The 230,686-nt window shown below is 57.9% G+C and carries 205 protein-coding genes, 1 tRNA gene, 2 pseudogenes and 1 other annotated feature (2 of these 209 only partly in view); of the genes and pseudogenes, 84 read left to right on the forward strand and 124 right to left on the reverse strand.

Annotation, left to right across the window (positions count from 1 at the left end):
- Positions 1–1,221 carry the 3' portion of a circularly permuted type 2 ATP-grasp protein gene (locus tag CTT34_RS13355; protein ID WP_159342863.1) on the forward strand. 1,188 nt of this gene lie to the left of the window's left edge, so the window shows 1,221 of its 2,409 coding nt (coding positions 1,189–2,409); its start codon lies beyond the left edge, outside the window; the stop codon is at positions 1,219–1,221.
- On the forward strand, positions 1,218–2,096 hold the full coding sequence (locus CTT34_RS13360) for a transglutaminase family protein (RefSeq protein WP_159342864.1): 879 nt from the start codon (positions 1,218–1,220) through the stop codon (positions 2,094–2,096). The genes CTT34_RS13355 and CTT34_RS13360 overlap by 4 nt, the downstream gene beginning before the upstream one ends.
- Before the next feature lie 18 nt (positions 2,097–2,114).
- Here the strand turns inward: CTT34_RS13360 and CTT34_RS13365 are convergent, their stop codons facing one another.
- From CTT34_RS13365 to CTT34_RS13380, 4 genes are all read right to left on the reverse strand, one after another.
- The gene (locus CTT34_RS13365; protein ID WP_159342865.1) at positions 2,115–3,380 is read right to left on the reverse strand and encodes a TRAP transporter large permease; all 1,266 of its coding nucleotides are present in this window, start codon (positions 3,378–3,380) and stop codon (positions 2,115–2,117) included.
- The gene (locus tag CTT34_RS13370; protein WP_159342866.1) at positions 3,377–3,913 is read right to left on the reverse strand and encodes a TRAP transporter small permease; all 537 of its coding nucleotides are present in this window, start codon (positions 3,911–3,913) and stop codon (positions 3,377–3,379) included. The genes CTT34_RS13365 and CTT34_RS13370 overlap by 4 nt, the downstream gene beginning before the upstream one ends.
- 43 nt (positions 3,914–3,956) lie before the next feature.
- A complete protein-coding gene (locus CTT34_RS13375; RefSeq protein ID WP_159342867.1) occupies positions 3,957–4,943 on the reverse strand; it encodes a TRAP transporter substrate-binding protein in 987 nt (328 codons plus the stop codon).
- Between the two features lie 134 nt (positions 4,944–5,077).
- Positions 5,078–5,785, reverse strand: a complete 708-nt coding sequence (locus CTT34_RS13380; protein WP_159342868.1) for a DUF3581 family protein — start codon at positions 5,783–5,785, stop codon at positions 5,078–5,080.
- 107 nt (positions 5,786–5,892) lie between these two features.
- Here CTT34_RS13380 and CTT34_RS13385 point away from each other — a divergent pair, with 107 nt between their 5' ends.
- A complete protein-coding gene (locus tag CTT34_RS13385) occupies positions 5,893–8,841 on the forward strand; it encodes a hypothetical protein (RefSeq protein WP_159342869.1) in 2,949 nt (982 codons plus the stop codon).
- On the opposite strand, the gene CTT34_RS13390 is transcribed toward CTT34_RS13385, so the two are convergent.
- Positions 8,838–9,551 (reverse strand): trimeric intracellular cation channel family protein, encoded by a 714-nt coding sequence (locus CTT34_RS13390; protein WP_159342870.1) that lies wholly within the window; start codon positions 9,549–9,551, stop codon positions 8,838–8,840. The two genes, CTT34_RS13385 and CTT34_RS13390, sit on opposite strands and share 4 nt — an antisense overlap.
- An 85-nt stretch (positions 9,552–9,636) precedes the next feature.
- Positions 9,637–9,972 carry a CopM family metallochaperone gene (gene copM, locus CTT34_RS13395; protein ID WP_254436382.1) on the reverse strand — a complete coding sequence of 112 codons (336 nt, stop codon included), beginning with the start codon at positions 9,970–9,972 and terminating at the stop codon, positions 9,637–9,639.
- Positions 9,973–10,282: 310 nt separating this feature from the next.
- Here copM and CTT34_RS13400 point away from each other — a divergent pair.
- Positions 10,283–10,435, forward strand: a pseudogene (locus CTT34_RS13400) (SPFH domain-containing protein); the annotation flags it as partial.
- A gap of 107 nt (positions 10,436–10,542) precedes the next feature.
- Here the strand turns inward: CTT34_RS13400 and CTT34_RS13405 are convergent.
- The 3 genes from CTT34_RS13405 to CTT34_RS13415 form a co-directional block, all read right to left on the reverse strand.
- Positions 10,543–11,871 (reverse strand): DUF2252 domain-containing protein, encoded by a 1,329-nt coding sequence (locus CTT34_RS13405; RefSeq protein ID WP_159342872.1) that lies wholly within the window; start codon positions 11,869–11,871, stop codon positions 10,543–10,545.
- Positions 11,872–11,933: 62 nt separating this feature from the next.
- Positions 11,934–13,424, reverse strand: coding sequence for a sodium:solute symporter family protein (locus tag CTT34_RS13410; RefSeq protein ID WP_159342873.1), 1,491 nt, complete (start codon positions 13,422–13,424; stop codon positions 11,934–11,936).
- Positions 13,417–13,644 carry a hypothetical protein gene (locus CTT34_RS13415; RefSeq protein WP_159342874.1) on the reverse strand — a complete coding sequence of 76 codons (228 nt, stop codon included), beginning with the start codon at positions 13,642–13,644 and terminating at the stop codon, positions 13,417–13,419. The genes CTT34_RS13410 and CTT34_RS13415 overlap by 8 nt, the downstream gene beginning before the upstream one ends.
- Positions 13,645–13,750: 106 nt before the next feature.
- On the opposite strand from CTT34_RS13415, the gene CTT34_RS13420 reads away from it, so the two are divergent.
- A complete protein-coding gene (locus CTT34_RS13420; protein ID WP_254436383.1) occupies positions 13,751–14,929 on the forward strand; it encodes a glycosyltransferase in 1,179 nt (392 codons plus the stop codon).
- Between the two features lie 67 nt (positions 14,930–14,996).
- Here the strand turns inward: CTT34_RS13420 and CTT34_RS13425 are convergent, their stop codons facing one another.
- Positions 14,997–15,752: an NAD(P)H-dependent oxidoreductase gene (locus CTT34_RS13425; protein WP_159342875.1), complete on the reverse strand. Its 756-nt coding sequence runs from the start codon at positions 15,750–15,752 to the stop codon at positions 14,997–14,999.
- A gap of 88 nt (positions 15,753–15,840) precedes the next feature.
- Here CTT34_RS13425 and CTT34_RS13430 point away from each other — a divergent pair, with 88 nt between their 5' ends.
- A complete protein-coding gene (locus CTT34_RS13430) occupies positions 15,841–16,710 on the forward strand; it encodes a LysR family transcriptional regulator (protein ID WP_159342876.1) in 870 nt (289 codons plus the stop codon).
- Positions 16,711–16,770: 60 nt separating this feature from the next.
- On the opposite strand, the gene CTT34_RS13435 is transcribed toward CTT34_RS13430, so the two are convergent.
- Positions 16,771–17,256, reverse strand: coding sequence for a MarR family winged helix-turn-helix transcriptional regulator (locus CTT34_RS13435; RefSeq protein WP_159343799.1), 486 nt, complete (start codon positions 17,254–17,256; stop codon positions 16,771–16,773).
- A 97-nt stretch (positions 17,257–17,353) separates the two neighbouring features.
- Between CTT34_RS13435 and CTT34_RS13440 the strand changes: the two genes are divergently transcribed.
- The gene (locus CTT34_RS13440) at positions 17,354–18,358 is read left to right on the forward strand and encodes a DMT family transporter (protein WP_159342877.1); all 1,005 of its coding nucleotides are present in this window, start codon (positions 17,354–17,356) and stop codon (positions 18,356–18,358) included.
- Between the two features lie 10 nt (positions 18,359–18,368).
- Here the strand turns inward: CTT34_RS13440 and CTT34_RS13445 are convergent, their stop codons facing one another.
- The 6 genes from CTT34_RS13445 to CTT34_RS13470 form a co-directional block, all read right to left on the reverse strand.
- Positions 18,369–18,794 (reverse strand): GNAT family N-acetyltransferase, encoded by a 426-nt coding sequence (locus CTT34_RS13445; RefSeq protein ID WP_159342878.1) that lies wholly within the window; start codon positions 18,792–18,794, stop codon positions 18,369–18,371.
- A 56-nt stretch (positions 18,795–18,850) separates the two neighbouring features.
- Positions 18,851–20,209, reverse strand: coding sequence for an N-succinylarginine dihydrolase (gene astB / locus CTT34_RS13450; RefSeq protein ID WP_159342879.1), 1,359 nt, complete (start codon positions 20,207–20,209; stop codon positions 18,851–18,853).
- Positions 20,206–21,678 carry a succinylglutamate-semialdehyde dehydrogenase gene (astD, locus tag CTT34_RS13455; protein ID WP_159343800.1) on the reverse strand — a complete coding sequence of 491 codons (1,473 nt, stop codon included), beginning with the start codon at positions 21,676–21,678 and terminating at the stop codon, positions 20,206–20,208. The genes astB and astD overlap by 4 nt, the downstream gene beginning before the upstream one ends.
- Before the next feature lie 81 nt (positions 21,679–21,759).
- On the reverse strand, positions 21,760–22,791 hold the full coding sequence (gene astA, locus CTT34_RS13460) for an arginine N-succinyltransferase (RefSeq protein WP_159342880.1): 1,032 nt from the start codon (positions 22,789–22,791) through the stop codon (positions 21,760–21,762).
- Positions 22,791–23,855 carry an arginine N-succinyltransferase gene (locus tag CTT34_RS13465; protein WP_159342881.1) on the reverse strand — a complete coding sequence of 355 codons (1,065 nt, stop codon included), beginning with the start codon at positions 23,853–23,855 and terminating at the stop codon, positions 22,791–22,793. The genes astA and CTT34_RS13465 overlap by 1 nt, the downstream gene beginning before the upstream one ends.
- 35 nt (positions 23,856–23,890) lie before the next feature.
- Positions 23,891–25,105 (reverse strand): aspartate aminotransferase family protein, encoded by a 1,215-nt coding sequence (locus tag CTT34_RS13470; protein WP_159342882.1) that lies wholly within the window; start codon positions 25,103–25,105, stop codon positions 23,891–23,893.
- Between the two features lie 229 nt (positions 25,106–25,334).
- On the opposite strand from CTT34_RS13470, the gene CTT34_RS13475 reads away from it, so the two are divergent.
- Positions 25,335–26,129: an SDR family NAD(P)-dependent oxidoreductase gene (locus tag CTT34_RS13475; RefSeq protein ID WP_159342883.1), complete on the forward strand. Its 795-nt coding sequence runs from the start codon at positions 25,335–25,337 to the stop codon at positions 26,127–26,129.
- 4 nt (positions 26,130–26,133) lie between these two features.
- On the opposite strand, the gene CTT34_RS13480 is transcribed toward CTT34_RS13475, so the two are convergent.
- From CTT34_RS13480 to fabV, 4 genes are all read right to left on the reverse strand, one after another.
- Positions 26,134–27,108, reverse strand: a complete 975-nt coding sequence (locus tag CTT34_RS13480) for a GlxA family transcriptional regulator (protein ID WP_174788529.1) — start codon at positions 27,106–27,108, stop codon at positions 26,134–26,136.
- 155 nt (positions 27,109–27,263) lie between these two features.
- Complete coding sequence (locus tag CTT34_RS13485; protein ID WP_159342884.1) at positions 27,264–28,109, reverse strand: PRC-barrel domain-containing protein; 846 nt, start codon at positions 28,107–28,109, stop codon at positions 27,264–27,266.
- A 283-nt stretch (positions 28,110–28,392) separates the two neighbouring features.
- A complete protein-coding gene (locus tag CTT34_RS13490) occupies positions 28,393–28,608 on the reverse strand; it encodes a hypothetical protein (RefSeq protein ID WP_159342885.1) in 216 nt (71 codons plus the stop codon).
- A gap of 68 nt (positions 28,609–28,676) precedes the next feature.
- Entirely contained in the window at positions 28,677–29,882 is a 1,206-nt protein-coding gene (gene fabV / locus CTT34_RS13495) for an enoyl-ACP reductase FabV (protein WP_159342886.1), read from the reverse strand.
- Between the two features lie 161 nt (positions 29,883–30,043).
- Here fabV and CTT34_RS13500 point away from each other — a divergent pair, with 161 nt between their 5' ends.
- Positions 30,044–30,427 (forward strand): DUF7079 family protein, encoded by a 384-nt coding sequence (locus CTT34_RS13500; RefSeq protein WP_159342887.1) that lies wholly within the window; start codon positions 30,044–30,046, stop codon positions 30,425–30,427.
- Between the two features lie 18 nt (positions 30,428–30,445).
- Here CTT34_RS13500 and CTT34_RS13505 read toward each other — a convergent pair whose 3' ends face one another.
- Both CTT34_RS13505 and CTT34_RS13510 read right to left on the reverse strand, forming a co-directional pair.
- Entirely contained in the window at positions 30,446–30,931 is a 486-nt protein-coding gene (locus tag CTT34_RS13505) for a glutathione peroxidase (protein ID WP_159342888.1), read from the reverse strand.
- Between the two features lie 76 nt (positions 30,932–31,007).
- On the reverse strand, positions 31,008–31,625 hold the full coding sequence (locus CTT34_RS13510) for a LysE family translocator (RefSeq protein ID WP_159342889.1): 618 nt from the start codon (positions 31,623–31,625) through the stop codon (positions 31,008–31,010).
- A 232-nt stretch (positions 31,626–31,857) separates the two neighbouring features.
- On the opposite strand from CTT34_RS13510, the gene CTT34_RS13515 reads away from it, so the two are divergent.
- Positions 31,858–32,589 carry a YebC/PmpR family DNA-binding transcriptional regulator gene (locus CTT34_RS13515; RefSeq protein WP_159342890.1) on the forward strand — a complete coding sequence of 244 codons (732 nt, stop codon included), beginning with the start codon at positions 31,858–31,860 and terminating at the stop codon, positions 32,587–32,589.
- A 4-nt stretch (positions 32,590–32,593) separates the two neighbouring features.
- Here CTT34_RS13515 and CTT34_RS13520 read toward each other — a convergent pair whose 3' ends face one another.
- The 3 genes from CTT34_RS13520 to CTT34_RS13530 are packed head-to-tail and all read right to left on the reverse strand — an operon-like array spanning position 32,594 to position 35,364.
- Positions 32,594–33,349, reverse strand: a complete 756-nt coding sequence (locus CTT34_RS13520; protein ID WP_159342891.1) for a DUF429 domain-containing protein — start codon at positions 33,347–33,349, stop codon at positions 32,594–32,596.
- Positions 33,349–34,176 carry a mechanosensitive ion channel family protein gene (locus tag CTT34_RS13525; RefSeq protein ID WP_159342892.1) on the reverse strand — a complete coding sequence of 276 codons (828 nt, stop codon included), beginning with the start codon at positions 34,174–34,176 and terminating at the stop codon, positions 33,349–33,351. Before CTT34_RS13525 ends, CTT34_RS13520 begins: the two co-directional genes overlap by 1 nt.
- A 9-nt stretch (positions 34,177–34,185) precedes the next feature.
- Positions 34,186–35,364 (reverse strand): hypothetical protein, encoded by a 1,179-nt coding sequence (locus CTT34_RS13530; protein ID WP_159342893.1) that lies wholly within the window; start codon positions 35,362–35,364, stop codon positions 34,186–34,188.
- Positions 35,365–35,501: 137 nt separating this feature from the next.
- Between CTT34_RS13530 and CTT34_RS13535 the strand changes: the two genes are divergently transcribed.
- Entirely contained in the window at positions 35,502–35,768 is a 267-nt protein-coding gene (locus CTT34_RS13535) for a hypothetical protein (RefSeq protein WP_159342894.1), read from the forward strand.
- A 102-nt stretch (positions 35,769–35,870) separates the two neighbouring features.
- On the opposite strand, the gene CTT34_RS13540 is transcribed toward CTT34_RS13535, so the two are convergent.
- The 6 genes from CTT34_RS13540 to ybaK form a co-directional block, all read right to left on the reverse strand.
- Positions 35,871–36,878: a zinc-dependent alcohol dehydrogenase family protein gene (locus tag CTT34_RS13540; RefSeq protein ID WP_159342895.1), complete on the reverse strand. Its 1,008-nt coding sequence runs from the start codon at positions 36,876–36,878 to the stop codon at positions 35,871–35,873.
- Positions 36,879–36,923: 45 nt separating this feature from the next.
- Positions 36,924–38,816 (reverse strand): ABC transporter ATP-binding protein, encoded by a 1,893-nt coding sequence (locus CTT34_RS13545; protein ID WP_159342896.1) that lies wholly within the window; start codon positions 38,814–38,816, stop codon positions 36,924–36,926.
- 67 nt (positions 38,817–38,883) lie between these two features.
- Positions 38,884–39,927, reverse strand: coding sequence for an AbrB family transcriptional regulator (locus CTT34_RS13550; RefSeq protein ID WP_159342897.1), 1,044 nt, complete (start codon positions 39,925–39,927; stop codon positions 38,884–38,886).
- 98 nt (positions 39,928–40,025) lie between these two features.
- Positions 40,026–40,883, reverse strand: a complete 858-nt coding sequence (locus CTT34_RS13555) for a PA4780 family RIO1-like protein kinase (protein ID WP_159342898.1) — start codon at positions 40,881–40,883, stop codon at positions 40,026–40,028.
- A 48-nt stretch (positions 40,884–40,931) separates the two neighbouring features.
- Positions 40,932–42,329, reverse strand: coding sequence for an ATP-dependent RNA helicase DbpA (gene dbpA / locus CTT34_RS13560; RefSeq protein WP_159342899.1), 1,398 nt, complete (start codon positions 42,327–42,329; stop codon positions 40,932–40,934).
- 108 nt (positions 42,330–42,437) lie between these two features.
- Complete coding sequence (gene ybaK / locus CTT34_RS13565) at positions 42,438–42,905, reverse strand: Cys-tRNA(Pro) deacylase (protein ID WP_159342900.1); 468 nt, start codon at positions 42,903–42,905, stop codon at positions 42,438–42,440.
- 107 nt (positions 42,906–43,012) lie between these two features.
- Between ybaK and CTT34_RS13570 the strand changes: the two genes are divergently transcribed.
- The gene (locus tag CTT34_RS13570) at positions 43,013–43,201 is read left to right on the forward strand and encodes a DUF3008 family protein (RefSeq protein WP_139526597.1); all 189 of its coding nucleotides are present in this window, start codon (positions 43,013–43,015) and stop codon (positions 43,199–43,201) included.
- A 57-nt stretch (positions 43,202–43,258) separates the two neighbouring features.
- Here the strand turns inward: CTT34_RS13570 and CTT34_RS13575 are convergent, their stop codons facing one another.
- Together CTT34_RS13575 and CTT34_RS13580 are read right to left on the reverse strand one after the other, a co-directional pair.
- Positions 43,259–43,528 carry a hypothetical protein gene (locus CTT34_RS13575; protein ID WP_159342901.1) on the reverse strand — a complete coding sequence of 90 codons (270 nt, stop codon included), beginning with the start codon at positions 43,526–43,528 and terminating at the stop codon, positions 43,259–43,261.
- Positions 43,529–43,632: 104 nt separating this feature from the next.
- Positions 43,633–44,496, reverse strand: coding sequence for a cation diffusion facilitator family transporter (locus tag CTT34_RS13580; protein ID WP_159342902.1), 864 nt, complete (start codon positions 44,494–44,496; stop codon positions 43,633–43,635).
- A gap of 42 nt (positions 44,497–44,538) precedes the next feature.
- Here CTT34_RS13580 and CTT34_RS18490 point away from each other — a divergent pair, with 42 nt between their 5' ends.
- From CTT34_RS18490 to CTT34_RS13590, 3 genes are all read left to right on the forward strand, one after another.
- Positions 44,539–45,078 (forward strand): LysR family transcriptional regulator, encoded by a 540-nt coding sequence (locus tag CTT34_RS18490; RefSeq protein ID WP_254436384.1) that lies wholly within the window; start codon positions 44,539–44,541, stop codon positions 45,076–45,078.
- Positions 45,018–45,482 carry a substrate-binding domain-containing protein gene (locus tag CTT34_RS18495; protein ID WP_254436385.1) on the forward strand — a complete coding sequence of 155 codons (465 nt, stop codon included), beginning with the start codon at positions 45,018–45,020 and terminating at the stop codon, positions 45,480–45,482. The genes CTT34_RS18490 and CTT34_RS18495 overlap by 61 nt, the downstream gene beginning before the upstream one ends.
- 214 nt (positions 45,483–45,696) lie before the next feature.
- Positions 45,697–47,106, forward strand: a complete 1,410-nt coding sequence (locus tag CTT34_RS13590; protein WP_159342903.1) for a PhoH family protein — start codon at positions 45,697–45,699, stop codon at positions 47,104–47,106.
- Positions 47,107–47,183: 77 nt separating this feature from the next.
- Here CTT34_RS13590 and CTT34_RS13595 read toward each other — a convergent pair whose 3' ends face one another.
- The 6 genes from CTT34_RS13595 to CTT34_RS13620 all read right to left on the reverse strand — a co-directional run bounded on the left by CTT34_RS13595 (position 47,184) and on the right by CTT34_RS13620 (position 54,574).
- On the reverse strand, positions 47,184–48,179 hold the full coding sequence (locus CTT34_RS13595; RefSeq protein ID WP_159342904.1) for a YihY/virulence factor BrkB family protein: 996 nt from the start codon (positions 48,177–48,179) through the stop codon (positions 47,184–47,186).
- Positions 48,180–48,845 carry an alpha/beta hydrolase gene (locus tag CTT34_RS13600; RefSeq protein WP_159342905.1) on the reverse strand — a complete coding sequence of 222 codons (666 nt, stop codon included), beginning with the start codon at positions 48,843–48,845 and terminating at the stop codon, positions 48,180–48,182.
- A gap of 72 nt (positions 48,846–48,917) precedes the next feature.
- Positions 48,918–50,687: an SLC13 family permease gene (locus CTT34_RS13605; protein WP_159342906.1), complete on the reverse strand. Its 1,770-nt coding sequence runs from the start codon at positions 50,685–50,687 to the stop codon at positions 48,918–48,920.
- Positions 50,688–50,961: 274 nt separating this feature from the next.
- The gene (locus tag CTT34_RS13610) at positions 50,962–51,168 is read right to left on the reverse strand and encodes a cold-shock protein (protein ID WP_054641278.1); all 207 of its coding nucleotides are present in this window, start codon (positions 51,166–51,168) and stop codon (positions 50,962–50,964) included.
- A gap of 190 nt (positions 51,169–51,358) precedes the next feature.
- Positions 51,359–53,035, reverse strand: a complete 1,677-nt coding sequence (locus CTT34_RS13615; RefSeq protein ID WP_159342907.1) for a GMC family oxidoreductase — start codon at positions 53,033–53,035, stop codon at positions 51,359–51,361.
- Positions 53,036–53,062: 27 nt separating this feature from the next.
- Entirely contained in the window at positions 53,063–54,574 is a 1,512-nt protein-coding gene (locus CTT34_RS13620; protein WP_159342908.1) for a CoA-acylating methylmalonate-semialdehyde dehydrogenase, read from the reverse strand.
- 138 nt (positions 54,575–54,712) lie between these two features.
- Here CTT34_RS13620 and CTT34_RS13625 point away from each other — a divergent pair, with 138 nt between their 5' ends.
- The 3 genes from CTT34_RS13625 (at position 54,713) to CTT34_RS13635 (ending at position 57,932) form a co-directional block, all read left to right on the forward strand.
- A complete protein-coding gene (locus CTT34_RS13625; RefSeq protein ID WP_159342909.1) occupies positions 54,713–55,621 on the forward strand; it encodes a LysR family transcriptional regulator in 909 nt (302 codons plus the stop codon).
- 73 nt (positions 55,622–55,694) lie between these two features.
- The gene (gene msrA / locus CTT34_RS13630) at positions 55,695–56,318 is read left to right on the forward strand and encodes a peptide-methionine (S)-S-oxide reductase MsrA (RefSeq protein ID WP_159342910.1); all 624 of its coding nucleotides are present in this window, start codon (positions 55,695–55,697) and stop codon (positions 56,316–56,318) included.
- Between the two features lie 231 nt (positions 56,319–56,549).
- Positions 56,550–57,932, forward strand: a complete 1,383-nt coding sequence (locus tag CTT34_RS13635) for an NAD-dependent succinate-semialdehyde dehydrogenase (protein WP_159342911.1) — start codon at positions 56,550–56,552, stop codon at positions 57,930–57,932.
- A gap of 104 nt (positions 57,933–58,036) precedes the next feature.
- Here CTT34_RS13635 and CTT34_RS13640 read toward each other — a convergent pair whose 3' ends face one another.
- The 6 genes from CTT34_RS13640 to CTT34_RS13665 all read right to left on the reverse strand — a co-directional run bounded on the left by CTT34_RS13640 (position 58,037) and on the right by CTT34_RS13665 (position 66,322).
- Positions 58,037–58,513, reverse strand: a complete 477-nt coding sequence (locus tag CTT34_RS13640) for a phosphatidylglycerophosphatase A family protein (protein WP_159342912.1) — start codon at positions 58,511–58,513, stop codon at positions 58,037–58,039.
- Complete coding sequence (locus CTT34_RS13645; protein WP_159342913.1) at positions 58,513–59,241, reverse strand: tellurite resistance TerB family protein; 729 nt, start codon at positions 59,239–59,241, stop codon at positions 58,513–58,515. Before CTT34_RS13645 ends, CTT34_RS13640 begins: the two co-directional genes overlap by 1 nt.
- A gap of 109 nt (positions 59,242–59,350) precedes the next feature.
- Entirely contained in the window at positions 59,351–61,954 is a 2,604-nt protein-coding gene (locus CTT34_RS13650) for an AAA family ATPase (RefSeq protein WP_159342914.1), read from the reverse strand.
- Positions 61,951–63,099, reverse strand: a complete 1,149-nt coding sequence (locus CTT34_RS13655) for an exonuclease SbcCD subunit D (protein ID WP_159342915.1) — start codon at positions 63,097–63,099, stop codon at positions 61,951–61,953. The genes CTT34_RS13650 and CTT34_RS13655 overlap by 4 nt, the downstream gene beginning before the upstream one ends.
- A 61-nt stretch (positions 63,100–63,160) precedes the next feature.
- Positions 63,161–64,483, reverse strand: a complete 1,323-nt coding sequence (nadE, locus tag CTT34_RS18645) for an ammonia-dependent NAD(+) synthetase (protein ID WP_159342916.1) — start codon at positions 64,481–64,483, stop codon at positions 63,161–63,163.
- A 186-nt stretch (positions 64,484–64,669) separates the two neighbouring features.
- Entirely contained in the window at positions 64,670–66,322 is a 1,653-nt protein-coding gene (locus CTT34_RS13665; protein WP_159343802.1) for a DASS family sodium-coupled anion symporter, read from the reverse strand.
- A gap of 244 nt (positions 66,323–66,566) precedes the next feature.
- Between CTT34_RS13665 and CTT34_RS13670 the strand changes: the two genes are divergently transcribed.
- Positions 66,567–67,178 carry a CDP-alcohol phosphatidyltransferase family protein gene (locus CTT34_RS13670; RefSeq protein WP_159342917.1) on the forward strand — a complete coding sequence of 204 codons (612 nt, stop codon included), beginning with the start codon at positions 66,567–66,569 and terminating at the stop codon, positions 67,176–67,178.
- A 572-nt stretch (positions 67,179–67,750) separates the two neighbouring features.
- Positions 67,751–68,068, forward strand: coding sequence for a hypothetical protein (locus CTT34_RS13675; RefSeq protein ID WP_159342918.1), 318 nt, complete (start codon positions 67,751–67,753; stop codon positions 68,066–68,068).
- Positions 68,069–68,143: 75 nt separating this feature from the next.
- Here the strand turns inward: CTT34_RS13675 and CTT34_RS13680 are convergent, their stop codons facing one another.
- On the reverse strand, positions 68,144–68,473 hold the full coding sequence (locus tag CTT34_RS13680) for a hypothetical protein (protein WP_159342919.1): 330 nt from the start codon (positions 68,471–68,473) through the stop codon (positions 68,144–68,146).
- A gap of 234 nt (positions 68,474–68,707) precedes the next feature.
- Here CTT34_RS13680 and sstT point away from each other — a divergent pair, with 234 nt between their 5' ends.
- The 8 genes from sstT to CTT34_RS13720 all read left to right on the forward strand — a co-directional run bounded on the left by sstT (position 68,708) and on the right by CTT34_RS13720 (position 76,227).
- Positions 68,708–69,925, forward strand: a complete 1,218-nt coding sequence (gene sstT, locus CTT34_RS13685) for a serine/threonine transporter SstT (RefSeq protein ID WP_159342920.1) — start codon at positions 68,708–68,710, stop codon at positions 69,923–69,925.
- 80 nt (positions 69,926–70,005) lie between these two features.
- The gene (locus CTT34_RS13690) at positions 70,006–70,536 is read left to right on the forward strand and encodes a helix-turn-helix domain-containing protein (RefSeq protein ID WP_159342921.1); all 531 of its coding nucleotides are present in this window, start codon (positions 70,006–70,008) and stop codon (positions 70,534–70,536) included.
- A complete protein-coding gene (locus tag CTT34_RS13695) occupies positions 70,533–71,273 on the forward strand; it encodes an AzlC family ABC transporter permease (protein WP_062362169.1) in 741 nt (246 codons plus the stop codon). Before CTT34_RS13690 ends, CTT34_RS13695 begins: the two co-directional genes overlap by 4 nt.
- Positions 71,270–71,605: an AzlD domain-containing protein gene (locus CTT34_RS13700; RefSeq protein WP_159342922.1), complete on the forward strand. Its 336-nt coding sequence runs from the start codon at positions 71,270–71,272 to the stop codon at positions 71,603–71,605. The genes CTT34_RS13695 and CTT34_RS13700 overlap by 4 nt, the downstream gene beginning before the upstream one ends.
- 159 nt (positions 71,606–71,764) lie before the next feature.
- Positions 71,765–73,225, forward strand: coding sequence for a DHA2 family efflux MFS transporter permease subunit (locus CTT34_RS13705; RefSeq protein WP_159342923.1), 1,461 nt, complete (start codon positions 71,765–71,767; stop codon positions 73,223–73,225).
- On the forward strand, positions 73,222–74,202 hold the full coding sequence (locus tag CTT34_RS13710) for an ABC transporter substrate-binding protein (protein WP_254436387.1): 981 nt from the start codon (positions 73,222–73,224) through the stop codon (positions 74,200–74,202). Before CTT34_RS13705 ends, CTT34_RS13710 begins: the two co-directional genes overlap by 4 nt.
- Positions 74,192–75,196 carry a FecCD family ABC transporter permease gene (locus CTT34_RS13715; protein ID WP_159342924.1) on the forward strand — a complete coding sequence of 335 codons (1,005 nt, stop codon included), beginning with the start codon at positions 74,192–74,194 and terminating at the stop codon, positions 75,194–75,196. The genes CTT34_RS13710 and CTT34_RS13715 overlap by 11 nt, the downstream gene beginning before the upstream one ends.
- The gene (locus CTT34_RS13720) at positions 75,193–76,227 is read left to right on the forward strand and encodes a FecCD family ABC transporter permease (protein ID WP_159342925.1); all 1,035 of its coding nucleotides are present in this window, start codon (positions 75,193–75,195) and stop codon (positions 76,225–76,227) included. The genes CTT34_RS13715 and CTT34_RS13720 overlap by 4 nt, the downstream gene beginning before the upstream one ends.
- A gap of 3 nt (positions 76,228–76,230) precedes the next feature.
- Here the strand turns inward: CTT34_RS13720 and CTT34_RS13725 are convergent, their stop codons facing one another.
- Positions 76,231–78,366, reverse strand: coding sequence for a TonB-dependent receptor (locus tag CTT34_RS13725; protein WP_159342926.1), 2,136 nt, complete (start codon positions 78,364–78,366; stop codon positions 76,231–76,233).
- Positions 78,367–78,637: 271 nt separating this feature from the next.
- Here CTT34_RS13725 and CTT34_RS13730 point away from each other — a divergent pair, with 271 nt between their 5' ends.
- Together CTT34_RS13730 and CTT34_RS13735 are read left to right on the forward strand one after the other, a co-directional pair.
- A complete protein-coding gene (locus tag CTT34_RS13730) occupies positions 78,638–79,459 on the forward strand; it encodes an ABC transporter ATP-binding protein (RefSeq protein ID WP_139526559.1) in 822 nt (273 codons plus the stop codon).
- Positions 79,456–80,352: a sucrase ferredoxin gene (locus CTT34_RS13735; RefSeq protein ID WP_159342927.1), complete on the forward strand. Its 897-nt coding sequence runs from the start codon at positions 79,456–79,458 to the stop codon at positions 80,350–80,352. Before CTT34_RS13730 ends, CTT34_RS13735 begins: the two co-directional genes overlap by 4 nt.
- 83 nt (positions 80,353–80,435) lie before the next feature.
- Here CTT34_RS13735 and CTT34_RS13740 read toward each other — a convergent pair whose 3' ends face one another.
- Positions 80,436–82,580 (reverse strand): TonB-dependent siderophore receptor, encoded by a 2,145-nt coding sequence (locus CTT34_RS13740; RefSeq protein ID WP_254436388.1) that lies wholly within the window; start codon positions 82,578–82,580, stop codon positions 80,436–80,438.
- A 913-nt stretch (positions 82,581–83,493) separates the two neighbouring features.
- Here CTT34_RS13740 and nadS point away from each other — a divergent pair.
- On the forward strand, positions 83,494–83,712 hold the full coding sequence (gene nadS, locus CTT34_RS13750) for a NadS family protein (RefSeq protein WP_254436389.1): 219 nt from the start codon (positions 83,494–83,496) through the stop codon (positions 83,710–83,712).
- Between the two features lie 345 nt (positions 83,713–84,057).
- Here the strand turns inward: nadS and CTT34_RS13755 are convergent, their stop codons facing one another.
- On the reverse strand, positions 84,058–84,372 hold the full coding sequence (locus CTT34_RS13755) for an ArsR/SmtB family transcription factor (RefSeq protein ID WP_020742476.1): 315 nt from the start codon (positions 84,370–84,372) through the stop codon (positions 84,058–84,060).
- A gap of 111 nt (positions 84,373–84,483) precedes the next feature.
- Between CTT34_RS13755 and CTT34_RS13760 the strand changes: the two genes are divergently transcribed.
- From CTT34_RS13760 to CTT34_RS13780, 5 genes are all read left to right on the forward strand, one after another.
- Positions 84,484–85,518, forward strand: coding sequence for a permease (locus CTT34_RS13760; RefSeq protein WP_159342928.1), 1,035 nt, complete (start codon positions 84,484–84,486; stop codon positions 85,516–85,518).
- Positions 85,519–85,530: 12 nt separating this feature from the next.
- Positions 85,531–86,808, forward strand: coding sequence for an ISL3 family transposase (locus tag CTT34_RS13765; RefSeq protein ID WP_000610830.1), 1,278 nt, complete (start codon positions 85,531–85,533; stop codon positions 86,806–86,808).
- A 418-nt stretch (positions 86,809–87,226) separates the two neighbouring features.
- On the forward strand, positions 87,227–89,374 hold the full coding sequence (locus tag CTT34_RS13770) for an McrB family protein (protein ID WP_217352965.1): 2,148 nt from the start codon (positions 87,227–87,229) through the stop codon (positions 89,372–89,374).
- Between the two features lie 2 nt (positions 89,375–89,376).
- The gene (locus tag CTT34_RS13775; RefSeq protein ID WP_159342929.1) at positions 89,377–91,908 is read left to right on the forward strand and encodes a nuclease domain-containing protein; all 2,532 of its coding nucleotides are present in this window, start codon (positions 89,377–89,379) and stop codon (positions 91,906–91,908) included.
- A 188-nt stretch (positions 91,909–92,096) separates the two neighbouring features.
- Positions 92,097–92,477: a hypothetical protein gene (locus tag CTT34_RS13780; protein WP_159342930.1), complete on the forward strand. Its 381-nt coding sequence runs from the start codon at positions 92,097–92,099 to the stop codon at positions 92,475–92,477.
- Here CTT34_RS13780 and CTT34_RS13785 read toward each other — a convergent pair.
- Positions 92,447–93,663 (reverse strand): IS3 family transposase gene (locus CTT34_RS13785; RefSeq protein ID WP_159342931.1). Its coding sequence is split into 2 segments (ribosomal slippage): positions 92,447–93,378 and positions 93,378–93,663, totalling 1,218 coding nucleotides; the frame shifts between segments, so codons are not numbered across the junction. The two genes, CTT34_RS13780 and CTT34_RS13785, sit on opposite strands and share 31 nt — an antisense overlap.
- Positions 93,272–93,388, reverse strand: a sequence feature (AL1L pseudoknot). It overlaps the preceding gene by 117 nt.
- Positions 93,664–93,735: 72 nt before the next feature.
- Between CTT34_RS13785 and CTT34_RS13790 the strand changes: the two genes are divergently transcribed.
- Positions 93,736–94,476: a tetratricopeptide repeat protein gene (locus CTT34_RS13790; RefSeq protein ID WP_302476117.1), complete on the forward strand. Its 741-nt coding sequence runs from the start codon at positions 93,736–93,738 to the stop codon at positions 94,474–94,476.
- A gap of 244 nt (positions 94,477–94,720) precedes the next feature.
- Here the strand turns inward: CTT34_RS13790 and CTT34_RS13795 are convergent, their stop codons facing one another.
- The 16 genes from CTT34_RS13795 to CTT34_RS13870 form a co-directional block, all read right to left on the reverse strand.
- Entirely contained in the window at positions 94,721–97,597 is a 2,877-nt protein-coding gene (locus CTT34_RS13795) for an ATP-binding protein (RefSeq protein ID WP_159342933.1), read from the reverse strand.
- A complete protein-coding gene (locus CTT34_RS13800) occupies positions 97,597–99,975 on the reverse strand; it encodes a DUF2357 domain-containing protein (protein ID WP_159342934.1) in 2,379 nt (792 codons plus the stop codon). Before CTT34_RS13800 ends, CTT34_RS13795 begins: the two co-directional genes overlap by 1 nt.
- Before the next feature lie 57 nt (positions 99,976–100,032).
- Positions 100,033–102,549: an McrB family protein gene (locus tag CTT34_RS13805; protein WP_159342935.1), complete on the reverse strand. Its 2,517-nt coding sequence runs from the start codon at positions 102,547–102,549 to the stop codon at positions 100,033–100,035.
- Positions 102,546–103,142: a hypothetical protein gene (locus tag CTT34_RS13810; protein WP_159342936.1), complete on the reverse strand. Its 597-nt coding sequence runs from the start codon at positions 103,140–103,142 to the stop codon at positions 102,546–102,548. The genes CTT34_RS13805 and CTT34_RS13810 overlap by 4 nt, the downstream gene beginning before the upstream one ends.
- On the reverse strand, positions 103,135–104,184 hold the full coding sequence (locus tag CTT34_RS13815) for an AAA family ATPase (RefSeq protein ID WP_159342937.1): 1,050 nt from the start codon (positions 104,182–104,184) through the stop codon (positions 103,135–103,137). Before CTT34_RS13815 ends, CTT34_RS13810 begins: the two co-directional genes overlap by 8 nt.
- Positions 104,185–104,192: 8 nt before the next feature.
- Positions 104,193–107,003, reverse strand: a complete 2,811-nt coding sequence (locus CTT34_RS13820; protein WP_159342938.1) for a DUF1156 domain-containing protein — start codon at positions 107,001–107,003, stop codon at positions 104,193–104,195.
- A gap of 9 nt (positions 107,004–107,012) precedes the next feature.
- Complete coding sequence (gene ptuB / locus CTT34_RS13825; RefSeq protein WP_159342939.1) at positions 107,013–107,657, reverse strand: retron Ec78 anti-phage system effector HNH endonuclease PtuB; 645 nt, start codon at positions 107,655–107,657, stop codon at positions 107,013–107,015.
- Positions 107,658–107,659: 2 nt separating this feature from the next.
- Entirely contained in the window at positions 107,660–109,093 is a 1,434-nt protein-coding gene (locus CTT34_RS13830; protein ID WP_159342941.1) for an AAA family ATPase, read from the reverse strand.
- Entirely contained in the window at positions 109,090–112,641 is a 3,552-nt protein-coding gene (locus CTT34_RS13835; protein ID WP_159342942.1) for a helicase-related protein, read from the reverse strand. The genes CTT34_RS13830 and CTT34_RS13835 overlap by 4 nt, the downstream gene beginning before the upstream one ends.
- Positions 112,642–112,857: 216 nt before the next feature.
- Positions 112,858–113,271 carry a lysozyme inhibitor LprI family protein gene (locus CTT34_RS13840; RefSeq protein ID WP_159342943.1) on the reverse strand — a complete coding sequence of 138 codons (414 nt, stop codon included), beginning with the start codon at positions 113,269–113,271 and terminating at the stop codon, positions 112,858–112,860.
- A 60-nt stretch (positions 113,272–113,331) separates the two neighbouring features.
- Complete coding sequence (gene radC, locus CTT34_RS13845) at positions 113,332–113,829, reverse strand: RadC family protein (RefSeq protein ID WP_159342945.1); 498 nt, start codon at positions 113,827–113,829, stop codon at positions 113,332–113,334.
- Between the two features lie 90 nt (positions 113,830–113,919).
- Entirely contained in the window at positions 113,920–114,531 is a 612-nt protein-coding gene (locus CTT34_RS13850) for a lambda exonuclease family protein (RefSeq protein ID WP_159342946.1), read from the reverse strand.
- 44 nt (positions 114,532–114,575) lie between these two features.
- Positions 114,576–115,367, reverse strand: coding sequence for an ERF family protein (locus tag CTT34_RS13855; RefSeq protein WP_159342947.1), 792 nt, complete (start codon positions 115,365–115,367; stop codon positions 114,576–114,578).
- Positions 115,368–115,429: 62 nt separating this feature from the next.
- A complete protein-coding gene (locus CTT34_RS13860; RefSeq protein ID WP_159342948.1) occupies positions 115,430–115,624 on the reverse strand; it encodes a hypothetical protein in 195 nt (64 codons plus the stop codon).
- A 124-nt stretch (positions 115,625–115,748) separates the two neighbouring features.
- The gene (locus CTT34_RS13865) at positions 115,749–116,717 is read right to left on the reverse strand and encodes a DUF932 domain-containing protein (RefSeq protein ID WP_159342949.1); all 969 of its coding nucleotides are present in this window, start codon (positions 116,715–116,717) and stop codon (positions 115,749–115,751) included.
- 97 nt (positions 116,718–116,814) lie between these two features.
- Positions 116,815–117,153: a hypothetical protein gene (locus CTT34_RS13870; protein ID WP_159342950.1), complete on the reverse strand. Its 339-nt coding sequence runs from the start codon at positions 117,151–117,153 to the stop codon at positions 116,815–116,817.
- 659 nt (positions 117,154–117,812) lie between these two features.
- Between CTT34_RS13870 and CTT34_RS13875 the strand changes: the two genes are divergently transcribed.
- Together CTT34_RS13875 and CTT34_RS13880 are read left to right on the forward strand one after the other, a co-directional pair.
- On the forward strand, positions 117,813–118,499 hold the full coding sequence (locus tag CTT34_RS13875; RefSeq protein ID WP_089676081.1) for a YagK/YfjJ domain-containing protein: 687 nt from the start codon (positions 117,813–117,815) through the stop codon (positions 118,497–118,499).
- Positions 118,500–118,978: 479 nt separating this feature from the next.
- Positions 118,979–120,433 (forward strand): YfjI family protein, encoded by a 1,455-nt coding sequence (locus CTT34_RS13880; RefSeq protein WP_089676082.1) that lies wholly within the window; start codon positions 118,979–118,981, stop codon positions 120,431–120,433.
- Between the two features lie 47 nt (positions 120,434–120,480).
- Here CTT34_RS13880 and CTT34_RS13885 read toward each other — a convergent pair whose 3' ends face one another.
- A complete protein-coding gene (locus tag CTT34_RS13885; RefSeq protein WP_159342951.1) occupies positions 120,481–121,560 on the reverse strand; it encodes a hypothetical protein in 1,080 nt (359 codons plus the stop codon).
- A 442-nt stretch (positions 121,561–122,002) separates the two neighbouring features.
- Here CTT34_RS13885 and CTT34_RS13895 point away from each other — a divergent pair, with 442 nt between their 5' ends.
- Positions 122,003–123,001, forward strand: a complete 999-nt coding sequence (locus tag CTT34_RS13895; protein ID WP_254436390.1) for a tyrosine-type recombinase/integrase — start codon at positions 122,003–122,005, stop codon at positions 122,999–123,001.
- A 39-nt stretch (positions 123,002–123,040) separates the two neighbouring features.
- Here CTT34_RS13895 and CTT34_RS13900 read toward each other — a convergent pair.
- Positions 123,041–123,117: transfer RNA gene (locus tag CTT34_RS13900), tRNA-Ile, on the reverse strand.
- A 139-nt stretch (positions 123,118–123,256) separates the two neighbouring features.
- Here CTT34_RS13900 and CTT34_RS13905 point away from each other — a divergent pair.
- Positions 123,257–123,832: a hypothetical protein gene (locus CTT34_RS13905; protein WP_159342954.1), complete on the forward strand. Its 576-nt coding sequence runs from the start codon at positions 123,257–123,259 to the stop codon at positions 123,830–123,832.
- Positions 123,833–123,858: 26 nt separating this feature from the next.
- On the opposite strand, the gene CTT34_RS13910 is transcribed toward CTT34_RS13905, so the two are convergent.
- From CTT34_RS13910 to CTT34_RS13930, 5 genes are all read right to left on the reverse strand, one after another.
- Positions 123,859–125,634 (reverse strand): ABC transporter ATP-binding protein, encoded by a 1,776-nt coding sequence (locus CTT34_RS13910; protein WP_159343806.1) that lies wholly within the window; start codon positions 125,632–125,634, stop codon positions 123,859–123,861.
- Positions 125,635–125,732: 98 nt separating this feature from the next.
- A complete protein-coding gene (locus CTT34_RS13915; RefSeq protein ID WP_159342955.1) occupies positions 125,733–126,533 on the reverse strand; it encodes an ABC transporter ATP-binding protein in 801 nt (266 codons plus the stop codon).
- Positions 126,530–127,660: a FecCD family ABC transporter permease gene (locus CTT34_RS13920; RefSeq protein WP_159342956.1), complete on the reverse strand. Its 1,131-nt coding sequence runs from the start codon at positions 127,658–127,660 to the stop codon at positions 126,530–126,532. The genes CTT34_RS13915 and CTT34_RS13920 overlap by 4 nt, the downstream gene beginning before the upstream one ends.
- A gap of 26 nt (positions 127,661–127,686) precedes the next feature.
- Entirely contained in the window at positions 127,687–128,655 is a 969-nt protein-coding gene (locus CTT34_RS13925) for a FecCD family ABC transporter permease (RefSeq protein ID WP_159343807.1), read from the reverse strand.
- Between the two features lie 77 nt (positions 128,656–128,732).
- On the reverse strand, positions 128,733–129,668 hold the full coding sequence (locus tag CTT34_RS13930; protein ID WP_159342957.1) for an ABC transporter substrate-binding protein: 936 nt from the start codon (positions 129,666–129,668) through the stop codon (positions 128,733–128,735).
- Between the two features lie 305 nt (positions 129,669–129,973).
- Between CTT34_RS13930 and CTT34_RS13935 the strand changes: the two genes are divergently transcribed.
- The 3 genes from CTT34_RS13935 (at position 129,974) to CTT34_RS13945 (ending at position 136,582) form a co-directional block, all read left to right on the forward strand.
- Positions 129,974–132,103: a TonB-dependent receptor domain-containing protein gene (locus CTT34_RS13935; RefSeq protein ID WP_159342958.1), complete on the forward strand. Its 2,130-nt coding sequence runs from the start codon at positions 129,974–129,976 to the stop codon at positions 132,101–132,103.
- Positions 132,104–132,341: 238 nt separating this feature from the next.
- Positions 132,342–133,424 carry an efflux RND transporter periplasmic adaptor subunit gene (locus CTT34_RS13940; protein ID WP_159342960.1) on the forward strand — a complete coding sequence of 361 codons (1,083 nt, stop codon included), beginning with the start codon at positions 132,342–132,344 and terminating at the stop codon, positions 133,422–133,424.
- Positions 133,424–136,582, forward strand: a complete 3,159-nt coding sequence (locus CTT34_RS13945) for an efflux RND transporter permease subunit (RefSeq protein ID WP_159342961.1) — start codon at positions 133,424–133,426, stop codon at positions 136,580–136,582. The genes CTT34_RS13940 and CTT34_RS13945 overlap by 1 nt, the downstream gene beginning before the upstream one ends.
- A gap of 52 nt (positions 136,583–136,634) precedes the next feature.
- Here the strand turns inward: CTT34_RS13945 and CTT34_RS13950 are convergent, their stop codons facing one another.
- Complete coding sequence (locus CTT34_RS13950; RefSeq protein ID WP_159342962.1) at positions 136,635–138,593, reverse strand: ligand-gated channel protein; 1,959 nt, start codon at positions 138,591–138,593, stop codon at positions 136,635–136,637.
- A gap of 189 nt (positions 138,594–138,782) precedes the next feature.
- Here CTT34_RS13950 and CTT34_RS13955 point away from each other — a divergent pair, with 189 nt between their 5' ends.
- From CTT34_RS13955 to CTT34_RS13975, 5 genes are all read left to right on the forward strand, one after another.
- Entirely contained in the window at positions 138,783–139,706 is a 924-nt protein-coding gene (locus CTT34_RS13955) for a LysR family transcriptional regulator (RefSeq protein WP_159342963.1), read from the forward strand.
- 68 nt (positions 139,707–139,774) lie between these two features.
- Positions 139,775–140,650, forward strand: a complete 876-nt coding sequence (locus tag CTT34_RS13960) for an AEC family transporter (RefSeq protein WP_159342964.1) — start codon at positions 139,775–139,777, stop codon at positions 140,648–140,650.
- Between the two features lie 80 nt (positions 140,651–140,730).
- Complete coding sequence (locus CTT34_RS13965; protein WP_159343808.1) at positions 140,731–141,921, forward strand: PQQ-dependent sugar dehydrogenase; 1,191 nt, start codon at positions 140,731–140,733, stop codon at positions 141,919–141,921.
- A gap of 25 nt (positions 141,922–141,946) precedes the next feature.
- Entirely contained in the window at positions 141,947–143,392 is a 1,446-nt protein-coding gene (locus CTT34_RS13970; RefSeq protein ID WP_159342965.1) for a sensor histidine kinase, read from the forward strand.
- An 11-nt stretch (positions 143,393–143,403) separates the two neighbouring features.
- Positions 143,404–144,807 carry a sigma-54-dependent transcriptional regulator gene (locus tag CTT34_RS13975; protein WP_159342966.1) on the forward strand — a complete coding sequence of 468 codons (1,404 nt, stop codon included), beginning with the start codon at positions 143,404–143,406 and terminating at the stop codon, positions 144,805–144,807.
- A gap of 40 nt (positions 144,808–144,847) precedes the next feature.
- Here CTT34_RS13975 and CTT34_RS13980 read toward each other — a convergent pair whose 3' ends face one another.
- The gene (locus tag CTT34_RS13980; RefSeq protein ID WP_159342967.1) at positions 144,848–145,060 is read right to left on the reverse strand and encodes a hypothetical protein; all 213 of its coding nucleotides are present in this window, start codon (positions 145,058–145,060) and stop codon (positions 144,848–144,850) included.
- 229 nt (positions 145,061–145,289) lie between these two features.
- Positions 145,290–145,727: a hypothetical protein gene (locus tag CTT34_RS13985; RefSeq protein WP_159342968.1), complete on the reverse strand. Its 438-nt coding sequence runs from the start codon at positions 145,725–145,727 to the stop codon at positions 145,290–145,292.
- 396 nt (positions 145,728–146,123) lie between these two features.
- Between CTT34_RS13985 and CTT34_RS13990 the strand changes: the two genes are divergently transcribed.
- From CTT34_RS13990 to CTT34_RS14005, 4 genes are all read left to right on the forward strand, one after another.
- Entirely contained in the window at positions 146,124–147,326 is a 1,203-nt protein-coding gene (locus tag CTT34_RS13990) for a quaternary amine ABC transporter ATP-binding protein (protein WP_159342969.1), read from the forward strand.
- Positions 147,326–148,162, forward strand: coding sequence for an ABC transporter permease (locus CTT34_RS13995; RefSeq protein WP_159342971.1), 837 nt, complete (start codon positions 147,326–147,328; stop codon positions 148,160–148,162). Before CTT34_RS13990 ends, CTT34_RS13995 begins: the two co-directional genes overlap by 1 nt.
- 148 nt (positions 148,163–148,310) lie before the next feature.
- Positions 148,311–149,183 carry a glycine betaine ABC transporter substrate-binding protein gene (locus CTT34_RS14000; RefSeq protein ID WP_159342973.1) on the forward strand — a complete coding sequence of 291 codons (873 nt, stop codon included), beginning with the start codon at positions 148,311–148,313 and terminating at the stop codon, positions 149,181–149,183.
- A 228-nt stretch (positions 149,184–149,411) separates the two neighbouring features.
- Positions 149,412–151,052, forward strand: a complete 1,641-nt coding sequence (locus tag CTT34_RS14005; RefSeq protein WP_159342976.1) for a BCCT family transporter — start codon at positions 149,412–149,414, stop codon at positions 151,050–151,052.
- A gap of 81 nt (positions 151,053–151,133) precedes the next feature.
- Here CTT34_RS14005 and CTT34_RS14010 read toward each other — a convergent pair whose 3' ends face one another.
- From CTT34_RS14010 to CTT34_RS14020, 3 genes are all read right to left on the reverse strand, one after another.
- Positions 151,134–151,859, reverse strand: a complete 726-nt coding sequence (locus tag CTT34_RS14010; RefSeq protein WP_159342977.1) for a 3'-5' exonuclease — start codon at positions 151,857–151,859, stop codon at positions 151,134–151,136.
- A gap of 1 nt (position 151,860) precedes the next feature.
- A complete protein-coding gene (locus CTT34_RS14015) occupies positions 151,861–153,771 on the reverse strand; it encodes a DUF294 nucleotidyltransferase-like domain-containing protein (RefSeq protein ID WP_159342978.1) in 1,911 nt (636 codons plus the stop codon).
- Positions 153,772–154,037: 266 nt separating this feature from the next.
- Complete coding sequence (locus CTT34_RS14020) at positions 154,038–154,427, reverse strand: DUF4168 domain-containing protein (protein ID WP_159342979.1); 390 nt, start codon at positions 154,425–154,427, stop codon at positions 154,038–154,040.
- A gap of 146 nt (positions 154,428–154,573) precedes the next feature.
- On the opposite strand from CTT34_RS14020, the gene CTT34_RS14025 reads away from it, so the two are divergent.
- Both CTT34_RS14025 and CTT34_RS14030 read left to right on the forward strand, forming a co-directional pair.
- Positions 154,574–155,497 carry a DMT family transporter gene (locus CTT34_RS14025; RefSeq protein ID WP_159342980.1) on the forward strand — a complete coding sequence of 308 codons (924 nt, stop codon included), beginning with the start codon at positions 154,574–154,576 and terminating at the stop codon, positions 155,495–155,497.
- A gap of 39 nt (positions 155,498–155,536) precedes the next feature.
- The gene (locus CTT34_RS14030; protein ID WP_463415023.1) at positions 155,537–156,304 is read left to right on the forward strand and encodes an EAL domain-containing protein; all 768 of its coding nucleotides are present in this window, start codon (positions 155,537–155,539) and stop codon (positions 156,302–156,304) included.
- A 7-nt stretch (positions 156,305–156,311) separates the two neighbouring features.
- On the opposite strand, the gene mtgA is transcribed toward CTT34_RS14030, so the two are convergent.
- The 4 genes from mtgA to CTT34_RS14050 all read right to left on the reverse strand — a co-directional run bounded on the left by mtgA (position 156,312) and on the right by CTT34_RS14050 (position 160,137).
- The gene (gene mtgA, locus CTT34_RS14035) at positions 156,312–157,028 is read right to left on the reverse strand and encodes a monofunctional biosynthetic peptidoglycan transglycosylase (protein ID WP_159342981.1); all 717 of its coding nucleotides are present in this window, start codon (positions 157,026–157,028) and stop codon (positions 156,312–156,314) included.
- A gap of 10 nt (positions 157,029–157,038) precedes the next feature.
- Complete coding sequence (gene fghA, locus CTT34_RS14040) at positions 157,039–157,893, reverse strand: S-formylglutathione hydrolase (RefSeq protein ID WP_159342982.1); 855 nt, start codon at positions 157,891–157,893, stop codon at positions 157,039–157,041.
- 82 nt (positions 157,894–157,975) lie between these two features.
- Entirely contained in the window at positions 157,976–159,085 is a 1,110-nt protein-coding gene (locus CTT34_RS14045; RefSeq protein ID WP_159342983.1) for an S-(hydroxymethyl)glutathione dehydrogenase/class III alcohol dehydrogenase, read from the reverse strand.
- A 65-nt stretch (positions 159,086–159,150) separates the two neighbouring features.
- Positions 159,151–160,137, reverse strand: coding sequence for an MBL fold metallo-hydrolase (locus tag CTT34_RS14050; protein WP_159342984.1), 987 nt, complete (start codon positions 160,135–160,137; stop codon positions 159,151–159,153).
- A gap of 128 nt (positions 160,138–160,265) precedes the next feature.
- On the opposite strand from CTT34_RS14050, the gene CTT34_RS14055 reads away from it, so the two are divergent.
- Positions 160,266–161,153 carry a LysR family transcriptional regulator gene (locus tag CTT34_RS14055; protein ID WP_159342985.1) on the forward strand — a complete coding sequence of 296 codons (888 nt, stop codon included), beginning with the start codon at positions 160,266–160,268 and terminating at the stop codon, positions 161,151–161,153.
- On the opposite strand, the gene CTT34_RS14060 is transcribed toward CTT34_RS14055, so the two are convergent.
- Positions 161,150–162,517 carry an L-serine ammonia-lyase gene (locus CTT34_RS14060; protein ID WP_159342986.1) on the reverse strand — a complete coding sequence of 456 codons (1,368 nt, stop codon included), beginning with the start codon at positions 162,515–162,517 and terminating at the stop codon, positions 161,150–161,152. The two genes, CTT34_RS14055 and CTT34_RS14060, sit on opposite strands and share 4 nt — an antisense overlap.
- Before the next feature lie 219 nt (positions 162,518–162,736).
- Here CTT34_RS14060 and CTT34_RS14065 point away from each other — a divergent pair, with 219 nt between their 5' ends.
- Positions 162,737–163,381, forward strand: coding sequence for a hypothetical protein (locus CTT34_RS14065; protein ID WP_159342987.1), 645 nt, complete (start codon positions 162,737–162,739; stop codon positions 163,379–163,381).
- 178 nt (positions 163,382–163,559) lie between these two features.
- Entirely contained in the window at positions 163,560–165,131 is a 1,572-nt protein-coding gene (locus CTT34_RS14070; protein ID WP_159342988.1) for an AbgT family transporter, read from the forward strand.
- Positions 165,132–165,234: 103 nt separating this feature from the next.
- Here CTT34_RS14070 and rpoD read toward each other — a convergent pair whose 3' ends face one another.
- From rpoD to rpsU, 3 genes are all read right to left on the reverse strand, one after another.
- Positions 165,235–167,091 (reverse strand): RNA polymerase sigma factor RpoD, encoded by a 1,857-nt coding sequence (rpoD, locus tag CTT34_RS14075; protein ID WP_159342989.1) that lies wholly within the window; start codon positions 167,089–167,091, stop codon positions 165,235–165,237.
- 235 nt (positions 167,092–167,326) lie between these two features.
- Entirely contained in the window at positions 167,327–169,183 is a 1,857-nt protein-coding gene (gene dnaG, locus CTT34_RS14080) for a DNA primase (RefSeq protein WP_159342990.1), read from the reverse strand.
- A 187-nt stretch (positions 169,184–169,370) separates the two neighbouring features.
- The gene (rpsU, locus tag CTT34_RS14085; protein WP_016416934.1) at positions 169,371–169,586 is read right to left on the reverse strand and encodes a 30S ribosomal protein S21; all 216 of its coding nucleotides are present in this window, start codon (positions 169,584–169,586) and stop codon (positions 169,371–169,373) included.
- A gap of 200 nt (positions 169,587–169,786) precedes the next feature.
- Between rpsU and tsaD the strand changes: the two genes are divergently transcribed.
- A complete protein-coding gene (tsaD, locus tag CTT34_RS14090; RefSeq protein ID WP_159342991.1) occupies positions 169,787–170,830 on the forward strand; it encodes a tRNA (adenosine(37)-N6)-threonylcarbamoyltransferase complex transferase subunit TsaD in 1,044 nt (347 codons plus the stop codon).
- Between the two features lie 9 nt (positions 170,831–170,839).
- Here the strand turns inward: tsaD and CTT34_RS14095 are convergent, their stop codons facing one another.
- A complete protein-coding gene (locus CTT34_RS14095; RefSeq protein WP_159342992.1) occupies positions 170,840–171,409 on the reverse strand; it encodes a glycerol-3-phosphate acyltransferase in 570 nt (189 codons plus the stop codon).
- A gap of 102 nt (positions 171,410–171,511) precedes the next feature.
- On the opposite strand from CTT34_RS14095, the gene folB reads away from it, so the two are divergent.
- On the forward strand, positions 171,512–171,892 hold the full coding sequence (gene folB, locus CTT34_RS14100; protein WP_159342993.1) for a dihydroneopterin aldolase: 381 nt from the start codon (positions 171,512–171,514) through the stop codon (positions 171,890–171,892).
- Positions 171,889–172,434 carry a 2-amino-4-hydroxy-6-hydroxymethyldihydropteridine diphosphokinase gene (folK, locus tag CTT34_RS14105; protein WP_159342994.1) on the forward strand — a complete coding sequence of 182 codons (546 nt, stop codon included), beginning with the start codon at positions 171,889–171,891 and terminating at the stop codon, positions 172,432–172,434. The genes folB and folK overlap by 4 nt, the downstream gene beginning before the upstream one ends.
- Here the strand turns inward: folK and CTT34_RS14110 are convergent.
- The 7 genes from CTT34_RS14110 to CTT34_RS14140 are packed head-to-tail and all read right to left on the reverse strand — an operon-like array spanning position 172,431 to position 180,217.
- On the reverse strand, positions 172,431–173,567 hold the full coding sequence (locus CTT34_RS14110) for a tRNA nucleotidyltransferase/poly(A) polymerase-related protein (RefSeq protein WP_159342995.1): 1,137 nt from the start codon (positions 173,565–173,567) through the stop codon (positions 172,431–172,433). The genes folK and CTT34_RS14110 overlap by 4 nt on opposite strands.
- The gene (locus tag CTT34_RS14115; protein WP_159342996.1) at positions 173,568–174,383 is read right to left on the reverse strand and encodes a symmetrical bis(5'-nucleosyl)-tetraphosphatase; all 816 of its coding nucleotides are present in this window, start codon (positions 174,381–174,383) and stop codon (positions 173,568–173,570) included.
- Between the two features lie 22 nt (positions 174,384–174,405).
- The gene (gene apaG / locus CTT34_RS14120) at positions 174,406–174,783 is read right to left on the reverse strand and encodes a Co2+/Mg2+ efflux protein ApaG (protein ID WP_139526510.1); all 378 of its coding nucleotides are present in this window, start codon (positions 174,781–174,783) and stop codon (positions 174,406–174,408) included.
- Complete coding sequence (gene rsmA / locus CTT34_RS14125; RefSeq protein ID WP_159342997.1) at positions 174,780–175,622, reverse strand: 16S rRNA (adenine(1518)-N(6)/adenine(1519)-N(6))-dimethyltransferase RsmA; 843 nt, start codon at positions 175,620–175,622, stop codon at positions 174,780–174,782. The genes apaG and rsmA overlap by 4 nt, the downstream gene beginning before the upstream one ends.
- 26 nt (positions 175,623–175,648) lie before the next feature.
- Entirely contained in the window at positions 175,649–176,692 is a 1,044-nt protein-coding gene (gene pdxA, locus CTT34_RS14130) for a 4-hydroxythreonine-4-phosphate dehydrogenase PdxA (protein WP_159342998.1), read from the reverse strand.
- Positions 176,692–177,732 carry a peptidylprolyl isomerase gene (locus tag CTT34_RS14135; protein ID WP_159342999.1) on the reverse strand — a complete coding sequence of 347 codons (1,041 nt, stop codon included), beginning with the start codon at positions 177,730–177,732 and terminating at the stop codon, positions 176,692–176,694. The genes pdxA and CTT34_RS14135 overlap by 1 nt, the downstream gene beginning before the upstream one ends.
- Before the next feature lie 37 nt (positions 177,733–177,769).
- Positions 177,770–180,217 (reverse strand): LPS-assembly protein LptD, encoded by a 2,448-nt coding sequence (locus CTT34_RS14140; RefSeq protein ID WP_159343000.1) that lies wholly within the window; start codon positions 180,215–180,217, stop codon positions 177,770–177,772.
- Between the two features lie 70 nt (positions 180,218–180,287).
- On the opposite strand from CTT34_RS14140, the gene CTT34_RS14145 reads away from it, so the two are divergent.
- The 4 genes from CTT34_RS14145 (at position 180,288) to speD (ending at position 183,485) form a co-directional block, all read left to right on the forward strand.
- Positions 180,288–181,298, forward strand: a complete 1,011-nt coding sequence (locus tag CTT34_RS14145; RefSeq protein ID WP_159343001.1) for an aminoglycoside phosphotransferase family protein — start codon at positions 180,288–180,290, stop codon at positions 181,296–181,298.
- Positions 181,295–181,957 carry an N-acetylmuramate alpha-1-phosphate uridylyltransferase MurU gene (gene murU / locus CTT34_RS14150; RefSeq protein WP_159343002.1) on the forward strand — a complete coding sequence of 221 codons (663 nt, stop codon included), beginning with the start codon at positions 181,295–181,297 and terminating at the stop codon, positions 181,955–181,957. The genes CTT34_RS14145 and murU overlap by 4 nt, the downstream gene beginning before the upstream one ends.
- Positions 181,958–182,051: 94 nt before the next feature.
- Positions 182,052–182,471, forward strand: coding sequence for an OsmC family protein (locus CTT34_RS14155; RefSeq protein WP_159343003.1), 420 nt, complete (start codon positions 182,052–182,054; stop codon positions 182,469–182,471).
- Positions 182,472–182,690: 219 nt separating this feature from the next.
- The gene (gene speD, locus CTT34_RS14160; RefSeq protein WP_159343004.1) at positions 182,691–183,485 is read left to right on the forward strand and encodes an adenosylmethionine decarboxylase; all 795 of its coding nucleotides are present in this window, start codon (positions 182,691–182,693) and stop codon (positions 183,483–183,485) included.
- Between the two features lie 77 nt (positions 183,486–183,562).
- Here speD and lpxL read toward each other — a convergent pair whose 3' ends face one another.
- From lpxL to CTT34_RS14220, 12 genes are all read right to left on the reverse strand, one after another.
- Positions 183,563–184,477 carry an LpxL/LpxP family Kdo(2)-lipid IV(A) lauroyl/palmitoleoyl acyltransferase gene (gene lpxL, locus CTT34_RS14165; protein ID WP_159343005.1) on the reverse strand — a complete coding sequence of 305 codons (915 nt, stop codon included), beginning with the start codon at positions 184,475–184,477 and terminating at the stop codon, positions 183,563–183,565.
- Positions 184,478–184,489: 12 nt separating this feature from the next.
- Positions 184,490–185,590 (reverse strand): alanine racemase, encoded by a 1,101-nt coding sequence (alr, locus tag CTT34_RS14170; RefSeq protein WP_159343006.1) that lies wholly within the window; start codon positions 185,588–185,590, stop codon positions 184,490–184,492.
- Between the two features lie 260 nt (positions 185,591–185,850).
- On the reverse strand, positions 185,851–186,825 hold the full coding sequence (rpoS, locus tag CTT34_RS14175; protein WP_159343007.1) for an RNA polymerase sigma factor RpoS: 975 nt from the start codon (positions 186,823–186,825) through the stop codon (positions 185,851–185,853).
- 151 nt (positions 186,826–186,976) lie between these two features.
- Positions 186,977–188,017, reverse strand: a complete 1,041-nt coding sequence (locus tag CTT34_RS14180; protein WP_159343008.1) for a peptidoglycan DD-metalloendopeptidase family protein — start codon at positions 188,015–188,017, stop codon at positions 186,977–186,979.
- 28 nt (positions 188,018–188,045) lie between these two features.
- Positions 188,046–189,011: a DUF368 domain-containing protein gene (locus tag CTT34_RS14185; protein ID WP_159343009.1), complete on the reverse strand. Its 966-nt coding sequence runs from the start codon at positions 189,009–189,011 to the stop codon at positions 188,046–188,048.
- Positions 189,008–189,685: a protein-L-isoaspartate(D-aspartate) O-methyltransferase gene (locus CTT34_RS14190; protein ID WP_159343010.1), complete on the reverse strand. Its 678-nt coding sequence runs from the start codon at positions 189,683–189,685 to the stop codon at positions 189,008–189,010. The genes CTT34_RS14185 and CTT34_RS14190 overlap by 4 nt, the downstream gene beginning before the upstream one ends.
- Positions 189,672–190,418: a 5'/3'-nucleotidase SurE gene (gene surE, locus CTT34_RS14195; RefSeq protein WP_159343011.1), complete on the reverse strand. Its 747-nt coding sequence runs from the start codon at positions 190,416–190,418 to the stop codon at positions 189,672–189,674. The genes CTT34_RS14190 and surE overlap by 14 nt, the downstream gene beginning before the upstream one ends.
- Before the next feature lie 21 nt (positions 190,419–190,439).
- A complete protein-coding gene (gene truD / locus CTT34_RS14200) occupies positions 190,440–191,480 on the reverse strand; it encodes a tRNA pseudouridine(13) synthase TruD (RefSeq protein WP_159343012.1) in 1,041 nt (346 codons plus the stop codon).
- Complete coding sequence (gene ispF, locus CTT34_RS14205; protein WP_159343013.1) at positions 191,473–191,961, reverse strand: 2-C-methyl-D-erythritol 2,4-cyclodiphosphate synthase; 489 nt, start codon at positions 191,959–191,961, stop codon at positions 191,473–191,475. Before ispF ends, truD begins: the two co-directional genes overlap by 8 nt.
- Positions 191,961–192,668, reverse strand: coding sequence for a 2-C-methyl-D-erythritol 4-phosphate cytidylyltransferase (gene ispD / locus CTT34_RS14210; RefSeq protein ID WP_159343014.1), 708 nt, complete (start codon positions 192,666–192,668; stop codon positions 191,961–191,963). The genes ispF and ispD overlap by 1 nt, the downstream gene beginning before the upstream one ends.
- A complete protein-coding gene (ftsB, locus tag CTT34_RS14215) occupies positions 192,665–193,030 on the reverse strand; it encodes a cell division protein FtsB (RefSeq protein ID WP_159343015.1) in 366 nt (121 codons plus the stop codon). The genes ispD and ftsB overlap by 4 nt, the downstream gene beginning before the upstream one ends.
- Before the next feature lie 82 nt (positions 193,031–193,112).
- Entirely contained in the window at positions 193,113–194,261 is a 1,149-nt protein-coding gene (locus CTT34_RS14220) for a GNAT family N-acetyltransferase (protein WP_159343016.1), read from the reverse strand.
- 170 nt (positions 194,262–194,431) lie between these two features.
- On the opposite strand from CTT34_RS14220, the gene CTT34_RS14225 reads away from it, so the two are divergent.
- From CTT34_RS14225 to hexR, 4 genes are all read left to right on the forward strand, one after another.
- The gene (locus CTT34_RS14225; RefSeq protein ID WP_159343017.1) at positions 194,432–195,787 is read left to right on the forward strand and encodes an aldehyde dehydrogenase family protein; all 1,356 of its coding nucleotides are present in this window, start codon (positions 194,432–194,434) and stop codon (positions 195,785–195,787) included.
- A gap of 71 nt (positions 195,788–195,858) precedes the next feature.
- Positions 195,859–198,483 (forward strand): ATP-binding protein, encoded by a 2,625-nt coding sequence (locus CTT34_RS14230; protein WP_159343018.1) that lies wholly within the window; start codon positions 195,859–195,861, stop codon positions 198,481–198,483.
- Positions 198,480–200,249 carry an EAL domain-containing response regulator gene (locus CTT34_RS14235; RefSeq protein WP_159343019.1) on the forward strand — a complete coding sequence of 590 codons (1,770 nt, stop codon included), beginning with the start codon at positions 198,480–198,482 and terminating at the stop codon, positions 200,247–200,249. The genes CTT34_RS14230 and CTT34_RS14235 overlap by 4 nt, the downstream gene beginning before the upstream one ends.
- Complete coding sequence (gene hexR / locus CTT34_RS14240) at positions 200,239–201,102, forward strand: transcriptional regulator HexR (protein ID WP_159343020.1); 864 nt, start codon at positions 200,239–200,241, stop codon at positions 201,100–201,102. The genes CTT34_RS14235 and hexR overlap by 11 nt, the downstream gene beginning before the upstream one ends.
- Before the next feature lie 12 nt (positions 201,103–201,114).
- Here hexR and CTT34_RS14245 read toward each other — a convergent pair whose 3' ends face one another.
- Together CTT34_RS14245 and CTT34_RS14250 are read right to left on the reverse strand one after the other, a co-directional pair.
- Positions 201,115–201,474, reverse strand: coding sequence for a RidA family protein (locus CTT34_RS14245; RefSeq protein WP_159343021.1), 360 nt, complete (start codon positions 201,472–201,474; stop codon positions 201,115–201,117).
- 80 nt (positions 201,475–201,554) lie between these two features.
- Entirely contained in the window at positions 201,555–202,031 is a 477-nt protein-coding gene (locus tag CTT34_RS14250) for an Lrp/AsnC family transcriptional regulator (protein ID WP_159343022.1), read from the reverse strand.
- Positions 202,032–202,279: 248 nt separating this feature from the next.
- On the opposite strand from CTT34_RS14250, the gene CTT34_RS14255 reads away from it, so the two are divergent.
- Positions 202,280–203,962, forward strand: coding sequence for a 2-isopropylmalate synthase (locus CTT34_RS14255; RefSeq protein ID WP_159343023.1), 1,683 nt, complete (start codon positions 202,280–202,282; stop codon positions 203,960–203,962).
- A gap of 59 nt (positions 203,963–204,021) precedes the next feature.
- On the opposite strand, the gene CTT34_RS14260 is transcribed toward CTT34_RS14255, so the two are convergent.
- Positions 204,022–204,876 carry a universal stress protein gene (locus tag CTT34_RS14260; RefSeq protein WP_159343024.1) on the reverse strand — a complete coding sequence of 285 codons (855 nt, stop codon included), beginning with the start codon at positions 204,874–204,876 and terminating at the stop codon, positions 204,022–204,024.
- Positions 204,877–205,062: 186 nt separating this feature from the next.
- On the opposite strand from CTT34_RS14260, the gene crcB (CTT34_RS14265) reads away from it, so the two are divergent.
- Genes crcB (CTT34_RS14265) through CTT34_RS14275 form a run of 3 tightly spaced genes read left to right on the forward strand, consistent with a single transcriptional unit; the run spans position 205,063 to position 206,843 of the window.
- Entirely contained in the window at positions 205,063–205,440 is a 378-nt protein-coding gene (gene crcB, locus CTT34_RS14265) for a fluoride efflux transporter CrcB (protein WP_159343025.1), read from the forward strand.
- Between the two features lie 13 nt (positions 205,441–205,453).
- Positions 205,454–205,849: a fluoride efflux transporter CrcB gene (crcB, locus tag CTT34_RS14270; RefSeq protein WP_159343026.1), complete on the forward strand. Its 396-nt coding sequence runs from the start codon at positions 205,454–205,456 to the stop codon at positions 205,847–205,849.
- A gap of 4 nt (positions 205,850–205,853) precedes the next feature.
- The gene (locus CTT34_RS14275) at positions 205,854–206,843 is read left to right on the forward strand and encodes a bile acid:sodium symporter family protein (protein WP_254436392.1); all 990 of its coding nucleotides are present in this window, start codon (positions 205,854–205,856) and stop codon (positions 206,841–206,843) included.
- A 30-nt stretch (positions 206,844–206,873) separates the two neighbouring features.
- On the opposite strand, the gene CTT34_RS14280 is transcribed toward CTT34_RS14275, so the two are convergent.
- Positions 206,874–208,364, reverse strand: a complete 1,491-nt coding sequence (locus CTT34_RS14280) for a SulP family inorganic anion transporter (protein WP_159343027.1) — start codon at positions 208,362–208,364, stop codon at positions 206,874–206,876.
- A 509-nt stretch (positions 208,365–208,873) separates the two neighbouring features.
- On the opposite strand from CTT34_RS14280, the gene CTT34_RS14285 reads away from it, so the two are divergent.
- Positions 208,874–209,887: an isocitrate dehydrogenase gene (locus CTT34_RS14285; RefSeq protein ID WP_159343028.1), complete on the forward strand. Its 1,014-nt coding sequence runs from the start codon at positions 208,874–208,876 to the stop codon at positions 209,885–209,887.
- A gap of 2 nt (positions 209,888–209,889) precedes the next feature.
- On the opposite strand, the gene CTT34_RS14290 is transcribed toward CTT34_RS14285, so the two are convergent.
- Positions 209,890–210,666 carry a ZIP family metal transporter gene (locus tag CTT34_RS14290; RefSeq protein ID WP_159343029.1) on the reverse strand — a complete coding sequence of 259 codons (777 nt, stop codon included), beginning with the start codon at positions 210,664–210,666 and terminating at the stop codon, positions 209,890–209,892.
- A gap of 56 nt (positions 210,667–210,722) precedes the next feature.
- On the opposite strand from CTT34_RS14290, the gene CTT34_RS14295 reads away from it, so the two are divergent.
- The 4 genes from CTT34_RS14295 (at position 210,723) to CTT34_RS14310 (ending at position 213,603) form a co-directional block, all read left to right on the forward strand.
- Positions 210,723–211,301, forward strand: coding sequence for a sigma-70 family RNA polymerase sigma factor (locus tag CTT34_RS14295; RefSeq protein ID WP_159343030.1), 579 nt, complete (start codon positions 210,723–210,725; stop codon positions 211,299–211,301).
- Between the two features lie 6 nt (positions 211,302–211,307).
- Complete coding sequence (locus tag CTT34_RS14300) at positions 211,308–211,508, forward strand: zf-HC2 domain-containing protein (protein WP_159343031.1); 201 nt, start codon at positions 211,308–211,310, stop codon at positions 211,506–211,508.
- A complete protein-coding gene (locus tag CTT34_RS14305) occupies positions 211,498–212,196 on the forward strand; it encodes a DUF3047 domain-containing protein (protein WP_254436393.1) in 699 nt (232 codons plus the stop codon). The genes CTT34_RS14300 and CTT34_RS14305 overlap by 11 nt, the downstream gene beginning before the upstream one ends.
- A gap of 138 nt (positions 212,197–212,334) precedes the next feature.
- Complete coding sequence (locus tag CTT34_RS14310; protein ID WP_159343032.1) at positions 212,335–213,603, forward strand: methyl-accepting chemotaxis protein; 1,269 nt, start codon at positions 212,335–212,337, stop codon at positions 213,601–213,603.
- Between the two features lie 92 nt (positions 213,604–213,695).
- Here the strand turns inward: CTT34_RS14310 and CTT34_RS14315 are convergent, their stop codons facing one another.
- The 3 genes from CTT34_RS14315 to CTT34_RS14325 form a co-directional block, all read right to left on the reverse strand.
- Entirely contained in the window at positions 213,696–214,346 is a 651-nt protein-coding gene (locus tag CTT34_RS14315) for a peroxiredoxin (RefSeq protein WP_159343033.1), read from the reverse strand.
- Between the two features lie 103 nt (positions 214,347–214,449).
- Positions 214,450–215,487, reverse strand: a complete 1,038-nt coding sequence (locus tag CTT34_RS14320; RefSeq protein ID WP_159343034.1) for a CNNM domain-containing protein — start codon at positions 215,485–215,487, stop codon at positions 214,450–214,452.
- 97 nt (positions 215,488–215,584) lie between these two features.
- Entirely contained in the window at positions 215,585–217,543 is a 1,959-nt protein-coding gene (locus CTT34_RS14325; RefSeq protein ID WP_159343035.1) for a diguanylate cyclase domain-containing protein, read from the reverse strand.
- Between the two features lie 308 nt (positions 217,544–217,851).
- On the opposite strand from CTT34_RS14325, the pseudogene CTT34_RS18715 reads away from it, so the two are divergent.
- Positions 217,852–218,577 (forward strand): annotated as a pseudogene (locus CTT34_RS18715) (PAS domain-containing protein); the annotation flags it as partial.
- Between the two features lie 102 nt (positions 218,578–218,679).
- A complete protein-coding gene (locus tag CTT34_RS18720) occupies positions 218,680–219,123 on the forward strand; it encodes a methyl-accepting chemotaxis protein (protein ID WP_475326303.1) in 444 nt (147 codons plus the stop codon).
- A gap of 92 nt (positions 219,124–219,215) precedes the next feature.
- Here the strand turns inward: CTT34_RS18720 and CTT34_RS14335 are convergent, their stop codons facing one another.
- The 3 genes from CTT34_RS14335 to CTT34_RS14345 form a co-directional block, all read right to left on the reverse strand.
- Positions 219,216–219,683: an S-ribosylhomocysteine lyase gene (locus CTT34_RS14335; protein ID WP_159343037.1), complete on the reverse strand. Its 468-nt coding sequence runs from the start codon at positions 219,681–219,683 to the stop codon at positions 219,216–219,218.
- A 54-nt stretch (positions 219,684–219,737) separates the two neighbouring features.
- On the reverse strand, positions 219,738–220,085 hold the full coding sequence (locus CTT34_RS14340; protein WP_062360950.1) for a putative quinol monooxygenase: 348 nt from the start codon (positions 220,083–220,085) through the stop codon (positions 219,738–219,740).
- Positions 220,086–220,149: 64 nt separating this feature from the next.
- Positions 220,150–220,827 (reverse strand): haloacid dehalogenase type II, encoded by a 678-nt coding sequence (locus CTT34_RS14345; protein ID WP_159343038.1) that lies wholly within the window; start codon positions 220,825–220,827, stop codon positions 220,150–220,152.
- 159 nt (positions 220,828–220,986) lie between these two features.
- On the opposite strand from CTT34_RS14345, the gene CTT34_RS14350 reads away from it, so the two are divergent.
- The 4 genes from CTT34_RS14350 to CTT34_RS14360 all read left to right on the forward strand — a co-directional run bounded on the left by CTT34_RS14350 (position 220,987) and on the right by CTT34_RS14360 (position 225,103).
- Positions 220,987–221,673 carry a response regulator transcription factor gene (locus CTT34_RS14350; protein WP_159343039.1) on the forward strand — a complete coding sequence of 229 codons (687 nt, stop codon included), beginning with the start codon at positions 220,987–220,989 and terminating at the stop codon, positions 221,671–221,673.
- Positions 221,670–223,064, forward strand: coding sequence for a sensor histidine kinase (locus tag CTT34_RS14355; protein WP_159343040.1), 1,395 nt, complete (start codon positions 221,670–221,672; stop codon positions 223,062–223,064). The genes CTT34_RS14350 and CTT34_RS14355 overlap by 4 nt, the downstream gene beginning before the upstream one ends.
- Positions 223,065–223,148: 84 nt before the next feature.
- A complete protein-coding gene (locus CTT34_RS18345) occupies positions 223,149–223,430 on the forward strand; it encodes a hypothetical protein (protein WP_217352966.1) in 282 nt (93 codons plus the stop codon).
- Complete coding sequence (locus CTT34_RS14360) at positions 223,403–225,103, forward strand: TonB-dependent receptor domain-containing protein (protein WP_217352967.1); 1,701 nt, start codon at positions 223,403–223,405, stop codon at positions 225,101–225,103. The genes CTT34_RS18345 and CTT34_RS14360 overlap by 28 nt, the downstream gene beginning before the upstream one ends.
- A gap of 71 nt (positions 225,104–225,174) precedes the next feature.
- Here CTT34_RS14360 and CTT34_RS14365 read toward each other — a convergent pair whose 3' ends face one another.
- The 5 genes from CTT34_RS14365 to doeA form a co-directional block, all read right to left on the reverse strand.
- A complete protein-coding gene (locus tag CTT34_RS14365; protein ID WP_159343041.1) occupies positions 225,175–226,608 on the reverse strand; it encodes an aspartate aminotransferase family protein in 1,434 nt (477 codons plus the stop codon).
- Positions 226,609–226,853: 245 nt separating this feature from the next.
- Positions 226,854–228,350, reverse strand: coding sequence for an NAD-dependent succinate-semialdehyde dehydrogenase (locus CTT34_RS14370; protein ID WP_159343042.1), 1,497 nt, complete (start codon positions 228,348–228,350; stop codon positions 226,854–226,856).
- Between the two features lie 223 nt (positions 228,351–228,573).
- Entirely contained in the window at positions 228,574–229,050 is a 477-nt protein-coding gene (locus CTT34_RS14375) for an Lrp/AsnC family transcriptional regulator (protein ID WP_159343043.1), read from the reverse strand.
- A gap of 8 nt (positions 229,051–229,058) precedes the next feature.
- Complete coding sequence (doeB, locus tag CTT34_RS14380; RefSeq protein ID WP_159343044.1) at positions 229,059–230,090, reverse strand: N(2)-acetyl-L-2,4-diaminobutanoate deacetylase DoeB; 1,032 nt, start codon at positions 230,088–230,090, stop codon at positions 229,059–229,061.
- A 25-nt stretch (positions 230,091–230,115) separates the two neighbouring features.
- On the reverse strand, positions 230,116–230,686 hold the 3' end of the coding sequence (gene doeA, locus CTT34_RS14385; RefSeq protein ID WP_159343045.1) for an ectoine hydrolase DoeA. 629 nt of this gene lie beyond the right edge of the window; 571 of the gene's 1,200 nt are visible here — the last part of the coding sequence; its start codon lies beyond the right edge, outside the window; the stop codon is at positions 230,116–230,118.

Raw genomic sequence — 230,686 nt, forward strand, 5'->3', positions numbered from 1 at the left:
TCGCGGATGCCGGGCAGCGTCGCGACACAGCGCCAGCAGCCCAGCGACTACCACGTCATGCCAGGCGGGCTTGCATGGGTGGGTACGCCGGGGTCTCCGTCACTGAGCAGTCCGATCGTCAAAGATGTGTGGGTGACCGCAAATACGCCTCAACCTCATGTCAGCCAGCTGCGCCAAGCGCGTGGCCCGGTGGTCGCGACCCGCGATGGCACCGACCTGCCCAGCCGAGTGGCGGAAAGCCTGTTTTGGCTGGGTCGCTACGGCGAGCGCTTGGATGCGCGCGCCCGCTTGCTGCGTGAAGCGCTGATGCGGCTGATGGAGTACGATCAGGACGAAATCGCAGACCAACTGCTGGATGAGCTGCTGCTAGCCCTCGACATCACCACGCTCCATCGTGATGGTGAGGATGCCAAACCGCCGCTCGTCGGCTTTGCACAAAAACGCACGGCGCTGTTGGCCCAGTTCGATGAACGCGACCCTCAAGCCCTGCAGCCGCTCTTTGCGAACATGCTGCGCAATGCCCGCAGCGTTCGCGACCACCTGGGAGATGACTCCTGGCGCGTCGTTCACCAACTGCGCCAGCGGGTGGATACGTTCAATCCAAGCCTCGGCGCCAGCGCCGCACGCCGCGCCTGCGAAGGGCTTTCTGCGCAGATCGCTGCGTTCTTTGGCTTGTGTAACGAAACCATGCCCCACCACTACGGCTGGCGCTTCATGGATATCGGCCGCTTCCTGGATCGCGTGCTGGGGCTGCTGTCGCTGCTCAAACTCACCCTCAACGCACCCCACTCGCCGGGGCTGGCGCTATGGGAAGTGGTGCTTGCCACCACCGATAACTTTACCGCCTACCGGCGGCGCTACCGCAGCGAGCTGCACCCAGAAGCGATTTTGGATCTGCTGCTGTTCGATGAGACCAACCCGCGCTCGGTGGGCTATATGCTCAAGCGCTTGGAGCGGCAGATGGACCGACTGCCCGGCAGCTCATCGCCCTACCGGAATGCCGAACGGCGCTTGCTCATTCAAGCCAACGCCGCGCTGCATCTCGCCGATATCGACCGGATCAGCCACTTGGCCGATACCCCGGATGCGCAGGCCGCGCTGGAGCAACTGCTGGACGAGCTGATTGCTCCGCTCAACGCGCTCTCCGATGCCATTAGCCACAGCCACTTTAGCCACGTGGAGCGGCCGCGCCAACTTGTCAGCATGGAGCCCGACGAATGAATTACACGCTGCGGCACACCACACGCTACCACTACAGCGCGCCGGTGACGCTCTGCCATAGCGAGGCACGCGTGCTGCCGCGCAAAACCCAGCACCAGCAGTGCGGTGCATCCACGCTCACCATCAGCCCCGAGCCCCAGGTGCAGGCCGAGCGGCGCGATGTGTTTGGCAACCGCGTGCTCTACTTCGCACTAGAGGACGTGCACCAAACGCTGGACGTGACCGTCGTGACGCCGCTCAACACCCAACCACTCGGGCCACTGCCAGGCAGCTCGCCAGCGTGGGAGCGTGTAGCCGACCAGCTGAGCAAAGACAGCCGCTTCGATCGGCAGCTCTACCGGCTCGACTCGCCGTTCATTCGTCGTAACGACGAGCTGGCGGCGTTTGCCCGCAGCTGTTTCACGCCCGGCCGCCCGCTCGTCGATGCCGCGCTGGCGCTCAACCAATTGATTTACGACACCTTCGACTACGACCCCAGCTTCACCACCCTGGCGACACCACTCAGCGAGGTGCTGGCCAACCGACGGGGGGTTTGCCAAGACTTCGCCCATCTGGCCATAGGTGCACTGCGCTCGGTCGGCTTAGCGGCACGCTACGTGAGCGGCTATTTGGAAACTCAGCCGCCGCCTGGGCAGCCACGGCTGATAGGTGCCGATGCCTCCCACGCGTGGCTGGCCGCATGGATTCCCGACTGGGGCTGGCTGGCGCTGGACCCGACCAACGGCACGGTGGCCGGAGAACAGCATCCGGTACTGGCGTGGGGTCGCGATTACGCGGACGTAGCACCGCTCAAAGGCGTGATGAACGGCGGCGGCGACCACCGTCTAGAGGTGGAGGTGGACGTCATGCCCCTCACCGACAACAGCGCGGCCTGAGCCGCGCCCGTGGAACGTTCACCGTTGAATCAACCCGTTGGTTAACCACGGCAACCACGCCAGCAGCACCAGCGTGACCAGCGTCGCCAATAAAAAAGGCAGCAGCGCTCGGAAAATTTTCAGCGGCGGCGCGCCGGTCATGGAGGACGCAATGAATAGCCCAGCCCCCACCGGGGGCGTCAGCAAGCCCATCACCAGCGTCAAGCAGACCACCACGCCAAACTGATAGGGGCTGATGGCAAACTGGCTCTGGGCGATGGGCATCAAAATGGGCACCACCAAAATCAGCGCGGCAATGCCATCGATCACCATTCCCACCAGCAGTAGCGCCCCAATCACCAACAGCAGAAAGAGAAACGGGCTGCTGGTCAGCGCGGCAATCCATTCAGCGGCCATTTGCGGCAGCTGCTCGTAAATCACCACCCAGCCAAACACGCCCGCTGCGGCAATCAACATGATCACCAGTCCGGCATTGATCGCCGTGCGCGTGAGCACCTGAGGAAGCTGACTCAAACGCAGATCGCCATACACGAAGCGCCCCATCAATAGCGCCGCGAGCGAGGCCAGCGCCGCCGACTCCGTGGGCGTGGCAATGCCCATCAGAATGCCGCCGATGATAATTACTGGAATCAGCAGCGCAGGCATCCCCCATAGCGCATCGTGCAGCGCCTCTTGCCGACTGGGCCACTGCCCTTTCGGGTATTGCTGCACCAGCCCCACCAGAGCGATGACTACAAAAAAGCTCGCGCCCAATAACAGCCCCGGCAGTAGCCCGGCGATAAACATCTCCGCAATGGGTACTTGGGCCATCACACCAAACAGCACGAACAGCATGGAGGGCGGAATGATCGGCGACAGCAGCCCCCCCGCCGCCGTAATCGCCGCGCTGTAGGGCGTGTCGTACCCCTCCTCCTCCATCGCAGGCACCATGGCACGTGACATGATGGCGATTTGTGACGCCGCCGAGCCAATAATCGCCGCCATCATCATATTGGCGACTAGGTTGATATAGGCCAAGCCACCGCGAAACCCGCCCACCAGAATCCGCGCGAGGGCAATCAAGCGCTTGGTGAGTCCGCCCTCGTTCATCAACTCCCCGGCCAGCATGAACAGCGGGATCGCCAGCAGGCCGTAGCTTTCAATGGCACTAAACAGCTGCTGCGGATAGGAGTCGAATAGCACCGTATTGCCGGAAGCTTGGATGTACCACATCGCCGTGAGCGCTAGCACCAAAGCAATGGGGACCGCCCCCAGTAACAGCAACAGAAACACCACGACCGTCATACGCGCCCCCTCTTGGCCGTTAGCGATTGCACCAGATTCGACACGCCGTGTAGGCTCAGCGAGAGCGCAAACCAGGGCACGATCAGCCACGCCCAGAACTTCTTGATGCCGAGGGTGGAGGTGTTTTCCGCATAGATAAAATTGAACGTTTGCCCCTGGAAGGCTCGCGTATCGAAGCCGGTTTGGGCCAGCGTCAGCGGCTGGTACCAGCGCCAGCAGAGCCATACCAGCAGCAGGGCGAACAGCAGCACCATGGCATCCACCGCCACGCCAACCAGCTTTCTACCCGTTGGCGGCAGCAGGTCGCTCAACAGCGTCACCGCGATGCCCTGGCGGCGTTTCAGCACCGCCCCGGCAATCAAAAACGTCATCCAGATCATGGCGTAGATCGCCAGTTCACTGACCCAGTAAAGCGGGCTGCCCAGCGCGCGAAAGGCGATGTTCGTAAGGATCAAACACGTCACCGCCGCTGCCAAGACAGCGGCGGTGATCTCTTCACAGCGGGCCAGCCCGTTGGACAGGCGTTGCAACATGATGATTAAAGGCCTTTATCAACGGCTTGTTTGACGTTAAGGATTACTCGTCGCGCAGGCGGTCCGCCTCGGCGCGCAGAGTTTCCAGCATGGGCGCTTTGGGTGCCCAAATACGTTCCCACTCGGCAATCGCCTCGGAGAAGAACTCGGCATCGGCTTCGACGATATTGATGTCCAACCCGCGAATCTCCTCTTCCTGAGCGGCGTCCATCTCTTCGAACCCCGTCAGCACGTTCTCCAGGTGTTCGGCCATGGCGGTATCGATCAACTCACGATCTTCTTCAGAGAGTTCGCGCCAGACGCGCCCAGACACCACCCCCACCATCGGGAACATCATATGGTTGGAGATCAGCAGGTTGTTCGCCTGCTCGTAGAATTTCAGAATCAGAATGGAATCGAAGTCCATGTCGATGGCGTCGACCTGCCCATTGGCGAGGGCATCGTAGACTTCCAACAGCGGCATGGGCGCAGGGGCAGCGCCAGTCGCGGTGTAGAAGTCGCGGATCGGCTCGAAGGGCGTAATACGCAGCCGCTGACCTTGCAGATCGTCAGCGCTCTCGATGGGGCTGCGGCTCAATACTTGACGCATGCCTACCATGCCGTAACCCACACCGACCAAGCCGACACCTTCCGGCATCAGGTCCAGCAGCTCTCCGGCGGCATCGGAGCGCAGCAGGCGCGCCGCGTGATTCACGTCGTCCACCAGATACGGGGCGTAGAGCGCGCCAAAATCAGGAATGCGGTTGGAGATTTCGGCAATGGTCAGAAAGGCCATGTCTAACGCGCCGGTTTGCAGCTGCTGCACCATCTGCGCTTCGTTACCTAACTGCTGAGCAGGAAACACGCTTACGCTATGCTCACCGCCTGAGCGCTCGCTCAGCGTTTGGGCAAACGCTTCGGCTTCGGTAGACCACAGATGCTGGGCGGGGGTAATCAGCCCCAAACGGAAATCACGCGCCTGGGCGCTAACGGAAGAAACGGCCAGAGCGGCTGCGGCGCAGGCAAGCGTCAGCGTTTTCATTCGGTTCATGCAAAGCCTCGTTGTCCAGCCAAAGCGCCATACGGCGCTTTGGGTGTTTTTTAATTAGCGGCTTTGAGAATACCTTAGCGATGGCGTTTATGGCACCCGCCATTGCGCTAACGCACCGTAGCGCGGTCGGCTACTTAGGCAGCTTCGTAGGCGGCTTTCAAGCGATAAAACTCGTCGACGATGGCCGCCATTTCGGTGGCATCGTAGTCACACAGCCCGCTCACCACGAGCTTCTTCGAGCCCACGCCGACCGATTCACCGGCAGACTCGATGGAAAACTCCAACAAGGCATCGGCACGCTTGCCTTGTACGTCTAACGAGGATTGCGTGAGCGCCAAGTTGGGCGAGAAGCCATCCAAACGCTCCAGGCAGAACCCCATGCTGTCGTAAATCACTAACGGACGTTTGGGATTGAACATCACCCCATGCTGCTCCATGAGCGGCTTGAGATAGTGGGGGAAGTTCTTACCCGAAAACGCTACGTAGCAGCGGGCAAACCCTTCTACCACCGCTTCATCGCGGGTCATCTCGCCACTACGAACAACCTGTAAGTAGCACTTGCCACTGTCGTCACAGACGTGGATATCCCCGTTCTCGGTTTCACTGAACTTGATGGGTGTATCGGCCCCCACCATATTGGTGAAGCGAAATTCCATTTGTCGCGACAGCCCGAACTTCACCAGTACCAGCGTAAACAGCAGGTCGCCGGGGACGCAGAAACGCCGCGCATCCGGGTTGTGAATCGGGTTGTAGTCGCCGGCCACGCCTTTAGCGAAGCGGCTGGCCTGCTCAGCGGAGATCACCACATACTCTCCGCGCTGCGCGTAAAAATCCTTGAACATGGCTTTGCTGCCTGCCTAGCGTTGAAATCGAAAACCCATAACTGCCCCACGTCGCGCATAATGCCATAAAACACGCGCCAACAGGAGTCATCTGCTAGGAAGCCCGTATGACGAGTGACACGCCCGCTACTCCACGCCGTTTTCGCCTTCTCATCGCCCTGCTGTTTGGCGCGCTAGCGCTCGTGCTGATCTGGCTGATCGGCAGCCACTGGCTTCTCAACAGCCAGTGGCTACCGCATCGAATCTCCACCATCGAAGGGGTCGAGGTGCGCTGGTCTAACGCCCAGAGCCTTCACCCAGGGCGTTGGGAGGTCGACAACCTCTACCTAGCCCGGGAAGACGAAGCGCTACCGATTACCGTCGAGGCCAGCCAAGCCACCCTGTCGCTATCGCTGCTTGCCCTGCTGCGCGGAGAGCTACATATCCAAGCACTGGAAGCGAACGGCATTCGCCGCTTTACCGTCGGGGACATTGCCCTGGAGGCAGAGGGCCAGCTGAAGGTCGAGGATACCCAGTTCAGCCAAGAGACCCTTAGCGTGCCTTATGTAGGTTTGGACATCACCCAAGGCCGCCTCGTCCGCTTGAGCGATCAAACCACGCTGGTGCAGGACATTCAGCTACGCAGTACGGCGTCGCTGGACTCACTTTCCACCCGGCAAAGTAGCGATGCGTTGACGGAGGCGCTGCTCGACGCCCTCACCGCCCAGCTTGCCATCACGGCTCAAGCGGATGCTTGGGACGTGTTCATGCCCTACCTAGAAGCGCTACCCTGGTTGAGCCTGGCAGGCAGCGGCGTATTGGAAGGTGAGCTTGCGCTTGCCGAGGGCCAACTACAGCCGGGCAGCGAACTCACATTAGCAGCCCCAAGGCTTGCGCTCTCTATCGATGAGCAGCGCTTGAGGAGTACCGATAACACGCGCCGCTGGCTGGTAGCGGATGACACACCGCCGCAGCATACCGCCACGGGCCAGGGGCGCGTCAGGCTCGCCGTGGAAGATAGGCAACTACGCTTCGCTACTCAATTGGAAGACGTCACGCTAGCCGACACGCACCCCTACGCTACAAACACACGGCTCGCCCTTTCTACACACATCCCCAACCAGCGCCTGGATCAGCTCGACTTGCCCACTGGCGCCTCACTTGAGCTATCGGGCGAGGTAACGCGCCTAGACATGCTTGACCGCTATCTCGCAACGGCCTTCGATGGCCAAGGGATTCGGCTAACCGGCCAGGGAAGTATCACCGCGAGCGCGACGCTGCGGGATGCGCGCCCTTATGAAGCATCGCTGACCGTTCAAGCCCCCACGCTAGGCGCAGAGCTGCTTGAACTCACCGCGCAAGGCAGCGGTACGCTCGACGCGACGCTCTCCCCCGATGAGCAAGTAGCGGCAACGCTGGCCTTCACAGACGCCACGCTGCGCCATCAGGAGCGAACCTTACTGGCGAACGCAGCGCTCACGCTAGCCGCACAAAGCCCCCTCGACCCCGAACAAGCGCAACAAAGCGCCACGGCGCAACTGAGCTGGGAAGAAGCAACGCTGCCCAATATTCAAGCGCTACAACCCTACCTTGCGTCAGTGTTGCCCAGCCCTTCTCCGCTAACGTTAAACAGCGGCTCAGCCACCAGCCACGGTCAGCTTCGCTTCACGACCGAGCAACTGAGTGGAGAGCTTTATTTAGCTGGCAACGCGCTGACCACCGGCTGGCAACTGAGCGAGCAGAGCGGCACATTGGTGAGCGATATGCAGCTGGCGCTGGCCATCCACCAAGCGTCGCTGGATGGCACAGCACTGGACATCAGCGGCTCGCGGTTAAGCTGGCAGGTGGCCGACCCGCAACGTCCCGGCGAAGCGCTGGAGAGCACGCTGGCGCTGCGCGACGGTCGCTTTCAGCGCCAAAACGCCACCCCAAGCGGGCAGTTCACGCTGGAGGGCAGCGTGCAGCGACTAGAGTTTCTCAACACGTTTTTACCGGATGCCCACGGCGTATCGCTTTCCGGCAACGGTCAGCTTTTTTTACAGGGCGCGTTTATAGACGACACGCTGCAAGCCCCTACGCGGCTGCGGGTCAATGCTAACCAGTTGGAAGTGACGTTTCTCGACTACTTAGCCACCGGGCGCGGCGAGCTCACCGCCCAGCTAGATAGCCCCGAGCAAGCACAGCTTTCGCTGGGCATTCCACAGTTCGCCCTACGTCGGCAAGATGATGACCGCCCGCATCTGGAAGGCCGCCATTTTGCGCTCACCACTCAAACCGATCGCTTTAGCAATGTACTCGACGCCCCCGCTCCCGAACACTTCACTACCCGCGTTGCGCTGCCAATTACCGAGGTGCCGGACATTGCCCGCTACAATCGCTACCTGCCAGAAGATGCGGGGGTTGAGCTACTCTCCGGCAACGCCAGCCTAGCCAGCGAATGGCTGCTAGAGGGGCTGCGCGCCCAAGGTGATATCACGCTGCGCGCTTTTGAAACGGAGATGGCGCTACTGGAACAGCGCCTAAAGGGCGATGTGACGCTGCATTTACAGCTCACCGAGGGCGATATCGAGACGCGCCGCTTTGTCGCCAATGACTCCTACCTGCGCCTGGAAAACGTCTTTCGCCGAAGCGACGACGGCACTCAGGACGCAGGCTGGTGGGTGCAGCTCACCATGGAAGAAGCCCAACTCAACTGGGGCGACCCGATACACCTCACCAGCCAGCTACGGTTAGACATGCGCGATACTGGGCTGCTGGCACGGCTATTTCTCGCCCGTGCCCGGGAGAGCGACTGGCTGGGCAGGCTTTTAAACGTGCATGACATCAACGGTCACGCCCTACTCACAGTGAGCGACGAGCAAATACGCCTGCATGACCTCACGCTCACAGGCGGCCCGCTGCTTCTGCTTTCCGATGTTACCTTAGCGGACGGCCAAGCCAACGGCGCGCTCTATGCGCGGCTGGGCGCCGTGGGCCTCGGCGTGGAGCTGAACGACAGCGAACCGGCCCTGCGCGTGCTACAACCCAAGCGCTGGTTTGACCGCTGGCGAGAGGCCCAGCGCTTTCCAAGGCCTTAGCGGCGTGTGCGCTCTCGACGAATCATACGCACGCGCTCTTTGGCCTTTTGAGGTGTAGACAGCGGCGCGCTGGCGTCTTGGTGTTTAGGCGGCACCGTGACCCAGGCAAACACCGGCAGGGCCAAGTGCCAATGAATTGCCGCTAAGCGCAGGCCTAGCGTCACGCTCAATGAGGCGGCAATGGCGAATGTCAGCGGCGCATCGAGCGCCTGCAGCGCGACATACACAATCCCGCCCGCCATGGCGGCGGTGGCATAAATCTCTTCACGCAGCACCATCGGCACCCGCTGGGCCAGCACATCACGAATCATGCCGCCCGCCACGCCGGTCATCATGCCCATCAGTACCGCCACCACACCAGAGGTACCCAGCAGCAGCGCTTTATGCGTGCCGATCACGGTAAAGAGCGCCAGCCCAAAGGCGTCGGCTACGGGCAAAAAGCCCCGAGACAGCCGGTGAATGTAGTGAAACCCCACCAGCGACACGCTCACCGTGGCCAAGATCACCCACAGGTAGGTGGGGTCGGTCACCCAGAACACTGGCCTAACGCCCAGCACCAAATCACGCAGCGTACCGCCCCCAATGCCCGTCACCGCCGCCAGCACCAGCATACCGAACGGGTCCATCCGCGAGCGGCAGGCCAAGATCACGCCCGACAGGGCAAACACAATCACCCCTGCCATATCCAACCAATAAATCACACCCGACACGCGGCTCTCCTTCATCACCTGCTGTTTAAGCGGGCAGAATATCACTCATTCGGGAAGGGTGTATGTGATCAGAGAGCCGGTCGCCTTAATAGCCGTGACGCTGCAACCACTCTTTTAGGAAAGCAATTTCACTCTCTTGAGCAGCAATAATTTCTTCAGCCAGTTGACGAATCTCGTCATCTTCGCCGTGCTCCAGCACGATTTCCGCCATGGCAATGGCACCTTCGTGATGGGGAATCATACCTTGGGCGAAATCCACATCAGGATCGCCTGTCAATGCTGTCGCCATCTCTTCGTGCATACGCGCGCTGGCCGCTTGGTAGGCGGCTACCGCAGGGTTATCACTGCGAGAGTGAGCGGTATTGGTGTGCTCGCCGTGGCTACCAGAGTGGACTTGCTGCTGAGCAATAGCAGGCGGCACGATCAGTAATCCTGCTAAAACCCATAAAGGAACAGTCATACGGTGTGCAAAGAGTGGCCGGGAAATTAACACTTGGCTAACAGAACTAGAGATCGGCATGGCAGCGCTCTTATTAGCAAGATAGATCATCGAAGTCTAAAACCTACAGGCTGCCCACAGGTCAAGATGCGCTAATCGCATCACTCTGTTAATCCCCTTCGCCACTAGTCATGAAGTACACATGGACTAGCACCCTGCTTACGGCTGGCTGGTACTCGTCCTGTTGCTGGGCTTACCCGAACTGACCGCTGGCGCGATGGTGCTGTTGACGTCCGGTATCGCTGCTATGGCCCAGAGCCAACGTGAATCCGCCATCTTGTACACTCAAGGCGATAAAGAATCTGCCATTTTGCGCGCCCAAGAAGAGTGGGAGTCCATCAAGCGGGTGCTTAGCGCTATCGGCGGTAACGAAGAGAACTCTCGCTAAAAAGCCGCTCCGGTCAGGAAAGCGGCTTAAGAAGTGGCATTGTCGGTGGTGCCAGTAGTAGCTAGCGCGTCACGCTGTAAACCACTGGCACGGTACTGCTTAACCTATGATGCCGTGTCAGTGGCTAGAAAGTGCTCCATAAACACTTGGTAGTCTTGATTCACACAATCGGCGTAGGCCTTAGCAAGCGTTGAGACCACGCCGATAAACTGCTCTTCACGCCCTTCTAACCGCTGGCATACCGCGTCGGCAAACGGTGCGGCTTTGCCTCGGTTAAGTGCCTGCGCACCGCGCAGGTGTTCACGGGCCAGAATCTCGCCCCACTGGCGCGCCAGCTTGCGGTAGGCTTTACCGCCAGAGAGCTTATGGGTAGGGTAATCCTTTTTGAACGGTGAGCGTTCGCGAACCGAAAACACCTTGCCGTTCATGGTCAACCAGCCAAGGTAGGCATCCGGGTGCTCCGCAATGGCATGGAACGCCGCGGCATGGCGAATGCCTTCATTGGGAAACAGCTTGCGCCACGCCTGCTGCTGCGCTTTGTCCATCAGGCGGTAGGCCTCTGGCGTGACCTGCTCTTTGATGTCCAGAATCACATCGTCGTGTTCATGATCCGCCCCGCCTTCGATCAGCACGTAGTACCGCTCGACGCCGAGCGACCCAGTGCCTGCATCCAAGCGCCGGGCGGTGTCTTTGACGAAGAAGTGCTGCGGGTCGCTCTCCTTAATAGGGTGCTGCAGCGTTTGCTGGTACTCCTGCTCAATGATGCGCCGTAGCTGGCTTGCCACATCCGCAGGCAGATTGGCGAGCTTGCCGGGGCGCTCGGCAAACTGACGCCCTTTATCTGGGTCTAGCGTCGTCCACTTCTCCAGCATGCGGGCACGGCTCTGTTTATCGGCCACCTTGCCCATAAAGGATTTGAGCGGGTCTTTGGCGCTATCCAGCGTAATCGCATGGATCGCCACGTCATCCTCACGATGAATGCTAAGGGTGTCTATATACCCTTCTAACAGTTTGCTCAGCGCTTTATCAATGGCTTTGGGGCTCAGCTCGGCGTTCTCGCGGGCATCCAGCACTAGGCTAATCGCCAGCCGCCACACGTCGTACTGATAATCCCCAATCAACGCATCGTCGAAGTCATCCATGCCGTAGCGTACTTGGTCATCGTGATGGCCGTAAGCGCCAAAATTGTAAGCATGGGCATCGCCCTGAAGCCAGGTTTGCGTATTCGGCCAACCGCCGAACAGCGCAAAGCGCCAGTCGTGCCATACGTCTTGCCAATAAAGGTGATTTGAGCCTCGAAAGAATCGATAGGGAGAGGCCGCCATTTTGGCGTATTTCGCCTGCCGATGCGCCGTACTCAGCGGTGCATTCGCCTGTTGAATGGCCTCAATGACCTGCTGAGGGCGGTTATGTCCTGTCAATGCGTGGCTCATACAGTCCCTTTATGTGTGCATTAAATCGCTTAGGTTAAGCGTAGACGATGCACGTTAACAGATTAAGACACCTGCTTGCCCAAACGCGTCAGACCACGGGGCGCTGAAATGCGAAAGAAGCGCTCGACCACCTCTTCACGCGTAGCAGGGGTCACTAGCGACACCAGCACAAACAGCGGCAAATTGACCATCAGCCCCCAAAACCCTGCATGAATGCCGAGCGGATGCCGCCATAAGGTGGTGAACGCCACGGTAACTATAAAACCGCCTAAAATGCCCGCCATAACGCCCAGCCTTGAGGCGCGAGGCCAAAAGAACATGCCGATAAAGGCGGGCAAAACCTGCGAGGCAAAGCCAAGCCCCACCAGCAAAATCATCACTAGGCTCCCCGGCTCAGCAATCGCCAGCGGCGCAATCACCAGAAACATAATGGGCAGAATCAAAAGACGCGCCAGCTTGGCGGTGGCGCCCTCCGAGAGCTTGAGCAACGGCTGCAGCACGTCTTTACTCACGGAAAGGGAAACCGAATGAATAAACGGCTCGCTGGAGGACATAGAGGCGGCCAAGGTGCCCGCGCCCAGCAGTCCAACTAACACCACGGGCAAGTGCTGCATGGCGTACTCCAGCACCACGGTATCTGCCCGGGCCAGCTCCGGCAGCGAGAAAATACCGATAAAGCCCACCACCACCATGGGCAGAATCACCACGTAGTAGGTGGGTAGCCACGTCGCGCTACGGCGAATGGTGCGCGCTGAAGAGGCGCTCATCCACTGCGTCCAGACGGGGGGCATAAACGAGAACATCGAGACGATGATCGACGTGGTCCAGAAGCTAAAACTCATATCGCCCCCCGCGCCGGGGAGGGTCAGAAACTCGGGGTTCTCGGCGGCGATGCGTTCAAATACGCCCGCAAAACTCAGCCCGCCGGTGGCACTGTGTATGGCCCACAGGCCTACCGCCCAGGCCACCACCAGCATCAGCACGCCCTGGAACGCGTTGGTACGGCCAATCGCCCGCTGCCCGCTGGCGTAGAGATAAACCGCAATGCAGGCCAGCACCAACAGTACGCCCAGCCAAACGGGAATCAAGCCGCCGCTCATCACGAATAGAATATAAGCAGAGCCAATCGTTTGTAGCACCGCGTAGGCCACGGAGCCTACCGCCATGACCAGCGCGGACAGCGCCCCCAATGCAGGGCTTTGGTAGCGGTCGGCAATGGCGCTTGCCTGCGTCACATGGCCAAACTGCTCGCCGAACTGCCATACCTTTGGCCCGAAATACCACGCCACCAGCGCCAAATACGCCAGATAAATCGCTACATAAAAAACCGCCACGCCTTTGGAATAAGCCCAGCCCGGTGCGCCCATGAAGGTGTAAGCACTCACACTACCCGCCGCGATCAGCAGGTAAAGCGTCACTGGCCCCATGCTGCGCCCCGCCACGCCCCACTCTTCAAGACTGTTCATGGATCGGCCAGCCCGTGCGCGAAGGCCGATCAGCATCGCGGTGGCCACGTATAAAAGCGTAATGACCAGCGGCCAGGCACTACTCATGGTCGTCTCGCTCTACAATGCGGTTGCCCACCAGCATGACCGCCACGCAGGCAAACATGATCACGTAGCTCCACACCACCAGCAGCGGCAGTCCCATCACCAGCGTGGGCCGGTTCACCCAACCAATCACTGGCCAAATACCGGCCAATACCAGCGCCACAAAGGCAATGAAAAGCCCCCAGCCCGCCCGGGACGTGGGCAGCACTAAAAAACGTCGCATGTCATATCCATAAGATGATGAAAAGAAGTGGTAGCCTCAGCGGCTGTCATGGCGGTGTCACGGCACATTGCCACACTAAGCCGCAATGCCAGCCGTTAAGCCGCTTATGATGAAGATTTTAATGCTTTCCGACGTCTACTTCCCCCGGGTGAACGGCGTTTCCACGTCGATTGAAAGCTTCCGTGGGGCGCTGGAGCGCTTGGGCCACGAAGTACATCTGATTTGCCCTCGCTATATGGATCACGCCAACGAAGACCCGCGCCTTTGGCGTATCGATTCACGAGGCGTATTAGGTGACCCGGAAGACCGCATGATGCGCTACCAGGCCATCATGGCGCTGGTTCCGTCGCTGCACGCCATCGAGTTCGACCTAATCCACATTCACACCCCGTTTGTGGCGCACTACGCGGGCGTGGCATTAAGTAAACGGCTCGGCGTACCCGTGGTGGGCACCTACCACACGCTGTTTGAAGAGTATCTACACCACTACGTGCCGTGGCTGCCTCGCCGCAGCCTGCGCTTTGCCGCCCGGCGATTTTCGGTGCACCAGTGCCATCAGCTCTCCGCCGTCGTCGCTCCTTCTTCCGCCATGACCTCTGCTCTCACCGCCTATGGCGTTCGCTCCCCGATCGCGACCATCGCAACGGGCTTGTCGCTCACTCATTTCGTCGCACAAACCGCTGGCAGAGAATTTCGAGAGCATCATGGCCTTCCAACGCAAGGTCGACTGCTACTGTTTGTAGGTCGCGCCGCGTATGAGAAAAATATCGGCTTTCTGATCGATATGCTGCCTAAGGTGCGCCACCAGCACCCGGAGACTCATCTAGTCATCGTCGGCGAAGGCCCGGCCCTCGCCTCGCTGAAACAGCAGGCTCAGCAAGCAGGCCTCTCCGATGCGGTTCACTTTTTAGGCTACCTTCCGCGGGATGGCGCACTTCAAGATGCCTACCGAGCAGCCGATACCTTTGTGTTTGCCTCCCGCACTGAAACCCAAGGCTTGGTGCTGCTGGAAGCCATGGCGCTGGGCACTCCGGTCGTCTCGACCGCTATCATGGGCACCCAAGATGTATTGCAGCAGGATGAGGGCTGCCTGATCGCGGAAGAGCACCCTGCCCGCTTTGCAGAACACGTCTGCCGACTGCTCTCTGATGACGCTCTTCGCACCACCCTCACCCATCGCGGCCAAGCCTACGCCCAGCGTTGGAATGAAGATACCAAAGCCGAAGCACTGGCAGCGCTGTATGAGAGCCAATGCCCTAAAGCGTTTGCTTCATCGCCTGCTTAACCATCCAGCGTGGTTACAACTTGCCCGGCAACTCCCACGATTCGCATATGGGAGTCATGACTCTTACTCACGCGAGACGCCATCTCATCGGGCTCGTTTGACGTAGTACTCCCTCAGAATCCCAATCATTCCAACCCGTAAAAGGAATGGGCTGTTCGCTACCAATAGACATCAGGCGAGATACCCACGTCTCTTTACAAGCCTCTAAGTGTCTCAGCATGGCGGCCTCTTCTTGGTAACGAATTCCTCCTCCTTGGATACCGTAGTTCACCTGCGGCGCTAAAACGTCGAAGCCGACGTAATACAAAGATGAATGAATTGGCCAAAGCCATTGAGCCATGTTACCTGCACGGCCAAAGGGCTGAAATGCTTTCTCAGGTGATCCGGCAGTGACCGAAAGCATTGCCATTTTTCCTCGAAAATAGCCTCGATCATAACGCATCCGGCTGGAGTAACGCCCTCCATACACCAGTACACGATCAAACCAACCTTTCAAAATAGCAGGCTGGGCATGCCACCATAAAGGAAACTGAAAGATAACTAGATCCACTCGTTCCAACCTTTCTAGCTCGCGCTGAACATCTTGCGGTAACGTGCCTTGCTGGTAGTGATCTCTTTGCTGGTTCAGCGGGTAAAAATAATCAGCGTCTACATCATGATGCGAATAGTGCTGAACACATTCTACTGGGTCAAACTGATCACTATAGAGATCATTCACCTCTACAGAGTGACCAGCTTCCATAAGCTGTGTAACAGCCACATCTACAAGCCCCCCGTTAAATGAGTTACGTTCTGGATGAGCCAAAACAATTAACACATGCATACTAAGCCTCACCTTTTGATTAGTTCACCATCAGGCTAACCTGTTTGCGTATGATCAAAAATTGGCAAAAAATGAGAATCAGACTTGCATGAATGAACAACAAATAAGATGGGACGATCTGCAAATTGTGCTAGCAATTGCCGAGGCGGGTTCGCTCTCCGGTGCTAGCCGCACATTGCGTATCAGCCATGCGACCGTCTTTAGACGTTTAAACGAACTGGAGCGGGGGCTGAGAGTGACCCTTTTTAAACGCCGCCGCACAGGTTATACGCCAACCTTGGCAGGAGATGACTTGGCGGCCTCTGCTAAGCGGGTACAAAGCGAAATCAACGGGGTGGAACGCCGGGTTATTGGGCAAAATTCAACGCTAACCGGCAGCCTGAGAATCACCACCACCGACACACTTTTCGCGGGTCTACTCTCGCCATTAATGGCAAGCTTTCGTCGATGCTACCCAGATATTACGTTGGAAGTCGTGATCTCTAATCAACTGCAAAGTTTGTCACGGCGCGAGGCGGATATTGCGGTTCGCCCAACTCGCAAACCACCCGAAACCCTGGTAGGCCGCAAGGTCATCGATATCACTCAAGCGGTTTATGGCAAAAAATCACTTTGGTTAAACACGTCTCTGCCGATGCAAACAAGCTCACTCCCATCAGAAAACTGGATAGGCCCGGATATTCACCTGGGCGATGCTACGCTGGAAAAGTGGATGATGGGTAAAAACGCCGCCTACCGGTTGGACAGCATACTAGGTATGCAAACAGCGGTTCGCCACGGTGCAGGTATTACGGTGCTGCCCTGCTACCTTGGCGATGCAGATGACGCCCTTATACGCCTAAGCGACCCTATTGAGGAGTTAACTACTCAACTCTGGCTGCTCACACATCCGGATTTACGCCATGTGACCCGTGTTCGCACGTTTATGGATGTAATGTCAGAGGGGATTCGAAGATAATAATTTCTCATCCACAACATTTTAAATATTGTGGATGTTGTACCGTTACAGGCTAACTCGCTACTGTTCAAATTCCATTAGGAACTGCTTAAGCAGGTCATCAAGCTGTACCTGCTGTTCTTTAGTCAGCCCACTTACCAGTTGTGCCTGTGTCTCCACGTGGGCAGCCACTGCTTCATCGATCAGATCAAATCCGCGTTGTGAAAGTGAGATCAGAAAACCACGCCCATCGGCAGGATTCTTAACTCGCTCGACCAGCCCTACCTTCTCCAACTGATTGATACGGTGAGTCATAGTGCCCGAGGTCACCATGGTGGATGCCATTAAATCCCCAGGCGATAAGGCATAGGGCGCACCCTCACGTCGCAGCGTTGCCAAAACATCAAAGCTCGCGTCAGTCAGCCCGTATTTCGCCCAAGTCTGCTCCATAGCACGCATTAACGCCTGATTGAGCCGTTTGATACGCCCTATAGTACCCATTGGTGCGACATCAAGATCAGGCCGTTCCTGTTGCCACTGCTTGAGAATGTTATCTACATGATCCATAAAAATAGTTTGCACCTAATTATCTTGACGTCAAGATTGATCACACATACCTTGACATCAAGATATTAACAGAAACGTACTGTCGAGAACTTCACCAATGCCGCCATCGAACACCACCCGCTTGCCTTCAACGCAACGCGCCAAGCTCTCCCCGCTGCTGTACCTATTGTCAGGGGGTGCTTTGCTTGGCCTATCAACGAATTTAGCTAAATTTGCAAACGACACGCAGCTATCAGCGCTTTCGTTTCTATATTGGTCGATTTCGGGCGCAGCGCTCATTCTAATGGCACTCGCAGTCTACCGACGCAATTTGCCACCAGTGACCGTTCATACCGTCGAATATTACCTGATCTCTGCGCTACTAGGCGTTGCAGGTGCCAACTTGCTCTTTTTCTCAGCGATTCCCCACGTTGGCGCTGGGTTTGTCGCATTAATCATCACCCTGCCGCCGCTGCTCACTTACGTAGGTGCTTTAACGCTAAAAATGGAACGCTTTCGGCTCTTACGAGCGGCTGGGGTCCTATCAGCTCTGGCGGGAGCGTTCACCCTCGCGTTTCATAAGCTCTCTGCTCCTGATGCGGACTACCTCTGGATTTTTCTCGCCTTGGTCGGCCCGGTGCTACTTGCCATCGGCAATCTCTACCGGACCCTGCGCTGGCCAGCGGGGGTATCTAGCGATGCACTGGCACCCGGGATGCTGATTGCCGCTTCTCTTATTCTGCTGGCAGTAGGTCAACTGCCCAATTTCTCGCTTCACGTACCCACAGACCGGTATCTGCCGATTGTTTTAATTACCGTGCAAGCGGTGGTGTTCGCTGGCCAATTTTTACTGCTCTTTCTACTGCAAAAAAGCGGTGGTCCAGTATTGCTGAGCCTATTGGGCTCCGTAGGTGCCGTGGTGGGTGTTCCAGTCGCTATCTTGCTGCAGGGTGAAACTGCTCCAGAGGGCTTGTTGCTCGGTATTCTTCTGATCGGCGCAGGTATTACGCTGCTTAATGTTGGCAAAATAAAGCAATCGCCTAGTCAGCAGAGTGCTAACAAAAAGAGTCAACATCAGGGCAAAGCAATGACTTCCCACGTTCGACTCGGTAAGAACTGTTAACCCACTTTTATCACACAATACGCCGCTCCATAGCATGCACTACGTCTTCAGTGTTCAGCACTCGAAACCCCATGCGCTCGTATAAATCCATGGCGGGGTTGATACTAAATACCCGCAGCCGCAATCGGTGAACACCCGCTTGCCGGGCATGCGCTTCGGCGAAGTGGAGCGCCGCCGTTCCCAAGCCTTGGCGCTGCCACGGCGGGGCAATTTGCAGTTCCCGAATATGGTAGGCGTCATCCTCCTGATGGAGGCATAGCACGCCCACAGGAGTCGCATTGATGACTAACTTAAAGCTTTCTAGCTCGCGCCACTGCTGATCGAACAGGGCGGAGTCCCAGTGCCATCCTAGATGCTGGTGGTAAGCCGCCATGTTGTGACGAATCAGCGTTTCGGCAAACGTTTTGTCGTTTGTTGGCCGGATAACTGGCGTCATCGTTTAACACCTGAACCATCCGGCCGTTGGCAAACACGAGCTTGGCCGTTCATTACCTACCCCAACTGGAACGGATACACCGGCCCGATTTGTAGGAGCTGAGTCAGCTCGTCCAGCGCGGTGAGCACTTCTGTAGCGAGCTGGGGGTCGGCGAGGTCTTCACTGGTGAGGCGGTCGCGGTAGTGGCGGTTCACCCAGGCAGTGAGGTCGCTATAAAGTGCATCGTTGAGCAGTACGCGGCCGGTAAGGGCGGCGCGCTCGGCTTCCGTTAGCACCACCCGCAGGCGCAGGCAGGCGGGGCCGCCGCCGTTGCGCATGCTCTGCTTCACGTCTTTGACGATCACTTCGCCAATGGGGTTATTGCCCGCCAGGATGAAGTTCTGAATCGTGTTCCAAACGGCTTCCCGCTCTTGGCACTCGCTGGGCACCACCAGGGTCATGGTGCCGTCTGGGTTGGAGAGCAGTTGGGAGTTGAACAGGTACGACGCCACCGCGTCTTCCATGCTCACCGCTTCCACCGGCACCCGAACGGGAATCAGCGGCGTGCTCATCTTGGCGCGCAGCTCGTCCAGCGTGCGTTCTTCGTCAAGAAACGCCATTTCGTGGTAGAGCAACACCGGGCCGTTACCCACGGCAATCACATCGTTGTGGAACACCCCGGCATCGATGGCCTCCGGGTGCTGCTGGGCGAAGACGGTTTGCGCGTCGCTCAGCCCGTGCTGACGAGCCACCGCTTGGCTGGCTTCCAGAGTTTGGCGGGCGGGATAGCGCTTGGGTTCGCGCCCACTGCTAAGCGCCTCACCAAACGCCTGACGGCCGTAAACGAAGAGATGAACACCTGGCTCGCCGTATTCGCCGCACAGGCGAGTATGGTTGGCCGCCCCTTCATCAGAAAATGCGGGCGTGGCGGGCAGCACCGGGTGATGGGCAAAGCGCTGCTCATCGCGGAAAATCGCTTGTAGCACCCGACCTGTGGTTTTCGGTTCCAGGTAGCGGTGAAAGCTGGATTGCAGGTTGGCGGGGGTAAAGTGCACTCGACCATCCGGTGCATCGACGCTAGGCGTAATGGTGCCTGCGTTAGCCGTCCACATGCTGGAGGCTGAACATACTGCCCGCAGCAGCTGCGGCGCTTGCTTCGCGGCTTGAGCGAGGATCTCGCTGTTGCTGCCGCTAAAGCCTAACGCTCGCAGCGCGCCTAAATCCGGGCGCTGCTGAGGAGGCAGCACGCCCTGGGCATAGCCTGCATCCATCAGCGACTTCATTTTGGCCAGCCCCTGTAGCGCACCCTCTTTGGGGTTGGAGACCAAGCCGCCGTGGCTCATGGAGGCTACGTTGCCGTGGGCAAGCCCCGAATAGTTGTGGGTAAGCCCTACCAAGCCATCGAAGTTGACTTCGCGAATGCTGTTGACACTCATAAATTGACTCCCGGCGGCAGGGTTTCGGGCATTTCTAGGCTCTCGGCTTCCATGGAGGCGACCGGATAAGCGCAGTAATCCGCCGCGTAGTAGGCGCTGGGGCGGTGGTTGCCGCTGTCGCCTACGCCGCCGAAGGGCGCATCGCCAGAGGCACCGGTGGTCTGGCGGTTCCAGTTCACGATACCAGCGCGAATACGCAGCAGGAAGTCGTCCCAATCCGCCTGCTCACCGCCGATCAGCCCTGCAGAAAGGCCGTAGCGGGTGTCGTTAGCAAGGGTCAGCGCCTCATCCCAATCCGCGTAGCGATGGATTTTCAGCAGCGGGCCGAAGTGCTCCTCGTCGGGCACGTCCAGGCCCGTCACGTCGATCAGCGCGGGGCTGAGCAGGCTGGTGTTCTCTTTAAGGCGCTGCATACGGTTAATAACCGTACCGCCCATGGCTTCCAGTTCATCCTGGGCGTTGAGGAGGCCATCGGCTGCAGCAACGCTTACCAAGCCGCCATAGAACGGCGCAGGCTCCTCGTCGAACTGCCCCGCCACGTGCAGCTTGGCGATAGCATCAGAAAGCGCACCGATGAGACGGTCGCCCACCTCGCCTTGAGGCACCATCAAGCGGCGCGCACAGGTGCAGCGCTGGCCGCCGGAGAGAAACGCTGATTGCAGAATCGTCAGCACCGCTGCGCGCTCGTCGTCGATATCCTTCACCACCAGCGGGTTATTGCCGCCTAATTCCAGCGCGAGGATTTTATCCAGCTGCCCGGCGAACTGCTGCTGCAGCATTCCACCCACTTTGGCGCTGCCGGTAAACAGCAGGCCATCGATACCGGGATGGGCGGAGAGCGCCTGCCCGACCGGGACACCGCCCTGCACGAGGTTGATCACGCCGGCAGGCAATCCGGCTTCTAACCAGCACTGCAGGGTGAAATCCGCAGTGAGCGGGGTTTGGTCGCTGGGCTTGAACACCACGGTGTTCCCCGCCAACAGGGCAGGCACCATATGGCCGTTGGGCAGGTGGCCGGGGAAGTTATAGGGGCCAAACACCGCCATCACGCCGTGGGGGCGGTGGCGCAGTACCGCTTTGGCGCTGCCCACTTCTTTCTCGCGCTCCCCGGTGCGCTCGTGGTACGCCTTGATGGAGAGCGCGACCTTGCCAATCATCGCGCCTGCTTCGGTGCGTGCTTCCCACAATGGCTTGCCGGTTTCCGAGGCGATGGCAATGGCCAAGTCCTCGCGACGTGCGGTCAATACGTCGACAAAGCGCTCCACCAGCGCCTGGCGCTCAGCAAAGGGCGTGCGCGCCCAGGCAGGAAACGCCGCACGGGCTGCCTCCACCGCCGTGCTTACCTGACGGCTAGAGGCAGCCGCCCCTTGCCATAGCAGCGTTCCCGCAACGGGGTCGTGCTTGGTAAAGGGCTCGGCGTCGCCGACGACCCAGGCGCCGTTGATCAGTTGCTGCTGCTGGGCGTGCATGTTCTGGGGGTGCATCGTGCTCTCCTTCACTGAGTTTTTGTCGTCTTGGCGCGGGTCGAGGGGGCGCTTAGATTGCCAATATTAGGTTTCCAGCAGGCGAACGGCGTCGCCGGTGGAAACGCCTAGCCGCTCGGCCTCGTCGGGGGTGAGCACAATTGTGCTACTATCTGCCGGGCCGCGGCCGATCCAGCTCGCGGTAAAGTTCAGCATCTGGGTAGATGCCGCCAGCCAGCGGCTAACGCTCTCTTGTGGCGCGTTAGAGGAAACTTCCACCTGATAAAGCTGCGAGTTGCGAATCGCCCGCACGTCATCGATGTAGGCCTCCACCGTGGGGCCACCATCGAAAATGTCGATGTAGCCTTCCCAGCGCAGCCCCTCTTTTTTAAGCATCTCCAGCGCTGGCCGGGTGTGCCGGTGCACCTGCCCGATACACGCCCGCGCCTCTTCCGACATGAAGGTGGTGTAGATCGGGAACTTGGGCATCAGCTCACCGATAAAGCTCTTTTGGCCCAGGCCGGTCAAGCGGTCGGCTTCGTTGAAATCCATGGGGAAGAAGTGTTTCCCCAGGCTCTCCCAGAAGGGGCTAACGTTGTTCTCATCGAACACGCCGCGCATCTCGGCCAGCACTTTCAGGGGAAAGCGGTCGCGGAACTGGGCAATAAACAGCCAGCGCGCTTTGGAGAGCAGCGCCCCATTACGCAGGTGCTTGTTGGCTTCGCCGCGATACTCCGGACGCAGAAATAGCGAACACACTTCGGCGTCGCCGGTGTGGTCGGAGCTTAAGAACAGCGTGTCGATGGTGCGATGCAGATCGAGCTGTACCGACGAGTGCGCCAGCGTGCCGAGCCGGTAGTTGTAGAACGGAACTTCACGCCCTACCTGGCCTTCGATGGCGCAGCAGCCTGCTAGCTCGCCGTTGGTTTCATCTTCCAGCACGAAGAAGTAGAGACGGTCATCCACTGGCGTACGCTCTTCGAACGCGCGGGCGGCGGACTCGATCTTACCGGCCAAAAACTCGCGGTTATCCGGCAGCGAGGTAAAGCCAACACCGGCCTGCTGCGCAAGCGCCTGGAGCCCATCCAGATCATTACGGGCAATGGGTCGAATGCGCATTACATCTCTCCTTCATCAAGCGCATCGATGGCGCTTGGCAGGGTTAACGGCGCCGCCAGCACCGCCCGCCCCTCTTCTACGCCCAAGCGCTCCGCGTGCTGCGGGGAGAGCATCAGCTGTCCCGTGGGCGAGAGCGCATAGCGCGCGACGATACAGCGGAAATCGCTCAGCGTTTGATTGGCGATCATCGCCGGTTCGGCATCCGGCAGCGCGTGCTCGGGGCGTATCCGCACCGGGTGCCAGGCCGCGCGGCGGAACGTTTCCAGGCGCTCGCGTTCGGCTTTGACGATGGGGCCCGCATCGAAAATATCCACATGCCGGGAGCGCACGAAGCCCTCGGCCAGCATTTCGGCCAGCGCCTCTTCGTGGGCCGGGTGCTCGCGGCCAATCGCGGCGCGGGCCTGGGGCGTGAGTAGCGGTAAGTAGAGCGGAAACTGCGGCATCACTTCCGCAATAAAGCTTTTCGAACGCACGCCCGCCATGTGATTCATCTCTTGAAAGCTGCGGGCAAAGAAGTGGCGGCCCACGCTCTCCCAAAAGGGGGACTCGTTCTGGCTATCCAAATAGCCGGGAAAAGCCACCGCCAGAATCCGCGAGAAGCGCTCCGGGTACTGGGCGATAAACATCAGCCGCGCCCGGCGCAGCAGGCTCTCCGCGCTGGTGCCTTTGTAGCGTGGGTTGAGCGACAGCGCGCAAAGCAGCGTGGCATCCGAGGCTTCATGAGACAGCGCCAGCGTTTGCACTTCACGGCGCACGTTAAGCTGCTGAGAGGCGTGAATCAGCGTCTCTTGGCGGTAGGTGTAGTAGGCCTCGGCGGCCCCCGCCTGGGCACGGATGGTGGCCGTGCCCAGCACGTCGTTGCGGCTATCGTCCGCCAGTACGAACATATAGTGCTCGTTACCGGGAAACTCGATCTCGCTGGCGAATGCCTCCTGGGAGCGCACAATGCGCTCCTCAAGGCGTTCACGGTTGGCGGGCAGGTTGGTCAGCCGTGGCACCGCATGCTCTGCCAGCTGCTCCAAGGCGGGAAGGTCAGCCAGGGTGACCGGTCGGATTACCAACATGTTCAGCGCCCCCTCTTGTGTGACTTGCGCTCTACTCATGCGCTGGCGACAAGTCGCTCGATGGCACGTTCTAGGCGCGCCATGCCTTCGGCAATATCCGCTTCCGGAATCACCAATGACGGCGCCATACGCAGCACGTTGGGCCCCGCGATGAGCGCCATCACGCCCTCTTCAATCGCCAGCGGCAGAATATCCTTGGCGCGGCCTTCGAAGGCATCCGACATCTGGGCCCCCATCAGCATGCCCATACCACGGATCTCTTTGAAGACGCCGTGCTTGCGGTTGATGGTTTCCAGGTGCTCGCGGAACAAATCGTGGCGATGTTTGACACCTTGCAGTACCTCCGGCGTATCGATGAACTCGACCGCCGCTAGCGCTACCGCTGAGGCCAACGCGTTGCCACCGTAAGTAGAGCCGTGGGTACCAATGGCCAGCGATTTGGCGATAGCGTCGGTGGTCAGCGTGGCACCAATCGGGAAGCCGCCGCCCAGGGATTTGGCGCTGGTGAGAATGTCTGGCGTGATACCGAAGTTCTTGTAGGCGTAGAGTTCACCGCTACGGCCAACGCCGGTTTGCACTTCATCGAAAATCAGCAGCGCGTTGTGCTCGTCACACAAATCGCGCAGGCCCTGCAGGAATTCCTGAGTAGCGGGAACGATGCCGCCCTCGCCCTGCATCGGCTCGACCATGATGGCGCAGGTGTCGTCGCCCACGAGCTTACGCACGCTCTCCAGGTCGTTGAAGTTGGCGTGCAGAATGCCGCCCGGTACCGGGCCAAAGCCTTGAGAGTACTTGGGCTGGCCGCCTACGCTGACGGTAAAGAACGTGCGGCCATGGAACGACTGGTAAAACGAAATGATTTTGTCTTTATGCTCGCCGTAGTGGTCGACCGCCCAGCGGCGTGCGAGCTTCAGCGCGGCTTCGTTGGCTTCACCGCCGGAGGAGCATAAAAAGACCTTATCGGCGAAGGTTCGCTCGGTCAGGGTTTTGGCCAGTTTGAGCGCCGGTTCGTTGGTGAATACGTTGGAGAGATGCCAAAGCTTTTCGCCCTGCTCTTTCAGCGCATTGACCAGCACCGGATGGCAGTGACCCAGGGAGTTCACCGCAATACCGCCAGCGAAATCGATGTACTCGCGGCCTTCTTGGTCCCACAAGCGGCTCCCTTCACCACGTACCGGAATAATCTGCTGCGGCGCGTAGTTAGGCGCCATGTAGTGGTCGAAGTCTTGACGGTTCGGGGTGTGGCTCATGGGACAGTACCTCCAGTGGAGTAAGCGATTGAATCAGTATACGGGGGGCGTAGGACGCCCTGCTTTCAGTATTGGGACGGTAAATTATGAATAGAGACGTGTGCATTTACATCTAAGTACTGGCTCGCATCTCCTTGAAGAATGACTAAAGCGCCCCATTGTCATTAGTAGGGCATTCACTAGTGCCTTGTGGAGCGGCACGGACATTTTTGACCCAAGGAGCTGAACCATGAAGATCGATCTACGCGGCAAGCATGCCATTATCACCGGATCTACCGCCGGTATCGGCTATGCCATTGCAGAAGGACTGGCCAACGCGGGCGCAGAAATAGTCGTTACCGGGCGCACGCAGCAGCGGGTGGATGATGCCATCGCTGCCCTAAAAAAGCGCCTTCCCGAGGCCCGTGCGACCGGGGTAGCCGCCGATCTAGGTACTGCAGAAGGGTGTCAGGCTCTGATTGACCAGCAGCCCAAGACCGACATCCTTATCAATAACGTAGGCATCTTTGGCCCACAAGACTTCTTCGAGGTAGATGACGCCACTTGGCAACAATTCTTCGATGTTAACATCATGAGCGCGGTTCGTTTGTCGCGTCATTACGCCAAGGGCATGCGTGAGCGCGATTGGGGCCGCATCCAGTTCGTGTCCAGCGAATCCGGGATCAACATTCCCAGCGAAATGGTTCACTACGGCATGACAAAGTCTGCGCTACTGTCCATTTCACGAGGATTGGCAAAAGTATTGAGTGGCACCCAAGTCACGGTCAACGCTATTCTTCCAGGACCCACGCGCTCAGAGGGCGTGTTGAACATGCTCAGCGACATCGCTCAGAAAGAGGGTATCTCGCAGCAGGAAGTAGAAGTGCGTTTCGTCAAAGAGAACCGTCCGTCGTCGATCATTCAGCGCTTGGCGACGCCCGAAGAAGTCGCCCACATGAGCGTCTATGCAGCCTCGCCACAAGCCAGTGCCACTACCGGTGCCGCGCTTCGCGTAGAGGGCGGCATTGTGGATACGCTGACGTAAAGCGTTATCCGAGCCGTTCCTCTCTCGGCGTCATACCGAAATGGTGGCGATAGGCGGTTGAGAAGTGAGCCCCTGAAGAAAACCCAGTGGCAAAGGCAATATCACCGACGGCCCGGTCGCTCTCACGCAGCTGTTTGCGTGCTTCCTGCAAACGCAGGTCGAGGTAGTAGCGGCTGGGCACCGCCTGCAAGTACTTCTTGAATAATCGCTCCAACTGACGCCGGGAGATCCCCAAATGCTCGGCCAGTTCCAACGTCGAGAGCGGCTCTTCAATATTAGCTTCCATGAGAGTCACCGCATCTACCAAGCTCTGGGGCGCGTGGCCCAAACGGTTGCGCAGCGGCACGTGCTGGCGCTCATCGGCCAAGCGAATACGGTCGCAGACGAACTGTTCGGAGACCTGCTCGGCCAGGCGCGGGCCGTGATGCTTGCCTATCAGCGTTAGCATCATGTCCATTGCAGCGGTGCCGCCCGCGCAGGTCAGGCGGTCGCGATCAATTTCAAACAGCTGTTGGGAGAGCGTCACCTGGGGATAGGCTTGGGCAAAGGCGTCAAAACGCTGCCAAGGCAGGGTGGCGCGATAGCCTTCCAGCAGCCCGCAGCGGGCGAGCACCTCGGTGCCTCCAGCCAAACCGCCGATAGCAACGCCGCGCCCCTGGTGGCTACGCAGCCACTCATTGAGTTTAGGTGGCAGCGCGTAAGGCAGCGGCGTGGGCGCACACACAAACAGCAGATCCAGCGGGCCAAGGGGCCCCCCTAGTGCGTGCTGCGCAATGAGCGAAAGCTGCGCGCCGCTGCGCACGGGTTCGTCATCCAGGCTGAGGGTCAGGGTGTGATACAACATCTGGCCGCTCAGCTGGTTGGCCATTTGCAGCGGCTCAATAGCGCTGGCGTGAGCCAACAGCGAAAACCCCGGCAGCAGCACAAACGCCACCCGCCTGCGGTTGCTAGGGGGTGGCGTTAACGTACTGGAGTGCATGTGGGTTCGCTGTACTGCCTATTGCGATGCATGAAAACCGCCGCTGGCTAACTGGGTCATTTGTGTTACCAACATCTTACCCAATTGTGCCACTGAAGGCAGCGCCTGCTGTCGCTATCTCAAAAAAGGCGTCGCAAGGCTATAGCGAGTGCGTGTTACCTGTTCTCTTCCGCGTCTGAGAGCGTCGTTTGGTTATCGATAATCTGGTAATCGCTCTCGCGATACTCATCGGCAGACGCTTCGATCTCATCGCTACCGTAGTCGGTATTGACGACCAATTGCTCCCCCTCGCGCTGCATCTCTTTTACGGGAAGCGCTACGTCGCTCGCGCCAAAACCCCAGATGCCGCCAATCGAAACAATCGCAAACAACTCACCGCTCTCTTGGTGACGGGCGATGTGCTGGATTTCCCCTACTTCATCACCCTGCTGGTTAGCGACGCTCATGCCTTCCAGGTCCCGAGCGCGCTCCGCCATCAGCGAATTGCCCTGATCGCTTTGCTGAACATCTTCCTGCACAACTTGCTGATTCTGCTGCTGCGCTGGCTGCCGTTCTTGATCGCGCCCTTCGTTACCCCGGTTAACCTCTACCTCAGCATTGTCGGCCTGCTCAATGGTGACCTCTGGCTCGCCGCGCTGCTCAACGGTGACGTTCGGCTCCGCCTCCTCCACCGTCACTTCCGGCTCGGGCTGCTCAATGGTCACTTCGGGCTTAGGCTGCTCAATGGTGACGTCAGGTTTTGACTGCTCAACCTTGATGTTGGGTGACTCCTGCTGAACCTGAACATCCGCGGGCGCTTGGTCAACCGTGACATCCATTGTCTCGCTGCCATCTTGGTTTTGGCCATCTTGCCGCTGCTGCTCGGCCACATCGTTCTGCTGCTGTTGCGACATGTTCCGTGTGGTCGAAGGATCGGTGTGATCATCGTTTTGCGCGAGGGCAATACCTGAGAGGCTAGCGCATACCGTGCCCATGGCGACTGCGAGTGCTGTCCGTTTCATGCTCGTTCTCCGTTTACTGACGTGCATCGTTTCTAAAGCACACTTTGTGCTGAAGTACACGTTGCACACTAGTTAAGCACGGCGCATCGAGGCAAGATGAAACGGCACACAACCGCTACGTTGTACCTAAATTAACGGACATTTAGCAGAAGATGGGCACAAAAGCTGACAAACATTAAACACAGGCACCCCTAGTGACCGCCATGGAACGTTCGCTGCCACAGGCCTGAAACGCATATCGCCGGGCCACAGGCCCGGCGATATGCGCTGCAACAACGACGTCTCAGCCGCCGCTGTTGCCCACTCCCAGCATGACAATACCCGCCACGATGATCCCCATCACTATGATGATCAGCGGCAGCATGTTGTGCAGCCCGTTAGCGGATTTCTTCGCTTCTGGCTGCTGCTGAGGTTGCGAGGTTTCGAAATCTTCGGGTAAGCGCTCGCTCAACACGTGCTCTTTCTCTTCTTCCGGGGTTTTGCTTTCTCGGGTATCCATACGGCACCTCATCCAGTCCGGTCGATGATCAACAGCGCGGCGGCCAGCGTTACCCGTCGCGCGTCGCCTTATAGCGTCACGACATCGAATTCCACGTCCGGGTTCACATCGGCGTCGTAATCCACGTCGTTACGCTCGAAGCCAAACAGCTTCAAAAACTCATGCTTGTAACCAGCATAGTCGGTAATGTCGAAGAGGTTGTCCGTCGTGACTTCCGGCCACAGGTCTTGGCAGGCTTTTTGAACGTCGTCGCGCAGTTCCCAGTCGTCCAGGCGCAGGCGGCCTTGGTCGTCGGTAACCATGTCGCCGGGCTCACCGGAGTAAAGCCTTTCGCCGAACAGGCGGTTCAGCTGATCGATGGTGCCTTCGTGCAGGCCCTGCTCTTTCATGATGCGGTAGACCATGGCGATATACAGCGGCATGACCGGAATCGCGGCGCTCGCCTGGGTCACCACGGATTTCAGCACGGCCACGTTGGCACCGCCGCCGCTCTCTTTGAGCTTGGCATCGATGGCGGACGCTGCGCGGTCCAGGTCCTCTTTGGCTTTACCCAGAGCACCGTGCCAGTAGATCGGCCAGGTAATTTCGGTGCCGATGTAGCTAAAGGCCACGCTGCGTGCGCCTTTGGCGAGCACGCCCGCGTCATCCAGAGCGCTCATCCACAGTTCCCAATCTTCGCCGCCCATCACGGTGATGGTGTCGTCGATTTCTTGCTGGGTGGCCGGTTCCACTTCGGCTTCGATGATGGCGTCTTTGTTGGTATCGATCGCCGTGGCGCGATAGGTTTCACCAATCGGCTTCAGGCTGGAGCGCTTCAGCTCACCGCTGTCAGGCAGTTTGCGCACGGGAGACGCCAGGGAGTAGACCACGAGATCAATCTCACCCATGTCCTGCTTGATCAGCTCGATGGCTTTTTCCCGCGCTTCGTGGGAGAACGCATCGCCGTTGATGGACTTGCTGTACAGACCTTCCTGCTTGGCAAATTTATCGAAGGCCGCGCTGTTGTACCAGCCCGCCGTGCCCGGCTTTTTCTCGGTGCCCGGCTTTTCGAAAAACACGCCCAAGGTGTCGGCGCCATAACCAAAGGCGGCGGTAATACGCGCTGCTAGGCCGTAACCGCTAGAGGCACCGATCACCAGCACTTTCTTCGGGCCTTGGCGTTTATCCAAACCACGGGCGCGGGTCGCTTCGATCTGCTCGAGAACGTTCTGCTCGCAGCCTTTCGGGTGGGTGGTGGTGCAGATAAAGCCACGCACTTTCGGTTTAATGATCACATTGGACCCCTTCATCAGATGAGTATTGCGTTCGGCACGGCAGTGCCGAGTTACCAATGAGGGGTATTCTAGCGGTCTCGGCGCGCCCTGTCCGCTCTTGAGCTTCTTCGCCATTCGCGGCAGGATAGCGGCCTGCCCACCACTTGCCGACGAGACCTTTGATGAATGCACAGCAGCTAGTCGATGAGCGAGGCGATCTGTGGCTTGCCCTGGCCCCGCTCTGGCTTGATCGCGAACCCAGCGAGCGCGACTACGCCCGTATGATCGAAGTGATCGAACAGCACCAGATGTCGCTCAAGGAGTTGGAGTGGATGCTGCGTCTAGAGCTGGCACCGGTCATGTCGCGCCACCAGCTCTCGGTCGCCAGCGAGTGGCGCAAGTTCGACGATTATAAACTGATGAAGCAACTCGTGAGCCACAACATGAAGCTGACCGGCTGGCGACGCAAAAGCTGGGCACTCTTTTCAGGGCTGACGACCATGATGGTGCGTCACCGTTGGAACGAGCTGATGCAGCGTCTGGTGGTCGCCCGAGGTGAGGTGTAGCGCGTCACGTCGTGAGGCTTACTCTTTGTCCAGAGCGGCCTCCAGGGCCAAGCGCAGCGTCAGCCCGCGATCTTTGGGGCCAAAACGAGCCACCACCTTGCCATCGCGCCCCACCAAGAACTTGGTGAAATTCCACTTCACGGCCTTGGTTCCCAAGATCCCCGGCGCCTCTTGCTTGAGCTGAACGAACAGCGGATGGGCATCGTTGCCGTTGACCTTCACTTTCTCCATGAGCGGAAAGCTCACGCCAAACTGCTGCTCGCCAAAGGCGCAAAACGCTTCGGCACTTTCAGGAGACTGACGGCCAAACTGGTTACAGGGGAACCCCAGCACGGTAAAGCCGCGATCTCGGTACCGCTGGTAAAGCCCTTCGAGCTCTTTCAACTGGGGGGTAAAACCGCACTGACTGGCCACATTGACCACCAGCAACACCTGTCCGCGCAGCGCGCGAAGGTTGAACGGCTTACCTTGGTGGGTATAACAATCCTGCTCGTAAATCGTCATCGCCAGGCCTCTAGAATGCCTTTACCAGCATGCGCCTTACCTTGCCACGGCAACGGTAACGACACCAGCATGGAGATTAAATGATGGGCCCTGCCACCACCCGCAGCGCCAGCGCGATCAGCAGCACACCGGTGAGGCGGTTAATCCAGTGGGCGCGGCGCTGCAGCCAGGGCAACACCCGCGAGTGAGACAACCCAACGGCCACCAACACGTACCAGCCACCATCAATCATAATAGCCGTGGCGACGATAATCGCCTTGGCCAGCAGACTCATGTCCGGCGTGACGAACTGGCTTAACAGCGCAACGAAAAAGATGATCAGCTTTGGGTTACCCAGTGCCACCAACACGGCCTCTTTGGCTGCCTGGCGCGGCGTGGTGACCACAGCGTTCGGCGACAGTGCGCCGCCTCGGCCCGCCCGTAACGCTTTGACTCCCAACCACGCCAAATAGGCCGCGCCACACCAGGTAATGATGTGAAACAGTTCGGGAAAGCGCACCATGACCGCGCCTAATCCCAAGACCGTCAGCAACGCGTAAACTCCGACACCCAGGGCATGGAAGATGGCTGCCGTTACGCCCGGCACACGGCCACCTCCCAAGGTGTGGCGCAGCACCAGCGCAAGGCTTGGTCCGGGCGACATGGCCCCCATCGCACAAATGGCAGCCAGCGAAAGCCAAAGGGTCAGCGGCATGGTGTCCTCCCTGAAACGTCATGGAACAAGCGTGCCAGTATACGCCAGCGCTGGCCTCTTCGGCGCTCGTCCTAACGTCGGGAGTGGCCGCAACACCTCGCAGCACCGCATTAACGTGTCAGACGCTTAAATAACGCTGTTAGCATGGTACGCTGTTGGGTAAAATTTTCCCCTTTTTGAACACGATGACGCCTGCCATGCAGGCGGTTCATGGCTAATAAAGGACTTCAATATGGGTAGGGCGTTTCAAAACCGTAAGGAATCCATGGCCAAAACGGCCGCTGCGAAAACCAAGGTGTACAGCAAGTATGGGCGTGAAATCTACGTCTGTGCCAAAGCTGGCGGTACGGACCCCAACGGTAACCTCGCGCTGCGTGGATTGATGGAGCGCGCCAAGAAAGATCAGGTGCCGTCCCACGTGATCGACAAGGCCCTGGACAAAGCCAGCGGCGCAGGCGGTGAAGATTTCTCCCCGGCGCGCTACGAAGGCTTTGGCCCCGGCAACGCCATGGTGATCGTCGACTGCCTGACCGATAACCCCAACCGCACCTTTGGCGACGTGCGCGGCTGCTTCACCAAAACCAAAAGCAAAATCGGCACGCCGGGCAGCGTGAGCCACATGTTCGACCACTGCGCGATCTTCTCTTTCGCTGGTAGCGATGAAGAAACCGTACTGGAAGCGCTGATGGAAGCCGACGTGGACGTGACCGATATCGAACAGGAAGAGGGTCGCATCACCGTCTTTGCGCCGCATACCGACTACGCCAAAGCCAAGCAGGCACTGTTGGATGCGCTGGGTGAGATCGACTTCGAGGTCGACGAAATCCAGTTCTTGCCACAAACCACCACGCCCATCGAAGGCGACGACGTGGCGATGTTTGAAAAGTTTCTGGGCATGCTCAACGAGCTGGACGACGTCCAGAACGTCTTCCATAACGCGGAACTGCCGGAAGACGAGGCTTGAGCCGCTAGTCGCTCAACGCATCCCTCGGCACGAAGATCCACCCTTCCGCCGCTGGCATCTCTGCCGGCGGCCACGCAATCTGCGCAGGCGCCTGCTCGAGACTCCAGGCAAGCAGGGCACAAAAGCAGGCGTCCTGGCTATCCTGCTGCTTCGGCGTTGGCTGATGCAGCAGGGTAACGACGGTCTCGGGTGCGCGAACCCTCTCTAGCAACGCGGCAAACGCTACCGAGCGTTTCGCCGGCGACGGATACCCCTCGACAGCCAACAGCTCCCCCTGCTCGCTCGTCCACTGGCCACACTGCACGCGATGGGGCGCAAAGCGCGCCAGCACGTGCATGCCCTTGGTGGCCTGGCTACCAATCATGTCCTTGATCGGAGAGAGCGGCGTCACCCCACGAGCAAAGAGCCAACGCTCCGTTTGGCGATACAGGTAGGGATTGTCCTGCGAGCGGCCCAGGGCATCGACGGGCTGACCCTGAGCGAGGGCCAGCAGTGCTTGGGGAAACGCCAAGGGCGTGTCGATGGCCATGACGACCCGTTCTTGGCCACTGGCCGTGATTTGGCACAGCGCCAACAAGCGATTCAACAGGTCACGAGTCGAGCTCGCGTCGTTGAGCGTTTGGCGTAGATTGCCCCGCCAGGGCGTGCCCAGCAAGGTTAGCGACTCGTCCAGTACGACCAGCGCATCGCGGCTGGCGGGATTGTGGTCGCAGTTCCAGCCGCCCACATCCCATCCAAGATATAGGGTGGTCGTCGTCATTAGCTGGCCGCGCCTTTGGCATCGAGTGCCGCATCGGGCGGTAGCAGCGCGGGAGTGACGCCTGCCGCACTCAGTACCGCCTTGCCACGCACCGTCAAATCGGTAATGAAGAGAAACTGCTGACGCGGGTCTACCGGATACGCGCGAATACGGTAGTGAGTTCCCCAGGGTTTCTCTTCGGCGACCACGACAATCGGCTCGTCGAACTTCAAATAAGCGCTGGTCAGCGCGACATCGCGCAGCGCTTTGCGCACCCAACCCGCCTCGTGCTCGGGGTGTAGATAAAAACTCGCCACGCACTGAAGGCTGGTGCCACCGTTATTGGCGTTATAGATCGCCGAATCCCACAGCTTCAAGTGTGGTACGGCGACCAAGTCATCATCGGGAGTCTGCACTTCCACCGTGCGCATGCCAACGTGTTTCACCTCACCGTACGTGCCTTCGATATTGACCCAGTCGCCGGGGCGATAAGGCAGCTCCACCGCCGAGACGACCCCAGCGATAAGGCTGCTCACATAATCTTTCAGCGCAAAGCCAATGGCCAAGCCAATGGCACCCAGCAGAGTGACCATATTGCGTAGCGACGGCTCAATGATGATCGGGACGGCGATGGCCAGCGCAACGATCAGAATGATCAGCCGCGTCAGCGGTACCAGTGCAAAGACGCGGAAGCGCACTTGACCATGCAGCCGATTGGCCAGCCAGTTGAGACCACGCTGACTGGCAATGATCAACAAGATCGTACTACCTAAAATGATGCCCAGCGTGATCAGCGCTTGACTGTCCATCTCGTTAAACAGTTTGGCGTACTGCCCTTGATCGTCCATCTACGCTCCTTAAAGCGGGTCTACCAGATAATTACGCGACTCTAGCAGTTGCCGTACGCTGGCATAGCTCAACGGTGCGACCTGCCAACGCCCCTGCTGACGGCTGAGAATGCCACGCCGCGCCAGCGCAAAACGTGCGTTCAGCGCTTCGTGATCGGAAAACGGCAGCACGTGCTTCAGGGCTTGGTCTTCAAGCCCGCCGTGAATCAGCAGCGTGTGCAGTAGCAGCGTGGCTAAGTCGCCGGTATCTGCCGGAAGCTCGGCATCGGCTAGGGCATCGAGTAGCCATAGCTCTTGCGCGTTGCTGCGCGTCTCTGGCGCGTCGTCGGAGGTATTCGCCTCCGACGGCTCCCGCAGTCGCTCTCGCCAGTAGTGCCACGCAATTCCCAAATGTCCGCGGCAGTGCGCTGCCAGCCGCTGCAGTTCTTTGAAGACGGCCTTACTATCGCTTTCGCTCGATAGAATCGGTTTCCCGGTCCGCGTGCTATATACCGTCGGACATGCTCCCGCCGTTTGGGTCACGCGGTGGGAGAAGTAGTGGGCTAACTGCTCGCCTTCGAGCCCTTGCAGGGTCAATACCGGTACGCCCTCGAGGCCGACGGCGTGCTGCAAGTAGGCATACGTCCAGCTATCACAGCCGATCACGCTCATGCCCAGACGCCCGCTCAGAGCGCGTTCGACCAGTTCACGCACGCCCTGAAGGCCGTTGGTATGTCGCAGAAAGTGACGCTCCAGCGCTGGGATGGCCCAGCGTTTGAGTGGCGTGGCATGATCGACCCAGGCCAAGCGCCCGTCGACCAGCTCGGACAGCGTAGGAGCCGTGAGGCACTCGATACCTTGCTGCGCGGCCCAGTGGCTCACTACCGCTTCGTGCCCACCGTGGGGCGGTGAGATGAACAGCACGACGGGCGTTTCTTCATAGGCGCGTAGTGCCTGCTCCAAACGGTGGGCAGCAGGCGTCCAATCGATACTGGGTGCCCAGTGGGCCAGCTTGACCTCCGGCAGCGCGCGCAGTTCGCTCTCCTGCTTGGCTTGGCGCTCGGAGGCCTCGCGGCCGATCATCCAAGTCGTGGCTGCTCGCCAGCTACGCCGCCACTGGCTGGCCTGGGTGCGTTCGGGGGTGTGAAAGGTGTCCAGTGCCACCACGTTCCATGGCGATAACGCCGCGTTCGTTGAGCCTTGCGCCATCGTCTGCCTCGGTTCGGTAAAGTAGATTAAGGTTAGCATGCCTGAGGCGCTGCCCTCGGGGCTAGTCGAACTTATCGGCTAGAATAAAGTCGTTATAGCCAAGCAACTCCCCTTTGAGCGATGTGCAGGAGGCAACGATGAGCGTGGTGAATGTCACGATGGCGGAGCTTCACGAGAAGCTTGCAAAGTGCATTGCGGGCGAGCGGGTGCTCATTGAGCAGGAAGGGAATCGATTCAGCGGCCGTATCCAGCATGTCGGTGTGATGGGGGTAAAAGTCATTCCTGAAACCGTCATCAAAAACAGTACCGGTGACCCAGGGGATATGGATGGCGTGACCGTGCCCTACGACGATATTTGGGAGCTGGAAGTCAAAGGCGTGGTCTACAGCCGACTGGGGGAGTAACGTAGCCTCCCCCCTCATGGCAAAAAAAGCGCGCCTGCTTTTGGCAGACGCGCCTTTGACTCGTTGCTTTTTTTACTCATTGTGCAAAGCGTCGCGCTTCGCTCAATAGGTCAGGCAGATCTTACCAAAGTGCTTGCCTGACTCTTGATGACGAAACGCATCGGCGATCTCGCTGAGCGGGAATTCACGGTCGATGATCGGTTTGAGCTTCGCCGCTTCGATCGCTTGGATCATCTCGATCTGATGACGACGGCTGCCTACGATAAGCCCCTGCAATTTAGCCTGTTTTGCCATCAGCTTAGCCGTCGGAATCTCACCTTCACGGCCGGTGAGCACACCAATCAGTGAGATATGCCCGCCAATCTTCACCGCATCGATGGATTGCGGCAGCGTACCGGGGCCACCTACTTCGACCACGTGATCCACGCCTTCGCCATGGGTGAGCGCTTGCACGGCTTTGCCCCACTCCGGGGTCTCACGGTAGTTGATGGTGTGATCCGCGCCTAGCGTGCGCAGGCGTTCCAGCTTTTCATTAGACGAAGACGTGCCGATCACCCGAGCGCCCATCAGTTTGGCAAACTGTAAGGCGAAGATAGACACACCGCCGGTGCCGAGTACCAGCACGGTATCGCCAGCCTTCAAGCCGCCGTCTACTACTAGCGCGCGCCAGGCGGTTAGGCCTGCGGTCGTCAACGTGGCGGACTCGGCATGGCTGTAGCCTTGCGGCTGGCGAGTAAACCACTCAGCCGGGCGAATCACCTGCTCGCGGGCATAGCCATCGACGCCATCGCCTGGGGTGGTGGTGAAGTCGCCTACGCGCGCCGGGCCTTCCAGCCAGTAAGGGAAGAAAGTCGAGACGACCGCATCGCCCACGGCAAACTCTTCCACACCTTCGCCAACGGCTTCCACCACGCCCGCACCGTCGGACATTGGGATGCGCTTATCATCGGTGGGAATCATCCCCGCCACGACCGCGTAGTCGTGAAAGTTCAGTGAGCTGGCGTGCAGGCGCACTTTGATCTCGCCGGGGCCTGGCTCCCCTGGGGCTGCCACGTCGACAACGTTCAATTTATCTAAACCGCCGGGTTGTTGAAGCTCAATCGCTTGCATCACTCTCTCCTGTTAACGCGCCCTTACTAGGCGACCGGTCTAGTCTCAGATGGGGGCGTTGTCATCAGGATCAAGGTCGTTGCCCAAAAAGCCGCCCGACTGACGCTGCCATAGGCCTGCGTAGATGCCGTTTCGGGCCAGCAATTCCTGATGAGTGCCGCTCTCCACCATGCGCCCTTCATCCACCACAATCAAACGGTCTAGCATGGCAATGGTAGAGAGCCGATGGGCGATGGCAATCACGGTTTTGCCCTCCATCAAGGCATCCAACTGCTCTTGAATCGCCGCTTCGACTTCGGAATCCAGCGCCGAGGTGGCTTCATCCAACACCAGGATGGGGGCGTCTTTGAGCAGCACCCGGGCGATGGCAATGCGCTGGCGCTGGCCGCCTGAGAGCTTCACACCCCGCTCACCCACATGAGCATCCAAACCTCGCCGCCCTTTGGGGTCGACTAGGTCGTTGATGAAGGTATCAGCATGGGCGCGGCACACCGCCTGCCAGACATCCGCATCGCTGGCATTCGGGCTGCCGTAGCGGATGTTGTCCCGCAGCGAGCGGTGCAGCAGCGAGGTATCTTGGGTCACCATGCCGATCTGGTGGCGCAGCGAGGTCTGGGTGACCTCGGCTATGTTTTGGCCGTCGATCAAAATGCGCCCGCCCTGCAAGTCGTAAAAGCGCAGCAGCAGGTTCGCCAGGGTCGATTTTCCCGCCCCGGAGCGGCCAATCAGGCCTATTTTCTCGCCGGGCTTGATGGTGAGGCTCAGCCCATCGAACACGTTTTTGCTCTCCCCTTTTGCTTGGGCATACTGGAAGCGCAGTGTGTCGAAGACGATCTCGCCGTTGGGCACGGTCAGCGCTTTGGCGTTGGGCGCGTCTTTCACCGTCGGCTCCTGGGCGATGGTGTTCATGCCATCCTGCACCGTGCCGATGTTTTCAAACAGCCCGGCCACTTCCCATAAAATCCAGTCGGACATGAAGCGGATCCGCATCACCAGGGCAATGGCGATGGCCAGCACACCCAGAGAGATCGCCTCCATGTACCACGCTGCAATCGCCATGCCTGCCGTGCCGACCAGCAGCAGCGTATTAAGCAGCGTCAAGCAGACGCTCATCACCGTGACCAAACGCATCTGGCGATGCACGGTGACCATAAAGCCCTCCATAGCATCTTTGGCGTAGCGCTCTTCGCGCTGAGTGTCGGCAAATAGCTTGATAGTCTGGATATTGCTGTAGCTATCCACCACGCGACCGGTCATTTGCGCGCGCGCATCCGCCTGGGCCATGGAAACATCCCGCAGGCGCGGTACGAAAAAGCGCATGATCCCCAAGTAACCGATCAGCCAAAGCCCTAGCGGCAGCAGCAGCCATGGATCGGCGCGGCCTAGCAAGATGGCCGCCCCTGTAAAATAGACGATGGCGTAGACCAGCAGACCCATCACTTTCGTGACGGTTTCCCGCACGGCCAGCGCAGTTTGCATCACTTTTTGCGATACCCGCCCGGCAAACTCATCCTGATAGAATGCCAGGCTCTGGCTGAGCATATGGCGATGAGAGAGCCAGCGGCCAATCATCGGGTAGTTACCAAAAATGCTCTGGTGAGTGACCAGCGACTGCAGCAGCACCAATAGCGGCAGGCCCACTACCACTAACAAACCAAGGCCCGCCAGCCACAGCCCGTGGTTGGCCCAAAAATCGGCGCGCTCAACGCCGCCCAGCCAATCCACCAAATCGCCCATATAGCTAAAGAACACCACCTCTGCAGCAGACACTACCGCCGTTATCAGCGACATCACTAACAGCCACGGCCATACCGGGCGGGAAAAGTGCCAAATGAAAGGCAACAGCCCTTTGGGCGGTGTGGTGACCTCACCCTCTGGATAAGGGTTGACGCGCTCCTCAAAGAAACGGAACAGCGGCGAGAGCAGACGTGACAGCATGGAAAGTCCTTACAAGACGCGATAAAAGGGAGTACAGCGTAGGAATGTTTACATAATGATCGCGATGTCAGGCGTCAGGATGATGACGCATTAACCAGCGGGCCCAGAAGGGAGCGACAATCATCAGGGTGACCATCCGCAGCAGGTGATGAAACGCCACGAACACGGGATCGATGTTGAGCGCGACGGCAAGTATCGCCATTTCGCCAATACCGCCAGGGGCCAGCGCCAAAAGCGCCACATCGCGCCCCACACCCACGGTTTGGTGGATCAGTTCGGCAAACACGGCCAGCACGATGAGGGCCAACAGCGTCGCCACTCCGGATTGCCAAAGATAGCGCCCCAAGAGCCGCCGCGTCATGCCTTGAAAGCGCGAACCAATGGCGCTGCCCAGCACCCAGAGCATCAGGTTCATACCCCAGCTTGGCAAGGCGAGGCTAGCAATATCCAGCCCGGAGAGTAGCGCGGTGGCTAACAAGGGAGCGAGCAGCGCGGGGCTTGGCAGGCGTAGCCATTTCCCTAGCGGCAGCAACAGTGGAATAGCCAGCAACAACCAGCCATCGGTGAGTGCTGATTCTGCCGGGCCCAGCGTGCCTTCTCCCCCTTCGAATGCCCAAAACAGCGGCGGTAGAAAGAGGATCACCAGCACGATACGCAGCGACTGGGCAATGGCAATGCGCTGCGGGTCGCCACCGCATCGCTCACCCAGTAGGATCATCGCGGTCATGGCGCCCGGCGAGGCACCAAACCAGGCGCTGACAGGGTCGAAACCACAGCGGCGGTACCAGGCAGACGCCACGGCGGTTGACGCCGCGACCCCCGCCAACAGCAGCATGGCCGAAACGGGCCAATCCAGCACCCGGTGGGCCAGCTCAGGCGTGACTTGGCTGCCGAGGACCATGCCCATCACCGCTAAAAACACGCTGCGCAGCGATTCAGGCACTTCAACCTTCACGCCTTTGGCAGACACCAGCAGGTTCGCCACCAAGGGGCCAAGCATCCAGGCCAGCGGCAGCCCCGTAATGTGAAACAGCACACCACCTGCTGCGCCAACACTGAGCGATAAGACAAGCGCCTTGGCTCTCCCTGCACTGAAACGGCTGCCCTTCACACTCCCCTCCGGTGATCTTTCGGCTATGCGATATGGCAGAGTCGTTTCATCCAACTACTTACTCTGCTAAGCGTTGCCTCAGTTTATCACTATTGGGGTCAATCCTCGTCGTCGTCATCACGCATTCTCGCTTGGCGCTCTGCCTCTTCTTCTTTGGCGTCGTCGATGACTTCCATCAGCTCATCCACGTTGGCGATGTGGCTATCAAACTCGAAGTGGCCGGTGAGTTTGCTATCGGGGTGCAGCTCGCCCGCTTCATACAGCGCCCACATCTCCTTGCCGTAGTGAGTAGTGAGCAGCTCGGGAGCAAAGCGACCAAAATAAGCGCGCATGTTATCGACATCGCGCTCCAGCATGGCGGCGGCGCTGTTATTACCGGCCGCGTCGACCGCTTGGGGCAAGTCGATAATGACCGGGCCATCGGCATCGACGAGCACGTTGAACTCAGAAAGGTCACCGTGAATCAGACCAGCGCAAAGCATTTTCACCACGTCTTGAATCACTTTGGCGTGATAGCGCAGCGCCTGCTCTTCGGTCAGGGTGACATCGTCCAAGCGCGGTGCCACGTCGCCTTCGGCATCGGTGATCATCTCCATCAGCAGCACGCCATCCACGAAACCGTACGGCTTAGGTACGCGCACATCGGCGGCAGCTAGGCGGTACAGCGCGTCCACCTCGGCGGTGAGCCACGCCTGCTCCTGCTCTTTCTGGCCGTAGCGAGTTTTCTTGGCCATGGCACGGGCCCGGCGGCTGTTGCGCTCTTTACGCCCCTCTTGGTACTGCACCGCCTGTTTGAAACTGCGTTGCTTGGCCTCTTTGAAGACTTTGGCACAGCGCGTGTCGTCGCCGCAGCGCACCACATACACCTGCGCTTCCTTGCCGCTCATCAACTGCATCAGCACCTCATCGATCAGGCCATCATCGACCAAGGGCTGTAATCGTTTGGGTGTTTTCATAGCTTGCTGCGAAGGCTCCTTCTGGTAACGACCCCGTCGTGGGGGTCGTCAATGGCGAATGCGTCGCACGCGGAAAGCGCGCCCTTTGAGTTTATCCCGCTCCAGCTTGGCCTGAGCTTTCTGGACGACGCTGCGCTCGACCGCGACGTATGCACTTCGGGCCAGCACTTTGATTTTGCCCACCTGATCCCCGCGCAAGCCGCCTTCGCTGGTCAATGCTCCCAGAATATCGCCTGGGCGCAGCTTATCCTTTTTACCACCCGCCAACTGTAGCGTAGCCATGGGAGCCTCGAACGGTGTGCCGTTAGCCGCTGTCGGCAGCGGCTCGGTCGAAAGCGGCTCGCCCAACAGCTCAGCGAGGCGTTCGAGTCGATAATCTTCCTGCGGTGTCACCAGGGTACAGGCGATACCGCTGGCCCCGGCGCGCCCCGTTCGGCCTACCCGATGAACGTGGACGTCCAGCTCGCGGGCGATTTGGTAATTGAAGACGGCGTCCAGCTGGGCAATGTCCAGCCCGCGGGCGGCGACATCGGTGGCGACCAAAATCGATGCGCTCTGGTTGGCAAACAGCACCAGCAGCCGGTCGCGGTCTTTCTGCTCGAGATCGCCGTGCAAAGCGACGGCGCTGAAGCCCGCGTCGACCAAACCATCGGCTACCGCCTGGGTTTCTCGCTTGGTGTTACAGAACACCACGCTGGTGGTAGGCCGCGTGGCGAGCAGCAGCTCGGTCAATGCAGCAAAACGGTCGTCGTCATGAGACACACGGTAAAAGTGCTGCTCGATGGTCGTCGCGTCATGGGTCTCTGCGACTTTAACGCTGACCGGATCGCGCATGACGCCACGCGTCATGGCTGCGAGACCGCCGGAGGCCTGCTCATCAGGGAATGTCGCGCTAAAAAGCAGCGTTTGGCGATCGGCAGGCGTATCGGCAATGATATCGTCGATGGTGACCTGAAAACCCATGTCTAGCATGCGGTCCGCTTCATCCAGCACCAGCGTGGTGAGTGACCCAAGGGTGAGCGAACCCTTGCGCAGATGCTCATCCACCCGGCCCGGCGTGCCCACCACGATGTGGGCGCCGTGCTCCAGCGATGCGAGCTGCGGGCCAAACGGGGCGCCGCCGCAGAGTGTGAGCACTTTCACGTTGGGCATTCCACGGGCTAGACGGCGCAGCTCTTCCGCCACTTGGTCGGCCAGTTCACGGGTGGGACACAGGACCAAACCCTGGACGCTAAACGCCTCGAGGCGCAACTGGGAAAGAATCGCCAAGCCAAAGGCGGCGGTCTTGCCTGACCCCGTTTTGGCTTGCGCCATCACATCGCGTCCCACCAGCATGGGTGGCAGGCTTTGTGCTTGAACGGGCGTCATCGCGTGATAGCCCAGGGAGTCGAGCGTGCTCAGCAGCGCGGGCGAGAGGGCAAGAGAGGCAAACGAGGTATCTGACACGAAAAATTCCTGAAGGGGGCGTGATGCCCAGCAAACCGATAATGTGAAGCACCATACCAGAAAGTGCCACCCCCTGCTTTGCCACGCGCTGATCCTGACGCGTCGTGCCTACGCAGAGAGCGCTGCGAATCGCCCTTGGCTGAGTGCGGCAAGGTCCTCCGGCGAGAGCTCGATTTCCAACCCACGCCGCCCGGCGCTCACGTATAGCGTCGACCACGCCTGCGCCGAGGCATCGATAAAGGTAGGCAGGCGCTTTTTTTGGCCCAGCGGGCTCACACCGCCCAGCACGTAGCCGGTGGTACGCTCGACGACATCCGGTGCGGCCATCACGGCCTTTTTAGCGCCAGCGGCTTTGGCGATCTGCTTCAGCCCCAACTGGCTATTCACGGGGACGATACCAACGGCCAACTGCTTGCCATCCAAGCTAACGACGAGGGTTTTGAACACTTGCTCGGCCGTCACGCCAAGTTTGTCCGCCGCTTCCAGCCCGTAGGACGGGGCGGCGGCATCGTGCTGATACTCATGGAGTTGAAACGCAATACCTGCATGCCTTGCGCTGTTAATCGCCGGTGTCATGGAGTTCTCTTAAGTTAAACGCGTCAGCCTATCTGAAAACATCACTTCCCACTGCTAGGCTTAATAGCGTGAGCACCTCATGGAAGTCAACTGACAGGAGTCGTTAAATGAAAGCCACCTCTAAAGCACAGCAGAAAGCCGCTGGCGCGGCCCTTTCCGCCAAACGCGGTGAGACCAAGCCAAGCGAGCTATATGACGCTTCGAAAGAGATGTATGACTCGATGAGCGAAGAGGAGTTGGAAGAGATGGCGGGTACCCAGCGTAAGGGCAAACCGCAAAAGAAAGAGGACGATTGATCGATGCTGCGCCAGCGGCTTGCGCTGGCGCAGCTTGCGTGAACCTATGTCAGCCAATTATTGGCAAGGCACCACGCGGCGCAGCGTATCTTTCGCCCACAGCGTTTGGCCATCCGGCGTGCGGCCATGTTCGTTCCAACGCTCGGTGGTTTCCAGGCAGAACGAACCGGCGTTTTCGGTACGCGGGTCCGCGCTGACGGGGCGCTCTCCGCCGATCCGCATGACGTCCGGATTTTCAGTGGTGTAACGTGGGGCAATGGTAGAACTTGCGCAGCCAGCCACCAAAGCGGTGACCAGCAGCACGGGCAAACAGCGGCGCAGTGGCATGTTTTTGCAACCCTCAAAAGTGCAGTGTTAGGCCGACACCAGTTGTCGGTAGCGCTAAATATCACCACACCTTCGACAGCGTCAACACTTTTTCAATGCAAGCATTACGTGACCAGCGTAATGCTCGTCACCGGGCGCAAATTACGCAGCTTACAGTGCTGCTCGACGCTCTCGACGATCTCTTCTGCGTCATCGATCTGCTGCTTATCGAGCTGAATGTCGACCATCAAGAAGCTGCCTACCTGGGCAAGGCGCACATCGTCGTCGGCGATATCGAAATCCGCCACTTCTTGCACCACTTCTTGGCGGACGCTGCCTACCGGTTCGCCAAACATCAGCTCACGCAGCGCTCCTTTGACCATCCGAATGGGCATGGGCAGGAAGTAACCGGCAATGATCAGCACCATCACCGGGTCGGCAAAACGCGCCAAGTGCGCCCAGGGCGAGAGCGTAAGCCCCCAAGTAAGGGCAAAGCCCAGCATGACGGCGGCACTTAGCCAGGTATCCATCTGCCACTGGCGAAGCTCTGCGGCCAGTAGCGAGGACTGCGCTACCTTGGCATAGCGGGTCAGCCACCACCAAGTGAGCAAACAACCGGTCACGTTGACCACGCCAAACATCAGCGCCAAGTCCAACGTGACCAGACGCCCTCCTTGCGCCAAACTCCAGATTGCTGAGACCAATGAAAACAAACACACCAGCGCAATCACCACGCCTTTGAGCAGCACGGCCAGCGGTTCGACCGTCAGCCGCCCAAAGGGGTAGTGATCATCCGCCGGTTTGCGGGCCTGCTGCAACGCAAACAGAGAGAGCGATGCCAGCACTAAACTTAATAGCGAATAGCCACTATCGAAGAGTATCGTAATTGAGCCACTGGCAAGACCCAAGGCAAGCCCGGTAAAGGCAAACAGGCTAGCGGAAATGGCGGAAAATCTCAGCGCACGGCGCTCGGCGACAAAGGGGGTCACGCGGGTTGCTCCAGTAGAGAGTGGTAAACGCAGGCCATCATAGTGAGTACACTGACGCTTCACCAGTCGCTCAGCGCCAACTATTTTGGCACTAAGCACGTTGATCAAGGGACCATCATGCGCGCAGAACAAGTCCAGGCGTTTATCGATGTCACGGAGCACGGGTCGTTTGCCGCCGCCGCACGGCACACCGGCATGAAGCGCAGCACGCTAAGCGCCGCCGTCAATGCGCTGGAAGATAGCCTGGGCGTGGCACTCTTCGAGCGTTCGGGGAACAGCCTTCAGCTCACGGCCGTGGGGGAAAGCGTGCTGCCCGACTGCTATCGCCTGCTGACCAGTGCCAACCGCATCAATAAGCACTGCCAGCAACACTTACAAGGCGTGGAGAGTCAGCTTTGCATCGCGCGGGACGACGCGCTGCCCGAGGCATTTTGGCGACAGGTCATGCACGACCTGAAACAGCGCTACCCACTCACGGCCATTTCGGTGTACCTGCTGCCCCCCAAGAGCACGCCCAGTTCGTGCTGCGTCAAACGGTGGATATCGCCTTTGGGCTGTATACCGCCGAAGGGGCGGCGGTGAATGCCAGCAACCTTGCGCCTGTGAGCATGAGCCTGGTCGCGGCGCCAAGCCATCCACTCAGCCGCCTGCCGAACGTCACTAAAGATGATTTGGCCCAGTACACCCAGGTATGTCTGACCTTCGATCAGGGCGACAAACTGGTGAGCGAAGCGCTGTTTTCCACCAACTATCTTGGCCTGACCATGTTCGAGGTGATTCGCGATGCAGTGATCAATGGCACCGGCTGGGCACTGCTTCCCTACCCGCTCGTCAAAGAGGCATTGGCCAGCCACAGTCTGTGTGCGCTCAACCACGACCTGCTGCTGGAAAGTCACTACTACCGTTACGTGGAAGGCGAGAGTCTCGGCGTAGTCGCCACGGCGCTGCTGACCAACGTCATCCGTTTTTTAGGCACCACACGCTGAGAGCCCCTCTCAGTCGAAAAGCGGAGCACCGCGCATGAGCAGCGTTGAAATTTAGCAGTGGCGAAAAAAGCAATTGCCCGCCACGCTGTAAAAAAACAGGCCATTTAAGGAGCCCAAAGGACACGCTAGAGAACCGACACAGGCAAGTGTCATCTAAGCGTAAAGTGCATCTGCCAGTGTCGATGTTGCCGTCAACCAAGGAGTAGTTTCCGCGATGGTACGACTCGATAAGAAAGCGACTAGGCTGTACGTCCTAGACACGAATGTCCTGATCCACGACCCCGCTGCGCTCTACCATTTCGATGAGCATGATGTGGTCATCCCCATGACCGTGCTCGAAGAGCTGGACAAGCACAAGAACGGCATCCGCGAAATCGCCCGTACGGCACGGCAAATCAGCCGCACCCTGTCCGATCTCACCAGCCAAGTGACGTTCGACGAAATACAGCAAGGCATTCCCATCCCCCGCATCAGCGGAGAATCTGGTCGCCTGCACTTTCTGTGCTACAACGACCTCAAGCCCTTCGACTCGTTAGACGATAGTCCCGATAACCGAATCCTGGCAGAAACCTGCCGTTTGCGTGACGAACGCCCGGATGCCTCGGTCATTCTGATTACGAAAGACATTAACCTGCGGGTCAAAGCCGCCGCGCTAAAAGTACCGGTAGAGGATTACCTCAACGACCGCGCCTTCTCCGATAGCGATGCGATGATCGAGGGCGCGCAGGTATACAGCCAGGCAGGGCATGACGGCGCTTCGCTATGGGAAGCGCTGAATGTCGACGTCACCGTCGAGCGCGTGGGCCATCACACTTTCTATCAGCTCAGTGGCCAAATGCCTCGCGACTGGCACGTGGGCATGCTGGTCTCCGATAGCGAGAACGGCGCCGAGTTCGAGGCCATCGTGCGGGAGCTGTCATCCTCTTCTGCGCGGCTGCAGCTACTCACCAACTATCGCCACCACGCAGGGGTGTGGGGCGTGCACGCCCACGACAGCCGTCAGAACTTTACCCTCAACCTGCTGATGGACCCTGAGATCGACCTCGTCACCATTGCCGGTAATGCGGGCACCGGTAAAACCTTCATGACCCTGGCGGCGGCTTTCCAGCAAACCCTGGACGCCAAGCGCTTCGAGCGTATCGTCTTCACCCGCGCGCCGATTCCCATGGGCGAGGACATTGGTTTCTTGCCAGGTACCGAGGAGGAGAAAATGTCACCGTGGATGGGCGCCTTCCACGACAACATGGATAACCTGCTGCGCAACGAAGAGGGAGAGTCGACGTGGGACAACGGTGCCACACGGCAGCTAATTGGTTCACGGGTACAAATCCGCTCACCGAGCTTTATGCGCGGGCGCACCCTGAACGATACCTTCTTGATCATCGACGAGGCGCAAAACTTCACCCCTAAACAGCTAAAGTCGCTGGTCACTCGTGCAGGGCGCAATACCAAGATCGTTTGCTTGGGCAACGTCGGGCAGATCGATACGCCCTACCTCACCGCCAATACCTGCGGCATGGCCGCCGTGGTCGAGCGGTTCAGAGATTGGCCTCACGCCGGGCATATCACTTTGAAAAGCGTCGAGCGCTCCCGCTTGGCCCTGGCGGCCGAAGAGCTGCTGTAGCGCTCTTTGCGCTTCTCTCGTTACCCTTCTCTCGCTACTCTACCCCGCCCAGCTCGCTGGGCGGCTCTCCTTTGTCTTCAATCGCACGGCGGCTGCCGTTTTGCGGCATTGTCGCTGTTCCAGGGGTTCTCGACGCCGATGGTATCGGCAGCAAACGCCTCGCGCTCACCTAGCGGGCGCGCTTTGCCCACGGTGGTGTCATGACAGGTTTGGCGCTCCATTTCGCTATTGAGCTCTGCCCCGAACAGCACGACGAATGCCGAGAGCCAAAACCACAGCATCAGCGCCACGACCGCCCCTATCGAGCCGTACAGCTCGCTAAACGTCGAAAAGTAGCGCACATAGAGTGACAGCGCGCCAGAGCCTAGCAACCACATCAGCGTCGCAAACAGGGTGCCGTAACTCAGCCAGCGCCACTGCGGTGAGCGCCGATAAGGCGCGAAGCGGTAGAGCAGCGCGATCAGTAGGCTCATCAACACCAACAGGGCCGGCCAGCGCAGCCACTGCAGCACGCGATCCAAGGGGGGGTCGATCATGAGCCTATCCACCATGGCAGGCACGATGGCGATGAACCCCAACGAGACCAACGTCATGCCAATCAAGCCCAGGGTCAGCGACACCAGCACCACGCCCCGGTAGAGCAGCGAGCGCTTTTCCTGCTCGCCGTATACCGCATTGAGACCGATCACCAGCACCGAAACGGCTTTCGAGGCAATGAACATGGCAATGAGTAGCCCCGCCAACGCGGTCATAACGTTACCCGCTTCGGTGCTCTCGACCACTTCCTGCGCCTGTTGATCGATCAAATTGGCCGCATCCGGTGGCATGAAACGGCTGATCGTGTAGAGCTGACGCCCCGCCTCCACCGGATCGAACAGCAGCCCCCACACCGAGATCACCGCCGCAATGGTTGGAAACAGCGCCAGCAGCGCGTAAAACGCCACCCCTGCGGCAAACATGGTGATTCGATCCCGGCGAGCCGCACGCACAACGCGCCAGGCAATATCGTGCCAGCCCCGCCGCGGTATATCGCTGGGCACGTCGGCGGCACGACCTCGACGGTGGCTATCCATTTAGCCCAACCGCTCGCTCAGCCACTTGCCGATATCGTTGACCTGCTGCGGGCAGAGCGCATGGGCCATCGGGTACTGGCGATAGTTGACGTTATATCCCATGGCCTTCAAACGCTCGACGCCACTACGACCTAGGGTTTCGGGCACGATGGGGTCGAAGTTACCGTGATGAACGTCGATCGGCACGTGACGGTTCGCCTCAGCAGGCTCGATGCTGTCGGCGGTGGCAAAGTAGGTCGACATCGCCAACAGCCCACCCAGCGGCTGAGGAAACGACAGCGCGGCCTGATACGCCACTGCCCCGCCCTGGGAAAAGCCCGCCACGATGATGCGCCGACTATCCATGCCTTGGTCGATCTGCTCTTGGATCAGCGCCTGAATACGCTCGGCGGATTTTTTCAGCTGCACCTCATCGACCCGACGCCCCAAGTCCATCGCCAGGATGTCGTACCAAGCGGGCATCACCATGCCGCCGTTGATGGTCACCGGTAGGCGCGGGGCATGGGGCATGATGAAGCGCACGTTGACGCTTTCCGGCAGCGCCAAGGCAGGCACTAGCGGCTCGAAATCGTGCCCATCGGCACCTAAGCCGTGAATGATGAACACACACGCATCGGCGGGTTGACCATTTTTCGGTTCAATAATCAGTTCGCCTGGGGCTGTCATGGGCTATGTCCTTGCTGATATGAAAAGCGCCACCCTAGCGTAAAGCAGCGCGGGGAGCGAGTCATTAGCGGCTTAGAACGGCCATACCCAAGGAATCAGGCTCACGGCAATCCCCCCCGTCAGCACGTTCAAGCCGCCGCCGACGCGGAGAAAATCAGTGATGCGATAACCACCGGGGCCATGCACCATTAAGTTGGTTTGATAGCCAATCGGGGTAAGAAAGCTGGCCGACGCAGCAAACATCACCGCGACTACGTAAGGCATGGGGCTGACGCCGAGGCTTTCTGCGGCCGCCATAACCACCGGAAAGATGATTACCGCCGCCGCGTTGTTGGTCACTAACTCCGTAAGCAGCGCCACGACGCAGTAAGTTCCCACCAGCAGCAGCCACGGGCTGCCCGCCACCAGCGATAGCACGCTGCCTGCCATGGCATCCGCAGCACCTGACGACTGTAACGCTGCCCCCACCCCAAACGAAGCGGCGATGGTCAAAAGCACTTGGGTGTCTAGCCCGCGCTTGGCGGCGCCCACCGTACAACAGCCGGTCAACAGTGCCATGGCCGCGCCCAGCATGGCGGCATTGAGCATGCTCAGCACGCCCAACGCCGCCAGCAGCACCGCACCTATTAAAATTCCCCACGCCAGCGGCGCCTTTTCATGAATGGGCCGCGCCGAGCCGTTGAGTTCGCTGATCAATAAGAAATCTTTCGACTGCCGGTGGCGCTCGATGAACGGCGGGCGTGCCTCCAATAGCAATACATCGGCAGGCTGCAAGCGCACTTGGCCGAGGTTCCCTCTCACGCGCTCGCCGCCGCGACAAATCGCCAGCACGGCCGCGCCGTATAGCGTTCTAAATCGACCGTCACGAATCCGTTGACCAATAAACTGGCATTGATTGGAGACTACCGCCTCGACCAAACGGCGCTCTTTGAACTCTTTTTCTAGGCTAGAAGCGCCATCCCGAGAAGGGATCAGCCCACGGATCTGCTGAAGCTCCACAGCGGCATCCGAGGTACCCACGAACACCAAACGATCCCCGCCTTTGAGCTGCTCCCCTGGTCCAACCACACTGACCACGTTACCGGCACGCTCGATCTCTACAAGGAACAGTTCCTGCAAATGGCGCAGCCCCGCCTCTTCGACCGTGCGGTCTACCAGCACCCCTGATGGGTCGACTTCCATTTCGATCGTGAACTCGCGTGGGTTGGCAAAGGCTTTAGCCGTGCCGCCACGGGCGGGCAATAAACGCGGGCCAAGGAAAATCAGATATGCCAAGCCCGCGACCGCGACCGGAATCCCTACCCACGCCAAGTCGAAAAGCCCCATGGCCAACTCCGGGTAGCGCTCGATCAGCAGCCCATGCACTACCAGGTTAGTGCTGGTACCAAATAGCGTGATAGTACCGCCTAAAATAGAGGCAAAGCTCAGCGGCATGAGCAAGCGCTGTGGGGAAAGACGCAAACGGCGGCTCCAACTCAATACGGCGGGAATATAGGTCGCCACCACCGGGGTGTTATTGAGAAAGCCGCTGAGCGACGCTACGGGTAACAATAGACGTGTCAGCGCGCCGCGTTCACTCGATGGACGCCCCAACACGTAGCGAATGATCAGATCGATACCGCCAGTCTCACGAATACTAGCCACCAGCACGTACATGAACGCGACGGTAAACAGGCCGCTATTGGAAAATCCACCCAGCGCCTGTTGAGGATCGATGACCCCCAGTGTCATTAACACCACTACTGCGCCCATTAAAATGATGTCCGGACCGAGGCGAGAGAGCGCCATCAGCGGAAAAATCGTCAGCACGACCCCTATTGCAATCCAAGCATCCAGCGACATAACCCCACATCCTTTCTCAAGCCCACTCAACTGACATAACCGAACAATATGAAGGGCATTGTGCCGCCTAGCAGATATTCTAAAAAGTTATTTTTAGAAACACAGTCAGAACAAAAAAGAATATGCGTGTGAGGTGTGAGGTGTGAGGTGTGAGGTGTGAGGTGTGAGGTGTGAGGTGTGAGTCAGATAATAATCCACAAACAAAAAACCCCGCACAAGGCGGGGTTTTTCTAGCGCGCTAGCATCGAGTGCTAGCGGCAAACATCAAGCTGGATTAACCCAGAACTTTGATGTTGGAAGCCTGAAGGCCTTTTTTACCCTGAGTGACGTCGAAGGAAACCTTCTGGCCGTCTTGCAGAGTTTTGAAGCCGTCAGCTTGAATTTCGGAGAAGTGCGCGAACAGGTCGTCGCCGTTGTCGTCCGGAGAAATGAAGCCGAAGCCTTTAGTGTCGTTAAACCACTTAACGGTACCAGTTGCCATGATCGAAATCCTCGATTTAGCTTAATGTAGAGCCGGGTAATACCCGAGTTGCAGTGGGTAGAACAAGAAACTTTCACCAGACTCAACGCTAGAGCGTTTCGATACTGCTGACAACGTTCGACTTGCTAACCAACTGCATGCAGCATGCGCTTAACGACGCCGCACGTCAACACTATGATGGAAAAAAAAGTCAATGCAATGAATTTTCTTTCAAAATCCATCCCGCCGCCTTTTCGGCGATCATCAACGTCGGAGAATTGGTGTTTCCACTGGTGATGGTCGGCATCACGCCCGCGTCCGCGACCCGTAATCCCACCACCCCACGCACCCGCAATTTTTCATCCACCACCGCCATTGGGTCATCACGTTTGCCCATCCGCGTGGTGCCGACCGGGTGAAAAATCGTCGTGCCAATATCTCCCGCTAGCCGCGTTAGCTCGTCATCGGTTTGATACTCGACGCCCGGTTTTACCTCTTCAGGTGAATATTTAGCGAAGGCAGGCTGTTCAGCGATACGCCGGGTTACCCGCAGCGAATCAGCCGCCACCTTGCGATCCTCCGGCGTGCTGAGATAGTTCGGCGAAATTGCCGGTGCCTGACGCGGGTCGGCGCTTTTCAAACGCACCGTTCCTCGGCTGGTAGGATTCAAGTTACATACGCTCGCCGTAATGGCCGGATACGGATGCAGCGGCTGCCCAAAGGCCTCTAGGCTGAGCGGCTGAACGTGATACTGAATATTGGGGTACGGCTGATCGTCAGAACTGCGGGTAAACGCACCAAGCTGCGAAGGCGCCATGCTCATCGGCCCGGTGCGCTTGGTCACATACTCCCAGCCAATCCCCGCCTTGCCCCACAGCGTACTGGCAATAGCATTGAGCGTTTTGGCATTACTGACACGATACACCGAGCGAATCTGGAGATGATCTTGCAGGTTTTCACCTACCCCAGGCAGGTCGTGCACCACCTCAATGCCGTGTTCACGCAGATGCTCAGCAGGCCCAATGCCCGACAGCTGTAAAAGGTGGGGCGAGCCAATGGCCCCCGCACACAGCACCACCTCTTTTCGCGCCTGTACGCGCTGGATTTTGCCGCTGCGCACCACCTCTACCCCCGTACAACGAGGCGCTTGTGTATGATCGAAGCAGAGCCGATTTACCTGGGTGGAGTGCCAAAGCGTTAGGTTGTCGCGCTTTAACGCGCTGCGCAAAAACGCCTTAGCGGTATTCCAGCGCCAGCCGTCACGTTGGTTTACCTCAAAATAGGCAACCCCTTCATTACTCCCCCGGTTGAAGTCGTCGGTGCGGGGGATGCCCGCCTGCACCGCCGCTTCGGCAAAGTCATCCAGCACCTCCCATTTCAGGCGCTGCTTTTCGACCCGCCACTCGCCGCCATGGCCATGAAAAGCGCGGTGAGTCTCATCACCGTCGCTGCCTTTATCCAGCCGGTAGTGGTTTTCGTGTTTGATAAAGTCGGGCAGGCAGTTCTCCCAGCGCCACTCGTCGCTGCCGGTGACCTCTGCCCAGTGGTCGTAATCCCGGGCCTGACCGCGCATGTAGATCATGCCGTTGATGCTAGAACAGCCTCCCAGGGTTTTCCCCCGAGGGTAGATCAGCGAGCGGCCATTGAGCCCTTTGTCCGGCTCGGTGCGAAACAGCCAGTCGGTGCGCGGGTTATTAATGCAATAAAGGTAGCCCACTGGAATATGAATCCAGTGGTAGTTATCCCGACCGCCTGCCTCAATCAGCAGCACCCGATTATTGGGGTCGGCGCTCAGTCGATTGGCCATCAGGCACCCTGCGGTGCCTGCGCCAATCACGATGTAATCAAATGCTTCTGCGGTGGGATGAGTGGTTGTATTTGTTGGCATGGGTTTGGCTCCCGTAACGGTCAGGCGCTACTTCGCCGTCGGCATCACAAACTCTGCACCCGCGTCGATGGAGTCCGACCAGCGCTGCATGATCGACTTCTGCTTGGTGTAGAAGCGCACACCCTCTTCGCCATACGCGTGGGTATCGCCAAACAGCGAGCGCTTCCAGCCGCCAAAACCGTGCCACGCCATAGGCACCGGAATCGGTACGTTGATACCGACCATGCCCACCTGAATACGGCGGCCAAATTCCCGGGCAACGCTGCCGCTTTCGGTAAAGCAGCTCACGCCGTTGCCAAATTCGTGATCGTTAATCAGTTGAATGGCGGTCGCCACATCCGGCACGCGCACGCATACCAGCACCGGGCCAAAAATCTCCTCTTTATAGATAGTCATCTCTGGCGTGACGTGGTCGAACAGGGTGCCGCCCATCCAGAAACCGTCTGCACAGCCCTCACCCGCTTGAGTGCTATCAAACTCGCGGCCATCGACGATAAGCTGCGCGCCTTCTGCCACGCCCTTTTCGATGTACCCGGTGATCCGCTGATGCGCTTGGCGGGTCACGATGGGCCCCATTTCTGCATCCAGCTGCATGCCATCTTTGACTTTCAGCGTCTTAGCCCGCTCGGTGAGCATCGGCACGACTTTATCGGCCACATCGCCGACCAGCACGGCCACGCTAATCGCCATGCAGCGCTCGCCCGCACTGCCGTAGGCTGCGCCAATTAACGCATCCACTGCTTTATCAAGATGGGCGTCTGGCATCACGACCATATGGTTTTTCGCCCCGCCCAGTGCCTGCACGCGTTTGCCGTGCTTAGCCCCGCGCTCGTAAATCAGGTTGGCAATCGGCGTAGAGCCGACGAACGACAGCGCTTTAACGTGTGGGTGGTCGATCAGCGCTTCGACGGAGTCTTTATCGCCCTGCACCACGTTGAACACGCCATCGGGCAGGCCTGCTTGTGTCAACAGATCCGCGATCATCAGCGAGGCGCTAGGGTCCAGCGGGCTGGGCTTGAGAATAAAGGTATTACCGGCGGCAATGGCGATGGGGAACATCCACATCGGCACCATCGCCGGGAAGTTAAACGGCGTAATACCGGCGACCACGCCCAGCGGCTGGCGCACGGTCCAGTTATCGATGCCGGTGCTAACCTGCTCGGTGTAATCACCCTTTAATAGCTGGGGAATACCGCAGGCAAACTCGACAATATCAATACCCCGTGCCACTTCGCCCTGGGCATCGGTAAATACCTTGCCGTGCTCTTTGGTGATTGCTTCGGCCAGGGCATCTTTATTGGCGTTCAGCAGCTCCAGGAATTTGAACATTACCCGAGCGCGGCGAATAGGCGGCGTATCGGCCCAGGCTGGAAATGCTGCTTGGGCGGCTTGCACGGCGGTATCCACATCGGCGGCCGAAGCCAGGGCAACGCGGCCGGTGACCTGCCCGGTGGCAGGGTTGAAGACATCCAGGGCGCTGCCGGAGGCGCCTTCGCTGCGTTGGCCGTTAATAAAGTGGTGGATGGCGTTGGTTGTCATTGTCGCTACCTTTATAACAAAAGCTTAAGTGATCGGAGGATGATCACTAGACTACCCCGCCTAACAGGCCAAGCAATTGAGTAATTTTTAACCCAGATATAAGCTTTGCTAATAACATAACAATGAAGGTTCACCACCATGCAGGAGTACGCCACGCTGCGGGCCTTTGTGGCCGTTGCCCATACCGGCAGCGTCTCAAAGGCGGCCGAGCAGCTCCACCTGACCCAGCCCGCCGTTAGCCTAAAGTTGAAGCAGCTACAGCAACATCTGGGCTTAACGCTGTTTACCCGCCGCCCACAAGGGTTAACGCTGACCGCCGATGGTTACGCCCTGCTACCGGCCGCTGAAAATGCCCTGGCCAGCGCCCTGGCCTTCGAGCAGAGCGCCAGCGCGTTACACAGCACGCTGCGTGGCAAGCTGCGCATTGGCACCATTGTTGACCCAGAATTTATTCGCTTGGGCGATTTTCTCAGCCGCTTGATGGCTCGCGCACCACAGCTGGAAACCGAGCTTCACCACGGCATGAGCGGCAGCGTATTGGACAACGTCGAGCAGGGGGAGTTAGATGTGGGCTTTTTTCTCGCCCCGCCCGGCGAAGGCACTGGCAATCCTACGCTAGCATGGCGAGAGTTAACCCACTTTCACTACCACGTGGTGGCACCGCCGGGCTGGGAAGCCAAACTTGCCGACACCCGCTGGGAGGCGCTTGCGCAACTGCCCTGGATTGTGACCCCCACCGTGTCAGCGCACTCCCGGCTACTCAAGCGAGCGCTGGCCGCAAGCGGCGCGACCCCGAACCGTGTTGCCCAGGTCGACCAAGAGGCGTGTATGCTGGATTTAGTCAGAGCAGGCGTGGGCCTGAGCCTAGCGCGAGACGCGCTGGCCATGGCCGAACGCCAAGAGAGCGGCTTGGCGGTGGCGGACAACGTTCGCCTGCCCTGCGCATTAAGCCTGATCTGGCGCAGCGACCGCGCCACCGAACCTACGATTAAGGCGGCGCTGGACACCCTCGATACGGTATGGCCGCATCGTCTAAGGTCGCTGTAAGGAAGCGGAACCTCTCGACACTAATGGGCTCAATAACGAGCATTGATTCGTCACCGCCACCGGAGTGTTTACAATGATCCGATTTCCCTCTTTTCGCCCTTTAACCCTGTGCGTGATGGCCGCCGCCGGTCTGGCAAGCGCATCGCTTCACGCGCAGTCCAATAGCGAGGCGACCTTTGCTGGCGGCTGTTTCTGGTGCATGGAACCGCCTTACGACAAACAGCCGGGCGTGAGCGCCACCATATCCGGCTACATGGGCGGCGAGCTTGAGAATCCGACCTACGAGCAGATCTCCCGAGGCGGTACTGGCCATGCGGAAGTCGTGCAAATCGAGTATGACGACAGCCAAATCAGCTATGAACAGCTGCTGGAGATTTTCTGGCGGAACATAGACCCCTTCGCCGTCGACCGCCAGTTCTGCGATAGCGGTGATCAGTACCGGTCGGCGATCTTTTATCATAATGATGAGCAGCGGGCCTTGGCCGAAGCGTCGAAAGCCGAGATGGAAGCCCGTTTCGATCAAGAGATAGCGACTCAAATCGTTCCTGCCAGCGAGTTTTGGGCAGCCGAGGAGTATCACCAGGATTACTACGAAAAAAATCCGCTGCGCTACAAATTCTACCGCCTGAGCTGCGGTCGGGATGACCGTCTAGAAGAAGTGTGGGGCGAAGAAGCGGGCGGCCCTACTGTCGAGTAATCTCACCCCGTTAGCCTCAAAACGGCAAGGCGGTTGATTCGCCTTGGCGTTTTTTATGGAACGATTCCCTATGCGCCCTGCCCTACTAGCAGGTTTATATGATGGCGACTCATTCATTTGGGCAAACCGCCATTTTTCTACTAAGGTAGAAAGTCAGCATTAATAGACCAGTCGGCTAAAGGGCTGCTCTATCTGATTAAACGCCCCGTTGATCTAAAGATAGGAGATCTTATGAGCAACACCATTACGACAGTGAACCCGACCACCGGCGAAACGCTTGAGACCTATACGCTGATGGATGAAAGCCAGGCCAAGCAGGTAGTCGAGGCCAGTCATGAGGCGTTTCTGGATTGGCGGCTCAAGCCGCTCGAGCACCGCGCCAAGGTGGTGAAAGCGATTGGCGAAGCAATGAACGCGCATAAAGAAGAGCTTGCCGACCTGATGGTCAAAGAGATGGGCAAGCTGCCCTCGCAAGCGCGCCAGGAAGTGGATCTTTGCGTCGGCATTTGTGATTACACCGCCGAGCATGGTCCCACCAAGCTGGCTGATGAAGAGCGCAAACCCGGTAACGGCGAGCGCGGCATCGTCACCTACTCCCCCATGGGCGTGATTTACGGCATTCAGCCGTGGAACTTCCCTGCTTACCAAGTAGTGCGCTACTCCATCGCCAATATTATGGCAGGTAACAGCGTGCTGCTAAAACACGCTGAAAACGTGACGGGTAGCGGCCTGCTGCTGGAAAAAATCTACCGTGAAGCGGGCTTGCCGGAAAACGTTTTCCGTACGCTCGTCATTTCACACGATGTGTCCGACACTGTCATCGCCCATAAAGCCGTACGTGGCGTGACTCTAACCGGTAGCGACGGCGCTGGCCGCAAAGTGGCCGCTAAAGCCGCCGAGCATCTGAAAAAGACCGTACTAGAGCTAGGCTCCAACGATGCCTACTTGGTGCTGGACGATGCCGACCTGGACGTGGCGGTGGATACCTGCGTGACTGGCCGCGTCTTTAACGGCGGCCAAACCTGTGTGGCGGCAAAACGCTTTGTGGTCACCGAGAAAAACTACGAAGCGTTCAAAGAGCGCTACGTGGCACGCATGAAGAACTTGAAAGCGGGCGACCCGACCAAAGAAGATAGCGACCTAGGCCCGATGGCCCGTGTCGATCTTCGCGACGGCCTTCACGAGCAGGTGGAAGAGAGCGTGCGTAAAGGCGCGAAAATCCTCTGCGGCGGTGAGAAGCCGGAAGGCAAAGGGGCGTTCTACCCGGTCACCGTGCTGGATAACGTCACCCCCGGCCAACCCGCCTACGACGACGAGTTGTTCGGCCCGGTTGCCGCGTTGATTCGCGCCAAAGATGATGAAGACGCCATGCGCATCGCCAACGACAGCCGCTACGGCTTGGGCGGCGGCATCATCTCCAAAGACGTGAAGCGTGCCACCGAGCTTGCCAGCAAGTATTTCGATACCGGCATGGTGTTTATCAACGGCTTTGGTGTGGCAACGCCTGAAATGCCGTTTGGCGGCGTGAAGGATTCAGGCTATGGCCGTGAGCACGGCGGCTTTGGTATGCACGAGTTCGTCAACGCGAAATCGGTGATTGTGGTGCAAAGCTAACATCACCAAGCCCATCGGCTCACGATGGGCTAACCCATAAAAACGCCGCAGTGTCGTTTCACGACCTGCGGCGTTTTTATGGGTAGCGTATTTTAAAAGCAGCGTTAGGCGATTTGCCGCCGACGCTGCCATAGCGTCACCAACAGTGCCACCACCAGCCAGCTTACCAGCGCGGCGATCACGTCATCCAACACAATGCCCAACCCGCCGTTAACGTATTCCGCTAAATGAATAGGTGGCGGTTTCAAGCCATCGAAGAAGCGGTAGACGCCAAACGCCAAGGCCAGTACCAGCGGATGGCGAGCGGCTGTTAGCCCCAGCACTACCAGCGGGAAGGCGACGTACTCATCGGCGACAATGCTACCGTGATCCAAACCATCGTAGTGCCACGCCGCGATATGACACACCGGCACCGCGGCCACCAGCATCAGCGCGATGATGGCAGCCTGCTGTCCGGTCGGGCGACCCAAGAGCCACCACGCCAGCGGCAAGCCAATCAATGAACCAAAGGTGCCTGGCGCAACGGGCGCTAGCCCTAGCCCAAAGCCGGTCGCTAGCCAAAAATTAATCGTATCGAGCATTAGCCAGCCTGCTGTGCCTGACGTTCAAGCTCTGCCGCCATCTCTGGCGTTAGGTTTAGCGCGCTGGCGAGTTGATCCAACCATGCCCGCTCCATGGGGTTTTGGTCGTCAATTACTGCCACGCTGATGAGATACATCTCGCGAGCTGCCTGGGGGGAATCCGCCTCACGGGCGAGTGACTGGGCATCCAGCGGCGCTTTTAGCTGCTGTTCCACCCAGCGGTGCATCTCCTCATCCGCGCCAAGGGCATCAATCTGATCGGTAATTAGCGCCTGCTCCTGCTCATCGATATGACCATCCGCACGGGCGGCCATGATCATTGCCTGCAGCAGTTCCAGGCTGCGACGCTCTTGATACTCACCGCTCAACACCTCGACACGCTCGCCTTCTGATGAGGATTGGGTCGCCGCTCCTTTCTTTTCCTGAGAGCTTTGCCACGCTTTCCACGCCAGCATGCCTACACCCGCAATCGCGCCATATTTCAACGCTTTACCGCCCATGCTGCGGCCACGTTTGGAACCCACCAGCATGCCCATGGCACCGCCGCCCAGCAGGCTTTTCACATCAAAACCGCTGGAACCGCTGCTTTGACGTGTACCTTGGCTGCTGTTACCGCCTAAATGGCGGGAGAGCCCATCAATCACACCTTTGACATCCATGCCGCCGCTGCTGCCTTTGCTACCACTGGCCTGGCTCATCAGCTGCTGTAGAATTTTGCTTGCGTTCATCCTTGCACTCCTCAATAAACATTCGTTCGACGGGGCGAACGCGGGTCGTTTAACCCTTGTTATAGCGCATGCTACATGAATGCAGCATGAATTAACCCCGCGCTAGCGCTTAGCTCAGCGCCCCTTTCACCGCGACCGAACCGCCGTGACGGCTAGCGCTCACCTCAATACGAACCGGCATCTGCTCTTTGAGTTCGCTGACGTGGGAAATAATCCCAATCATGCGGCCGCTCATTTGCAGCTCGCTCAGCATGGCAATGGCTTGATCCAAGGCGTCTTGGTCCAGGCTGCCAAAGCCTTCATCAATAAATAGCGTATCGAGCTGAATACCACCCGCGTAGGCCTGCACCACATCAGAAAGCCCCAGCGCCAGCGACAGCGCCGCCATAAACGACTCCCCACCAGAGAGCGTCGCCACCGGGCGATTTTTGCCGGTGTAAGTATCAGCCACGTCCAGCTCAAGGCCAGACGCTTTATTGCCTTTAGAGGGGTCTTCCCGGCGCACCAACTGGTAGCGCCCACAGCTCATGCGCACCAAACGTTCAGACGCTTGAATCAACACATCATCCAGCAGCACGCCCAGTACAAAGCGCTGCAGGCTGATGCGGTGGCCGGTGCGGCCGTTGGCGACATCGCTCAGCGTGCCCCACAGCTTGTACTGCTCCTCCAGCGCTGCCTCTGCGCGGCGGGCATCCACCAAGCGCTGCTGGGTAGCAGTGAGCTGGTCGACGCGTGCAGCCAAGCGCTGATACGTTTGGCGGCAGGCCTCTTCGTGGGTCTTGGCCGCGTCAGCGTTGGCATTGAGGGCGGCAACGTCGGGGGGCGTCTTGCCCTGCAGCAGCGGCTCGCTGGCCTCAATTTGACCTTCCAGCTTCGCCAGCTCCCGCTGAAAGCGCGCGACGTTGTCACTTAGGCGCTGCTGCTCCGGCGCTTCTAGCCTGGCAGCGGTAAACGCCTGCTCATCGCTAAAGGGGCTGGCCTGCAGCGCTGCTTGCCATTCAGCTTGGGCGGTTTCCAAAGTGCGCTGCGCCTCTGCTTGGCGCTGGGTGGCCTCTGTCAGCGTGGTTTGCGCTTGGGTGAACGCCGTGTGGGCAGCTTGGGCCTGAGTATGGGCGGCTTTCCACGTTTGTTCGTAGGTGCCTATCTCGCGCTTTATGCTGTCTAGCGAGGCGTTCAGTGCTTCCAGCGAGGTGGCTTCCCCTAATTGCCCACGCAGTTGCTGGCACTGCTCGTTGAGGTGGTTTGCCTGCTGCTCTAGGCGCTGGGCGTCTTGCTGGGCACTCACCCAGGTTTGGCGGGCACGCTCGTAAGCATCCCGCGCCTGCTTCACCTCCTCTTGCGTCACCAGCGCCTGAGCGGGTACGGCAGGCGTTGGATGCTCGCGGCTGCCACACACCGGGCAGGGCTGGCCGCTTTCCAACCGCTGGGCGATCAGCGCCGCTTGGCCCTGGTGCCAGCGCATCTCCTGCTCGATGGTATGCTGCTCTTGCTGTGCGGCAGCGCGCTGCTTCTGCTCTGCCGTTTCAAGCGCTTGTGCCGCCTGCTGGGCGAGCGTTTGGTACTGCCCTTCCAGCGTGGTCAGCTCCTGGCACTTGTCGAGGGATTGCTCCAGAGCATAGGCCTGGCGCTGCAGTTCAGGCAGCCGTTCATGCTGGGCATTGGCCTCCTCCAGCGCCGTCTGGGCCTGCTGGTGGGCTGCCTGCCGAGGAGCGATGGCCTGTTCGGCGGCGTGGCATTCCCGTTGGGCGGCGGTGGCGTTTTTCTGGGCGCTTTGCAGCGCGTAAAACGGCGTTGCCAGGGTTTGGGTTTGTTCGTGCTGGCGAAGCTGTTCCTGGGCGTGCTGCACCGCTGGCTGCTGCTCTAGCAAGGTAGATTTTGCGCTGACCAGCGCGGCGTGCTGCTCGAACTGGCGGGCCAATGTTGTGCCCGCCTGGGCAGCCGCCACAGCCTGCTCGCGCTGTTCGCTGGCCGTGGCGAGATCCTGCTTGGCGGCTTGATAGTCGGGGGCGAGCGCCGCGAGTGCTTCATTAAGGGCAGCCTCGCTCTCAACATCGCTGGCCGAGAGCATCCCTTGCACCCGCTGGCGGTGGTCGTTCACCTCGCGGACAATATGCTTGGCCTGCTCCAGCAAACGCTGTTCGATACGCTGAAAAATCTGGGTTTGGAACAGCTGGGAGAAAATGACTTCGCGCTCTTTGGAGCCTGCCAGCAGCAGTTCGCGGAACTTACCCTGAGGGAGCACCATCACCTGACGAAACTGATTGGCGTCTAGGCCTATTAGCGCTTGCAGCTCCGCCGTGGCGTCGGTGACCTTTCGCGCCACTAGGCACTCGTCCTCCTCACCTTCCGGAGTGAGTCGCCATAGCTGGGCTTCTGCGGTTTGTGTCGTTGTGCCTTCGCCGCTGGCTTTGGGACGCTCCTGCAGAGGCACTCGGCGCACCCGATACATGGCATCACGCAGGCGAAACGTCAGGCTGACTTCGGTGAGCAGAGAGGCTTCCGCTTGGTCGCAGCGCATTTGAACGGCGTCCCGCTCGTTGCCGGTGGTTTGGCCGTACAAGGCAAAACAAATCGCATCGAGGATCGAGCTTTTACCCGCGCCAGTGGGGCCGTTAATCAGAAACAGCGGGCTTCTGCCCAGCGCGGTGAAGTCGATGGTTTCGCTACCGGCAAAGGGGCCAAAGGCCTTCATGGTGAGCGTTAATGGCGTCATGCTTGGCCCTCCTGCTCACGGCTCAGGGTAGTGATCAACTCGCCCATGGCACGGGCCTGGGCGTCGCTCATTGGCTCGCCGCTGGTTTGAGCGAAAAAGTCGCTGAACATATCCAGCGCGCTGAACGCAAGCCGCTCGCGGTCTAGCTGTTGGCGGCCTTTTGCTTCCAGCATGCCGGGCTTTTCCAGGTGCAGCACGTTGGGGTACACCGCCCGCAGTTTGCCCATGGGGTCGAGAATGGCGTGGCGGTCGGTGAGGCGCACCAGCAGATAGTCATCGGCGTGGGGGTCAGCGGCCCCTTGGGCCAGCAGCTGAGCCAGCTCACCTTCCAGCACGCGGACATCCCGGCGGGGCAGCAGCGGATGGTGGGCTATTTGGGTGACGCCTTCGCTGCCCACCTCAACAAGGGTGACGCCTTTGCGCTGGGTGGCTTCGGAAAAGCTGTACTTTAGCAGCGAGCCGCTATAGCGAATATGCTCGCCACCGCGAATCTGGGGGCCGTGAAGGTGGCCCAGCGCCACGTAGTCAAAGCCCTGCATGGGTTCCCACGCCACGCTTTCCGCCCCACCTAGGGTGAGCGGGCGCTCGGAGTCGCTGGCGGTTCCGCCATCCACAAAACAGTGGCTCATCAGTAGCGTCGGGCGGCCCGGCTGGCGCTGTGCCTCAATGCGCTCCAGCAGGTAGCAGTGGGCGCTGTCGAAGTCGCGCACGTCTTCGCCAAACTCGCTGCGTACATATTCTGGGTCGGCGTAGGGGATGCCGAAGATATCCACCGTGTCATTGCCAATCGTGAGCGTGACCGGCTGGTCGCAGGTGGCTAGGTCGGTGAGAATATGCAGCCCGGCCTGGCGCAGGTGGCGGGCGCCAAACCCCAGCCGCTCGGCACCGTCGTGGTTACCGGAAATCATCACGACCGGCAGGCCACGCTTCTCGCACAGCTCGCCTAAGATCTCATCCAGCAGCGTGACCGCCGCTGCCGGAGGCACCGAGCGGTCGTAAATATCGCCCGCCACCAGCACGGCATCCACCTGCTCGCGGTCGATGATCTCCAGCAGCTGCTGCAACACATGACGCTGGTCTTCCAGCAGGGAAAGGTTGTGAAACAGCCGCCCTAAATGCCAATCGGCGGTATGAAGTAATCGCATGACAGGCTCGACACAGAAACGTTAGCTGCATCATAACAACCTGACACCGCGACGCTAGCGCTTAGGGAGTGATAGGCAGCTGACGCTTGTGCGCCGAGCGCTGGTAGGTTTGGATAATGGTGGCACGGGCGCTCTCGCTTATTTGCTCGCCGGTCAGAAAGGCATCGATATCCGCATAGCTAACGCCCAGCGCTTCTTCGTCGGCGAGCTGTGGTTTGAGGGTTTCCAGGTCGGCGGTGGGCTGTTTTTCTACCAGCGCTTCCGGTGCCCCTAGCACGGCGCCGACCTGCCGCACCTGGGCTTTGGTCAACCCGGTGAGCGGCGCAATATCGCAGGCACCGTCGCCATACTTGGTAAAAAAGCCCATCAACGCTTCGGCCGCTTGGTCGGTGCCTACCACCAACCCTGCGTTGGCGCCTGCTACGGCGTACTGGGCCACCATCCGCTGGCGCGCTTTAATGTTACCCAGCACGAAATCCCGCTGATGGGCGTCGGTAAAGCCCAGCCCACCGGCTTCAAGCGAGGCCAACAGCGCATCGCTGGCCGCCTGAATATTGACCGTCAGTACGTTATCCGGCTGGATAAACGCCAGCGCCTGCAGGGCGTCTTCTTCATCCTGCTGGGTGTCGTAGGGCAAACGCATAGCGTAGAAGTGCGCCTCGACTCCCTCTTGGCGGGCTTTTTCTACCGCCCGTTGCGCCAGCCGCCCGGCCACAGTGGAATCGACACCGCCACTAATCCCCAGTACTAGGCTCTTCTGCCCGGTGCTCACTAGCTGGCGATATAAAAATGTCACACGACGCTCCACTTCCTGCTGTGGGTCGATGGTGGGAGACGCTTGCAGCGCTGTCTGGATATGGGCCTGATTGGCTTGATGGTTGATAGCACTCCCCTGCCCCTCTACCACGGCTGAGTGATGCTCCGGTAGGCGCTTCAGCGCGTAGTGGGCGGCAGCTAAACGCACCTCGTTGCGGTCACCGGAAAAGCGCCGCGTCTCGGATATCAGGTAGTACTGCTGTTCGTGGTAAAACGCCCAGGCAAAACATACCGTACCTACCGGAATGCCGTCGTGGGGCTCTGGTCCGGCAATGCCGGTATTAGCCAGGGCCACGTTGGCATCGTTGTTGGTCAACGCCCCCAGCGCCATCTCCTTGGAGGTGGCCTCGCTGGTTAATCCGCACGTCTCAATGGTATGGGCGCTCACGGAGAGATAGCGCTGCTTTGCGTCAGGGGAGTACACGGCCAGGCCACCATCTATTGATTGGCCGCTGCCGGGCACCCGCGCCAGTTCCGACACGATCAGCCCAGCCGTGCAGGACTCGGCGGTGGCGAGTTTCAAGGCGTGTTTTTGCAGATAGTCGCGGACATGTTCGAGCAGTTCCATTGCCATTTCCTTTTTTGGGGGTATGCCTGCGTGTTGAAATCCCTCAAGCCACTATAGGTAATCCCTGCCATTTGTCGAAAGGCGGCCAACCCACCCCGGCACGCCGTTTCGCGCTGAAAGCCGCATAAAAAAAAGCCCCCATCGCAGGATGGGGGCTGAAGGCTTACCGGGTAAATTTAATCTAGATTAGTCCCGAAACGCGTCCGGATAGGTCGTTAGGTCAACGCCCCAAAGCATCGGCAGCAGGAAGTAGACCGCAGCCACAATCAGGAACATCGCAATGATGTTCAGCCAGAAGCCGTTACGCACCATCTCGATGATTTTGATTTTGCCGGTGGCGAAGATGATCGCGTTAGGCGGCGTGCCCACTGGCAGCATAAAGGCGCAGTTAGCCGCCATGGCCGCAGGTACCATCAGCACAAACGGGTGAATATTCAGCGCCAGCGCCAGCGACGCCAGTACCGGCAGAATCATGGTGGCCGTGGCCGTGTTGGAGGTGATTTCGGTTAAGAACAGCACCATGCCGGTCGCCAGCAGAATCACCAGCAGGAAGTTCACGCCTTCCAGCACGCTCATTTGGCCGCCAATCCAGGAAGCTAGGCCCGACGAGCCAAAGCCCGCCGCAATGGCCAAGCCGCCGCCGAACAGCAGCAAGATGCCCCACGGTACGTCTTTGGCCACATCCCACCCCAGCAGGCAGCCGCCTTTGTTGGGGGAAGGAATGAGAAACAGCGCCACAGCAGCGGTGATCGCAATCATGGTGTCGTTAATGCCAGGGATGTTAATGATCTGGCCTTGCCATAAAAACGACCGAGTGATCCAGAAGAACGCGGCGAACAGGAACACACCGAGTACCGCCTTCTCTTCGAAGGTGATCTTACCCAGCGCCTCTTTCTCTTTACGGATCAGCGCTCGACCGCCCGGCAGTTTGGCGAGCTTGATCGGGTAGATGAAGCGCGTCAGCATCACCCAGCCAATCACCAGCAGCGAAACGACCACCGGGAAAGCGAACATCAGCCACCCCGCGAACGAAATCTCGACGCCAAACAGTTCATTGACGATGGCTGCCAGGATAATGTTCGGCGGCGTGCCAATCAGGGTGCCCAAACCACCAATGGTGCCGCCATAGCCCACACCAAAAATCAGCGCTTTGCTGAACTTATCGATCTCTTCACTGTGGTCACCTTCGGTTTTATTCAGCTCTTGGGTGACCTGGTAGACAATCGCGGTGCCAATGGGCAGCATCATCATGACGGCGGCGGTGTTGGATACCCACATGGACAAAAAGCCCGTTGCCGCCATGAAACCGAACACGATGCTGTTTATGCTGGTGCCGAGCACGGAGATGATCGACAGCGCAATACGCTTGTGCAGATCCCACTTCTCCATGGCCAAGGCAATCATGAAGCCGCCCAAGAACAGGAAGATGATCGGGTTACCGTAAGCCGCCGTGACGGCGCTACCCTCCAGCGCACCGGTAATGGGCAGCAGTATAATCGGCAGTAGCGAGGTCACGGGAATGGGAATGGCCTCGGTGATCCACCACACCGCCACCCATAAGGTGGTGGCCAACACCATGCGCCCTTCGAAGCTCAGATCGGCCGGGTGGAAAAACAGCACCACCAGTGCAAACAGCAGCGGGCCCAGCACCAGACCGATCGTCTGAGCCCGGTTGTAGGCAGGGGGTTTTGGTGGTTGGCCGCCGGGGCCGTGACCGTCTTGGGCGTCGTGTGACTCTCCGCGCGATGCAGCGCCACCCGCACTCGAGGTCGGCAACGCACACATCAGGAGGTTTTTGACTTGGTCGTGGGAGTGCCAGAGGTGGTCCCACAGCGTCATCGTGGCAGTTCTGCGCATTATAAATGTACCGCTCGCAGTCAGGGGGAACGAAAGGGCTCAGGAGGTGGCTGGCCCGATGGCATGTCTAACCAACGCCACTGGCGTTTTCGGTGCCCTTTATTCACTGCAATAGGCCATTAGTCCAGTCAATTGGCGACGATTACAACCAAAGTCTAACCACTTTAGTCGCAATGTTTAGTCACTACTAACATTAAACGGAACCACCTTTTACGGAGATATCATCGTGTTAGACCGCTTTACCATGCCGATGACCCAGCGCCCGCTTCGCTATCTGGCGCACGCCTTGCATCATCGACACATCACCCCGGATCAGGTCACGCTGGCAGCTTTTATCATTGGCATCTGCGCCCTGCCGCTGCTGGCGTTCGAACAGTATGGGTTGGCACTGGCCGCCATCGTGCTCAATCGTCTAGGAGATGGGGTAGACGGCGCCTTGGCCCGCCTGAGCGGCCAGCAAAGCGATGCAGGGGGCTTTCTGGACATTGGGCTCGACTTTGTCTTTTACGCGGCGGTGGTGCTCGGTTTTGCACTGGCGGACTCGGCGCAAAATGCCCTCCCCGCCGCGCTACTGCTGTTTGCGTTCATTGGTACCGGCACCTCCTTTTTGGCCTTTGCTATTGCCGCCAAAGCCCGCCAAGTAGAGCGCCCCAATTTTCCTAAGAAAGCCTTTTATTATTTAGAGGGCTTGACCGAAGGCACTGAGACGGTTGCCGCCCTGGTACTGTTCTGCCTGTTTCCGAAGGCGTTTCCGCTGCTGGCCAGCCTGTTCGCCGCTGCCTGTCTAATCACCACGGTCACACGTCTATGGGGCGGCTACTGGACACTGCGCGCATGACCCGACGATGACACCATTGTTAACATTTTGTATAGCTTTTATGAACGCCTTTCCCGAGTCGCTGGTCTATGCTGTGAGTATGAGTCAGCCGTGCCTAAGGGGTCTGGAAGACGACACGGCTGCTCTCTTTGAGGGGGATCACCCACATTACCCGAATTGGGGAGGTCAGATGATCCGTCAACATATTTTCAAAGGCACTCAGCCTGGCAGCCGAGAACATCTTGAGAAATATCTTATGGAACAAAAACATAGTCGTGCAAAAGCAAAACAGTTAGACGTAGTGACCGTCGCGACCGTGTCGTTCTTCGCGGGATGTCTGGTCACTTTACTAGCCACCTTCACGTTCTAGCACCCACCGCTTCGTGCCCACAGACAGCGAAATCCCCACGTGAAACGTGGGGATTTTTTTGTCCTGCTTGATTCATGTGAATTTTTGCAGACAGCCGAAACGGGTGATTGATTCTCACCCACCCCTGTATTACTCTCGAAGAGTACAAGACGCGTATAAATAGCGTTTTGATATTTCTGTTGCTCTTGCCGAGCAGCCGTTGGCATTCACAAGGAGTCGTGGCATGCATACTCATTCTCTAGTCGATATCTCACAAGCGGGCTTGAAACTCGCCATTCAAGAAATCAAGGAAGAGATGTTCGATACCCCGCAGTGTGACTACACCATTGCGAAACTGCTGAGCCACTGTGGCCAGTTCGACGCCGCCGAGCGACACATCGACGACATGCTATTGAAGTGGGGAGCTTCCCCGGACGTCGTAGCCCTGACCGAACGCGCCTATGCCGACATGGCGAGCTTAAACGCGCAGCATGCCGCCCACGCGTCCGTGGCAATGTCTCAGCGCCCATCAGCTTTGACCACTTCTAGCGCCGTTGCTTAAGCGCTCAAGCGACCGTGTAACTCCCTATCGCTATAAACGGCTTGCCTCTTTCCAAGTGGCAAGCCGTTTTTTTGTTCAGTCCAAATGATCCAGCGTCACGACGATGTCCTGGGTGGAGACGTCTACGTTCCAAAAGGTGTAGCTGTCATCATCCTCGTCGACCAAGCGGATATCGAATAAGGGGCTCTTGTAGCCCGTCAGCGTCACGCGCTGGGTATCCCCATCCATCAACACTTCGCTACCCAGCACGTCTTCCTCCCAGCTTTTCGAATCCGCCGGGCTTACGTACATGTAGTAAATGGTGTAGCCAGTGCGATTGGTGATATCGACGTAGTAGTCGGCAGCCATGACGAGCGACGAGCTACACAGCATCAGCAGTGCCGCTAACAACACTTTCATACGCATGGAACGTTCCTTCTTCTTTTTTTGAGATAGGCGGGGGTGGCACCAAGGCCACGCTGCGGTGATGCCCCGCAGCAAGCGAAGTATAGTCGGGCGCTCACGTCCGCGATAGCGAGTGACGATTTTTGACACACCCACCCAAGAGGGGCTCGCAACTGATAGAATGCTGCCCCTTTCAGGCGCGGTTGCGGTTACCGCCGCATCGCTTCCCTCCCTCTACTACCTGAGAGTCGCGCAATGATTGCCACCGCTAATGCCGTTTTTCGGCCCTTGTTACGGCTGGGACTTATCCCTCAAATCGTGATCGGTATTGTCGCTGGGGTTCTGCTGGCCCTATTCGCCCCCGAGATGGCCAGCCATGTTGCGCTACTGGGCCAGCTATTCATTGCCGCGCTGCAGGCCGTGGCCCCTATCCTGGTCTTCGTACTGGTGGCAGCGGCCATTGCGGCCCACCAAACGGGTCAACCGACCCGTATTCGCTCGGTGCTCGTTCTGTACGTCGCGGGAACGCTGATTGCTGCGTTGATTGCCGTGGCCGCAAGCTTTGCGCTCCCCACGGAGCTGGCCTTGGATGCAGGACAAGTCAATGGCAACCCGCCTAGCGATATTCTGACCGTGCTGCGTGATCTGCTGCTCAACGCGGTCGCCAACCCCGTCACGGCCCTGATGGAAGCCAACTTCATCGCCATTCTGGCCTGGGCAATTGGTTTGGGGTTGACGCTGCGCCAGGCCAGCGACACGACTCGCCAAGCGCTGAGCGATTTATCCGCCGCTGTTACGCGCATTGTCACGCTGGTGATTCGCTTAGCGCCGCTGGGTATTTTCGGCTTGGTGGCCGGTACGCTGGCGGAGTCTGGCGTTCAGGCACTGTTGAACTACGCCCAGCTACTGGGGGTAATCGTTGGCTGCATGCTATTTGTGGCGCTGGTGAGTAACCCGCTGCTGGTCTATTTAGCCACCCGCCAAAATCCTTATCCGCTGGTCTTCGCCTGCCTACGGGGCAGCGCCATTACGGCGTTTTTCACTCGAAGCTCGGCGGCCAACATCCCGGTCAACTTGGAACTTTGCCGCCGCTTGGACCTGGATGCCGACACCTATGCGATCTCCATTCCGCTGGGCGCCACCATCAATATGTGCGGCGCGGCGATCACGATTACCGTGATCACTCTGGCCACCACGCATACACTGGGCATTAGCGTCGACTTCCCCACTGCGCTGCTGCTCTGCGTGGTGTCGGCCCTCGCAGCCTGCGGCGTTTCTGGCGTGGCGGGCGGTTCGTTGATGCTGATTCCCATGGCCGCTAGCCTGTTCGGCATTCCCACCGAAGTCGCCATGCAGGCCGTCGCTATTGGCTTCGTGATTAGCGTGATACAAGACTCCACCGAAACAGCGCTCAACTCCTCCACCGACGTGCTGTTTACCGCCGCCGCCTGCCGAGCGCGCAAGCCTACCTAATCACTTCTTACTGCTTCTCGATTGACAGCCCATTGTTCCTTATATAGAACGTTCTATAAAAGGAACAATGGGCAATCACCATGGACGCGCACTCTCTTGTTACGTTAGGCCAACACCTTCAAACGCTTCGCAAAACCCAGGGCTTCTCGCTTTCACAGCTTGCCAGCGCGGCAGGCATCGCGAAATCCAACCTATGTCGCTTAGAACAGGGCAACGGTAACCCGACGCTGGACACCATTTGGCGGCTGGCCGTCCAACTCAACGTTCCGTTTGGCACCCTGGTGGCACCGATCAGCGTACCGCTCGGTGAGGATGGCGTGCAGGTGCAGTTGATCGACCAGGGCAAGGGCGTGCCACAGGTGGATGCCTATTGGATGCGCTGCGCACCCAATACGCTGCGCCACGCCGAGGCCCATACACCGGGCACGCGGGAAACGCTGACGCTCATTAGCGGATGGCTAGAAGTAGGCCCAGAGGGTGCTACTACGACGCTCACCGCTGGCGAAAGCGTCACGTTTCAGGCCGACCAGCCGCACCTGTACCGTACGCACACTGATGAAGCCACCCTGCTACTCACCGTCACCTACGGCCAAGAAGGGACCCCACCATGAGCCAGCCAGCCGATCACACGGTGCACGCCAACCACTCACCGCTGCGCTCTGCCTTACAGGGCGTGCGTGAAGCAATTCCGCTGTTAGGCGGCTATATTCCGGTCGCGCTCTCGTTTGGTTTGGTAGCGACCCAGGCCGGTTTTACCACTTGGGAAGCGGCCGCCATTTCAGCGCTGATTTACGCGGGTGCCTCGCAGTTTCTGTTCGTGGGCATGATTGCCGCTGGTGCGCCGCTCTGGCTGGTGGTGGCCATGACGCTACTCATCAACGTGCGCCACGTGGTGTACGGCCCCAATTTGGCCGCGCTGCTGCCCCGAAGCCGCCACTGGCCTTGGCTGATGCACGGCCTGACCGATCAAGTCTTTGCTCTGGCGCTCACACGGCTCCCCCAGCTACCGGAGGTCAAACGGTTTAGCTGGTTTGTTGGCGCCTCGCTGCTGGCGTGGGGGGTGTGGATTATCGGCACGGCAGTGGGTGCGACCGGCGGCGAAGCGGTCACCGCCCGCTGGCCGCTACTGGGTGAGATTATGCCCTTCGCCCTCCCCGCGCTGTTTCTCACCATGGTGGCACCGCGCTTTACCGACAAGCGCTGGGCCGCCGCCATGCTGTGTACCATTCTTGCCGCACTGGGGTTGAACCTGGCCGGGTGGAGCAATGTGGCCATTCCTCTCGCAGCCGCCTGCGGCGCGCTGTGCTTCTACACGGTCACGTTCCAACCACGGAGGAGCCGCCCATGAGCAGCGCCATGTGGATCGCCGTCATTATCTGCGCACTCGGCACACTGCTGATGCGGGTGGTGCCCTTTTTATGGATGCAGCGGCGGCTGGGCAGCGCAACGGGAATGAACGCCATGCCCCAATGGCTGGTGATTCTGGGCCCCATGATGATTGCCGCCGTGTTGGGCGTCTCGATTGTGCCCGTCAACCCCAGCGCTATCTCTTGGTTGGCCACCGCAATTGGCCTGAGCATTACGCTGATGGTGTGGCGTCGCCTGCGCTCACTGGGCTGGCCGGTGGCCGCCGGGGTGGCGGTGTTTGGGGCGGTGGAGGTAGTGGCTGCCCTCATTTAAAGAGCACGATCATCGCGCGCGTCGATTCAACGGCCCAATCACAATTGATAACTATTTGCATTAATAAGCCTTAACATGGCATCATCACTTTCTGGGTGAGGCGTCATAGCAGCACGTCTGCTTTGCCATATCCCCATGACATCTCAGAAAGTGGGTCTCATGCCGAACGCGACTTCCAACGGCAAAAAAGTGCTGATTAGCGTGCTACTGGGCACCTTTACCGTCAGCCTCAATAACAGCGCTCTTAACCTAGCAGTCGCTGAACTCATGGTGACGTTTAACGCTAGTGCCACCCAAGTCAGTTGGGTGGTGACCATCTTTATGATTGCCATGGCGATGACAATGCCGCTGACGGGCTATTTGGCAGGCAGATGGGGGCGAAAAACGGTTTACCTCTTGGGCCTATGCGGGTTTTTGGCCGGCTCGGGGCTCGGTGCCTTAGCGCAACATCTCAATGGCATTATCGTGGCCCGAGGCGTCCAAGGGATCGCCGCTGGCTTGATGATTCCGCTGTCTCTGTCGTTGATTTTTTCTGCTTACCCCCACGAACAGCGGGGGCGTGCCAGCGGCGTGTGGGGCTTTGCTGTGATGATGGCGCCCGCCATAGGCCCGACGGTGGGAGGCCTACTGTTGGAGATCAGCCACTGGCGAGCCCTATTTTTGATGAATATGCCCTTCGCGATCCTAGGTCTGATATGCGGTTACCGTTATTTATCCGCCGACTCGCGGCCGCCTCAACGTCGGTTTGACCTAGCGGGCTTTTGTCTCATCACGTTGGGTATCGGAGGCGTACTGCTGTCTCTCAATGGCGTGGAAACGCTGTCTGACCTGTTGCGCCCCGCTACCCTCTTGCCGCTTCTCCTGGGCGCCATCGCGTTAACGCTGTTCATACGTGTTGAACGACAGCAGGCCGAGCCGCTGCTTGATCTGTCCCTGTTTAACCATCATCGCTTTCGCTACAGCGTGCTGCTTGCCAGTTTGCAATCGATCATCCTGTTTGGATGCATCTTGTTAATCCCTCTGTGGATGCAAAACACGCTGGGCTTTAGCCCGCTGACGACAGGCCTCGTGTTTCTCGCCACCGCGCTTGCTGCCGCTGCCTGTTCGCCCATCGCAGGCCGTTGGATCGACCGGGCGCCCCCTCAGTGGTGTATCGGTTTAGGCCTGATCGCCACGGTCATCAGCTTGATAGGACTTGGCACGCTGAGCGCGACAACGCCCGTTTGGATCATCGCGGCCTGGATGGGGCTTCGTGGGATGGGACTGGGATTCGCTTACTTACCGGCGACCACGGTGGGCATGAAAGAGCTTCCTGAACAGCAGGTGGCCCAGGCCTCGGCCATGAACAACATGGCGCGTCGACTCGTCTCCTCACTCGGGGTGGTCGCCCTATCGGTCTACTACGACATGAGTGTACGAGCATCCCTAGACCTGGGCACTTCCTACTCCGAGGCCAGTGCCTCTGCCCTGCATGTGGCCTTTTTTGCCTTGGCGGGTATCGCGCTGGCATGTCTCCCTCTGGCGTGGGTACTGGGTCGCGCCGGTGTTCCACCGGACATGGCGATGCCCTCCTCCTCGAACAGCCCGCCGCAAACGTCGCTTCAAGGAAGAGCCAAATGATCCCTTTTCGAACGCACCGAATGACATGGCGACCTTCATGGGGCAAAACGCTGTTGGGCGTTGCCTTCGTCGTGAGCTTGATAGGCGCTACCTGTGCCGCCCAGCCCCATATGCGCCAAACACCCTCCGATGAACGCATCGTAACGCTTTACCAAGGAGCCACAGATAGCGCCGTTGCCTTGGGGATCACCCCCATTGGCGTGGTGGACTCATGGTTGGAAAAACCCATGTATCACTATCTGCGCGACGAATTAAACGACGTGCCGCACGTGGGCCTGGAAACACAGCCAAACTTGGAAAAAATCGCTTGGCTAAGCCCCGATGTCATCGTGGCTACGGATTTTCGTCATCAGAGGATACAACCGTTGTTGACGGCCATCGCCCCCACTGCCACGGCCGATAACGTTTTTGACTTCAAAGAGACGCTGACCCTGGTGGCCAATGCCACAGGTCGAGAGGAAGTAGCCAATGCGTTACTGCGCGATTGGGCAACGCGAGTCGACGACTTTCACCGGCAAATAGCAGACGCACTTGGAGACGCGTGGCCGCAAAAAGTCGCGGTGATCCGCTTCAAAAGTGATCACCTGCGCATCTACTCTGGCGGCTTTGCGGGTTATATTCTCGATGAGCTAGGGTTCGAGCAACCCGATACCTTGAACACGCACGGTTGGGGCATGAAGCTTTCCAGCACGGAGAACATCCCTATGTTGGATGCCGATGTCATTTTCGTTCTGCTGGAGCCAGACCCCGCCATTCTCGATAACTACCAGCACTGGTCGTCCCACCCTTTGTGGCAGCAGCTAGAGGCCGTTAAACATCAGCGGGTATTTGAGGTCGACCCCGTCAACTGGATGATGGGCGGCGGTATACTCGCCGCCAATGCCATGCTCGATGACCTCTATCGCCACTATGGTCTTGAAGGCATCGAGCAACGTGATGCGCTTGCTAGCCGCCAGGAGACGCAGGATGCTAGATAGCCACATCGCTAAAAGCCTCGGTCTGCTGGTTGGGGTGGTGGTGACCTGCAGCGCATTGTTAACCAGCACGCTATCAGGAACGACCGATATTGCGTGGCACGCGCTGTGGTCGGCCTTACATCACTATGATCCCGGCAATGTCGAACACATCATTCTCATCACCGAGCGTCTTCCTCGAGCGATCATCGCAGCGTTAGTGGGTGCTAGCCTCGCCATTGCCGGAGCTCTGATGCAAACCATCACACGCAACCCGCTGGCCTCACCTAGCCTCTTAGGCATCAATGCGGGGGCCATGTTTTTTGTCGTGGTTGCCGTGTCGCTCCTGCCGCTATCAGCGCCTGCCCACTATGTCTGGGCGGCTCTTCTCGGTGCATCGGTGGCCGCGCTCTTGGTCATTCTGCTAAGTAGGGGGCGACACGGAGAGCTATCGCCGCTGCGTGTCGTACTGGCCGGGGTGGCCGTGACGGCCATGTTCGTCGCCTTCAGCCAGGGGCTACTGGTGATCGATCAGCAAAGCTTCGAAAGCGTGCTCTACTGGCTGGCAGGCTCGGTATCCGGGCGAGAACTTGCGCTGGTGGTTCCTTTGTTACCGTTATTTGGCGCGGCGCTACTGCTCTGCACCCTGCTGGTCCGACATGCCAATGCACTCTTGTTAGGCGACGACATGGCGACAGGCCTGGGGTTACAGGCCACCACGATCAAACTGCTGCTCGGACTCGTCGTGATCGTGCTGGCGGGCAGCTCCGTGGCCCTATCGGGGATGATCGGGTTTATAGGGTTAATCGTTCCTCATATGGCGAGGGGGCTGTTTGGTATCGATCACCGTTGGCTTTTGCCCGCCTGTGCGCTACTAGGCGCCAGCCTTCTATTGCTGGCAGATGTGGCATCACGCTTTTTAATTCCTCCCCAGGAGATCCCCGTGGGCGTGATGACCGCTTTACTGGGGACGCCTTTCTTCGTTTATCTGGCGCGACGCAACATGGCTGGCCAATGACATCACATACTTCAAGCTCCTTTATCTCTTCTGAACAGCGCCATGACGATCGGTCGCTGCTCACAGTCGTCGGCTTGGCTATTCTGCTGTTTGCCAGCGCAGGCGTATCGCTGAGCTTGGGTAGCTTTCCTACCTCATTCGCGGACGTTTTAAAGGCGTTAGCAGCGCCGCAGAGTAGCGACATTGCCTTTATCGTTTGGGAGTTGCGTCTACCGAGAATCGTATTGGCTATCTTGGTGGGTGGCGCGTTGGCGATGGCCGGCGCCATTTTGCAGGGTATCGTCCGCAATCCGCTGGCATCTCCTGATGTCATCGGCATGACTAGCGGCGCTGCACTGGCGGCAGTTCTATTTTTGGCGCTATTCAGCAGTACTTTGGGTATTCACTGGCTGCCACTCTTTGCCATGCTGGGTGCCCTGGTATCGGCCTTGCTGGTCTTTGTACTCGCTTGGAAAAGCGGGCTGCACCCGTCGCGTATGGTACTCGTGGGTATTGGTTTGGCCGCGGCCATGGGCGCAGGCACCACGCTATTGATCGTCATTAGCAGCGACGCTGCTGCCATGTCGGCCTACGTCTGGCTCACCGGCAGTCTCTATGCGGCACAGTGGCGGGACGTCAATGGCTTACTGCCGTGGCTGTTGGTGACTACGCCGGTATGCTTGGCCTTCGCTCGCCATGCAGATGCCATGACGCTGGGGGATCAGGTGGCGGAAGGTCTAGGCGTCGCGGTGATGCGTAGCCGAGTCATCCTACTGGCCTGTGCCGTGGTTTTGGCAGGCGCTGCGGTGGCCTATGCAGGGGCCATCAGTTTCGTGGGCTTAATGGCACCTCATATCGCGGCGAAATGTGTGGGACGCCATATGGCACGTCTCATTCCTACATCGGCGCTGGTCGGGGCGCTGATCGTCCTGTATGCCGATTTGCTGGGCCGGGTCGCTTTTCTTCCCAAAGATCTGCCCGCAGGTATTTTCGTCGCTGGCATCGGCGCGCCCTTCTTTGTTTACCTCTTGCATCGGGCGCGCCGACATTAAGCCTTAGAAATCCAGCTGATACCCCACCGTGAATGTGCGTCCACGGCCAGTGAAGTAGTACTCATCGCTGATGCGAGCGGCTTGAGAGTAATAAGTGAGGTAGTCTTCGTCGGTCAGGTTCTCGATACCCAGGGATAGCTGCCCTGCGGGAAGCTGGTAAGCCAGCGAGGCATCCACCAACCCGTAGCCATCGAAGTCGAGCGCCGGGTTATCGACGCTGCGGTCGAAGTAATAGCTACCCTGTAGGCGCGTCGAGAGACGGTCGTTCCATACGGCGCTCCAGCCCAACTTGAGTGTATCGGGCGCGATGTTGATCCCGGTGAGCTTGGTATCCACGCTGCCATCGCCGTCTTGGTCCGACTTGCCTTCGGTATGGGCATAGGAGAGCGACAGATCATGCTGGTCATTGACCTGCATGTTGCCGGTCACTTCCACCCCTTGGATTTCGGTTTTCTCACGGCTGCCCACCCACGTACCGTTCTGTTCGGCCAAGCGCTGGCCAAAGTCAGAGTTCGATTCGTAGTAGCTGACTTCCAGGCCGTAACGCTCCCAGTCGAAACGCGCGCCAATTTCTTGGTTATCGGTGACGATGGGCTGCAATTGAAGCAGCGTATCCACATCCTGGCCCGGTTCGCTGATGCCCCGCAGCACGCGACCAACGTCCGGCATGCCAAAACCTTCCGAGTAGCTGGCATACAGCTGTGCCCACTCCGTGGCCTGGTACGTCAAACCCACGTTATAAAGCGTTTCATCGAAACTGGGATTGCCGCCCCCTACCGCGACGTTGTCTTGAGTGACGTTGCTACGGTCAATCGTCTCGTAGGCATCCACCTCAAGATCGGCGTGCTCATGGCGAACGCCGGCATGCAGCGTGAGCGGGTCGGCGATCTTGAACTGACCCTGCAAGAACGGCGCAATGTTGCTGTAGCGGCTTTCCGGCACGTAGGTACGCCCGGTCTCTACCAGCATTTGGCGGGTTTCATCCTCGAGGATGTCTAACCCCACCGTCACGCCGAGCCGGTCATCCAGCATGCCCTGGCGGTTCAGGGTGAACTTGGCGCCCTGCTTATCCGATTCGTTACGGGTTTGGTCGAACTGGGTATTGCCGTTGCCATCCAGGTAAGGGAAGAACGGCGTGGTGGCAAAGCGCGCTCGGAAGCGCTGGCGATACACCTGGGCATCGACCGCGTTGCCGTACCAATCCGCGTGGGAGTACGCCAAGCGGGCGGTGGTGACTTCATTGAAGCCTGGCGCGCCGTCGGGTGTGCCCCGCTCGGCGCTGGTCGGGATGCCCGCATCGCGGTCGCCCACCACGGGCACGTAATCGTCGCCCTCTTCCAAATCAAAATGATTGAGCGACAGCTCGATATTCTGATTATCGTCGATCCAGTAGCCCAGCTTGCCGAACAGGTCGTAACTTTCCGAGTTTTGCAGCTCGCCGGGGTAGGCAATGCCCACGCGACGGTCGCCGCCATCGTAAAACACGCCCCTCTCTTGGCGGGTGGCCGCGGCCACGAAATCCCAGTCGCCCTGCTGGCCGCTAATGCGATAGTTGAGCTTGTTGCCCAAGCCTTCCGAGTGAAGGTCGTCGTCAATGGTGACGCTAATGCCCGCGCTTTGGCTAATACCGCCCCCTTCGGCCCGACGGGTGACGAAGTTGATCAAACCGCCGGTGGCTCCCAAACCATGCTCGGCGCTGGCCCCGTGAATCACTTCAATCCGCTCGACCATGGAGAGGTCGATGGTGTAACTGTCACGAGAGCTATCGCGCAGCGGATTGGACTGAGGCACGCCATCGATCAGGAACAGCGCATCGCGCCCGCGCAGCGTCTCCCCGGCGTTGGACAGCTTCTGACGGCTAGGTGAAAAGGAGGGAATCAAGTTGCTCAAGACCTGGCCAGGGTCGTCGGTGATGGCGAGCTGCTGTTCGATCTGCTCACGCGTGATCACTGTCACCCGCTGCGGGGTTTGGCCTTCTTCGCTGCGGCTACGCGTCGCCGTCACGACCATGGTGGGTGATGACTCGTTGAGCGCCTGCCCCACGTCAGTTGCCTCTTGCTGGGCATTGGCCTGAGTGGCTGCCACTAATCCTGCCAAGGTGACCGTTGGCCAGAAAGCGGCGTGTTTCATCGTTTGCATGTCTGCTCCCTTGCGTTGTGTGTAACGTCGTACGAATGAACCCTTGGTGAATTATCACTTTAGCGGCCGCTGAAATGCTAACGCGGATCTAAATGATAATGATTATATTATGCACAAAGAAACAGGCAGGTCTACCGTTGCGAACGCACCGTTCGAACGTCCGCAATGACACAGAACAGGCAGCCACAAGAACAACATTGAAAATGAGAATATTTTGCCTTAGGGTGCTGACTGCCCTAATTTCGTGACTGAGCTTGCCTGAGCCTACCTTATGCCCGCCTATTCCCACCCTGCATCACGACTCACCGCTGACGGCCTGCACGCTGGCTACGACACCAAGCGCATTCTGCAAGGGGTAGATATGGCTGTAGCGGAAGGCCAACTCACCGTGCTGCTAGGGCCCAATGGCAGCGGCAAATCGACTCTGCTGAAAACGCTGGCGCGCACGCTGACGCCCAGCGGCGGGCATGTCTATCTCGATGGCAAGGACATTCATCGCAGCAACACCCGGGAGGTCGCCCAGCGGCTAGGCATTTTGCCGCAAGGCCCCATCGCCCCCGAGGGGTTGAGCGTAAAACAGCTGGTGGGGATGGGACGCTTTCCCCACCAAGGGTTTTGGAAAAAAGATCCGCAGCAGGATGCCAACGCCATCGCCGAAGCCATGGCCTATATGCACGTGACCGAGTTTGCCGACCGGGATGTGGAAGCGCTCTCCGGTGGCCAGCGCCAGCGCTGCTGGATCGCGATGGTGCTCGCCCAGCAGACCGATTTAATTTTGCTGGATGAACCCACCACCTTTTTAGATTTGAAGGTGCAGGTAGACCTGCTGGCACTGCTTTCTCGGCTGGCCCACGACCATGGCCGCACACTGCTGCTGGTACTGCACGACTTGAACCTCGCCGCCGCCTACGCCGACCATCTAGTGATGATGCGCGACGGACAAATCGTCACCAGCGGCGCGCCAAACGACGTGTTCACCGCGGCCAACCTAAAGCGCGTCTTCGACCTAGATGCGCATATTCTGCGCGACCCCGCTAGCGGCAGCCCAGTGTGCGTGCCCTTCACCTCGGCGACGTTACAGGCAGCTCTATGAACCATACCTTCTGCGCGGATTTAAGCCGTGAACAGCACGATCCGCTGGCCGGTAGCGCCGCCCATGCCGAGCGTAACTTACTGCTCAGCTGGCCGCGCGCGAAGTGGCAGCGCAAACTGCGCCACGCCAGCGATATGAGCGATTCATTAAAGCAAACGCTGGATACACTGGCCGACGATGGCCTGCGCATCAACCTGATCCAACAGCCGGGCATGGAAAAGTACCAACATCAGATCTTTCTGATGCCGGAGCGGCGTTGTTTTCGGGTAGCACGATGGGAGTTAGAGACGTTTTTCAGTGCGTTTCAAAGCGGTACCAGCCTTAGCCAGTGGGAGCAGCCGCCGCTGCTAGAGGACCTCGTGCTCTGCTGCACCCACGGCACTAAAGACAAATGCTGCGCCAAGTACGGTTATAAAACGTTCAAAGCGCTAGCCAGCACGGTGGCAGAGCACCCGCTGCCGTTCGAAGTGTGGGAGAGCAGCCACCTCGGCGGCTGCCGACTCGCTGCCAGCGTGATCATATTGCCCAATGTGCGCAAATATGGGCGTATCACGCCAGAACAGGCCCTGCCTTTCTTACAGGCGGAAGCCCACCAACAGCGCTTTCTGCCCGGCTATCGCGGCGGCTCGCAATCAACCCCCGCACAACAAAGCGCTGAAATCGCTGCGTTAACACACCTCAGCACAGATACCGCACAGCCAACGTTGGCTCTGATCAGCGATCACGGCAACGACCAAACACGAGAGATACGCTTTCAGTGGCGGCTCGACCAGCGGCAAGGTGAACTGACCGTGCACTGCCAAGCCACCACGCTATGGCGGGTAGACACCTGTGCCGACCTTGAGCAAGGCCCCACCGAAAGCATCGTATGGCACGCGACGGTGAATGGGTAGTACATAGACGAACAACAACGACGAACAACAACGCCCGGCTTAAAGCCGGGCGTTGTGGGTTAAGATTGAGTGCCAATGATCAATTACCAGCGGTACTTCACGCTGCCGATCACACTGCGAGAAGCACCGTAATAGCAGTAGAAATCGCAGCCGCTCACGTACTCTTCATCAGTGATGTTGTTCACGTTCACCTGCGCGGTCCAGCTGTCGTTAATATCGTAGCTGGCCATGGCATCGTAGAGCGTCGTGGAAGGCACATCGCGGTTAATACCGCTGCCAGGGCTCGGAGACGTTTCACCGATATAGCGCACGCCTGCCCCAACGGAAAGCCCAGGCAAGCTGCTGCTCATATCGTAATCCAACCACGCTGACGCCATATGGAAAGGCACCAACGGCACGCGCTCATCCTGCTGGGAATCGCTGATATCGTAGCGCGCATCGGTATAGGTGTACGCGGCGGTGAGCTGTAGATCATCGGTGAGGTAACCCACACCTTCAATCTCCACACCCTGCGAACGACGCTCGCCAGCCTGCTCTTGCACCGGCGCACCGGTGGAAATCAGCGTGTTGTCCTCTTCCACGTCAAACACGGCAACGGTCACATAGCCATCCACATCAAACGGGGCAATTTTCACACCGGCTTCTAGCTGGCTACCTTCCAGCGGCTCATAGCTAGCACCATCCGGCCCGATACCCGCGACAGGTGTAAACGACTCGCTGTAGCTAAGGTAAGGTGAAATGCCGTTATCGCCCAGGTACATGGCCCCGGCTGTAAGTGATAGCTGCTCGTCATCGTAGCCCTGGCTGCTTCTACCGGTGACATCACTGAAGTCGTCGCTGCTATCCACGCTGTCGTAGCGTGCACCCGCGAGGAACACCCACTTATCTGCCACGCGCAGCTGGTCCTGCACGTAAATACCGAACTGGCGGCGGTCCACATCATGCTGGGTGGGGTCGCCGGTATCCGGCGCGGTAAAGGCGGCGTAATCCGGGTTATAGAGGTCTACGGTATCCACGTTGGCGAAGAACGTAGAGCCATCGCCCAAGGTACGGAAGCTATCGCGGTTGGTGTAGTTCAGGTTCAACTCTTGATAGCCCGCGCCCACCAGCAAGGTGTTTTCCGTGTTGTCGGTGTAGGTGCGTGCAATCAAGCGGTTATCGATATTGAACGCATCGTACTCGCCGTCGCGATCAATCACGCCACGGGAAATACTGCGCGGCGGGGTAACAAACGAGTTGGGATAAACATTACGCAGCTCAAGATCTAAATGCGTATAGCGAGCGTTCTGCTGGAACTCCCACGTATCGTTGATCTGGTGCTCAAGCTCGTAACCAATGCCTACTTGGCGCTGATCCAGACGGTCGTAATCCGGCTGGCCCAGGTTGGTCTCGGGGTCGATTTGGCCAAACGGAGAGTCGTTCAGCGTACCCAGTGCCGGGAAGAAACCGGTAGTGGGCACACCCTCATCTTTCTGCACGCTGGCTAGGAAAGTGACTGTGGTATCGTCGCTGACATCCATTTCCAGGCTAGGCGCAAAGTAGTAGCGCTCTTTCTCGCTGCCGTTAAGCTCCCCTTCTCCATCGCGATAAAGCCCGACCATGCGGTAACGCATATCGTCGCGCTCGGCCACCGGGCCAGAGACATCAATACCCACCTGACGATGCTGCTGGTTGCCCGCCTCAATTTCCAACGTGCCCTGTGGCTTGCTGGTCGGGCGCTTGCTGATGGCGTTAATCACACCGCCGGGAGGCGCTTCACCGTACAAAATAGAAGCCGGGCCTTTCAGTAAATCCACCCGCTCAACGCCAAACGTTTCATTCATCCACCAGAAGTAGCCGCCAGTGCGGAATAAACGCAGGCCATCTTGGTAGGTCGCGCTTTCCGCGCTGAAGCCACGTAAAAAGAACCAATCCGTGTTGTTGTCATCGCCGTAGGGCTGGGAAACAACGCCAGAACGATACTGGAACGTTTCGTCGTACTTATTAACGCCACGGGTTTCCAGCTCTTCCGCGCTCACGGTAGAGATCGCGCGAGGCGTTTCTACCTCGGGGGTGTCTACCTTCAACGCGGTCGCGGTGACCACGGTGGTACCGGTGTTAATGGTTTCTTCTTGGGCCAGCGCGGCCAGCGGCGCAACGCTCAGCATTCCACCGAGCGACACCACCAGTGAACGACGAACGGCAGCAGGCAACGGCGCGACGGAAAACGGGAGAGTTTTACGGAGCATGAGGAAGTCTCAACGGATAGGAAGAGGAGTATCGTTATAGTAAGGCGAATGATACGAATTTTTATTCACAACCACAATCACTCGGGCAGGACAAGGGATTAAGGTGGAACGGGGTGTTCGGGGTGTTCGGGGTGTTCGGGGTGTTCGGGGTGTTCGGGGTGTTCGGGGTGTTCGGGGTGTTCGAGGGGAACATCGGTGGAAAAGCCTACAGAGAGACATGAGGCTTTGAAAATAGAGAATATGGCAAAGGAGCCGTTTACTGACGTTGGTCAGCGGCTTGAAGATAAGGCGATCTAGGGGGAGAGGCTAAGAAATGGTGGGCCCAGTAGGACTTGAACCTACGACCAAGGGATTATGAGTGCAACCAAACAAACTTTGGGATCGCGCCTGCAATGCGGAAACAAAGATTTTTCAATGAGTTAAGCTTTCCATGGTTTACATTACTCACATGGTTTTCACCCTGTTAGCCGCCAAATGACAACCGCATGGCAACCACATCACCGCAAGGCACAGCAAAATGCAGAGTCAATAATTGACAACCAATAATGTACTATGTACACCAAAATACGCACTGGCTGAAGGAAGTGCTCTAACGTGAGCCGTACGATTGAATTTATCGAAACCCCGGCGGTTCACCCGCCAGATTGGGCCATGCCACTGACGACGAATTTAATGAACTGCAACGCACCTTATTGCTCAACCCGACAAGGGTGACCTGATTCAAGGCACGGGAGGACTACGCAAAATACGTATGGTGTTGGGCAACCAAGGTAAGAGCGGCGGCGCTCGGGTTATTTACTTTTTAGCAACGGCAGAGAGAATCTACCTGATACTGGCCTAAACCAAGAGTGTGAAGGGCAGCTTAACGCCCGCTGAAAACACTGGCCCACCAACTGAAGGGGGAGGTTTCCAAATGAACATTTTTGACGAGCTGCAAACATCGCTGCAGGAAGCAATTGAGATTAAACAAGGCAAAGCTCAGGCCAGCCGCATCACACGCCATGAGGTAGCCGATGTGAAGACCATCCGCGCCAAGCTAAACGTCTCCCAGGTAGAATTTGCTGAAGCTATGGGAACTAGTGTGGACACCATTAAAAGCTGGGAAACCAAGCGACGTAATCAGCTGGACTAGCGGCTAAGGTGCTGGCGACGATTCAAGACAACCCAGGCTTTTTCAACGAACTTGCTTCGCACCAAATCACAGGCTACAGCAAAAAATAAGTCTTTAGCTTTACAACACACCAATCAGCCCATCAGCCCATCAGCCCATCAGCCCATCAGCCCATCAGCCTAGAAATTATGGGTATCCGGAATTTCTGGTTGATAAAATGCCAAAGATGTAAAGAAGAAAATCTTTCTCAGCGGATTATCTGATTGATCCTCTTCAGCCTACTCTACTGCCAATTTTCTGTTTCCACCTTCGCCTGAGTCTTCATAGCGATGCTGACTAGGGAGGACAGCGAGAGCTGGGCAAGCGTCAAAGCGGTTCTGGTTCATGCGCAATCCGGACACCTGCACAACATTCCTCTTGTAAGAAACCGATCAAATTCTCTAGGTGCCCATACTCGGGTATACAGACAATCGTGCGGCTATGTTTCTCCTGCCGGATCAGCCCTACCTTGGCCATGCGCGCAAGGTGATGTGATAGCGTCGAAGCAGGAATACCCAGCCCCTTCTGGATATCTCCGGCCGAAGCCCCATCATGGCCAGCTTTGACCAGAAAGCGGAACACGGACAGTCGGTGACTATTCCCTAGCTCAGCTAAGCTGGCTGCAACCTTTTCGTGATCCATAGCACGCCCCAATAATTCGATGTTTCTAGAATTATAGTTGACAGGTCGGATAAACGCAAGTAGGCTGCGTACATCATTTCGACAATACTAGAAATATAGGAGTAATATTGAATGTCATCTCAACTCCAAGACGCTCTAGGCATGTTCGCCTTTCTCGCTATCGAGCTATCGGTTATATTCATTGGCATTAGCTTGCTGGTCGGAGTTCTTCAACGTCACATCCCACCATCCAAGGTGGAAGCGTTACTGACTTCCAGTGGGAAGCGAGGCTATTTTCTTGCTGCTGGTTTAGGAGCTATAACGCCCTTCTGTAGTTGCTCGACTATCCCCATGTTGAAAGGGTTGATTCGGGCACGGGCCGGTTTTGGGCCGATGATGGTGTTTCTTTTCTCATCTCCGTTGCTGAATCCTATCGTCGTCGGCCTGCTGGTTGCCACGTTTGGATGGACACTTACTGCTATCTATGTGCTCGCCGCTTTGGTGGTCGCGGTAGGTGCCGGATGGCTGCTTCACACGCTTGGCTTCGAGCGTTATGTGCGCCGGACGGCGACACAAGAGAGCAGTGGATGTAGTTCATCAGCAAGCCCGTGCAGTGCTACATCGACCGCATCGAGTTGCGGCACCAACAGCTGCGACACCACTCCGAAGACGGCTTCTTGCGGGGCTGATAGGAAGACAACAGTCTCTACGTCTAGCGAATGCTGTGACAGTCAACCCACTGTCACGGTTAAGAAAGAAGGGAAGTACAGTGGTGTGTGGCGGGAAGCTTGGTCGGACTTTATCGATGTGTTGCCTTACCTGCTCATCGGTATTGCGATTGGCAGCGTGGTCTATGGTTTCATGCCCACTGACTTATTGGAGCAGTATGCAGGCCCAGATAATCCCTTTGCCATTCCAGTTGCCGCTGTCATCGGCGTGCCGTTGTATATTCGCGCTGAAGCCGTCATACCTCTGGCAGCGGCTCTGATGGCCAACGGCGTGGGTGCCGGGACGGTGCTAGCGTTGATCATCGGCAGTGCCGGAGCCAGCCTGACTGAGCTCATTCTGTTGCGCTCTTTGTTCACGCTGAAGCTTTTAGCGGCGTTTTTAGCAGTCATTTTTGCTATGGCGATGATTGCCGGTTACGCCACCTACCTGTTTTTCTGATCAAGGCGGGAGATGATTAATTCGTTAAGCCTTCCTGGGTACCAGTTGGTGGATTCTGATGAGCAGAATGAAGACATACATTTTCGGCTTGAAGCACCTACACCAGTAGCCTGCGAGGGGTGCGGCGTGCAGGGTGAGTTCGTGCGGTTCGGCAAGCGTGACGTTCCCTATCGTGATCTGCCCATCCACGGCAAGCGGGTCACTCTCTGGGTGGTCCGCCGCCGATACACCTGCCGGGCCTGCAAGACAACATTCAGGCCCCAGCTACCGGAGATGGTGGACGGATTCCGTATGACACTGCGGCTGCATGAGTACGTGGAGAAGGAATCCTTCAACCACCCCTACACCTTTGTGGCGGCACAGACCGGCCTGGACGAGAAGACGGTGCGCGACATCTTCAACGCCCGCGCCGAGTTCCTGGGGCGCTGGCACCGCTTCGAGACGCCCCGCATCCTGGGCATTGACGAGCTATACCTGAACAAGCGCTACCGCTGCATTCTGACCAACATTGAGGAGCGAACCCTGCTCGACCTGCTGGCCACCCGCCGCCAGGACGTGGTGACCAACTACCTGATGAAGCTGAAAGACCGGCAGAAGGTCGAGATCGTCAGCATGGACATGTGGAACCCCTACCGGGCAGCGGTCAAGGCTGTGCTGCCCCAGGCCCGTATCGTGGTCGATAAGTTCCATGTGGTGCGCATGGCCAACGATGCCCTAGAGAGAGTGCGCAAGGGCCTCAGAAAGGAGCTGAAACCGTCCCAGAGCCGGACTCTCAAGGGAGACCGGAAAATCCTGCTGAAACGCGCTCACGAAGTCTCAGACCGGGAGCGCCTCATCATGGAGACCTGGACAGGCGCGTTCCCGCAACTGCTGGCCGCCTACGAGCACAAGGAGCGCTTCTACGGCATCTGGGACGCCACCACACGGCTCCAGGCAGAAGCCGCCCTGGACGAGTGGATAGCCACCATCCCGAAGGGCCAAAAGGAAGTCTGGAGCGATCTGGTCAGGGCAGTGGGAAACTGGCGCGAAGAGACCATGACCTACTTCGAGACGGACATGCCCGTCACCAACGCTTACACGGAGTCCATCAACCGACTGGCCAAGGACAAGAACCGTGAAGGGCGCGGTTACTCCTTCGAGGTGATGCGGGCACGAATGCTCTACACCACGAAGCACAAGAAGAAGGCACCGACTGCGAAGGTCTCTCCTTTCTACAAGAAAACCATCGGTTACGGACTGCCGGACTTCGCAGAGGAACTCAACTACGGAGTCGATCTATCAACCATCTGATAATGGTATCAGGTTGGTGGGGTAAAGGTGCCCCATCAACCATTAAATCCGTATACCCGAAATTATTTGCTTCGATGGCCTAATTTGATGTAGACCCAGAGAAAAATTTCATTTTAAATAGCGCTTGCCTTTGCATTGTCTTTCTGTCAAATAATTGTAAAAAAAGCCTTCCAAAAAACCGGAGCGCTACTTATAACAACCAAATAAAAGACGACACTAATATAAAGCCATTTACTAAAACCTGAACAAATCCATAATTTTTTCTTCAAAAAATAGTCCACAGCCCTACACATTGACTGTCATATGAAAAAATAAAACTTTATGAAAAATTCATAACAATCTCGACTTCAATGCAAAGTACTAATTTTATATTTTTAAATATTACAAATGCGAGACACTAAGAGACTTTGGGGGCTATGTGACATCCGAATCATCTGAGCAAAATGTAAACAACAATCCAAATGAAAATGAAATTGATCGAGAACTCCCTTCTTTCTTATGGCTAGAATCGGAATTGTTGGAATATCTTGCTCAAGCCTGGGATCAGCAAGATCCGTTACATATAAAAGTCATTGGACGTTTGCAGCAAGCCGACAAAGGAAGCTTCGGTTTTCTAGAAGATCTACATCATCCAGAGACAGGCATTAGGCTCTTTTACCCACTTAAAGGCTCTAAAGTAAATCCAAATGTATTTGTTCCACCTGATGAGCTTACTGCCTTTCAGAAACAGTGGGAAAACGAGACGTACGCGCTTGCCGAGTTAGACCTTTCGCCCTTGCAAAAAAGAAAGGATCGTGACGACCCGTTTGCTTGTATTGTTCGTACCAGCACACTGGAGCCACTTAGCCACATTCCAGAAAGCTGGTGGAAAATCCACAATATTCAATCAGACCCCATGCCAATAGTACTGGCAAAAGCTCGCAAAGCCATAGAAGACCTTCTTCGACGTGAGACTTCTGAAGCTGAGGATGAACTACGCGTTCTACGTTCGGCTTTAGAATCGGCTGTTTTGGAAAAGAATTCGCTCAACGACGAATGCAAACAGATCGACATTGAAGTGAGGCAACAAGTTAAACGTATCGCAGCTCTGGAGGCAGAGTTCGTGCAGAGGAGAAATGAATTGGAAAAAAAATTCCGCGAGCTAGAACTTTTCCTTAAGGAGAGTGGAAAACGAATGGTCGCGCTCGACCTCGTTGACAGTTCTGATCTTGAAAAGCTGTTTCCTCCAATAAATACTCAGGATGCACGAGAAGGACACTCCTTCCAAAAGGCTCTTTCCGGCGACTTCCAGAGTTTAGCTTCGTACATTCAAGCACATCTTTGGCGTAAGGGTATTCACTACACTCGTGCGCAATTGCTTGACTACTTTACCCTATTACGCACGAATGATTTGATTGTACTAGCAGGAGATTCGGGGTCAGGTAAGACCAGCCTAGTGAAGTCTGTGGCATCCGCTATAGGTGCACGCTGCACAGTTGTGCCCGTAAAACCAAACTGGACCGGTTCGGAAGATCTTCTAGGCTACTACAACCCAATTGAGCAGCGCTATCAACCGTCACAATTCCTAGTTGCTCTGTTAGATGCTGCCCGTGAGCCGGAAATACCACATTTCATTTGCCTCGATGAGATGAATCTTGCACGTGTTGAATATTACTTTGCCGATTTTCTTAGTTTACTTGAAACTCGCGGCGAGGCGCCATGGATCCACCTATACTCAACCTCTGAGGAACGACAAGCTATCACCGATAATAAAATTTTCCTGGCCCTTGAAGAAGAGGCCAGAAAGCGCGCTGGTCTGACTGAAGATGCCTCTTTCCAGGACATTCTAATGAATGACCAGGCCAACCTCGAGCTGCGCAGGCTAGCAGGGTTTCAAGAAGCGGATACTGTACTTAACCACCATGCGAAAATCAGACGCTCAATTTCGACTCTGATCGATACCCCAGCCGGATTCAGGTTTCCTCAAAACGTCTGGATTGTCGGTGCAATTAACGTGGACGAGACTACGCATTATCTCTCGCCAAAGATTCTCGATCGTGCGCACATCATGCGATTCCGTAATCCAGTATTAATGGATTGGGAAAAGGTTGAGCAAGAGTTAAGAGAGTTTAACTTGGATTTGGATTTACCTGTAAGAATGCTTGCTGCTGAAATCGGCGCGCGCTCAGAATACCCTAAATTAGATCAAACCGACCCGCATGTAAAACTTCTGATCAGACTAGCTCGAGATTACCTCGACCCTTTAGGAATCGAGTTTGGCCTTCGAGCTATCCGTCAATCACTCAACTATATCCAAAAAGGAAAAGAAGCCCAAATTAGTGCATTAGAAGCTCTTAATAACGTCGTATTACACAAAATACTTCCCAAAATTATTCTCGATGTTGAGAAACCTTCAACCAATGGAAGGAAGCGATATGATCTTCTAATTGATTTTAGGGATGAGCTTGAAAAAACATTAGATGGCCTCGATGAAACCAAAGTAAACGAGTCTGCGATTAAGTCACTCGACGATTTGATCGCGCGCTCAGAAGTTAATAATGGCATCGCTAACTTCTGGGCTAGATAACAATGCAAGATGAAATCGAAGTTCGTTATTTGATGATTGAATGGCAGTCAAAGGGCATAGCCCGGACAATCGAGGCTGCATCGGTTCCTTTAGAATTAGAACCGCTCATTGATGGGAAAATTGTTGTCGAAAGCACAATCTTCAATGATTTTCATCCCTGGCTAGGTATTCGCCTTGGAAAAAAGCTCGATAGTCAAGTGCCGACGTTCGTAACAGCTTCAGGGCAGGCAACCCCTATGATGAGGGTTCTAGATCCACTTGGCAGAGGATACTGGTGGCTCCGGAATGATGGTTGGGACTATGTAGGCAAGCGCCACCTAAGTGAGCTTCAACGGAGCCCAGGAACCTACAATATCCAAGTAGGGGATATAACGCTCCAGGTTGAAAATCGCTTATCAGCTTTTGGTCGCGCTGACATCCAAGCGTATGTTGACGACTTCCGGGGCAACTTGCTGTGGATGATTATAAACAATTGTGCCGATGCCACAGCAGCCGGTAGAGGCACTGGGCCTGGAACTGAGCTCGCTGATGCAGTAAAAGAGTTACATAATGCATCATATAAAGTACTGGCATCCCCAGCCGTTACTATTCATGAGGGGCAGGCACAGCAACCAGTCTCAAAGGTACGTCCTAACGCCACAAGCTTTCGTGAGTATGCACGAAACCCTATAGCACGCCAATTAACAAGCAGAGTCTTTGAAAGCTCTGCGGATATAGCTGAGAACCGCTACTTACGGCACATGTTGTCAGTTTCCATTAATATATCCAAAGCCTATGTATCAGCTTCTTCACAGCAGTCTGATTTTCTTGAAAAATTGGCCACACAGGAGAGTGGGCGCGCCCAACACAACCGTGAAATGGAGGGTCGCACAGTTGACCCTGTAGTATTTGATCAACAAACAGAAGAGATTACGCGCAAGCTACATGAAATTGCAAACTTTCGGTATATAACGGATGGCAACGTTAACCCGGTTGGAGAGTTTCCAATTACTTTGAGTGGAAGATATTACGAAAAATATTCGTATTACTATGCTCCGCAGGAGAGCACAAGCCGTAATGTCGATAACAGTGTCGACTATAGAGTGGTAGTGCTACCCGCAGGCTTATTTGAACTAGTCTCGGGTATTCAACATCTCTGTAAGTCTTTCACCATCACAGGCAGCGTAGAATCCTGTGTTCGGTATACAAATTCTGGAAAGCAATTCCGGCGAATCAAATTCAATTCCGTATATCGAGTCATACCGCAAACAGACATCGTAGAGAAAAGGGCAAAAAAGAGGCGAGGTTTAGAAGCAAATAATTGGTATGTTCGACTCACCAATAATGAAAAAACTGAGCTGGCACGTGAGGCAAAGACAGGTGAACGCCGCGCGCAGCAAGCTCTTAAGAAGAAGGAAGAGATTTCCTTGTCAGTGGTAGAAATTGATCAGGGAGTTCGGCAATTAGCTGAAACTGATGCCAAATTTAGCCACCTAGGAATTCAGCAAAGTCCAACTTTTCCATTGGGTATGCGATTCACTTCCAATCCAGAATATGCAGCATGCTTATCGGCATTTAAGAAGATTCGCAAACTCTTTGAGCGTGGCGGCTTGGACATGTCGCAATTGGAAGAAGTAACGAGCGTCGGAATTCTTCATGCTAGTGATATCTATGAGAAGTGGTGTCTGCTTAAGATATTACAGCTGCTGCAGTCCGACTTCCAGTTTAAGGCAGAACGGGGCTGGGTAGAAAAACTGGTTGCAGCTGTGCTTGGGCGCGCAACGAATGTCAAATTCGAGCTGTCACGTGACGACCTGCATATGAAAGCAATTCTAACCTGTCAGGCCGAAATGCCTTCAGGAAAACGGCCAGATTTCATCTTAGAAATCATCAATACCAGTGATGATTTTTATTTATATAAGGGTAGTGAAAGTGGCTGCTCTATTAGCATCGTTATGGATGCTAAATTCAGGAGCAGCTGGAAACATGAGGGCCTGTCCCGCATGCTTAGCGACTTGATCCTAGTAAAAGGCTATGATCAGGCGGTCGAAAGTGGAAAAGTTTTCATCCTGCAGCCTTGCGATGGCACAGTTGCCCCTGTTGCCTCCCCCCTCGAATGGGGAGCTCACTGCGATTACGGTGGTAAGGATTCACATCATCAAGGCTGGATACAAACTGGTGTTAAACCTTCGGGGGTGAGTTCGACAGAGCACCTCAAGCGACTCTTAGGGATGCTATTCCAAAGTGTATTTCCTGAGCCACAAGAAGTTCACAACGAAGATGGCACAAGCAAATGGACATCCCTCAGCTTTTGCATAGGTTGCGGTGAACACCATAACGACATCATGGCAAAGAGCACGCAGAGCGGAGCAAAAAGATGGCGTCTAAACTGCAAGCTATGCGGGGTATGGACCATCAGAAACCATTGTTACCAATGCAAAACACCTTTATTTAAAAGTGGCACAGTGTGGACATATCACCTCACTGTAGCCGATCAGGTGACAAACGTAATCTGCCCCCGATGCGGTTCCCATTTTGAGAAAGATGTTTTTTGAGTAAATCTGCAAAATATTGATACAAAAACCACCACATCAATCAGGTCGAGGTTAGCACATCAACGTTCTTATGGCGTTGGTTATAGGTGAAAGGAGTAACGAATGGCAAATTGAGCAGATACCCACGAAACAGGGCCTTTTTGATACTATATACTTCAATATCCATGCTCCGCTTCATAGGTGATGCAATGCTCCAAGCCCCCGAGATCTTCAAACGCAGCCTCGATGACATCAAGATCGATGGATTGCCACAGCGAGATGCACCGGGCTTCGAAGATGACGTCCTTCAGGCCATCACCCTGCAGTACGCGGCCAAAGGCTATACCGCGGTGATCGTCGTCCAGGACGGTTATGTATTAGGTGTCGCGGTTCCGCAAGAAGGTGTCGAGCCCAAGCAGTACATTTTGGGACTACTAGAGCACGGTTTTCTTGAGGACGCGCTACCAGCTCTTGAAGTCATGGCCGAAATGATCGATGACCCTGAGATTCTCTACAACTATGAACCGCCCCGGTTATTCCGGAGACCGGTTTGTTTGAGTCAAGCAGCTTCACCCGACTCTTCCAGTTGACGATAATACGTCCTTTCTCGTTCTGCTGGTGGAACGTTTCCGATGGGTTCCAGCAGTCGGCGGTTGTTGAACCAGTCAACCCACTCCAGCGTGGCATACTCAACGGCATCCAGTCCCCTCCATGGGCCACGATGATGGATCACCTCCGTTTTGAACAAGCCGATGATGGTTTCAGCCAGCGCATTGTCGTAGGAGTCGCCGGTGGTGCCGACTGAGGCATTGATACCCTCGTCAGCCATACGCTCAGTGTAGCGGATCGAGAGATATTGGCTTCCCCTATCACTATGATGGATCAACCCTTGTCTGTGTTTTCGTGCCCACAGAGCTTGCTCCAGAGCGTCCAGCACCAGTGCCGTTCTCATCGACGTCGCTACACGCCAACCCACGATACAGCGTGCATAAACATCGATAACGAACGCAACGTAAACGAAGCCAGACCAGGTAGCGACATAGGTAAAATCGGCCACCCAAAGCTGATTAGGACGCATGGCCGTAAAGTCACGTTTCACTAAATCAGGTGCCCGTTTCTGGCCGGGATCACTGAGGGTCGTGAAGGGGCGTTGGCCTCGCACCACGCCGCGAATTCCTAAGCGGCGCATGAGCCGTTCTACAGTGCAACGAGCAACATTAACGCCCTCACGGCGGAGTTGCCGCCAGACCTTACGGGCACCGTAGACGCAGAAGTTTTCTTCCCACACGCGCTGAATCTCAGCGGTAAGAAACGCATCCTGTCGATACCGGTCTGCCCGCCGTTCAGGATCAGCTTCAAGTGCCTTGTGGTGGTAATACGTCGATGGGGCGATTGGCAGTTGACTACAAATCGACTCGACCCCGAACTGAGCACGATGCTCGTCGATAAATGACACCATCAATTGGGTTTGCGGTCGAGCTCCGCCTGGGCGAAAAAAGCAGCCGCCTTACGGAGAATTTCATTGGCACGCTTCAATTCGGTGTTTTCACGCTCTAGCTGCTTGAGCCGTTCATGTTCAGACAGGTTAACCGAGCTGTTTTCCTGCGTGAGTTCTGTGCGTTTGCACCAGGCTCTCAAAGTCTCTGGTGTACAGCCGAACTTGCTGGCAATGGAGCAGATCGCCGCCCACTTGGACGGGTATTCGCCTTGCTGTTCAAGGACTAATCGAACAGCTCGCTCCCGGACTTCTGGGGAATATCGTTTTGGTGAGTTCATAACTCCATCCTCTCAAGATATGGAGTCTCCGGTAAAGCCGGGGCGGTTCACTACGGCGTCTGCTTATCCGAGATGGGTCGTGTAGAAGAGTCAGTGGCACCGCTTAAAGCCTGTACCGAAGCAGAACCTAACTATGCACACGCCCATGCGGCTTTAGGCTTCTCCTACATTAAGCTCGGTGAGCTTGATAAAGCCGAAACTACTCTGCGTAATGCAGCAGACAAGCTACCTGATGACCTATGGATCAACCGGAATCTTGCAGGCCTTCTGGCCAAGCGTGGCAAACATGAAGACGCTAAGGCCTACTTCGAACGCGCCCTGGCAACTAATCCGCAGGATGCCACCACGCTTTACGGTTTGGCGTTGAACCTTGAAGAGCTAGGCCCGCAAAGCTACGAGCAAGCCATCGGCAACTATCAGCGCATCATCGAGTTAGAGCCAAACTCTCCTATCGCATCCGAGGCCAAAAAAGCGTTAAGCCGTTTGGCTCAGGTAAATATGAAGCGAAAGAACGACGGTGGCCTACGGATGGATGCCGTGATGTATATGACGGGAGCATTTGAAACCTTCGAGAAGATGGACAAACAGCAACTAGCCACCACGGTATTCGAGATTGCCAAACTGGGCGAGAGCGGCCTGTCCATCAACGACCCGGACAAGCGCTACTCTCTTAAGTCGCTCACAGGTGACTTCTCTGGCCTGCAGCTGCTATCGATGATGCATGTCGGCCTGAAGCTGATTGAACCTTCACTGGATTCACAGTCGGGCCTTGATGCTGAGTATGATGCTGCCAAGAAAATGGCTGGCAAATAATTCACTTCCTGGGCTAGGGGTTATCACTCCTGGCCACTTCCCATAATCACGCAATGATGGCGTGAACCTGCCGGCTCACTCCCGCAACAATTACAGCTAGAAGAAAGTTCGTTATTGAGGCCACTATCTCTTACGACAGGCCCTTTCTCACGCTGGACCTCAGCCGCTGCCTCTCGTATTTATCATTCCCGCGAGCAACAGAGACGAATAGCGGCGATAAGATGCGGTCATGACACCGCACCCATTACTCCCCCTCAAACTCCGAGCTGCTAAATTTCAGCACGTTGCAGTTCTCTTTGATCGTCCGCTGCAGCGCTTCATCAAACCCGTCAGAACTGGTAGCCTCAATCTCCACGGAGATCTTCACCTCTACGCCTGTTCGCAGAGTAAACTGTTCGACAATCTCATCAACGACGGTGGCAAAGTCCATTTTGGCCTTTACGGGATCAAGACTCACCGTACCGTAAAATTGCTTCTTGGCAATATGAGTAGGAGCAGCCTCTGGCCCAGCCGAACTACCAACGCTTTCTCCAGCGCCCATAGGGTGAGCTATTCCACTGCTTCCTACGTCTGAACCACCACCTTCATCGCTTTGGCCAGATGAGTTGTCTGTATTGCGATCAGCAAGCTCTCTGGCGCGCTGGGCAGCATCAGCTGCGAGCTTGTCTCGGTAGGCTTTAGCAGCCTCACGCTCGATAATGAGCGCCTCACCATCTAGCCCACCAATACTCCCTTGCCCAAAGGTAAAGCCAAGATAAGTATCGCCTTCTTTTCCTGAGGCGTAGCCAAAGAAATCCTCCGATGCGACACCTTGGTTCATGGCATTTTTAAATACCTGATCGTTCACCAGGCGAGGTAGGTAAAGGTAGTGGCAGCAGTCTTGCCATACTTTCAGGGCGCTAACCTCAGTAACACCATCCTTGAAGTACCATTGGTTGAGAATATTGCGCAGGAAGATTGGCGACCATTCGTAGATCAGCCACTCTTCTTCACGCAGCTTGTTCTCAATCGTGTCTACTAAGTTCGGCGTCGTGGTCGAGACCTGAACCACTTCCCACTCCAGCGTTGGTTTGCCTTTTACAAACTCCTCTACTGGGGCCATCAGCCACTTATAAGTCTCACGGATTAACTGCGACAGCGATGAATCTGCTGCGTCACGGCTTTGTTTGGCCTGCCGCAAGTGCGTCATATCGTGATTCAACGAACCGTTTTCAATGTCTTCTACAATCGACTTCCATGCCAAATAGGTGCGTCCCTGATCCTTCAAACGACTTACCACATCGAAATCGGCTGCCAGAAAAATCAACCGGTTCTGCTTTTGGCGTGGTTGTTCCCCACGGTTGCGCAAGATGTCTTGCGCCGCTTGAAAGGCCTGGTTGCTCTCTGTGCGGCTATAAGCGAACTCCGTTGGCAACACCACCAAACGTGGCCCGATGCCATATTCGTCCGGCACATCGCCAGATTGAGTAAATACATGGATGCCCGCAAAGTGGTGTTGGCGTCCCATGAGACGCGTCGTGCGGTCTTTGAGCAGCGGAATCAAAGCATCCCGTTCATGGATGTTTTGTTTGCGACTTTCCATCTCCTTTCGGAGGTTGGGCTTCGTATCAAACCAGAAGCGATCCTGTTCAGAATAGAGATAATGAAGACGGTCGCGCAGACGCTTGAGCACGTCTTCAAAAATCCCAATAGACTGACCCGGTTGAACGGCACCCAGCAAGATGCGCTCCTGCTTGATACCTCGGGCCGCCTGGGTGCTGCTGGAAGCAGCACTACCCAAAAAGATAGTACGTGCAGCACGACGGGCTGCATGCACGCCACCAAAGAGTGCAACATCATTATCAAGCGTTTGAGCAGCCGAGCGAGGCCCATCTATCTCTCGCTCAATCACCGGCTGCCAACCTCCGGGTAAATAGTGAATGCTCTTATCGCGCACATGGCTGTCTTCTAACGGCAGCGACCCCGGCATAATTAAAGCGTCACGATTGCCCGACTCCCACAGTTTATGGATCACGAACGCCATGTACTGAAGCACCCCACGGGTGCGCTGGAATTTATCCAGCGTCGACCAATCTTCGTAAAGACGGTCGAATACTTCAGGGTGGATCGGATAAGAGCGGCAAAGTCGCTCAAAATACTCGTTAGACTGCGTCTCGTTGGGAAACTGCGCGGCGTGCTGCCGGTAGAAGTCAGAAAACTGGCGGCTGATACCTTCTATTTCGGCACGCTCACCGGCATGTTCGAACAGGCGGCGGCGAACAATCTCGAATGCCTCTTCGGTAGCCACTGGCTTCCACACTGATTCTACACGTCCAAAGTACTTCTCAAGGGCTGTCAGCGTTTGCTGGCCCATGGTGCCGCCCACCTCAAGCTCAGACTCCGGCAACGAAGCAAGTAGGATGGCATTGGGTACCGCCTTCATTGCCTCAGTCAGCGCTTGAATGAAGCTGATATTGCTATCGTAGGTACCTGCAGAATAGGATTTCCCTAGCTCAAACTGACGAATGTAAGCTAACAGCTCGTCTACCAGCACTACACAAGGGGCAGCTCGCTGCAGCAAGTCTACTAATACCTGTTTACCAGGCGACGTGCCTTGCTCGTGGGATTCCTTTACCAACGCCAGGCCTTCATCACCCAGCAGCTGCCACGCCAACTCACCCCATAGCGTCGTGACTTTTTGCCCTTGCTTTTTCACCGACTGCTGGCTCGGGGCCATGTTGATACCGTCGATAACGGCTACACGAGCGTGGGGCAGCTCATGGATACCAGCCTCATCAAGAATAGGTGAAATGCCATGCAGCTTATCGGTAGACGTCTTGCGAGATGCGAGGTGATAGACCGCCAGCATCGTGTGGGTTTTGCCGCCACCGAACGCTGTCTGCAACTGAATAACGGGGTCGCCACCGTTGCCAGAGAGGCGCTGGGCCACCGAAATCAGCAGCAGTCGCATACCCTCGGTAATGTAAGTCCGCGAGAAAAACTTCTCTGCGTCTTGGTACTCTTCAGGCGCCGTGCCGGTTGCTACCTGGGTGATATCCGCAGCAAACTCCGATTGTTTGAACAGGCCTTTTTGAACATCCTTGTGAGGCGTGGCGATATCTCTCCAGGCTTTCAATGACATTATGACGGCTCCACGTCTTCTTCTACGATGAATTCAAGGTCATCCACTGGTTGGCCAGTAGGTGAATCTAATAGGCGTCGCCGCTGAACACGCACAGTTGAATGGCGCGTTTTCAGGGTCTTCCACTCAATAAACTTTTCCCAGCTGCTAATAAACTGCAACTCAGGCACCTGCTCCTGAAGCGCTACTTCCAAGCCCAGCCGGGTGATGAAATAACGCCCTGTACGATTACCCTTCATCTGGCCACCCGCCTTCAAGTTAGCGTGCTGTATCGAATCCAGATGATAGACATAGTAAGGCTGATCAGGCTTGCTTGGTTTCCACTGGGTGCCCGTCTGATGAAGTTCATTCCCTAGCAGCACTTCAATACTAACGACATTGGCCCAGCCTATAATTTTGCGCTCCAACTGATCATACAGCGCTACAGCTTTCACCTCATGCAGTGGATAGCGCGATGATTCAGGACACAGGGTATAAAATATCTGTTGTTCAAAATGATACTTAATCCTAGCATCTCGCTGCTTCTGGGGCACCAAGCCGACCATCACCATGTCTCGGTTAGACTGGCGGCGCTGCTGATAGGTACGATCATCGTAATGATAGAGCGACTCAGTGATGACCTCGCCCGGCTGCTCAAAAAGGCTATCCAGATACTCCTGAAACAGACTGTTTTTGCGAGACTTGCCTGGCTGCAGCGGTATCGCGCCAATATTGACCTGCTCGATGCTTTGATAAAAAGGGTGCGCTACAAATTCCTGTTCGTCCTCCGGATAGGGAAACAAGATCACACCACCAATGCTCTTGTTGGCCATTTTGACGGTTTTCTGCTGCTCTTTCTTGTCTTCCCACAAAATGGCGTCACGGTAGCGATGCAGCTGAGCGATGGTATCTAGTGGCGGCCCGTAGGGTGTGCTTTCAGAGCCAGTAGGATACCCCTTTGATCCACGGTCAAAGCGATACTTGGCATCCATGATCACTTTGAACGACTTTTTATCACGACTGCTGCCGAACCCACTGCGAGAGAACTCGATAAACTGATCTGGCTTCTGGTCGAACGTATAGGTGTAATCTTTCCTAGGAAACGTGCGGTTAAAATAGATCGCGATGTCATCACCCGTGCCCCGCTGCACGAAATTGACGGCCGATTTCTTGCCCTTCTTGAGGCTCACCTTAAAACGGTGATGTTCCAACTTAACAATATCGTTGCTAGCCAAATCGTATTTTGGGTTCTCCCGCAGCAGCTTCACGGTCTTCAAGAAGCACCAATACTCGTAAATGGTCGCGATGTCCTTATAGTCCATCTTGAACAACGGGTGCTCGGCCATGGTCAGGCCTTTACGCAACAGCAGAAAGCGGTGATAGAACTCCTTGTACCCCGGCGCCATCGTCAGGGTAGTCGAGAAGAACATCTGATGATTAAAAGTACCCACTTCAGCGAACATTGGACTTCTGAGGCGGCGCCGCAGGTGCGATTTGCTACGCTCCAGCGCTTTGACCTCTAGTTGAACCCGCTGGCTATCCAGGCCGCGGCCTCTATTTAAGTGGCGAACGGTACGCTGAATCTGGCGCAGGATATCGGTGATTGCCCAGGCAACGAAGCGGTTTTCTTGGGTGTCGTAACTTATGCGCTTGTGCTGCTCGGTAAGATGCGAAAGCTGCACACCGGGCGCTACCGACAGGCCACCGCCACGACAATAACGGTCTGGGCGCTGTGTCGCCGCCTTGATCGCTTGAGGTGTCGCTCGCTTCACTCGGTGAACAGGCTTCACTCTCGATTCTTTACGCAAATCCGATTTGGGTGAGCGAAGTAGCGTGTCCAAGCTCTGCTCCAAACTGTGGTAGAGCGCTTTGAACAGATTTAGCCACTCTGAAGTGAGCTGGTGGTAGGTCGAACGCGGACGCGTCGAGGCAAACGTCTTAGTAAACGCATCGAAGGCCAGTGAGTAGAGAATTTCACTGATCTCATCCAGCATGGCCGGAAAGTCATCTTTGTAGTCCAGCTTCTGGGGAAACACCTCACTATCTAAGCCAAACAGCACCTTGCTATTTGCATCACGGATCTCAAAGCGCGTCAGCCCGACGCTATTTTCCAAGTTCGTGGTACCCGTCAAGCGTACCTGACCATGCAACAATCTCGACCGAACCCGTTTCTGGTACACCCCATTCACATAAAGCGCTAACGGAGGTTCGCACCGGCAACTTGGCCCAGGCTCAAACAGCCACTCCAGCTGCTGCCACTCGAAAAACAGTGGCGAACTCAGCGGCTGCTCTAGCGCTGACTCCTCCGTATTGAGTGACAAGCCGTGCACGTTAAAACGGGCGCGTGTCTCAATGTGTCGCTGGGCTTCAATGGAACGCGGCAATGTCACTTCGCTCACAGCGAGCTGGCAGATAGTACCGTCAGGGTGGTCAAAACAGAGCACGGTCATATCAAATTAGAGCCAAAACGACGTGAAGCCGTCATCATGGAAGCGTTGTAACATAAACAGCAGCTTCTTGACGCTTCTGGGGTAGCGAGTGTTCTGCGGGTTGACCTCCTTCTCAATAACACTGTACTCAGCGTCTTCCTCGAGCGGCGTGTTGGCCAGTAAGCTTAGTAGGCCTATCATTACCTTGAGCACGCTTAGCGAGCTGCCCTGGATACGAGGCAGCACTTTCTGCATCAGCTGGAAATCCATGGCGGCGTCGGTATCAAAGCCTTCCAGGCTTTCTAACGCCTCTTCCTGATGTAGAGTAAGATAGAAAGCGACCTCGTCACGTACCCGATAGCCAAAATGCAGCCCAGCCGGTTCGAGAATACCGTTGACCTGCATTAGCATCTTCATAGAACTGGCAAGCGCTTTTTTATGGGCATCGCTAAGATCATTCGAATTGAGAAACGGTGCCCTAAGCGCATCAGCATAGACGCCAGAAATCGGCATCACATCACGCTCTGGGTTCACCCACGCCAAATCGATATCGTTCATTTCAATGGCGTTGGCGCGGTCCAACACCTTACGACTGAATGCATGGGTAGATTCGTCCATATTCACCGTGCCCACCACCATCAGATTCTGCGGCAGATAAACCGGGCGACCGCCATTCACATCGGCACGGCTGATCAGCGGCTCAGTGACGATAACGTCATCACTGTCACGCTCTCGCGTCTCGATAAAGCTCAAGAATTCTGAAAAGTAGTGCTCCACACGAGCCAGGTTCATCTCATCCAGAATCACGAAGTAAAGCTCATCAGGGTGCTCAATGGCGCGTGCCATCACATCCAACAACGGCTTAGTCTCGAACTTGCCCTGGATGTTGGCATAGCCGATGAGATCGGAGCTGTCGGCCCAATCCGGGCGCACAGCGATTAGCACACAGTGGTCAGAGTCACCATAGCCAATGGCTTTAGCAAACTGACGCACCAGCTGTGTTTTACCGGTACCCGAGATGCCCGCCAACATTGCCAATGGCTTGGTACGCATACAGAGGTAGAAATTGGCGACCTCTGCCAACGAATAATGAAAGCCCTGGCTAGCCATATAGGCCTTTACGCGGGGCAGCCACTCGTTGGCCGAGGTTTGGGTGATCGCAACCGGTAGGCGGCGCTCCTCGGCTTCTTCAAGAGAGCTGCTTTCTTCAGTGGCCTTATCTACTTTCTCGATTAGATCGTCGGGGGCCGGCAGCCAGCGCTGGAGTTCATCGGGCAACGCGACAGAGTGGCCATTCAGAAGAATCGCTAACGCCTCCCAGGTGAACTCGAAGAGATACCCCTGATTCCCGGTGCCATCACGATTGTAAGGACCACGTACATCAGCCAGGGCTCTTTGCAACAGCGCTTGCTTCTGCCGGATCACTTCTATGGTGACCGGCTGCTCTAACTGAAAGAGAACCTTCAGATCGACGCGATTCCCATCACCACGCCATTCGTTATCGACGTCACCGTGATGCGGCGTAACGAAGGGCATTGACTCCGCTCGCGAGATTGCTTGAACCCCACCTGCCGCGTGGTGAACAACAATATCTCCCGGCTTAACGTTACACACGGCTTTCCAGTGGTTAAACGAGCGGCCACCCTTTCCTTCGAGCGGCGCCCACAGGTAGGCCAGGCCCTGGTCGGGATTATAGGTTTTCCCCTGCATGACATACCAAACGCGGGGTTCATGCTGCTGCTCTGGCTCTTCTTGATCGCCTACATGGGCGCGCAACGCCTGATAGCAAGTCTGCAGCTGCAAAGCGACCTCTTCTTCCCGCGCGAACACCTCGAGCAATAGGTTAACCCGCTCCAGGTTATTCTTGGCAGCATTGGCACCAACCTCCGGCCCAGAAATGTAGGAATGTTCACCACTACCAAACGTTTTCCACTGCCAGCCCGGCGGCGGGTGCTGCAGTGACCGGACTTCGATGCAGACGAACTCAGGATACTCACCGCTGACCTCAAAGGCCTCACCCTGATGGGTGAAGCGGCTAACATGACTTTCCTCATCGTATTCGGCACGGATCAGAGTATCTTGAATAAAGCCAAACAGCACACGAGCATCGCTGTTATTGACCACGAATACCGGGGCGCCGCGCTTCAGTTTGGCAAATTTCTCGCGGTTCCAGTAAAAGCGGTTCTGGTTGGCCGAGAACAGACGCTTGAAGTTTTCCTGTACCAAAGGCGGTTTCTTCACCTCATAAACCATCACCGTCAGGTTGGTATCACCGAGCTGACGCGGGTTACTAACCACCGCAAACTCACGTTCCTTAAGCGCTTCCACAAAGGGTTCATAAAGCGCCTGTTCTAGCTCTTCTTCATCAACCCGATACTGTTTAGTCGTTGCTAATGCCTCTGCAATTAATTGCTTAGGGTCAAAGCGACGACCCTTGTACAGGCAAGAAACGCGCTCACCAGGCGGTATTGGCTGAGTGCTCGCATCGATGGTGCGGATCACATCGGTGCGCGTTAGCTGCTGAATAGCCTGCTCAATGCTCATGCTTCGTTCCTTGTCACCTGGCAATCTAACCCAGCGTCTCCCGGGTTCTGCTCGTTCACGACAAACCCTTGGACTCCATAGGGCGCCAGAGCAGTCTCCATTTTTGACCGCAAACGAGTCGCCAAACGTTTGAAGTCTCGCTGATTCCAGGTCAGCAATAAAACAACCTTAAGCGTTGACGCTTGTGGCCAAACGATGTGAAAACTTGCTAGCTCAGGATCACCTTCCCGCTGGGCGACGGTGAGCGCCGCCAGGGTATCGCGGAGCTTTTCCTCGACTTCATCAACGATAAATGGCTTGCGTCGTGCCACCTGCACCTTTGGCTTAAGCCCTTGTTGCTCAACCCACTGCCTGGCCTGGATAACCTCACCTGGGTCCGCCCCTGAGAGCCGCGGACGGTTTTCTGGCTCGTAGCCTTCGCAATCTTTGACTTCGACCCACCAGTGGGTGGGGCCACCATTGTGGGCCAGTATATCCACTCCCTTAAGGCGACTCTTCATCCGCTGGCGATACCAGGAACTGTCATCGTATTTAGCCAGCTGCCAGCCCTCGGGAAAGCGGAAGGTCAGTTGGCCCTCTGTCACTTCAGGCATTGACCAGCTCCATCTCACGGTCGTATTGGGCCAACTCCTCATCAAGACTCACCAGATGCTCCAAGCCGCTGAGGCGGTCGGCCACCTCGATACGTTCAACCAACCCATCACCACGAACCAGAGCAAAGTAACGCTGCGCCACTGCCTGCTGGCGAGTGAGGAGATCAAGCTCCTTGAGCAAGAAATAGCTGTGGGTGGCAATCACCACCTGAATGCCCTGCTGGCTGAGCGTTACGGCTGCCAAAGCCACCAGCTTGATAAGTTTGGGGTTGAGATTGGCCTCCGGTTCATCCCAGAACAGGTAGCCCTTATCCAGCAACGAGCCGGTGGTGATCAAGCGGGCGAGCATCGCCAGCTTACGCAGCCCTTCTGCCACCAACGGCATTTCCAGGTTGCCTTGCCCAGGAATACGCAGATAGAAGCGCCCATTCTTGTCCAACACCACCTTGCCGCCCATCGCCTCTTCCAAGGGTGCCACCAGCTCGGCGACCGTCTTTTCGCGACTGCCCTTGACGGCAGGGGCACCCAGCAGCTTGCACAGGTCGATATGGTGCTCTTCGATATCCACGTGCCGGTTTTCGTAGAGCGGCAACAGCCAATGGTATTGGCTTAACAGTTCGCGTGTCGGCATAAAGACCGGCGCCTTCTCCTGCCAGGCGCTGGGTAAGCGGTCGATCTTAACCTCAGTCTGTGAACGGGTGCTGAAGCTGAAAGCGGTATCCAGCACAGCCTGCTCAAAGGCGACGGAGACCCTACAGGTCTGCGCCCCCTGGCGGCGGCTAGCCAGCCGCCCCAGAGACTCAGGCCGAAACACCTTGATCAGCTTGTCGGCAATGCCCTTCTGAAGCAGCGACTTGGTGGGGTCGGCTACGCTCGGCTCATTAGCCTGCTCGTAAGCGTTAGCGATGACGCTGTAAGCCACCTTGAGCAGATGCGATTTGCCGGTACCATTTTCGCCCACAATAACGTTTAGCCCCGGCGCGAAATCCAGTCGCGCCTTGGGAAAAAGCGTGAAGTTATCCAGTTCTAACCGCTTCAGCATGCTGCCTCCTAAATATCTAAGCCACCCTGTTCGCCAGCATGCCCCGTTTCATGGGATGCCGCTACGATGGCATGCCAGGAGCCAATTAGCTCGTTGTAGGCGCGTGCTTCCTCGGCCCATTTCTTACGCTCACAGAGGGTATAGAGATGGTACGACAGCTGACGAATTGCCTCGCCCTTCTCCGGCATCTTGGCCAGCAGTTCACCGGCAGCGGATTCACCATGGTTCTGCAGGCGGCGGATCATCTGATGGCAGGCTTCCCACACCGGCGTGCGCTTGTCGGTGGTCGGGTCCCATTCAGATTGGTACTCGCCCCACTTAAGCAGGCGCACCTTGCCGCTACCGGATTCGATCACGCCGGCTTCCCTGACGCCATCTGCTGTGGTGCCCTTAGCCTGTGCAAGCACCTGTGCCTCACCAAACGGCCCTGCGCTCCAGGCGTACTGATCGAACCAGCTGGCACAGAACTGAGTATCAGCATCGAAGTTGCCGGAATCAGGGCTCAAAAACTCGGTAATAGCGCGGTTGATCAGTACCAGGGCATCGTGGACGCTCATCTTTGAGCCATCTTGATTCAGCACCGCCTCGTACTTAGAGTAAATAGCCATACCCGGCCCGATCGCCGCCTGGGCGAGATCCACTGGAGCAATGGGTGTTTGGCCTGTCTGGCCGCCAATCATAGTCTCCAGGGCTTCAGGCATTTCCGTTCGCAATTGACGCTGGAAGTCACGGCGAGAAACGGACTCTGCAGTAGTTTCACGCTTACGACAGACTAAGACAATGGAAGACGCAAGCGCATTAGCACCTTGGTTACGTGATCGATTTTCACGTTCTGTTCTTAGAGGCCATGTCCCTGTTATTATCAAACCAGACTCTACAATTGATTCTATAAATGTTTCCCAACCCTTGGAAGCCGTGCTTCCACTTTTTGTTTCTGACTGTTTAAATGCATAATAAATTGTCATTGGATAAAATTCAGACGATGCACTTGCGAGATTTCTAAACGTATTTTTCATGCCATTCATGAAAAAACTTTCAGACTGCTCCTTACCACCATGCCGGAACTGGTTTGCAACTAGCTCTTCTTGTTTCGGAGTTAGCATTGTAGGTACAAGGTTAGGCGATATCTCTTTCAAAGATCTACGAAGCCATATATAAAAAAAATCGGATAAATTAGAATACGGTATATTATCGTAGTATGGTGGATCTGTAGATATGACAACATTTTTTATCTCGGAGCAGGATGCTGCATCAGCAAAAAACGCCTTTGAAATTGAAACAGATCTGGTATCACAATTTTTTAGACCGTCAGCCGTTGTTGTCAACATAGACAAAAAAGATCCACTAGGACCGTACAATATATTTGTCTCAGAGTAATCCCAGTTCATGGGAATCGCATGCTTAGAAAAAAGATGGCCTGGACACTCAACAGAAGGCATCCATGCAGAAAGGGAGTTTGCTCTATTAGCTGTTTTTGATATAGAGAATGCTATATAAAGGCATATTGCATTTGCATAATTTTGAGCTTCATGCTTCAGTTCTGGATGAGCAGAATTAAAATCATCAATTATTATTGGCTTTATATTTTTCAACTCATCACACATATACGTCAGTGTCTTAAGCTGCCTATTAGTGAAAAGTTTTTCAAAACGATCCATACCATATACAACTGAGTTTGTGCATCCTGCCCAATGGTCTATTTCAGCTTCTGGATAGTCGCTAACTTCGACACATTTTGCAATTTCTTCATGTTCTTTATCAGCAGGATAATAGCCTCTCCCTTTTTTCTTTTTAGTCACAATTGCAATAAGTTTATGGCCAATTCGACCAGACCTGCCCTCCTCTCTTATGTATTTAAGAGGAATATTAACCCCCGACATCAAACATGTCGCGCCTTTTCTTCCAACAATTCCTTGTTGATCTGGCTTCTCAAATTTATTTACAATTTCAAAGTACCAACTTCTTTTTTCGCTATCAACTATCGGCTTTAAGTATGCACCATCCCCTTTTGTTGATAGGGTAAAGGATTTTATGAGAGGAACATCACAATCTGAAAACGCCGGATTCGGGCTTTTTACGGTTCTAGCCCAAATCCAGCATATAACGTCTTCAGAAACTGAATCTTTCTCGTTATAGTACTTTGGGTAAATATCGCATAATGCTTCCCGAGCTTTGTCTAATAATAACCCTCCATAAAATATGATGTCTTGTGCCAACCCTTCATAACCATGAAGATTCTCGATTGCTACTTGGCCTTTTGGTAAAGAAACTGGTGAAAATTTCGAAAATTCCGCAGGTATCTCAAGACTTGCTTTGCCAAGCATCACAGGTATTGGGTTTAAATCTGAAGCATAAACGTCTAAGCCTAAACGACTTGCCTCTAACGGAATAGCTCCACCTCCTGAGAAAGGATCCCAAAGCGTAAGATTCAGGTCTTTTTCGTCAAACTTCAATCCGTTCAACTCGCATGTTTCACGCCAACTTTCCACAATTAGTGAGCGAGCCTTAGCCAACACATCAAAGTTATTATTATTTTTCCATTGACAAAGTTCTTCAAGGACACCAAAAATTTCATTTCTCTTTTCCTCACAGATTTTTTTGGGTTTGCCTTTAGACCATCCTCTTACACCGCCAGGATCGTTGACCATTTGAGAGAAAATAATTGCGCGAGCAGCAACCAGTGGTCGACGTGCCCACCACATATGCAGCGTTGAAGGATGCCCCTTCCTAATAGATTTTTCAGCGGATGCAGCTTGATTAATTAGATCTAGTGGTAGCGCCACTTCGATCAGCTTTTTGGGAGATTTAATAGAGTGCATCGGTATTCCTTATCCGCTCACCCGGCACAACGTGTGCCGAATGGCAGTAACAAACGGGAGGTGTTCAATAGCATCAAGCTCTTCATCGAGCAGCGCTTGCCACTCTTCATCAGAAAATTCGTCAACTAACGACCAAAGTTCTTCAGCAGTGTCTATGTAACCAGCCTTAGCGGCCTTTCGCATTCGGCGCAAAGCACCGTGCTCAGCATCCAGGTTAAACACCCGCAGGGTTTCTTCTGCCCTGCACTGTTGCTCAGCATTGAGCCATTGCCGTGGATAAATCGTTCCGTCAGGAACAAATACAAAAAAATCATCAGGATCATCAATATCAGGTTTTAGTAGGTCAGCCGCATGGTAATCCCCTGCGTCATGATCCTTGTGCTTACCGCAGGTCTCTTTACGGTCACACGAGCCAAAGAGATTGTCCCACTGAAACGTCACGCGCGGGTCTCGACCTTTCTGAACAAAATGTTCTACATGACGCCGACCTTGCTGAATCTCTGCCTCACAGTAGGCACAGCGGTTTCCCTGCATGGCTTCAAGTGCCAACCAGAGCTCAGCGCGGTCGTTGTTGTTCAGGTCGCGCCAGTTATCTCGGCCATGCTGGTAGTTTTTTAGGCAACCAGGCGCGTGGCCACGGGTGAGAAAGTGCATCCCTAGCGGCCCTCTTTGTCACGCCGAGCAGGCTTGCGCCGTTTAAGCGCCTGCAACCTGATTAACCGATCGCACTCCAGAATATGTGGATGATGCTTTCCATAGTGCGCTTCCAACAGCGAGCGTAACTGGATTGCCTTATCGTGGGACTCCAAACCTTGCTGAATCAGCGCCATGTAGTGGCTTAGTTGGCGGACAATCTCGATATTCGGTAATGGGTCGGTACCCATGATCTCTGCCAGCAAATCTGAGCTTGCAACCCCTTGAGTCTGACGAGTCACTGGATGAACCAAGATGCGTTGCTGGTCACGTTCCTCATCCCACTCCGACGCCAGGATTCGAATGCATTCAGCCGGAATGGTACTAAGCACCTGAGGGCTGTGCGTAGTGACGGTGAATTGCACTTGTGGAAAAGCCTCTTGCAGCTGCTGCAGCACCACCTGCTGCCAGCGTGGGTGCAGGTGCATATCCACTTCATCAATCATTACCACGCCTATCGTTTCCCGTGCGGCATTGACGCCCATGTGTGGGTTAAGTTTGATGCAGCGGTAAGCAATGTCCCCCACCATGGCCAATACGCTGCGAATGCCGTCGCTGAGCTGTTCGACATCGAGAGTGCCTTGATCCTCATGATGCAGAATCAGCGATTTCTCGCGGCTGATGCTGTATTCCAGCGTATGCCACCCGGTGATGGGCTTTAAAAAGGTATCGATCGCCTGCTGAACCACACGGATGCGGCCCTGAGCTGCGCTCAGCTCCTCGTCGTTGGAACGCCCCTCCATCTTGTTGATCTGCTGCTCTCGCAGGCTCTCATAGGCCCAGATAAACCACTCTTTGAAGTGCTTGTAAGAAGAAGCTGGGTCAAGGCAGTTCACATAGCCAAAGGTTCGAATATAGAAATCAGGATCCTGCGTATCATCTTTCCCTTTTGGCTTTTCAATCAGACGCTTTTGCGCCCAGAGCCTTCCTGTACCGTAGTAACCAAAAACTGGCAGGTCCAGCGTAGGTTTGTCGGGGCTCCTAATCTGAGCTTGAACGGCAGAGCTCCAGTTTTTCATCTTACTGGTATCGCCATCGTCTTTGGTCTTGGTCGCCTTGGCTTCACTATCACGATAGCGTACCCAGGTATCAGAGCTTCCCATACCGAAATCACCAGTGAGCGCCACTTCGGTGGGTAGCTGCCTAGCCATATCTCCATTTGGTAAACGAACCAAGCGAACATCACTAATAGCGATAGCATTGCCCGGCGGATTAAAAGCTGGCCGAGCAAGATCAAAACTACTAACAAATGGCCAGAGACCAATACGAATGGCATCCAGCAGTGCTGACTTACCCTGGCCGTTCTCTGCAACAAGAACCGTCAATTGTTCGTTGAGTTCCAACTCAAGGTCGGTGAAGCAGCGAAAATTCTTGATACGTAGCTTGGAGAGTTTCATTCGAAGACACCCACTGGCGCTGCTTTAGAAAGCAGCTCCTCCAGGTCATAGTTGATACTGGCCACGCCAAAGTCAGGTTCACTTGTAAAGGGCTTCTGCACGTAATAAGGCCCTTCTACGCTATCGCCCTCCACGATGACGATAGCCAGCCAAAATTTGTCGGCTTGGTTAAGGCCATAGATAATTTCGTTACGAGAGACAGTAATGGTGCTCTGCCCTTTTGCACGCCCCTTCACCTCAATATGGCGATCCGGCAGGATCGAGCCATCCGTATTGGCTGGAGGGCGGGCGGTCACATCCCAGCCGCACTTCTGACCGGAAACATCAAACACTTGGTTGCCCATGGCGCGCTCGGCGTCCATTACCGCTTGCATGGCGAGCTGTTCGATGCGGGCGCGAGCCTGGGCATCGACGCTGAACTGAGTTTCGCCTTGGCGCTGGGCCAGCAAGCCCTGAGGAATCACCAGGGCGCCGCCGATCACCACCGGCGTGCTGGAGACCACCTGCTTCATGGCATCGAGCTCGCTGCGGCGCTGGTTGAGCCGCTCGGTCAGTTCATCCACCCGCCTGCGCGCCATCTCTGGCTGCATGCGCGGCTGCTTTCCGGCCTTCATATCGTCGGTGAGCTTGATGTAACGGTCAGACCAGTAATTGATCTCCTTGACCAACCGCTCGTTGACGGCATTGAGCACCTTGTCGGCGTGGCGTTCGCGGCGCCCCTTCACCTCGCGGAAGTGCTCTGGCACTAGCGCCTGCACAGCGTGATTGAGCGCCAGGGCCTCTAGGTCGCCAGTGACCCATGGCGCTTTGAGCACATCCTGCACCAGGTTGAGTTCATGATCATCGATGGGCTGCATGTCCAAATGCGGCGCCCAGCCCGCATGAGTCGCTCTGCCCTGCTCGTCGATTTCCACGAACTGTAGGCGGCGTGAAACCACCCTGGGCGAGCCGTTGATCTGTTTCTCAACTTCACGCACCGAGTGATCGACCATGAACAGCACTTTAGGCTCAGTGCTGTCGTCGTTGGGGTCTACCAGCACGGCGCCCTGCTTTAGCTTGGCCCTGTGGGCCTGCAGCACCAAATCGGTCGTGGCATGCATTAGCGGGTGCATGGGGTGAATCAAATCAGCCATGGGCTTGCCAGGCAGGCGTACATGCTCTTTCTCAAAGCAGATACGCTCATATTTTCTCAGCACTGGCGTTCTACTTTCTCCAACGATGCGATCCCGCTCACGTATGGCGGCGGGAACGTGGCGTACTTCATAGCGCCCTTGCTCTCTTGGGCGCATTTCGCCTCGCAGCCCTTGAAATGCTTCAGTGAAAAAAGCGCGGATAAAGTAGGGCTGCAGCTTGCGTGCTTCGGCCTTCTCCATCTCCTCCTTCACCGCGTAGAGCTCTTCCAGGCCCATATGCTGTTCGACCAGGGCATTCCGGCGAATGATCTCGCGCAAGTGGTCGGTATCCAACGCACCTTCAATCACCTGCTCTAACCGCGACTTCACTTCGTCGGACTCGCCATAGCGAATGGCTTCTACTAACAGGTCTTTCAGCGAAGTATTCTCAAACGCCTCACCAAGAATATCGAAGACCTTGCCACCAAGCGCGCTCTTCTCCACCTCGAGCTTGTCGAAAAGCTTCTGAAATACGGCACCTTCACGCGTCTCATTAGCCACCAGGTTCCATAGGTGGCAGACCTCAGTCTGGCCGATGCGGTGAATTCGCCCGAAGCGCTGTTCCAAGCGATTAGGGTTCCAAGGCAAATCATAATTCGCCATCAAGTTGGCATTCTGTAGGTTAACGCCCTCACCGGCGGCATCGGTGGCCACTAATACCAGCACATCCGGGTCGTTGCGGAACTGCTCTTGGGCTTTACGGCGCTCATCACGGTTAGTGCCGCCATGGATGGTGATCACCGCCTCAGGGCAGCCCAACAGGCTGCGGATGCGATCAACCAGATAGTTGAGCGTATCTTTATGCTCGGTGAAGATGATCAGCTTTCGGCGACTGCCGCCGGACGTGTACATCTCAGGGCTGTCTTGTAGCAGGTGCGAAAGCTCTTCCCACTTGCGGTCGTTACCAGATGCGACCAGCTGCGAGGCCTGCTCCTCTAAGTCCTGAAGAATCAGTATCTCAGCCTCCAATTCGGGCACAGTCTCCGCGGCGGTGGCCTGATCCACTACCTGTTCGGCGTAGAGCTCGTACTCCTCGGCGCTCAGTTCTTCATCTAGCTCGTCTAAATTATCTGGCAGTTCAATCTGCTTCTGTACCGCATAAGTGCCCAGGGTGGAGGCGACTTTCCCTTCATGAATAGCCTGACCACGAGCCATGAGCTTCATCTCATTAAGGCGGTCTTCCAACTTGCGACGGCGCCGCTTGAGAGACTGGTAAATCGCCTCTGGGCTGGACGCCAACCGCCGCTGCAGCTGAGTTAGTGCGAAACCTACAGTGCCCTTTCGTTTACCAGAGAGCGCATCGGCTCGGTTCATTTCGTTGCGAACGTAGTCGGTCACTTGCTCGTAGAGCGAAGCCTCTGAGTCGGAGAGGTCGTAATTAGCGGTGTAGGCGCGGCGCTCAGGGAAAAGTGGGGTGCCATCGAACTTGAGCAGCTCTTCCTTAACCCTACGCTGCATCATGTCGGAAACATCGACCTTGTGGGCACCTTCGCGGAACTTGCCGTAGAAGCGGTCGCTATCAATCAGCGATAGCCAAATCTGGAAGTCTTCTTCCTTGCCATTATGCGGGGTGGCCGTCATCAACAAAAAGTGGCGGGTAATCGAGCCTAGCAGCTCACCGAGTTGGAAGCGCTTGGTCTTGTTGATCTTATTGCCGAAGTAGTTGGCCGATAGCTTGTGGGCCTCATCGACAATTATCAGATCCCACTCCGTATTGGCGAGCTTCTGTTGATAAAGCTCGTTGCGCGAGAGCTGGTCCAAGCGGCAGATCAGTTGGTTTTGCTCATCGAAATAGTTACCAGAAGCGCACTGCTCCTGTTTCTCGCGGCTAAAGATTTCGAACTGCACGCCAAATTTCTCTAGCAGCTCATCCTGCCATTGGTCGGTCAGCCCGCCGGGCGACACGATGAGGATGCGCTTAGCATCGGCACGCATCAGCAGCTCGCGAATCAACAGGCCCGCCATGATGGTTTTACCAGCACCGGGATCATCAGCCAGTACAAAACGTAGCGGCTGACGAGGTAGCATAGCCTCGTAGACAGCAGATATTTGGTGAGGGAGCGGCTCCACGTTAGAGGTATGAACTGCCATCATGGGATCGAACAGCGCCGCCTGGCTGATGCGGTAGGCCTCTAGGCCCAGCTTGAAGTCAGCGCCGGGGGCGTCAAAGGCCCAAGGACGCCCAGCCTGGGCTAGCGAGAGGTTGGGCTCGTTGTCACGAAACAGCATCTGCTCATGAACCGCGCCCTGGCTATCCTTGAAGTAGATGGTCAGCGCATCGGCGCCCACCGGCACCACGGCTACAACTCGTACCACCTCATCAGGCTTGATGCCGCGAACCTGAGCATCCTGTTTGATCTCTTCCAGCTTCAGCATGCAGCTCCCTCCGCAAGTCGGCTTTTGCCGTTTCTTCATTTATCGTCGATCTGGGCCAGCTGGAGTATTGCCCCTACTGGGCTAATACTAACTGATACGCTGCATTTCTTCAGCGCTCCCACAGAAACTCAGCCGCTGCTCACTTAATTGCCTACAAAAATCAAAAAAAATACTGTGACAAACAAGCCGCCAAATGAGGCGGCTTTATGGGGCACATCAAGGTTGCAGCGACACAATCAGATCAATCTGCTTAGCGGTTTGGCTCATCATACAAAGCTTATAATTTAATTCACCACCTGGGGCGTAATCTGTCACGCCTTCAAGCTGGCACCAGCTCTCTCGAAAATTGAGCCACGCTCGCTGACCAGCAAGCAGTGCTGACTGCTGATCTTGCGAAAAGCTTCCACGTAGCTGTTGGTACTCGCGATTAAGCACCACATCCTGCCTTTCAAGCTCGCCTTCTACGCAGTTATCTAGCTGAGAGTTTCTAAAAGCACTATCATCAATATTGCCTAAGCACGCATAGTACTGGTCTGAATGCGCTGTTTCTGCGGCAACAGGCAACGACACTAATGCAGTAACACATGCCCCAACAATCAACGCCGCCTTGATAGCTGTCTGACTCTTCATTTACTGCTCCGCTTCATGATCAATATAAAGTGAATGGGTAGCACCATAGTCTCATCATTCTTAGATATATCCCATCTCAGCAAGTGATTTGCACCCATCGCTTCCCACTACCACATGATCAATCACCCGTATATCCATCAAGCCAAGCGCTTCTTTGAGGCGTTCAGTAATACGCCGATCCGCATCGCTAGGCTCAGGATCACCGCTGGGGTGGTTATGCACCAGAATGACAGCGGCGGCGTTGTAAGCGATTGCCGCTTTTAGTACCTCTCGTGGGTACACGCTGGCTGAATCAATCGTGCCGCGAAAAAGCTCTTCAAAGCGGATGACACGATGTTGGCTATCGAGGAACAGCACGCTGAACACCTCGTGCTCATAGTCCTGAATCAAAAGCTGTAGGTGCTCAAACGCTTGCGAAGGCTGAGTAATCTTGCGGCCTTTGGCGAGCTTGCGGCGTGCGAAGCGCTTGGCCATGGTAATGATGTCTTTTTCCGTGACCGGTGATGTGACTAAGTAGGTGCCCGCCACTTCACCGGCTTTGAGTTTGCTATGGGGCATGATGACCTCCAAAAAAATAAAGATGCCGGGGTGGTGGCCCCGGCATCTATGTCGTTAATAGTGGATGTGTATTGTGGTTCAGTGGGCAAGTCACGCCGCCATCACTTGGCTGATACGCCGCTCCATCTCTTCATGAAAGGCATCAACACGCTCGGCAATTGTGCGGATCAGAGCCTCGTCTCGGTAAGCACGCTTCACAAACAGCGGCATACCCGGCCAGTAGCTCACAAAGTCGATCCACTCCCGTTCACTGACCCAGAGCCCACCCTGGCATTGGGGCACGTGTTCGTCGGGTATTTCCCCACTGAGCAGCACCTCAATCTGGAACTTGGGCAGCTTGGTCTTGATCTCCAACAGGCCGTTTTTGCCAATCAAGCTATCCGGTGAGTAGCCTACGTTGTGGTTGAGGATCAGGCCCACTTCTTTAGGCTTCGGTGCGCCGGTCATATCGCGATACAGCGAGCGGGCGACGCTCTCTAGCTCCTGCCCCCGCTTGGTGTGGGCATTGCCTTGAAACGGCTCGGCCAGCTCACCGGTCATGCGCTCGCCGATCAACTGATGCATGTAGGTAATGGCTCCAGTCCCTAACCCACCGGGGCCTTTACCATTCACCAGCAGCGCCTTGAGTTCTGACATGGTGACGCGCCCAAGACGCGCCGCCAGCCACTCGGGCGACCCTTGTGGCATGGTGAGTATCTTCATAACGCCTCCTGTAGGCGATGAGAGATCGGGCTGAGACGCGATTGCTATTTCACGGCTCGCTTGGTGAGGGATGCGCGGAGCTTGTCGAAATCTGCCTGAGGCACCTGAACCGCAACGCCGTATTTGCCGCTGAACCACTCTTGGGTAGTGGCTGGGCATTGGCTGATCAAACGCTGAATCTGCCCCGCTTGAAAGGCCGTAACCCTCTTTACAGCTGCTCGTGTGCTGGTCTGACCATTATCGTCTTGCCCGCGTGTGGTGATGTTGAGCAAGGCGCACAGTACGTAGCGCTTGCCGTAGCTGGTGGACGAACCAAAGGCCTGGACCGCGTTTTTGTTACCGCTCATGTCTGCAGGCAGCAGCATGCTGGTCTCTTCCCGGTGGCCGTCCTTGTGCATCAGCACGCCCGTCACTTGAATGCCGCGTTCCTGTGTCTGAATACGGAAGCTCACTGCGAAGCCGTGTTTTTGCAGGATGGGCCTCACGGTATCGACAATGTCTTCCAGCGTGGCATAGCAGCCGTTATTGGTTTGGCCACGCTCTTCAATGCTGGGCAACTCGGTCTGCATCGCTGCCATAGCAGCGCTGTAGGCCATCATGGCCTGGCGGTCCATCACGCGCTCCTGCATTTGCAGCAGGCGCTCCATCTTGTCGATATCGACATCCGGGTTAAGCGCCGCGCGCTCGATCACTTGGATAATGGCTGTACTATCAGCCGTCGGATGCGCTTCTAGCGCCGCTGAGTTTGGGGAGTGCTGAGCGTTGGCGTCTGCTTGAATGGAAGGTACTGGGCCTTTTTGGGAAGACGCATTTACTACATGAGTACGCTGTGCCATGGGGCACCTCCTTTTACGTGAAGAGGGAAATGCGGGCTAGTCAGCCCTGTTCATGGGGTGTGTCATTTAACGGGCGCAGGAACGTCGGGTAAGTGACGCGCAATGTCTGCGGGATCGATACGCTCCAGGCGTATCTCCGCGCGATAGAACTCGCCCTGGGCGCACACCAGCGACGTTGCGTTGTGGGCGTCGTGCTCTAGCAGTTGTTTGGTTAGTCGAGTGAGCGCCATCTCGATGGCGTCAGAAACAAAGCTCATGCGGGTACCTCGCGGTATAAGCCCCACAGCAAAACGCCCAGCCTTTTCAGGGGCTGGGCGTCTATGCCGTGAGGGTGAGGATGATCATTAGGTGAATCGCTTGTGGGGATGGGGGTATGGATGGCTACGACACCAGCTGTAGGGCGGCATCCAAAGCCTCTTGTTTGAGCTGTGCCCCCTGACCAAACCAGGCTGAGTCCATACGGGTATCGTTACTGCGTGCCCGCTTGTCGTGATCGACGTACTCGGTCACGGCGTTCAGCAAGCCCCAGGCCGTGTCTTTGGCGGTCACCAAGTGAGACCCCCGACCTTCGCCGTGGTAGAGCTTCTGCACCTTATTCAGCGCTCGGTAGTTGGGCAGTTTAGAGGGATCGTCAAGCGGCTTCTCAGCTCCGCAAATCACCGACTGAAGATACTGCTGCGCTTCCTGCCGAGTGATTTTACGCTCTGCTAGGGTTTTCATCCGGTACATGAAGTCATTCCATTGCGACACCGAAATGCCAAGCTGACGCTTCACGGCACGCGGATCAAACTCTGAACGATGGGGCACCTTCACCGCTTGTGACGTACCATCGACGGCAATTTGCAGCGTGTTATTGCACACCACCCGCACCGTGGTAGGCGTGGCCATGGTGGCAAGGGTGCCATCGCAGGAAGTGGCCAATAGCAGGTAGTCATTGACCTCATCCTGGCCTTTGAGCGACGTGCTTAAGCCGCTACGGGCTAGCGCCCAAAACTTACGTCCGCCTTTCAGCACGCCAGCGGTTTCTAGCTCATACCCGGCGTATTCGGTCAGGTCGCGATAGAACTCCAGGATCTCTTCAGGCTGTACCACCTTATAGCGCTGAGACACCACCGATAGCGGTGCTTTGGTATCTGAGCGGTAGAGCACTTTTTGCTCAGGGAACGAGTGAATGCTGCCCAGGTGGCTAGCCCCTTCGGCAATAAAACGCACTGGTGCTTCTTCGATATGCCAGTTCATACCGGCCTGTTGCTGCCAGACCTCCAGCGGTTGATGACGAGACAGTTGCTGCCCCAGGCCATGCCAGGGGGTATCGCCTACGTAAGCCATGTGTTCAACGAGATGTGCCATGAGTCATTCTCCAGACATAAAAAAAGCGCTGACAAAAGCCAGCGCGAGAAATTGAGTAAGCAGATCATTCGCCCCTCACAGGGCGAACAACGATGGGTTAAGCGTTAGGTGCTAAAGGCGGATAGGCGTCACGGTAAGGGCAGCCGCAAGACAAGCATAACCACGGTGTCCCGCTGCCAACTGGCAGCCACTGTTCAAACAGTGAGGTGGCCATACGTGAGCCGGTTTGGCCACCGGCCACGGCCCCCATCATGGCGGCATGCAGTTTTGCCAATGGAAAGCGAGTCACAGTTAGCGGCAGTGGGCTGGTGATGGCCGTCGCGCGCCATGCGCCAATAGCACCGCCAATTAATGTGCTGCCTACTACGCTCACGCGTTGGGCAGTCTCCAGGTTCAGCAGGCGTGTTGATGCACAACGCTTACAGGGTGGGGACATATTGAAGCTCCTATGCAGCGGAAAAGGTTCCAGTGGGGTGGATGCATAGGAGTGATATAGGTCTGAATATTTTTTACTGGCGTGACTGATACTGTGAGCCTGACAGATTTCTTATTATCTCATTGATTAAATGGAATTATTTTTTTCATCTTCAGGGATAGTCCCTCATCACATCCATCACTGAACATCGTGCCTCGAATGGTGCCGACGCCACCATAAGAATAGGAATAATGACGGTAATAGTAATATGCAGTAGCAAATTAATAACTAATAGTAATAAAGGTACGGAGGAGATTTAGAAATAGGGCTACTAGGGAGGAGGCCTTTCGAAGCCTCCGACCATCCCATAAAAAGAGACCAGAGAAGTCCTGTTAACGCAGTATCAACAGGAAGGATCACACCGACAGCAACGTGATGGCGAATAACGCTATGACAATAAGGCCACCTCAGAAGATCGCCTTTTTAAGAGGCGATGCACAGACAAATTCGCTACTGACCAGCACTTACAACGCTGCACCTCCTTATTCGCACAAGGCCACCCTATGCAGGGCCCGTGACGACAGATACATCTTCACCCCATGACTATCACTCAAAGCCACTGCTTAAATGCGGAGAGTGCCGTGTATGCGTGTGTCATGAACTACACCTAAGAGACTCTCATGTTCACGAATAAACCAAAACGCCACCCTCACAATACGAAGCTACGCCTCTATTACGATAGCTGGTACCAAGGGCTACCAGTTCAGCAACGTCTACAGGGCCCTCAGATTGAGAACTATCTGGAGACCACTCTGCGGGTACTACAGCACACTACCTACGAGCAGAACCGAACCTTGGCGTTTCGCCTCGACCTGCGCTTCCCCCAAGCAATGCCAGTTGGGCCGATCCACGCTGACAACGCGTGCCTTAACCGGTTTTTCTATGCCTTGCGGAAGGAGCTTGAAGCGGCAGGCACCAAGTATCACACCGAAATCCGCTACCTGTGGGCCCGAGAGCAGGACACTAGCGACAAGCCTCACTACCATATGCAGTTATTGCTTAACTATGATGCCTTTTGTTCACTGGGGTGCTTCTCCCCCTCCTCCAGTGGTAAATACGAGCAGGGCAATCTCTACCACCGTTGCGTTAGGGCTTGGAGCTGGGCCATCAACTGGCCGATTTACGACATGGCTGGACTACTCCATGTCGCCACGGACAAGCTGACAAAGCAGCCCTATGTGTATCGCATGCACCGAAATGACGCGGAAACTTTTGCACAGGTTTTCTACGCAGCCTCCTATCTGAGCAAAGCCTACTCCAAGCCCATCGCCCAAAGAATCCGCTGTCACCAAGGCAGTAGCCGGTAAGTCTTTAATTGGACCCCATATTTGGATTATCTCTAAGTTGTTCCAAGCTCAGAACGTAATTCCATCCCCCCCGTATCGACTGATTAAAGCAACGTCTTTACTCATTGGCATGTAGCGCGGCAAGCTAGAAACCTCCCATAAACCATCCATTATCAACTTAGTATATAAAGAAATAGAATATAAATTTTAACCACCCACACCCTGTAGGTGCTCATCGGTATGAGGCATAGCTCCTACTGCCAGTGTAAAAGCCGGTCATTTTGGCTATCCGTAGCCAAAATGACCGGCTAGATTGACTGTTTACCTTTAAACATTCAAAAACCTCGTCATTATTTTAATTGTTTTGTCAACCCCTCTGCCTATCCAGCCGTCTAGCTTGTAAGCAGCGCTAGTTTCACCCCTTTCAACAAGCCTCACTCTCTTCACTGACACCGAAACAGGCTCGATGGAGCCCAACCACACGAATTAGGAGAGTGACAATGAGCTATCTCTTTTACCCGATACTGCCTGCCCCGGGCAGTTTCAATCCCCAACGCGTCGCATCAACTCTATTGTGGCGATCCAGCAATGAGCTCAGTCAGAATTGCCAGGTGTCACAAGATCTCACCACTCTGACCCTGTTAGCAGGGGTCAGTATAGTGGCTCAGGGTCGCTACGATTTGAGGATGCCCTTTGGTGCGATCAAACCAACCTCTATCAACGTGCTAGGAGTTGCTGGCTCCGGCGAAGGTAAATCTCCGCTCTTCGACAAAGTGCTACACCCCATTCAAGAAGAACAGCGCAGGCAGCGCAAGGAGTGGCGCAAACAGCTGGATACCTATCAAGGGGAGCTAGAGGAGTGGCGAACCGAGGAGAAGGTGCTGACTCAATCAATCTATCGCAAACGGACCAAAGGCGGTACAGCGGAGCGTGAACGACAATTGCTGCAAGAGCTGCATCAACGCCGGCCCCAATTACCACGTGAGTTCCGGTTACTGTACGACGACACCTCACCAGAAGCACTCTTTTCAGGACTAGATAAGAGGGTGCCAAGCGCCGCGTTGGCGACAGACGAAGCGGAGCTATTCTTCAAGGGCCCTATGAATCGGGCACGCAGCCATATTAACTCCCTATGGAGCGGTGGTAGCACAATCATCACCAGGGCTACTAAAGAAGATATTGCCTTAGATGATGTCCGCCTAATGCTGCTACTAATGGTGCAGCCCGGCATCCTGGACAATTACATAGAAGCACAGGGTCGACAGGCAAGAGACTCCGGCATGCTCGCTCGCTTTCTCGTCTGTGCACCGCTACCGACTCGCGGTCAACGGCTCCACTCGCAACAGTCCTCCTCGACATGGGATGCTTGGGAACAAGCTGAAGTACGCCTGACCACTCTGATGCGCGAGAACCTGATCCTGACAAACGAACCAGACACACCAAGAGAGGTACTTGAATTTACGCCAGAAGGTGCAGCCTGCTGGATACAGATGGCCAATGAGATCGAGCAACAGATGCGCCCGGGGGGGTGCTTTGAAGCGTGTCCCGACCATGGCTCGAAGCTGGCGGAAAACGTGGCTCGCGTCGCGGCATTGATCCACTTGCTCGAGGAGTATGACGGGGGTATCACACAAGAGACAGTGTTGATGGCAATGGATATCAGCCTCTATTACTCTGGCCACTTCATGCAGGTTTTCATGCCACCTCCCCAAGAGGAGCAAGATGCTCAGCGGCTAAACGAGTGGTTCAATGAGCTGAGGCAATTCGGCTGGCGTATTATTCGGTACAACGAAGTGCGTCAACGCGGTCCACGCCCGTTGCGTGATAAGAAGCGGCTCAAAGCAGCGCTTGATGTGCTGCTTAACCATCAGCAAGTGGCTGTTTTTACTCTCAACCGAACCCGCCACATCGACATCGCTCCTTGGCTGGGTCCGCAGAACCCGAGCATTTACTGACACTCGTGGTTCATTGCCGCCCAGCTGGGCGGCAAGTACTAATTACGTCATTTGTCTTCTTCAGGCACCTGCAGCACGGTTTGCCAAGACGACGCCTCGGGCAACCGATCAATGCAGGCCAGAAGGTCGTGAATATCAGAAATCGAGTTTACTCGTTTACGTCCTTCATCTGGCAATTCGCTGAAATGTTGCTCTAATAAATATATTAAAGTGGACCGAACCCCTTCTCGATGGCCTCGCTCGTGGATCAAATCCGCATCTTCACAGCTACTATTCTCACTATTGGAGTTTCTACCCTTATCTAAAAGGGCTTGAAGTCTCAAACTTACACGCATGTGCCTCTCGCTGACACCTTCACTCTTACTACGTTTCTTTATTAATACATTTAGAACTTCTCCTCGAAACTTATCAAGCCCACCGCCCCAGCTAAAAATAGGAATTTTCTTATTAATCTCGTAAATCTCTTCTGCCCACTTATCTGCTACTGCTGTAGCATTTCGCTTAATTCGGCTTGACGCCTCTAGATCTGAGCACATCAACCCTGTTATCATAGTTTTTAAAAGTTTTCGCTGATCTTCTCCTGAAGCAGGTTGAGGCAGTGAGTGCCCACCTTTGGCCGCTCGAATGGTATAAATTTTCTTTCTAACATTTTCCAAAACATCTAATGCGGCCAAGTGCCGCTGCGCTTCAACCAACCAGTTTATCATGAGCTGAAAGGACTCAGCTGATTGTTTAAAAAAGGGTGCCTCAGGGTATACTAGCGAGGTTTTTACATTTCTATTGAATTCCTCCAATACTGCAACAGCATATCGAATCGCTTGGTCAGCACAGAGCTTTCGGAACTCAACATCTTCAACTTCATACTGATTAAACTCGACAGATTGATATAACTTACGATCCTTAAAACGAATATCAAAGATACTTCCTTCAAGCTTTGACAAGTATTCTTTTCGCTTATTTTCATCTGAAATGCTTAAACGCTTGAAAGTCTGATTAACAACTTTCTGCGCACAAGCACTTAACTCCTGGAAAACCCAAAACATATCCCCGATCGACTCAGGGCGCAATGTCTCTTCCTCAGGCTTCTCATCACCCACCATATTTGGCCCCATCTCATCCCCACGCATAAAACACCACCTAATCATTACCAAAGTTTAAGCAGACCAAAAATCAATGCGAACTAGAAAACTCTTTATTCAGCCTTAGACGCATCCACCTAATCGATTCAGAGCAGTTTCTCAAGTGACTCAAAACTCATAAATCACTGAAAAAGTCAATGCAGCTGCTTATCTAAAAAAACAGTCGCTTAGCAGACAGTATGAAAAAGCCAAGACTTTTCGCAATCATATTTTCGTCAACTTCTTCAGTGGCGAGGATACTTATGGCCAGATCGCTAATAAAACCAGAGCAGGTAGCAGAGCAGTTGGGTATGAGCCTGAGCTGGGTATACGAGCACAAGCAAGACATCGGATTCGTTCAATTTGGGAGCGCTGTGCGCTTTGATCAGCAAGAGGTTGAGGAGTACGCTAGGAACTGCAGGCGCGGTCCTCAGCGTAAGGAGGATCGAAAATGGGATACACCGTCTCACAAAGGAAAGATCGAGGCACGTGGATCGTCCGCGCCAGGATCAACGGCCAGCGTACTCAGCGAACTTTTCAAACAGAAGGAGAAGCGAGGCAATACGCATTAAAGGCAGAGGCTCAACGCCAAGAAGATGAATTCAATGGGGTCATGGGCCGCAAGCCCAAATACACCTTTTCAGAGGGACTGCAGCGAATGGTCAGCGAATATGACGTTCGTTCTCAGAAGCAGCACATCCTATTGGTCGCTAGGTGGATGGATGAGCATGCTCCAGGCGTCATCATCGGCCAGGAACTGCTAGACGCGGCGCGTAGAATGCAGAAGGCTCTGAAAGAAAAGGGATTGGCACAGTCGACCATCAACAACCGCATACAGGCCGTCAAGCGAGTGCTCTCGCTATCGTATCGCGAATGGGATTGGATCGACTTGCCACTCGACGGAAAGCTACGTAAGCCCTCGCCTAAAAACGAGCGCCACGTTTATCTCTCTGAACTGGAACTTGCTGAGCTGCTGGAAGCCGTACCCGAGCGGTATCAGGTCGAACGGAAAGTAATTTTGTTAGCCATGCTAACAGGCATGCGGCGCGGTGAGCTGATGGCACTGGAACCGAGGAATGTTTACAACGGCCGGATTGTCCTCAAACCACACCAAACGAAAAACGGCAAACCGAGGGTCATCCCGCTTTCCGAAGAAGCGATACCGCTGCTTGAAAGCTTACCGTTTGATACAACGGGGGATAGAGTTAGGGGAGCATTTGAAAGGGCTAGGGAAGCAATCGGTCGTCCAGATATCCGTTTTCACGATATGCGACATTGCTATGCCTCATTACTAGCTAGCAAAGGAGAGTCACTAACGAGTATCAGGGATTTGCTGGGACATTCATCGCTGACTGTAACAAGCCGATATGCCCATGCTGATCCAACAAGATGGGATAGTGTGGTTGCCAGATTGCCGCGCATTAGCAACCAAATGGCAACCAAGCACTGACAGAAACAAGCTCTAATCTCTGTAACCACTTGATTTCATTGGTGGGCCCAGTAGGACTTGAACCTACGACCAAGGGATTATGAGTCCCCTGCTCTAACCAACTGAGCTATAGGCCCGAAAAGCGTGCACATAATAGCGAATGTGTGTGGGCGAGGCTACCCCCTTAGGGCGCTATCTTACGGCGTGATCGGCATTTTTTCGGCACTAATTGCCAGCGCTGGGGTCTGGTGGTGAATGCTTCTATGGAGAATCGCTTTGAAAGCTTTGATGGCTCTTTTCCCGCTGCTGTTGGCGCTGCCGGTGCAGGCGGATTGGCAGCTTGATCCTGGCCAGTCTCAGGTGCAGGCGTCGATTACCCAACTGGATGGCGAAGCCCCGCAAACCCATCACCATCAGGTGAATAATTTGCAGGGCGATATTGCTGCCGATGGCACGCTGCGCCTGCCGCTGCGCTTGAGCCAAACCGACCTGCTCAAACGCTTTGGGGAGCTGCCGCCATGGGTGGGCTTGCTGGCGAACACCACGCTGGTGACGCTGGTGGCGCAAATGCCGCCGGAGCGGTTAGACGGCTTGGATATTGGCGAATCGATGGTGGAAACCCTCACCTTCCGGGTGCAAACCGATCTGATTAACCAAGAAGAGGCGGTGCCGCTGCGCTTTACCCGCGAAGGGTTGAACGAGGTGCGCGTGACCCACGCCGAACCCATGGCGCTGGATGGCAATGCGCTGATGGCCAACAGCACGGTACGCACCGTGCTGTCGATGTTGGGCTACCAGCAGATTGATGAGCATGTGCCCGTCACGCTAAATGCGCTGCTGGTAAACCGCTAACGTTTGGCTTAGCCACTGATGAGCGCCTAGTGGCTGAGCGCTTCTACATCGCCTGCCTGGGCGGCCCCGGTTTGTACCCGCCACTGGGCGGCATAATGGCCGTCCGCCGCTAACAGGCTGGCGTGGGTGCCGCGCTCGGCCACTTGGCCTTTCTCGATCACCACAATCTCGTCGGCGTGCACAATGGTGGAAAGCCGGTGGGCAATCATAATCACCGTACGGCCGTGGGCGATGCGTTTTAGCGAGCGCTGAATGGCCGCTTCGGTTTCGTTATCCACCGCACTGGTGGCTTCATCCAGCACCAGAATCGGCGGGTCTTTTAACAGCGCCCGCGCCAGTGAAAGCCGCTGGCGTTGGCCGCCGGAAAGGCGCACGCCCCGCTCGCCCACTGGCGTATCCAGCCCTTGGGGCAGCGTTTCGATAAAGCTCCAGGCTTCGGCGGTTTTGGCGGCGTCGATAATCGCAGCATCGTCGGCATCCGGCTGGCCGTAGGCGATGTTGTCGCGAATGCTGCCTTCAAACAGGTACACATCCTGGCTCACTAGGCCAATCGCTTGACGAAGTGAGTGCATACTTACGTCTGTGATGGGTTGGCCATCTACCAGCACACGGCCACTGGCGGGGTCGTAAAAGCGCAGCAGCAGTTTGATCAGCGTCGATTTACCGGAGCCAGTGGCCCCCACCAGCGCCAGCGTATTGCCAGCGGGCACGTGTAAGTCCACGCCGTTCACGCCTACTTGACTGGCTTCATATTGAAAACTCACCGCCTCAAAACGCACGTCGCCTTTTACCGGGGCAGTTAAAGGCGTGGTGCTGTCGTCCTTCACGGCAATCGGTACTTCGAGCAAATCCAGAATCCGTTTGGTGCTGGCCATGGCGCGCTCGAACAGGTCAATCACTTGGGCAAGGCCGGTGAGCGGCCACAGCAGGCGCTGGGTCAGAAACACCAGCACGCCATACGCGCCCACGTTGAGGCTGCCGTTCAGTGCCATCATGCCGCCGACGGTAAAGGTGGCGAGAAAGCCCGCCAAAATCGCCATGCGGATGACCGGAATAAACGCAGAACTGACTTTAATCGCGCGGCGGTTGGCGTCTACATAAGCTTCGCTGGCCTCCCGCAGCCGCTCTGCTTCCCGCGCTTCGCTGGTGAAGCTTTTAATCGTGGCGATGCCGCTGAGGTTGTTGGAGAGACGGCTAGCAAGGTCGCCTACTTTTTCGCGCACGTCGCTGTACAGCGGCCCGGCTTTGCGCTGGAAGAAAAACGCGCCCCAAATGATCAGCGGAATGGGCGTAAACGCTAGCAGCGCGATCAGCGGAGAAAGCACGAAGAACACCGCGCCTACGGCCACCACCGTAACCACTACTTGAATCAGCGCGTTAGCACCGCCATCCAGAAAGCGCTCTAGCTGGTTGACGTCATCGTTCATGGTGGCCACCAGCTGGCCGGAGCTTTTCGATTCGAAAAACGCCATGTCGAGGCGCTGGGCGTGCTCATAGGTGTCTTGGCGCATATCCGCTTGCAGCCGCTGGGCCAGGTTGCGCCAGAGAATCTGGAACAGGTACTCAAACAGCGACTCCCCCGCCCAAATAAAGAAGGTGAGCACCGCCAAAATGGTGATCTGCTCTTGAGGCGATTCAAACCCCAGCCGCGCCACGAAGCTGCTTTCCTGGTTCACCACCACGTCGATCGCCACGCCAATCAGGATTTCCGGGGCGATATCGAATAGCTTGTTGATAATCGAGCAAATCGTGGCGGTGATAATCTGCCGCCGATAGCCTTTGGCGTAGCGCAGCAGGCGCATTAAGGCGTGAAAGCTTTGATTGACGGACGCTTTGTCAGCGCGGGTCGGGGAAGAAGCCACATCAATTCCTTTTACGTTGTTATCTGCGTAAATCGCCTTTAAACGGGTTGCGTCGCTCGGCGCACGTTGGCAAGCAAGGGGCTGCCGGTATCAGGGTCAAGCAGCAGCGTGCACTCCACCTGATACAGCTCCCGCACCAGCGCGGGCGTCACCACCTCAGCGGGCGCGCCCTGGGCAACGATCTGCCCGTCGCGCATGGCAATCAGGTGGTCGGCATAACGGCAGGCGCTGGCTAGGTCGTGCAACACCATCACCACGGTGCGGCCGTGGCAGGCCAGATCGCGCACCAGCTCGAATACTTCGATTTGGTGGCCTAAGTCTAACGCGGAGGTGGGCTCATCGAGTAGTAAAAGCGGCGTTTGCTGAGCAATGGTCATGGCGATCCAGGCGCGCTGGCGCTGGCCGCCGGAAAGCGCTTCCAAAGGCCGGTCGGCAAGCGCCTCAAGCCCGGCAGCGGCCAGGGCGTAGTGCACCACCTGCTGATCTTCCGCTGACCACTGGCGCAGCCAGCCCTGGTGGGGCTGGCGACCAAAGCGAATCAGTTCGGTGACGGTTAGCCCTTCCGGAGCGACCGCCTCTTGGGGCAGTAGCGCCAGCTTGGTGGCAAGTTGTCGGGCGGGCATCTGGGCGATGTCGTGCCCGTTGAGCAGCACGGCACCGCTGTCGGGTTTGTGCAAGCGGGCCAGCCCAGAGAGCAGCGTGGATTTACCACAGCCGTTGGGGCCAACAATGGCGGTTACTTGCCCGCTGGGCAGGCTAACGCCGAGCTCGTGAATCACTTGGCGCTGGCCGTAGCTCATGCTGAGCGCATCGGTGGAAAGCGTGGGTAATGAGGTCATGGGCGGCTCCGTTGCGGGCGCATTAATATCCAGAGTAGCCAGGGGCCACCCACCACGGCGGTGACAATCCCCACGGGGATTTCGATGGGGGCAAACAGCGTGCGGCCCGCTACATCGGCCAGCACCATCACCAGCGCTCCCGCCAGCGTGGCGGCTAAAATCGGCACATGGCGGGCGCTGGAGAGTGAGCGGGCGATTTCAGGGCCAATCAGCGCCACCAAGCCCACCGGCCCTGCCACGGCAACGGCCAGCGCAGTGAGCACCACTGAAAGTAACAGCACCTGCAGCCGCCGCGCTTTCACCGCGGTGCCCAAGCCACTGGCGATGGCATCCTTAAAGCGCAGCAGCGTGAGCGAGCGGGCCAGCGCCAGCGCGGCCACCAGCCCCAGCGCTAAGCCAATACCCAATAGCTGTACCGCGCTTGCCGGGCGGGCATTGAGGGAACCAACGGTCCAGGGGTAGGCGGCGTTGGCGGTATCAATCGCTACCCGCGCCAACATAAGCTGTGTAACCGCGCCAAAAACCGCGCCCACGCCAATGCCCGCCACAATAAAGCGATAGCCCTGGGTGCCGCTGCCCGCCGCTAGGCCAAAGGTGAGCACGGCGGCGGTGGTCGCCCCCGCCAGTGCCATGGCAGGCGGGGCAATCCCTACGCCTAACCCAACAATCGAGGCCACCGCAAAGGCGGTGGCACCGTTATCGATGCCGATAATGCCGGGGGTCGCCAAACGGTTACGGGCCAGGGTTTGCATTAATACCCCGGCCAGCGCAAAGGCAGCCCCAGTGAAACAGGCAGCGATCAGGCGCGGCAGGCGCAGCTGCTGCACCATAAACGCGGTCATTCTATCGCCTTGCCCCAGCAAGGAAGCCACCACCGTATTCGGGGAAAGCGTCACGCTGCCCAGGCTTAAATAGAGCACGCAGGCGGCCATCAGTGCGGCACTCAACCCGATATTCACCGCCACGGCGCGCTTTTCCAGCAGCACGCTCACCCCATAACGGGGCAGCGCAGCGCGCCAGTAGCCCTGCGGGGCAGCGACCTTTTGTGCGCTCGACTCTTCTCGATAAGCGGTGGATGTATGGGGCAGTGCCACACCGCTCATCGACTGTTTTGCCGTCATTTTCATAGCATCAGATAACCAAAGAGAGTGCGTTAGAGCATCGGCAGGCGCTTGGCCCGCACCACCGCAATCAGCACCGGCGCGCCGCATAGCGCGGTGAGTACGCCCAAGGGCAGCTCGGAGGGGGCGACGACGACACGGGAGATAATATCGGCGGTGAGTACGATCAGCGGGCCGACGGGTAGGCAGAACCAGAGCGTGCGGCGAATATCCGGCCCGGCGATGGCCCGCGCTACAAAAGGCACTACCAGCCCCACAAACGCAATCGGCCCGGCAATGGCGGTGGCCGCGCCGACTAATAGCGCCACACAGCCCACCGCCAGCCAGCGAATCAGCCCAGGGCGGTGCCCTAAACCGCTGGCGGCCCGCTCCCCCAGCGCCAGCGCGGCCAGCGGCCGGGCAATCAATACAACGCCCACTCCTGCTACCAATAGGCTTGGCAGCACGGCCCATAAATCGTCTAGCCGCCTACCCGCCAAGCTGCCCACCACCCAAAAGCGAATCTCATCGGCGGCACGCTGGTCGTAGAGCAGCATCAGTGCGCTGAGCGAGCCAAGCAGCCCCGAAAACGCGGCCCCCGCTAACACTAAGCGCACAGGGTCGCTCCCCACACCGCGCAGCCGCGCCACGCTGAGTACGCATACGCAGCCGATCAGCGCGCCTAACTGGGCCACGGGAATGCGCAAAGTGGCCGCGCTGGCCCCTAATACCAGCGCCAGGGAAACGGCAAACGCAGCGCCTGCGCTCACGCCTAACAAGCCCGGCTCGGCCAGCGGGTTGCGGGAAACCGCTTGCAGCAGCGCCCCGGCCACGCCTAGCGCCACGCCAACTACAATGCCAATTAGCGTGCGGGGCGCGCGCAGCTCCCAGACGATAAAACGCGCTTCCGCGTGTTCTCTACCGCTTAGCAGCCCCAGCACTTGGCGGGGGCCAACACTGCCTGCGCCTATCAACAAACTAACGACGCTCACCGCCACTAGGGCGGTGAGCAGAAGGATCATCCAGGTACGAGGTGAGCAGCGCCTGCCGCTCACGTTGTTCGCAACAGAGTTAGCAAAAGAGCTCACGGCAGCCTCGTTCACGGCAATAAGGCATTCTCGATGTCATCCAGAATCGCCTGGGCCGCCAGCGGGCCGTTGGCGCTGCTCCAGAGCTGGCCGTTGACCAACACCACTCGTTCGTTCTGTACCACGTTCAAGCGGTTGAAGGCAGCGCTCTGTTTGGCGCTATCTAGGGCGGCTTGGCCGTCATCATTTAGCGTGGCCAAAAACAGCCAGTCGCCGTCTACCTGGGAAAGGTTTTCTAGGCTCAATACATCGCTATGCACGCCCCGTTCACCGATCAGCTCGCCGCCTTGCACATCCAGGCCGACGCGCTCTAACAGGCCGGTGGCAATCAGGTTTTCCGACATCACCATGGGGCCGCCGGGCATCCAGCGCACCAGATAGGCGTTGCTGCCCACGTCGGCTTCAGCTACTGCGTCTGACATAGCATCGACCCGCTGATCGACGGCGCTGATCGCTTCGTCAATGGCCTCTTCCTGGTTCAAAGCCTGGCCGAATAGGCGCGCTTCGGCTTCCCAGTTATCGGCCGCCAGTGGTTGCGTGTGGGGCACCACGGTGGGAGCAATTTGCGATAGCAGTTGGTACTGCTCCTCCGGCAGTTGGGCCGCGGCTAGAATCAGGTCCGGCTGCTGGGCTAGCACTGCTTCAATATTAATTTCCCGCACGACGCCCACAATCTCAGGGTGTTTTAACTCATTCGCACTGAGGTAGTCGGTCACATATTGCGCCACGTTGTCGCCGCCACGGGTGGTGACCGCCCCTACCGGGGTCACGCCTGCCGCCAGCGCGGCATCCAACGCGCCCTCATACAGTGTGACGACACGCACAGGGTTGTCAGCAACCTCCACGTCGCCGTAGGCGGTCTCCAAGGTGCGCGCTTGAGCAGTACCCGACAGCAAGCCGCCCATCAATATCCCTATTAACCCGCGCTGCAGTAACGTGTGTCGCATATGACTCTCCGGTAAAACGCTATGCCTAAATGATTCTCGCCGCTGATAATAACGATTCTCAAAAGCACTTGCACCCATATTCCAACGAATCTCCCGTTGCATGTCCCGCAACGCTGGGTGGAACGGCACACGTCGGCTTCAAATCCTACGGGCAGATCAACGTCTCTCTGTCGGCAATCGTTCCATTAATAGCAACGCCATGTTCGATAAAACCATCTCGCAAGTGGGAACTTTTCTTCTTAGAATCCGCAGCTCATTTGATAATTAGTTTCATTAGCAAACAAGACTCATATCAGGGGATCGCCATGCCACGCTTTACTCGCACCGCCCTCGCCAGTGCCATCGCGCTGAGCGTTACTGTGGTGGCTAATGCGCAAGAATCAGCGCAACTGGATAACATCGTTGTCTCTGCCAGCGGGTTTGAGCAGGCAATGGTGGATGCTCCGGCGAGTATCTCGGTTATTTCCAGAGAAGAGCTTCAGCGCGAACGCATTACCAGTGTGGCCGATGCCCTGCGTAACGTAGAAGGGGTAGATGTCGGCGGTTCGGTGGGCAAAACCGGCGGCAGTAACATTAGTATCCGTGGCATGCCTAGCGACTACACGCTGATCCTGATTGATGGCCGCCGCCAAAATGCGGCTGGAAGCGTCACGCCTAACGGTTTTGGTGAAACCTCGACCAGCTTCTTTCCTCCCGTTTCCAGCATTGAACGCATCGAGGTGATTCGCGGGCCGATGTCCACCCTATACGGTTCAGATGCCATGGGCGGCGTAATCAACATTATTACCCGCCGAGTAGATCGCGAGTGGGTTGGCTCGGTCGGTGTCGAGAATACCTTTAATGAAGATCGTGACTTCGGCGACCGCCGCGAGATCAACCTCTATACCAGCGGCCCCCTGGTAGAGGACACGCTGGGCGTTCAACTGCGCGGGCGTTTGTATGAGCGTGACGCATCAGCGCTTGTCTACACCGACGCTAACGGCAACCCGGTTGAGGTGAGCCAGCGCGGCCCTAGCCCGGTAGAGGGCGATGTATACAACCTGGGCGGTAAACTGACCTGGACACCTAACGACAGCCACGACCTTTGGCTGGATGGGGAGGTGAACCGCCAGCGCTACAACAACGACGAGTGCCAACTCGGCACGCTGGATGGCCGCACCCGCAGCTGTGCGCCCAACCCTGGCGTGGCAAACGGCTATGCCGACGAGCTACGCTTTGAGCGGGAGCAAGTGGCTATCGGCCATACTGGGCGCTTTGCCACAGGCACGCTGGAATCGAGCCTAATGCGTAACACCACGGAAACCACTGGCCGTACGATTCCGGGTGATGAGGGTGTTGCTTACGAGGGCTTCCCCAGCATTATTGGCGGTGCCCCGCGTAAGCTGGAAACCACCAATACGGTACTGGATAGCAAGTTTATTATGCCGTTGGGTAACCACATGACCACCGTTGGCCTCCAGTGGTGGGATGCGGAGTTGGATGACGGCTTGGCCAATGAGACTTTCGAGCAAACCACTTGGTCGCTCTTTGCAGAAGACGAATGGATGCTGCGGGATGATCTTGCGCTGACTCTGGGCGGCCGCTACGACCATCACGATGCGTTTGGCAGCCAGTTCAGCCCCCGTAGCTATTTAGTATGGAACACCACACCGAACTGGACGCTAAAAGGCGGTGTTAGCCGTGGCTACAAAACCCCGACCCTGAATGACCTTCACTCGGGTATTAACGGGGTGACCGGCCAGGGCACGATCCTGACGATCGGCAACCCGGACCTTGAGCCGGAAACCAGCACCAGCAGCGAAATCGGCGCGCACTACGATAGCCAAACAGGCTTTACCGCCAGCGCGACGCTGTTCTACAACCAGTTCGACGATAAAATTGCCAGCGGCAACGATATCCTGATTGAAAACGACCCGCTTATTCCGGATGGCGTGTATAGCCAGGACGTGAATATCGATGAAGCGGTGACTCAGGGGGTTGAGCTCTCCACCAGCTATCAATTCACCCCCGATTGGCGCTTATCCGCTAATTACACCTACACCGATAGCGAGCAGAAAAGCGGCAATAATCGTGGCGAACCGCTGACCGATACGCCCGAACACGCACTGAATGCCACGCTGCGTTGGCAGGCGACACCGAAGCTAGATACTTGGCTCTCTGCCGAGTACCGCAGCGAGCGCTATCGCAACCGTGAACGTGTTAGGGGCGCGCCCTCCTTCGCTGACCTGGGGGATTTCAAAGCCTACTCGCTGTTTCACCTTGGCGGCAGTTACGCGTTTACCGACCAATTTAACGTCAGCGCCACCCTCTACAACCTATTTGACAAAGACTTTGTCGACTACCGCGCCTACGGCGATGGCACCAGCTTCGGCAACGTTTACGCCAACAGCGAAGAGGGTCGCCGCCTGTGGCTCTCTGCTCGCTATGAGTTCTAAACAGACGCCCATGTAGTTTCTGCTTGCTGTTTCAATGCTGACTTGCTGCCCCGGCTACGCGCCGGGGCTTTTTTATAGCGTGCTTTTGGTTGGATCGTCCCGCAGTAGCTTCCCTCTATGGTCACGATTCATGGTTTTAATATATGTCAACGCATGCGCTTGGGTAGTATGGGCCCGATATATTACGTGCTCGTCTACGCCTTGACCGACCTTCACTTTAGTTAGGATGCGACCTGTTATGACGGTGCCTTTACTTGCCCGCCCATTTTCGCTTTTGCTGCTACTTCCTCTCTTACTCGTTGCTGGCACCGCGCTGGCCCAATCTGCCCCACGAGTCGAGCTGGCCAGCGTCAACCGTGAGCCTATTTATCAAGAGCTTAACCTGGTCGGCACGGTGAACTCCCTGGAGGATGCGCTGCTCTCCTCGTCGGTGGCCGGGCTGGTCGCGGCGATTAACGTGAACCCGGGCGACCGAGTCGAAGCAGGCGACACGCTGGTGGCGCTGGATGATGATTTGGCGCGCTTCGAGCTAGCCGGGGCGCAAGCGGCAGAAGAGGAAGCCCGGGCCGCGCTTAGCGAAGCGCAGCGGCTGCTGCGGGAGGCGGAATCGGTGGGGGCTGGGCGCAACATTGCCGCTACGGAAGTGAGCGCCCGGCGCAGTGCGGTAAGCGTCGCCAACGCAGCGCTTTCCCGCCTGAATGCCGAACAGTCACGGCTCAGCGCGCTGTTGGAGCGCCACACGATTACCGCGCCGTTCAGCGGTGTGGTCAGCGAGCGAAGCGTCAACCTGGGCGAGTGGGTCACACCGGGAGACAGCGTCGCCCGTTTGGTCAACCTCAACACCCTGCGTGCCGATTTTCAGGTGCCCGAAGCGTTCTATACCGCCTTGGAGGAGAACGCCACACTTATCCTCACGGCAGGCGAGCAGCGCGCTGAAGCCCGCATCGCGACCTTAGTGCCGGTCAGCGCCTCTAGCGCGCGGACGTTTTTGCTGCGTGCCGAAGTGCCCGAAGCGCTGCCGCTCTACCCTGGCAATGCGGTCGACGCCGTGGTGAAAGCCGCCACCGGGCGCGATGGCATCACCGTCTCCCGGGATGCGCTTAGCCGTTACCCAGATGGCCGAGTCACGGTGTGGGTCGCCACGCCTGACGACAGCGGCATGTACCAGGTGCGCGAACAAAGGGTCGAGGTCGGCATCAACTTCGCTGAGCGGGTGGAAATTACCAGCGGGCTATCAGGCAGCGAGCAGGTGGTGATTCGTGGCAATGAATCCTTGGTGGAAGGCGTCAGCGTTGAAGCCGTCTCGGAGGGTGGCGAATAATGTTTGCTGCCCTGCTGCGCCAGCAAACGCTGGTGACCGTGATTGCGCTGATTTTTCTGCTGTTGGGCATCGCCGCGACGCTACGCATTCCGGTACAGATGATTCCGGATATCGAAGCGCGCACCATTACCGTGGAAACGCGCTGGGCGGGCGCGACGCCCCAGGATATCGAAAAAGAGATTCTGGTGGAGCAGGAGCAGTACCTGCGCAATGTGCCTAACCTCACCCGCATGACGGCGGTAGCGGAAAGCGGCAGCGCCGAGATCGAGCTGGAGTTTCCGTTTAGCGTGGACATGACCGCCGCGCTGATCCAGGTGAACAACGCCTTAAGCCAGGTCTCCTCCTACCCCAATAACGTCGACCAGCCTCGGGTGGTGTCGGCCGCGTTCTCCACCGATGCGTTTTTGCGTTTTCACGTTGGCACCCTGCCCGGCAACCCCAACGCGCTGGATATCCAGCTGATGAGCGACTTCATCGAAGACCGCGTGCGCCCGCGCTTGGAAGGCATTGAAGGGGTCTCGGAAGTCGGCGTAAACGGCGGCGCCCAGCGCCAGCTGCAAATTTTGGTCGACCCCGCCGCCCTGGCCCAGCGCGGCATCTCGCTGCTGGAGCTGCGCGAAGCGATTACCCAGCGCAACCGGGATATCTCCGGCGGCGAGCTGGACGCGGGCAAGCGGCGTTACTTGGTGCGCACGCTGGGCCGGTTTGATAGCGCCGAGGCTCTGGCAGAGCTAGTGGTGGCCCGCGTGGGCGATAGCATCGTGCGGCTGGCCGATGTAGCAGACGTGCGCCAAGGGCAGTCGCGGCTAAACCAGCTGTCGTTCTACAACGGCGAAGCCGGGATTGGCATGGACCTGCGCCGGGAGAGCGGCGCCAATGTCATCGACATCAAATACGCGGTGCAGGATGAACTGGCGGCGATCAACGAGACTATTCTGCGCCCAGCAGGTATGGAGATTGTGCTGACGGCCGATGACGTGCGCTACGTAGAAGCCTCCGTGAGAAACGTGTGGAGCAACCTGCTGCTGGGGGCCGCCTTCGCGACCCTGGTGATGTACCTGTTTTTGCGCTCGGCCCGCGCCACGTTTATCGGCGTCATCGGCATTCCATTCTGTACCATTGCCGCCTTTTTGGGGCTGATGCTGACAGGCCGAACCATCAACGTCATCTCCATGGCGGGCATTGCCTTTGCCATCGGCATGAGCGTGGATAACAGCATCGTGGTGTTGGAGAACATCGAGCGCTACCGCCGCCAGGGGCTGGACCGCATCGAATCAGCACTGCGCGGCGTGCAGGAGGTGTGGCCCGCCACGCTCGCCTCCACCGCCACCACCATTCTGGTGTTCTTACCGATTCTCTTCATCGAAGAGGAGGCCGGGCAGCTCTACTCCGACGTAGCCATTGCGGTGTCGGCGGCGATATTTGCCTCCATGCTGGTGGCCGTCACGCTGGTGCCCTCGCTCTGCTCGCGGTTTAGCTTTTCGATGCATCACGCGTCTAAACCCGACGATGCTCAAGCGCCCGGCGACGAGCGCCCTTCTCGACTGGGCGCGCTGTTGGAGCGGCTGATTGCGACGCCGCTACGCCGTGGGGTGATCCTAGTGCTGACGCTGCTGATCAGCGGCTGGACGATCCTGGCCCTGACACCGCCCGCCGAGTACTTGCCCGAAGGCGAGGAGCCCAAAACCTTTGCACGCATGAGCCCTCCCCCTGGCTACAGCCTGCAGGAGATGGCCAGCATTGCCGAGCAGGTCGAAGCGTACTTTCTACCCCATGTGCAGGCGGAGCCGGATGCCTTTTTAGCGGGCGATACCGAGGTGCCGCCGCTGGCTTACATGAACATGCGTGTGGCCCCCACGCAGCTTTTCATTGTTGCCGAAGCGGTCGACTCTTCGCATATCGAAGCATTGATGGAGGCACTCACGAACTACTACGAGCGCTTCCCCGGCATGCGCGCCTTTGCCTCGAAAGGCTCGATTATTTCCAGCAACGATGGCGGCACGCGCAGCATCAACCTGGATGTGGCGGGCCCGGACTTAGCCACGGTGTACGGCGCGGCCAATACGCTCTACCGGGAAGCCCAAACGCAGTTTGGCAATCCGCGTATTCAAAGCCAGCCTTCGTCGCTGTCGCTCGACCAGCCCTTGATTCAAATTCGCCCCGACTGGGCCAGGGTCGCGGAGCTGGGAATTTCCGCCGAGGCGGTGGGGTTTTCGGTCTCTGCTCTGGGGGAAGGGGCGTATGTAGATGACTTCTTTTTAGACGATGAGAAGATCGATATTTACCTCTATGGCCCGCAGGCGTCGCTGCCGTTAGACCAACTGCCAAACCTGCCACTGCATACTCCCGATGGCTATACGCTGCCGCTATCGGCGGTGGCGCGTATCGATGAAACCATGGATACCAGCGTGATTCGCCGGGTAAACGGCAACCGCACGGTAACGCTGAACGTGATTCCCCCTGCCAGCATTGCATTAGAGGCAGGCGTCGAGCAGGCCGAGGCGATGCTGGAGCGGCTGCGCCAGGAAGGCGTGTTGCCCTCGACGGTGGATGTTTCGATTTCCGGCGCCAGCGACCAGCTAAACGCCACCCGTGAGGCGCTTACCGGCAACTTCCTGATCGCTATCGTGATCGTTTACCTGCTGCTGGTGGCGATCTTCTCCCATTGGGGCTATCCGCTGCTGATTTTAACCTCGATACCGCTAGGCGTGGTAGGCGGCATTATGGGGCTGGCCGCCATGAATGGCGTGGGTAGCCTGCTGCCGTTAATCGGCGTGGCACCGCTCAGCCAGCCCTTCGATATGATTACCATGCTGGGCTTTTTAATCCTGATGGGTACGGTGGTGAATAACCCCATTCTGGTAGTCGACCAGGCCAGACGGCGGCTGCATGACAAAACGCTCAGCGTTCAGGAGGCCGTATCACAGGCGGTACAAACCCGCCTGCGCCCCATCGCCATCACCACGCTGACCACCCTGTGCGGGCTGTCGCCGCTGGTCTTTTTACCCGGCGAAGGCACCGAGCTGTATCGCGGCGTGGGGGCGATTGTGCTGTTTGGCCTGCTGGGTGCGGCGGTGGTCACGGTAACCTTCCTGCCCGCGCTGATGATCAGCGTGCTCAAGATCACCGAGCGCCGTTCAGCCCGCTCGCAGGCATAAAAAAACGCGGCCACCCATCGGTGGCCGCGTCCGTTGCCTACTGACAAGATATTTAGAAAGCGACGTTCAGGCCCAGCCACACCCGGCGGCCGTCATCCACGTAGCCATACTCGTCGTAGGTGATGCGCTCGTCGAACAGGTTGTAGATTCCGGCATTCACCGTGGTGCTATCGTTGAGCTGATAGCCGATACCGGCATCCACGAAGGTGTAAGACGGCGCGACGATGGCGCTTTGCGAGGGCCCGGTGGTGGGCTGGCTCTCTTCACCCCGGTAGGTCACTTTAGTCCACTGGCTAAGCCGTGCGTTTACGTCCCAATCCAGCGTGGCCGACACCTGGTGGCGGGGCAGCTGGGTCAGCGGCTCGCCAGCGTACTCGCCGCTTTTCTGTTCGGAATCGGTGAAGGTGTAGCTGGCGGTTAGCGCTAGCGTGTCGGTTAGCGGTGCGCCTAGGCTGGCCTCGACCCCTTGGGTCACTGCATCGTCGATATTGACCCGGTACGTGGGGTCACTGCCGAAATCATTCGCTCCATCGCGGCAAATATCGGTCGGGCAGGCGATGCGAGTGATTTTGTCTTCGAAGTCGTTGTGGAACAGCGTGAGGCTGCCGTTCAGGCCTGCGTCGTTACCGTACAGCAGCGCGATCTCTTTGTTGAGCGAGGTTTCCGGCTCGAGATCCGGGTTACCGTAAATATTACCGCCACGGCTGACCTGCCCCCAGTCCGGGGTGATTTCCCGTAGGTTGGGCGAGCGGTAGCCGGTGGAGACACCGCCTTTCAGCGTCCACTCCGGCGTCATGTTCCAAACGCTGTAAAGGCGCGGGCTCAGATGGCTGCCGTAGTTGTCGTCATCGTCCAAGCGCAGCCCGCCGGTCAGTGCCCTGGCGTCGGTCAGCATCCACTCGTCTTCCACGAACAGCGCCCACTGGCTGTTTTCAATTGTCTGCCGGTCGGAGATTTGGTTGGTCGAGCTATCGTCCAGCGACTCCTCTTCCCAGCTCGCCCCAACGGTCACCATGTGCATGCCCAAGGGAATCAGGGCGCTGGTTTTCGCGGTGATGTTGGTAATCTCGATATTCCGAGACTGGTTTTCGCTGCGCTCGCGCTGCACGAAGGTTTCGCTGGTGCCCCAATCGAAGCGTCCGCTGTGGGTCACCGCCACGTGGGTGTTGGTGTACTCGCCGATGCTGTCGGTGCAGCCGCCGCGGCAGCCGTCCACCGGCCCGGATCGGCCCACTAGCGAGCGGCGGTCTTGCTCGGTAATGCCCGCTTCGGCGGTAAAGTCGTGATTGTCGCTAGCGGCCAGGCTTAGCCGTGCGGTCAGGCTTTGCAGGCTTTTTTCTTCGTAGCCGTACTCGATGTCGTCTTCGTCGCGCTCGGAGGTGCGGCCATAGAGCTGTAGCCCCAAGCGCTCGCCCACCAGCGGCCCGCTGAGGTAGAAGTTCGCTTGGCGGCTGTCGCCGGAGGCGCTATCTTCCTGCAGCACCGTATCGAGCTGGATATTGCCGTGCCAGCTATCCGCCACTTTGCGGGTAATCACGTTGATCACCCCGCCGATGGCATCGGAGCCGTACAGGGTCGACATCGGCCCGCGCACCACCTCGATACGCTCGATGGCTTGCAGCGGCGGCAGCCAATCCTGTTCAAAGCCCGCATCCCCATTGGGACGCGACTCTCGTGAGCTTTGCGGGCGTCCATCGACCAGAATCAGCGTGTATTGTGACGGCATGCCGCGAATGGAAATATCGTTGCCGTTATCGCCACGCCCGCCGCCCGTGACGACCACGCCTGGTACGTCGCGCAGCGCATCGGTGACGTTTTGGTAGTGACCACGCTCCAGCTCTTCACGGGAGATCACGCTGATCGAGGCGGGGGCGCTACTGATCTGCTGCTCGAAGCCGGAGGCCGTCACCACGATATCGTTAAGTTGGGGCGTTTCTTGAGCCACGGCTGCCCCGCAGGCGAGAGATGAAATAGCGCTGGCCAGCAGCGTACGGCGCAATCGAGAAGACATAGCGGGTTCCTTTGATATAAAGAGCACTTGCTTACAAATACGAATTATTAGCATTTATATTTTTGCATACTCTTTGCACAAAGGGGCGGGACGGTGCGTTCAACCAAGCGGAACACAAATGGCAATTATTTTCATTCAGCAAATTCGATGGCACAATAGCCTGACTCCGTTTCGCCAGTGGTCCCGACTATGTACGATTTTGATGAACTCGCCGCTTTTGCCGATGTGATGACCACCGGCAGCCTGACACGCAGCGCACAGAAGCTCGGGCTGGCAAAATCGACGTTGAGTCGCCGAATCAGCCAGCTAGAAGCCCGGCTAAACCAACCGCTGCTGCGTCGTCAGGCGAACCGTTTGATTCCCACCGAAGCGGGCCTGCTGTTTCATCAGTACTGCACCGAGCTGCTGGCCATGGCCGCCCACAGCCAAGAGGCGCTGGCGGAGCTGCGCGAGGAGATCAGCGGTAAAGTCACGCTCGAAGTACACGGCGCGCTGGCACGAGGCTGGATGGCAGGCGTCATGGATGCGTTCTTGACCCGCTACCCCAAGGTCGAGCTAACCCTGCATACCCGGGAGACGCCGCCCACCAAGATGCACAGCAACAGCGTGCACATTTGGCTAGGCGCCACCCATGAGTGCGGGCTGAATCAGGAGCGTTTGGGCCACCTCACCCGAGGCCTCTACGCCAACCCGCACTATTTAGCCCACGCAGGAACGCCGCAGCACCCTCAAGAGCTGGATGCGCATGCCTGGATCGACTTGTTGGATACTGCATCCAGCGGCCTACTGCTGCACCACGCCGAACACGCCGACTACCTGTTCAACGCACCCCGCTCGCGGCTCCGGGTGGATCTTACAGCGCTGCACATCGATGCCATCGCCTATGGCCAAGGGATCGGCCTGCTGCCCCACTGGGTGGTCGAAAAACGCGAGCGCCACCACCCTGGAGATCTGGTCAACTGCCTGCCCGGCTGGGAACCTGCTCCCCTACCCGTGACGCTGCTATATGCCTACGGGCACCACTCCCGCCGGGTCAACGCGCTGCTGGACTTTCTGCGTGATCAGGTGCCCACCGCATGGCAAACCCGCACTGGCGCCGTGCACACGCACTAGCGATTCACCTTGCCAGTTAGCCGCCTAATTACCCACAATAGGCGGCCGATGATCGTCAAGGAACGTTAATGCTCGCTGAACTCTTCGCCGTCATGGCCCCTGTATTGGCCGGTGCCGGGCTAGGCTTTCTATGGGTTCGCCTCGGCCAACCCTACCCCGTCGATTTTGTGACACGCCTCGTTTTCAATATTGGTACGCCCGCGCTGGTGCTGGCGTCGCTGTCTGGGGCAACGATCGATGCCAGCACGTTCGGTCAAGTCATGCTGGCTGCCGCCCTGGTGATCGTCGGCATGGGGGCCGCTAGTTTTGCCGTTGCCAAGGTGCTGCGCCGAGATTGGCGAGTGCTCATCGCGCCGATGATGTACCCCAACACGGGCAATATGGGGCTGCCGGTGGTGCTGTACGCCTTTGGCAGCGCGGGCTTTGCTTACGGCATTACGGTGATGGTGACGGTTTCGTTGTTTCAGTTCACCTTGGGGGCGGTGCTCAGTAGCCAGGGCAACCCGGTTAAAACTCTGCTCAAAACCCCGACGGTGTACGCCATCGCCCTCTCCATGGCGCTGCTGCTGACCGATACCCCGCTGCCCCTATGGATGGCCAACACGGTCGATCTCATGTCGGGCTTCACCGTACCGCTCATGCTCATCACCCTCGGCGTATCGCTGGCTAGCATTCAGGTGAAAAGCCTGCGCTCTGGGGTTGGCTTTACTCTCATCCGTATTCCGCTGGCCGCGGCGGCTGCGTGGCTCATCGCTGGCTGGCTAGGTCTGCCACCGCTGGCGCAGAACATTCTGGTGGTACAGATGTGCATGCCGGTGGCGGTCTTCAACTATTTATTCGCCCAACGTGCCCAGCGCGAACCGGCCTATGTGGCCAGCCTCGTGTTCTGTTCGACCTTGATGGCGCTGTTCTATTTACCGGCCTTGCTGGCGCTGCTGATGTAGCGCCGGGAACCCCCGCCCGTCGTTGGCAGTCACTGCTAGACTACTACTGACGTTGCGCCACTCGAGGACATACAATGCCAATGCGACACTCCCTGCCCGTTCGACCGCAAACGCCACACCCCCGCTCGCTCTGCCATCGCGCCGTTCGCTGGGTGGCCCCTTGCGTCACGGGGCTTCTGCTCGCCAGCGCAGCTCATGCGGACGTCGTTCACCAAGCATTAGACACCGAGCATCTAGCCCTCACCATCGAGCGCGTGGCCGACGGCCTCGACAACCCTTGGGCGGTGGCGTTCTTGCCCGATGGCCGCTATCTGGTCAGCGAGCGCAGCGGGGGGTTGAACCTCGTCGACGCCGAGGGACGCATCGAGGCGTTGAGTGGCCTGCCCCGAGTCAGCCAAAACGGTCAGGGGGGCCTGCTGGATGTGGCGCTGCACCCTGAGTTCGGCGACGGCGAACACGATTGGATTTACTTCACCTGGAGCAAGCCAGAAGGCAGTCAAAGCCGCTCGGCGCTCTCGCGCGTCAAGTGGCAAGATGACGCTTTGGGCGAGGTCGAGCATTTGTTCGAGCAGGATCGCGCCTCCTCTCCCGGCCGGCACTACGGTTCACGCTTGGCGTGGCTTAAAGATGGCACGCTACTCATGAGCATTGGCGACCGCGGCGTCGACCCTTCCCGCGCCCAAGCCCGCGATGACCACGCAGGCTCTACGCTGCGGCTCACCGAGACCGGCGACGTGCCAGATGACAACCCCTTCGTGGATGACGACGATACGCTGGATGAGATTTACACCCTAGGCAACCGCAATATTCAGGGCATGACCGTGCTAAGCAATGGCGAGCCCTGGGCCACCGAGCACGGCCCGCGCACCGGCGATGAGTTGAACCAGATCGTGCCTGGCAACAACTACGGCTGGCCGGAGGTGAGCCTGGGCAACGATTACGCCACCAACGAACCCATTGGCGTGGAATCCAAACCCGGCATGGAAGACCCGGTCTATCGCTTCGATGGGCGCTTTGCCCCTTCGGGCTTGGCCGAAGTGACCAGCGATGCCTTTGAGCCCTGGCAAGGAAGCCTGCTGGCGGGTGGCCTTGGCAGCCAAAAGCTGCTGCGCCTCACCCTCGACGAGGGCCAAGTGGCCGACGAAGAGCTGATTCTGGATGGCGAGATTGGCCGCATCCGCGACGTGCGCCAAGGGCCCGATGAGGCGATTTACTTGCTAACCGACGGCAGCCAAGGCAGCCTTTACCGCCTGACACCGACCGAGCGCTAATCTCGAGCCACCACCAGGAAGCACGATGCGACTACGTAACCTCATCATTTTAACGGTCATCGTACCGCTGTTCGTGATTCTGGTGGTGTTTAGTCTAGTGGCGATCAAATCGCTGGAAGACAACGTGCGCTCCAAGCTGCAAACCGAAGTCGAGATCATCACCCGCGCACTCAGCACCTCGCTGAGCTACGCAGTGGCCCGCGACAGCGCCACGCCGTTGGAAGAAGCGCTGCAATCGGCGTTTTCGTTTCACCGCATTTATGGCGCTTACGTATTCGACCCCCAAGGCCGAGAAATATACGGCCTGGGCCTGGGGAAAGATCTGTTCACGCCGGAAGAGATCCAACAGGTCATCGCCACCGACGACATGCACAGCAGCTACCGTCAGCAAGAGGGCTGGACCTACTACTCCGCGCTGACGCCCCTGCGCACCCAAGATGGCACCGTGCAGGGCGTGCTGCAGGTGAACCGCCTCAATACCGGCATCGAGAACTACACCGGGTTTATTAGCATCGTGGCCGTACTGGTCTTCGTGATTGGGGCAGCGGGCATCGTGTTCAGCATTTGGTGGGGATTTCGCCACTATATCGAGCGGCCGCTCAACCGCCTGCTGCGCGTCATGCTGCTCGTCGAAGATGGCGACCGCAGCCAGCGGGCCACGGCAGATGGCCCCACGGAGTATCGCCGCCTTGCGTCGGGCTTGAACGGCATGCTGGACGCCATGGCCGAAAAAGATCGCGACATCGATGCGCGACAGCGGCGCGAAATCGAGCTGGAAAAGCGTCTACGCAAGTCCAAAAAGCTCGCCGAACTGGGCGTGCTCGCCGCTGGGGTCGCCCACGAGATCGGCGCCCCTTTGACGGTCATCAATGGCCAAGCTCAGCGCTTGGCTCGCCGTCATACGATTGGCAACGATGAGCGGGCACGGCTTGGCCGCATTCGTGGCGAAGTGGAACGCATCGTCGAGATCGTCCGTCAGCTGATGGAACTTGGCCGACAACATAACGTGGAGAAAGGACACCAAGCGCTCGATCAGCTTATCATCAGTGCCAGTGAGCTGGTCGAAGAGGAGTTGGAACCACGAAATATCCATCTGGATATTGATCTTCCTACTCCGACCCCCCATTTATTGGTCAATGGTCAGCAAATCGTTCAAGTGCTGACCAATTTATTACGCAACGCCGCCCAAGCTCCCCAGGTCAGCCATATCCGTGTGCGCGCGCAGGCACACAGCGAAGAGCTGACCCTTTGGGTAGAAGACGACGGGCCTGGCATCCCAGCTTCGCACCATCATCAAGTGTTCGATCCATTTTTCACCACCAAGCCGGTGGGCCAAGGCAGCGGCTTGGGATTATCGATGGTGCACCGCATTATTAACGACCACGGCGGGACGATTGGCGTATTTGACAGCGCGCTTGGCGGCGCTGGCTTTGAAATTACGCTGCCCCTTAGTGAAACCGCATCCGCTTGAGGACGACGTTTGTGACCCATCAGGAACACCTTTTACCGTTATTGGTGGTGGAAGATGACGCCGCTATCCGTGAGTTATTAGAGGAAGAGCTCAACGACGCGGGCTACGACACACTGGGTGTCCCCAGCGCAGAAGAGGCCATTGCTCTGCTGAGCCATACGCCGGTGGCCATGATGATTACCGATGTACGGCTACCGGGCATGACCGGCATTCAGTTACTTCAACAGCTCCGCCAGAGCGGCAGCGAGCTTGGCATCATCGTGATTACCGCATTTGGCACCATTGACCAAGCGGTTGAGGCCCTCAAGTTAGGGGCGGACGACTTTTTGACCAAACCTCTGGATTTAGACGCTATCCGCGAGGCCGTTTTTCGCGTACTGGAGCGCCAGCGTTTGTCCCTTTCCCATGATACGGAACTTAGCCATTTTCACGGCATCGTGGGCAAGAGCCCGGCCATGCAGTCGCTGTTTCACGATGCGTCGCGGTTGGCGAAAAGCGATGCGCCTATTTTGATTTTGGGTGAAAGCGGTACCGGGAAAGAGCTGCTGGCCCGAGCGATTCATCAGGAGAGCAGCCGCCACGATGCTCCGTTCGTGCCCGTGAACTGCGCCAGCATTCCTGCCGACCTGATGGAGAGCGAATTTTTTGGCCACGTGAAAGGCGCCTTTACCGGCGCTAACGAGGCCCGTAAAGGCCTGTTTCACAGCGCCCAGGGCGGCAGCCTGTTTCTCGATGAGATTGGCGAAATGCCGATCAATCTGCAGGCCAAGCTGCTGCGCGCCCTGCAAGAGAAAACCGTTCGCCCAGTGGGGGGCGAGCGCGAGGAGCCGGTGGACGTGCGCATCATTGCCGCCACTCACCGCCACTTGGAAAAAGAGATCGAGCAGGAGAACTTCCGAAGCGATCTGTTTTACCGCCTGGAAACGTTCTCACTGCGCATTCCACCGCTACGCGAGCGCGGCACGGATATCGAACACCTGGTCTTTGCGTTGATCGACAAACACGCGGAAGCCCAGGACAAACAGATCGAGCAGATCGAGCCGGAGGCCCTCAACAGCCTGTTGAACTACAGCTACCCAGGCAACGTACGCGAACTGGAGAATGCAATCATGCGCGCGGTCACACTAAGCGAAGCGGGCGTGCTGCAGCATCAGGACCTGCCCGAACGCCTGCGCGAACAATCCAGCCAGCAAAAGAGCAGTGCCGACACCACGCCTACGCTCAGCGGTGAGGTGCTGCCCGGCACCCAGATCCCGGCACCCGCACCGGCCCGCTGGCCGAGCCTAGAAGAGGTCGAGAAGCGCTATATTCGCAAGGTGTTGGAAGCCACAGGTGGGAATAAACGGCGCACGGCCGAAGTGCTGGGGATTGCCCGCCGCACGCTCTACCGGCGGTTAGAAGATAGCGAAGAGTAATCCCATGCCGGTCGCCGTTCGACGACCGGCTTTTTAACGCCTACTCCGTGACGCCCTCGCCGGGCGACTCCCGTGTTGCCTGGCCGTCGTTCGCCATGGGCCCGGTATCCATGGGCTCTTGAGGTTCGTCTGCCGGTGCTTCTGAATCGGTGGTCGGTGCCTCTGAATCGCCGCACCCCGTCAGCACGCCTGCCATGAGCAGTGCGCTCAGCAGTAACGCCAACCCACGCGCGTTGTGTAATCGTGACATCATGTCGTTCTCCTTCCTTGATCATGGGCAAACAGCCGCCAAGGCAGCGACTGCTCCCCTAACCTTAGCGGCTGTCCGCGATCTTGCAAAACCGAGCGCCACCCGGCATGCACTGCCCGAAGGCAAAAAAAAGCCCCCGCGGGCGCGGGGGCGAAAAGGATGGTAAACCGCGTGGAGCAGCCGCAGGGAACAGACAGCTGGGTCGGCCTACCATCGTAGGGAGCGTTGACGACTATTGGCCGTTAGTCATGTCTTCCTCTTCATCGCCACTAGGGGCGTCATCGGTACCCGCTTCATCGGCACCGGGCATGGGGTCGGTACCTTCACCGAAACCAGGATTCTCTTCAGGATCGTTTGCGGACGCCGCCGATGTATTTTCTTCCGGCATGGGCGCCTGCTCATCAGGCATCGGCTCTTGCGCTGCTGCCGGGTCGTCACCCAGACCGGGGTCTTCGTTCATCGGCTCGTCTGCCATGGCAGGCTCGTTCTCAGCAGCCGGAGCGGTAGAGGTGGTGGCATCCTGCTCCAGCGTGTCGGGCTGCTGTGCCGGGGGCATCTCCTCGTCGCCATTACCACAGCCAGCCAAGGCCAGGGTGCTGACGGTTGCCGCTAACATACACAGCGTCAGTACACGTGGACGCTTACGCGGTTGGCTCACTTGCTTGTCCATAAGGGTTGCCTCCATTGACGACTAACGTGCTTGCGTCACTTGCCAAGCATTTCTAAAACGATACTTTCACACTTCGTGCCAACATCCACATAAAATAATTTTTAATTTTAAAAACAATACCTTAAAAACAAAATCAGGATGCCATCCGCTGTCATGACAGGGTCATAGACGGGGGTTCAAAATGGCACATGTGGCGTAAATTGACGGGATGGACGGGAGCGTTGTGGCACATCCCGCTCACTTATGTATAATAATTTGTAATAACTTATCAAATATAATCTTAACTTCTACTTATGAACCGTTTTGTGTCGCTGCTTGCAGGAAGCACGTAAAGGCCGCAGGTAAGCGCATTGAGTAACGACACAAGGCTGCTCATTCAATCAAAAGGCACCGCTGATGGACGAGACACGCCCTGTCAAAATTCAGGTACGCGGCTTGAGCAAGGTATTTGGCAAGCAGCCCAAAAAAGCACTCGAGCTACGCGACCAAGGCCTCAAGCGCCCTGAAATTCTCGAAAAAACGGGCCAAACCCTGGGCCTTTCCAATATCTCCTTCGACGTTTACGAAGGCGAGCTACTGGTCATCATGGGCCTATCGGGTTCGGGTAAATCGACCCTGATTCGCTGCTTGAACCGCCTCATCGACACCACCGAAGGTGAGATCGTCATTGATGGCGAAAACATCCCAACGCTGGGCGAAAAGGCCCTGCTAGAGTGCCGCCGTCGCCACTTCTCGATGGTGTTTCAAAACTTCGCGCTCTTTCCTCACCGCACGGTTCAGCAGAACGCCGAGTTCGGCCTGGAAATTCGCGGCGTCGAAAAATCGGAGCGCCAGTCGATTGCTCATAACGCGCTGAAGCAAGTGGGTTTGGAAGGCTGGGAGGACGCCTACCCAAACCAGCTGTCGGGCGGCATGCAGCAGCGCGTCGGGCTTGCCCGCGCCTTGGCGAACGATGCCAGCGTTCTGCTGATGGACGAGGCCTTCTCGGCCCTCGACCCGCTGATCCGGAAAGATATGCAGCAAGAGCTTCTGCAGCTGCAAACCAAAATGCAGAAAACCACCGTCTTCATTACCCACGACCTGGATGAAGCGCTCAATATCGGCGACCGCATCGTGCTGCTAAAAGATGGTGAAGTCGTACAAATCGGCACGCCGGAAGAGATCCTCACCAAGCCCGCCGATGACTACGTCCGCCGCTTTATTGAAGGGGTGGACCGCTCGCGCATTTTGACCGCCGAGAGCGCCATGCGCCCGGTGCGCACCACGGCACGGGACAGCGACGGCCCGCGAACGGCGCTGCACCGTATGCGCGATCACAGTATCGATTCCATTTACGTGACCGACCGTGACCGCCAACTGCTCGGGCTACTCGAAGCCGATGCGGCTAGCCGTGCCATCGAGGAAAAAGCCGAGACCATTACCCATCACCTGACTCAGGACTTCCGCAAAGTGCCGCCAGACGAGCCGCTGCAAAACCTCTTCGCCATGTTTAGCGAAAAGAGCTACCCGATTGCGGTGGTGGATGAGCAGCAGCGCCTGCTGGGCGTTGTGGTGAAAGGCGCGGTACTGGATGAACTGGCACGAGCAGGAGAGCAGTAATGGAGATCGCACGTATTCCTTTAGGTAGCTGGATCGAAAGCGGCCTGACGTGGCTGACCAGCGAATACTCCGTCGTGACGCGCGGCATTTCCCGCGTGACGCAAACAGGGATCAACAGCCTCAACGATGGCCTGATGTGGCTACCCGAGTGGGCACTGCTGGCGATCATTGCGCTGCTGTGCTGGAAACTCGCCAGCACTCGCTTGGCCATTGGTGCAGTTGCCGGGCTGGCGTTGATCTGGAATCTAGGGCTTTGGAACCCGATGATCGAGACGCTGACGCTGGTGGTGATTGCCACGCTAGTGGCGGTGGTCATTGCCTTGCCCGTGGGGATTGCCGCGGCGCTTTCCGAGCGGCTCTACCGACTGATCATGCCCGTGCTGGACTTCATGCAGACCATGCCCGCGTTCGTGTACCTGATTCCTGCCATTCCGTTCTTCGGGATTGGCTCGGTCTCGGCGATTTTCGCCACGGTCATCTTCTCCATGCCTCCTGCGATTCGTTTTACCACGCTGGGCATTCGTCAAGTGCCGACCGAGCTCATCGAAGCTGCCGACGCCTATGGTGCCACGCGGGGCCAAAAACTGTTCAAAGTACAGCTACCGCTTTCGCTGCCCACGGTGATGGCAGGCATCAACCAGACCATCATGCTGGCGCTGTCGATGGTGGTGATTGCGGCCATGATCGGTGCCGATGGCTTGGGTAGCGAAGTGTGGCGCGCCATTCAGCGTCTACGCCCGGGCGACGGCTTCGAAGCAGGGATCGCCGTGGTGATCCTGGCCATGCTGCTAGACCGCCTGACGCAATCGCTGCGCAAATCGCGCCGCTCATCATAGCGCTCGACGCTGCGTTGACCCGGGCACTTGAACCACCGGTCATGAGTGACCATGCTGAACGGGTCAACCGATCACTTAGGTTAAGACAAGAAAGACCTCTTCATACCGCAGTGGTGAGTGCCACTGCCCATCAACAGGGAGCAAGTGAATGAAAACGCATACGTTGAATCACCGCATCCGCCTCGCCTCTATGGCCCTGGTCGCCGGTACTGGCCTCGCCGCTGGCAGCCTGGCCCACGCACAGGACCAGGGCACGATCAACCTGGCCTACGTGGAGTGGTCGTCTGAAGTCGCCTCCACCAACGTCATGGCGGCGGTACTCGAGCAAGCAGGCTTCGAAGTGGAGCTGACGTCTCTGTCCGCGGCAGCAATGTTCCAAGCGCTCTCCACGGGCGATGCCGATGCCATCGTGGCCGCTTGGCTGCCCACCACCCACGCGGACTACATGGAGCGCGTCGGTGGCAATACCGAAGACCTGGGTCCCAACCTGGATGGCACCAAACTCGGCTTGGTCGTACCTGAGTACACCGACGTGGACTCCATTGCCGACCTGAACGACAACGCCGACAGCTTCAACGGCGAGATCATCGGTATTGACCCCGGTGCAGGCCTAATGGCACTCACCGAAGAGGTTGTGGATACCTATGACCTTGGGCTGGACCTGCGCAGCGGCAGCGGCGCCACCATGACAGCGGCCCTGGCCAGCGCCATCCAAAACGAAGAGGACGTGGTCGTCACCGGCTGGACTCCGCACTGGATGTTTGCTCGTTTCGATCTGAAATACCTCGAAGACCCGGAAAACGTCTACGGCGGTGCCGAGCAGATCCATACCGTGGTTCGTAGCGGCCTGGAAGAGGACATGCCCGACGCGTATGCCATTCTGGATGCCTTCGAGTGGACGCCCGAGCAGATGGGCGAAGTCATGCTGATGAACCAGGAAGAAGGCAGCGACCCCTACGACAATGCCAAACAGTGGGTAGAAGAGAACCAAGACGTCGTCGAGCAGTGGCTCAATAGCTAACGCCCGCTCATAAGCGTTTAATGACAGGGGGCTACGGCCCTCTGTTGTCGTTATAGTTATGTCGCTTTTTCGTGGTAATGTGCCCGCGCGTTGAATAAAGATTAAGCAACGTTTGCTACTGTTACTGATGTAATACACGCCTGCTACCGCACCCATGGATGACCAGAGGGAAACCGCTGGTCCACCAACGTGCGTTTAGCGGTTTCTGTCCGACATGGAGAGGCTCCCGTGGATAATCCTGACTCTAAGCGTCCCGCTGATGAGCCGGTATCAGAAGGCATCCCCGCCCCTGATGGTCCGGCCAACCTGATCGATACCGACTACGTGATCGGTCAAGACAACATCACGACGAGTGCAATGGGCTTCAACCTTGACCTGCACGGCAAGGTATTCACCATTTCTGCGCTCATCGTGCTGCTGTTTGTGGTACTGACTCTTGCTCTGCAAGACATGATTGCACCGGTTTATGATGCCATCTTTGGCTTTTTGACCGGCAACCTGGCCTGGTTCTTCATTCTGGCCGCCAATATCTTCGTCATCCTCTGCTTGGGTTTGATCGTATCGCCCCTGGGTAAAATCCGAATTGGCGGGGCAGATGCCAAACCGGACTTTACCTACACCGGCTGGTTCTCGATGCTGTTTGCGGCCGGTATGGGCATCGGGCTGATGTTCTTTGGCGTCAACGAACCGCTGACGCACTTTGGCACCTCTCTCGACGGTGGCGATTGGGCACCGTTGGCTGGTGCTGAAGGCGATACGGCGGGTGCGGCGGCACTCGGCATGGCGGCGACGATCTTCCACTGGGGTCTGCACCCGTGGGCGATTTATGCCGTTGTGGCGCTGTCACTGGCGCTATTCTCGTTCAACAAAGGCTTGCCGCTCTCCATGCGCTCGGTGTTCTACCCGCTGCTGGGTGAGCGCGTGTGGGGCTGGCCGGGGCACTTGATCGATATCCTGGCGGTCTTTGCCACGCTGTTTGGTCTGGCCACGTCGCTGGGCTTGGGCGCCACCCAAGCCGCTGCCGGTTTGACCTACCTGTTTGGCGCGCCGGAAAGCGACATCACGATGATTCTGTTGATCATCGGCATCACCATGATCGCGATCTGCTCGATCGTGGCCGGGGTCGATAAAGGCGTACAGCTGCTATCGAAAATCAACATTGCCATGGCCGCCGCGCTGCTGTTTTTCGTGATCGGTGTCGGCCCCACGCTGCTGATTGCCACTGGCTTCTTCGAGAACTTGGTGAACTACGTGGTTCACCTACCGGCGCTATCGAACCCGTTTGGCCGTGAAGACGCGAACTTCAGCCAAGGCTGGACAGCCTTCTACTGGGCGTGGTGGATCTCCTGGTCTCCGTACGTCGGTATGTTCATCGCGCGGGTATCCCGTGGCCGTACCGTTCGTGAATTCCTGATCTCCGTACTGATCGTACCGTCGGTCGTTTCGGTTCTGTGGATGACGACGTTCGGTGGCACCGCCATCGACCAGTACGTCAGCCAAGGCATAGAAGCCGTGCGCGATGCGGGCGTGGATCTGCAGCTGTTTATCATGCTGGAGCAACTGCCGCTCTCGCAGATCACCTCGTTCATTGCCATCGTGCTGGTCATCGTCTTCTTTGTGACCTCGTCGGATTCCGGGTCGCTGGTGATCGACTCCATCACCGCAGGCGGCAAGGTGGATGCCCCGAAACCGCAGCGCGTGTTCTGGGCGATCATCGAAGGTGCGATTGCCATTGCGCTGCTGCTGGGCGGTGGTTTGACCGCACTGCAGACCATGGCCGTCTCTACCGGGTTCCCGTTCACCATCATTCTGCTGGTGGCGTGTTACGCCATCATCAAAGGCTTGATGAGCGAGCCCAAAGCGGTCTAACGATCTGCTTTACCTAGGTAAGACGCAAACGGGCAGCCCATGGGCTGCCCGTTTGCCTATCAGGGTGGAGAGATTCAAGCGTTAACACCACAGCGCTTTTAAGGGCGTGTCTGGCGTATAGCGATTGGCGATTTGCGCCTGCAAAAGCTCCGCGGTGGCCAGCGCGTCGACCAGCGCATGGTGCCCTTGATAGGCAGGCAAACCGTAGCGCTCACGACTGGCGTTGAGGCGAATCGATACCGGCGGCCGACCTAACCAACGGCGGAAACGAGCCCACAGAGTTTGACGATGCAGTCGCGCTTCCAGCGACATGGTATCGATCATTGGAAACAGCACCCCTTCGCCCCGGCGCGCCTTCACTGCCGCATCGAGAAAGGGGCGTTCGATGTTTCGAAAGTGAACCACCACGATACGCCCTGCCAGCACCGTCAACAGTTCATCCAACACGTCATCGAGGTCTGGCGCATCGGCGATCTCCGAGTGCGTGATGTGGTGATAAGCAATCGACGTCTCGTCCAGCGGCCGGGATGGCTTCACGACCCAGTAACGGCGTTGGGCCATGGGAATACGCCCCAACGTAAATGGTACGACGCCAATACTGACAATCGCATGGCGGCGCTCGTCGAGCCCAGTGGTTTCCATATCCAGCGCCACCATGGGCACTTCCGACAAGGGGGTATCCGGGTCGGGCATGGGCGTGTCGAAAAAGCGCTTCAACATCTCGTCTTGGGCCCGCTCGGCCCGGGCGGCCATATAGCCCTGCCAGTCGGCCTGGGTGACTTTTTGGCGCGGCCGTATGCCGTGCATATCAGCGCCCCTGCCGTTGGGTGGGAACGGGGTAGCGGAACTTCAAAAACTTCTGGGCATTGCTCAACACCTGAAACGCGTCTTTCAGGGTATGGCGTTCGCTATCTTCCACGTTCTCGGGCTCGATGTTGTTATCCGGCTCACGCTCCTCCTGCAGGTCGATCATTTGATGGCGTATCCGCGACATGCACAAAAACTCGAACGCATAGTTCAGCTTGTCGCTGACACCCGTCGCCAGCAGCTGGGTTTTGCTGATGTCGTCCAGACGCTGGAAGGAGTTTTGCGCTTTGGAACCGCAGGCCAGTGCATGCACGCGAATCAAATCCACCATCGGTGCCGTACCGCGCCGCTTGAGATTGATGGAGTTATTGTGCTTGCCATCTTTCTCCATCACGAAGGTGCGGAAAAAGCCGAGGGGCGGGGTTCGATTGAGCGCATTGCGTGCCATAGCCGCCAGGAACAGCGGCGACTTGGGAGCGGTTTGGGCAATCAAATCCTGGAGCGTTTCGACGAACAAATCTTCCCCATAGATGCTATCCAGATCGAAAAAGATCGAGCTGTGCAGCAGTTTCTCGGGGGTTGGGTTCGCCATCCAGTCCTGAAAATAGCGCTTCCATACCGCCAGCGGCTGACGCCACTGGCGGTTGGTCGCCATCACGTCGCCCTTACAGTAGGTGTAGCCACAGGCGGCCAGACCATCGCTCACAAACGCCGCTAAGGCATGGAAGTACTCGTCATGCTCTTCGGGGACGAAGTCGTCAGAAAGAATCAGCGCATTATCCTGGTCGGTGACGATGCTCTGCTCATTACGCGCCATGGAGCCATTGACCATGTAGCAGTACGGCACCGGCGGCGGCCCGAGGGTATCTTCGGCCAGCTCTAGCAGTCGACGGGTGAAGCTGCGGCCAATGGTAGAGAGCGCGCTGCCCACCATTTGCGAGTTCGCACCATCCTGCACCATGCGTACGAATGCCGCTCGAACGTCCGGTGCCAGCTTGGCCAGCCCTTGGGCGCTGGACTGGTTGAAGATATTGCTCACCAGATAAAGGCCGCTATGGGTTTCGTAGCGAATGATATCCGATAGGTGCACCACGCCTACCGGGCGCTGGCGATACAGCACGGGCAGGTGATGCACGTTGCTACGCAGCATGGTCAGCATCGCTTCATAGACCGAGGCATCGGACTGGATGGTAATGAGTCGTTCCGAAATCACCTCTCCGATGGGGGTCGTGGGCGATAGACCTTCGGCCACGACGCGCGTGCGAAAGTCGCTGTCAGTGAGAATGCCGCACATCTGCCAAGTTTTGCCCTCGCTATCCTGGAAGCTATAGCGGGGGTTATCGCTCCCCTCATTGATGACCAGCACCGCAGACGCTTGGGCGTCGATAATCTGTCGAGCTGCCTGCTGTACGCTGGTGGTGGATTCGACCATCACCGGGTAGCGAGTGACCAGTTTGCGAATGCGGGTCACCATCATGTCGTTCGACTTCTTCTGCTGCTCGGCGGCGGTCTCTAGCCGCGGACGCTCTAGCTCGACGAAATCGGCGAAGTCGTCATCCTCTTCACATAGACGTTGAAACACTGCGTCGGGGATAAAGTAAATCAGCGTGTCTTCGATAGCCTTGGCGGGAAAACGCACCTTGTGGTTACGCAACAGGCTGAAGTGGCCAAAGATATCGCCCTCACCTAGGCGGTTATAGAGCTCGCCCTGGCGGCGATACACCTCAACCGCACCGCTGCGAATGTAGCAAAGCTCATTCAGCGTATCGTTCAGCGTCAGAATATCGCTATCCGTTTTGAAATAGCTGACTTCTACCTGCTCGGCAATGGCGTCCAGCAACTCATCCGACAAACCATCAAACGGGGGAAACTGCCCCATGTGTTGGCGTATTTCTAATAACTCGACGTCCATACGCTCTCCTGCTGGGCGCTGACTCTATTGAACGGGCGGTGCTTTGACGAGAGTGGTGTCGTCAAGGGCTAAGTTTGTCGTGAACACTCGCCATGGACAACCCTTTGAAGGTGAATCGAAAGAGCGGGACGGATGGCCCGACACGAAAAAGCCCAGCGCACGAGCGCTGGGCTTTGGTCGACTTGCGGTGTGGCGGATACTTCGCACGTTAAGGAAAATCTGGCACTATCCGCATAGCCTTGGATGAAACATTCAACTCATGGCGTTTACGATTGGCTCGCCATTTCTTGAACGCGCTGCATCATTTCCGGATCTTGCTGGATGGATTGACCGATGGCGTTGAAGGTATCGACATCCAAGCCGCTGTCTTCGACAACTTCGATCATGCGGTCATTGGCTTCAGCGCGAACTTCCTGCTGTGCGGTTTCGTCTTCTGCTTCCTGCAGACGCTGTGTGTACTCTTGTGAGATCACGGCGATTTCTTGAGAAGCATCGGCGAACTGCTGTAGCTGCTGATCAGAAAAATCCTGAGCCGGGGCTTGCTGAGTGGCCATTGGATCTTGCGCTTGACCTTCAGCTTGTTGGGCGTGAGCGGTGCCTGCCATCAGACCCGTGGCAAGAAGTGCAGCAGAGAACAAAGCAGTCATACGTTGCATGGTAAGAAACCTCATTGGCGCGTTATGAATGTGCCCAGTGTGACGCGTCGTTTGGGCGCTGGTTCAATCTTTTATGTAAAACTCAGTAACAAAAAGAACAAAGCGTAAGTTATCTGCCCCATGAATCATGCTATCCCAGGAGCACTATGTCTATTAATTTCAAAACGTTAGGAGAGAAAGACGCCGCCTCCCTTGGGCTGGCCGCCATGCCAGGGCTTTTCGTTCTGCTCTGGAGCACCGGCTTTATCGGCGCGAAGTTTGGCCTGCCCTACGCCGAACCTTTCACCTTTTTGTTCATCCGTTTCGTGCTCACACTGCTGCTGTTGCTGCCATTGACGTGGCTGATGCGCATTGCCTGGCCTTCATCACCTACGTTATGGAAACATATTGCGGTATCGGGTTTGCTGGTCCACGGCACCTATCTGGGCGGCGTGTTTTACGGCATTTATTTAGGCATGCCCGCCGGCTTGGCCGCTCTACTGGTTGGCCTACAGCCACTGCTCACGGCGGCCTGCGCGGGACCGTTGCTAGGCGAGCGGCTGACCAAACGACAGTGGTGTGGTCTGCTCTTGGGCTTACTCGGCATCAGTTTGGTACTGGGTAGCAAGCTGGAACTCGGCAGTACGCTTTTTAGTGGGTTCGGGGTTGGGGCGCTGGTGAGCGTGATGGCCGCCCTGATGGGTATTTCGCTGGGCACGCTGTACCAAAAGCGTTACTGCACCAGCATGCCGCTGCTATCGGGCGCGGTCATCCAGTACATGGCGGCGGGCGCACTGCTGGGGGTAGGTGCCCTGCTGTTCGAAAGCCGCGAGGTGGAGTGGAGCACGACGTTCATACTGACGCTTGGTTGGCTCGTGCTGATTCTGTCGATTGCCGCTATCCTGCTACTGATGGCCTTGATAAAGAAGGGGGAGGCTTCCCGCGTGGCGAGTCTCTTTTATCTCGTGCCACCGGTCACTGCGCTACAGGCGTGGTGGCTATTCGATGAGCGTTTGCCGCTGCTTGGCTTGGCAGGCATGGTCATCGCCATTATGGGCGTGGTCATGGTCGTGCGCCCCTCGACGACATAACCGATACGAAAAAAGACGAATCTTCCAGGGCTTGGAAAAATGACTGCACAACCTCACTGCGCCAGGGTCAACGGCGTCTGCAACCGGTGCGATACGCCGGTTCCCTTCGCCTTTACGATGGCCTTTCAACCCATCGTCGATGTCGCTCAGCGACAAGTGGTGTACTACGAAGCACTGGTTCGCGGCGTGAACGGTGAATCGGCGTTTTCGATCCTGGATCAAGTGACCGATGAACTCATGTATCGCTTCGATCAAGCCTGCCGCGTCAAGGCGATCGAATTGGCCAGCGAGCTGGGCATGAACGCGCGGCTGTCGATCAACTTTCTACCGAATGCCGTGTACGAACCAGAAGCCTGCATTCAGTCCACGCTCGAAACATCACACCGCGTGGGCTGGCCAGCCGAAAGACTCAATTTTGAAATTACCGAGACCGAGCGCGTGGTCGACCGCGCGCACATGCGTTCGATCATCGACTGCTACCGGCGAATGGGCTTCACCACATCGCTGGACGACTTTGGCAACGGCTACGCTAACCTGGATTTATTGACCGATCTTCGCCCCGACACGCTCAAAATCGACCGAGAATTGGTCATGGATTGCGACAGCAACGTGCGCCGTCAGGCCATCCTCAAAAGCATGGTGTCACTGGCTCGTACCTTGGGAACGCAACTCGTGGCCGAAGGCGTCGAGACCCGAGAAGAGTCTCGCTGCCTTCTGGCACTGGGTATTTCGGTGCAGCAGGGGTACTATTTTGCCCGCCCTCAAGTGGGCGAGCTCCCCACCGTGGCGCTAGAGCGATACGAGTAGCGCGGCGCTATAACCGTTCGAGGTAGGCAGTGCCGCCCAGGTTGCGCATCTGCTGACGAATCCACTGGCTGCGACGCTCGACCTGGGCGTCGGGACGGGAGGCACTGCGGGTGCGCGGACTCGGTAGAATGGCAGCCAAAAGGCTCGCCTGACGTTCGGTCAGCGCACTGCCTGAGGCACCGAAGTAGTGGCTGGCGGCCGCCTCCAGACCGAACACGCCGGTATCCCACTCGGCGACGTTGAGGTAGACCTCTAAGATCCGCTGTTTACCCCATAGCGTTTCGATCAGCAGCGTGAACCACGCCTCCAGCCCTTTGCGTATCCAGCTACGTCCACTCCACAAGAACACGTTTTTAGCCGTTTGCTGGCTCAAGGTACTGGCGCCACGCAGCCGCTCGCCGTCTCGGCTCGCTTCCCAGGCACGACGCATCTCGACGAAATCGAACCCGCGATGCTGGGGAAAACGCTGATCCTCGGCGGAGATCACCGCCAGCTTGGCATTGCTGGATAACTGCTCCCAACCACGCCACTGGCGCTGAATATCGATGGGCTCGCTGTTGATCCAGCTCTGCACTTTACGCTCGACCATCACCATGGAGCCAGGCGGGGGCACGAAGCGAAATAGCAGCACCAAGGCAACCGAGAGCACCACGAAGCCAAGCGCACCACGCCAGAGAAGACGCCATAACAGACGAAGAAAGCGGCGCAGCGCGCGATTGAGCATCTCGGAATCCTTAGCGTTTCATGAGGTGTTCCGCATGATAGCGCAAATGATCCTCGATGAACGAGGCGATGAAGAAGTAGCTATGATCGTACCCCGGCTGGCGACGCAGCGTCAGCGGATGGTCGTGCTCGTCACACACGGCTTCCAGGCGCTCCGGCATGAGTTGCTCCTCCAAGAACTGATCCGCTTCGCCCTGGTCGATGAACAGCCGCTGGCGGGACGCCCCGTTGGCTACTAACTCGCAGGCATCGTACTGGCGCCAGCGCGACTGGTCGTCGCCCAAGTAGCTGGTAAAGGCTTTTTGGCCCCAAGGGCAATTCATCGGGTTCACGATAGGCGCAAAGGCGGAGACCGAGCGGAACCGACCCGGATGGCGCAGGGCAAGAATGAGCGCGCCGTGACCGCCCATGGAGTGGCCGCTGATCGATTCGCGCCCGTTGACGGGAAAGTGCTGGCGCACGACCGAGGGCAGCTCTTCGATCACGTAGTCGTACATACGGTAGTGCGACTTCCACGGCGCCTGGGTGGCATTCACGTAGAAGCCCGCCCCAGAGCCGAGATCGTAACTATCGTGCTCGCCGGGAAGATCGGTGCCACGCGGGCTGGTATCCGGACAGACAATCGCCACGCCTAATTCGGCGGCAATTCGGTGCGCGCCGGCCTTCTGCATGAAGTTTTCGTCGTTGCAGGTCAGGCCCGATAGCCACCACAGCAGCGGCACGCGCTCGTTTTCCGCTTGCGGCGGCAGGTACACGGCGAACACCATGTCGCAGTCCAGCGCCCGGGAGTAGTGGCGGTAGCGCTTATGCCAGCCGCCGCAGCTGCGGTTGGCCGACACCAGTTCTAAAGTTTCACTCATGCTCATGGGGCAGGCTCCTTAGAAGATGAAAACGCGGCGGGTTTCCCCTACCGCGTTCGTTTACCCGGTTTCTTAAGCTCGATGATACTCAGTAATGCAGCACGGTACGAATGCTCTTGCCCGCGTGCAGCAGGTCGAAGGCTTCGTTAATCTTCTCGAACGGCATATCGTGGGTAATGAAGTCGTCGATGTTGAGCTCGCCGTTCATGTAGCGCTCCACGTAGCCCGGCAGCTCGCTGCGGCCCTTCACGCCGCCAAAGGCGGAGCCTTTCCACACGCGGCCAGTAACTAGCTGGAACGGACGTGTGGAGATCTCTTCGCCAGCGCCTGCCACGCCGATGATGATCGATTCCCCCCAGCCCTTGTGGCAGCACTCTAGCGCCGAGCGCATGACGTTGACGTTACCGATACACTCGAAGGAGTAGTCGACGCCGCCATCGGTCATATCGACGATAACCTGCTGGATCGGGTCGCTGTAATCTTTCGGGTTGACGAAGTCCGTCGCGCCAAACTGCTTGGCCAGGGCGAATTTATCCGGATTGACGTCGATCGCGATGATCTTGGACGCTTTAGCCATCACTGCGCCCTGAATGACCGCCAACCCAATGGCGCCCAACCCAAACACGGCAATGGTCGACCCCGGCTCTACTTTGGCGGTGTTCAAGACGGCACCGATACCGGTGGTCACGCCGCAGCCTAGCAGACAGATTTTGTCCATGGGCGCTTCTTTGGACACCACCGCCAGCGACACCTCCGGCAGCACCGTGTACTCGCTGAACGTCGAGGTGCCCATGTAGTGATGCAGCATCTTGCCGTCTAGCGAGAAGCGCGACGTGCCGTCTGGCATGACGCCTTTACCCTGTGTGGCACGTACGCTGCCACACAGGTTGGTTTTACCCGAGAGGCAGAATTTACACTTGCCGCACTCGGCGGTGTAAAGCGGGATGACGTGGTCACCCGGCTTTACGCTGGTAACGCCTTCCCCCACTTCTTGAACGACACCAGCGCCTTCATGGCCGAGTACCGCTGGGAAGTTACCTTCTGGGTCAGCGCCGGAGAGCGTATAGGCATCGGTGTGGCACACGCTGGTGGCGGCCATTTTGACCAGCACTTCTCCAGCCTTCGGACCTTCTACATCGATCTCCACCAGCTCGAGTGGCTTACCCGCTTCGAGCGCAACTGCCGCACGTGATTTCATGGTCACTCCTATGGATTCGCAGTGGGCGAGCACGCCGCGACGTGCTCGTCTAAAAAGGGGGTGAGTTACTCGCTATCGCCAGAGACCGGCCCAAACTCGATGGGCAGCCAGCGGTAGCCTTCCTCGTCTTCGACGATATGACCAATGCCCGGGAACGGCATGTGAGCACCGGCCACCCAGTGCTTCTCATCGACCGCACTCTCTAGCACGGCTTCACGGGTGCGCACCGCCTGCTCGGGGTCGGAATCGAACTCGATGGCAACGCTGGGGTCGGCAAACTGCACGCCATAGCTGTGGACGACATCGCCCCAGACCAACATGGCGTCGTCGTCACTGTTGAGCATAAAGCTCGCATGGCCCGGCGTATGACCGTGCGTATCCTGCGCGACGATACCCATCAGCAGCTCATCGCCCGGTGCAAAGGGGCTGAATTGGCCAGCCTCTTGATAGGGCGCCACGGCCTCTTGTGCCATGGTAAAGAAGGCACGCTCCTCCTTTGGAAGCGCTTGGGAGCGCTCTTCGTCCAACCAGAAGTCAGCGTCGCCTTGGCTGGCGCGCAGCTCGGCATTGGGGTAGACCGCCTCACCGTTCTCATCCACCAAACCGCACACATGGTCGGGGTGCAGGTGGGTCATCAAGATCGTATCGACCTGTTCCGGTGCATAGCCCGACGCGCGTAAATTCTGCTCGACTTGGCCCAGAGTGGGACCAAAGCACGCCGCCGACCCGGCATCCACCAGCACCAAGTTCTCACCGGTATGAAGCAAAAAGGCGTTCACGGCGGTTTGCATGCCGCTTTCGGCATCGATGAACAGCGCGTTGAGATGGCGCAGGATCTCATCCTGCTCCATGCCTTTCAGCAGCGACGTGTCCAGCGTGGTGTGGCCATCGTACAAAGCTGTCACCTCGACATCGCCCACCATCATACGGAACCAGCCCGGCGCCTGCTCTTGCTGCTGGGCAGGCACCTCGGCCTGAGCGGCAGCGACCCAGGCGGTGCTGATAGCAGCCACCAAAGCACGACGAGACCAGCGTGACGAGATCATCGACATAAGCAAGACACTCCATGGATACGCGAAAGAGACTAGCAGTGTAGGTCAGCTAGGCGAGAGGGATAAAGCGGGATACACTCACAAGATTATTGCTACTGAGCAACAACCCATCCACTGAAGGGCGACGCATGCAGCGCTGGGATCGTATCGAAGCTTTCGTCGAGGTCGTCAGGCTGGGCACCTTTTCCGCCGCCGCTCGGCATCTGAAAGTCTCAACCTCGCACATCAGCCGTTTGGTGAGCCAACTCGAAAACCAGCTGGGTGTGCAGCTGCTCTACCGCACCACGCGGCAAATTCGTCTGACCGATGCAGGTGCGCTCTACGTGGAGCACTGTCGCCATCTATTCGATGGGCTGCGCGATGCCGAGCAGGCTATTAGCGAGCTTCAGGCCAGCCCCCACGGGCTGTTGAAACTCACCTCGGCCACGACCTTCGGCGAGCGCTACATCGCACCGCTGGTGAATGATTTTCAGCGCCTGCACCCCCAGTTGGAAGTGCATATGCACTTCACCAACCGGCCGGTCGAGCTGATCGAGGAGGGGTACGACATTGCCATCCGCATGGGCGTCCTCAAAGACTCTAGCCTGATCGCTCGGCGGCTCTGCGAGCGGCGGGAGTACGTGGTGGGGTCGAGCGCCTACTTTCGTCAGGCTCCCCGACCGCATACCCTTTCCGAACTGAGCCAACACCGCTGTCTGATCGGCTCTCGCCCTAATTGGCTCTTCGAAGTCAACGGCCAGCGTCGGGAAGTCAAGGTAGAAGGGTGTTGGAGCGGAAACTCCGGGCCTGCCCTTCTGGATGCGGCGCTAAAGGGGCTGGGGCTCGCTCAACTGCCGGATTACTACGTGGCACCTTACCTTGCCAGCGGCGAGTTGGTATCGGTGCTGGAACCGTTTCAGCACAACGATACGGCGGTTTGGGCGGTGTATCCTCGCCACCGCCATTTATCGCCTAAAATCCGCCAGCTGGTGGACTATTTGGTCGCCCATATCACCACCCTTCTGCCGGCTACCTAACACTCGATGGCGTTGACTGCGAGGCCGCCTTTCGAGGTCTCTTTGTACTTATCCTGCATGTCACGGCCGGTATCGCGCATGGTGCGAATCACTTTATCCAATGAGACGAAGTGGTCCCCGTCGCCGTGCAGTGCCATGCGCGCGGCGTTGATCGCCTTCACCGAGGCAATCGCATTGCGCTCGATACAGGGAACCTGCACGAGCCCTGCCACCGGGTCACAGGTCAGCCCCAAGTTATGCTCCAGGCCAATCTCGGCGGCATTCTCCACCTGCTTGGGCGTACCGCCCAACACTTCGGCGAGGCCCGCAGCGGCCATGGCACAGGCAGAGCCCACCTCCCCTTGGCAGCCCACTTCTGCGCCAGAAATGGAGGCGTTTTTTTTGCACAAAATGCCCATCGCGCCTGCCGCCAACAGAAAGTCCACGACATCGTCGTCGCAGGCGTCGGGCTCGAACTTTAGGTAATAGGCAAGGACGGCGGGCACGATGCCCGCTGCACCGTTGGTGGGCGCGGTCACCATGCGTTTACCAGCGGCGTTCTCCTCGTTCACTGCCAGGGCAAACAGGTTGACCCAGTCCATGACCGTAAAGCTGGTTACAATGAGGCGCTGATGGTCGGGCGGAGTGAGCAGTTGCTGGTGCAGCGAGTGAGCGCGACGGCGGACGTTCAAACCACCCGGAAGCCGCCCAGTGGCCTTCAAGCCGTTATCGATACTCTGGCGCATGGCGTGCCAAATCGTTAACAGCGTTTGGCGAATCGTGGCTTCACTACGCCACGCCTTCTCGTTTTCCAGCATTAGCGCGCTAATTCGCAGGCCGTGCTGCTGGCACAGCGCGAGCAGCTCATTGGCCGACTCGAACGGATACGGCAGCGCCGTTTTGTCCTCATCCAGCCCACCCCGGTCGGCGCAGGCTTGGTCCACGTAAAACCCGCCGCCAAGCGAATAATAGGTGTTCGTGCTGATCAGTGTATCGTCATGATACGCCGCCAGCACCATAGCGTTGGGGTGAAACGGCAAACAGGTGTCGTCCCACTCGATATCCCGCGCACGCTGAAACGTCAGCGACTGGCCGTGAGGCAGCGTCAGCGGCGTACCGTCATCCAGCGCGGCCAGCCGTGCGGCGATGGTATCCGGGTCGATCGCTTCCGGCGTTTCCCCCATCAACCCCATGACCACCGCGTTATCGGTACCGTGCCCCACCCCGGTAGCGGCCAGTGAGCCATGCAGCCTGACGACGAGACGAGTGATGTCCGGCGCAGTCAGCGCCATCACGAAATCCCTGGCTGCCCGCATGGGCCCCACGGTATGCGAACTGGATGGGCCGATACCAACCCGAAACAGATCAAACACGCTAATTGCCATAACGGTGCCCGCCCCTCAACGGTCCTACTGGGATAAACAGCGACCTGATACGTCGTCGCTTTGCATTTTCTCTCTTACCACCACTTTGCAGCGTTATCGTCTGCCCGTCGAGCCATCGACAGAAGGTTAGACGTGCGAGCACAGAAAAGTGACGATATAATGAACATTCATTCCTGAATGTTTACTCCCGTCGCTTCACCCCCCGATAAGGATGTTGGTATGTCATCGTCTCCCCCCTGGGCGATCAGTTTTCGCACCGCCCTGCTTCGTGCCACGCTCTATACGCTCGCCATTGGCGGTATTGCCCAAGGTGGCTACCTCGAAGTGCTTTACCTGCCAGACGTGCGCTATACCGAGCTTGGCTTTACCGAGTTCACGCAAACGATGGTGCTGGCGAGCTGCTGTGCGCTGCTGGTCTATATCCGCCAAGTATTGAACGTATGGCCTACGGTGACGCTGCTATTACTAGCGTTTATCGCAGCCTCCCTGGTGCGCGAACAGGACTACTTTTTGGACCACTATGTCGCCGAAAACACCTGGAAGTACCTCGTGGCACTGATCGTGTTACCCAGCCTTGCCTGGGTCATCCGGCATCGTCAGCGATTTCTGGATGAGTTTCGTTACTACAGCAATACGTTCGCTTTTGGCCTGTTTGCGGCAGGTGTTCTGGTCACCTATATCTTTTCTCGTCTGTACGGTCGCCAAGAATTCTGGCGCGCCGTGCTAGCCGAACACTATATCCGTGACTTCAAAGATATCGCCGAAGAGGCCATCGAGCTACTTGGCTACAGTTTGATTCTGTTCGCCACCATCGAGCTTCTCTTTCTAGCCCGACGCTTGCATCGCGCACGACTAACCCCCTAACCCTCGCTTCTTTATCGTTACTCAACGCCGCTGACTGACCGAGTCAGCGGCGTTTCATTTTTTACATCTCGCTATACGTAAAGCCATTTGCGCCTACTGCCCCATCAACGTAGTGTCGCGCGTAACACCTTAACAGGCATTTTTTGCTGAAAAATAACCTACCAACGATATAAACCTTATGACAAACCCACAAAATCGTGAAGAAAACCTGAAGCGCGGCGCATTTACCCGCTTCCTCGATAGCGTCGAGTGGCTGGGTAATCTACTCCCGCACCCGGTGACGCTGTTTGCCATTCTCTGTGTGTTAGTAGTGGTGGCTAGTGGCATCGCTGCTGCTCTGGGTGTTTCCGTGGCCGACCCACGCCCGGCTAACGAGGGCGAGTGGATCGCAGTGAACTCGCTCTTGAACGCGGAGGGGTTGCGCCGTCTCGTCACCGAGATGGTGACTAACTTCACCAGTTTTGCACCCTTGGGCACGGTACTAGTCGCCATGCTAGGGGTAGGCGTTGCCGAACACTCTGGCTTACTCTCCGCCAGCATGCGCGCGCTGGTGCTCAACCGCTCTCCCCGCATCGTGACCTATGCCGTGGTATTTGCGGGCATCATGTCGAACATGGCTGCCGAGCTTGGCTATGTCGTGCTCATTCCACTGGCGGCAATGATTTTCCACTCACTCGGTCGTCACCCGCTAGCGGGCTTGGCAGCGGCGTTTTGCGGCGTCTCTGGTGGTTACAGCGCGAACCTGCTGATCGGTACAGTCGACCCGCTGCTCTCGGGTATCACCCAGGAGGCTGCACGCCTGCTCGACCCTACCTACTCCGTTGGGGCTGAAGCCAACTGGTTCTTCATGTTTGCCAGCACGTTCTTCGTCACACTGATTGGCGGCTTGGTCACCGAGCGGATCGTCGAACCCAAGCTGGGTAAGTTCGATTCTGCCTACGCCGATAGCGATATCGATCAGAACCGGATGGAGGGCCTGAGCGCGACCGAAAAACGGGCGCTGAAGGGTACCGGCCTAGCCACGCTAGCGCTGATAGCGCTGGTCGCCGTGATGGTCGTGCCGGAGAGCGGCATTCTACGCAATCCAGAGACAGGGCTAGTAAGCGGCTCCCCCTTCCTGCGTGGTATTGTGGTCATCGTGGCGATTGCTTTCACCGTGCTGGGCTTTGTCTATGGCCGACTCGCGGGCACCATGCAAAACGATCGCGACATCGTCGATGCCATGGCCAAAAGCATGAGCAGCCTGGGGCTCTATATCGTGCTGGTGTTCTTTGCCGCTCAGTTCGTGGCGCTGTTCAACTGGAGCAACTTCGGCACCGTGACAGCCGTGGCGGGCGCTGACCTGCTGGACTCCCTTGGCTTGCGCGGCCCAGGCCTGTTTGCGCTGTTCATCCTCATGTGTGCCTTCGTCAACCTCTCGCTGGGCAGCGCCTCGGCGCAGTGGGCGGTCACTGCCCCCATCTTCGTGCCCATGCTGATGCTGATGGGCTACGCGCCCGAGGTCATTCAGGCGGCGTACCGGATCGGCGACTCCGTCACCAACTTGATTACACCGATGATGAGCTACTTTGGCCTGATTCTCGCGGTGGCGACCCGTTACCGTAACGACATGGGCATTGGCACGCTGGTGGCGCTCATGCTGCCTTATACGCTGTTCATGCTGATCGGTTGGAGTGTGCTGTTCTTTATCTGGGTGTTTATTCTTGGCCTGCCGGTTGGTCCAGGTTCTGCCACTTACTACACGCTCTAAGCTTTAAACGGCATAACATAAAAAGCCCGCCGTTCAGAGAACGGCGGGCTTTTCGATCTTCGTGGCGACTCTATTCACCACTTACTCTTCTCTACTCGCGGCTTTATTCGTCCAAGAACGAACGCAGCGGCTCTGAGCGGCTGGGGTGGCGCAGCTTGCGCAGCGCTTTGGCTTCGATCTGACGAATCCGCTCGCGGGTGACGTCGAACTGTTTGCCCACCTCTTCCAGCGTGTGGTCGGTATTCATGTCGATACCGAAACGCATCCGCAGGACTTTCGCTTCGCGGGCAGTCAAACCGCCCAGCACGTTGCGGGTCGCTTCGATCAAGCCTTCGCCGGTGGCCATATCGATCGGCAGCAGCATAGTGCCGTCTTCGATGAAGTCACCCAGGTGCGAATCGTCGTCATCACCAATCGGCGTCTCCATGGAGATCGGCTCTTTGGCGATCTTGAGCACCTTACGCACTTTGTCTTCCGGCATTTCCAGACGCTCGCCCAGCTCTTCCGGCGTCGGCTCGCGACCCATTTCCTGCAGCATCTGACGGGAGACGCGGTTGAGCTTGTTGATCGTCTCGATCATGTGGACCGGGATACGAATGGTCCGCGCCTGATCCGCAATCGAGCGAGTAATAGCCTGACGAATCCACCACGTCGCGTAGGTCGAGAACTTGTAGCCACGACGGTATTCGAACTTGTCTACCGCCTTCATCAAGCCGATGTTGCCTTCCTGGATCAGATCAAGGAATTGCAGGCCACGGTTGGTGTACTTCTTGGCAATCGAGATTACCAAGCGCAAGTTCGCCTCAACCATCTCTTTCTTGGCGCGACGAGCTTTCGCTTCACCAATCGACAGCTTGCGATTCACCTCTTTGAGGTCAGCCACCGAGAGCTGCACCATGTCCTCTTCGAAGGCAATCTTACGCTGAGAGCGGGCGATATCGGCACGCAGCGGCTCTAGGCGGTCAGCGTACTTGGGCTGCGCTTCTTGGAAGGCGTCCAGCCATGTCTGATCCGATTCGTGGCCCGGGAACGACTTGATAAACGTCTTGCGCGGTACCTTGGCTTTCTTGACGCACAGCTGCATGACCGCTTTTTCTTGGGCACGCACCTGTTCGACACTGATCCGCACTTGGCCAACCAGACGCTCGAAGTGTTTCGGCACCAGCTTGATCGGCGAAAACAGCTCGGCAAGACGCTCCTGCTCGAACTTCAGCTCGGCGCTGCCACGACCATGTTTGGCCAGCGCGGCTTCCACCGCCGCATTTTGCTCACGAATCTGTTCGAAGCGAGCCTTGGCCTCTTCAGGGTCTGGGCCGCCTTCGCTAGCGGTGGTGTCGTCCTCGTCGTCGTCCGCGTCGCTGTCGATATCGTCATCATCGCTCAGCTCGGTGTCGACTTCGGGCTCCGGCACCTCTGCTTCGGCAACCCCAGGAATACCTTCGTCAGGGTCGATAAAGCCAGAAAACAGATCCGATAGGCGCCCAGGGGCTTCTTCGTCCTGGGTGGCGTCGTAGGCTTCGAGGATCGAGGCCACCGCACCGGGCAGATACGCCAGTGCGGACATCACTTCCCGCGTGCCCTCTTCGATCCGTTTGGCGATCTCGATTTCGCCTTCACGGGTCAAAAGCTCTACCGTCCCCATTTCACGCATGTACATGCGTACGGGGTCGGTGGTGCGACCGACGTCGCTTTCCACGGCGGCGAGTGCCGCAACGGCCTCTTCCGCAGCGGACTCGTCCGTGGAGTGATCCGACATCATCAAAGTGTCTTCATCTGGCGCTTCTTCAACGACACTGATACCCATGTCGTTGATCATGCCAATGATGTCTTCCACTTGATCCGGGTCGGCGATATCCTCGGGTAGATGGTCGTTGACCTCGGCATAGGTCAGGTAGCCCTGTTCCTTGCCGCGCGCGATCAACTCCTTCAGACGTGACTGCTGCTGCGCATTTCCAGCCATAGAAACCCTATCTCGACGAAGAAGAATGAAACACCTGGGGCGCTGAATCGATTAAACTCAACAAGCCGAACAGTATAGCGTAAATAGCTGGATTTTTTCCAGCGAAACGTATTTGCGCGGTCATTCAGGTGTGTTAGGTTGTTCGGTTATGCCAGCGCCTGGCGACTAACCCTGTATGTGGTGCTGAAGCGTGGTAATTCAACCCCGTAGTGCGAATTGCTTTGGCTAACGGCCGTCATGTGCGCTGAATCAGCTCCATCATCAGGCTCGCCAACCGCTGCCGCTGCGCCTTATCCAGCTTCTGCCCCGAGCGCTCCAGCGCCAATAGCGCATCGTACTCTTCCTGGGGTGAGCGCTTACGCTGCTTCTCTATCAAGTGTTCAACCAAACCGCTGAGTTCTGCTTCCCGAGTGCTTTTGGGAATCAGCAGCTCGCGCTGGGCCAGTTCGGCCAATACCTGCCCTTCATGGCTGCCCTGGAAGTGCGCCAGCACCACCTGTGGACTGCGATAGCGTCCGGCACGCAGTAGTGCAATCAACTCGCGGCACAGCGGGGCCTCTTCACTACTATCTGGCAGCCAATCCAGCGTCTCGGGCAGCGCCGTTACCAAACGCGGCTCATGCAGCAGTAGCTGCACGATCCGGCCCACCGTTGATAGCGTTTGCAGCGTTGTCCCTTGGCGACGGCCGCGAGCAGCCGGGCGGGAGGAGGCTTGCTCTGCCAGCATGGGCTCAGGCGCTGTCTCGTCCACTGGCGCCCATTGGGGGCTCGCCTGAGCGGCAGCCGTGCGTTTCTCCAACAGTGTTTGGAGCTGCGACTGCGCCAGCCCGCTGCGTTTGGCCAGCGACTCGAGCAGCAGCGATTTCAGCATGCCGTCTGGCACTTTGTTCAGCGCCTCCAACACCTGACTGGCAAAGCGCTCGCGCCCTTCCACCGTATTCAAATCGCGCCCTTGGGCGGCCTGCTCGAAGAGGAACTCCGACAGCGGCATCGCGCAGGTAACGCGATTTTGAAACGCCTCGCTCCCCTCTCGCCGTACCAGCGAATCTGGATCGTCCCCGTCAGGCAGAAATAGAAAACGCGCCTCACGACCGTCGATCATTTGCGGCAGAGCGGTCTCCAGAGCGCGGCTTGCCGCCTGACGACCCGCCCGGTCACCGTCGAAGCAGAACACCACTCGGCTCACCAGACGAAACAGGCGGCTCAAGTGATCTTCCGTGGTCGCGGTACCCAAGGTAGCGACGGCGTTATGAATGCCGAATTGGGCCAGCGCCACCACATCCATATAGCCTTCGACCATCACCAGCTGCTCAAGTTTGCTGGACGCCTGGCGCGCCTCGTACAAACCGTATAGCTCTCGCCCCTTATGAAAGACAGGCGTTTCCGGTGAATTGAGGTATTTGGGCTGCTCATCGCCCATGACTCGGCCACCAAAGCCTAGCGTACGGCCACGCAAGTCGCGGATGGGAAACATTACCCGATCACGAAAGCGGTCATAGGTGCGCCCGGTATCTTCTCGATGGATCAGCAGCCCGTACTCGACTTGTACCGGCTCACCGATACCTTTTGCCGACAGGTGCTGTTTGAGCGCTTCCCAGCCACCCGGCGCATAACCAATACCGTAGGTGTCGATCACCTCCGGCGATAGACCGCGACCCTGCAGATAGCGCTGGGCACTCTGGCCCTCCTGCATTTTCAGCCGTTCACGATAGAAGCTGGCGGCCACTTCCAGCAGATTGACGCCCTCTTTACGCTTCTTCTCGCGCTGCTGGGCACGCGGGTCATCCACTCCCTCACGGGGTACGTCGAGCCCTAGACGTCCAGCCAACTGCTCTACCGCTTCGGGGAACGGCAGCTTGTCATACTCCATCAAAAAGCGCAGCGCGTTGCCGTGAGCGCCACAGCCAAAACAGTGATAAAACTGCTTGTCGGCACTCACCGTGAACGACGGCGTTTTTTCTTGATGGAAAGGACACAAACCGGAGAAGTTACGGCCCGCTTTTTTGAGCTGCACGCGCTCACCGACCACTTCCACCACGTCAACGCGGCCAAGCAGGTCGTCAATGAAACGCTGTGGAATTTGGCCTGCCATGAACTGCGGGCATCCTCGCGCGAAGCGCTTATGGGCGGGCCTAACGTCATCAGGCAACGCGCCTGATCACCTTAAACCGCGCAAAACACACATCACAGAACGAAAAACAAACGGCCACCTAGTGGCGGCCGCTTGGCATCCCTCTTGAGATAACCGGCTAACAGCGCAGGCTATCCCCAGGTACGGATCAATAGAGCCGTTCGAAACGCTTACGCTCACGCTGCAACTTCTTAGCGTGACGTTTTACGGCAGCTGCCGCTTTGCGCTTGCGCTCAGCAGTCGGCTTCTCGTAGTGCTCGCGACGACGTACTTCAGAGAGAACGCCAGCTTTTTCGCAAGAACGCTTGAAGCGACGCAGGGCGACGTCAAACGGCTCGTTATCACGTACTTTTACAGAAGGCATTAAGCACTCACCTACCTTAAGGAGTCTTGAGTTCGGATAGTACGCACACCGAACACGACGGTGTACGACCCAGTTTTACAGCGCACAGTAGTCTAGTCGTGGTTGGCGATCTTTGCAAATGCTTACGCCCCTTCACTGCCATAATGCTAAACTAGCCGGTTTCAAGCTTCTGCCTTACCACCTATACGAGTTCTTTTGCTATGCGCGTACTGGGCATTGAAACGTCTTGCGACGAAACCGGCGTCGCCATTTACGATACCGCGTTTACCGGTGGGCGCGGCCTGCTGGCCGATGCGCTGTATAGCCAAATCGCCATGCATGCGGAGTACGGCGGCGTCGTGCCGGAGCTGGCCTCCCGAGATCACACCCGCAAGTTGCTGCCGTTGATCGAGCAAGTACTAAAAGACGCCCAGCTCACCCGCCAAGACCTGGACGGTATCGCTTACACTGCCGGACCGGGCCTCGTCGGCGCCCTGATGGTGGGTGCCAGCACTGCCCACGGCATGGCCAAAGCGCTGAACATACCGGTGCTGGGCGTTCACCACATGGAGGGCCACCTGCTGGCCCCCATGCTGGAAGACGATGCCCCCGAATTCCCGTTCGTCGCTCTTCTGGTCTCGGGCGGTCATACCCAGTTGGTGGAGGTACAAGGATTAGGGCATTACCAACTGCTGGGTGAATCGGTGGATGACGCGGCAGGAGAAGCCTTCGACAAAGCCGCCAAGATGCTTGGCCTTGCCTATCCTGGCGGCCCGCTGGTGGCCAAACTCGCCGAACAGGGCGACCCGAAACGGTTTCGTTTTCCGCGCCCGATGACCGACCGTCCGGGCTTGGACTTCAGTTTCTCTGGTCTCAAAACCCATACGCTAACGGCGATTCGCCAGCTAGAAGCCGCAGGTGAGCTGGATGAACAGTCGAAAGCCGATATTGCACGGGCCTTTGAAGAGGCCGTGGTGGATACGCTGGTGATCAAATGTCGCCGTGCGCTCGATCAAACCGGCCTAAAGCGCATCGTGATGGCAGGTGGCGTGAGCGCCAACACCCGCCTGCGTGAACGGCTAGCGTTGGAGACTCAAAAGCGCCAAGCCCGCGCTTATTACCCTCGCGGGCGTTTTTGTACCGACAACGGCGCCATGATTGCCTATGTCGGGGCGCAGCGCTTGGCGGCAGGCGAGCGGGATGACAACGGCGTGATGCAGGCCACGCCCCGATGGCCGTTGGATACCTTGAACGCCCCCGATTAATCGCCGCGCCTACCCACGCAGGTGCGGCTCGTCCCCTCGGCGCAAGCGGCGAATATTGAGGCCGTGTCGAGCCAGCACCAGTAGGCTAAAGCCCCCTACGACACTCACGTAACCGGGAGCCAGCCAGAGGCACAGCAGCGGCGCCAGCAGCGCACAGGCAAGCGATGCCGCTGCGGCAGTGCGCAGCCGCCACGCAAGCAGCGTCCAACCGAGCGCCGTCAGCAGCGCCACGCTGGGCACCAGCACCAGCAGCACGCCAAACGCACTGGACACCGACTTTCCCCCGCGAAAGCCATACCAAAGGGGGTAGCTATGCCCCAGCAGCACGGCGAGCCCCACGACTCCCTGGAGCCATACCGGCAGCGTTAGCCACTTGGCCGCCAGCACTGCGGGCACGCCTTTTAGCGCATCCAGCAGCAGCGTGGCGGCGGCCAGTCGCGGGCCATACAGGCGCAGTACGTTGGAAAACCCTGGGTTGTAGGAGCCACAAAACCGAGGATCGTCGACACCTGCCCAGCGGCACACGCTCACTGCCGCCAGCCAACTGCCGCTCAAGTAGCCGATCACTATCCATATCATGGCCTGCCCACCCTGGCATTGGCGGCCAACGCCGCTGCCTTACTGTCGTTTCTGGTCATCCTCAAGTACAATCGCCCGCTTGTTGACCCTGGGGGAAGGCCTGTGGACCGCATTTTGATCGAAGCACTCACCGTAGACACCGTCATCGGTGTGTACGACTGGGAACGCACGATAACGCAATCGCTGAGCCTGGATCTATCGCTGGCAACGGACATTCGGCCCGCAGCCGCCACGGATGATTTACGCTTGACGCTGGATTATGCCGCGATCTGCCAACGAATCCAGCAGTTCGCCGACGAGCATCAGTTTGCCCTGGTGGAAACCTTCGCGGAGCGTCTCGCGGCCTGCTTGCAACATGAATTCCCGATTCGCTGGCTGCGCATGACCGTCCGCAAGCCCGGTGCCGTCCCTCAAGCGGCCAGCGTCGGACTGGAAATCACCCGCGGCACGCTGCCGGAGGCCACGCAGGACACGACGTTATGAATCTGGTGACCCTGAGCCTGGGCAGCAACATCGACCCCGACACCCATATCCGGCTCTGTCTGGATGCCCTGGAAGAGACGTTTGGCCCGCTGCAGATTTCGCGAATTTTTGAAAGCGAGCCGGTAGGCTTTAAAGATAGCCGTAACTTCTACAACCTGGTGGTCGCATTTTACAGTGATTGGTCGGTGAGCGACCTCCAAGCGTGGTCCAAAGCGCTCGAAATTGCCCACGGCCGAACGCCAGACATGAAGAAGTGCAGCCCCCGCGCGCTGGATATCGATTTACTGACCGTCGGCGATGCCTGCGGGATCATCGATGATGTCACCCTGCCCCGCGGGGAGATCACCCGCAATGCCTTCGTGCTTCAGCCACTGGCCGAGCTACTACCCAACACGCGTCACCCCGCCTGCCACACCTCCTATGCCACGCTTTGGAAACGCTTCGCGTTGGGCGACCAGCGCCTTTGGCCCATTGATTTTCACTGGCGGGGCCGCTGGATTTCCCAAGCCGACCCGCAGCTTCGTGCGGCCATAGCGCGCTAGTGCGACGCCCTTTCGCCTAGCGCACCTGCCACCGCCCTCTGGCGATACTGGCGCAGCGCATCTCCCAAAGCGGCACCACGGTACCCTTCACCGAGCAGCGCCTGGGGGCTCACTGCCTGGGCTGCCTGCCATGCCGCCTCCAGCAGGGCTTGGTACTCAGGAGCCAAACGGCCGACGAGCTGCAACTGCGCAGCGACTTGCGCAGGTTTGCGCCAGCCATCCAAGCGCTCCAACCAGTGCAGCACTCGCTCATCGTTGAGCGGTGCATCGAGCAGCGCTGTCGTCAGCGCGGTATGGCGAGCTAACTGCGCCACCGCGTTGGGCAGCCGCAGCCTGCCCGCTAACGCGTCGCGCTGCTCGTCACTGAGCACCGAGACCAGCAGCGCATAGCGCCAGTGGGCAAGCGCGGGTGAAGAGGTCTCAGGCGCGCTGGCTAGCGCGTCGAGGGCAGCGGCCAAGGTGTCGTCATCGTCAAGTTCCGGCCACCAAGTGGCGAGCGCCTGGCACTCGTTTAGCGTCGTGAAATAGCGCTCTGGATTGGGTTCTCCCAGCGCTTTTTCGGTCTCTACCCACACTCGCTCTGCGGCTAGGTGGCCAAGTTCGCCGCTGCCGCTGACGTGGCGCATCAGCGCGTGGGTGTCTGGGGCGATGGTAAAGCCCAGATGCGCATAGCGGGCTAAAAAGCGCGCAGTGCGCAGCACCCGCAGCGGATCTTCGCTGAAGGCAGGCGATACGTGGCGTAAAAGTCGCTGCCGGATATCCTGCTGGCCGTGAAACGGGTCCGTCAGTTCCCCCTCGGGCCCCTGGGCAATGGCATTGATCGTCAAGTCACGCCGGGAGAGATCCTCCTCCAGCGTTACATCCGGGCTGGCATACACTTCGAACCCCCCGTAGCCGTGCCCGGATTTCCGCTCGGTGCGCGCCAGTGCATACTCTTCTGAGGTATGGGGATGCAAAAAAACTGGAAAGTCGCGACCTACGGGCTTGAAGCCCCGCTGGCGCATGTCGTCCGGCGTTGCTCCCACCACGACCCAGTCGTGATCGACCACCGGCCAGCCCAGCAGCGCATCCCGCACCGCGCCGCCTACGCGGTATACCGACAACCCTTGGGTGAGCGCATCCTGTTGAAACACTTAACGACCTCCTTGCTGGCTAGGGACGCGGGTGCGCTCGCCGGTCTCCAAGTTCATCGCCGTCAAGGCCCCGCCCCATACGCAGCCGGTATCCAATCCCTCGACGTTGACCTTGGCGTGGGGAGTGCGCCCTTCCAGCGCGGCCCAGTGGCCAAACAGAAGGCGCAGATCATCCTGGCGTGGAAACTGAAACCAGGGAGCGAACCCTTCAGGGGCGCTATCGAGTCCCTCTTTGGCCGCAAAATCGAGGCGCTCCTCGGCGTCGATGAAGCGCATCCGGGTCAACACATTGACGATACAGCGCAGGCGATCCATACCTTCCAAGTCGTCCCGAAAACGGTCCGGCTGATTGCCGAAAAGCTGGCTTAAAAATGCGCCTGAGTGCTCGCTTTGCAGCGCCGACTGCACTTCACCGCTTAGCGTCAGCGCCTGTTCGGCACTCCAACTGGGCAGCAGTCCGGCATGGGCCATAAGCGTATTGCCCTCATGCACGACCAGGGGCTGGCTCTGCAGCCAATCCAGCAGCGACTCCCGCTGGGAGGAGGCCAGAATATCGTCCAAGGTATCATTCTTTTTCAACTTGCCGCCCCCACGAGCCACCACCAGCAGGTGAAAATCGTGGTTCCCCAGCACGCAGCGCACGGCGCTACCGAGGGCCTGAGCTTCTTGCAAGCAGGCAAGCGAACCGGGGCCTCGATTGATCACATCGCCCACCAGCCAGAGCGTGTCGTGGGTGGGGCTGAAATTCACAGCGTCCAGTAGGCGAACAAACTCGGCATGGCAGCCGTGCAGGTCGCCTATGACATAGGTACTCATGGGCATTCCCGACTAACAGAGTTCAGTGCAGTTGACGCGGCACCGCCAAACGAAACGGCGCAATGGGCACATCGAAGGCGCGCTGCGTGTAAGTATTGAGTAGCGTATAGGCACCTTCCATCACCCCGACCGGCGTTTGCAGAATCGCCCGACTGGTGTAGCGAAAACGCTGACCAGGGCCAATCAGCGGCTGCTGGCCCACCACGCCTTTGCCACGCACCTCTTGGCTATCGCCGCTGCCTTGAGTGATCTTCCAGTAACGCGCCATTAGCTGCACGCTGTGCGGGCTTTGATTATGGACCGTTACGGTGTAGCTAAACACGTAGCGGGATTCGCTGTCGCTCGACTCTGCATCACGAAATTCGGGCGTGACGCTGACCTCGATCTCCAAGCCACTCACGCCTCGTCGCCCCCCTGGTTGCCGTCGTCCGCAGTGGCCGCCTCGTTGGCCGCGACCTGATTGGCGATGGTGACGTACTCCGCCACCGTCAGGGTTTGCGGGCGTCGCGCCGGGTCGATGCCCAACGCTTCCAGCGTCTCGGCGCTGACTCGCCCTTTCAGGTTATTGCGCAGGGTCTTACGCCGCTGCCCAAAGGCCAGCTTGACCAGTTCGAACAGCAGGGCCGGATCATCGGCGGTGTGGGGCAGATGTTCATGGGGCGTGAGACGCACGATCGCGGAGTCCACCTTCGGGCGCGGCACGAAGGCCTCCGGCGGTACGATGAACAGCTGGTCCACTTGGCAGTAGTACTGCGCCATCACCGACAGGCGCCCCCAGTCGGTGCTACCCGGCTCGGCGGCCAGGCGCTCCACCACCTCTTTTTGCAGCATGAAGTGCATATCGGCAATGGCGTTACCCATGCTTAGAAGGTGCACGATCAGCGGTGTCGAGATGTTGTAAGGCAGGTTGCCCACCACCCTCAGCGCCGGGCCATCGCCCTTGAGCTCGGCAAAATCGAACTTCAGCGCGTCGCCTTCATGAATCACGAACTCAGGGTAGTTAAAAAACTGCACCCGCAGGCCTGGAATCAGATCACGGTCCAGCTCGATCACCTCCAGCTTCCCCGCCGCTTCCAGCAGCGGCGCCGTCAGTGCACCTTGCCCGGGGCCAATTTCGACGAGACGGTCGCCTTCGCGTGGCCCGATGGCGCGGACGATACGCGAAATGATGCCGAGGTCACGCAGAAAGTTTTGACCGAAGCGTTTACGAGCACGGTGCTGCTGAGGCACTTGAGACATCTAACAGTGTTCCTTGGAGGGTTGATTCATGAAGCGGCCAGGGAGCTGGCACGCTGAGCAGCAAGGCGCTGCGCGAGGGCAAGCGCGACGCCCAGACTATTGGGGTCGGCAGTACCATGGCCCGCCAAATCCAGCGCGGTGCCGTGGTCCACCGAGGTACGCACCAGCGGCAGCCCCAGGGTAATGTTCGCGGCCTGACCAAAGCCGGCGTATTTTAGCACTGCCAAGCCCTGGTCGTGGTACATCGCCAGCACCGCATCGACTCCGGCTAGGTGACGCGGGGTGAACAGCGTATCGGCAGGCAGCGGCCCTTGGATATCCAGCCCGTCGGCACGCAGCGCGTCGAGGGCAGGAATAATAATATCCAGCTCTTCGCGCCCCAAATGCCCCTCTTCCCCCGCATGGGGGTTGAGGCCGCATACCGCAATGCACGGATGCGAGATGCCGAATTGGCGCCGCAGGTCAGCGGCCAGTAAGCGGCTGATCTGGGTGACCCGCTCAAACGTGATGGCATCGGCCACGTCACGCAGCGGCAGGTGAGTCGTCACCAGCGCCACGCGCAAATCGCCGCTGCCTTGCCACAGCGGGTTCTTGGCATGCAGCGCGGCATCGGTCGCCAGCAGCATCACTACGTCATCCACGCCGCAGGCATCGCGCAGCCACTCGGTATGGCCGGTGAAGTGGGGAAAGCCCCCTTCGATGATGACCCCTTTATGTAGCGGCGCGGTGACCATCGCCGCGGCCTGCCCTGCTTGGCAGGCGTCTACGGCGATTTGCAGTGTCTCCAACACGTAGCTGGCATTGGCAGGATTGAGCACCCCAGGCGTGGCAGGCGCGCGCAGTGCGGCGGGCCACACCACCAAACGCCCTGGAGAGGATATATCCAAGCTACCCGGCGCGGCCTCGACGACCTCTACGGCCAGCCCGAGCAGCTCGGCGCGCTGGCGCAGCATCTGCGGGTCACCCACCGCCACCGTGTTGGCTAATTGCCCACGAGCGGCCAGCATCAGCGTCAGCTCTGGCCCGATGCCCGCAGGCTCACCGGTGGTTAACAGCAGCGGCCGCGTCATTAGAGACGAATATCCACGAAGGCCTGTTCGCGAATTTCACGCTGCCAGGTTTGCAGCTCTTCGTTGGCACGACGCTGGAAAATCGCTTGGCGCACCTGCTCACGACGGCTCTCTTCGGTCACGTCCTGGCGGCGACGCTCCAGCACTTCGATGACGTGATAGCCGAACTGAGAGCGTACTGGCTCGGAGAGCTGGTTCGGGCTGAGAGACGTCATGGCTTCTTCGAACGCAGGCACCGTTTGGCCAGGGCGCACCCAGCCCAGGTCGCCGCCGTTCATGGCGCTACCACGGTCGTCGCTGTACTCGCGGGCCACCGACGCGAAGTCTGCGCCCTGCTGCAAACGCTGGCGAGCCTCTTCTGCGCGGGCGCGGGCTTGGTTCTCGTTACGCGTAGGCGTCAGCTCCACCAGCACGTGGCGGGCACGGGTCTCTTCGATAAACGCCTGCCCCTGCTGCTGGCTTGGCTGCTGGCTCAGGAAACGCTCCACATCGCGGTCGGAAACCGTGACGCGCTGGCTAATCTGGCGCTGCTGTACCTGGCGCATCAGCATTTCGCGGCGTACGTCTTCGCGCACGTCGGCCAGGGTAATGCCGTCGGCTTCTACCGCATCGGCAAACTGGTCCAACGTCATGTTGTTGGATTCGGCAATGCTGCGCAGCTGGCGGTTGAGTTCGGTGTCATCCACGCTCAGGTTGGCTTGGCGGGCCATCTGCAGCTGGATTTCATCCATGACCATGCGCTCCAGCACCTGCTGGGCCAGCTGATTACGCGGCGGCAAATTGCCGCCCTGAGCCGCTGCTTGCTGCTCCACCTGGGCAATGCGGTCATCCAACTCACTGCGCATGATGACGCCATCATTGACGACTGCGACGACGCTATCCAACTGCTGACGCTGGGCCGACTCGAAATTTTGCGCATGAACGGTCAGCGGAACCAGCGCCGCACCCGTGCCCAGGCAGAGCACCATCAGGCTGCCTGCGGACAGCTGGGTGGCTCGTTTCTTCAGCGCGCAGCTCAGCAAGGTCTTTCTGATCATCATAAAAAGTCTCTTTCAGTCGCTATTTTAAAGTGGTCGTTCATAGGGGCGTAGGGCGGTAGCCGGGAATCGCCTGTTCAAAGTAGCCGTCGGCCTCTTGACCCACGCCACCTAGACCACGAAACACGAAGCGCAAAAATAGCCCGCGGTCGTTGAAGTCATCGCCAACCCGCGCCGTATCGTTGTCGTCGATCCATTCACGCCATACCAGCTGTACGCCGTAGCAGCAGTCGTTCCACTGCAGGCCCGCGAGCTGTTCCAGGGGGCGGTTGTTGGTTTGATCGTGCAGGTAGCGGCCAATCAAATCAATCCTTGGGCTCGCTTTCCACGCCAGCGAGAGATCCCACTCTTCGCGGCTGTAGTCGCGGAAACCGTCGTCGCCCGGCACCACGCTCGGATCGAACCCTTCGATCTCCCAACGGTAGCCAAGGTTCACTACGTGCCCTTCCGGATGACGGTAGCGAACGTCCACGCTAGAGCGCTCGGTCTGTTCACGCTCGTCATCGTAGAGCCATTCGTAGCCCGTACTCCAGCGATCCGATATTTGCCAATCCAGGCGAGTGACCAGCGGGGAGCGGTCACGGGTGGCCTGATAGCGGCTTTCCGGATTCACCGAAGGGTCTTCACTGGGGCGCGCTGGCAGCGTGTCCGGATCGCCTTCGCTATCGATGCGCCGCTCGGAGAAGTAGTAGCTCTGGCCGACACCAAAGGTCAGACGATCACGCCCGGCACTATCTTCGATCAACCGTGATTCGACACCGAGCGATACGCGATTGAGATCCCCCACGCGGTCAGCCCCCGAGAAACGGTGCGGCGACCAGAGCTGATCCCATGAAAACGCCCGTTCACGGCTATCGAAATCGGGCAGCTGAGTCTGGTCGGTGCGCGGTACGTAGGCGTAGTTCACGCGGGGTTCGAGGGTTTGGCGATAATCGCGCCCGCCAAGCTCCAGTTCACGCTCGAAGACAAGGCCGCTGTCGATGGAGGTGATCGCGACGCTGCGCGAAGGCGATGTGGTGCGATCGGTCACTCGGTCGCCGTAATCCAGCTCGTAAGCCGTGTGCCAAAGCTCGGTGCGGGGTTCGATATAGCCCCAGGGCTGCTCGTAACGCCAGCCCACCGCCGGTGTGAGGTGCAGGCGCGACCCAATGGCCGCCTCACGTTCCGGCACCCGCCGCTCGTCCACATCGCGCCAGAAATAGGTGGCGTTGGAGCGCCACTGCGTATAGAGGCCGTTGCCTAGCTGCCAATCGGAGTTGGCGGTCAGGCTAGGCAGGCGGTAAAACGGGCGATCGGTGTCGCTGAGCGGGTCTTCCAGGCGCTGAAAGCCCTGGGCCCGCGCATCGAGCTGCCAGCGTTCGCCGCGGTAATCGACCTGGGCCAGACGCTCCATACTGACCCGGTCGCTGTTGCCGAACTCGCCACCAAAGTCATCGAAGTAGCGCCCGTCGCTGGCCGCGCCGTAGCGCAGCCGGTAGTCGCTGCGCGGCGTGAGCCGTCCTGCATGCTGGGCGTCGATGTACCAGCGGTCGTCCCCCTCGAAGCGGTTATCACCGTTATTGGTGCCGCCGTCGCTATCGAGGTAGCCGCCCTCCACCAAGCCCTGACTCTCTTCGAGCAGGTAGCGGTATTCCCCATTGAGCAGCAGCCCCCGGTCCGACATCCAGCGGGGGGTAATCGTGGCGTCTTGATTCGGCGCAATGTTCCAGTAGAACGGCTGCGTATAATCGAAGCCATCGCTTGAGAAGCTCACTGACGGCGAGAGCAGCCCCGTATGACGGCGATCATCGATGGGGAAACGCAGCCACGGCCAGTAAAATACCGGGACGTCTTTGACTTCCAGCCGCGCGTGGCGGGCAGTGCCGAATCCTGCCGCCTGATCGAGACGAATGTCGCTACCTACCAACTGCCAACTGTTAGCACCGGGGTCGCAGGTCGTGAAGGTGGCTTCCTGCAGACGGTACTGCTCCTCTCCGGTCTGTTGCAGCTCACGCGCCTGCCCACGCAGGTGCTGCTCGTAGAGCACATAGTGGCTGTTACGTAGCGAGGCGCGATCTTCGTTCAGCATCAACGTGGCGTGTTCGCCGCGCACGAGGGCTTGACCATCGCGAATGGCGAGGTTGCCCTCGGCATCTACCCGCTGGCGATCTGCCGGGAGAAAGACGCGTTCGGCCTCTAGCTCGGTATTGCCCCGGCGCAGTACCACATCGCCACGCAGCAGGGCTTCACCGTCAGCGGCGTAGTCCACCTCTTCGGTTTCGACCGAAAGCGTTTCCGGGTTCTGTTCCGCTGGCAAGCGGTAGCCGGGCATCACATAGCGCCCCCGGCATAGCTGTTGCGGCGCTTCGTCTTGGCTCCAGGCCTGCCAGTCCAGCGCCTCTGCGGGCAGGGTTCGGTCCTGCGCCACCGCTGAAAACGAGGCGCCAGCGAGCAAACTGCCCAGCAGCGTATGCGCAACCGGTACGGTGCGCGAGATTCGCTTGCCCATGTTCGTTATCCTTGGCATCCAGAATCGGTATTATACAGCCCGCATGATGCCCGACCAGCAAGGAGCTTGCATGTCCTCTTCTCGGATCGACGCCCTCACTCAGTGGGCGGCGCAACAACACGGCCTTGATCACGCCACTCTTCGCCTCTCTGCTGCGGGCGGTGACGCCAGTTTTAGGCGCTATTTTCGACTAACGCTGCCGGATGGCAACACGCAAATCGTCATGGATGCACCGCCGGATCAGGAGGATTCCACGCCGTTTGTGGCCATAGGCCAGCGCTGGCATGCCGCCGGACTGCCGGTGCCCGCCATTCACGCCTGTGATCTGGACGCCGGCTTTTTGCTGCTGGATGATCTGGGCGATACGCCCCTGCAAGCCACCTTTACCGACCCGGCGCGCACGGAGGAGCACCACCACGCCGCGCTGTCGCTGATTGCCGAATTGCAAAACCGCGCCAACCCAGCCGCCCTGCCCGCCTACGACGCCGCCCTACTTGGCCGGGAGCTGGATCTTTTTCCCGAATGGTGCCTGGGCCGCTGGCTGTCGCTGCCGGTTCCGGATAGCTGGGAGGCGCTCCGCTGCGCATTGATCGAGCGCGCCCTGGAACAACCGGTGGTGAGCGTTCATCGTGATTTCGATGCGATGAACCTGATGCTCCACCAGCAAACGCTTTACATGATCGATTTTCAGGACGCCGTGGCAGGTCCGCTCAGCTACGACGTTATTTCGCTACTGCGAGGCCGCTACTGCCGTTTCAGCCCTGACCAGTTTGCCACATTTGTGAGCACCTTCTATCAGCAAGCCCGGCAAGAGGGTCGTTTGACCCGCTCGGTGAGCGAGGCCGCCTTTTTGGCCCAGTGCCACGCAATGGCCGCTCAGCGCTCGCTGAAAGTGTTGGGCATTTTTTGCCGGTTGACCCTGCGTGACAGCAAACAGGGCTACCTGGCCCGCCTGCCACACTTTTTAACCCACTTGGACGATAGCTTGGTAGCCCTACCCGAGCACGGTGACTTTGCCGACTGGGTCCGCGGGGTACTGCGCCCGGCCATTCTCCAGCGACTGGAGGCATCAGCGCCATGAAAGCGATGATCCTGGCGGCGGGCTTAGGCAAACGGATGCGCCCACTCACCGACCACTGCCCGAAACCGCTGCTGCCCGTGGCAGACAAGCCGCTGATCGTCCATCATCTGGAGCGCTTGAAGCGTGCGGGTATCGAGGAGGTGGTGATCAACGTGAGCTACCGCGCCGAGCAGATCATGGCCGCGCTGGGCGACGGCTCTGCCCACCAACTGCGCATTCACTGGAGCCAGGAGGCTAGCCCGCTCGAGACCGGCGGCGGCATTCAGAAAGCGCTGCCTCTGCTGGGCGAAGCGCCGTTTCTACTGATCAATGGCGATGTATGGTGCGACTACCTACCCAGTGCTGCCACGCTGGCAGAGGGCGACCTCGCCCACTTGATCCTCGTGGATAACCCTAACCACCACCCTGGCGGCGATTTTGCGCTCGACCGGGGCCGCGTTACGCAGACGGGCGAGTCACGCCTGACCTACTCGGGTATTAGCGTTCTGCGCCCTGACCTCGTCGCAAAAGAGCCACCAGGAGCGTTTGCACTGGCTCCGCTACTGAAGCGCGCCATGGCCGAACAGCGCGTCAGCGGTGAACATTACTGCGGCCACTGGGTCGATGTTGGCACCCCAGAACGGCTCACCGAACTGGAGCAGCACTTGGCTCAGGTTTGACCGCCATGACCAGCGCACGATGAAGCCGTGCGCTGTCGCCTAGAAATGTTATGCTGCGCGACTTACCTTTCGTCGCCAAGATGAGGAGAGCAACGTGAAAGCACGGGTAAAATGGACCGATGGTCGTCAGTTCGTCGCAGAATCGGGTAGCGGACACAGCGTTGTGATCGATGGCCCGCCCGACCACGGCGGTCGTAACACTGGCCCACGGCCGATGGAAATGCTGTTGATGGGCATGGGTAGCTGCACTGCCTTCGATATCTTAAACATCCTCGACAAAGCCCGCGCCGATGTCACCGACTGCGTGGCAGAGCTGGACGCCGAGCGCGCCGATGAGGTGCCGTCCGTGTTCACCAAGATCCACGTGCACTTCGTGGTGACGGGGCGTGGCTTGAAAGAGAAGCAGGTACAGCGGGCCGTGGAGCTCTCGGCAGAGAAGTACTGCAGCGCCTCGATCATGCTCGTCAACGGCGGCGTTGAGATTACCCACTCTTTCGAGATCGTCGACGCTTGAGCCCCACGCTGCGACACTTTCGCTCAGGTTCAAAAAAAGTAGTGTGGCCGGATGCAACCCGCGCCACGGGCGGGCATAATACGCCCGCTTGTTTTTCCCCCTACTGCGTAGTGCGGGGCCGCTCCATGCACAGCGGCTGCGTCAGCACGGTAACAAGTGTTTATCGGTTCCGGCGCTGGATCGTCGGGGTGTCTTCATCTGCCATAGGGAGGTTCGGACGTGTCAGATAATCTCCGACTCCACGGGTTCAACAACCTGACAAGCTCGTTGAGCTTCAATATTTACGACATCTGTTACGCCAAAACCGAGGAGCAGCGTGCGGCTTATATCGACTATATCGATGAGCTCTACAACGCCGAACGTTTGACGCAGATTCTCAAGGACGTGACCAATATCATCGGCGCCCACGTGCTGAATATTTCACGCCAGGATTACGAGCCGCACGGTGCGAGCGTCACCATCCTGATCGCCGAGCACGAGCTGGATGACCCCACGCCGGGTCAAACCGAGCCAGGCCCGGGCCCGCTGCCTGAAACCGTCGTGGCGCACTTGGACAAGAGCCACGTCACGGTGCACAGCTATCCAGAATCCCACCCGGACAACGGCATCAGCACCTTCCGTTTGGATATCGACGTGTCGACCTGTGGTCATATCAGCCCGCTGAAAGCGCTGAACTACCTGATCCATAGCTTCGACTCCGACATCGTGACCATGGATTACCGCGTGCGCGGCTTCACGCGGGATGTGGACGGCAAAAAACTGTTCATCGACCACGACATCACTTCGATTCAGGACTACTTGGCAGAAGACACCAAGCAGGCCTACCAGATGATCGACGTGAACGTGTATCAAGAGAACATGTTCCACACCAAGATGCTGCTCAAGGACTTCGAACTGGATAACTACCTGTTCGGCACCTCGCGCCGCGACATCACCTTCGAAGAAGCGCGCGACATCGAAAGTCGTCTGCGCAAAGAGATGCTGGAGATTTTCTACTCCCGTAACTTCGACTGAGGCACGGCCTGCAGCCGCGTCGATGCCAATGAAAAGCTGCCCACGGGCAGCTTTTTTCTTACCTATACGGGCTAACGCTAGTAAACGCCCTCTTCACCCTCCGGGCGGGTCTTGAACCGTCGATGCAGCCACAGATACTGCTCTGGGTGCTTACGAATCGCCCGCTCGATAAAGGCATTCACCCGCGTGGCATCGGCCATTTCATCACCACTGGGGAAATCTTCGAAGGCAGGCAAACACTCGATGGTGTAGGTGTGATTATCCGGGTTGCGGTGGAACATCAGCGGCACCACAGGAGCGCCCGTCATGCGGGCGATTTTCGAGGTGAGACGAATCGTCGCCGCCTGCTGACCAAACAGCGGCGCAAAGACGCTGACATCGCGACCAAAATCCTGATCCGGTGAGTACCACACGATATGCCCCGCTTTGATGCGGCGTACCACGCCGCGCAAGTCATGGCGATCGATGGCTTGGCCAAAGATGCGTGAACGCGCACGGGTCATGAAGCGCTCGAACAGCGGGTTGTTATGGGGGCGGTAAACCACATCCGCCGGGAAAAAAAGCGAGTGTAACGCCCCGCCTAGGTCCAGCGTCGAGAAGTGGATACCCACCACCAGCACGCCTTTGCCCTGGGCTTTGGCGCGTGCAAGGTGCTCTTGGCCGTGATAGGCCACTCGATGACGCAGCCCTTCGGCATCCCGACACCAGCCGGTTGCGGTTTCGACCAAACCAATCCCGTTGGCAATGAAGGTCTCTTTGACCAGTTGGCGCTGCTCATCGGCACTTTTTTCTGGAAAGCAGAGCGCGATGTTCGTGGCGGTGATGTGCCGACGACGCTTTACGAAGCGCCACGCCAGCAGGCCAATCGCTTTCCCCACCCAGAGCTTCACGCGCCAGGGGAGCCATGCGGCCACGTACATCAGGCCAATCGCCAGCCATGTCGGCCAGTAACGAGGGTGCGCAAAGGAGCGCGGATAAGACGCTTTAGACATACCGATAACCGTTTAAACGTGAGCCCCATGATAACGCCGTGGGGCTCTAGGCAGCACCCCCGTCAGCAGCGTATAGCTGATGGTATCGCAGTAGCGAGCCACTTCATCCACGGGCAACACGGCACCGTTGCTGGCCGCTCCCCATAGCACCACGTCACTGCCAATGGCCGCGTCAGGGACGTCGGTCACGTCCACCGTCAGCATGTCCATGGAGACCTTACCGGCAATCGGGCAGCGCTGGCCGTTGACCAGTACCGGCGTGCCATCGACGGCATGACGGTCATAGCCATCGCCATAGCCTGCGGCAACCACTGCAATGCGCGATGGGCGTGCTGCTTTCCAGCGCCCGCCGTACCCCACCTGTTCGCCGGTATCGAGTTCGCGCAGCGCGATGATCTCTGAGCGTAGCGACATGACCGGACGTAGCTGGCGGGTGATGTCGTTGGCCACTTCCAACGGGTCGCTGCCATAGAGCATCACGCCGGGACGGTTCCAATCCCCATGAGCGGCTGGCCACGCCAGCGTTGCCGGGGAGTTGGCCAAACAGAGCGGCGCTTTCAGCTCGGCCGCCAGTCCTTGCAGCACGCGCATCTGGCGGTTGAAGTAGCTGGGATCTTGCGCATCGGCATTGGCAAAGTGACTCATCAGATGCAGCGCCGTCACTTGAGGCGCATCGACCAGCCGCTGCCACACGCTGGGCGCTTGCTCCGGCGAGAACCCCAGCCGGTGCATACCGGAATCCACTTTCAGCCACACGGGAATTGGCTGCCGAGACGAATAGGCCAGCAGCGCCTCCACCTGCCAGGCGCTATGGACGCTGATCCAGAGGCGGTGCTGGTCGACCAGCGCCAGCTCTTCAGCGCTGAAGATACCCTCGAGCAGTACGATGGGCGCTTGGATACCGCCTTCTCGCAGGCTCAGCGCCTCTTCGATGCAAGCCACGGCAAAGGCCGGCACGTCGGCTTCAAGCGCGCGAGCGCAGGCCAGCGCACCGTGACCGTAAGCATCGGCTTTGATCACGGCCACTGAGCGGCTTTGCGGGGCGCAGCGGCACGCCAGCTGATAGTTGTGACGCAGCGCGTCCAAATCAATATGGGCCACTAGCGGGCGCATAGCGTTCTCACTCTCCAATTGACTGTTTCATTGACTCTTTTCGTCACTCTGTCCGTCACGCGTTCATTCACTCAGGCTCAGATGGGCAGTGGCTCAGCCGGCTCGCCACATTGGGACGGTCAGCGGCCCAACAGCGGGGGGTGAAAAACCGTCTGCCCAAAAACAGCGCACCGAGTGGATAACTCGGTGCGCTATGGGTGTTGCCTTTGTTAACGTCGCTAAGCTCGGCCAGAATGGCTGACGTACCGCACGACCCTGGATTAACTCTCGAAAATCGCGTCGAGGGAGAGTCCCTGTTTTTCCAGCGAGCGGCGCAGCTTCTTTAACGCTTCTACCTGAATTTGGCGCACCCGCTCACGGGTGAGACCAATCTCCGCGCCAACCTCTTCCAGCGTCGCGGCTTCGTGGCCGCGTAGACCAAAGCGGCGTACCACGACCTCGCGCTGTTTTTCGCTCAGCTCATCCAGCCAATGGTCCACGTGCTCACGCACGTCGCCATCCACCAAACACGCTTCCGGACCGAGGACTTCGTCGTCAGTGAGCGTATCGATCAACGGCTTGTCGCTGTCACCGCCCATGGGGTAATCCACCGACGACACTCGTTCGTTGAGCCCCAGCATCTTCTTGACCGTCTCGACCGGCTTGTCGAGATGCTCGGCGATCTCCTCGGCGGTCGCTTCGTGATCCAACTTTTGCGTCAGCTCACGAGCAGCGCGCAGATAGATATTGAGCTCTTTTACCACGTGAATGGGCAGGCGAATGGTGCGCGTCTGATTCATTAGCGCACGCTCAATGGTCTGACGAATCCACCAGGTGGCATACGTAGAGAAGCGAAACCCCCGCTCGGGGTCGAACTTCTCGACGGCACGGATCAAACCAAGATTCCCCTCCTCGATCAAATCGAGCAGCGTTAAGCCTCGGTTCAGGTAGCGTCTGGCAATCTTGACCACCAGGCGCAGGTTAGATTCGATCATCCTGGAGCGACCAAGCGCATCGCCCTTGCGTGCCAGGCGGCCGTAATACACTTCTTCTTCCGGCGTCAGCAGCGGAGAAAAGCCGATCTCGTTAAGGTAGATCTGTGTCGCATCCAAGCTTTGAGTCGATTGACGGTCTTCACGGCCCAGCGCTTTTTCAAACGCATCCTCCTCGGCCGTAACGTCGTCGTCGGCGTCGTCCAACGCCTCCTCAACTTCATCCAGGTCAATCTCCTGTAGGTCCTTCTCCAGCATACTCATGGTCATACCCCCGTGGTCTCGCCTATCCGCCATGTAAAAAAGTAAGGGTGGTCGCACTCCCTGTGCGCGTGCACCTTATTGTTATATGACGCCCTGGTTCAGCTATTCGGGTACTCCTAGCAGGCATCACTCTACACCTGCCAAGGGATGGCTAGCGAGATGGCAGATAGTCCAACGGATCTTGCGGCTGGCCATCGCGGCGCACCTCAAAATGCAGTTTGACGGCATCTGCATCGCTATCGCCCATCGTGGCAATGACTTCTCCTGCCTCGACGACATCATTCTCTTTGACGTTCAAGCTATCATTATGTGCATAAGCACTGAGAAACTGATCGTTATGTTTCAGTAGTATTAGGTTACCGTAGCCGCGCACGCCGCTACCGGCGTAGACCACGATGCCCGGGCCTGCAGCACGAACAGGTTGCCCCTTTTGCCCGGCGATATCAATCCCGGCGGTGATGCTGCCTCCTTGCCCGAATTCACCGGTCACTTGGCCATCGGTGGGCCAACGCCAGTCGATGTTTTCGGCCGGCGTGAAGGTCCGTGTCGAACGATCGGTGCGGGCCGTCTGCGTAGGCTCAGCGGCAGGCGCTGGTGCGGCGGCCGGGGTCGGCTCAGGTTCCGGCTCTGGGGTAGGCTCGGGCGCGGGTTCTTGTTCAGGCTGAGCGCTTGGCGTCTGAGGAGCTGCCTCCTCAGACGGTTCGGCAGCGGCAGCGACTTGTTGAGACGCCTCGACCGCCGTGCGCTCGGCACGCTCTGCCGTCAACCGCTGGTTGCGCTCGATGGCGCTCTCGTCCGGCAGCAGCCAGTCGAGCTCTTGGTCATTGCTCGCCACGGCGGTGGCTTGGGGCTGTAGCCCCGTGGCTACGGCACCGCTGGTGGCAGCGGGGGACCCGTTGCCGCCAGACGACGCCGCCACGCCTCCCGCGCCTTCCCGCAGCGCGATGGTTTGGCCGGGGTAAATTTGGTAGGGCGCATCGATATTGTTGATGGCGGCGAGCTGGCGATAGTCCAGATTGTGCTGCCATGCGATGCCGTAGAGCGTATCGCCCGCTTTCACCGTGTACTGCGGCGCGTTCTCCACCGCGCGCCGAGCGTCGCTCAAGTCGCGCACCTGGGGGGTGTTGGACTGCTGACTGGCACAGCCACTCACCGCCAGTGCGAGTACCGTCATCATGAAAACCTTACGCATGCAAACCCTACTCCTGTTCAACGCCGTGCTAGCGATCAATGGAATGACTGTCTGTTGAGTGATGCTGGGCATGAGTGGTCGCGCGACGGTTGAGTGCTACGACGAGTAGCGCGCCGACGACCATCAACGTTATCACGCCAGTTACCTGCGCCGACGCCCCTGTCAGCACGGCGTAATCGCTGGGTAACAAATAGCGGTAAGCCAGCGGAATCATCTGCCCATCAGGACCTAACTGGTAGCGTAACAGCTCCCGCCAGGGCCAGAGAACCGGCAGCGAGCCGATAATGAAGCCCAGCAGTAGCTGCAGCGTTGCGCCATGATACCGCCGTAGCAGCCATGACAGCAGACGCGACGAGAGCGCCAACCCCACCACACAGCCCATTCCAAACAGCATGATAATACCGATATCGAAGCTGCGAATAGCCCCCATGATGGTGCCGTAGAGCCCCATGGTCAGCAGTAAGAAGCTGCCCGACACCCCAGGCAGCAGCATGGCGCTGATCGCTATGGCCCCCGCCACGATGACGACCAGCGACTCGTTCCCCACCATCAGCACTAGCGGCATCATTCCCGGCAGCAGCTTGGCCAGCATCAAACCAATGAGCAGCGGCAGCAAGTACCACATTTTCCACCGCTCACCGGCTTGACCGACGACCAGTGCCGACGCGGCAACCAGCCCAAAAAAGAAGCCCTCCAGCAGCAGCGGATAGGCCTCCATCAGCCACAGCGCGAGATGGGCTACGCTGACCAAGCTCACCGCCACGCCCGACAGCAGGGGGATCAAGAACGCTACGTTCAGATGCCGCGCCAGCCCTGTCCAGCCGCCGCTGCGCCAGGCACCGAGAGCGCTGGGACCAAACTGCTTGATGGTATTGATGAGTTCTTCATAAATACCGGTGATAAAGGCAATCGTGCCTCCCGATACGCCGGGAACTGCATCGGCAGCGCCCATCCCGGCGCCTCTTAAAAACAGTCCTAGGGGTCGACGCTTCAATCCACCACTCCTTGCAATAAAGGTACGAAGCGCACGGGTTCTAGTCGGCGCTTTTCAAAGGCGGAGCCAATCCGCTTGATTTGCGTCAGCCACTGGCTACCGTCTGACGCTTCTAACGGTGCGATCATCACACCATCGGGACGTAACTGCTCGAGCAGCGCTTCCGGCAGCGTTTGCGCACAGGCGGTGAGCAGAATGACATCGAAAGGCGCCGCCTCCGGCCACCCCTCACCGCCATCCGCCACGGCCAGGGTGGCCGGTGCCTGCAGTCGCCACAACCGTTCGGCCGCGCGCTCGTGCAGGGTATAGATTCGCTCCAGGGAGTAAAGCGTTTCTACCAAACGCGATAGGATCAGGGTTTGATAACCTGAGCCGGTTCCCACCTCCAGCACGCGACGTGGCGAGGCGCGCAGCACCAATTCCGTCATTCGCGCCACCGTCAGGGGCTGCGAAAGCGTTTGACCGAAGCCGATGGGCAGCGCGGTGTCTTCATAGGCGCGGTGGGCAAGCGCTTCATCGACGAATAGATGACGCGGCTCGCTGGCCATGACGTCCAGCACACGCGGGTCGCTTACGCCCTGCTGCACAAGGCGCTCGATCATACGATCTCGGGTGCGCTGAGACGTCATACCACTACCGCGCAGCTCCCCAGGGGACAGATCAGGCAAAGGCATCCAACCAATCCTGCACATCGCGACGAGCCGGGTGGCGCGTTAAATCGGTTTGCAGCGGCGTGATCGATACATAGCCTGCTTCGATGGCGGCAAAATCGGTATCCTCGCCGTCATCCGCATTGGCGGCGACCGGCGCAATCCAGTAGCGCGTCCGCCCCCGGGGATCCTGTACGGGTATTGGCTTTTCTGCTGGCCCGCGATAGCCCAGGCGAGTGACCTTCACACCTTTGATCGCTTCCCACGGCACGTCCGGCACGTTCACGTTCAGGAGCGTGCGCGGCGGCAGCGAGAGCTGGTCGGCAGCGCCGATCAAGCTCGCGGCGAATTTGGCCGCCGTGGCAAAGTGCTGGGTGCCGCATAGCGACATGGCAATGGCCGTCATGCCGAGGTTACGTCCTTCCATTGCGGCGGCTACCGTGCCCGAGTAGAGTACGTCATCACCCAGATTGCTGCCGTGATTAATACCCGACATGACCAGATCCGGCCGCTCGTCCCACACGCCGTTGACACCCAGGTAGACACAGTCCGCGGGCGTGCCATCGACACTGTAAAAGCCGTTTTCTAAGGCGCTCAGCGACAGCGGACGCGACAGCGTGAGCGAATTGCTCGCGCCGCTGCGGTCTCGATCCGGGGCGACCACGCGAAGATGGGCGTGGGGCAAGAGCGCATCATACAGCGCGCGCAGGCCGGGAGCGTGAACACCGTCATCGTTGGAAAGCAGCAGTCGCCGCATCAGAATCTCCTTACCTCAGCATCATGCCGTATCGGGATGATGAATTAGTTCGCCAATCACCGCCGTGGCAAAGCTACCACGGGGCAGCGCGAATGAGAGTAGCACGGCCTCTTGCTCGAACGTGGCCTGGGGTGCGATCAGCCGGGCACGCAGCGCACGTTGGCCGCGTTTGACGCCACTCTGTTCGAGCCCAGCGCACAGCGCAGGGTGCTGGGCCGCCAGTTGCGCTTCGTAGCGGCCAGCGTCACCGCCGGCCGCCTCCCCCACGCCCCATAAGACGCCCGTGGGGTGAACATCCAGCGCGGCGGCACGCGCCACTAGGCTCTCCTCGACGTCATCGATGGTAAAGACGCTTTGGGTGCCGTCGAGCATGAGCGTATCGCCTGCAATGGGCTGGCACCAATTGTCATCCGCCAGCCGAGCGCTCAGCAGTTCGTTGAATAGAAAGCTGCGTGCCGTGGAAAGCATCATCCCCTGGCGGTCGTCCCGTTTACGCCAACCTTTGGCCAGCACGGCAGCGGCGCGCTGCAAGTTGCGCGCTCCGGCGCCGAAACGCTGGTGGCCAAAATAGTTGGGCACCCCCTGGGCACAGAGTGCTTCCCAGCGCGGGAGTAAGGCGTCTGGCCGAACCGCTTCACCGCTCAGGCGCAGCGTGAAATGGTTCGTACGGTGCACGCCCCGCTTCAATTTACGCGGATGGCGCGCCTTGGCCAGCACCGTGATGCCCGCCGCGCCGAGGGCGGCGGATAAATTCTCAGGCGCTTCGCGACCAGGCAAGTGAACGCTCAGCCACTGGCGCGCCACCGCCACGCGATCTTTCATGCCGGAGTAGCCGATATCGCGCGGGGTGACACCGCACAAACGGCTGAGCAGTTTCACCACATCTAACGTGGTTTGATTGCGCTTTTCAAGACGTAGCCACAGGTGCTCACCGTGGGCTTCCGGGGTGAAATCAAGCTGCTCATCGACGATGAAATCTTCCGGCTGCGCGCGATACTGGCCGGGGGCGGGCGCGCCCAACGTGGGCGTCAAGCTGCGCTGCCACGCGGGGAGGTTAAGCATTCGACGCCTCTTGCGCGGCCAGCAGCACCACCGCTTCGGCGGCGATTCCTTCCCCTCGTCCGGTAAAACCAAGACGCTCGGTCGTGGTGGCTTTGACGTTGACCTGCCCCAGCGTCACGCCCAGTGTCTCGGCAATCGCGGCGCGCATGGCCTCGATATGCGGCGCCATTTTGGGGGCTTGTGCCATGATCGTGGCGTCCAGATTCACGACCTCGAACCCTTCGCTCCGCACCAGCGCGACCACATGACGAAGCAGGCCGCGACTGTCCGCGCCCTTCCATGCCGGGTCGGTATCGGGAAAGTGGCGGCCAATATCGCCTAGCGCGCAGGCACCGAGCAGCGCGTCGCTAATGGCGTGAAGCAGAACATCGCCATCGGAGTGGGCAACGAACCCATGGTCGAACGGCAGCTTGACGCCGCCGATCATCAAATGATCACCCGGCCCAAAGCGGTGTACATCGAAGCCGTGGCCAATTCGCATTAGAAACTCCTGTTACTCGTGCTGCGCTGGGCAGCCATGATGGCAGCGGCCAGCGCTAAATCGTCAGGGTGGGTGACCTTCATGTTGTCGCGCCGCCCGCTGACGAGCTTGGGGGCCTCCCCCAGCGCCTCGACGGCGGAGGCTTCGTCCGTGACCACGGTGCCCTGCTGCTGGGCCTGGGTCAGCGCGTGATGCAGCAGCGCATAGCGAAACCCCTGTGGCGTCAGCGCGTGCCACAGGCCATCGCGCGGCTCGGTAGCGTGGCTCAAATGATCGCCCCGGTCGCGTTTCATGGTGTCAGCGACCGGCATGGCCAACAAAGCCCCACCCCGGTGGGCCTGGGCCGCATGATACAGAGCGCGAAGATCGTCGCGGGTGATGCAGGGCCGTGCGACGTCATGGACCATGACCAGATCGTCGTCATCGGCGGCCATGGCCTGCAGGGCGTTCACGACGCTGTGCATGCGCTCTTCGCCCCCAGGCACCCGCTGCCACTGGGCAAACGGCACCCAGTCTGGCTGAAACCAGCGATCCTCGGGATCCAAACAGAGCACTAAACACGCCTGCGGAAAGGCGTCATGCAAACGCGCCAAAGTATGTGCCAAGATCGGTTGGCCCTCCAGATGGAGGTACTGCTTGGGCTTGTCGGCCCCCATGCGCTTACCCTGCCCGGCAGCGGGCACGACGAGCCAGAGTCGCGACGTCATGGGTGCACGTCCTCACCTTCGTCTGGCGGAATGACCCCAGGCTGAGCCACGAGCCCGGCATGGATGCCGACCAGCTCATTTTCGATGGCCACGCCCGGTACCCAGAAAAACTGCTCGTCGGTACGCACCATGCCCATATCGCTGCGGGCCCGCTCTTCGATGGCATCCAGCCCGGTTTTCAAGTCGGTGACCTCCGCCGCCAGCCGCGCATTGCGCTCACGCAGCGGGTCGTTGGCAGCTTCCTGAATGGCGACCCGCTGCTCTACCTGCTGCAGGTCCTGCCAGCCGCCGTTTCCCAGCCAAAGCTGGTACTGCAGCAACCCCAGCACGGCCAGCAGCAGGCCTACGAGCCATTTGTGCATCACGGACATCCTTTGTGAAAGCGGAAACGGCGCGCATTATGCCATTAAGGGCTGAGTCCAGCGAGCCGCGACGCGGTGGGAGTTACTTAAACGGTAACGCCTCTTCGGCGGCGTGGCGATAGGCCATGATATGGACACCCTCTTGCTGACAAAACTGCGCCACGCCAGCGGCCAGCCCCGGGTGTGCCACATAGTGCAGCGAACGCACCCGTTGGGGGGCAAAGCCTCGCACGAGCTTATGTTCGCCCTGGGTGCCAGGGTCGAACAGCGTCAATCCTTTGGCCAAGCAGGCGTCGATGCCCTGGTAGTAACAGGCTTCGAAGTGCAGGCAATCGGCCACGACTTCGCTTCCCCAGTAACGGCCATAGAGCGTGCTCCCTCCCTGAAAATAGAGCGCTGCAGCGACGGGGCGCCCCTCCAGCCGAGCCTGCACCAGCATCAGCGCCTCGGGCATCACTTGGCGCAACCGTTCGAAGAAGGCGTGATTGAGATAGGGCGGGCGTCCGCGTTCGTGGTAAGTGATGGTGTAGCAGCGGTAAAAATGCGCCATGTCCACTTCGCTGATCTCCGCGCCTTCCAAGCGGTGCAGGGTGATCCCCTGGTCGGCCACTAAACGCCGCTCGCGCTTGATCATTTTCCGCCGTTTGGCGGTGAGGCTGGCAAGAAAACCGTCGAAATCACCGAAACCGCGATCCCGCCACTGAAACTGTACGCCTTCCCGAGCGATCAAGTCCGGACAGTGGCGCTGCCACGCCTCGACCTCCGGCTCGTCGGCAAACAGCAGATGCCAACTCGACAGCGCCATGGCGTCACACTGCTCCCGCCAGCCCATCGCCAACTGCGCTCGAACAGCGTCAGCATCGGCCTCGGGAGCGATCAAGGTGCGCGGACCTGGCACTGGCGTGAAGGGAATGGTGCTCAGTGCTTTCGGATAATACTTCCCACCCGCACGCTCCAGCGCCTCGGCCCACCCCCAGTCGAACACGTACTCTCCGTAGGAGTGATGCTTACGATACATTGGCAGCGCACCGACCAGCGTCTCGCCCTGCCAAACACATAGATGACAAGGCTCCCAGCCGGTCTCCGCGCTGACAGAGCCGCTAACCTCCAGCGCATGCAAAAAGTCGTGACGCAGGAAAGGCTGATCGTCACGCACGAGCGCATCCCACTGACTTGCCGCAACGGCCTCAATGGCAGGTAGAATGGAGAAGGAGAGCGGACGTAGAGGCATAACATCTCCCGGGCACACTGGCACAAATGGCGGATGGCTTACTGTACCACTCCGGCCGCCTATGCGTATGAACCGCCTTCATTTATCAACCAGCGGGGATGCTGGGCAGAAGTGCGCCAACACCGCTCACAAGCACGCTGTACCGACACCCGTGACTCCAAGGAGAGGCTATGACTCGCGACTTGACGGATAGTTTACAGGCGCAGCGCCAAGCAGCCGGCCCCGCGCCTTTTCCAACGCTGGCCGTTCGTCGTGAACGCTTGGCACGCCTCGCCAGTATGACGAAACGCCACCAGCAGGCGATCGTACGGGCCATCCAGCGCGATTTTGGTCAACGCAGCGAGACCGAGATCCACCTGGCCGAGATCATTCCGGTACTCCACGCAGCGCGCCACGCCCGCCGACACCTTTGGCACTGGATGCGACCTCGCCGCGCGGGCGTTCCTCTGCGGCTCTGGCCCGCTCGCGCCCGCATTGCCCCGCAGCCGCTAGGCGTCGTGGGCGTGATGTCTCCCTGGAACTACCCATGGAGCCTCAGCTTGATGCCGGTCATCGATGCGTTGGCAGCGGGCAACACGGTCATGCTCAAACCCAGCGAGTTGACGCCCCACACCAGCGCGCTGCTCGCCAAGCTGGTGCCTCAATACTTCACGCCAGAGGAGTTCTGCGTGATTCAGGGCGGAATCGAGGTGGCCAGAGCGTTCAGCGCGTTACCGTTTGATCATTTGGTGTTTACGGGTTCGACCCACGTGGGCCGTCAGGTGGCGATGGCCGCCGCTGCGAACCTTACCCCCGTCACCTTGGAGCTGGGCGGTAAGTCACTGGCACTGGTGGCCAGCGATGCGGATCTCGACAGCGCCGCCGACGCGATTATCTTCGGTAAGGGTTTCAACGGCGGACAAACCTGTATCGCGCCGGATTACGTGATCGTGGAGAGCCGCCGCTTGGATGCGCTGACCCATGCCCTGGAGCGTGCCATTCGCCGCCAGCGACCCACAGACATCGAGGCGACCGGCTACGTCAGTGAGGCCCACCGGGTGCGGATCGACGCATTACTGAACGACGCCCGTGACCACGGCTGCCGCGTGATCGAGCATGGCGACCATGCACCGGCCCTCGTGATCGATCCGCACCAGCGCCTGCCATTGATGCAAGAAGAGATTTTTGGACGTGCGCTGCCTGTCATCAGCGTCAAGCGAATTGACGACGCCGTGCGGCTGATCAATCAACGTCCCCACCCTTTGGTGCTGTATGCCTTTACACACCAGACGACGCTGCAGGAAACCCTGCGCCGCGGCACCCGCTCCGGCGCGCTGGTATTCAATGACACCCTGATCCACCACGCCGTCCCTTCGCTCCCCTTTGGCGGCGTGGGCGAGAGCGGCAGCGGCGCGTATCACGGTCGACACGGCTTCGAACGGTTTAGCCATCTTCGCAGCATGTTTTACCAGTCCAAGCGCCCTAGCAGCCGCTGGCTACGACCGCCTTATCATCGCTGGCTGCTAAAATTACTTCGCCTTGGCTAAAGCTAGCGGGCTAATGTCCGATACTTCTCTAATACGTTTTTTTCATAAGCCCCTCACGTTTAGGAAACGCCATGCAAGCCGCCGAGCGACCGGAGAATGAATCACAGCGCCTGACAGCCTTGCATGCGTTACGCATCCTCGATACGCCCATCGACGACGCTTTCGAGCAGCTGACCCAGCTTGCCTGCGATCTCTTCGACGTTCCGACCGCGCTGGTGTCGCTCGTGGACGAGGAGCGTCAGTGGTTCAAATCGCATCATGGGCTTGATGCCTGCGAAACCCGTCGCGAGATCTCCTTTTGTGCCCATGCGGTCGCTGCCAATACGCCGTTGGTCATCGAAGATACCGGCGATGATCCACGCTTTGCCGACAATCCGCTGGTGCAAGGGATGCCCCATATCCGCTTTTACGCCGGACATCCGCTCAGACCCACCGGAGAGCTGGCCGTGGGCACCCTGTGCTTGATCAGCGACCGGCCTCGCACTTTCTCGGCGCGAGACAGGCAGATACTGGCTCGCTTGGCAGGACAAGTGGACGAGCTGCTACGCCAGCACCAAATGCGTCATACCCTCTCGCAGGTCACCCGGCGTTACGAGGCGTTGTTCAATGAGAGCGCAACCGGCATCGTGCGTATCGACCGCGAAGGCAAAGTGCTGGGCATCAACCCCTATGCGCTCACGATGCTGGGCTATACCAAACAGGAGGTCGTTGGCCGTAACGTCTCGATGCTAACACCGCCTACAATTCGCGCGGAGCACGACCACTTTATCGCGCGCTTTCTGACGGGCAGCGACCCCAAGGTGATCGGTCGAGGCCGGGAAGTGGAGGCGCTGCATAAAGAGGGGCGTCTCGTCCCCGTTCATCTTGCGGTCAACGCCATTCACAACGAACAGGACGAGGTGGTGGAGTTTCTCGGCATTCTCACTAACCTGAGCGATGTGTACGACGCCAACCACCGAATGCATAAAGAGCAGAGCCTGTTGAAGGTGCTGCACCAGGGAATTACCGACTACCAAGCCTTGATGTCCGGCGAGCAGCTGTGGTCCTTCCTCATGGAAGCGCTGCGTGAGCTGACCGACAGCGATTATGCGCTGATTGGCGAAGTACTGCCGACGAGCACCACGAACGCCCTCAAAATTCACGCCATCACCGATCTCTCCTGGAGCGATGAATCGCGCCATTTGATGGAGCAGCTACGCAGCGGGGATATGAGGTTGACCAACCCCGACTCGTTGCTGGGACGCGTATTCGCACACGGCGACGTGGTGATCACCGACGACGTGTATCACCACGCTCAACGTGGCGGCTTCCCTCCCGGCCATCCGCGAATCGACAACTACTTGGGTGCGCCGATTTTCAGCGGTGATAAGCTGATTGGCATGTTCGCCATTGCCAACAGCCAGCAAACGCTCAGCCAGACGCTGTTGGATTGGCTGCAGCCGTTTACCGACACCTGTGCCCTGCTGATCAATTTGTACCGGCAGATGGCCGAGCGTGAGCAGGTCACCCGGGATCTTGCTGCCGCTAGAGATCAGGCCGAACAGGCCAATAAGGCGAAAAGCGAGTTCCTGTCGTCCATGAGCCACGAGCTGCGCACACCGCTTAACGCCATCCTCGGGTTTGCACAGCTACTGGGCAAAGGGCGCCGCGACCCGCTCAGCGAGAAGCAGCAGCGCCAGGTCAATCAAATCGAAAAGAGCGGGCAGCACCTGCTGAGCTTGATCAACGAAGTGCTTGATTTGGCCAAAATCGAGTCAGGCCACATGACGCTCTCCATCGAGCCCATTGCAATGGAGGGCGTGATCGACGACGCCTGCAGCACGCTGGAAGCCAGTATCGATGCCGCCGGGCTGACGCTTCAGCGCCCGCCGCTGGCCAAGCCATGGCAGGTGGCCGCTGACTACACCCGTACCAAGCAGGTGCTGCTCAACCTGCTCTCCAACGCCATCAAATACAATCGCCCGCAAGGTTCGATACGGATGACCGTCGAACAGCAGGGCAGCGAGCTGTGCGTTCGCGTGACCGATTCTGGGTATGGCATCGCGCCGGAGCGCCAACACGAACTCTTCGAACCATTCAATCGGCTCGATGCCGAGCATGGCACCATCGAAGGCACCGGTATTGGGCTGGCGATCACCCGTGAGCTGGTGGAGCGCATGCGGGGGCAGATCGGTGTGACGAGCACGCCTGGGCAGGGCGCCACCTTCTGGTTCACGCTTCCGCTCACCGAGGCCAGCCCCCCGAATGAATCATCGGTGGCGAGAACGCTATCCAACGCCGCGGCGAACCCACGTCGCCTACACCTGCTGTATATCGAAGACAACCCCACTAACCAGCGTTTGATGGAAGATATCATGGAGGATTTTGATCAAGTGCGGCTGCAGACCGTCACCAGTGCCGAGCTGGGGCTCGACATCATGCGCCACTCTCCCCCCGATTTGGTGCTGATGGACATTCATTTGCCCGGCATGAACGGCTATCAAGCGCTGGATGCGATTCAGCACGATCCGCGATTGCAGCATATTCCGGTGGTGGCACTCTCCGCGAACGCCATGGAGCGCGACCGAGCGCACGGTTTAGCCGCTGGGTTTGCCGACTATCTCACCAAGCCGATTGATATCGACCAACTCTCCTCGACACTGAGTCGCTACGTATCGGCAGCCTCTGTCACAGAAACACCAAGGAAGGCGCCATGACGTTTATGAACAAGTATCTACTGGTAGTGGATGACAACAGCATCAACGTCGAGTTACTGCTGGACCTGCTGGACGACCAGGGATTCGACAATGTGCACGGCCTCAGCGACCCGCGGCTTGTGCTGGCGCACTGCCAAGCGGCACTCCCCGACCTGATCTTGCTCGACATTCGTATGCCCTACCTCGATGGCTACGGCGTCATGGAGCAGCTGCAGTCAACGTTTGCCGAACATACGCCGCCGGTTATCGTGCTGACCGCACAAATCGATGACGAAACGCGTCACCGAGCGTTAAGCATGGGAGTGCGCGACTTTCTGACCAAACCCTTCAAGCATGACGAAGTGCTGCAGCGGATACGCAACACCCTAAGCGTGGAGCATCGCTATCAGGTGCGCGACAAGCAGGCCGAAACGCTTGAGCAAATGGTCGCCAAGCGCACCGAAGAGCTGGACCGCCAGTCGCGTACCGACCCCATCACCCAACTACCCAACCGGCGGGCGCTAACGCAGTACCTGGCCGACGCGGCGCGACAGGGCCGCCCCACGGGGCTGTTGTTCATCGCGCTGGATCACCTCGATGATGTCGTCCGTTTACATGGCTACGGCATTGCCGACCAGCTCATGGTGCATATCAGCCATCGGCTCGACGATCAGTTGGAAGCGAGCAGCACGCTCGGGCTGTGGGGCGGCAGCGAGCTCTTGGTGATCACCCCAACGGCCGAGCTGAGCGAGCTGCGCCAGTTGGCCTCGCGACTGCTGAGCTGCTTCGAGCACGATCAAACCTTGGGCGACCTGCTGCTACCGCTGAACGCCCGCATCGGCATCAGCTGGTCTCAAGGCCATTTCAAGACCGAGCGCTTGGTGCACATGGCCGCCCTGGCGCTGCCGCAAAGCGGCTCACTCAGGCTGCAAAGCTACAACGAAACCCTGGAAAACCATCAGCGCCATCGGCTGCATCTGCAGCAGGCCATTCGTGGCGCGACCCAGCGCGGGGAAATGTCGCTCGCCTTTCAGCCCAAGCTCTCGCTCGAGACCCAGCGCGTGATTGGGGCTGAGGCGCTGCTGCGCTGGCATCACCCAGAGCTGGGCCACGTCTCTCCCGGCGATTTCATTCCGCTGGCAGAGGCGAGCGGTGATATCCTCTCGATTGGCGAATGGGTGCTGGAAGAAGCCATGCGCTATATTGCCGACTGGCGGGCCAAGGGGCTGCTGGACGACAATTTCCATATTGCCGTGAACGTGGCGGCGCGCCAGCTGGCGCGTAAGGACTTTGCCGAAAACCTGCTAGCTCGCCTGGCCAAGCACGGCATACCGGAGCGTTTTTTCGCCCTGGAAGTCACCGAGTCGGGCCTGCTTAGTGATATGCACAATGCGCGCATTCAGCTAGCGCAACTGGCCGAGGTGAACATAGCCGTGGCCATCGATGACTTTGGTACCGGGCACTCGTCGCTGGCATATGTCAAAACGCTGCCGTTCTCGACGTTGAAAATCGACCGTGCCTTCGTCATGGACATCGAAAAAGATCCAATCGACCGGCATCTAGCGCTCACCATCACCCAGCTTGCCCATGCCGTGGGCTGCGACGTGGTGGCCGAAGGCATCGAAACCGCCGCCCAGGCCGACTACTTACGTTCAATTGGTTGCGAAGCTGCACAAGGGTATTACTATGCTCGTCCGCTGCCCGCCGATGAGTTCTATCACTGGTGCAGGGAGTGGACACCCCATTCACATCTAACGCTTGCCACGGAGTCAGTTAATGGCGCATGACCTGCTAGAACGCTTACGGGAACGCTTGGAAGAATTGAACCGCTCTGAGCGTAAAGTCGCGAACGTCATCTTGGAAGATCCCGCAGCGGCCACCAGCCTGAGCATCGCCAGCCTCGCCCAAGCGGCGAGCGTCAGTGAGCCTACCGTCAACCGGTTCTGCCGTAATTTCGGCGCCAAGGGCTATCCCGATTTCAAAATCAAACTGGCCCAAAGCCTAGCAGGCGGCACGCCTTATGTAACCCGCGCCGTCGAACCCGGCGATACCGCCACGCAGTACACCCATAAAATCTTTGGGGCGACCATTGCCGCGCTTGATGAAGCTCAGCGGGAAGTGGACATGGCGGCCGTCGAGCGGATGGTGGATTATCTGACGCAAGCCAAGCAGATTCACTTTTTTGGGTTGGGGGCATCCGGCGCCGTCGCGCAGGACGCCCAGCATAAATTCTTCCGCTTCAACCTGCCGGTCATGGCGTACGTCGACGTGCTGATGCAGCGCATGGTGGCAGCGGCCTGCCATACCGGCGATGTGGTGGTGATCATCTCCTACACCGGGCGCACGCGTGAGCTGGTCGACATTGCCAAGGTAGCCAGAGAGGCTGGCGCCGTGGTGTTGGGGATTACCGCGCCAGACTCTCCGCTCTCGCAGGAGTGCACGGCCACGCTGGAAGTCGCCACTCCCGAAGATACCGACCACTACATGCCGATGACTTCGCGGGTCATTCAACTTACGCTGATCGATGCTCTCGCCACTGGGGTGACGCTTAGGCGCGGCGAAGATTTCTTGCCGCACCTAAAAAAGATCAAGGACAGCCTGCGCGATACTCGGTTTCCAGTGGAAAAACCCACCAAATAAGCGTCGCTAGGGTTACGCGTCCACCGCCGTCGTCACGGTAATCTCGACTTTCAACTCGTCGGCAGGCATTGGCGCGCATACGCAGGTGCGTGCCGGTGCATGACCTTCCGGTACCCAGGCATCCCATACCGCGTTCATGGCGGCAAAATCACCGCCATCTTTCAGGTAAATCGTGGCGCTCAGCAGCTGCTCACGGCTGGAGCCGATCTCTGTCAGCAGTGCATCGACCCGCGCCAGCATGCTCTCGGTCTGGGCGGTGATATCGCCATGGCGCGCGTCGGGGCCCGCCACCTGGCCGCACAAATAGGCCACGCCCTGATGAATCACCGCACGGCTCATGCGGGCTTTTGTATCATGACGCTGAATGCTCATGGTTCGTTCTCCTAGGTCGATGCAAAAAGGCAGTGTAAACCGCTACCCAGCCGCTGCCTATGCTTCTTAGCCAGCGAACCTTAAGTGGGTACGGGGCGGTGTTCAAACACGCGGCGCAGTACGAAGCTCGTGTGGGCCCCGGTGACCCCTTCGATACGGTTGATCACGTGGAGGAGCAGGTGTTGGTAATCATCCATGTCCTTCACCAGAATTTTGAGCTGAAAATCCGCCGCTTGTCCGGTAATGATCAAACACTCCACCACGTTGGGAATGTTACGGATATGACGTTCGAAGTTATCGAAGCGCTCGGGCGTGTGCTGGTCCATCGAGATATGCAAAAGCGCCATGAGCTGATACCCGAGCGGGCGCGCATCCACCACTGCCCGATATTGGGTAATCAGCCCATGCTCCTCCAAGGCCCGCACGCGCCGTAAACAGGGCGAAGGCGATAGCCCGATGCGCTCGGCAAGCTCCTGATTGCTGATGCGTCCCTCCTGCTGCAGGACCTCCAGAATACGGCGGTCGAAACGGTCGAGCGTCAAAGGCGTGGTAGCCATGTCGGTAACTCCTGCCAATTTAAAAATAGTTATTGATATATTCTGCCATTAAATCCTGTAAAAGCCATATTTTCGCAATAACCTGTCGCGGCCCATGCCTTAGACTGTGTTGACTGCCACAAGCGGTCCTCGATTGACGCCTTACCCAGGCGTCCCCCAAGGCTCTTCTTACCCTGACAGAGCACGCTCGAGCGGCTTGCGCCACAAGCGGCCGCCCCCAACAACTCACCGTTTTCAGGAAACTCACCATGCCTGCTTTTGATCATCGCAAATATCGTCCTGCTCCTCGGGTGCCCACGTTTGACCGTCAGTGGCCCGACCGGGAGCTGACCCAAGCGCCCATCTGGGTGAGCGAAGACCTACGCGATGGCAATCAGGCCCTGCTCGAGCCGATGACGGTCGAACAGAAACAGCGCTTCTGGCATCAGATCATCAAGGTCGGTATCAAGGAAGTGATGGTCGGCTTTCCCTCCGCTAGCCAGCCGGATTACGATTTCGTGCGCTGGTTGATCGAAGAGGATCAAATTCCTGACGACGTGACCATCGCCGTGCTCGTGCAGTGCCGGGAACACCTGATCGAAAAAACGTTCGCGTCATTGGTGGGCGTCAAGCGCGCCATCATCCACCTGTACAACTCCACGTCCACGATCCAACGGGAGCGGGTGTTCGAGATGGACCGCGACGGTATCACCGATATCGCCGTTCAGGGGGCGACGTGGGTGAAGACGTATGCCGAACAGTATCCCGAGGTTGATTGGCGCTTTCAGTACTCGCCGGAGAGCTTCTCCAGCACCGAAATCGATTTCTCGCTGGCCATCTGCGAAGCGGTGATGGATGTCTGGCAGCCCACCCCAGACAACAAGTGCATTCTCAATTTGCCCACCACCGTGGAAGTGGCAGGCCCCCACCATCACGCTGATCAGATCGAGTACTTCTGCCAGCATATTAGCCGCCGCGACAGCGTGATCATTTCGGTGCATACCCATAATGACCGGGGCGGTGCCGTGGCGTCCGCGGAGCTGGCGCTGCTGGCGGGGGCCGACCGGGTCGAGGGTACCTTGTTGGGTAACGGTGAACGCACCGGCAACATGGACATCGTCACGCTGGCCATGAACCTCTATAGCCAGGGTATCGACCCTGAGCTGGATCTTTCCAATCCCGACGAGATCATTCAAGTAGTGCACGAGTGCACCGGGATTGCGATGCACCCCCGCCACCCCTGGGTGGGTGAGATGGTGTATACCGCTTTTTCTGGCAGCCACCAGGATGCGATTCGTAAGTCGCTCAAACATCAAAAACCCGACGAACCGTGGCAAGTGGCCTATCTGCCCATCGACCCTCACGACATTGGCCGGGATTATCAGGCCGTCATTCGGGTGAACAGCCAGTCGGGTAAAGGCGGCATGGCCTTTCTGCTGGAGCGCGACTACGGCATCAACCTGCCTCGTTGGATGATGCTCGCGCTGGCTCCCTACGTGCAAAAAGAGAGCGAACGCCGTAATAGCGAGCTTTCCAGCGAGATGATTCGCCAAGTGATGTTCGATCATTTCTCCCATGGTGCGCCGCTCGCGCTGGCCGACTATCGGCTGTCGAAGGGGCAGCAGGAGGGAATCGATATCACGCTGTGGCAAGGTGCCGACACGCTGCGTTTATCCGGCACGGGGAATGGCGCGATGTCCTCCTTCACCGACGCTTGGAAACGCCATACCGGCAGCCACGTCGCCATACTCGATTACAGCGAGCACTCGCTGGGCGGCGATAGTGAGGCCAACGCCATCGCGTTTGTGCAGCTCAACATCGATGGTCAGCGCGTATGCGCCGTCGCGGAAGATAGCGACACGGTGAGCGCGTCACTCAAAGCCGTGCTTTCTGGGATCAATGCGGCACAGCCTGCTCATGCTGCCCAGCAAGTGGCGACCAGCCTCGCTTGAATCGCACCGTTGGCCGCCGCCCGACGGCGCAGCGGCCAACGCCATGCGGCCCTCATGGCTCAGCGTAAAATCAAGACCGGCAAGTGGGCGTGACGCAGCATCGCCGTGGTGGTGCTGCCCACTAGCAAATGACGAATGCGCGAGTGGCCGTATGCGCCCATCACGAGAAGATCGATTCCCTGCTCCTCTTTATAAGCACGTAGTGCTTCTTCGACCTCCCCCGCACGAATCGCCCCCTCGGCTTGGTGCCCCGCAGAGCGAAGGGTCTCGGTAGCCCACTCAAGCTGGGAGCGGTTCTCTGCGGTGTCCGCCCCGACAATCACCACGTGACACTCTGCACCGTCAAAGAGCGGGCTTTTGGCCAGCATGTCCACCCCTTTGCGGGCCGTGTTGCTACCATCGAAGGCCATGAGAATGCGCTTGGGCGGGGTGAACGTTTTGGGCACCATCAAAATGGGCCGATGAAGCTCGCGAACGACACGCTCGAGGTTAGACCCAAGGTGGCCGCTGGCCTGATGCGCCGTTTCTCCTCGCTTACCAAGCACCAGCAGTCGGATCTCTTTCTCATGTTCCGCCAGAGTATCCACGAGGGTGCCGTTGCGCTGCATGCAGGGAGGTTCTGAAAAGCCGGCCGCCTCGCTTCGCTCCCTCGCGGCATTCAACATTAACCGCCCCTGTTCGCGGGCCAGTTTTCCGCGCTGCTCTTCGATGTCCGAGAGCTGTTCCAACAGGTGCTCCCGGGTGCCTAGGCCGAGGTGGCCCGTCAGGTCAGGCTCTGCGACCTGGGCGTGATTGTCGACGGTGTGCAGAAAACGGAGCGGGGCTGAGAGTGCCGTAGCGGCCCACACCGCATAGTCACACACACTTTCTGAGTAGTGAGAACCGTCGATGGCTGCTAACACGTAATCAGACATAAGGGCGTCTCCTTGCGCGGGTGCATGAAAAGTTATCGTTATTCTGACTCTTTTGTACACGAAGAGGCGGATCGGCAACACCGTAGCGCCTGCTTTTTTGCTCGACTGCCGCTGTCTGCGCGCGCTCCCTTGCGGTGTTACACTTAGCCGCCTAGCGATTTTCACCAACACAGCGCGAGGCGTCATATGGGACATGGCATCACCAACGTCGTACTTGTCGGCTTGGGCGGCGCACTGGGCGGGATGGCACGCTTTGCCGTCTCCAATGCCATGGCCCATTTACTGGGTAAAGTCTTCCCGTGGGGCACGCTGCTTGTAAATGCCAGCGGTGCATTTCTTGCTGGAGGGCTGCTAGGCATTTACGGCGTGCCTAACGCACAGCCGTTTTGGCTATTTGCGATAGCGGGCCTGCTCGGTGGCTATACCACGGTGTCATCGTTTAGCTTACAGACCCTTGAGCTGTTCCAGCGCGGCCAGGCGATGCGTGCCGCGCTCAACATGGTCGCTACGCTACTGCTGGGCATCGCCATGGCAGCATTGGGCTGGTGGCTGGCCCAGGGTTGAAGAGGAGCCCTCGATGAACGTTAACGCCTATCTCGCCGTCGGCCTTGGCAGCGCTCTGGGGAGCGTGCTGCGCTATGGCGTCTCGCTGGTGTCGATGGCCGTGCTAGGTAGTCACTTCCCTTGGGGGACGCTGCTGGTCAACGTGTTGGGGTCCTGCCTCATCGGCTGGCTAGCCGCGACGACGTCCCGCCTGCCTCGAGGCGCGCTGGCACGACATCAACCGCTGCTGATAGCAGGATTTTGCGGCGGCTTCACTACCTTTTCGCTCTTTAGCCTGGAAACGCTGCACCTGACGCAGCAGAGCCACCTAGGGCTGGCGCTGCTTTACGGCGTAGGCAGCTTACCACTGTGCGTCGCCGCCGCCTGGGTGGGCGAGTGCCTGGCCTTTTTGAAAGCAACCGTGACCTAATCTCTTGAAACGCGAACAGCTCGAACAGCAGCAGTCATGGATCTATCTAGCGTTTATCGCGCTTGGGCTCTGCCTTGGCCTGCTGGCGCCAGAAGCGATGGCAGCGTTTGGGCAGGCGCTATGGCCGCTGCTCGGTTTCCTGCTCTTCGCCACCTTCACCCAAATCCCGCTGCTGCAAATAACGCAAAGTCTTCAAGATACGCGCTTCATGACGGCGCTGTTGGTAGGCAACTTTGTTGTGATTCCTGCGCTGCTGGGCGTGTTAGTGGTGTGGCTTCCCCTCCCGCCACCCGTGCTGGCGGGCATCCTATTGGTGCTACTGATGCCTTGCACCGACTGGTTTGTTACTTTTGCACATTTAGGTAAAGGCGACGCTGCCCGAGCCATTGCCGCGACGCCCCTGTTGCTGCTCGTGCAGATGGCGGCACTACCGGCCTATCTATGGCTATTGCTAGGCAGCGAATGGTTGCGATTGACACTCTCCCCTGCGCTACTGAGCGCCTTTTTGAGCTTGATGGTGCTGCCCCTGCTGCTCGCCTGGTTCACCGAGCGCGCAGCGCAGAAATTCATCACCATCGAACGGGCTACCCGTGCACTGGGTTGGATGCCGGTACCACTCTTGGCATGCGTGGTGCTGATCATTGCGGCTACTCAAGTCGCTCAAGTGTTGGCCTTGCGTCAGCTTCTCTGGCAGGCAGTGTTGATCTTCGTAGGCTTCTTGATCGTTGCAGCGTGGCTGGGCAAAGCGCTTGGCCACCTCTTTAACCTGCCGCCCACCAGTACTCGCACCCTGGTGTTTAGCTTCGGCACCCGTAATTCCTTCGTCATGTTACCCATTGCGCTCACCCTGCCCAACGGTTGGCAAGCTGCGGTGGTCATCATCGTATGCCAATCGCTGGTCGAGCTGCTGGGTATGGTCGCATACCTTCGCTGGGTGCCGAAGCGGCTAATCCCCAGCTCAGGTCACAAAAAAGCCGACGCTTACGGCAAGTAAGCGTCGGCGATGACAGGGTGCACGTGAGAGTTAGTGGCCGCCCATCAGTTTATCGACTGCGACCGGGTCGTTATGAACGGCATAGCGGTCTACCACGGTAGCGCTGGCTTCATTCAGGCCTATCAGCTCTACCTCGGTTCCTTCACGGCGGAACTTGATCACCACGCGATCCAGCGCCTGAACGGCGGTGACATCCCAAAAGTGCGCCTTGGAAAGATTGATGGTCACCTTATCGATGCTCTCTTTGAAATCGAACGCCGCCATAAAGCGCTCGGACGAGGCAAAGAACACCTGCCCTACCACTTGATACTCGCGCTGTGTGCCGGCCTCTACCTCTTTCGACCCCACGTACATGATATTGCCGACTTTGTTGGCAAAGAACAGTGCTGCCAGCAGTACGCCCACGAAGACCCCAATGGCGAGGTTATGCGTTCCCACCGTGACCGCGACGGTCGCCAGCATGACGATATTGGTACTCATCGGATGCTTTTTCAGATCGCGAATGGAGGCCCAGCTAAAGGTGCCAATCGAGACCATGATCATCACCGCCACCAGTGCCGCCATGGGGATTTGCGATACCCAATCGGCCAAGAACACCACCATCAGCAGCAGCACCACGCCCGCAATCAGCGTCGATAAACGCGTACGCCCCCCCGATTTTATGTTGATGACCGACTGTCCGATCATCGCGCAGCCAGCCATACCGCCCATTAAACCCGCACCAATATTGGCCACCCCTTGGCCTTTACACTCGCGGTTCTTGTCGCTGGGCGTGTCGGTCAGATCGTCCACGATCGTGGCGGTCATCATCGATTCCAACAGGCCCACGACTGCCAGCATGATCGCATAAGGGAAGATGATCATCAGCGTTTCGAGAGTCAGCGGCACGTTCGGCCACAGGAAAACCGGCAGCGTGTCGGGCAGTTCGCCCATGTCGCCCACGGTGCGAATATCCATACCGCTCACCATATACACCACCGTCAGCACCACGATGCATACCAGCGGCGAAGGCACCGATTTACCAATCATCGGCAAATAAGGGAATAGATAGATAATCCCCAGGCCTGCCAGCGTCATGGCATACACGTGCCACGTCACGTTGGTCAGCTCCGGCAGTTGCGCCATGAAAATCAGGATCGCCAGCGCATTCACGAACCCAGTGACCACCGAGCGAGAGACGAAGCGCATCAGCTCCGCCAGCCGCAGGTAACCCGCAATGATTTGTAGCACGCCGGTCAGCAGCGTGGCGGCCAGCAAATACTCGAGCCCGTGCTCTTTCACCAGTGTCACCATCAGCAGCGCCATCGCCCCGGTGGCCGCAGAGATCATGCCGGGGCGGCCACCGGTAAAGGCGATAACGACCGCAATACAGAACGAGGCATACAGCCCCACTTTCGGGTCCACGCCCGCGATAATGGAAAAGGCGATCGCTTCAGGAATTAGCGCCAGCGCGACGACAATACCTGAGAGCGTGTCGCCCTTAATGTTAGAGAACCACTCATGCTTACTGAAAAGTGCCATTCAGGGAGTCCATGGTTAGGGGGTTAAAGACATTGCGCGCCGCAGCCGCACACAAAGGCAGCACAAGAGCGCACGTTAGGAATAGATTGTCGGATGAATGCTACCAATCGAAGACGCACATGCGCCGATAGCTAAATAGCGGCAACGGGGTGCCATAGCACCGATATAACGCGAAGAGCGTTATGGCGCTAATAAGGAGGGGAAAACCTAGGGTGGAGTCATCAGCCCTGGTGTCGGCAGAGCAACGGCTGCCATGACATTGTTCATTACAGATAAACCTTACTGTTCTATCATCGTTATTCAGGCGAGGAGCGGCAGCCAAGTGCGCTCCAGTCTTCTTGAGCGCGATATTCTACCAGCAAACAGGCCCGTTCGCACCCGTCGCCCTAGACGTTTAGACGATGACCTTTCCCCCAAGCTTGGCTTACCATGGCACCCACACGGCGATACTACCGTCGCCTTCTCGACATCTTGATCTTCCCCACGCTACCGAACGAGAGGACCCGCACATGAGCCAGACAGTCGCAGTGATCAAAGGTGACGGCATCGGCCCTGAGATCATGGACGCCACCCTGCAAGTGCTCGACGCACTCGAGTGCGGGTTGACCTACGAATTCATCGATGCGGGCTTGGTCGCACTCGACAAGCACGGCACGCTGATTCCTCAAGCCTCGTTGGATGCCATCGAAAAGCACGGCATTGCCCTGAAAGGCCCGCTCACCACGCCGATTGGTAAGGGCTTTTCATCGATTAACGTGCAGCTACGCCGCCACTTTGACCTCTATGCCAACGTGCGCCCCGCCATCAGCTTTCCGGGCACCCGCTCCCGCTACGATGATATCGACATGATCACCGTGCGGGAAAACACTGAAGGGGCTTACCTCTCCGACGGTCAAGAAATGATCGATGACGGCAATACCGGCATCTCGGTGATCAAAGTGACCCGCCAAGGCTCCGAGCGCATCGTGCGCTACGCCTTCGAGCTGGCCAAGCAGAATGGCCGCAAAAAAGTCACCGCCGTTCACAAAGCCAACATTATCAAAACCAGCTCCGGCCTATTTTTAGACGTAGCCCGCGACATCGCCAGCGAGTATCCCGAAATCGAATTCCAAGAGATGATCGTGGATAACGCCTGCATGCAGCTGGTCATGAACCCTCATCAGTTCGATGTGGTCGTCACCACCAACCTGTTCGGCGATATTCTTTCTGACCTGTGCGCTGGCCTAGTAGGCGGCTTGGGCCTCGCCCCAGGGGCAAACATCGGTAAAAAAGCGGCGATTTTCGAAGCGGTACACGGCTCGGCGCCGGACATTGCAGGCAAGAAAATTGCCAATCCCTGCGCCCTGCTGCTCGCCGCCGCCCAGATGCTCGACCACCTCGGCATGACCGCCAAGGGGGATGCCATTCGTCAGGGGATTCGCGCCGTGCTAGAGAATCGCCGCGATATGGTCACGCCCGACATGGGCGGCACCGGCACCACCGATACCTTCGCCCAGGCGCTGGTGGAGCACTTAAAAGGCTGAGCCTAGCCCAGCCACACATCGAGAAACAGCATGATCACCAAGCCCATCGCTAGGCCAAACGTCGCTTTCTTCTGGTGGCCGCAGCGGTGGGTTTCGGGAATGATCTCATGGCTGATCACGTAGAGCATGGCCCCTGCCGCAAACGCCAACCCCCAAGGCAGCAGCACTTGAGACACGGTGACGACGCTGGCGCCAAACAGCCCGCCAATCGGCTCGATGAGCCCGGTCAGCGCCGCGATCGACCAGGAGCGCCACTTGGAGTAGCCCTCCCCCATCAGCGCGACGGCCACCGCTAACCCTTCCGGCATGTTCTGCAATCCAATGCCAAGCGCCAGCGGCATTCCACCCTCTAAGCCATTGGCACCGAAACCCACACCGACCGCCAGCCCTTCCGGTAGGTTATGAATCGCAATGGCAAACACAAACAGCCATACGCGACGCAGCGAAGCGGCTTCCGGCCCCTCTCTCCCCTGCTGGAAGTGTTCGTGCGGCAAACCTTCGTTGAGCAGCGCAATGGCCCCCATGCCGAGCAAAATCGCAGTGCATACCAGCGCTGCGGGCACCGGACCACCGGCGTAGTAGATTTCTGCGGCCTCCAGGGCAGGAATGATCAGGGAAAAAAACGAAGCCGCCAGCATCACCCCGGCCGCAAAGCCCAGCGCTAAATCACGAAACCCCCGACTTGGCGTTTTGCCCAGCAGCACGGGCAACGCCCCCACGGCGGTCAATAGCCCAGCCACCAAACTGCCTAAAAATCCTAATAACAGCGTATTTTCCATGAATATCGTAAACTCGATGTGCGATGAGAAGGAATGAACAACGACAAGGGGACACCGTGACCATCACCGCTTCGCTGGCCGCTACGCACTTCAGCCACATGCGCCCTCGCCTAGTCGCCTTTGCGCGCTTGCAGCTCAGAGATGCCGCCGCCGCTGAAGATGCCGTCCAGGAAACGCTGCTGACTGCCTTCGAAAAAAGCGCCACCTTCGAGGGCCGCTCAGAGTTCGAAACCTGGGTATTCGGCATTTTGAAATTCAAAATTCTCGATCAGCTGCGCCATCAAAAAAAGCAGGGGCGCTGGCAGCCGCTGAACGAGGATCTCGATGACGATACCTTAGACCGCCTGTTCGAGGCCAATGGGCATTGGCAACCCAACGCGCGACCCAACGACTGGGGACAGCCTGAGCATGTGCTCGACAATCAGCGCTTTTGGCAAGTGTTCGACGCCTGCATGCTCGCCCTCCCCGAGAACATTGCCCGTATCTTCAGCCTGCGGGAATTGATGGGGCTCTCCACTGACGATATCTGTAAGGAAACCGGCGTCTCCGAAACCAACTGTTGGGTTATTTTACACCGGGCTCGGCTGCGCCTTCGAGAGTGCTTAGAGCGCGGCTGGATTCGCGAGCAGGAGTAAATCCGTATGCTGATGTGCCGAGAAGCGACGCGCTTGATGTCGCTCAAGTTGGATAGAAAGCTGACCTTCAAAGAGCGCACGGCGCTGCGTGTACACCTCTCCATTTGCAGCGCCTGCCGAGCTTGCGCGCGCCAGTTCGATCTCATGCACGACCTAGGACACCGCCACCCTGCGGCCCCCGCCGGAGATGACCGCCATGACACGTAGCCAAAGACCGAACCACACGCTGTCCTATGCGGCTTGGCAACGCTTGTTCATGGGCCTGGGCGTCAGCAGCGTCATCGCGCATGCGGCCTTGGCACAGGAGGTGCGCTTTACACCGGAGCGAATGATGACATGGCCAACGCGTAGCTTCGCTGGAGAAACGCAGTACCGGGTGGTGGAAAAATCCGGCCAGCGCGTGCTTCAAGCAGATGCCTTGGGGCAAGCCTCCGCTCGCTATCTTGAGCGAACCATCGACCTAAACGCCACACCGTATCTGCACTGGTGCTGGCAAGTAAGCGGGATCTACCCAGGATTGGACGAAACCACCCAAGCGGGCGACGACTATCCGGCGAGGGTGTACGTCGCCCGGAAAACCGGCCTGCTGCCTTGGCAAGTCGAATCCGTAAACTACGTCTGGGCGTCCCAACAGCCGCAAGGCACTCATTGGCCCAACGCATTCACCGACCGCGCCCATCTTCTGGCCCTACAAAGTGGCGAACACAACGTCGGCCAGTGGCAGGCAGAAGTCCGTGATGTGCGCGCCGACTACCGAACGCTGTTTGGCAGTGCGCCCGACGAGATTCACGGCATCGCCTTGATGAGCGACGGGGACAACGCAGGCGGCAGCGCCAGCGCCTGGTTTACTCATCTCGGGTTTTCCGCCACGGCGACCCCACCTACCTGCCCCTAATCGTTAACTTACGTTAAAACAGATACTTAACCTTACCATTGTGACATTTTGTGCCACACCGATACAAAACAGTGTTTTCTATAAGAAACTGGTCTATTCTAAGCGCATTTAAAATACTGCGTTTGAGAGTCTGCCCCCATGTTCAGCCCCTTTTCCTCTGGAAATTTACGTGGCGCCCTGGCCCAGCACACGGCCTGTATCTACTTCTCTGTCGAGGGCATCATTCAGGATGCTAGCCCGCTATTTCTAGAAACGGTGGGCTACTCTCTGGACGAGATCAAAGGGCAGCATCACCGTATGTTCTGCTATCCAGAAGACACCCAGAGCGCAGCGTATACCTCCTTCTGGAAAGCGCTGGCCGCAGGAGAGGGTCAGCAAGGACGTTTTCGCCGTATCAATGCCTACGGTGAAGAGGTTTGGCTAGAGGCCACCTACGTTCCTATCAAAAATCGCCGAGGCAACGTCGTGCAGGTGTTCAAAGTGGCCAGCAACGTCACCGAGAAGCATCAGCGCGCCGCTCGTGAACGTGCCATCTTACAGGCGCTGGATAGCTCGATGGCGGTCATCGAGTTCACCCCCGATGGCTACATTCTGGACGCCAACCGCAACTTCGAGCAGGCCATGGGCTATTCGCTACATGACATCCGTGGCGAGCATCATCGTATGTTCTGTACGAAGGAGTTCTACCAGCAGCGCCCAGACTTCTGGAAGCAGCTCGCCAAGGGTGAGTTCAAGCAAGGCAAGTTCATGCGCTTGAATGCAAAGGGCCGCGTGGTATGGCTGGAAGCCACGTACAACCCCATCGTGGACGATGATGGCAAGGTGGTGAAGGTGGTGAAATTCGCCACGGACATTACTCGCGCCATGGAAGCATCCGAAGCCGCTCGCGCCACCGTGGGCAGCGCTCGTACCTCTTCCAATCAGACCGAGCGCATTGCACAAGAGGGGCTTGAGCACCTGCGTAAAGTCATCACTCACTTTCAGCATGCCAGCAGCACGCTGGGAGACGCGCAGCGCTTGATTAGCGATCTCAATACACAGGCAGAGCAGATCAATAAAACGGCCAACACGATTGCTCAAATTGCCAGCCAAACCAACTTGCTCTCTCTCAATGCGGCGGTGGAAGCGGCCCGGGCGGGCGAGCAGGGGCGCGGCTTTGCAGTCGTAGCTAACGAGGTGCGTCAGCTCGCCCGAGGCTCTAGCGACGCCGTCAACGAGATCACCCGAGTGCTCAAAGAGAACAGCGCCTTGGTGTTGCGCACCACTGAGGCGATGCAGCAGGTAGTGGAACAGGGACAAACCAGCCAGACCAGCGTGCAGGAGATCGAGTCGATCGTGAACGAAATTCTTCAAGGGGCACAGAGCGTTTCTCACTCCATTGAACGTCTGACGCTCGAACCTGCCTAACGGTGACGCCCTAGGAACACGAAAGCCCCGCCAGCTTGTGCTGACGGGGCTTTTTTAACGCGTACTATCTTTAACGCGTACTATCGGCGTGCTTAACGCAGCTTGGTCTTGCGCAAATAAGGCAGTACGGCATCAAACTCACCGAATTTCTGCTTGGCGTCTTCGTCTGAGACGCTGGGCGGGATGATGACATCCTGACCAACCGTCCAATCCGCCGGAGTGGCAATGCCATGCTTTGCCGTGGTTTGCAGCGCGTCCAACGCGCGCAAAATTTCCGCAAAGTTACGGCCAACGGTCATCGGGTAGGTCATGGAAAGCTTGAGCTGCTTGTCCGGACCGATGATGAAGACCGAACGCACCGTAGCGCTGTCGGCGGGGGTGCGGCCATCGGGCAGGTAAGCATCTTCCGGCAGCATATCGAACAGCTTGGAGACGTTGAGGCTCTCATCCGCAATGATCGGGAAGCCGACGCTGCTACCGCTCACGGTTTCGATGTCGCCAGCCCAGCGCTTGTGATCCTCTACACCATCGACGGACACACCGATGACCTTGGTGCCACGCTTCTCCCACTCGGCACTCAGCGTTGCGACGGCGCCGAACTCCGTGGTGCATACCGGCGTGAAATCTTTTGGGTGTGAGAACAGAATCGCCCAGCTGTCGCCGATCCAATCGTGAAAACGGATCGGACCGTGGCTCGTCTCTGCTTCGAAATCAGGCACGACTGCATTGATACGTAATGACATCGTTGCTCCTCGTTAACGTGAAGTGGTTCTCATACCTTATATGACTTTCAACGCCTTCACTATAGAACGTTTAGCGCTAAAGACAATGAGATGACGGCGGCGTTCACTCTGCCGGTTTCACGTCTTTCTCTTCGCGTTTAATTCGCTTGACCCAGCGCTGTTTCGCGTAGTGGCGCAGGTTCGCCACGCTGTCGGTTTCATCGACGATATCTTGACCCAAGATAGTCTCGATAATGTCCTCCAGCGTGATCAGCCCCACGAAGGTGCCGTGCTCATCGTAGACCACTCGCATATGAAGGTGATCTTTCAACATGGAGGTGAAGACCTGCTCCACATTATTGGAGACGTCGACGCTGCCAATGGGATGCATCAACTCACGCATCGTTTTGGTGTCGTCGGCGTGGTACATATCAGCCTTATGCACATACCCAAACGCCTGCTCGCCGTTGTCCATCACCGGGAAACGGGTGAACGGTGCTTTCCCGTACTGCTCGTCGAATTCGCTGACGGTCATGTTCGGTGGCACGGTTTCGCACACGGTGCGCGGCGTCATGGCCTTGTTCACCAGAATATCGTGCAGGTTGAGCATGTTGATGATGGTGCGTGATTCGTCAGCATCCAGCACCTCCTCTTCGAGACCCACTCGCGCGAGCACTTTGATTTCGTCACGCAGGTCCACATCGTGCTCAGATTTGCCTAAACGACGCGTAATTTGCTCCGACATCCAGATGAAGGGCAGCAGCCCAATGATCATCGGGTTCAAAAGCTTCGGCAACAGCGGAGCCAGGCCGCGCCAGTAGGTGGCGCCGATCGTTTTGGGAATGATCTCTGACAGGACCAGAATCAGCATGGTCATGACGGCAGAGACGATCGCGATGGAAGACTCGCCGAATACGACCGCCGCTTGGGCACCAACGGCCGTTGCACCAACCGTGTGGGCAATGGTGTTGAGGGTCAAAATCGCGGCTAACGGCCGGTCGATATTGGTTTTCAGCTTGGTCAGCGCTGTATGCAGCTTTGGATTGTCTTCTTTTTGCTTGGCAATATAGCTCGGCGTAATCGACAGCAGCGCTGCCTCTAGAATAGAACACAGAAAGGAGAACGCGATTGAGAACGTAGCAATCGTGATGAGGAGGAACATGGAAGCTCTAGGTAGTGGGTGAAATAGCGTTATAGAGACTCGATCATCAGGTGTCAATCACTAGCCTAGGCAACTCACCGCTGCGCCGCCAGCCCACCTATGTAAAACTGGTCTCCTTACTCGGCATATGCCATCGAACGCGATTACGTCCCTCTTTCTTGGCGCGATACAGTGCCATATCGGCACGGCGTAGGTCTTCCTCCCAGTGCTCCGCGCTGCCTCTCGGCTTCACTTGGCAGGCACCAATGCTTACTGTGACATGTACTGCGCCTTCGCTGGTCAAGATGGGGGTCTCGGCGATCGCTCGTCGAAGTAGCTCCAACGTCGGGGCATCGTGGGTATCGTATAAACAGATACCAAACTCTTCGCCCCCAAGCCGCGCGACCAAGTCATCGGAGCGCAGCGAGTGACTTAAGCGGAACGCTACCTCTTGAAGCACTTCATCACCGACCTGATGCCCGTACTGGTCGTTAATCGATTTAAAATAGTCGATATCAATAACTGCAATAGAAAAAGTAAATTTAAGCTGAGAATAAAACGCCGATGTGCGCTCTATAAAAGCACGCCGATTGGGTAATTTCGTTAATACATCCGTTTCAGCAAGATAGCGCAACTGCTGTTCTGCATGGTGACGTGACTTTTCGACGTCCAAAGCATAAAACAGCGCACCCAATGTATCTAAAAGGGGCTGTAAAAACAGCGCATCCTCTTCGGTATAATCTTCTTCTTTATTGGCAAGCCCAATCATCCCAACGGTTTCATCGGCAATTTTGATCGGTAAACCCAAAAATCGCAGCAAGGGAGGGTGGCCTGCGGGTGTCCCGCGAGACGCATGATGCTGGCGAGGGCGATTGGCTAACACGACATGGCCACTGGTCACCACATGGCCAAACAGATTGTCTAGGTTGTTGAAAAATAGCTCGCCCCGTTGGTAGGCACGGTACTGCTCATTGGTCTCCTCGCTCCAGCTGATGTTCGAAAGCGCGTGGATGAACAGGGACTTCTCTCCGTCGCTTCGCACTTGCACCTGGCCGATCAGCCCAAACTGGCTCTCTGCGAGATGTAATAGCTCGTCGAAGATCAGCTCGCAGGAGTGGCGGATGTCTTTTTCGTGAAGAAAAACGCTCTGGGCGCGGTTCATGAAGTTGAGTAACTGCACCTGCTTTCGCTCACGCAGCTCGGCGCTCTTTTTGTCCGAAATATCCCGAGTCACGCAGGTTAAACGCAGTGGTCGCCCTGCACTGTCGTTGGCGACCACTCGGCCGTAGGTGTTCACCCAGAGCCAATGGCCTTCGGCATGACGCATCCGATACTCGACGTTCAATACCTCGTCTTCCTGCGCCAAGTGCCGCCGAATGGCGTTGTTGACCGACGTAAAGTCGTCGGAATGAATCAAACTTTTCCAGAAGCTAGAGCGGCTCTCTACCTCATCGCTCTCCAGACCCAGCATCTCACACCAACGCTGGTTGAACACGTTGTGGTCGTTGGATATCTCCCAGTCCCAAACGCCTACGTCTGCGGACTCGATCATCATGGCGAAATCGCCATCGCTGATTCCCGCCCGTTGTTTATCAATCAGATGGATATAGTCGCTTATGAAATAGCTTAGCGACTCCAAAAAGCGCAAATCTTTGTCGGAGAGCGTATTAGGACGGCTGTCGATCAAGCACACGGCCCCCACTTCACGCCCACCTGCGGTCAGCGGAACACCCGCATAGAAGCGAATATGCGGAGCGGCTAGCACGAGCGGGTTATCACGAAAATCAGGATGCTGGCTGGCGTCCTCAATGACCAGCGGTGCCCGTAAGGCAACCACATGGCGACAAAACGCGTCCTCTAACGACGTGAAGTCCACGTCCAACCCCGACTTGGCGATGAACCACTGTTTCTGACCGAGAACGGACACCAGCGCAATGGGGAACTCAAAAAAATCGGCGACCGACGCAATGAGCCTGTCCAATGCATCGGTATCGACGTCAGGGGATAATTTGTATTGACTGATGTGTTGCCAGCGTTTGTTGAGCATCACGTTATAACCTAGTGGCGCAGACTTCATTGCCCACATCATGAGCTTAGGTTTACTTTATCACGCGATGCAAGCAGCAGTGTCAATCCGTAAAAACCACTGCTTTTTCGGGGGCTATTAGTATCAATCACTTGAGTAAGAAAGTTTGCATTTTTTCACATTTTCCATGGGCCGATGCTTTAATTAAAACGTCTATAGTGGATAAAGGCTCGGCTTGAAAAAACATCGCGCACGGCTAATAAAAATTACCTTTCCAAGAAAAACCATGCCATGTTTATCTTAGGTGCCTCCCCTTGCGCCTCCTCCTGTATGGAACACTGAAAATAGAGAAGGCAACAATGCATACTCCTTTTTTAAATGCATCTCTTTATCAAGCGCTGCTTACTCACACTGCCTGTATCTTCTTTACACCGCAGGGAGTGATCAAACACGCCAGCCAGCCGTTTCTGGACGTCATGGACTGTCGGTTACAGGATATTAAGGGGCAGCACCACCGCATTTTTTGCGATGCCGCCGAAGCGCAACGACCAGAGTATCAGCAGTTTTGGCAAAAGCTTGCCAGAGGTGAAAGTCATCACGGCCGCTTTCGCCGTTTCAAAGAGAATGGTGACGAGGTATGGCTGGAAGCTACCTATCTACCGATTTGCTCGCGCTCTGGCAAAGTTACGGAAATTTTTAAAGTTGCCAATGAGGTCACCAGCAGCCACCAGGAAGCGCGACATCAAGATGCCTTGCTTCACGCCCTGCACCGCTCTATGGCGGTGATTGAGTTCTCTCCCGAAGGCTACATACTGGACGTCAACAAGAACTTTGAAAACGTCATGGGGTATCGTCGCGATACGCTGATTGGACAGCACCATAAGATGTTCTGCCGACCCGACTTTTACCGTCAACAGCCGAATTTTTGGCAACGCTTGGCTAAGGGGGAATTCAATAAAGGGCGGTTCGAGCGAGTAGATGCCCATGGTAAAACGGTCTGGCTGGAAGCAACCTATAACCCGGTGACGGATGCTGATGGCAATGTCGTCGAAGTCGTCAAGTTCGCCAGCGACATCACGCCACTGGTCGAAAAAGCCAATGCCACATCAGGCACCATCAGTTCGGCCCAGAGCAGCACCTCGCAAATCGAACGCACCGCCAAGGATAGCCTGGACCACTTGGATGAAATGGTGAAAGGCTCCGAGCAAGCTGCCCAAACCCTGGCAAAGGCGCAAGAGCTAATCGATGCACTGCATAAGCAGTCGCAAAGCATCAACACGATCACGGAGTCGATTGCCAAGATCGCTAGCCAAACCAATCTTCTGTCGTTGAACGCTGCCGTAGAAGCCGCTCGCGCGGGAGAGCAAGGTCGCGGCTTTGCGGTGGTCGCCAACGAGGTCCGCCAACTGGCGAAAGGGGCTACTGAAGCCGTCGACCAAATTACCCGCGTGCTCAAAGACAACAGCAGCCTAGTCGAACGCACCACGCAAGCCATGCAGCAGGTCATTCAACAAGGCAAGGCCAGCCAGTCCAGCGTCAGCGAAATCGACGCCATCGTGAACAAGATTCTGCAAGACGCCAGAAGCGTCGCCCACTCCATCGAGCAGTTGGCGGCGGATACGCATATTTAGAGCGACCGATTTTCATGCACAGGGACGTGCACCCTTACACCAAAACGCCCCCATAAGGGGGCGTTTTGCATTCTGAATCGACGCAAGGCTGCTTACGCAAACACTTCCGTCCACTCACTGCGCTTGTCTAGCAGACCTTTGGCAAGCTTCTGGGCGCCTTCCAGGCTGTGGCTGGCGGCCCAGCCGCACTGCATTTCGTTGCAGGCGGGCACTTCGGTGGCGGTGAGTACGTCGTTAAGGGTTTTCTCGACGATCGACAGCACGTCGTCGTAATCATCGTGGTTGATCAGCGCGATGTAGAAGCCGGTCTGGCAGCCCATCGGGCTGATATCGACCACTTTATCGGTATGGTTGCGCGACATTTCCGCCATCAAGTGCTCCAGGGAGTGCAGCGCAGGCATCTCCATGTGCTCTTTGTTGGGCTGGCAGATCCGCAGGTCGTACTTATGGATACGGTCGCCGTTCTGGCCCTCTTTAATATCGGCCAAACGTACGTAGGGCGCTTTTACCTTGGTGTGATCCAGGTTAAAGCTTTCGACGTTCATCTTCTTTTCGGTCATGTTAGCTCCGTAGTCGCTCTCTTTCATTCGCCTATTCTACACGCTGAGCGTGAGTTACACCTTGGGAGCGTCGAAATTCCACGGCTCGTCGGTGTAAACGCACACGTTGGCGTCTTCGATATCGCCTTCTGGCGACTCGACATGCTTGGCGAAGAAGTCCTGAATTTCCTTACGCTGGCAGTGGGCTTCGAACTCTTCGCGACTGGCCCAAATCTCGTGGAACACGATCGGGTAGCTCGTGCCCTGGGCAAACGGGTTATCGATTTGGCGAGTCACCGTGTAGTGCAGACAGGCATCTTCGCGATGCGTATTGGGCTCCAGGGTCTGCAGCGCTTTGAAAACGGCTTCTTCTTTACCGGCTTTGGGTTTGAAGCTCGCGATGCAGTAGATTTTTTTCGACATGTCGTCTTCCAAGTTAAGAGTAAGGCTCGCTTCCATTATGGGGCCGGTAGCGCGAGATACCAACCTAGCGCATCATCCGGTCTGCCAAGGTTTCAAGCTCGGGTACCGTCATATCGGGTTCAATCCCCCATGGATCGAACGGTGCATCGGAGTGGCGGCGTATCCAAGCACTGCGCAGGCCCGCGTGGGTGGCCCCAATCACATCGAACGGATTACTGGATACTAACCATGTTGCTTCCGGTCGCGTCTCCAGCCGCGTGCGGAGATAGGCGTAAACGGCCGGGTCGGGCTTGAAGCGCTTGATGGCATCGACACTCACCACGGCGTCCATATGGCTCTTCACCCCAGCGCGCGTCAGTAGCTGATTGACGGCCTCTTCGGTGCCGTTCGAAAACGCCACGCAGCGAATACCGGCATCGCGTAATCGATCCAGCGCTGGCACCACATCGGGGAAAGCGGGCAGCTCAGCATAAACCACCATCAAATGGTCACGATCGTTATCGGACAGGCCGGTTTGTAGCGCGCGGTCCGTAAAGACCAGCGCTTCTCGGGTGCACTCGGCAAAAGGCACATACGCACCCATCAGGCTGTGCCGGAAGCTGTACTCCAACTGCTTTTCTCGCCAGCGCTTGGCGAACTCACCTGCCTTGCTGGCATCGCTCAGGCGGCGCTCCAGCTCGATGGTGACCCCCAGGGTATCGATTAGCGTACCGTATACATCAAAAGCGAGTACCGGTTGCATAACGGGCTCCTTCTCAACGTTGATGGCTCCATGGAGTTAAGCGTAGCGGGCCGAGCGAAAACCTCCATTCATGTCGCGCGCCTCGCGTCTCCTCTTGCCAATAAGAATGTAAACAATCATTATTATCATTCACTGGCAAAATGCGTTTTCCAATTCCTCATGTCTGCCCCACAGCATCTTTTATTGATCGACGATGATCCCATCCTCGGCGAACAGCTGACCCATTTACTTAGCCAGCGGGAGTATCGTGTCACCCACTGTCTCGATGCCAACAGCGGCTTTCAACGCGCGCTAGAGGGCGACATTCACCTGCTGCTATTGGACGTTCGGCTGCCCGGCATGAGCGGCCTGGAGCTGCTGTCAGCGCTGCGCAAAAACACCACGCTACCGGTGTTGATGCTGAGTGCCTGCGGTGCCGAAGAAGCGCGTATTCGTGGACTTCAGCACGGAGCGGATGACTACTTAGCCAAGCCGTTTCACCCACTGGAGCTGGTACTACGGATCGAAGCGTTGCTGCGCCGCACGGGGCTGCAGTCTGCCAACCTCACACACTGCTTGCAGGTGGATAGCCTCTCTTTCGACCCTGCACGGGTGGAACTCAAGGTATCAGGAACGCCCGTCGAACTCACTCCGCTACAGTTCCGTTTACTGTGGCTGCTGGCGCACCATCGAGGCCAAACGCTGAGTAAAACGTACCTGTATCATCGTTTATTTCAGCGCGATTACAGCCCGTATGACCGCAGTTTGGACATGCATGTGAGCCGTATTCGTCGCAAGCTCAGCGGCGCCGGTTTCGATGCGCTGAGACTGCAAACGCAACACGGGAAGGGCTACTGCTTACAATGAAACGGCGTTTGCTCTGGAAGGTGTGCGGCATCGTAGCGACCGGCGGCCTTGCCTTGGTGATCTCGACGTCGCTACTCGAAAAATGGGCAGAACGGCAAATGAGCGTGATTGCCCCGCATCATCAGCGCACCTTGGCCGACTGGGGAGCCACGGCCGAAGCGCTTTACCGCGCGGGCGATGACGCCGCATTGGCCGCCTGGTTAGAGGCTTTGCAAGCGCAAGAGAACACCTGGGCAGCGGTGGTGACCTCCAGCGTGACACCGGTGGCGGGGGGCACGCTGTCCGCCCAGTTCGAGGAGGGGTATCGGTTGGGCCGGTTGATCGAATGGCCAATCCACCTCTATTTTCCCGATAACCCCATCATGGACATTACCTTCGCAGGTGGCCACCGCCACTTCTTGATCACCCTACCCCAGCGTATGCGCCCCGGTAGCCATCTCAAGAGCGTGATTTGGCTCGTCAATGGACTGATTCCTCTGTTGACGCTACTCGCTATTGGCTGGCTGCTATATCGACATATCAGCGGACCACTGCGCTACCTGCAAGATGCCACGACGGCCATTGCCGAGGGTCAGCCCCATGCCAACCGAAACCTACCGCCCCGGCATGACGAGTTAGGCGAACTGATGCTCCGGTTCGATGGCATGGCGAGCAAAACCCAAGCGACCATTACCGCCCAGCGGCAGCTGTTGGCCGACCTTTCCCATGAAATTCGTGCGCCGCTGACCCGTCTTAGCTTGGCGATTGAGCAAATGAAAGCGGGCGCTACCTCACCGGCATCGCTTGCCCGCCTAGAGCAGGAGAGCCAGCAGATGCGTCAGTTGGTCAACGACGCGCTGACGCTGGCCTGGCTCACCCACGAGACACCGGCGGTGGGCAACGACACGTTTGATTTGATCGATTTACTGGATGCTCTGCTGGATGACGTGCGCTTTGAGTATCCCGATCACCGCTGGTGCGTGTCGCTGCCCGAAAGCGCTCTGCTAATGCACTCCAACCAGCGAGCGCTGGGCCAGGCGTTGGAAAACCTTTTGCGCAACGCCTGTCACTATTCATCTGCGCCACACGAGGTCGCCAAACCGCCGACGGTGACACTCACCTTAAGCGCCGGGCCACATAGCTATCAGTTAACGCTACGCGATAACGGCCCGGGGGTAGAGGCATCGCAGCTTCCACACGTGTTTACGCCCTTCTACCGCACGGCAGAGGCGCGGCAATCACGCCCAGAGGGTACCGGGCTGGGACTAGCGCTGGCACTGCGTCATATCCAGGCAGTGCAGGGGGGTATCAGTACTCGTAACCATCCCCACGGCGGTTTGGAACACGTCATCACGTTGCCAAAGAACGCTGCCCAGCCGCACGTTGCCTTCTCCTCCCGCCGCCAGTTGTAACAGTTGTAAAAACGGTAGCCAACGACACCCTCTCAAACGAGAATAATAATCAAATAGAAAAACATTGGGAGCCTCCTCGTTATCATGCCGTCAACCGCTCGTTTTCTACGTCACCCCCTCGGCCTGACGATCGCTGCGCTGATGAGCAGCGCGGCCTTTGCTCAGTCGTCGCCAACGCTAAACACCGTCCACGTCGTGGCGGAAGCGCTTCACCACAGCGATAGCGTGGTAGACGCCGACACGCTGGAGCGTTACCAAGCCGACGACCTAGGCGATCTATTTGACCAAGACCCACAAATCAGCGTGGGGGGTCGCTCGGTATTGCACAGAAGCTTTACGTGCGTGGCGTCGAGGACCCGCTGCTAAACGTCACCATTGATGGCGCGGCGCAAAGCGGCAGCCTGTTTCACCATACGGGACGTATTGGCGTCGACCCAGCTCTGCTCAAGCGTGTCGAAGTCACCACGGGTGCTGGTCGAGCTACCGACGGCCCAGGTGCCCTAGGCGGTAGTGTCCGCTTCGTCACCAAAGACCCGGATGACCTGTTACGCGACGGCGAGCGATTAGGCGGGCTATTGTCAGCGGGCGCGGGTACCAACCCAGAGAGTTACCGTGTCAGTACCACGCTATTTGGACGCGTCAACGACCAGTGGAGCGCCATGGGCACGCTCGTCGAACGCGACCAGCAGCGTTATGAAGATGGCAACGGCAGCGAACAGGCCGGTACCGAGGCCAATCAACAGTTGGGGCAAGTGAAACTGCTAGGGGACTTTGGCGCCCAGCGTTTTACGCTCAGTCACGAGATTCGTCAGGACGAGGGCGAACGCGCCCAGCGCCCGCAGTGGATCGTGAGCGGTTTCAACCGCCTCTACACACTGGACGCCGAGCGCCAAACCAGCACGCTCAACTATCGGCTGCGCCCGCAAGGCCAACAGCGGCTCGACCTGGAGGCCACGCTGTACCACACCACCGCCGATGTGGAGCAAAACGTTGCCGACCGCTGGGGACGCTACTTTGGTGAATCCGCTTCCACCGGGCTGACCATCGCCAACACCAGCAGGGTAGGTAGCCATCGACTCACTTACGGCCTTGATTATCGTGACGACGAGGTCACGGCGGGCTATGCCGATAACCCTACCCTGGAGCGTGAAAGTGGCGACATCGCTGGCGTCTTCTTGCAAAACGCCCTACAGCTCACCGATGACGTTCAATTGGGGCTAGGCGCCCGCTATGACCGCTACCGCCTAACCGATAACAGCGGCCTCTCCTACCGCGAGGATGACATTAGCCCCAATATCGACGCCCAGTGGATGGTAACTGACCAGATCACCCTGAGTGCCGCTCATGCTCGCGCGTTCCGGGGCCCCAAAGCGCACGACGCGTTCAAGTTAGAGGGAGCAACCAATGCGCCGGACTTACGCGGTGAACATGCTCGCAACAGCGAACTCGCAGCGCGCTTCGAGCAAGGCCCCTGGCAGTTCAGCGCGGAGCTGTACCGCTCTACTATCGACGACGTCATTGCCGACCCGCTGGGTCGCCCCACGCGTTACCAAAACGTGGGAGATCTAGAGTCCAACGGTTATGTGCTCAGTGCGAATTACCAGTGGGCGTCACTCTCCGCCGGGCTCAGTTTCCATCACAACGATATCGAACTGAATGGCCAGCCGCTCACCGTCTATGAGTACAACGGTATTGGTAACACGGTGGGCGATACGTGGACGGCGCAGGTGGATTACCACGTCAACCGCGCTTGGCAGGTAGGCTGGCGGGGCCAGTTCGTCGAGGGGATCGACGCGCTGGATACCTCGGTAGGCACCATCGGTAAACCGGGATATGGCGTGCACGATGCCTACGTTCGCTGGCTACCCACCCAAAGCGACGACCTCGCCGTCACGCTGACCGTCAATAACCTGCTGGATAAACAGTACCTGGACCATGCTAGCAACGCCGACTTCGAGCACATCCCCGGTTATGAGGGCATCGTGGGGCTGGCAGAGCCGGGTCGCGATATTCGTCTCGGCGTCAACTACCGCTTCTGATGATGCGCTAACACGACACTGCCCGCAGCAAGCGGGCAGTGTGTGTTTCGCCAATCGGGTGATCGCTGGCGTTAGATCGTGAAGGCCGCTTCTTGTTGGCCCGTTTTCAGATCGCCAGAGCGCACGAGCTCATCGGTCACGCGGTCGATGGCGCGTTTGGCACGGCCGATCATGTCGTCTACTTCGCCACGGTTGATGGTCAGCGGCGGTGCAAAGCCAAGAATGTCGCCTTGGGGCATGGCGCGGGCAATCAGGTTCTCTTCCATGGCCGCCGCGGCAACACGCGGGCCCACTTTCAACGCAGGGTCGAAATGCAGACGCTGTTTCGCATCCGGGGAGAACTCCAGCGCAGCCATCAGGCCAACGCCGCGCACATCACCCAGCAGCGGGTGGCCTTCAAACGTCGCTTTCAGCTGCTGCTGGAAGTAACCGCCGGTTTCAGCCGCGTTACCCACCAGATTTTCACGCTCGATGATATCCAGGTTGGCGAGGCCTGCCGCACAGCCAAGAGCGTGGCCTGAGTAGGTCCAGCCGTGGCCGATGGGACCGAACTCACCGGTGCCCTGCTCTAGCACTTTCCACACTTTATCGCCGACAATCACGCCAGACAGCGGCTGGTAGGCGCTGGTCAGGCCTTTGGCGATAGTGATCAGGTCAGGCTTCATATTGTAGTGGTGGCTACCGAAGTCGGAGCCGGTACGGCCAAAGCCACACACCACTTCGTCGGCAATTAGCAGCACGTCGTACTTATCCAGTACCGGCTGAATCGCTTCCCAGTAGCCTTCCGGCGGCGGCACGATACCACCGGTGCCGAGTACCGGCTCACCGATAAAGGCGGCCACGGTATCCGGGCCCTCTTCCAGAATCATCGCTTCGAGCTTATCCGCACAGTAGGCAGAGAATTCACGCTCGGTCATGCCGTGCTGCTCGGCGGCGCGCAGGTAGTAGTGCGGCGCTTCGGTATGGCGAATGGTCTCGATGGGCAGATCAAAGTGGTCGTGGAATGCTTTCAGGCCAGTGAGTGAGCCAGATGCGATGCCAGAGCCGTGGTAGCCGCGCATGCGCGAGATAACCTTTTTCTTCTGCGGGCGACCCAGTACGTTGTTGTAGTAACGCACGATTTTGAGCTGGGTTTCGTTGGCGTCAGAGCCGGACATGCCGTAGTAGACCTTGGACATGTTGAGGCCTGCGATTTTCAGCACGCGCTCGGAAAGCTCGATTTGCGGCTCGTTGGAGTGGCCTACGTAGGTGTGATAGTAGGAGAGCTCCAGCGCCTGCTTATAAATCGCTTCCGCCACTTCGGTACGGCCATAGCCGATGTTCACACAGTAAAGACCCGCAAAACCGTCGATGAACTCGCGGCCATCTTTATCAACAATATGAATGCCTTTACCGCCGGTGATGACTCGGCCAGGCAAATCGCCATGGGCGAAGTCGCGCAGATGGGTAGAGGCGTGGAAGGTGACTTTGCGGTCGCGTTCGATCAGATCCTGATGCAAGCTCATAACGTTCTCTCTGTACGATAAACCTCCCCAAACAGTGGGGAGGTTATTTAAATAGTGAAGGCTTCCGGCTGGTTAGGCACACACGAACACGCTGTAACCCCCTCCCTGGGCGCTCGGCTTTTTCATCTGACCGCCATGGATGGCGGGAATGCCGGAACTGCATGGAGCTCTTTCCGGCCCTGAAAAAGACGGTTCGCTTAGTACCTAACCAGCCTCCCTTGATCCTTAAGTATCTGCTCTCTTTTTTAACTACCCGATACGGAGCCTAGCGCCCCAAGGCAGTAGTACTTCGTTTCCAGGTACTCATCGATACCTGTAGCGCCACCTTCACGGCCAAGGCCGGACTGTTTGACGCCGCCGAAGGGCACGGGCGGGCCGGTCATCTTCACGGAATTGACGCTCACCATGCCGTACTCCAGCGCGCGCATCAGCTTCCAAATACGACGAATATCGTGGGTGTAGATGTATGCGGCCAAGCCGTATTCGGTGTCATTAGCCATCTCTATCACTTCGTCGTCGCTACTATAAGCGGTAATGCCGGCCACGGGGGCAAAGTTCTCTTCCCGCCATACTTTCATTTGCGGTGTCACACCGGTCAGCAGCACGGGCATAAAGAAGTTGTCGCCCGGCGCTTGGCTTTGGTCGCCCGCCACCATCGTAGCGCCTTGGGAGATCGCGTCGTCCACAATCGCGGCTGCTTTTTCGACCGCTTGGCGGTGAATGAGCGGGCCAAGATCAACTTCGCCGTGCAGGCCATTGCCCACGGTGAGGGCCGCCATACGCTCGGTGAACTGGGCCACGAACTCATCGTGAATCGATTCGTGTACCAGAATCCGGTTAGCGGCAAGGCAGTCTTGCCCAGCGGTTTGGAACTTGGCCGCTACCGCCGCATAGGCGGCTTCTTTCGGGTCCATATCCGGCCCGACGATAAACGGCGCGTTGCCACCCAGCTCCAGCGAAAGACGCTTCACGGTGTTAGCGCTTTGCTCGATGAGCAGACGGCCAACGCGGGTGGAGCCGGTGAACGAGAGCGCACGAATAAGCGGTTCGCTGCACAAAATCTTGGAGACTTCCGCAGGCTCACCCAGCACCACGTTGAAAATACCTTCGGGAATGCCCGCTCGCTCAGCAAGCTCAGCCAGCGCCAGCGCCGAGAACGGCGTTTCGTTGGCGGGCTTCACAATCACCGGGCAGCCTGCGGCCAGCGCGGCAGCGGCTTTGCGGGTGATCATCGCCAGCGGGAAGTTCCAAGGCGTAATCATCGCGGCAATGCCCACCGGCTCTTTAATGGTGCCGAGCGATGCATTGGGAATGTGGCTAGGGATGGTCTCGCCGTAGGTGCGTTTGCCCTCTTCCGCGAACCAGCGCACGAAGCTTGCGCCATACTCTACTTCACCACGGGCATCGGGCAGCGGTTTGCCCTGCTCCAGGGTCATGATGGTCGCTAGGTCTTCGCGGTTGGCTTGAATCAGGTCGTACCACGCCAGCAGGCGTTCGCAACGCTCGTCGGCGCGCAGTGCCCGCCAGTGAACGAAGGCCGCTTCGGCTGCATCCACCGCCGCAGTGATTTGATTCGCCTCCAGCAACGGAATATGGCCAATGGCTTCGTTGGTGGCAGGATCAAAGACGGCCTCTTCGCGGCCGCCTTCACCATGGGTCCACTTGCCGTTCACGTAGGCGTACTGCCGGAACAGGCGCGGGTCTTCCAGGCGTTTCACAAGCGTGGTTGATAGTGTGGTCATGGGAACCTCCCCAGGTTGCAGCCAGTACGGTGAAGCCAAGTGAGGGCGACAAACCGTGCACATCAAAAGGGTTATCACAGCGGCCCAATGGCCGCGCTGAATCGATGTGCCTAGCGTAAGGGAGAACCGCCACGAAGTGTTTTTGAAAGCGCCGGTGTTTTCCGGCACTTTTTTTGTGGCAAGACGTTTTATGATGGTTTTTTTTGGCCGCAAGGCAAAGCGGCTAAAGCGCAGCGCTGGGGTCGATGCCAATCGGCTGATGCTTGACGGTCTTCGTCACGATATACGTAAAGTAGCGCTCAATGCCCGCCTCCGATACCAGCCACTTATCCATCAAGCGCTGGTAGCTATCAATGGTACGAGCTTCGAACTTCACGAGATAATCGACGCCGCCACCAACGGCCACGCACTCGGTCACCTCGGGGGTTTGCATCACCAAGGCTTCAAAGCGGGCAAAGCTTTCGGCGTTGTGCTGTTTGAGCTCAATCTGTACCCACACAGGGTTGCGCGGCACCAACACCTCTGCATTGATGCGCGCCGTATACCCTTCAATCACCCCGGCCTTTTCGAGGCGTTTCACCCGTTCCCAGCAGGGGCTAACGGACAGGTTAATCGCCTCGGCCAGCTTCGATTTGGTGATGCGCCCGTCCCGAGAGAGGATATCGAGGATTTTGAGATCAAAACGGTCCAGTTTCATCATGCCGGGGGCTACGCCTCCAGGCGTTCGACAACATCGGCGATCACCGCCAGGGTGTCCCCCATATTGATCAGCGACGGCGCACGGCGCGCCATGAGAATGCCGTCACGCTCGGCTTGGTAGGCCACCGGAGCCGTGCCGCTGCGGGTCATGTCGTAGACGTAGGCGATGGTTTGGCCTTTTTTCACTTCATCCCCCAGCGCCACTAAGAGCTCCAACACGCCGGAGTGTTGGCTCTGCACGTAGCAACTGGCATCCGGCATATCAAGGTACATCTGCCCGCCTTTGGGCATCTCCACTTCACCAGCTACCAAGCCGTAATGAATTAAGAAGTTGCGCACGCCACGCTCGGCAATGGCAATGCTTTGCGGCGTAGAGGTGCCGCCGCCGCCCAACTCAGTGGCCACAAACACTTTGCCCTGGCGCTCGCAAGCGGTGTCGAAAAGCTTTTCGGCATCCAGCTCAAACATCACCATGGCGTAAGGTGCACCAAACGCTTTGGCACCTTCTAAGGCTGCCTGCTGCTGCTTTTTGTCGTCCAATACGTGAGACGCACCAAACGGCAGGATATCCAGCGTGCGGCCGCCGGAGTGCAGGTCGAGCACCACATCGCTCATGGGCACCAGCACGCGGGTGAAGTAGTCGGCAATTTGCGAGGTCACCGTGCCGTTAGGGTCGCCAGGGAAGCTACGGTTCAGGTTGCCTTTGTCCATGGGCGAGGTGCGTTTGCCCGCCATCACCGCGGGAGTATTCATGCAGGGCACGATGATCACGCGACCGGTCACGTCTTCCGCTTTCAGCGTTGAGGAGAGCTTCAACAGCGAAGTGATGCCCTCGTACTCATCGCCATGGTTGCCGCCGGTGAGCAGTGCCGTGGGGCCTTCGCCATTCTTGACTACCGTGACGGGGATCATCACCGCGCCCCAAGCCGATTCATCGGTGGAGATTGGCAGCTTTAAAAAGCCGTGCTGCACGCCGTCGGCGTCGAAATCAACGGTGGCGGAAATGGGGCTTGGCCGCAGTTGGTTCGGTTGATGCGTCATTGTGTGTCCCTTGTCTTGTGCGCGGCTATTTAACGAACAGCTGGCGGGGGAAGTTTGCCAGGGTTTCGCAGCCGTCTTCGGTAATGAGGATGCTTTCGGTGATTTCTAGGCCCCAGTCATCGACCCAGAGGCCCGGCATGAAATGAAACGTCATGCCGGGCTGCAGGATGGTTTCATCCGAGGGGCGCAGGCTCATGGTGCGCTCGCCCCAGTCGGGCGGATAGGAGATCCCGATGGGGTAACCACAGCGGGCACCGCCACGGTCAAAGCCGTATTTATCCATCGCAGCCCCCAGCGCCATGGCGATATCTGCCGTGCGGTTGCCGGGCTTGGCAACGGCTAAGCCGTTTTCGATCCCTTCCAATAGCGCCGATTCCGCACGAATGAAGTCGGTGGGAGGTGTGCCCAGAAAGACCGTGCGCGACATAGGGGCGTGGTAGCGTTTAAACACGCCAGCAATTTCGAAGAACGTGCCCTCTCCGGTACGAAACGGCGTGTCGTCCCAGGTTAAATGCGGGGCAGCTGCGTCTTTTCCGGTCGGCAGCATGGGCACGATGGCCGGGTAGTCACCACCGAATACTTTGCCGTTTTCGTCG

The sequence above is a fragment of the Halomonas meridiana genome, from assembly GCF_009846525.1.
Classification (GTDB): domain Bacteria; phylum Pseudomonadota; class Gammaproteobacteria; order Pseudomonadales; family Halomonadaceae; genus Vreelandella.

Excerpts from the sequence above, each read along its gene's own strand:
- CTT34_RS14190 (WP_159343010.1), bottom strand. The coding sequence starts at position 189,685 with ATGCCTTTGCCTGATCTGTCCCCTGGGGAGCTGCGCGGTAGTGGTATG.
- CTT34_RS14375 (WP_159343043.1), bottom strand. The coding sequence starts at position 229,050 with ATGATGAAACTGGACCGTTTTGATCTCAAAATCCTCGATATCCTCTCT.
- folK (WP_159342994.1), top strand. The coding sequence starts at position 171,889 with ATGAATCTGGTGACCCTGAGCCTGGGCAGCAACATCGACCCCGACACC.
- CTT34_RS14055 (WP_159342985.1), top strand. The coding sequence starts at position 160,266 with ATGCAGCGCTGGGATCGTATCGAAGCTTTCGTCGAGGTCGTCAGGCTG.
- CTT34_RS13940 (WP_159342960.1), top strand. The coding sequence starts at position 132,342 with ATGACGGTGCCTTTACTTGCCCGCCCATTTTCGCTTTTGCTGCTACTT.
- CTT34_RS13930 (WP_159342957.1), bottom strand. The coding sequence starts at position 129,668 with ATGCGACACACGTTACTGCAGCGCGGGTTAATAGGGATATTGATGGGC.
- nadE (WP_159342916.1), bottom strand. The coding sequence starts at position 64,483 with ATGGAACTGCTCGAACATGTCCGCGACTATCTGCAAAAACACGCCTTG.
- CTT34_RS14285 (WP_159343028.1), top strand. The coding sequence starts at position 208,874 with ATGAGCCAGACAGTCGCAGTGATCAAAGGTGACGGCATCGGCCCTGAG.
- CTT34_RS14340 (WP_062360950.1), bottom strand. The coding sequence starts at position 220,085 with ATGTCGAAAAAAATCTACTGCATCGCGAGCTTCAAACCCAAAGCCGGT.
- CTT34_RS14030 (WP_463415023.1), top strand. The coding sequence starts at position 155,537 with ATGACTGCACAACCTCACTGCGCCAGGGTCAACGGCGTCTGCAACCGG.
- CTT34_RS13465 (WP_159342881.1), bottom strand. The coding sequence starts at position 23,855 with ATGTTGGTAATCCGACCGGTCACCCTGGCTGACCTTCCCGCCTTGGAG.
- CTT34_RS13810 (WP_159342936.1), bottom strand. The coding sequence starts at position 103,142 with ATGCCTGAAGTGACAGAGGGCCAACTGACCTTCCGCTTTCCCGAGGGC.
- CTT34_RS13475 (WP_159342883.1), top strand. The coding sequence starts at position 25,335 with ATGAAGATCGATCTACGCGGCAAGCATGCCATTATCACCGGATCTACC.
- CTT34_RS13485 (WP_159342884.1), bottom strand. The coding sequence starts at position 28,109 with ATGAAACGGACAGCACTCGCAGTCGCCATGGGCACGGTATGCGCTAGC.
- CTT34_RS14250 (WP_159343022.1), bottom strand. The coding sequence starts at position 202,031 with ATGGCTACCACGCCTTTGACGCTCGACCGTTTCGACCGCCGTATTCTG.
- CTT34_RS13790 (WP_302476117.1), top strand. The coding sequence starts at position 93,736 with ATGGGTCGTGTAGAAGAGTCAGTGGCACCGCTTAAAGCCTGTACCGAA.
- CTT34_RS14145 (WP_159343001.1), top strand. The coding sequence starts at position 180,288 with ATGTCCTCTTCTCGGATCGACGCCCTCACTCAGTGGGCGGCGCAACAA.
- CTT34_RS13425 (WP_159342875.1), bottom strand. The coding sequence starts at position 15,752 with ATGCATGTGTTAATTGTTTTGGCTCATCCAGAACGTAACTCATTTAAC.
- CTT34_RS14065 (WP_159342987.1), top strand. The coding sequence starts at position 162,737 with ATGTCATCGTCTCCCCCCTGGGCGATCAGTTTTCGCACCGCCCTGCTT.
- CTT34_RS13945 (WP_159342961.1), top strand. The coding sequence starts at position 133,424 with ATGTTTGCTGCCCTGCTGCGCCAGCAAACGCTGGTGACCGTGATTGCG.
- CTT34_RS13385 (WP_159342869.1), top strand. The coding sequence starts at position 5,893 with ATGACGAGTGACACGCCCGCTACTCCACGCCGTTTTCGCCTTCTCATC.
- CTT34_RS13690 (WP_159342921.1), top strand. The coding sequence starts at position 70,006 with ATGGACGCGCACTCTCTTGTTACGTTAGGCCAACACCTTCAAACGCTT.
- CTT34_RS13515 (WP_159342890.1), top strand. The coding sequence starts at position 31,858 with ATGGGTAGGGCGTTTCAAAACCGTAAGGAATCCATGGCCAAAACGGCC.
- CTT34_RS13375 (WP_159342867.1), bottom strand. The coding sequence starts at position 4,943 with ATGAACCGAATGAAAACGCTGACGCTTGCCTGCGCCGCAGCCGCTCTG.
- CTT34_RS13415 (WP_159342874.1), bottom strand. The coding sequence starts at position 13,644 with ATGCGACGTTTTTTAGTGCTGCCCACGTCCCGGGCGGGCTGGGGGCTT.
- rpsU (WP_016416934.1), bottom strand. The coding sequence starts at position 169,586 with ATGCCTTCTGTAAAAGTACGTGATAACGAGCCGTTTGACGTCGCCCTG.
- CTT34_RS13725 (WP_159342926.1), bottom strand. The coding sequence starts at position 78,366 with ATGCAAACGATGAAACACGCCGCTTTCTGGCCAACGGTCACCTTGGCA.
- CTT34_RS13405 (WP_159342872.1), bottom strand. The coding sequence starts at position 11,871 with ATGAGCCACGCATTGACAGGACATAACCGCCCTCAGCAGGTCATTGAG.
- CTT34_RS14345 (WP_159343038.1), bottom strand. The coding sequence starts at position 220,827 with ATGCAACCGGTACTCGCTTTTGATGTATACGGTACGCTAATCGATACC.
- CTT34_RS14325 (WP_159343035.1), bottom strand. The coding sequence starts at position 217,543 with ATGAAGTCTGCGCCACTAGGTTATAACGTGATGCTCAACAAACGCTGG.
- CTT34_RS13960 (WP_159342964.1), top strand. The coding sequence starts at position 139,775 with ATGCTCGCTGAACTCTTCGCCGTCATGGCCCCTGTATTGGCCGGTGCC.
- CTT34_RS13855 (WP_159342947.1), bottom strand. The coding sequence starts at position 115,367 with ATGGCACAGCGTACTCATGTAGTAAATGCGTCTTCCCAAAAAGGCCCA.
- CTT34_RS13755 (WP_020742476.1), bottom strand. The coding sequence starts at position 84,372 with ATGGATCACGAAAAGGTTGCAGCCAGCTTAGCTGAGCTAGGGAATAGT.
- CTT34_RS13935 (WP_159342958.1), top strand. The coding sequence starts at position 129,974 with ATGCCACGCTTTACTCGCACCGCCCTCGCCAGTGCCATCGCGCTGAGC.
- truD (WP_159343012.1), bottom strand. The coding sequence starts at position 191,480 with ATGCTTAACCTCCCCGCGTGGCAGCGCAGCTTGACGCCCACGTTGGGC.
- CTT34_RS13675 (WP_159342918.1), top strand. The coding sequence starts at position 67,751 with ATGCATACTCATTCTCTAGTCGATATCTCACAAGCGGGCTTGAAACTC.
- CTT34_RS13470 (WP_159342882.1), bottom strand. The coding sequence starts at position 25,105 with ATGAGCCACACCCCGAACCGTCAAGACTTCGACCACTACATGGCGCCT.
- CTT34_RS13410 (WP_159342873.1), bottom strand. The coding sequence starts at position 13,424 with ATGAGTAGTGCCTGGCCGCTGGTCATTACGCTTTTATACGTGGCCACC.
- CTT34_RS13965 (WP_159343808.1), top strand. The coding sequence starts at position 140,731 with ATGCGACACTCCCTGCCCGTTCGACCGCAAACGCCACACCCCCGCTCG.
- CTT34_RS13555 (WP_159342898.1), bottom strand. The coding sequence starts at position 40,883 with ATGAAAACACCCAAACGATTACAGCCCTTGGTCGATGATGGCCTGATC.
- CTT34_RS14235 (WP_159343019.1), top strand. The coding sequence starts at position 198,480 with ATGACGTTTATGAACAAGTATCTACTGGTAGTGGATGACAACAGCATC.
- CTT34_RS13655 (WP_159342915.1), bottom strand. The coding sequence starts at position 63,099 with ATGCGATTACTTCATACCGCCGATTGGCATTTAGGGCGGCTGTTTCAC.
- doeB (WP_159343044.1), bottom strand. The coding sequence starts at position 230,090 with ATGACGCATCAACCGAACCAACTGCGGCCAAGCCCCATTTCCGCCACC.
- rpoS (WP_159343007.1), bottom strand. The coding sequence starts at position 186,825 with ATGAGTATGCTGGAGAAGGACCTACAGGAGATTGACCTGGATGAAGTT.
- CTT34_RS14025 (WP_159342980.1), top strand. The coding sequence starts at position 154,574 with ATGTCTATTAATTTCAAAACGTTAGGAGAGAAAGACGCCGCCTCCCTT.
- CTT34_RS14320 (WP_159343034.1), bottom strand. The coding sequence starts at position 215,487 with ATGTTCCTCCTCATCACGATTGCTACGTTCTCAATCGCGTTCTCCTTT.
- CTT34_RS13720 (WP_159342925.1), top strand. The coding sequence starts at position 75,193 with ATGACATCACATACTTCAAGCTCCTTTATCTCTTCTGAACAGCGCCAT.
- CTT34_RS13370 (WP_159342866.1), bottom strand. The coding sequence starts at position 3,913 with ATGTTGCAACGCCTGTCCAACGGGCTGGCCCGCTGTGAAGAGATCACC.
- CTT34_RS13570 (WP_139526597.1), top strand. The coding sequence starts at position 43,013 with ATGAAAGCCACCTCTAAAGCACAGCAGAAAGCCGCTGGCGCGGCCCTT.
- CTT34_RS13380 (WP_159342868.1), bottom strand. The coding sequence starts at position 5,785 with ATGTTCAAGGATTTTTACGCGCAGCGCGGAGAGTATGTGGTGATCTCC.
- astB (WP_159342879.1), bottom strand. The coding sequence starts at position 20,209 with ATGAGTGTCAACAGCATTCGCGAAGTCAACTTCGATGGCTTGGTAGGG.
- dnaG (WP_159342990.1), bottom strand. The coding sequence starts at position 169,183 with ATGGCAGGCCAAATTCCACAGCGTTTCATTGACGACCTGCTTGGCCGC.
- CTT34_RS14305 (WP_254436393.1), top strand. The coding sequence starts at position 211,498 with ATGACACGTAGCCAAAGACCGAACCACACGCTGTCCTATGCGGCTTGG.
- ptuB (WP_159342939.1), bottom strand. The coding sequence starts at position 107,657 with ATGCACTTTCTCACCCGTGGCCACGCGCCTGGTTGCCTAAAAAACTAC.
- rpoD (WP_159342989.1), bottom strand. The coding sequence starts at position 167,091 with ATGGCTGGAAATGCGCAGCAGCAGTCACGTCTGAAGGAGTTGATCGCG.
- CTT34_RS13780 (WP_159342930.1), top strand. The coding sequence starts at position 92,097 with ATGCTCCAAGCCCCCGAGATCTTCAAACGCAGCCTCGATGACATCAAG.
- CTT34_RS14020 (WP_159342979.1), bottom strand. The coding sequence starts at position 154,427 with ATGCAACGTATGACTGCTTTGTTCTCTGCTGCACTTCTTGCCACGGGT.
- CTT34_RS14365 (WP_159343041.1), bottom strand. The coding sequence starts at position 226,608 with ATGAGCTTGCATCAGGATCTGATCGAACGCGACCGCAAAGTCACCTTC.
- msrA (WP_159342910.1), top strand. The coding sequence starts at position 55,695 with ATGATCCGATTTCCCTCTTTTCGCCCTTTAACCCTGTGCGTGATGGCC.
- CTT34_RS13835 (WP_159342942.1), bottom strand. The coding sequence starts at position 112,641 with ATGCTGAAGCTGGAAGAGATCAAACAGGATGCTCAGGTTCGCGGCATC.
- CTT34_RS14280 (WP_159343027.1), bottom strand. The coding sequence starts at position 208,364 with ATGGCACTTTTCAGTAAGCATGAGTGGTTCTCTAACATTAAGGGCGAC.
- CTT34_RS13440 (WP_159342877.1), top strand. The coding sequence starts at position 17,354 with ATGCCGCCATCGAACACCACCCGCTTGCCTTCAACGCAACGCGCCAAG.
- CTT34_RS13635 (WP_159342911.1), top strand. The coding sequence starts at position 56,550 with ATGAGCAACACCATTACGACAGTGAACCCGACCACCGGCGAAACGCTT.
- CTT34_RS13600 (WP_159342905.1), bottom strand. The coding sequence starts at position 48,845 with ATGACAGCCCCAGGCGAACTGATTATTGAACCGAAAAATGGTCAACCC.
- CTT34_RS13860 (WP_159342948.1), bottom strand. The coding sequence starts at position 115,624 with ATGAGCTTTGTTTCTGACGCCATCGAGATGGCGCTCACTCGACTAACC.
- CTT34_RS13735 (WP_159342927.1), top strand. The coding sequence starts at position 79,456 with ATGAACCATACCTTCTGCGCGGATTTAAGCCGTGAACAGCACGATCCG.
- alr (WP_159343006.1), bottom strand. The coding sequence starts at position 185,590 with ATGCGCCCGCTAGTGGCCCATATTGATTTGGACGCGCTGCGTCACAAC.
- CTT34_RS14140 (WP_159343000.1), bottom strand. The coding sequence starts at position 180,217 with ATGGGCAAGCGAATCTCGCGCACCGTACCGGTTGCGCATACGCTGCTG.
- ispF (WP_159343013.1), bottom strand. The coding sequence starts at position 191,961 with ATGCGAATTGGCCACGGCTTCGATGTACACCGCTTTGGGCCGGGTGAT.
- CTT34_RS13795 (WP_159342933.1), bottom strand. The coding sequence starts at position 97,597 with ATGTCATTGAAAGCCTGGAGAGATATCGCCACGCCTCACAAGGATGTT.
- astA (WP_159342880.1), bottom strand. The coding sequence starts at position 22,791 with ATGCGCATTCGACCCATTGCCCGTAATGATCTGGATGGGCTCCAGGCG.
- CTT34_RS13715 (WP_159342924.1), top strand. The coding sequence starts at position 74,192 with ATGCTAGATAGCCACATCGCTAAAAGCCTCGGTCTGCTGGTTGGGGTG.
- CTT34_RS13530 (WP_159342893.1), bottom strand. The coding sequence starts at position 35,364 with ATGGCGCAAGGCTCAACGAACGCGGCGTTATCGCCATGGAACGTGGTG.
- mtgA (WP_159342981.1), bottom strand. The coding sequence starts at position 157,028 with ATGCTCAATCGCGCGCTGCGCCGCTTTCTTCGTCTGTTATGGCGTCTT.
- CTT34_RS13920 (WP_159342956.1), bottom strand. The coding sequence starts at position 127,660 with ATGAAAATGACGGCAAAACAGTCGATGAGCGGTGTGGCACTGCCCCAT.
- CTT34_RS13500 (WP_159342887.1), top strand. The coding sequence starts at position 30,044 with ATGAATGCACAGCAGCTAGTCGATGAGCGAGGCGATCTGTGGCTTGCC.
- CTT34_RS14135 (WP_159342999.1), bottom strand. The coding sequence starts at position 177,732 with ATGATGATCAGAAAGACCTTGCTGAGCTGCGCGCTGAAGAAACGAGCC.
- CTT34_RS13765 (WP_000610830.1), top strand. The coding sequence starts at position 85,531 with ATGATTAATTCGTTAAGCCTTCCTGGGTACCAGTTGGTGGATTCTGAT.
- CTT34_RS13605 (WP_159342906.1), bottom strand. The coding sequence starts at position 50,687 with ATGTCGCTGGATGCTTGGATTGCAATAGGGGTCGTGCTGACGATTTTT.
- CTT34_RS13950 (WP_159342962.1), bottom strand. The coding sequence starts at position 138,593 with ATGTCTTCTCGATTGCGCCGTACGCTGCTGGCCAGCGCTATTTCATCT.
- CTT34_RS13730 (WP_139526559.1), top strand. The coding sequence starts at position 78,638 with ATGCCCGCCTATTCCCACCCTGCATCACGACTCACCGCTGACGGCCTG.
- CTT34_RS14015 (WP_159342978.1), bottom strand. The coding sequence starts at position 153,771 with ATGGACGTCGAGTTATTAGAAATACGCCAACACATGGGGCAGTTTCCC.
- CTT34_RS13955 (WP_159342963.1), top strand. The coding sequence starts at position 138,783 with ATGTACGATTTTGATGAACTCGCCGCTTTTGCCGATGTGATGACCACC.
- sstT (WP_159342920.1), top strand. The coding sequence starts at position 68,708 with ATGATTGCCACCGCTAATGCCGTTTTTCGGCCCTTGTTACGGCTGGGA.
- CTT34_RS13645 (WP_159342913.1), bottom strand. The coding sequence starts at position 59,241 with ATGAACGCAAGCAAAATTCTACAGCAGCTGATGAGCCAGGCCAGTGGT.
- CTT34_RS13805 (WP_159342935.1), bottom strand. The coding sequence starts at position 102,549 with ATGAGCATTGAGCAGGCTATTCAGCAGCTAACGCGCACCGATGTGATC.
- CTT34_RS13540 (WP_159342895.1), bottom strand. The coding sequence starts at position 36,878 with ATGCAAGCGATTGAGCTTCAACAACCCGGCGGTTTAGATAAATTGAAC.
- CTT34_RS18720 (WP_475326303.1), top strand. The coding sequence starts at position 218,680 with ATGGTGAAAGGCTCCGAGCAAGCTGCCCAAACCCTGGCAAAGGCGCAA.
- CTT34_RS14315 (WP_159343033.1), bottom strand. The coding sequence starts at position 214,346 with ATGTCATTACGTATCAATGCAGTCGTGCCTGATTTCGAAGCAGAGACG.
- CTT34_RS13590 (WP_159342903.1), top strand. The coding sequence starts at position 45,697 with ATGGTACGACTCGATAAGAAAGCGACTAGGCTGTACGTCCTAGACACG.
- CTT34_RS13575 (WP_159342901.1), bottom strand. The coding sequence starts at position 43,528 with ATGCCACTGCGCCGCTGTTTGCCCGTGCTGCTGGTCACCGCTTTGGTG.
- CTT34_RS14260 (WP_159343024.1), bottom strand. The coding sequence starts at position 204,876 with ATGTCTGATTACGTGTTAGCAGCCATCGACGGTTCTCACTACTCAGAA.
- CTT34_RS13520 (WP_159342891.1), bottom strand. The coding sequence starts at position 33,349 with ATGACGACGACCACCCTATATCTTGGATGGGATGTGGGCGGCTGGAAC.
- CTT34_RS13710 (WP_254436387.1), top strand. The coding sequence starts at position 73,222 with ATGATCCCTTTTCGAACGCACCGAATGACATGGCGACCTTCATGGGGC.
- tsaD (WP_159342991.1), top strand. The coding sequence starts at position 169,787 with ATGCGCGTACTGGGCATTGAAACGTCTTGCGACGAAACCGGCGTCGCC.
- pdxA (WP_159342998.1), bottom strand. The coding sequence starts at position 176,692 with ATGACGCGGCCGCTGCTGTTAACCACCGGTGAGCCTGCGGGCATCGGG.
- CTT34_RS13480 (WP_174788529.1), bottom strand. The coding sequence starts at position 27,108 with ATGCACTCCAGTACGTTAACGCCACCCCCTAGCAACCGCAGGCGGGTG.
- rsmA (WP_159342997.1), bottom strand. The coding sequence starts at position 175,622 with ATGTCTCAAGTGCCTCAGCAGCACCGTGCTCGTAAACGCTTCGGTCAA.
- CTT34_RS14000 (WP_159342973.1), top strand. The coding sequence starts at position 148,311 with ATGAAAACGCATACGTTGAATCACCGCATCCGCCTCGCCTCTATGGCC.
- nadS (WP_254436389.1), top strand. The coding sequence starts at position 83,494 with ATGAACATTTTTGACGAGCTGCAAACATCGCTGCAGGAAGCAATTGAG.
- CTT34_RS13970 (WP_159342965.1), top strand. The coding sequence starts at position 141,947 with ATGCGACTACGTAACCTCATCATTTTAACGGTCATCGTACCGCTGTTC.
- CTT34_RS13615 (WP_159342907.1), bottom strand. The coding sequence starts at position 53,035 with ATGCCAACAAATACAACCACTCATCCCACCGCAGAAGCATTTGATTAC.
- CTT34_RS13980 (WP_159342967.1), bottom strand. The coding sequence starts at position 145,060 with ATGATGTCACGATTACACAACGCGCGTGGGTTGGCGTTACTGCTGAGC.
- ybaK (WP_159342900.1), bottom strand. The coding sequence starts at position 42,905 with ATGACACCGGCGATTAACAGCGCAAGGCATGCAGGTATTGCGTTTCAA.
- lpxL (WP_159343005.1), bottom strand. The coding sequence starts at position 184,477 with ATGTCTAAAGCGTCTTATCCGCGCTCCTTTGCGCACCCTCGTTACTGG.
- radC (WP_159342945.1), bottom strand. The coding sequence starts at position 113,829 with ATGCCCCATAGCAAACTCAAAGCCGGTGAAGTGGCGGGCACCTACTTA.
- CTT34_RS14290 (WP_159343029.1), bottom strand. The coding sequence starts at position 210,666 with ATGGAAAATACGCTGTTATTAGGATTTTTAGGCAGTTTGGTGGCTGGG.
- CTT34_RS13850 (WP_159342946.1), bottom strand. The coding sequence starts at position 114,531 with ATGAAGATACTCACCATGCCACAAGGGTCGCCCGAGTGGCTGGCGGCG.
- CTT34_RS13620 (WP_159342908.1), bottom strand. The coding sequence starts at position 54,574 with ATGACAACCAACGCCATCCACCACTTTATTAACGGCCAACGCAGCGAA.
- CTT34_RS14255 (WP_159343023.1), top strand. The coding sequence starts at position 202,280 with ATGCCTGCTTTTGATCATCGCAAATATCGTCCTGCTCCTCGGGTGCCC.
- surE (WP_159343011.1), bottom strand. The coding sequence starts at position 190,418 with ATGCGGCGACTGCTGCTTTCCAACGATGACGGTGTTCACGCTCCCGGC.
- ftsB (WP_159343015.1), bottom strand. The coding sequence starts at position 193,030 with ATGCACAAATGGCTCGTAGGCCTGCTGCTGGCCGTGCTGGGGTTGCTG.
- CTT34_RS13875 (WP_089676081.1), top strand. The coding sequence starts at position 117,813 with ATGTTCACGAATAAACCAAAACGCCACCCTCACAATACGAAGCTACGC.
- CTT34_RS13640 (WP_159342912.1), bottom strand. The coding sequence starts at position 58,513 with ATGCTCGATACGATTAATTTTTGGCTAGCGACCGGCTTTGGGCTAGGG.
- CTT34_RS13915 (WP_159342955.1), bottom strand. The coding sequence starts at position 126,533 with ATGACCTCATTACCCACGCTTTCCACCGATGCGCTCAGCATGAGCTAC.
- crcB (WP_159343026.1), top strand. The coding sequence starts at position 205,454 with ATGAACGTTAACGCCTATCTCGCCGTCGGCCTTGGCAGCGCTCTGGGG.
- CTT34_RS14245 (WP_159343021.1), bottom strand. The coding sequence starts at position 201,474 with ATGAGCATTCAGCGTCATGATACAAAAGCCCGCATGAGCCGTGCGGTG.
- CTT34_RS14070 (WP_159342988.1), top strand. The coding sequence starts at position 163,560 with ATGACAAACCCACAAAATCGTGAAGAAAACCTGAAGCGCGGCGCATTT.
- CTT34_RS13895 (WP_254436390.1), top strand. The coding sequence starts at position 122,003 with ATGGGATACACCGTCTCACAAAGGAAAGATCGAGGCACGTGGATCGTC.
- CTT34_RS13985 (WP_159342968.1), bottom strand. The coding sequence starts at position 145,727 with ATGGACAAGCAAGTGAGCCAACCGCGTAAGCGTCCACGTGTACTGACG.
- CTT34_RS14115 (WP_159342996.1), bottom strand. The coding sequence starts at position 174,383 with ATGAGTACCTATGTCATAGGCGACCTGCACGGCTGCCATGCCGAGTTT.
- CTT34_RS14060 (WP_159342986.1), bottom strand. The coding sequence starts at position 162,517 with ATGGCAATTAGCGTGTTTGATCTGTTTCGGGTTGGTATCGGCCCATCC.
- murU (WP_159343002.1), top strand. The coding sequence starts at position 181,295 with ATGAAAGCGATGATCCTGGCGGCGGGCTTAGGCAAACGGATGCGCCCA.
- CTT34_RS14310 (WP_159343032.1), top strand. The coding sequence starts at position 212,335 with ATGTTCAGCCCCTTTTCCTCTGGAAATTTACGTGGCGCCCTGGCCCAG.
- CTT34_RS14335 (WP_159343037.1), bottom strand. The coding sequence starts at position 219,683 with ATGACCGAAAAGAAGATGAACGTCGAAAGCTTTAACCTGGATCACACC.
- CTT34_RS14230 (WP_159343018.1), top strand. The coding sequence starts at position 195,859 with ATGCAAGCCGCCGAGCGACCGGAGAATGAATCACAGCGCCTGACAGCC.
- CTT34_RS14225 (WP_159343017.1), top strand. The coding sequence starts at position 194,432 with ATGACTCGCGACTTGACGGATAGTTTACAGGCGCAGCGCCAAGCAGCC.
- CTT34_RS14300 (WP_159343031.1), top strand. The coding sequence starts at position 211,308 with ATGCTGATGTGCCGAGAAGCGACGCGCTTGATGTCGCTCAAGTTGGAT.
- CTT34_RS13525 (WP_159342892.1), bottom strand. The coding sequence starts at position 34,176 with ATGGACGATCAAGGGCAGTACGCCAAACTGTTTAACGAGATGGACAGT.
- CTT34_RS13870 (WP_159342950.1), bottom strand. The coding sequence starts at position 117,153 with ATGTCCCCACCCTGTAAGCGTTGTGCATCAACACGCCTGCTGAACCTG.
- CTT34_RS13505 (WP_159342888.1), bottom strand. The coding sequence starts at position 30,931 with ATGACGATTTACGAGCAGGATTGTTATACCCACCAAGGTAAGCCGTTC.
- CTT34_RS13705 (WP_159342923.1), top strand. The coding sequence starts at position 71,765 with ATGCCGAACGCGACTTCCAACGGCAAAAAAGTGCTGATTAGCGTGCTA.
- CTT34_RS13865 (WP_159342949.1), bottom strand. The coding sequence starts at position 116,717 with ATGGCACATCTCGTTGAACACATGGCTTACGTAGGCGATACCCCCTGG.
- CTT34_RS13885 (WP_159342951.1), bottom strand. The coding sequence starts at position 121,560 with ATGCGTGGGGATGAGATGGGGCCAAATATGGTGGGTGATGAGAAGCCT.
- CTT34_RS13760 (WP_159342928.1), top strand. The coding sequence starts at position 84,484 with ATGTCATCTCAACTCCAAGACGCTCTAGGCATGTTCGCCTTTCTCGCT.
- CTT34_RS18345 (WP_217352966.1), top strand. The coding sequence starts at position 223,149 with ATGCCGTCAACCGCTCGTTTTCTACGTCACCCCCTCGGCCTGACGATC.
- CTT34_RS13910 (WP_159343806.1), bottom strand. The coding sequence starts at position 125,634 with ATGCGCCTGCTGCGCTACGCCAAAGGCTATCGGCGGCAGATTATCACC.
- CTT34_RS14350 (WP_159343039.1), top strand. The coding sequence starts at position 220,987 with ATGTCTGCCCCACAGCATCTTTTATTGATCGACGATGATCCCATCCTC.
- CTT34_RS14220 (WP_159343016.1), bottom strand. The coding sequence starts at position 194,261 with ATGCCTCTACGTCCGCTCTCCTTCTCCATTCTACCTGCCATTGAGGCC.
- CTT34_RS14355 (WP_159343040.1), top strand. The coding sequence starts at position 221,670 with ATGAAACGGCGTTTGCTCTGGAAGGTGTGCGGCATCGTAGCGACCGGC.
- CTT34_RS13695 (WP_062362169.1), top strand. The coding sequence starts at position 70,533 with ATGAGCCAGCCAGCCGATCACACGGTGCACGCCAACCACTCACCGCTG.
- CTT34_RS13820 (WP_159342938.1), bottom strand. The coding sequence starts at position 107,003 with ATGCACTCTATTAAATCTCCCAAAAAGCTGATCGAAGTGGCGCTACCA.
- CTT34_RS13815 (WP_159342937.1), bottom strand. The coding sequence starts at position 104,184 with ATGCTGAAGCGGTTAGAACTGGATAACTTCACGCTTTTTCCCAAGGCG.
- CTT34_RS13430 (WP_159342876.1), top strand. The coding sequence starts at position 15,841 with ATGAATGAACAACAAATAAGATGGGACGATCTGCAAATTGTGCTAGCA.
- CTT34_RS14010 (WP_159342977.1), bottom strand. The coding sequence starts at position 151,859 with ATGCACGGCATACGGCCGCGCCAAAAAGTCACCCAGGCCGACTGGCAG.
- CTT34_RS13650 (WP_159342914.1), bottom strand. The coding sequence starts at position 61,954 with ATGACGCCATTAACGCTCACCATGAAGGCCTTTGGCCCCTTTGCCGGT.
- CTT34_RS13435 (WP_159343799.1), bottom strand. The coding sequence starts at position 17,256 with ATGGATCATGTAGATAACATTCTCAAGCAGTGGCAACAGGAACGGCCT.
- crcB (WP_159343025.1), top strand. The coding sequence starts at position 205,063 with ATGGGACATGGCATCACCAACGTCGTACTTGTCGGCTTGGGCGGCGCA.
- CTT34_RS13420 (WP_254436383.1), top strand. The coding sequence starts at position 13,751 with ATGATGAAGATTTTAATGCTTTCCGACGTCTACTTCCCCCGGGTGAAC.
- CTT34_RS13830 (WP_159342941.1), bottom strand. The coding sequence starts at position 109,093 with ATGAAACTCTCCAAGCTACGTATCAAGAATTTTCGCTGCTTCACCGAC.
- CTT34_RS13880 (WP_089676082.1), top strand. The coding sequence starts at position 118,979 with ATGAGCTATCTCTTTTACCCGATACTGCCTGCCCCGGGCAGTTTCAAT.
- CTT34_RS13535 (WP_159342894.1), top strand. The coding sequence starts at position 35,502 with ATGAGCGTGGTGAATGTCACGATGGCGGAGCTTCACGAGAAGCTTGCA.
- CTT34_RS13775 (WP_159342929.1), top strand. The coding sequence starts at position 89,377 with ATGCAAGATGAAATCGAAGTTCGTTATTTGATGATTGAATGGCAGTCA.
- ispD (WP_159343014.1), bottom strand. The coding sequence starts at position 192,668 with ATGACGTCGCGACTCTGGCTCGTCGTGCCCGCTGCCGGGCAGGGTAAG.
- CTT34_RS14180 (WP_159343008.1), bottom strand. The coding sequence starts at position 188,017 with ATGCGTAAGGTTTTCATGATGACGGTACTCGCACTGGCGGTGAGTGGC.
- CTT34_RS13545 (WP_159342896.1), bottom strand. The coding sequence starts at position 38,816 with ATGCTGTCACGTCTGCTCTCGCCGCTGTTCCGTTTCTTTGAGGAGCGC.
- CTT34_RS13995 (WP_159342971.1), top strand. The coding sequence starts at position 147,326 with ATGGAGATCGCACGTATTCCTTTAGGTAGCTGGATCGAAAGCGGCCTG.
- fghA (WP_159342982.1), bottom strand. The coding sequence starts at position 157,893 with ATGAGCATGAGTGAAACTTTAGAACTGGTGTCGGCCAACCGCAGCTGC.
- astD (WP_159343800.1), bottom strand. The coding sequence starts at position 21,678 with ATGCACGCCCAGCAGCAGCAACTGATCAACGGCGCCTGGGTCGTCGGC.
- CTT34_RS14050 (WP_159342984.1), bottom strand. The coding sequence starts at position 160,137 with ATGTCGATGATCTCGTCACGCTGGTCTCGTCGTGCTTTGGTGGCTGCT.
- CTT34_RS13700 (WP_159342922.1), top strand. The coding sequence starts at position 71,270 with ATGAGCAGCGCCATGTGGATCGCCGTCATTATCTGCGCACTCGGCACA.
- CTT34_RS14095 (WP_159342992.1), bottom strand. The coding sequence starts at position 171,409 with ATGATATGGATAGTGATCGGCTACTTGAGCGGCAGTTGGCTGGCGGCA.
- hexR (WP_159343020.1), top strand. The coding sequence starts at position 200,239 with ATGGCGCATGACCTGCTAGAACGCTTACGGGAACGCTTGGAAGAATTG.
- CTT34_RS13360 (WP_159342864.1), top strand. The coding sequence starts at position 1,218 with ATGAATTACACGCTGCGGCACACCACACGCTACCACTACAGCGCGCCG.
- CTT34_RS13445 (WP_159342878.1), bottom strand. The coding sequence starts at position 18,794 with ATGACGCCAGTTATCCGGCCAACAAACGACAAAACGTTTGCCGAAACG.
- CTT34_RS13490 (WP_159342885.1), bottom strand. The coding sequence starts at position 28,608 with ATGGATACCCGAGAAAGCAAAACCCCGGAAGAAGAGAAAGAGCACGTG.
- CTT34_RS13595 (WP_159342904.1), bottom strand. The coding sequence starts at position 48,179 with ATGGATAGCCACCGTCGAGGTCGTGCCGCCGACGTGCCCAGCGATATA.
- CTT34_RS13665 (WP_159343802.1), bottom strand. The coding sequence starts at position 66,322 with ATGACGCTGTGGGACCACCTCTGGCACTCCCACGACCAAGTCAAAAAC.
- CTT34_RS13840 (WP_159342943.1), bottom strand. The coding sequence starts at position 113,271 with ATGAAGAGTCAGACAGCTATCAAGGCGGCGTTGATTGTTGGGGCATGT.
- CTT34_RS13365 (WP_159342865.1), bottom strand. The coding sequence starts at position 3,380 with ATGACGGTCGTGGTGTTTCTGTTGCTGTTACTGGGGGCGGTCCCCATT.
- CTT34_RS14045 (WP_159342983.1), bottom strand. The coding sequence starts at position 159,085 with ATGAAATCACGTGCGGCAGTTGCGCTCGAAGCGGGTAAGCCACTCGAG.
- CTT34_RS13510 (WP_159342889.1), bottom strand. The coding sequence starts at position 31,625 with ATGCCGCTGACCCTTTGGCTTTCGCTGGCTGCCATTTGTGCGATGGGG.
- CTT34_RS14370 (WP_159343042.1), bottom strand. The coding sequence starts at position 228,350 with ATGACCACACTATCAACCACGCTTGTGAAACGCCTGGAAGACCCGCGC.
- CTT34_RS13925 (WP_159343807.1), bottom strand. The coding sequence starts at position 128,655 with ATGATCCTTCTGCTCACCGCCCTAGTGGCGGTGAGCGTCGTTAGTTTG.
- CTT34_RS13625 (WP_159342909.1), top strand. The coding sequence starts at position 54,713 with ATGCAGGAGTACGCCACGCTGCGGGCCTTTGTGGCCGTTGCCCATACC.
- CTT34_RS13680 (WP_159342919.1), bottom strand. The coding sequence starts at position 68,473 with ATGCGTATGAAAGTGTTGTTAGCGGCACTGCTGATGCTGTGTAGCTCG.
- CTT34_RS13610 (WP_054641278.1), bottom strand. The coding sequence starts at position 51,168 with ATGGCAACTGGTACCGTTAAGTGGTTTAACGACACTAAAGGCTTCGGC.
- CTT34_RS13990 (WP_159342969.1), top strand. The coding sequence starts at position 146,124 with ATGGACGAGACACGCCCTGTCAAAATTCAGGTACGCGGCTTGAGCAAG.
- CTT34_RS13740 (WP_254436388.1), bottom strand. The coding sequence starts at position 82,580 with ATGCTCCGTAAAACTCTCCCGTTTTCCGTCGCGCCGTTGCCTGCTGCC.